The sequence below is a fragment of the Klebsiella planticola genome, from assembly GCF_000783935.2.
Lineage (GTDB): Bacteria > Pseudomonadota > Gammaproteobacteria > Enterobacterales > Enterobacteriaceae > Klebsiella > Klebsiella planticola.
Map to the genome: position 1 here is coordinate 3,220,329 of NZ_CP026047.1, position 230,686 is coordinate 3,451,014.

At 56.8% G+C, this 230,686-nt stretch carries 213 protein-coding genes, 12 tRNA genes, 1 other RNA gene, 2 pseudogenes and 1 riboswitch (2 of these 229 only partly in view); of the genes and pseudogenes, 103 read left to right on the forward strand and 125 right to left on the reverse strand.

Features of this window, described 5'->3' with window-relative positions; translation table 11 throughout:
• Both MC50_RS15515 and MC50_RS15520 read right to left on the reverse strand, forming a co-directional pair.
• Positions 1-41, reverse strand: the start of a protein-coding gene (locus MC50_RS15515; RefSeq protein ID WP_032688938.1) for an SDR family NAD(P)-dependent oxidoreductase. The gene continues 703 nt to the left of window position 1, outside the view; the window shows 41 of its 744 coding nt (coding positions 1-41); its start codon is at positions 39-41; its stop codon lies off the left edge, out of view.
• 60 nt (positions 42-101) lie between these two features.
• A complete protein-coding gene (locus tag MC50_RS15520; RefSeq protein WP_004859384.1) occupies positions 102-1,199 on the reverse strand; it encodes an oxidoreductase in 1,098 nt (365 codons plus the stop codon).
• Between the two features lie 161 nt (positions 1,200-1,360).
• On the opposite strand from MC50_RS15520, the gene MC50_RS15525 reads away from it, so the two are divergent.
• The 4 genes from MC50_RS15525 to MC50_RS15540 all read left to right on the forward strand — a co-directional run bounded on the left by MC50_RS15525 (position 1,361) and on the right by MC50_RS15540 (position 6,268).
• Positions 1,361-2,863 (forward strand): sugar ABC transporter ATP-binding protein, encoded by a 1,503-nt coding sequence (locus tag MC50_RS15525; RefSeq protein ID WP_032696426.1) that lies wholly within the window; start codon positions 1,361-1,363, stop codon positions 2,861-2,863.
• A complete protein-coding gene (locus MC50_RS15530; protein WP_032688935.1) occupies positions 2,860-3,858 on the forward strand; it encodes an ABC transporter permease in 999 nt (332 codons plus the stop codon). Before MC50_RS15525 ends, MC50_RS15530 begins: the two co-directional genes overlap by 4 nt.
• A 20-nt stretch (positions 3,859-3,878) precedes the next feature.
• Entirely contained in the window at positions 3,879-4,943 is a 1,065-nt protein-coding gene (locus MC50_RS15535) for a sugar ABC transporter substrate-binding protein (RefSeq protein ID WP_032688934.1), read from the forward strand.
• Positions 4,944-5,026: 83 nt separating this feature from the next.
• Positions 5,027-6,268, forward strand: coding sequence for an LVIVD repeat-containing protein (locus MC50_RS15540; RefSeq protein WP_047664355.1), 1,242 nt, complete (start codon positions 5,027-5,029; stop codon positions 6,266-6,268).
• 440 nt (positions 6,269-6,708) lie between these two features.
• On the opposite strand, the gene mtnK is transcribed toward MC50_RS15540, so the two are convergent.
• A complete protein-coding gene (gene mtnK, locus MC50_RS15545) occupies positions 6,709-7,908 on the reverse strand; it encodes an S-methyl-5-thioribose kinase (RefSeq protein WP_047664357.1) in 1,200 nt (399 codons plus the stop codon).
• A 103-nt stretch (positions 7,909-8,011) separates the two neighbouring features.
• Between mtnK and mtnA the strand changes: the two genes are divergently transcribed.
• Complete coding sequence (gene mtnA / locus MC50_RS15550) at positions 8,012-9,040, forward strand: S-methyl-5-thioribose-1-phosphate isomerase (protein ID WP_032688931.1); 1,029 nt, start codon at positions 8,012-8,014, stop codon at positions 9,038-9,040.
• A 167-nt stretch (positions 9,041-9,207) separates the two neighbouring features.
• Here mtnA and MC50_RS15555 read toward each other — a convergent pair whose 3' ends face one another.
• The 7 genes from MC50_RS15555 to codB all read right to left on the reverse strand — a co-directional run bounded on the left by MC50_RS15555 (position 9,208) and on the right by codB (position 17,965).
• Entirely contained in the window at positions 9,208-10,476 is a 1,269-nt protein-coding gene (locus MC50_RS15555) for a histidine-type phosphatase (RefSeq protein WP_047664360.1), read from the reverse strand.
• A gap of 25 nt (positions 10,477-10,501) precedes the next feature.
• Complete coding sequence (locus MC50_RS15560; protein WP_032688929.1) at positions 10,502-11,863, reverse strand: MFS transporter; 1,362 nt, start codon at positions 11,861-11,863, stop codon at positions 10,502-10,504.
• A gap of 300 nt (positions 11,864-12,163) precedes the next feature.
• A complete protein-coding gene (locus tag MC50_RS15570; RefSeq protein WP_046852957.1) occupies positions 12,164-12,973 on the reverse strand; it encodes an inositol monophosphatase family protein in 810 nt (269 codons plus the stop codon).
• A 121-nt stretch (positions 12,974-13,094) separates the two neighbouring features.
• Positions 13,095-14,084 (reverse strand): LacI family DNA-binding transcriptional regulator, encoded by a 990-nt coding sequence (locus MC50_RS15575; protein WP_032688925.1) that lies wholly within the window; start codon positions 14,082-14,084, stop codon positions 13,095-13,097.
• Between the two features lie 145 nt (positions 14,085-14,229).
• On the reverse strand, positions 14,230-15,468 hold the full coding sequence (gene codA, locus MC50_RS15580; protein WP_032688924.1) for a cytosine deaminase: 1,239 nt from the start codon (positions 15,466-15,468) through the stop codon (positions 14,230-14,232).
• A complete protein-coding gene (locus tag MC50_RS15585) occupies positions 15,465-16,700 on the reverse strand; it encodes a PucR family transcriptional regulator (RefSeq protein ID WP_032700588.1) in 1,236 nt (411 codons plus the stop codon). Before MC50_RS15585 ends, codA begins: the two co-directional genes overlap by 4 nt.
• 2 nt (positions 16,701-16,702) lie before the next feature.
• The gene (codB, locus tag MC50_RS15590; RefSeq protein WP_032688920.1) at positions 16,703-17,965 is read right to left on the reverse strand and encodes a cytosine permease; all 1,263 of its coding nucleotides are present in this window, start codon (positions 17,963-17,965) and stop codon (positions 16,703-16,705) included.
• Positions 17,966-19,394: 1,429 nt separating this feature from the next.
• Here codB and MC50_RS15600 point away from each other — a divergent pair.
• The 3 genes from MC50_RS15600 to MC50_RS15610 are packed head-to-tail and all read left to right on the forward strand — an operon-like array spanning position 19,395 to position 22,553.
• Positions 19,395-20,006: a methylthioribulose 1-phosphate dehydratase gene (locus MC50_RS15600; protein WP_032688919.1), complete on the forward strand. Its 612-nt coding sequence runs from the start codon at positions 19,395-19,397 to the stop codon at positions 20,004-20,006.
• A gap of 25 nt (positions 20,007-20,031) precedes the next feature.
• The gene (locus MC50_RS15605) at positions 20,032-21,528 is read left to right on the forward strand and encodes an FGGY-family carbohydrate kinase (RefSeq protein ID WP_032688917.1); all 1,497 of its coding nucleotides are present in this window, start codon (positions 20,032-20,034) and stop codon (positions 21,526-21,528) included.
• On the forward strand, positions 21,525-22,553 hold the full coding sequence (locus MC50_RS15610; protein WP_046852955.1) for a 2-hydroxyacid dehydrogenase: 1,029 nt from the start codon (positions 21,525-21,527) through the stop codon (positions 22,551-22,553). Before MC50_RS15605 ends, MC50_RS15610 begins: the two co-directional genes overlap by 4 nt.
• Positions 22,554-22,591: 38 nt before the next feature.
• On the opposite strand, the gene MC50_RS15615 is transcribed toward MC50_RS15610, so the two are convergent.
• The 5 genes from MC50_RS15615 to MC50_RS15635 are packed head-to-tail and all read right to left on the reverse strand — an operon-like array spanning position 22,592 to position 28,059.
• Complete coding sequence (locus MC50_RS15615) at positions 22,592-23,536, reverse strand: carbohydrate kinase family protein (protein WP_032696417.1); 945 nt, start codon at positions 23,534-23,536, stop codon at positions 22,592-22,594.
• Positions 23,537-23,547: 11 nt separating this feature from the next.
• Positions 23,548-24,546, reverse strand: coding sequence for an ABC transporter permease (locus MC50_RS15620; protein WP_047664363.1), 999 nt, complete (start codon positions 24,544-24,546; stop codon positions 23,548-23,550).
• Positions 24,546-25,532, reverse strand: coding sequence for an ABC transporter permease (locus tag MC50_RS15625; RefSeq protein ID WP_004859449.1), 987 nt, complete (start codon positions 25,530-25,532; stop codon positions 24,546-24,548). Before MC50_RS15625 ends, MC50_RS15620 begins: the two co-directional genes overlap by 1 nt.
• Positions 25,529-27,034 carry a sugar ABC transporter ATP-binding protein gene (locus MC50_RS15630; RefSeq protein ID WP_163923324.1) on the reverse strand — a complete coding sequence of 502 codons (1,506 nt, stop codon included), beginning with the start codon at positions 27,032-27,034 and terminating at the stop codon, positions 25,529-25,531. Before MC50_RS15630 ends, MC50_RS15625 begins: the two co-directional genes overlap by 4 nt.
• Positions 27,035-27,078: 44 nt before the next feature.
• Positions 27,079-28,059, reverse strand: a complete 981-nt coding sequence (locus tag MC50_RS15635) for a sugar ABC transporter substrate-binding protein (RefSeq protein ID WP_047664364.1) — start codon at positions 28,057-28,059, stop codon at positions 27,079-27,081.
• 416 nt (positions 28,060-28,475) lie between these two features.
• Here MC50_RS15635 and MC50_RS15640 point away from each other — a divergent pair, with 416 nt between their 5' ends.
• The 3 genes and pseudogenes from MC50_RS15640 to MC50_RS29250 form a co-directional block, all read left to right on the forward strand.
• Complete coding sequence (locus MC50_RS15640; RefSeq protein ID WP_047664366.1) at positions 28,476-30,785, forward strand: molybdopterin-dependent oxidoreductase; 2,310 nt, start codon at positions 28,476-28,478, stop codon at positions 30,783-30,785.
• Between the two features lie 81 nt (positions 30,786-30,866).
• Positions 30,867-30,980: pseudogene (locus MC50_RS29245) on the forward strand (hypothetical protein); the annotation flags it as partial.
• Positions 30,981-31,061: 81 nt separating this feature from the next.
• Positions 31,062-31,175 (forward strand): annotated as a pseudogene (locus tag MC50_RS29250) (hypothetical protein); the annotation flags it as partial.
• 535 nt (positions 31,176-31,710) lie between these two features.
• Here MC50_RS29250 and MC50_RS15645 read toward each other — a convergent pair.
• Both MC50_RS15645 and mtnC read right to left on the reverse strand, forming a co-directional pair.
• A complete protein-coding gene (locus MC50_RS15645; RefSeq protein WP_032688906.1) occupies positions 31,711-32,253 on the reverse strand; it encodes a 1,2-dihydroxy-3-keto-5-methylthiopentene dioxygenase in 543 nt (180 codons plus the stop codon).
• A complete protein-coding gene (gene mtnC, locus MC50_RS15650; protein WP_032688905.1) occupies positions 32,250-32,939 on the reverse strand; it encodes an acireductone synthase in 690 nt (229 codons plus the stop codon). Before mtnC ends, MC50_RS15645 begins: the two co-directional genes overlap by 4 nt.
• A 168-nt stretch (positions 32,940-33,107) precedes the next feature.
• Here mtnC and MC50_RS15655 point away from each other — a divergent pair, with 168 nt between their 5' ends.
• Positions 33,108-34,253: a pyridoxal phosphate-dependent aminotransferase gene (locus MC50_RS15655; RefSeq protein WP_164673318.1), complete on the forward strand. Its 1,146-nt coding sequence runs from the start codon at positions 33,108-33,110 to the stop codon at positions 34,251-34,253.
• Here the strand turns inward: MC50_RS15655 and MC50_RS15660 are convergent, their stop codons facing one another.
• The 4 genes from MC50_RS15660 to dsbG all read right to left on the reverse strand — a co-directional run bounded on the left by MC50_RS15660 (position 34,254) and on the right by dsbG (position 38,061).
• Positions 34,254-34,880 carry an IbrB-like domain-containing protein gene (locus tag MC50_RS15660; RefSeq protein WP_032696410.1) on the reverse strand — a complete coding sequence of 209 codons (627 nt, stop codon included), beginning with the start codon at positions 34,878-34,880 and terminating at the stop codon, positions 34,254-34,256.
• Positions 34,865-36,088, reverse strand: coding sequence for a phosphoadenosine phosphosulfate reductase (locus MC50_RS15665; protein WP_032696409.1), 1,224 nt, complete (start codon positions 36,086-36,088; stop codon positions 34,865-34,867). The genes MC50_RS15660 and MC50_RS15665 overlap by 16 nt, the downstream gene beginning before the upstream one ends.
• Positions 36,089-36,212: 124 nt before the next feature.
• Positions 36,213-37,127: a DNA-binding transcriptional repressor CitR gene (citR, locus tag MC50_RS15670; protein ID WP_032700580.1), complete on the reverse strand. Its 915-nt coding sequence runs from the start codon at positions 37,125-37,127 to the stop codon at positions 36,213-36,215.
• 187 nt (positions 37,128-37,314) lie between these two features.
• Complete coding sequence (gene dsbG, locus MC50_RS15675; RefSeq protein WP_032688896.1) at positions 37,315-38,061, reverse strand: thiol:disulfide interchange protein DsbG; 747 nt, start codon at positions 38,059-38,061, stop codon at positions 37,315-37,317.
• 407 nt (positions 38,062-38,468) lie between these two features.
• Here dsbG and ahpC point away from each other — a divergent pair, with 407 nt between their 5' ends.
• On the forward strand, positions 38,469-39,032 hold the full coding sequence (ahpC, locus tag MC50_RS15680) for an alkyl hydroperoxide reductase subunit C (protein ID WP_004859485.1): 564 nt from the start codon (positions 38,469-38,471) through the stop codon (positions 39,030-39,032).
• A gap of 241 nt (positions 39,033-39,273) precedes the next feature.
• Positions 39,274-40,839 carry an alkyl hydroperoxide reductase subunit F gene (gene ahpF / locus MC50_RS15685; RefSeq protein ID WP_032688894.1) on the forward strand — a complete coding sequence of 522 codons (1,566 nt, stop codon included), beginning with the start codon at positions 39,274-39,276 and terminating at the stop codon, positions 40,837-40,839.
• Between the two features lie 68 nt (positions 40,840-40,907).
• Here ahpF and uspG read toward each other — a convergent pair whose 3' ends face one another.
• The gene (gene uspG / locus MC50_RS15690; RefSeq protein ID WP_004859493.1) at positions 40,908-41,336 is read right to left on the reverse strand and encodes a universal stress protein UspG; all 429 of its coding nucleotides are present in this window, start codon (positions 41,334-41,336) and stop codon (positions 40,908-40,910) included.
• 197 nt (positions 41,337-41,533) lie between these two features.
• Entirely contained in the window at positions 41,534-41,944 is a 411-nt protein-coding gene (gene rnk, locus MC50_RS15695; RefSeq protein ID WP_064793129.1) for a nucleoside diphosphate kinase regulator, read from the reverse strand.
• 240 nt (positions 41,945-42,184) lie between these two features.
• On the opposite strand from rnk, the gene MC50_RS15700 reads away from it, so the two are divergent.
• Entirely contained in the window at positions 42,185-43,015 is an 831-nt protein-coding gene (locus tag MC50_RS15700; protein ID WP_032688892.1) for an alpha/beta fold hydrolase, read from the forward strand.
• A gap of 28 nt (positions 43,016-43,043) precedes the next feature.
• Here MC50_RS15700 and rna read toward each other — a convergent pair whose 3' ends face one another.
• The gene (gene rna, locus MC50_RS15705; protein WP_032688891.1) at positions 43,044-43,841 is read right to left on the reverse strand and encodes a ribonuclease I; all 798 of its coding nucleotides are present in this window, start codon (positions 43,839-43,841) and stop codon (positions 43,044-43,046) included.
• Between the two features lie 85 nt (positions 43,842-43,926).
• Complete coding sequence (gene dcuC, locus MC50_RS15710; RefSeq protein WP_032688890.1) at positions 43,927-45,297, reverse strand: anaerobic C4-dicarboxylate transporter DcuC; 1,371 nt, start codon at positions 45,295-45,297, stop codon at positions 43,927-43,929.
• A 291-nt stretch (positions 45,298-45,588) separates the two neighbouring features.
• Between dcuC and pagP the strand changes: the two genes are divergently transcribed.
• Positions 45,589-46,164, forward strand: a complete 576-nt coding sequence (gene pagP / locus MC50_RS15715) for a lipid IV(A) palmitoyltransferase PagP (RefSeq protein ID WP_032688888.1) — start codon at positions 45,589-45,591, stop codon at positions 46,162-46,164.
• Between the two features lie 195 nt (positions 46,165-46,359).
• Positions 46,360-46,569 carry a transcription antiterminator/RNA stability regulator CspE gene (cspE, locus tag MC50_RS15720; RefSeq protein ID WP_004859511.1) on the forward strand — a complete coding sequence of 70 codons (210 nt, stop codon included), beginning with the start codon at positions 46,360-46,362 and terminating at the stop codon, positions 46,567-46,569.
• Positions 46,570-46,626: 57 nt separating this feature from the next.
• Here the strand turns inward: cspE and crcB are convergent, their stop codons facing one another.
• The gene (crcB, locus tag MC50_RS15725; protein ID WP_004859513.1) at positions 46,627-47,010 is read right to left on the reverse strand and encodes a fluoride efflux transporter CrcB; all 384 of its coding nucleotides are present in this window, start codon (positions 47,008-47,010) and stop codon (positions 46,627-46,629) included.
• Between the two features lie 90 nt (positions 47,011-47,100).
• Here crcB and MC50_RS15730 point away from each other — a divergent pair, with 90 nt between their 5' ends.
• Positions 47,101-47,889, forward strand: coding sequence for a deaminated glutathione amidase (locus tag MC50_RS15730; protein ID WP_032688887.1), 789 nt, complete (start codon positions 47,101-47,103; stop codon positions 47,887-47,889).
• 127 nt (positions 47,890-48,016) lie between these two features.
• Complete coding sequence (gene tatE / locus MC50_RS15735) at positions 48,017-48,223, forward strand: twin-arginine translocase subunit TatE (protein ID WP_004859519.1); 207 nt, start codon at positions 48,017-48,019, stop codon at positions 48,221-48,223.
• A 227-nt stretch (positions 48,224-48,450) separates the two neighbouring features.
• Here tatE and lipA read toward each other — a convergent pair whose 3' ends face one another.
• The 15 genes from lipA to leuS form a co-directional block, all read right to left on the reverse strand.
• Positions 48,451-49,416: a lipoyl synthase gene (gene lipA / locus MC50_RS15740; RefSeq protein WP_004859521.1), complete on the reverse strand. Its 966-nt coding sequence runs from the start codon at positions 49,414-49,416 to the stop codon at positions 48,451-48,453.
• Positions 49,417-49,595: 179 nt separating this feature from the next.
• Positions 49,596-49,784 carry a hypothetical protein gene (locus MC50_RS15750; RefSeq protein ID WP_174977722.1) on the reverse strand — a complete coding sequence of 63 codons (189 nt, stop codon included), beginning with the start codon at positions 49,782-49,784 and terminating at the stop codon, positions 49,596-49,598.
• 99 nt (positions 49,785-49,883) lie between these two features.
• The gene (lipB, locus tag MC50_RS15755) at positions 49,884-50,528 is read right to left on the reverse strand and encodes a lipoyl(octanoyl) transferase LipB (protein WP_032688884.1); all 645 of its coding nucleotides are present in this window, start codon (positions 50,526-50,528) and stop codon (positions 49,884-49,886) included.
• 98 nt (positions 50,529-50,626) lie between these two features.
• The gene (ybeD, locus tag MC50_RS15760) at positions 50,627-50,890 is read right to left on the reverse strand and encodes a DUF493 family protein YbeD (protein WP_004859527.1); all 264 of its coding nucleotides are present in this window, start codon (positions 50,888-50,890) and stop codon (positions 50,627-50,629) included.
• Between the two features lie 114 nt (positions 50,891-51,004).
• Positions 51,005-52,204, reverse strand: a complete 1,200-nt coding sequence (gene dacA, locus MC50_RS15765; protein WP_015584896.1) for a D-alanyl-D-alanine carboxypeptidase DacA — start codon at positions 52,202-52,204, stop codon at positions 51,005-51,007.
• Positions 52,205-52,347: 143 nt separating this feature from the next.
• Positions 52,348-53,466 (reverse strand): endolytic peptidoglycan transglycosylase RlpA, encoded by a 1,119-nt coding sequence (gene rlpA / locus MC50_RS15770; protein WP_032688882.1) that lies wholly within the window; start codon positions 53,464-53,466, stop codon positions 52,348-52,350.
• Positions 53,467-53,476: 10 nt separating this feature from the next.
• Positions 53,477-54,589 (reverse strand): peptidoglycan glycosyltransferase MrdB, encoded by a 1,113-nt coding sequence (mrdB, locus tag MC50_RS15775; protein ID WP_004859537.1) that lies wholly within the window; start codon positions 54,587-54,589, stop codon positions 53,477-53,479.
• The gene (gene mrdA, locus MC50_RS15780) at positions 54,589-56,490 is read right to left on the reverse strand and encodes a peptidoglycan DD-transpeptidase MrdA (RefSeq protein WP_004859539.1); all 1,902 of its coding nucleotides are present in this window, start codon (positions 56,488-56,490) and stop codon (positions 54,589-54,591) included. The genes mrdB and mrdA overlap by 1 nt, the downstream gene beginning before the upstream one ends.
• A 27-nt stretch (positions 56,491-56,517) precedes the next feature.
• The gene (gene rlmH / locus MC50_RS15785; protein WP_015584895.1) at positions 56,518-56,985 is read right to left on the reverse strand and encodes a 23S rRNA (pseudouridine(1915)-N(3))-methyltransferase RlmH; all 468 of its coding nucleotides are present in this window, start codon (positions 56,983-56,985) and stop codon (positions 56,518-56,520) included.
• 3 nt (positions 56,986-56,988) lie between these two features.
• Positions 56,989-57,306, reverse strand: a complete 318-nt coding sequence (rsfS, locus tag MC50_RS15790; protein WP_004859547.1) for a ribosome silencing factor — start codon at positions 57,304-57,306, stop codon at positions 56,989-56,991.
• A 221-nt stretch (positions 57,307-57,527) separates the two neighbouring features.
• Positions 57,528-58,157 carry an adenosylcobalamin/alpha-ribazole phosphatase gene (locus tag MC50_RS15800; protein WP_032688880.1) on the reverse strand — a complete coding sequence of 210 codons (630 nt, stop codon included), beginning with the start codon at positions 58,155-58,157 and terminating at the stop codon, positions 57,528-57,530.
• Positions 58,158-58,258: 101 nt separating this feature from the next.
• The gene (gene nadD, locus MC50_RS15805; protein ID WP_032688877.1) at positions 58,259-58,909 is read right to left on the reverse strand and encodes a nicotinate-nucleotide adenylyltransferase; all 651 of its coding nucleotides are present in this window, start codon (positions 58,907-58,909) and stop codon (positions 58,259-58,261) included.
• Positions 58,902-59,933, reverse strand: a complete 1,032-nt coding sequence (gene holA / locus MC50_RS15810; protein ID WP_047664373.1) for a DNA polymerase III subunit delta — start codon at positions 59,931-59,933, stop codon at positions 58,902-58,904. The genes nadD and holA overlap by 8 nt, the downstream gene beginning before the upstream one ends.
• Positions 59,933-60,523 (reverse strand): LPS assembly lipoprotein LptE, encoded by a 591-nt coding sequence (lptE, locus tag MC50_RS15815; protein ID WP_032700574.1) that lies wholly within the window; start codon positions 60,521-60,523, stop codon positions 59,933-59,935. Before lptE ends, holA begins: the two co-directional genes overlap by 1 nt.
• Positions 60,524-60,537: 14 nt before the next feature.
• Positions 60,538-63,120 (reverse strand): leucine--tRNA ligase, encoded by a 2,583-nt coding sequence (leuS, locus tag MC50_RS15820; RefSeq protein ID WP_102047543.1) that lies wholly within the window; start codon positions 63,118-63,120, stop codon positions 60,538-60,540.
• A gap of 221 nt (positions 63,121-63,341) precedes the next feature.
• Between leuS and MC50_RS15825 the strand changes: the two genes are divergently transcribed.
• Complete coding sequence (locus MC50_RS15825; RefSeq protein ID WP_172958370.1) at positions 63,342-63,827, forward strand: zinc ribbon-containing protein; 486 nt, start codon at positions 63,342-63,344, stop codon at positions 63,825-63,827.
• Positions 63,828-63,895: 68 nt separating this feature from the next.
• Here MC50_RS15825 and MC50_RS15830 read toward each other — a convergent pair whose 3' ends face one another.
• The 9 genes from MC50_RS15830 to miaB form a co-directional block, all read right to left on the reverse strand.
• Positions 63,896-64,621 (reverse strand): amino acid ABC transporter ATP-binding protein, encoded by a 726-nt coding sequence (locus tag MC50_RS15830; RefSeq protein ID WP_032688870.1) that lies wholly within the window; start codon positions 64,619-64,621, stop codon positions 63,896-63,898.
• Complete coding sequence (gltK, locus tag MC50_RS15835; RefSeq protein WP_004859564.1) at positions 64,621-65,295, reverse strand: glutamate/aspartate ABC transporter permease GltK; 675 nt, start codon at positions 65,293-65,295, stop codon at positions 64,621-64,623. The genes MC50_RS15830 and gltK overlap by 1 nt, the downstream gene beginning before the upstream one ends.
• A gap of 2 nt (positions 65,296-65,297) precedes the next feature.
• Positions 65,298-66,038 carry an amino acid ABC transporter permease gene (locus tag MC50_RS15840; RefSeq protein WP_004859566.1) on the reverse strand — a complete coding sequence of 247 codons (741 nt, stop codon included), beginning with the start codon at positions 66,036-66,038 and terminating at the stop codon, positions 65,298-65,300.
• 163 nt (positions 66,039-66,201) lie between these two features.
• Entirely contained in the window at positions 66,202-67,110 is a 909-nt protein-coding gene (locus MC50_RS15845; protein ID WP_032688868.1) for an amino acid ABC transporter substrate-binding protein, read from the reverse strand.
• A 406-nt stretch (positions 67,111-67,516) separates the two neighbouring features.
• The gene (gene lnt / locus MC50_RS15850; RefSeq protein WP_032688865.1) at positions 67,517-69,055 is read right to left on the reverse strand and encodes an apolipoprotein N-acyltransferase; all 1,539 of its coding nucleotides are present in this window, start codon (positions 69,053-69,055) and stop codon (positions 67,517-67,519) included.
• Positions 69,056-69,077: 22 nt separating this feature from the next.
• Positions 69,078-69,956, reverse strand: a complete 879-nt coding sequence (gene corC / locus MC50_RS15855) for a CNNM family magnesium/cobalt transport protein CorC (RefSeq protein ID WP_004859572.1) — start codon at positions 69,954-69,956, stop codon at positions 69,078-69,080.
• Positions 69,957-70,057: 101 nt separating this feature from the next.
• Positions 70,058-70,525 (reverse strand): rRNA maturation RNase YbeY, encoded by a 468-nt coding sequence (gene ybeY, locus MC50_RS15860; protein ID WP_032688862.1) that lies wholly within the window; start codon positions 70,523-70,525, stop codon positions 70,058-70,060.
• Positions 70,522-71,568, reverse strand: coding sequence for a PhoH family protein (locus MC50_RS15865; RefSeq protein ID WP_004859576.1), 1,047 nt, complete (start codon positions 71,566-71,568; stop codon positions 70,522-70,524). The genes ybeY and MC50_RS15865 overlap by 4 nt, the downstream gene beginning before the upstream one ends.
• Before the next feature lie 153 nt (positions 71,569-71,721).
• Positions 71,722-73,146, reverse strand: a complete 1,425-nt coding sequence (gene miaB, locus MC50_RS15870) for a tRNA (N6-isopentenyl adenosine(37)-C2)-methylthiotransferase MiaB (protein ID WP_032696397.1) — start codon at positions 73,144-73,146, stop codon at positions 71,722-71,724.
• 208 nt (positions 73,147-73,354) lie between these two features.
• Between miaB and ubiF the strand changes: the two genes are divergently transcribed.
• Complete coding sequence (gene ubiF / locus MC50_RS15875) at positions 73,355-74,530, forward strand: 3-demethoxyubiquinol 3-hydroxylase (protein WP_032696396.1); 1,176 nt, start codon at positions 73,355-73,357, stop codon at positions 74,528-74,530.
• A gap of 148 nt (positions 74,531-74,678) precedes the next feature.
• Here the strand turns inward: ubiF and MC50_RS15880 are convergent.
• The 12 genes from MC50_RS15880 to nagB all read right to left on the reverse strand — a co-directional run bounded on the left by MC50_RS15880 (position 74,679) and on the right by nagB (position 81,747).
• Positions 74,679-74,753, reverse strand: a tRNA-Gln gene (locus MC50_RS15880).
• A 36-nt stretch (positions 74,754-74,789) separates the two neighbouring features.
• Positions 74,790-74,864: transfer RNA gene (locus MC50_RS15885), tRNA-Gln, on the reverse strand.
• 46 nt (positions 74,865-74,910) lie between these two features.
• Positions 74,911-74,987: transfer RNA gene (locus tag MC50_RS15890), tRNA-Met, on the reverse strand.
• A gap of 20 nt (positions 74,988-75,007) precedes the next feature.
• Positions 75,008-75,082: transfer RNA gene (locus tag MC50_RS15895), tRNA-Gln, on the reverse strand.
• 36 nt (positions 75,083-75,118) lie between these two features.
• A tRNA-Gln gene (locus tag MC50_RS15900) sits at positions 75,119-75,193 on the reverse strand.
• A 109-nt stretch (positions 75,194-75,302) separates the two neighbouring features.
• Positions 75,303-75,387, reverse strand: a tRNA-Leu gene (locus MC50_RS15905).
• 9 nt (positions 75,388-75,396) lie between these two features.
• Positions 75,397-75,473: transfer RNA gene (locus MC50_RS15910), tRNA-Met, on the reverse strand.
• A gap of 226 nt (positions 75,474-75,699) precedes the next feature.
• Positions 75,700-77,364: an asparagine synthase B gene (gene asnB, locus MC50_RS15915; RefSeq protein WP_004859583.1), complete on the reverse strand. Its 1,665-nt coding sequence runs from the start codon at positions 77,362-77,364 to the stop codon at positions 75,700-75,702.
• Positions 77,365-77,643: 279 nt separating this feature from the next.
• On the reverse strand, positions 77,644-78,396 hold the full coding sequence (locus MC50_RS15920; RefSeq protein WP_015584887.1) for an HAD-IIA family hydrolase: 753 nt from the start codon (positions 78,394-78,396) through the stop codon (positions 77,644-77,646).
• Between the two features lie 45 nt (positions 78,397-78,441).
• Positions 78,442-79,662 carry a DNA-binding transcriptional regulator NagC gene (gene nagC / locus MC50_RS15925; protein WP_004859587.1) on the reverse strand — a complete coding sequence of 407 codons (1,221 nt, stop codon included), beginning with the start codon at positions 79,660-79,662 and terminating at the stop codon, positions 78,442-78,444.
• Between the two features lie 7 nt (positions 79,663-79,669).
• Positions 79,670-80,818 carry an N-acetylglucosamine-6-phosphate deacetylase gene (gene nagA, locus MC50_RS15930; RefSeq protein ID WP_032688842.1) on the reverse strand — a complete coding sequence of 383 codons (1,149 nt, stop codon included), beginning with the start codon at positions 80,816-80,818 and terminating at the stop codon, positions 79,670-79,672.
• Positions 80,819-80,946: 128 nt separating this feature from the next.
• Positions 80,947-81,747, reverse strand: a complete 801-nt coding sequence (nagB, locus tag MC50_RS15935; protein ID WP_004859594.1) for a glucosamine-6-phosphate deaminase — start codon at positions 81,745-81,747, stop codon at positions 80,947-80,949.
• A gap of 313 nt (positions 81,748-82,060) precedes the next feature.
• Between nagB and nagE the strand changes: the two genes are divergently transcribed.
• The 4 genes from nagE (at position 82,061) to chiQ (ending at position 88,166) form a co-directional block, all read left to right on the forward strand.
• A complete protein-coding gene (gene nagE / locus MC50_RS15940; protein ID WP_032696394.1) occupies positions 82,061-84,082 on the forward strand; it encodes an N-acetylglucosamine-specific PTS transporter subunit IIBC in 2,022 nt (673 codons plus the stop codon).
• Positions 84,083-84,260: 178 nt separating this feature from the next.
• Positions 84,261-85,928, forward strand: a complete 1,668-nt coding sequence (glnS, locus tag MC50_RS15945) for a glutamine--tRNA ligase (protein ID WP_032688838.1) — start codon at positions 84,261-84,263, stop codon at positions 85,926-85,928.
• 454 nt (positions 85,929-86,382) lie between these two features.
• Positions 86,383-87,786: a chitoporin ChiP gene (gene chiP, locus MC50_RS15955; RefSeq protein ID WP_032688837.1), complete on the forward strand. Its 1,404-nt coding sequence runs from the start codon at positions 86,383-86,385 to the stop codon at positions 87,784-87,786.
• Positions 87,787-87,833: 47 nt separating this feature from the next.
• Positions 87,834-88,166, forward strand: a complete 333-nt coding sequence (gene chiQ, locus MC50_RS15960; RefSeq protein ID WP_032688836.1) for a ChiQ/YbfN family lipoprotein — start codon at positions 87,834-87,836, stop codon at positions 88,164-88,166.
• Positions 88,167-88,241: 75 nt separating this feature from the next.
• On the opposite strand, the gene MC50_RS15965 is transcribed toward chiQ, so the two are convergent.
• The 3 genes from MC50_RS15965 to MC50_RS15975 form a co-directional block, all read right to left on the reverse strand.
• The gene (locus MC50_RS15965; RefSeq protein WP_032688835.1) at positions 88,242-89,051 is read right to left on the reverse strand and encodes an SDR family oxidoreductase; all 810 of its coding nucleotides are present in this window, start codon (positions 89,049-89,051) and stop codon (positions 88,242-88,244) included.
• 34 nt (positions 89,052-89,085) lie between these two features.
• Entirely contained in the window at positions 89,086-90,930 is a 1,845-nt protein-coding gene (gene iolD / locus MC50_RS15970) for a 3D-(3,5/4)-trihydroxycyclohexane-1,2-dione acylhydrolase (decyclizing) (protein WP_046853067.1), read from the reverse strand.
• A 159-nt stretch (positions 90,931-91,089) separates the two neighbouring features.
• Positions 91,090-92,028, reverse strand: coding sequence for a MurR/RpiR family transcriptional regulator (locus MC50_RS15975; protein ID WP_046852940.1), 939 nt, complete (start codon positions 92,026-92,028; stop codon positions 91,090-91,092).
• 344 nt (positions 92,029-92,372) lie between these two features.
• Between MC50_RS15975 and MC50_RS15980 the strand changes: the two genes are divergently transcribed.
• The 7 genes from MC50_RS15980 (at position 92,373) to MC50_RS16010 (ending at position 100,046) form a co-directional block, all read left to right on the forward strand.
• Positions 92,373-93,806 carry an NAD-dependent succinate-semialdehyde dehydrogenase gene (locus tag MC50_RS15980; protein WP_047664376.1) on the forward strand — a complete coding sequence of 478 codons (1,434 nt, stop codon included), beginning with the start codon at positions 92,373-92,375 and terminating at the stop codon, positions 93,804-93,806.
• Positions 93,807-93,815: 9 nt separating this feature from the next.
• On the forward strand, positions 93,816-94,634 hold the full coding sequence (locus MC50_RS15985; protein WP_032688833.1) for an HpcH/HpaI aldolase family protein: 819 nt from the start codon (positions 93,816-93,818) through the stop codon (positions 94,632-94,634).
• Positions 94,634-95,626, forward strand: coding sequence for a hydroxyacid dehydrogenase (locus MC50_RS15990; protein ID WP_047664380.1), 993 nt, complete (start codon positions 94,634-94,636; stop codon positions 95,624-95,626). The genes MC50_RS15985 and MC50_RS15990 overlap by 1 nt, the downstream gene beginning before the upstream one ends.
• 26 nt (positions 95,627-95,652) lie before the next feature.
• Complete coding sequence (gene iolG / locus MC50_RS15995; RefSeq protein WP_032688831.1) at positions 95,653-96,648, forward strand: inositol 2-dehydrogenase; 996 nt, start codon at positions 95,653-95,655, stop codon at positions 96,646-96,648.
• A gap of 165 nt (positions 96,649-96,813) precedes the next feature.
• Entirely contained in the window at positions 96,814-97,740 is a 927-nt protein-coding gene (locus MC50_RS16000) for a substrate-binding domain-containing protein (RefSeq protein WP_032696389.1), read from the forward strand.
• 71 nt (positions 97,741-97,811) lie between these two features.
• Positions 97,812-98,864 carry a sugar phosphate isomerase/epimerase family protein gene (locus MC50_RS16005; protein WP_032688829.1) on the forward strand — a complete coding sequence of 351 codons (1,053 nt, stop codon included), beginning with the start codon at positions 97,812-97,814 and terminating at the stop codon, positions 98,862-98,864.
• Positions 98,865-98,873: 9 nt separating this feature from the next.
• A complete protein-coding gene (locus MC50_RS16010) occupies positions 98,874-100,046 on the forward strand; it encodes a Gfo/Idh/MocA family protein (protein WP_179275595.1) in 1,173 nt (390 codons plus the stop codon).
• Between the two features lie 43 nt (positions 100,047-100,089).
• Here the strand turns inward: MC50_RS16010 and MC50_RS16015 are convergent, their stop codons facing one another.
• Complete coding sequence (locus MC50_RS16015; protein ID WP_032688827.1) at positions 100,090-101,106, reverse strand: substrate-binding domain-containing protein; 1,017 nt, start codon at positions 101,104-101,106, stop codon at positions 100,090-100,092.
• A 144-nt stretch (positions 101,107-101,250) separates the two neighbouring features.
• On the opposite strand from MC50_RS16015, the gene MC50_RS16020 reads away from it, so the two are divergent.
• On the forward strand, positions 101,251-102,396 hold the full coding sequence (locus MC50_RS16020) for a phytanoyl-CoA dioxygenase family protein (RefSeq protein ID WP_032688825.1): 1,146 nt from the start codon (positions 101,251-101,253) through the stop codon (positions 102,394-102,396).
• Positions 102,397-102,458: 62 nt separating this feature from the next.
• On the opposite strand, the gene fur is transcribed toward MC50_RS16020, so the two are convergent.
• The 4 genes from fur to ybfF all read right to left on the reverse strand — a co-directional run bounded on the left by fur (position 102,459) and on the right by ybfF (position 105,084).
• The gene (gene fur / locus MC50_RS16025; RefSeq protein ID WP_015584881.1) at positions 102,459-102,911 is read right to left on the reverse strand and encodes a ferric iron uptake transcriptional regulator; all 453 of its coding nucleotides are present in this window, start codon (positions 102,909-102,911) and stop codon (positions 102,459-102,461) included.
• A gap of 292 nt (positions 102,912-103,203) precedes the next feature.
• Entirely contained in the window at positions 103,204-103,734 is a 531-nt protein-coding gene (gene fldA / locus MC50_RS16030; RefSeq protein ID WP_032696387.1) for a flavodoxin FldA, read from the reverse strand.
• Between the two features lie 149 nt (positions 103,735-103,883).
• Positions 103,884-104,177, reverse strand: coding sequence for a LexA regulated protein (ybfE, locus tag MC50_RS16035; protein ID WP_004859608.1), 294 nt, complete (start codon positions 104,175-104,177; stop codon positions 103,884-103,886).
• Positions 104,178-104,310: 133 nt separating this feature from the next.
• Entirely contained in the window at positions 104,311-105,084 is a 774-nt protein-coding gene (gene ybfF / locus MC50_RS16040; protein WP_032688823.1) for an esterase, read from the reverse strand.
• A gap of 183 nt (positions 105,085-105,267) precedes the next feature.
• Between ybfF and seqA the strand changes: the two genes are divergently transcribed.
• Entirely contained in the window at positions 105,268-105,816 is a 549-nt protein-coding gene (seqA, locus tag MC50_RS16045) for a replication initiation negative regulator SeqA (protein WP_032688822.1), read from the forward strand.
• Between the two features lie 32 nt (positions 105,817-105,848).
• A complete protein-coding gene (gene pgm, locus MC50_RS16050) occupies positions 105,849-107,489 on the forward strand; it encodes a phosphoglucomutase (alpha-D-glucose-1,6-bisphosphate-dependent) (protein ID WP_032688821.1) in 1,641 nt (546 codons plus the stop codon).
• A 183-nt stretch (positions 107,490-107,672) separates the two neighbouring features.
• Here pgm and kdpE read toward each other — a convergent pair whose 3' ends face one another.
• The 6 genes from kdpE to kdpF form a co-directional block, all read right to left on the reverse strand.
• Positions 107,673-108,350 (reverse strand): two-component system response regulator KdpE, encoded by a 678-nt coding sequence (gene kdpE, locus MC50_RS16055; RefSeq protein WP_032688820.1) that lies wholly within the window; start codon positions 108,348-108,350, stop codon positions 107,673-107,675.
• Positions 108,351-108,492: 142 nt separating this feature from the next.
• On the reverse strand, positions 108,493-111,180 hold the full coding sequence (gene kdpD / locus MC50_RS16060; RefSeq protein ID WP_046852917.1) for a two-component system sensor histidine kinase KdpD: 2,688 nt from the start codon (positions 111,178-111,180) through the stop codon (positions 108,493-108,495).
• Position 111,181: 1 nt separating this feature from the next.
• Positions 111,182-111,757 (reverse strand): potassium-transporting ATPase subunit KdpC, encoded by a 576-nt coding sequence (gene kdpC, locus MC50_RS16065; protein ID WP_032697735.1) that lies wholly within the window; start codon positions 111,755-111,757, stop codon positions 111,182-111,184.
• A 10-nt stretch (positions 111,758-111,767) separates the two neighbouring features.
• Positions 111,768-113,816, reverse strand: coding sequence for a potassium-transporting ATPase subunit KdpB (kdpB, locus tag MC50_RS16070; RefSeq protein ID WP_032688817.1), 2,049 nt, complete (start codon positions 113,814-113,816; stop codon positions 111,768-111,770).
• Between the two features lie 20 nt (positions 113,817-113,836).
• Complete coding sequence (kdpA, locus tag MC50_RS16075) at positions 113,837-115,516, reverse strand: potassium-transporting ATPase subunit KdpA (RefSeq protein WP_047664383.1); 1,680 nt, start codon at positions 115,514-115,516, stop codon at positions 113,837-113,839.
• Positions 115,516-115,605 carry a K(+)-transporting ATPase subunit F gene (gene kdpF, locus MC50_RS16080; protein ID WP_015584874.1) on the reverse strand — a complete coding sequence of 30 codons (90 nt, stop codon included), beginning with the start codon at positions 115,603-115,605 and terminating at the stop codon, positions 115,516-115,518. Before kdpF ends, kdpA begins: the two co-directional genes overlap by 1 nt.
• A gap of 308 nt (positions 115,606-115,913) precedes the next feature.
• Here kdpF and MC50_RS16085 point away from each other — a divergent pair, with 308 nt between their 5' ends.
• Both MC50_RS16085 and phrB read left to right on the forward strand, forming a co-directional pair.
• A complete protein-coding gene (locus MC50_RS16085) occupies positions 115,914-116,120 on the forward strand; it encodes a DUF2517 family protein (RefSeq protein ID WP_032688813.1) in 207 nt (68 codons plus the stop codon).
• A 195-nt stretch (positions 116,121-116,315) separates the two neighbouring features.
• Positions 116,316-117,758, forward strand: a complete 1,443-nt coding sequence (gene phrB, locus MC50_RS16090) for a deoxyribodipyrimidine photo-lyase (RefSeq protein WP_032688812.1) — start codon at positions 116,316-116,318, stop codon at positions 117,756-117,758.
• Here the strand turns inward: phrB and dtpD are convergent.
• Entirely contained in the window at positions 117,730-119,208 is a 1,479-nt protein-coding gene (gene dtpD / locus MC50_RS16095) for a dipeptide permease DtpD (RefSeq protein ID WP_032700563.1), read from the reverse strand. The two genes, phrB and dtpD, sit on opposite strands and share 29 nt — an antisense overlap.
• Before the next feature lie 270 nt (positions 119,209-119,478).
• Between dtpD and MC50_RS16100 the strand changes: the two genes are divergently transcribed.
• The 8 genes from MC50_RS16100 (at position 119,479) to nei (ending at position 125,799) form a co-directional block, all read left to right on the forward strand.
• Positions 119,479-120,222: a type 2 GTP cyclohydrolase I gene (locus tag MC50_RS16100; protein WP_032688809.1), complete on the forward strand. Its 744-nt coding sequence runs from the start codon at positions 119,479-119,481 to the stop codon at positions 120,220-120,222.
• Between the two features lie 14 nt (positions 120,223-120,236).
• On the forward strand, positions 120,237-120,893 hold the full coding sequence (gene pxpB, locus MC50_RS16105; protein ID WP_032688997.1) for a 5-oxoprolinase subunit PxpB: 657 nt from the start codon (positions 120,237-120,239) through the stop codon (positions 120,891-120,893).
• Positions 120,887-121,819, forward strand: a complete 933-nt coding sequence (gene pxpC / locus MC50_RS16110; RefSeq protein ID WP_047664384.1) for a 5-oxoprolinase subunit PxpC — start codon at positions 120,887-120,889, stop codon at positions 121,817-121,819. Before pxpB ends, pxpC begins: the two co-directional genes overlap by 7 nt.
• Positions 121,809-122,555, forward strand: a complete 747-nt coding sequence (pxpA, locus tag MC50_RS16115) for a 5-oxoprolinase subunit PxpA (RefSeq protein ID WP_032688806.1) — start codon at positions 121,809-121,811, stop codon at positions 122,553-122,555. Before pxpC ends, pxpA begins: the two co-directional genes overlap by 11 nt.
• 62 nt (positions 122,556-122,617) lie before the next feature.
• Positions 122,618-123,346: a DUF969 domain-containing protein gene (locus tag MC50_RS16120; protein ID WP_032688805.1), complete on the forward strand. Its 729-nt coding sequence runs from the start codon at positions 122,618-122,620 to the stop codon at positions 123,344-123,346.
• Positions 123,343-124,338: a DUF979 domain-containing protein gene (locus tag MC50_RS16125; RefSeq protein WP_032700559.1), complete on the forward strand. Its 996-nt coding sequence runs from the start codon at positions 123,343-123,345 to the stop codon at positions 124,336-124,338. The genes MC50_RS16120 and MC50_RS16125 overlap by 4 nt, the downstream gene beginning before the upstream one ends.
• Before the next feature lie 9 nt (positions 124,339-124,347).
• Positions 124,348-124,992, forward strand: a complete 645-nt coding sequence (pcp, locus tag MC50_RS16130; protein ID WP_047664385.1) for a pyroglutamyl-peptidase I — start codon at positions 124,348-124,350, stop codon at positions 124,990-124,992.
• Positions 124,993-125,007: 15 nt separating this feature from the next.
• Positions 125,008-125,799 (forward strand): endonuclease VIII, encoded by a 792-nt coding sequence (gene nei, locus MC50_RS16135; RefSeq protein ID WP_046852912.1) that lies wholly within the window; start codon positions 125,008-125,010, stop codon positions 125,797-125,799.
• A 250-nt stretch (positions 125,800-126,049) separates the two neighbouring features.
• Here the strand turns inward: nei and MC50_RS16140 are convergent, their stop codons facing one another.
• Positions 126,050-127,336, reverse strand: coding sequence for a citrate synthase (locus MC50_RS16140; RefSeq protein WP_032688800.1), 1,287 nt, complete (start codon positions 127,334-127,336; stop codon positions 126,050-126,052).
• Between the two features lie 181 nt (positions 127,337-127,517).
• A complete protein-coding gene (locus MC50_RS29375) occupies positions 127,518-127,649 on the reverse strand; it encodes a hypothetical protein (protein WP_418325369.1) in 132 nt (43 codons plus the stop codon).
• Positions 127,650-127,973: 324 nt separating this feature from the next.
• On the opposite strand from MC50_RS29375, the gene sdhC reads away from it, so the two are divergent.
• The 27 genes from sdhC to pnuC all read left to right on the forward strand — a co-directional run bounded on the left by sdhC (position 127,974) and on the right by pnuC (position 151,064).
• Entirely contained in the window at positions 127,974-128,378 is a 405-nt protein-coding gene (gene sdhC / locus MC50_RS16155) for a succinate dehydrogenase cytochrome b556 subunit (RefSeq protein ID WP_004859662.1), read from the forward strand.
• Positions 128,372-128,719, forward strand: a complete 348-nt coding sequence (gene sdhD, locus MC50_RS16160; RefSeq protein WP_004859665.1) for a succinate dehydrogenase membrane anchor subunit — start codon at positions 128,372-128,374, stop codon at positions 128,717-128,719. Before sdhC ends, sdhD begins: the two co-directional genes overlap by 7 nt.
• Entirely contained in the window at positions 128,719-130,485 is a 1,767-nt protein-coding gene (gene sdhA / locus MC50_RS16165; RefSeq protein WP_004859668.1) for a succinate dehydrogenase flavoprotein subunit, read from the forward strand. The genes sdhD and sdhA overlap by 1 nt, the downstream gene beginning before the upstream one ends.
• A 15-nt stretch (positions 130,486-130,500) precedes the next feature.
• A complete protein-coding gene (gene sdhB / locus MC50_RS16170) occupies positions 130,501-131,217 on the forward strand; it encodes a succinate dehydrogenase iron-sulfur subunit SdhB (RefSeq protein ID WP_004859670.1) in 717 nt (238 codons plus the stop codon).
• Between the two features lie 507 nt (positions 131,218-131,724).
• Positions 131,725-134,532: a 2-oxoglutarate dehydrogenase E1 component gene (gene sucA, locus MC50_RS16175; RefSeq protein WP_004859672.1), complete on the forward strand. Its 2,808-nt coding sequence runs from the start codon at positions 131,725-131,727 to the stop codon at positions 134,530-134,532.
• 14 nt (positions 134,533-134,546) lie between these two features.
• On the forward strand, positions 134,547-135,767 hold the full coding sequence (odhB, locus tag MC50_RS16180) for a 2-oxoglutarate dehydrogenase complex dihydrolipoyllysine-residue succinyltransferase (RefSeq protein WP_032688799.1): 1,221 nt from the start codon (positions 134,547-134,549) through the stop codon (positions 135,765-135,767).
• Positions 135,768-135,912: 145 nt separating this feature from the next.
• Positions 135,913-137,079 (forward strand): ADP-forming succinate--CoA ligase subunit beta, encoded by a 1,167-nt coding sequence (gene sucC, locus MC50_RS16190; protein WP_004859677.1) that lies wholly within the window; start codon positions 135,913-135,915, stop codon positions 137,077-137,079.
• Positions 137,079-137,948: a succinate--CoA ligase subunit alpha gene (sucD, locus tag MC50_RS16195; RefSeq protein WP_032688797.1), complete on the forward strand. Its 870-nt coding sequence runs from the start codon at positions 137,079-137,081 to the stop codon at positions 137,946-137,948. Before sucC ends, sucD begins: the two co-directional genes overlap by 1 nt.
• 840 nt (positions 137,949-138,788) lie before the next feature.
• Positions 138,789-140,357: a cytochrome ubiquinol oxidase subunit I gene (gene cydA, locus MC50_RS16200; RefSeq protein ID WP_032688796.1), complete on the forward strand. Its 1,569-nt coding sequence runs from the start codon at positions 138,789-138,791 to the stop codon at positions 140,355-140,357.
• A gap of 15 nt (positions 140,358-140,372) precedes the next feature.
• Complete coding sequence (cydB, locus tag MC50_RS16205) at positions 140,373-141,512, forward strand: cytochrome d ubiquinol oxidase subunit II (protein ID WP_032688794.1); 1,140 nt, start codon at positions 140,373-140,375, stop codon at positions 141,510-141,512.
• 15 nt (positions 141,513-141,527) lie between these two features.
• Positions 141,528-141,641 carry a cytochrome bd-I oxidase subunit CydX gene (cydX, locus tag MC50_RS16210; protein ID WP_004859685.1) on the forward strand — a complete coding sequence of 38 codons (114 nt, stop codon included), beginning with the start codon at positions 141,528-141,530 and terminating at the stop codon, positions 141,639-141,641.
• Positions 141,641-141,934, forward strand: coding sequence for a cyd operon protein YbgE (ybgE, locus tag MC50_RS16215; protein WP_032697724.1), 294 nt, complete (start codon positions 141,641-141,643; stop codon positions 141,932-141,934). The genes cydX and ybgE overlap by 1 nt, the downstream gene beginning before the upstream one ends.
• 160 nt (positions 141,935-142,094) lie before the next feature.
• Positions 142,095-142,499 carry a tol-pal system-associated acyl-CoA thioesterase gene (ybgC, locus tag MC50_RS16220; RefSeq protein WP_004859689.1) on the forward strand — a complete coding sequence of 135 codons (405 nt, stop codon included), beginning with the start codon at positions 142,095-142,097 and terminating at the stop codon, positions 142,497-142,499.
• Positions 142,496-143,188 (forward strand): Tol-Pal system protein TolQ, encoded by a 693-nt coding sequence (gene tolQ / locus MC50_RS16225; protein ID WP_004859692.1) that lies wholly within the window; start codon positions 142,496-142,498, stop codon positions 143,186-143,188. The genes ybgC and tolQ overlap by 4 nt, the downstream gene beginning before the upstream one ends.
• Positions 143,189-143,191: 3 nt before the next feature.
• The gene (gene tolR / locus MC50_RS16230) at positions 143,192-143,620 is read left to right on the forward strand and encodes a colicin uptake protein TolR (RefSeq protein ID WP_032688791.1); all 429 of its coding nucleotides are present in this window, start codon (positions 143,192-143,194) and stop codon (positions 143,618-143,620) included.
• A gap of 103 nt (positions 143,621-143,723) precedes the next feature.
• Positions 143,724-145,073 (forward strand): cell envelope integrity protein TolA, encoded by a 1,350-nt coding sequence (tolA, locus tag MC50_RS16235; RefSeq protein ID WP_047664387.1) that lies wholly within the window; start codon positions 143,724-143,726, stop codon positions 145,071-145,073.
• A gap of 130 nt (positions 145,074-145,203) precedes the next feature.
• Entirely contained in the window at positions 145,204-146,496 is a 1,293-nt protein-coding gene (gene tolB, locus MC50_RS16240) for a Tol-Pal system beta propeller repeat protein TolB (RefSeq protein ID WP_047664390.1), read from the forward strand.
• A 34-nt stretch (positions 146,497-146,530) separates the two neighbouring features.
• Positions 146,531-147,055 carry a peptidoglycan-associated lipoprotein Pal gene (gene pal / locus MC50_RS16245; RefSeq protein ID WP_004859700.1) on the forward strand — a complete coding sequence of 175 codons (525 nt, stop codon included), beginning with the start codon at positions 146,531-146,533 and terminating at the stop codon, positions 147,053-147,055.
• A gap of 9 nt (positions 147,056-147,064) precedes the next feature.
• Positions 147,065-147,853, forward strand: a complete 789-nt coding sequence (gene cpoB, locus MC50_RS16250) for a cell division protein CpoB (RefSeq protein ID WP_032688789.1) — start codon at positions 147,065-147,067, stop codon at positions 147,851-147,853.
• A gap of 162 nt (positions 147,854-148,015) precedes the next feature.
• Positions 148,016-148,091, forward strand: a tRNA-Lys gene (locus tag MC50_RS16255).
• Positions 148,092-148,228: 137 nt separating this feature from the next.
• Positions 148,229-148,304, forward strand: a tRNA-Val gene (locus MC50_RS16260).
• 3 nt (positions 148,305-148,307) lie between these two features.
• Positions 148,308-148,383, forward strand: a tRNA-Lys gene (locus MC50_RS16265).
• 142 nt (positions 148,384-148,525) lie between these two features.
• Positions 148,526-148,601 (forward strand) — tRNA-Lys (locus tag MC50_RS16270).
• A 128-nt stretch (positions 148,602-148,729) separates the two neighbouring features.
• A tRNA-Lys gene (locus tag MC50_RS16275) sits at positions 148,730-148,805 on the forward strand.
• A 22-nt stretch (positions 148,806-148,827) separates the two neighbouring features.
• Positions 148,828-148,961: non-coding RNA, RtT sRNA (locus MC50_RS16280), on the forward strand.
• 303 nt (positions 148,962-149,264) lie between these two features.
• Entirely contained in the window at positions 149,265-150,308 is a 1,044-nt protein-coding gene (gene nadA / locus MC50_RS16285; RefSeq protein ID WP_047664392.1) for a quinolinate synthase NadA, read from the forward strand.
• Positions 150,309-150,344: 36 nt separating this feature from the next.
• Positions 150,345-151,064, forward strand: coding sequence for a nicotinamide riboside transporter PnuC (gene pnuC / locus MC50_RS16290; protein WP_032688787.1), 720 nt, complete (start codon positions 150,345-150,347; stop codon positions 151,062-151,064).
• Here the strand turns inward: pnuC and zitB are convergent.
• Complete coding sequence (gene zitB / locus MC50_RS16295) at positions 151,061-151,999, reverse strand: CDF family zinc transporter ZitB (RefSeq protein ID WP_047664394.1); 939 nt, start codon at positions 151,997-151,999, stop codon at positions 151,061-151,063. The two genes, pnuC and zitB, sit on opposite strands and share 4 nt — an antisense overlap.
• A gap of 408 nt (positions 152,000-152,407) precedes the next feature.
• On the opposite strand from zitB, the gene aroG reads away from it, so the two are divergent.
• The gene (aroG, locus tag MC50_RS16300; RefSeq protein ID WP_004859708.1) at positions 152,408-153,460 is read left to right on the forward strand and encodes a 3-deoxy-7-phosphoheptulonate synthase AroG; all 1,053 of its coding nucleotides are present in this window, start codon (positions 152,408-152,410) and stop codon (positions 153,458-153,460) included.
• A gap of 95 nt (positions 153,461-153,555) precedes the next feature.
• Here aroG and gpmA read toward each other — a convergent pair whose 3' ends face one another.
• From gpmA to modE, 7 genes are all read right to left on the reverse strand, one after another.
• Positions 153,556-154,308, reverse strand: coding sequence for a 2,3-diphosphoglycerate-dependent phosphoglycerate mutase (gene gpmA, locus MC50_RS16305; protein ID WP_004859709.1), 753 nt, complete (start codon positions 154,306-154,308; stop codon positions 153,556-153,558).
• 207 nt (positions 154,309-154,515) lie between these two features.
• Positions 154,516-155,559 carry a galactose-1-epimerase gene (galM, locus tag MC50_RS16310; protein ID WP_047664397.1) on the reverse strand — a complete coding sequence of 348 codons (1,044 nt, stop codon included), beginning with the start codon at positions 155,557-155,559 and terminating at the stop codon, positions 154,516-154,518.
• Entirely contained in the window at positions 155,553-156,701 is a 1,149-nt protein-coding gene (galK, locus tag MC50_RS16315; RefSeq protein ID WP_004859713.1) for a galactokinase, read from the reverse strand. Before galK ends, galM begins: the two co-directional genes overlap by 7 nt.
• A gap of 2 nt (positions 156,702-156,703) precedes the next feature.
• Positions 156,704-157,750, reverse strand: coding sequence for a galactose-1-phosphate uridylyltransferase (galT, locus tag MC50_RS16320; RefSeq protein ID WP_032688782.1), 1,047 nt, complete (start codon positions 157,748-157,750; stop codon positions 156,704-156,706).
• Between the two features lie 9 nt (positions 157,751-157,759).
• Entirely contained in the window at positions 157,760-158,776 is a 1,017-nt protein-coding gene (gene galE / locus MC50_RS16325) for a UDP-glucose 4-epimerase GalE (protein ID WP_032688781.1), read from the reverse strand.
• A gap of 206 nt (positions 158,777-158,982) precedes the next feature.
• On the reverse strand, positions 158,983-160,458 hold the full coding sequence (gene modF, locus MC50_RS16330; RefSeq protein ID WP_047665478.1) for a molybdate ABC transporter ATP-binding protein ModF: 1,476 nt from the start codon (positions 160,456-160,458) through the stop codon (positions 158,983-158,985).
• A gap of 67 nt (positions 160,459-160,525) precedes the next feature.
• The gene (gene modE, locus MC50_RS16335; protein ID WP_032697716.1) at positions 160,526-161,314 is read right to left on the reverse strand and encodes a molybdenum-dependent transcriptional regulator; all 789 of its coding nucleotides are present in this window, start codon (positions 161,312-161,314) and stop codon (positions 160,526-160,528) included.
• A 153-nt stretch (positions 161,315-161,467) separates the two neighbouring features.
• Here modE and MC50_RS16340 point away from each other — a divergent pair, with 153 nt between their 5' ends.
• The 4 genes from MC50_RS16340 (at position 161,468) to modC (ending at position 164,324) form a co-directional block, all read left to right on the forward strand.
• Complete coding sequence (locus MC50_RS16340) at positions 161,468-161,617, forward strand: AcrZ family multidrug efflux pump-associated protein (RefSeq protein WP_032688779.1); 150 nt, start codon at positions 161,468-161,470, stop codon at positions 161,615-161,617.
• A gap of 183 nt (positions 161,618-161,800) precedes the next feature.
• Entirely contained in the window at positions 161,801-162,574 is a 774-nt protein-coding gene (modA, locus tag MC50_RS16345; RefSeq protein WP_032688777.1) for a molybdate ABC transporter substrate-binding protein, read from the forward strand.
• On the forward strand, positions 162,574-163,263 hold the full coding sequence (modB, locus tag MC50_RS16350) for a molybdate ABC transporter permease subunit (RefSeq protein ID WP_032688775.1): 690 nt from the start codon (positions 162,574-162,576) through the stop codon (positions 163,261-163,263). The genes modA and modB overlap by 1 nt, the downstream gene beginning before the upstream one ends.
• Positions 163,264-163,265: 2 nt before the next feature.
• Complete coding sequence (gene modC, locus MC50_RS16355) at positions 163,266-164,324, forward strand: molybdenum ABC transporter ATP-binding protein ModC (RefSeq protein WP_032688774.1); 1,059 nt, start codon at positions 163,266-163,268, stop codon at positions 164,322-164,324.
• On the opposite strand, the gene MC50_RS16360 is transcribed toward modC, so the two are convergent.
• Positions 164,325-165,143 (reverse strand): pyridoxal phosphatase, encoded by an 819-nt coding sequence (locus MC50_RS16360; RefSeq protein ID WP_047664401.1) that lies wholly within the window; start codon positions 165,141-165,143, stop codon positions 164,325-164,327. It lies immediately after the preceding gene.
• Between the two features lie 173 nt (positions 165,144-165,316).
• Here MC50_RS16360 and pgl point away from each other — a divergent pair, with 173 nt between their 5' ends.
• A complete protein-coding gene (pgl, locus tag MC50_RS16365) occupies positions 165,317-166,312 on the forward strand; it encodes a 6-phosphogluconolactonase (RefSeq protein WP_047664403.1) in 996 nt (331 codons plus the stop codon).
• A gap of 127 nt (positions 166,313-166,439) precedes the next feature.
• Here pgl and MC50_RS16370 read toward each other — a convergent pair whose 3' ends face one another.
• The 8 genes from MC50_RS16370 to MC50_RS16405 form a co-directional block, all read right to left on the reverse strand.
• The gene (locus MC50_RS16370; RefSeq protein ID WP_032688770.1) at positions 166,440-167,069 is read right to left on the reverse strand and encodes an NrsF family protein; all 630 of its coding nucleotides are present in this window, start codon (positions 167,067-167,069) and stop codon (positions 166,440-166,442) included.
• On the reverse strand, positions 167,056-167,613 hold the full coding sequence (locus tag MC50_RS16375; RefSeq protein WP_032688769.1) for a sigma-70 family RNA polymerase sigma factor: 558 nt from the start codon (positions 167,611-167,613) through the stop codon (positions 167,056-167,058). Before MC50_RS16375 ends, MC50_RS16370 begins: the two co-directional genes overlap by 14 nt.
• Positions 167,614-167,630: 17 nt before the next feature.
• Positions 167,631-168,869, reverse strand: coding sequence for a protein-disulfide reductase DsbD family protein (locus tag MC50_RS16380; protein WP_047664406.1), 1,239 nt, complete (start codon positions 168,867-168,869; stop codon positions 167,631-167,633).
• A 15-nt stretch (positions 168,870-168,884) separates the two neighbouring features.
• On the reverse strand, positions 168,885-169,457 hold the full coding sequence (locus tag MC50_RS16385; RefSeq protein ID WP_032688995.1) for a peroxiredoxin: 573 nt from the start codon (positions 169,455-169,457) through the stop codon (positions 168,885-168,887).
• Positions 169,458-169,637: 180 nt separating this feature from the next.
• Positions 169,638-170,441, reverse strand: a complete 804-nt coding sequence (locus tag MC50_RS16390) for an anti-sigma factor family protein (protein ID WP_047664409.1) — start codon at positions 170,439-170,441, stop codon at positions 169,638-169,640.
• A complete protein-coding gene (locus MC50_RS16395) occupies positions 170,438-170,989 on the reverse strand; it encodes a sigma-70 family RNA polymerase sigma factor (protein WP_072000017.1) in 552 nt (183 codons plus the stop codon). The genes MC50_RS16390 and MC50_RS16395 overlap by 4 nt, the downstream gene beginning before the upstream one ends.
• Positions 170,976-171,527 (reverse strand): tetratricopeptide repeat protein, encoded by a 552-nt coding sequence (locus MC50_RS16400; protein ID WP_032688765.1) that lies wholly within the window; start codon positions 171,525-171,527, stop codon positions 170,976-170,978. Before MC50_RS16400 ends, MC50_RS16395 begins: the two co-directional genes overlap by 14 nt.
• A 293-nt stretch (positions 171,528-171,820) precedes the next feature.
• On the reverse strand, positions 171,821-173,104 hold the full coding sequence (locus tag MC50_RS16405; RefSeq protein ID WP_032700545.1) for a putative acyl-CoA thioester hydrolase: 1,284 nt from the start codon (positions 173,102-173,104) through the stop codon (positions 171,821-171,823).
• Between the two features lie 250 nt (positions 173,105-173,354).
• Between MC50_RS16405 and hutI the strand changes: the two genes are divergently transcribed.
• From hutI to MC50_RS16435, 6 genes are all read left to right on the forward strand, one after another.
• A complete protein-coding gene (hutI, locus tag MC50_RS16410) occupies positions 173,355-174,689 on the forward strand; it encodes an imidazolonepropionase (protein WP_163923333.1) in 1,335 nt (444 codons plus the stop codon).
• Positions 174,686-175,642 (forward strand): formimidoylglutamase, encoded by a 957-nt coding sequence (hutG, locus tag MC50_RS16415; RefSeq protein WP_032688763.1) that lies wholly within the window; start codon positions 174,686-174,688, stop codon positions 175,640-175,642. Before hutI ends, hutG begins: the two co-directional genes overlap by 4 nt.
• A 56-nt stretch (positions 175,643-175,698) precedes the next feature.
• Entirely contained in the window at positions 175,699-176,424 is a 726-nt protein-coding gene (locus MC50_RS16420) for a histidine utilization repressor (RefSeq protein ID WP_047665481.1), read from the forward strand.
• Between the two features lie 143 nt (positions 176,425-176,567).
• On the forward strand, positions 176,568-178,253 hold the full coding sequence (hutU, locus tag MC50_RS16425; protein ID WP_032697708.1) for a urocanate hydratase: 1,686 nt from the start codon (positions 176,568-176,570) through the stop codon (positions 178,251-178,253).
• A 1-nt stretch (position 178,254) separates the two neighbouring features.
• Positions 178,255-179,787: a histidine ammonia-lyase gene (gene hutH / locus MC50_RS16430; protein WP_032688761.1), complete on the forward strand. Its 1,533-nt coding sequence runs from the start codon at positions 178,255-178,257 to the stop codon at positions 179,785-179,787.
• Positions 179,788-179,886: 99 nt separating this feature from the next.
• Positions 179,887-181,293, forward strand: a complete 1,407-nt coding sequence (locus tag MC50_RS16435) for an amino acid permease (protein ID WP_032688760.1) — start codon at positions 179,887-179,889, stop codon at positions 181,291-181,293.
• Positions 181,294-181,708: 415 nt separating this feature from the next.
• Here the strand turns inward: MC50_RS16435 and MC50_RS16440 are convergent, their stop codons facing one another.
• Positions 181,709-182,185, reverse strand: coding sequence for a kinase inhibitor (locus MC50_RS16440; protein WP_032688753.1), 477 nt, complete (start codon positions 182,183-182,185; stop codon positions 181,709-181,711).
• Between the two features lie 75 nt (positions 182,186-182,260).
• Positions 182,261-183,550 (reverse strand): adenosylmethionine--8-amino-7-oxononanoate transaminase, encoded by a 1,290-nt coding sequence (gene bioA, locus MC50_RS16445; RefSeq protein ID WP_032700542.1) that lies wholly within the window; start codon positions 183,548-183,550, stop codon positions 182,261-182,263.
• Positions 183,551-183,635: 85 nt separating this feature from the next.
• On the opposite strand from bioA, the gene bioB reads away from it, so the two are divergent.
• The 4 genes from bioB to bioD are packed head-to-tail and all read left to right on the forward strand — an operon-like array spanning position 183,636 to position 187,284.
• Positions 183,636-184,676 carry a biotin synthase BioB gene (bioB, locus tag MC50_RS16450; RefSeq protein ID WP_049267849.1) on the forward strand — a complete coding sequence of 347 codons (1,041 nt, stop codon included), beginning with the start codon at positions 183,636-183,638 and terminating at the stop codon, positions 184,674-184,676.
• Positions 184,673-185,830: an 8-amino-7-oxononanoate synthase gene (gene bioF / locus MC50_RS16455; RefSeq protein ID WP_047664412.1), complete on the forward strand. Its 1,158-nt coding sequence runs from the start codon at positions 184,673-184,675 to the stop codon at positions 185,828-185,830. The genes bioB and bioF overlap by 4 nt, the downstream gene beginning before the upstream one ends.
• Positions 185,814-186,569 carry a malonyl-ACP O-methyltransferase BioC gene (bioC, locus tag MC50_RS16460; protein WP_047664414.1) on the forward strand — a complete coding sequence of 252 codons (756 nt, stop codon included), beginning with the start codon at positions 185,814-185,816 and terminating at the stop codon, positions 186,567-186,569. Before bioF ends, bioC begins: the two co-directional genes overlap by 17 nt.
• Complete coding sequence (bioD, locus tag MC50_RS16465) at positions 186,562-187,284, forward strand: dethiobiotin synthase (RefSeq protein ID WP_047664417.1); 723 nt, start codon at positions 186,562-186,564, stop codon at positions 187,282-187,284. Before bioC ends, bioD begins: the two co-directional genes overlap by 8 nt.
• Here bioD and MC50_RS16470 read toward each other — a convergent pair.
• Positions 187,226-187,948 carry an ABC transporter ATP-binding protein gene (locus tag MC50_RS16470; RefSeq protein WP_032688746.1) on the reverse strand — a complete coding sequence of 241 codons (723 nt, stop codon included), beginning with the start codon at positions 187,946-187,948 and terminating at the stop codon, positions 187,226-187,228. The two genes, bioD and MC50_RS16470, sit on opposite strands and share 59 nt — an antisense overlap.
• 737 nt (positions 187,949-188,685) lie before the next feature.
• On the opposite strand from MC50_RS16470, the gene uvrB reads away from it, so the two are divergent.
• The gene (gene uvrB / locus MC50_RS16475; protein ID WP_032688745.1) at positions 188,686-190,707 is read left to right on the forward strand and encodes an excinuclease ABC subunit UvrB; all 2,022 of its coding nucleotides are present in this window, start codon (positions 188,686-188,688) and stop codon (positions 190,705-190,707) included.
• A 235-nt stretch (positions 190,708-190,942) separates the two neighbouring features.
• Here uvrB and pmrB read toward each other — a convergent pair whose 3' ends face one another.
• The 4 genes from pmrB to yvcK form a co-directional block, all read right to left on the reverse strand.
• On the reverse strand, positions 190,943-192,034 hold the full coding sequence (gene pmrB / locus MC50_RS16480; RefSeq protein WP_047664421.1) for a two-component system sensor histidine kinase PmrB: 1,092 nt from the start codon (positions 192,032-192,034) through the stop codon (positions 190,943-190,945).
• A gap of 4 nt (positions 192,035-192,038) precedes the next feature.
• Positions 192,039-192,710, reverse strand: coding sequence for a two-component system response regulator PmrA (gene pmrA, locus MC50_RS16485; RefSeq protein WP_047664423.1), 672 nt, complete (start codon positions 192,708-192,710; stop codon positions 192,039-192,041).
• The gene (eptA, locus tag MC50_RS16490; protein ID WP_047664425.1) at positions 192,707-194,353 is read right to left on the reverse strand and encodes a phosphoethanolamine transferase EptA; all 1,647 of its coding nucleotides are present in this window, start codon (positions 194,351-194,353) and stop codon (positions 192,707-192,709) included. Before eptA ends, pmrA begins: the two co-directional genes overlap by 4 nt.
• A 118-nt stretch (positions 194,354-194,471) precedes the next feature.
• Complete coding sequence (gene yvcK / locus MC50_RS16495; RefSeq protein ID WP_032688739.1) at positions 194,472-195,377, reverse strand: uridine diphosphate-N-acetylglucosamine-binding protein YvcK; 906 nt, start codon at positions 195,375-195,377, stop codon at positions 194,472-194,474.
• Positions 195,378-195,586: 209 nt separating this feature from the next.
• Positions 195,587-195,725, forward strand: a riboswitch (molybdenum cofactor riboswitch).
• Between yvcK and moaA the strand changes: the two genes are divergently transcribed.
• The 6 genes from moaA to MC50_RS16530 all read left to right on the forward strand — a co-directional run bounded on the left by moaA (position 195,713) and on the right by MC50_RS16530 (position 199,173).
• Positions 195,713-196,702, forward strand: a complete 990-nt coding sequence (gene moaA, locus MC50_RS16505; protein WP_049267844.1) for a GTP 3',8-cyclase MoaA — start codon at positions 195,713-195,715, stop codon at positions 196,700-196,702. It overlaps the preceding riboswitch by 13 nt.
• A gap of 22 nt (positions 196,703-196,724) precedes the next feature.
• On the forward strand, positions 196,725-197,237 hold the full coding sequence (moaB, locus tag MC50_RS16510) for a molybdenum cofactor biosynthesis protein B (RefSeq protein ID WP_004859772.1): 513 nt from the start codon (positions 196,725-196,727) through the stop codon (positions 197,235-197,237).
• A gap of 3 nt (positions 197,238-197,240) precedes the next feature.
• The gene (moaC, locus tag MC50_RS16515; RefSeq protein ID WP_032688736.1) at positions 197,241-197,729 is read left to right on the forward strand and encodes a cyclic pyranopterin monophosphate synthase MoaC; all 489 of its coding nucleotides are present in this window, start codon (positions 197,241-197,243) and stop codon (positions 197,727-197,729) included.
• Positions 197,722-197,970 (forward strand): molybdopterin synthase sulfur carrier subunit, encoded by a 249-nt coding sequence (moaD, locus tag MC50_RS16520; protein ID WP_032688734.1) that lies wholly within the window; start codon positions 197,722-197,724, stop codon positions 197,968-197,970. Before moaC ends, moaD begins: the two co-directional genes overlap by 8 nt.
• Positions 197,971-198,423: a molybdopterin synthase catalytic subunit MoaE gene (moaE, locus tag MC50_RS16525; protein ID WP_004859775.1), complete on the forward strand. Its 453-nt coding sequence runs from the start codon at positions 197,971-197,973 to the stop codon at positions 198,421-198,423.
• A 45-nt stretch (positions 198,424-198,468) separates the two neighbouring features.
• Positions 198,469-199,173, forward strand: a complete 705-nt coding sequence (locus tag MC50_RS16530) for a Bax inhibitor-1/YccA family protein (protein WP_004859776.1) — start codon at positions 198,469-198,471, stop codon at positions 199,171-199,173.
• A 61-nt stretch (positions 199,174-199,234) separates the two neighbouring features.
• Here MC50_RS16530 and MC50_RS16535 read toward each other — a convergent pair whose 3' ends face one another.
• The 3 genes from MC50_RS16535 to MC50_RS16545 are packed head-to-tail and all read right to left on the reverse strand — an operon-like array spanning position 199,235 to position 202,199.
• Positions 199,235-200,200 carry a lysylphosphatidylglycerol synthase domain-containing protein gene (locus MC50_RS16535; protein ID WP_047664427.1) on the reverse strand — a complete coding sequence of 322 codons (966 nt, stop codon included), beginning with the start codon at positions 200,198-200,200 and terminating at the stop codon, positions 199,235-199,237.
• The gene (gene clsB / locus MC50_RS16540) at positions 200,200-201,444 is read right to left on the reverse strand and encodes a cardiolipin synthase ClsB (protein ID WP_032688732.1); all 1,245 of its coding nucleotides are present in this window, start codon (positions 201,442-201,444) and stop codon (positions 200,200-200,202) included. The genes MC50_RS16535 and clsB overlap by 1 nt, the downstream gene beginning before the upstream one ends.
• Positions 201,441-202,199: an endonuclease/exonuclease/phosphatase family protein gene (locus MC50_RS16545; RefSeq protein WP_032688731.1), complete on the reverse strand. Its 759-nt coding sequence runs from the start codon at positions 202,197-202,199 to the stop codon at positions 201,441-201,443. The genes clsB and MC50_RS16545 overlap by 4 nt, the downstream gene beginning before the upstream one ends.
• Before the next feature lie 131 nt (positions 202,200-202,330).
• On the opposite strand from MC50_RS16545, the gene MC50_RS16550 reads away from it, so the two are divergent.
• Positions 202,331-202,759, forward strand: a complete 429-nt coding sequence (locus MC50_RS16550; RefSeq protein ID WP_032688730.1) for a YbhQ family protein — start codon at positions 202,331-202,333, stop codon at positions 202,757-202,759.
• A 56-nt stretch (positions 202,760-202,815) separates the two neighbouring features.
• Here the strand turns inward: MC50_RS16550 and MC50_RS16555 are convergent, their stop codons facing one another.
• The 5 genes from MC50_RS16555 to cecR form a co-directional block, all read right to left on the reverse strand.
• Complete coding sequence (locus MC50_RS16555) at positions 202,816-203,922, reverse strand: ABC transporter permease (protein ID WP_004859781.1); 1,107 nt, start codon at positions 203,920-203,922, stop codon at positions 202,816-202,818.
• 119 nt (positions 203,923-204,041) lie between these two features.
• Positions 204,042-205,175 (reverse strand): ABC transporter permease, encoded by a 1,134-nt coding sequence (locus MC50_RS16560; RefSeq protein ID WP_162180120.1) that lies wholly within the window; start codon positions 205,173-205,175, stop codon positions 204,042-204,044.
• Complete coding sequence (locus MC50_RS16565) at positions 205,165-206,904, reverse strand: ATP-binding cassette domain-containing protein (RefSeq protein WP_032697694.1); 1,740 nt, start codon at positions 206,902-206,904, stop codon at positions 205,165-205,167. Before MC50_RS16565 ends, MC50_RS16560 begins: the two co-directional genes overlap by 11 nt.
• Positions 206,897-207,892, reverse strand: coding sequence for a secretion protein HlyD (hlyD, locus tag MC50_RS16570; RefSeq protein WP_032688726.1), 996 nt, complete (start codon positions 207,890-207,892; stop codon positions 206,897-206,899). The genes MC50_RS16565 and hlyD overlap by 8 nt, the downstream gene beginning before the upstream one ends.
• Positions 207,889-208,566, reverse strand: a complete 678-nt coding sequence (cecR, locus tag MC50_RS16575) for a transcriptional regulator CecR (RefSeq protein WP_032688725.1) — start codon at positions 208,564-208,566, stop codon at positions 207,889-207,891. The genes hlyD and cecR overlap by 4 nt, the downstream gene beginning before the upstream one ends.
• Positions 208,567-208,847: 281 nt before the next feature.
• Here cecR and rhlE point away from each other — a divergent pair, with 281 nt between their 5' ends.
• The 3 genes from rhlE to ybiB all read left to right on the forward strand — a co-directional run bounded on the left by rhlE (position 208,848) and on the right by ybiB (position 213,637).
• The gene (gene rhlE, locus MC50_RS16580) at positions 208,848-210,248 is read left to right on the forward strand and encodes an ATP-dependent RNA helicase RhlE (protein ID WP_032688724.1); all 1,401 of its coding nucleotides are present in this window, start codon (positions 208,848-208,850) and stop codon (positions 210,246-210,248) included.
• Between the two features lie 233 nt (positions 210,249-210,481).
• Positions 210,482-212,626 carry an ATP-dependent DNA helicase DinG gene (gene dinG / locus MC50_RS16585; RefSeq protein ID WP_032700536.1) on the forward strand — a complete coding sequence of 715 codons (2,145 nt, stop codon included), beginning with the start codon at positions 210,482-210,484 and terminating at the stop codon, positions 212,624-212,626.
• Between the two features lie 42 nt (positions 212,627-212,668).
• On the forward strand, positions 212,669-213,637 hold the full coding sequence (gene ybiB, locus MC50_RS16590; RefSeq protein ID WP_047664429.1) for a DNA-binding protein YbiB: 969 nt from the start codon (positions 212,669-212,671) through the stop codon (positions 213,635-213,637).
• A gap of 129 nt (positions 213,638-213,766) precedes the next feature.
• On the opposite strand, the gene ybiJ is transcribed toward ybiB, so the two are convergent.
• The 6 genes from ybiJ to MC50_RS16620 all read right to left on the reverse strand — a co-directional run bounded on the left by ybiJ (position 213,767) and on the right by MC50_RS16620 (position 219,166).
• The gene (gene ybiJ / locus MC50_RS16595) at positions 213,767-214,027 is read right to left on the reverse strand and encodes a DUF1471 family protein YbiJ (RefSeq protein WP_032688720.1); all 261 of its coding nucleotides are present in this window, start codon (positions 214,025-214,027) and stop codon (positions 213,767-213,769) included.
• 285 nt (positions 214,028-214,312) lie between these two features.
• Complete coding sequence (locus MC50_RS16600; protein ID WP_004859799.1) at positions 214,313-214,579, reverse strand: DksA/TraR family C4-type zinc finger protein; 267 nt, start codon at positions 214,577-214,579, stop codon at positions 214,313-214,315.
• Between the two features lie 267 nt (positions 214,580-214,846).
• Positions 214,847-215,524, reverse strand: coding sequence for a PKHD-type hydroxylase YbiX (gene ybiX, locus MC50_RS16605; protein ID WP_046852877.1), 678 nt, complete (start codon positions 215,522-215,524; stop codon positions 214,847-214,849).
• Positions 215,525-215,569: 45 nt separating this feature from the next.
• The gene (locus MC50_RS16610) at positions 215,570-217,858 is read right to left on the reverse strand and encodes a catecholate siderophore receptor Fiu (RefSeq protein ID WP_047664432.1); all 2,289 of its coding nucleotides are present in this window, start codon (positions 217,856-217,858) and stop codon (positions 215,570-215,572) included.
• Positions 217,859-218,129: 271 nt separating this feature from the next.
• Positions 218,130-218,396 carry a YdgH/BhsA/McbA family protein gene (locus tag MC50_RS16615; RefSeq protein ID WP_032688715.1) on the reverse strand — a complete coding sequence of 89 codons (267 nt, stop codon included), beginning with the start codon at positions 218,394-218,396 and terminating at the stop codon, positions 218,130-218,132.
• 155 nt (positions 218,397-218,551) lie between these two features.
• On the reverse strand, positions 218,552-219,166 hold the full coding sequence (locus tag MC50_RS16620; protein ID WP_032688714.1) for a flavin reductase family protein: 615 nt from the start codon (positions 219,164-219,166) through the stop codon (positions 218,552-218,554).
• Positions 219,167-219,261: 95 nt separating this feature from the next.
• Here MC50_RS16620 and rlmF point away from each other — a divergent pair, with 95 nt between their 5' ends.
• Positions 219,262-220,182 (forward strand): 23S rRNA (adenine(1618)-N(6))-methyltransferase RlmF, encoded by a 921-nt coding sequence (gene rlmF, locus MC50_RS16625; protein ID WP_032688713.1) that lies wholly within the window; start codon positions 219,262-219,264, stop codon positions 220,180-220,182.
• Positions 220,183-220,232: 50 nt separating this feature from the next.
• Here rlmF and ybiO read toward each other — a convergent pair whose 3' ends face one another.
• The 6 genes from ybiO to rhtA form a co-directional block, all read right to left on the reverse strand.
• Positions 220,233-222,449 (reverse strand): mechanosensitive channel protein, encoded by a 2,217-nt coding sequence (gene ybiO, locus MC50_RS16630; RefSeq protein ID WP_047664433.1) that lies wholly within the window; start codon positions 222,447-222,449, stop codon positions 220,233-220,235.
• 118 nt (positions 222,450-222,567) lie between these two features.
• Positions 222,568-223,290: a glutamine ABC transporter ATP-binding protein GlnQ gene (glnQ, locus tag MC50_RS16635; protein ID WP_004859814.1), complete on the reverse strand. Its 723-nt coding sequence runs from the start codon at positions 223,288-223,290 to the stop codon at positions 222,568-222,570.
• Complete coding sequence (gene glnP / locus MC50_RS16640; RefSeq protein ID WP_004859816.1) at positions 223,287-223,946, reverse strand: glutamine ABC transporter permease GlnP; 660 nt, start codon at positions 223,944-223,946, stop codon at positions 223,287-223,289. Before glnP ends, glnQ begins: the two co-directional genes overlap by 4 nt.
• Positions 223,947-224,096: 150 nt before the next feature.
• Positions 224,097-224,843 carry a glutamine ABC transporter substrate-binding protein GlnH gene (glnH, locus tag MC50_RS16645; RefSeq protein ID WP_032688710.1) on the reverse strand — a complete coding sequence of 249 codons (747 nt, stop codon included), beginning with the start codon at positions 224,841-224,843 and terminating at the stop codon, positions 224,097-224,099.
• Between the two features lie 405 nt (positions 224,844-225,248).
• Complete coding sequence (gene dps / locus MC50_RS16650) at positions 225,249-225,752, reverse strand: DNA starvation/stationary phase protection protein Dps (RefSeq protein ID WP_032688708.1); 504 nt, start codon at positions 225,750-225,752, stop codon at positions 225,249-225,251.
• Between the two features lie 249 nt (positions 225,753-226,001).
• On the reverse strand, positions 226,002-226,889 hold the full coding sequence (gene rhtA, locus MC50_RS16655; RefSeq protein ID WP_032697685.1) for a threonine/homoserine exporter RhtA: 888 nt from the start codon (positions 226,887-226,889) through the stop codon (positions 226,002-226,004).
• A gap of 353 nt (positions 226,890-227,242) precedes the next feature.
• Between rhtA and ompX the strand changes: the two genes are divergently transcribed.
• Complete coding sequence (gene ompX, locus MC50_RS16660; protein WP_032688706.1) at positions 227,243-227,752, forward strand: outer membrane protein OmpX; 510 nt, start codon at positions 227,243-227,245, stop codon at positions 227,750-227,752.
• A gap of 109 nt (positions 227,753-227,861) precedes the next feature.
• Here ompX and MC50_RS16665 read toward each other — a convergent pair whose 3' ends face one another.
• Together MC50_RS16665 and mntS are read right to left on the reverse strand one after the other, a co-directional pair.
• Positions 227,862-229,439: a phosphoethanolamine transferase gene (locus MC50_RS16665; protein WP_032688705.1), complete on the reverse strand. Its 1,578-nt coding sequence runs from the start codon at positions 229,437-229,439 to the stop codon at positions 227,862-227,864.
• 269 nt (positions 229,440-229,708) lie between these two features.
• On the reverse strand, positions 229,709-229,834 hold the full coding sequence (mntS, locus tag MC50_RS16670) for a manganase accumulation protein MntS (protein ID WP_015584839.1): 126 nt from the start codon (positions 229,832-229,834) through the stop codon (positions 229,709-229,711).
• A gap of 181 nt (positions 229,835-230,015) precedes the next feature.
• Between mntS and mntR the strand changes: the two genes are divergently transcribed.
• Both mntR and MC50_RS16680 read left to right on the forward strand, forming a co-directional pair.
• A complete protein-coding gene (mntR, locus tag MC50_RS16675) occupies positions 230,016-230,489 on the forward strand; it encodes a manganese-binding transcriptional regulator MntR (RefSeq protein WP_004859834.1) in 474 nt (157 codons plus the stop codon).
• Positions 230,486-230,686: the start of an anion transporter gene (locus MC50_RS16680; protein ID WP_032688704.1), read on the forward strand. The gene runs 912 nt beyond the window's last position; the window shows 201 of its 1,113 coding nt (coding positions 1-201); its start codon is at positions 230,486-230,488; the stop codon falls past the right edge of the window. The genes mntR and MC50_RS16680 overlap by 4 nt, the downstream gene beginning before the upstream one ends.

Genomic DNA, 230,686 nt, shown 5'->3' on the forward strand with positions numbered 1-230,686 from the left:
CCGGTAACCAACGCTCTTTTACCCGTTAACTCGATCTGCATGATGACCTCGTACTGTGAGTGGGAGATGCATCATTAGGTATAGAGCGAGATTCCTGTCCGTCAATGCACTTGTCTGCGGAAGTTTTCCACTTTCTCAAACGCGGCGGCCAGGCTTTGCGGCGTCAGTTCCACCGGCAGGAAGTGGATCGACTCCACCGGACGCAGGGTATGGGCAATGACCCGCTCCAGTTCGTCGCGGTTGTGGATATCCACGTCAAGTTCCGCCAGGGTGGTGGGCAGGTTGAAACGCTGCCAGGCGTTGATCAACTGGGCCAGCACGTCGTCCTGACCCAGCAGGGCGCTTTGCACCAGAATGCCGTAGGCAACCTTGGTGCCATGAAGGAATTTATCAGTCTGCGGCAGGATCGTCAGGCCGTTATGCACCGCATGGGCGGCGGCGACGCGGGTATAGCGCTCACCTAAGCCGCCGACCATCCCGCCGCCGGCGATAATGGCATCCGTCACATCGCGGAACGCCTGCGACAGTTCGCCGCGCTGTTGATCCGCCAGCGCGGTTTCGCTGCTTTGCAGCAGAACGTCGCGAATGGCCAGCGCGCCGTTAATCCCCAGACGCACGGTCAGCGGCAGCGTTTCCGGCTGCGGTGCCAGCACCACTGCTTCATACCATTTCGCCAGCGTATCGCCGATTCCCGCCAGCAGATATTCCGCCGGCGCGTTAAGGATGATTTGCGGTTCCACCAGCACCAGGAAGTTGGCGTCATCAAAAATTTCAAAATGCAGCGCCTGCCCGGCGTCGTTGTACCACACCGACAGCGGGGTCCACGCGGCGCAGGTGGCGGCGATGGTCGGGATGGCCACCACCGGCAGACCCAGCCGCCGGGCCACCGCCTTGGCGGTATCCAGCAGCGCGCCGCCGCCGACGCCAATCACCACGGCGCGGTCATCTCCGGCTTCCGCGACCAGCTGCGCGACGTCGCTTTCGCTGCAGTGCCCGCTAAACAGCACTTTTTTGGCGCCGACGGCATGAAACGCCTCCGGCAGGAAGGGCTGCGCACCGGCGATGGCGCGCTCGCCGTAGATCCAGATGGCGCGGGCAAGCTGCTCGTCGCTGTAAAAATCGTGCAGGTGGGCAAGGCTGCCGTTATGGGAAAAATAGTTAGCCGGGCCGGGTACCACGCGGATATCGCTGTTGCTCATGAACGCTGTCCTTATTTCGTTTCGCTAACCTGATGTTATGTCTGGACATCCGGATGGCTAATATTATTTCGTTTTATCTTATGCCTTTTACGCAGTTGTCAGTCAAGGTCGGCTGTGAAAAATTCGTTAAATCAGAATATTAATCGTAAAGGTCCCGGCGGATGACAGCGAATCGTCTTGAGATGAACAACATTAATCTGGCCTTTTCCGGTTTCAGGGCGCTGAGCAATGTGGCGTTCACCCTGCGGGGAGGGTCGGTACACGCGCTGACCGGTGCTAACGGGGCGGGGAAATCGACGCTGATGGCGGTGCTGTGCGGAACGCACGCCCATTATGAGGGCGAGATTGTCATCAATAATCAGCCGGTGAGCGTTCGCTCGCCGCGGGATGCGAAACAGCTGGGCATTCATCTGGTGCAGCAGGAGGTCGATGTGGCGCTGGTGCCCGGCCTGTCCATTGCGGAAAACATTATGCTGGATCGTCTGGCGGAGCCGGGGCTGGGCTTTAGCTGGCGCGCAGTGCGCGAGCAGGCGCGCGAGGCCCTGGCCCAGCTGGATATTACGCTCGATGTGCGTCGCCCCATCGACAGCTGTACCCTGGCGGAGAAACAGCAGATTCTGCTGGCCCGCGCGCTGTCGCACCATTGCCGGTTTTTGATTCTGGATGAACCCACCGCGCCGTTGGATCAGCATGAAAGTGAGCGCCTGTTTACGGTGGTGCGCCGCCTGCAACAGCAGGGGATCGGCGTGGTGTTCATCTCCCACCGTATTCATGAGCTGAAGGCTATTTGCGACACCCTGACGGTATTGCGCGACGGCAAGCTGATTGAAAGCAGTCCGATGAACGATCTGAGCGGCGAGCAGATCGTCGAGAAGATGCTCGGCCATGAGCTGAGCGATATCTTCCCGCCGCAACGTCCGCCGCACGGCGAAGAGATTCTGTTACAGGTTGACGGTCTGCACGATGAGGGGCTGCTGCAGGATATTTCGCTGCGTCTGCGCAAAGGCGAAATTCTTGGTATCGCCGGCCTGGCCGGCGCGGGAAAAACTGAACTGTGCAAAGCGCTGTTTGGCGCCAGCAAAAGCCGCCTGACCCGCGGGGAGTTGAACAGCCAGCCGTGGCGGCCTCGCGACCCGGCAGATTCCGTGCTGCGCGGGCTGGCGCTGGTGCCGGAAGAGCGACGCAAAGAGGGCATTTTTATCGAAGAACCGATCGGCATGAACCTGGCGGTCAGCGCCGATAACAGCTTTTCGCGCTGGAGCCTGTTCGGCCATCGCCAGGCGTGGCGCTGGGCGGAAGAGGTGATCGCCAGGATCGGGATTCGTACTACCGGCCCGGCTCAGACCCTGCGCCGGCTTTCCGGCGGTAACCAGCAGAAAGTGGCGATCGGCAAATGGCTGCGCGGCAACGCCAACGTCTTGATATTCGACGAGCCGACCAAGGGCGTCGATGTGAAAGCCAAAACCGACCTGTTCACCCTGATCGACGGCCTGGCGCGAGACGGGAAGGGGATTATCTATGCCTCGGGCGAATTCTCTGAGCTGGTGGGATTGTGCGATCGCATTTGCGTGTTGTGGGACGGCCGTATCGTCGCAGAAATTCCGGGCGCTGAGGCCCGGGAAGAGACACTTCTTTATTACTCCACCGGAGGAGCAGCAGCGTGAGTAAGGCCCTGGCAGTTAACGCGACGGCATCGGGTCGTCAGCGATTTTTTGATTTTCTTTATAAATGGGGCATGTTGCTGACCGTGGTGGCGCTGATTGCCGTTTTTGGCCTCGCCTCGGACAACTTCCTCGACCCGTTCAACATCATCAACATTTTGCGCTCCATCGCCATCGTGACGGTGATTGCGATTGGCGTCTCTGTTTCGTTGACCATTGGCGGCTTTGACCTGTCGGTGGGGTCCACGGCTTCACTGGCAAACGCGCTGGTGATTTCGCTGTTTGTCTGGCACGGCTTCGGCACTACCGAGGCGATCCTTGTCACCCTGGCGCTCTGTACGCTGGTGGGGCTGTTCAACGCTTTTTTGATTGTCGTACTGCGCATTCCCGACATGCTGGCCACCCTCGCCAGCCTGTTTGTGATTCAGGGCGTGGCAATGACCTACAGCTACGGCGGATCGATTACCGAGAACATGGTATTGCCGAGCGGTGACATGGCGGAAGGCGTGATTCCGGCCGCCTTCGGCTCGCTGGGACAGGTGCCTACGATTGTGATCGTGATGCTGGTGGTGACCGTGGTGGCTCAGCTGGCGCTCTCGTTCACCACGCACGGGCGGAGAATGTACGCCATCGGCGGAAACCCAGAGGCCGCACGGCTCTCGGGGCTGCGCATCACCCGCTATAAAGTGGCGGCCTATGTTATCGCCTCGCTGCTGGCCGGGCTGGGCGGCATTTTACTGGCCTCGCGCATCGGTTCCTCGCAGGTTAATGCCGGCAGCGGCTACCTGATGGATGCGGTGGCGGCGGCGTGGATTGGCTTTTCTCTGGCGGGATCCGGCAAACCGAACGCGCTGGGGACGCTGGTGGGGGCGGTGATTCTTGGCGTGCTCTCCAACGGCCTGGTGATGCTGTCGGTGCCGTACTACGCCATGGACATTATTAAAGGGCTGGTGCTGGCTGGCGCGCTCGCACTGACCTACTTTCAGCGCCGCACATAACATTTTACAGGGTAAACACCATGAAAAAGATAACGCTTTCACTCATCGCATTGGGGTTGTTCAACTCTGCGGCGGCCTTTGCTGAAACCCCGACGCCGATCCCGGCGGCGATTGCCGAACATAGCGGCCCGATTCGTATCGCGGTGATCCGCAATCTTGGATCCGACGATAACACCACCCAGTTTGTCTCCGGGGCCATCCAGGAGGGTAAAAAGCTCGGTTTTAAAATCAGCACCTTCCTGAGCAACGGCGATGATGCCAAATTCCAGGACTTCGTTAACCAGGCGATTAGCCAGAAATACGACGGCATTATTCTCTCCCAGGGACGCGATCCGTACTCGACCGCGCTGGTGAAAAAAGCGGTGGATGCCGGGATTAAAGTCGCCGTATTCGATACGGCGGTCAACGGTGAGATCCCGGGCGTCACCGTCACCCAGCAGGACGATGCTTCGCTGACCGAGCTCTCCTTTGGCCAACTGGTGAAAGACTTCAACGGCAAAGCCAACATCATCAAACTGTGGGTCGCCGGCTTCCCGCCGATGGAGCGCCGCCAGGCCGCTTACCAGACGCTGCTTAAGCAAAACCCGGGGATTAAAGAGCTGGAGTCGATTGGCGCCGTCTCGTCCGACGTGCAGGGCGATACCGCCAATAAAGTGGGTGCGATTCTGGCTAAATACCCGAAAGGCAAGATCGATGCGATTTGGGGAACCTGGGATGCGTTCAGCCAGGGAGCCTATAAAGCGCTGAAGGAGAACGGTCGCAGCGAAATCAAACTCTACAGCATTGATATTTCTAACCAGGATCTGCAGCTGATGCGTGAATCCGGCAGCCCGTGGAAGGTGAGCGTGGCAGTGGATCCGAAGCTTATCGGCGCCACTAACGTGCGCCTGATCGCCAATAAGATTGCCGGTGAACCGACCCCTGCAACCTATGACTTCAAAGCGGCGGCTATTCCGCAGGCGCTGCTGGCGGCGCAGCCGGGGGCAGTTAACGTTGCCTCGCTGGGTAAAATCATTCCGGGCTGGGGCCAGACGGAAGACTTTATCGCCCCGTGGTTCGCCACGCTGGAAGCAAAAAACAAGTAACGCCCGCTGGCGCTGCGCTTACCGGGTCTGTGGTCTGGCAGGTCGGATAAGGCGCCGCCACCATCCGGCAAAAGGAGCTCAAGGTGATTGAATTACCGCGCCCCGACTACAGCCGCAATATGCGGCTGATTGGGCATAGCGATCAGGGAGGACGCCCGGACGGCGTCCAGCTCATGGTGCACCGTGGCTTTGCGTATATCGGCCATATGGTGTCGCAGGGTTTTTCGGTGGTGGATGTGCGCGATCCGGCGCGTCCGCAAGCGGTAAACTACATTGCCGCGCCGCCGGGGACCTGGAACGTGCATTTGCAGGCGCATGATGATCTGCTGCTGGTTATTAATGCCCGCGATCTGTTTGCCGACACCCGTTTTGCCGACGAGAAGGTTTACTACACGCGTTCGGTGGGTGAAACGGTGAGCGACGTGCAGGATAAGGGCTGGAGCGCCGGGCTGCGGATTTTTGATATTTCACGTCCGGAGCATCCGCGCGAGATTGGCTTTTTGTCACTCAGCGGTATCGGCATTCATCGGATCTGGTACGTTGGCGGGCGTTGGGCCTACGTTTCCGCGCTGATTGACGGTTTTAGCGATTATATCTTCCTGACTATCGATCTGGCGGATCCGCGCAAGCCGGAAGTGGCCGGACGCTGGTGGTTGCCGGGGATGAACCTGGCGGCAGGGGAGACGGCGGACTGGCCGCAGGGCAAGCGCTACGCGTTGCATCACGCCATTATCGCCGGGGACACCGCTTACGGCAGTTGGCGCGACGGTGGCCTGACGCTGCTCGACGTGAAGGACAGAACTCAGCCGAAGCTGATTAGCCATCGTAACTGGAGCCCGCCGTTTGGCGGCGGAACCCATACGGCGCTGCCGCTGCCGGACAGGGATCTGCTGGTCGTGCTGGATGAAGCGGTGCTTGATAATCAGCAGGATGGCGAGAAGCTGATCTGGCTTTTTGATATCCGCGAACCGACAAACCCGGTGAGTATCGCCACATTCCCGCAGCCGGATGAAGCCGACTACGTGGCGAAAGGGGCGCACTTTGGGCCGCATAATCTGCATGAGAATCGCCCCGGCAGCTTTATCAGCTCAACGCTGATTTTTGCCACTTACCAGAATGCGGGCGTTCGCGCCTACGATATTTCCAACCCTTATCGCCCGGTGGAGACCGGGGCGCTGGTCCCGGCCGCGCCGGCAAAAATGATGGATACCCGTCCGGGTCGCCCGCAGGTCATTCAGTCCTGCGATGTGTTTGTCGATGCGCAGGGGATTATCTACAGCACGGATTACAACGGCGGGTTGTCGGTGATTGAGTATCTCGGGTAGGTTTTTTGCCGGGTGGCGCTGCGCTTACCCGGCCTACAAAACCCCGGACGATATGCCGGATAAGGCGTCAGGAGCGTAGGCGGGGTAAGGCGTCAGGACGATATTCCGGATAAGGCATCAGGAGTGTAGGCCGGATAAGGCGTCATGACGATGTGTCGGATAAGGTATCAGGAGCGTAGGCCGGGTAAGGCGTAAGCCGCCACCCGGCATACAGGCCGCGCTTAGCTGTACTGGCGCACTCGCGCCACCAGCTCTTCGACGCTATCGATACGGTCGGCAATCACAATCAGGAGCGTAGGCGGGGTAAGGCGTCAGGACGATATGCCGGATAAGGCATCAGGAGTGTAGGCCGGATAAGGCGTCATGACGATGTGTCGGATAAGGTATCAGGAGCGTAGGCCGGGTAAGGCGTAAGCCGCCACCCGGCATACAGGCTGCGCTTAGCTGTACTGGCGCACTCGCGCCACCAGCTCTTCGACGCTATCGATACGGTCAGCAATCACAATCAGCGCTTTACCCAGGGCGATCGCGTGGCGCAGGCATTCGTGGCGCATGGCCTCATCCTGAATCGTCTCTATATCGGCGACGTGGGACAGGCCGATGCTACGGCGAATCAGCTCGGTGCCGCAGAAGCCAATCGTGTCGTTCCAGACTTTTTTCAGGAACGCGCAGGCATAGCCGGGGTAGGCCAGCGCCGCATCGCGCGTTTTCTCCGCTGCCAGAGACTGGAAGCGTTCGGCAAACGTATTCCACAGCGACTGAATATCGTGCAGACGCTGTTCGCGAGCCGCGGCCGCATCGCGAATGCCCAGATGCCCCGGCAGGCCGCAGTAGTTCAGCAGCAGGTTGCCGATGGCGGTACCGATATCAAAACCTATCGGGCCGAAATAGCCGAACTCCGCATCGATGGCTTTAAAACTGTCCTCGGCAACAAAAATGGAACCGCTGTGAATATCGCCGTGTAGCAATGCTTCGGCATGCGAGAAGAAGCGATGTTTCAGCGATGCGACTGCCAGCCTGAGCGACGCGTCGTCACGCAGGGCGGCCACTTCAGCTTCCAGTTCGGCCGGGTAGTTATTGCGTTCGTGAACCTGGTACGGGTCGTTGAAAAACAGGTCTTCGGTGATTTCGCACATCTCCGGATTGATAAACCGGGCGACCTGAGCCTTTTTCTCATGCGGATGGAGGTAGAAATCACTGGTATGAAACAGCGCCTGGGCCAGATATTCTCCCAGCTGGTTGGCGGCCTGCGGATAGTAAACGTTGTTAATCAGCTCGCCGCGCCAGATACGATGATCGGAAAGATCTTCCATCACCATCACCGCCAGCTCGGGGTCGAAGTGGTGGATTTTCACCGTGTGCTGCGGAGCGTGCTGGTAGTGCGCCACCAGGGTTTGCGCCTCGAGACGAGCGCGGTCGAGGGTCAGCGGCCAGGATTCCCCTACGCAGCGAACGTAGGGCAGGGCCTGCTTCACGACAACGCGGCTCACGCCGTGAGTATCATAAATCTTAAAGACCAGGTTGAGGTTACCGTCCCCCACTTCCTGCGCGGACACCAGCTCCGACGGGTCATCGATGCCGCCAAATTGTTGTGCGTATGCCACGGCATCGCCGGGGGTGAAGGTCTGGTATTGCGACATTGCCTCGATCCTCAAAAGTTCTGATTAAGCCGTTCAGACGTCTATACTTCTGGATTTCATCCTGACACAATGTGATACAACAACGCAACAGGGATTTAACGATATGCAGACACTACAGACCACCAGCCTGCGGGTAAGCGAAAATCAGCTTTTTATTCTTGATCAGCAGGCATTGCCGCAGGAAAAACGCTGGCTGGCGGCGGATAACGTTTCGTTGCTGGTGGACCATATTCACGCCCTGCGGGTACGCGGGGCGCCGTTAATCGGCCTGTCGGCCAGTCTGCTGCTGGCGCTGCTGGCCCGGCGCGGCCTCAGCCGGGATGAACTGGCTCAGGCGCTGGAAACGCTGCGCGCCGCGCGCCCGACGGCGGTAAATCTGATGAATAATCTCGATCGCATGAAGCTGGCGCTGGCGGAAGAGAACTATGCCCAGGCGCTGGAAGAGGAAGCGCTGCGCCTGATCGCAGAAGATAAACAGCTGTGCGCCAGCATCGCCGAAGCGGGAAGCGCGCTGGTGAAGCCGGGCAGCCGCCTGCTGACGCATTGTAATACCGGCGGTCTGGCCACGGCGGGCGTAGGGACGGCGCTGGGAGTGATTGCGCTGGCCCATCAGCGCGGGCTGGTGGAAAACGTCTGGGTCGACGAGACGCGCCCGCTGCTGCAGGGCGGTCGGTTGACCGCCTGGGAGCTGGGTGAACTGGGAGTGCCTTATCGGCTGATTACCGATTCGATGGCCGCCAGCCTGATGGCCAAAGGGCAGGTTGACGCCGTATGGGTCGGGGCTGACCGTATCGCAGCTAACGGCGATGTGGCGAATAAGATAGGCACCTATTCCCTGGCGGTACTGGCGAAGTATCACGCTATTCCGTTCTACGTGGCGGCACCGCAAACCACACTCGATAGCCACTGTCCGAACGGCGAGGCGATTCCGATTGAGCAGCGGGCGGCAGCGGAAGTGACCGGCGTCGCCGGCAGCTTTGGCGCGGTACAGTGGGCGCCGAAAGATGCCGCCGTTTACAATCCGGCATTTGACGTCACTCCCGCGGCGTTAATTAGCGGCTGGGTGCTGGATAGCGGCGTGGTCACCCCGGAGCAGGTGGCGGCCGGGGCGTTTGCGCCGAAAAAGGCCTGAGTCAAAGCGCAGTTATTCCCCTCTGGTTATGGGTAAAGCGCACCTTGTAAAATTGCCCGGTGGCGGCTGACACCTTACCGGGCCTTCGGGACGGGCTCAGATCGGGTTTTGTAGGTCAGGTAAGGCGCCAGCCGCCACCTGACAAGCGTGCGGGCACGATCGCCCAATCACGGCAGAACCATATCGACCTCCGGAGCAGAGTGCGGGTCGATATGCCGGCCGAGGGTTGTCAGCGCCGCCTGGTAAGGGCACAGGGTCCCGACGGCGGTCGTCTGGCAGCCTGGCTGACGCCACTCCTGGCGCAGTAGCGGATGCTGGCTGTCCGGTATTTGCAGACGACGTAAATCGTCCAGACTTTGCGCCTGGAAGTAGACGCGCAGGTAGCGTTTACCGCTATGGGTATCGCGCCAGCGTTCCAGTACCAGGCTGCTGCCCGGCGGGATATTGCCGCGGCTGTATCCCGGCAACTGCCAGCTAAAAGCCATTAACGTACGCACCATGGCGATATTGGTATCGTGCGCCACCAGCAGCAGCCAGCGCACGTCAGGCGTGGCGCCTTCTTTTACCCCCTCCAGCATGGCGTTGAGCAGAATCGAACCGCGTTTTTGCGCGGTATAAAACACGTCGTTGCTCAGATCGTAGTTCTCCGTCAGCAGCGGCAGCAGGGCGGTGATCTGGCTGGAGCGGGTGATGTTGCCCCACGCCAGCTGGCTGAGAGGCAGGTTTTCGCTCCAGCCCAGGCGCAGCGTCTCAACCATATTGGCCATCACGCTCAGTCCGCTAATCGACGTTTTGCCGCTTTTGCTCTGCTCGACCTGCCACGGCTGGTCGAACGCAGGACAGGGCTTGCCGGGCACGCAGACCGCATTTTTCAGCAGCTGAATCACCGGAGCCAGCGCCTGCCGACGCAGTGCCAGATCGCCGGCTTTTTCCTTCACTGCCGCCAGCTGGCGGGCGGGATCGGTTTGCGTGGCGGCAAATTTCTCGGTCTGAAACAGCGGATCGGCGTCGCCGCTGACGTGATGAATGGCTACGCCACAGCCGGGAAAGGCGCCGTCCACCAGCGCCTGGGCGGTGGCCCGCGTGCGCTGCAAGGGACTGGCGCGAACGTAAATCTCGCCGTTCGCCGGGCAGCCCGCCGTCAGCAGACCGAGCTGGCGAAAGCGCAGGCCCTCTTCACGCCCTTTATTGACCACCGCGGCATAACCATGGCCGGTCAGCTCGCCGTCGTGGGTGGTCCACTGGGGCCACGAACGCTGAGTCGCGGCGTCGATGGCTTCCCGGTTGCCCGGTGTCGGCGGGCGAATGCCGTGGCGGCTGAGTTCAACCACTTTTTCCAGCTCAAACTGCGCGGCGGCATGCCCCGGTGCGGCCAGCAGCGGCAGGGCGCAGGCAAACAGCAAGCGTAGCAAAACCTGATGTCGTACAGGCATCATAAAATCTTCCTTATCGGTTAAAGGGTTATGACGAGAATGAGGTCTGACGTTCTATCGCGTGTCGCCTGGCGACAATCGCAGCGGTGGTAAAACAGAATAGCGCGGACATCAGGCCGGCGCCTACCCAAAACAGCGACAGCGTACTGAAGTCGTACAGCGTTTTGCCATTTTCGATAATCGACGTTTTATCGATGATGATGCCGGTGAGAAACTCGCCGAGTCCCGCCCCCGCGTAGCTGGCGATACCGATGGTGCCGAGCGCTGCGCCCGCGGCTTTGCGCGACGAAATATCGACCGCAATCAGTCCGCCAAGGAAGCAGGTCAATGCGCCAATGGTGGCGCCGAAGATAATCATCGCCAGAATGTCGGTGTAGTAGCCGTGCGGCGACCAGAGCATCAGCGCAAAGCCGGCGGTGTTGAGCAGGCTGATAAACCCGGCCATCACGCTGCGGTTACGCGGGAAGAGGCGGTCGGAGAGCATGCCGGCGATAATGGTGCCGGCAATACCCGCGATGGCGTTAACCCCGATAATCCCGGAGGCTTCAAGGGTAGAGTAGGCTTTATCCTGCTCGAGAAAGAAGATCCCCCACGAGTTCACCGCGTAGCGGTCGATATACATAAACGCCGAGGCCATCGCCAGCGTCCACAGGGCCGGGTTGCGCAGCGCCAGCAGCTGATTTTTAAACACCGAGCCGCGGGCCTCCGCCTCTTCCTGTGGTTCGTCGCGAATCACGTTGATTGACGGGAAGCCGCAGCTTTGCGGTGAATCGCGCATAAACAGCAGCAACAGCGCCACCCCGACGGCGCCGAGCGCTGCCGTTGATAAATAGCCCATTTGCCAGCCAAAGGCCGCAATGACGGCGGCGATCACGATGTAGGTCAGCGCTTCGCCGATGTTGTGGGCGGTTGACCAGATACCATAAAAGGTGCCGCGCTCTTTATATCCGTACCAGCGTGCCAGCGATACCGCACAGGGACCGACCCCCATCGATTGCGCCCAGCCGTTGATTCCCCAGAAAACCGCCAGCAGCAGGGCATTGCTGGTCATCCCCATCATCAGATTCATCCCGGCGCTCAGCAGCAGGCCGAGACTCATATAGCGAACCACATTGGCATGATCGGCAACGAAGCCATTAACCAGTTTGCCGATGGCGTAGCTGAAAAACAGCGCCGAGCCGATCATTCCCAGCTCGGTAGGAGAAATACCCAGCTCGACGAGCGCGCTTTTGGCGACGGTAAATGACAGTCGGCAGACGTAAAAGGTCACGTAGGCGACGGTCATGGCTAAAAAAGTTTGCCAGCGCACGCGGCGAAAGCGTTGTTCATCGAACTGCACGCCTGCCTTGGGCGGAGAAGCGCGAAAAAATGCGATAATTCTTCCAGACATAATGGTATCTCCGAAGGTCGGAGGCCTGACTGATTAGTGTGGTTCGTCCGTGAGGTTTAACCCGTCATACTTCAAGTTGCAGATGCGTTGGCTGCGTTCGCTCATCCCAGTCACTTACCAGAGTAAGCTGCTGGGGATTAATGAGAGGCTCTTGCCTCTCACCGGAGGCCAGCCTTCGGCTGGTCAAATTCGTTCCCGACGAATTTGTCACGCACTTGCCGCCTTTCTGTAATTCGAATTATTTAGGGAATGTTGTCGTTGTGTAGAGTACATAATCAGATAAAGCCTGACCCGATACGGTTAAGGTAATGGGTGACAAAGCATGGTTTTTAATTGTGGATAGAGCCTCTTGCTGGCCAGCAGCAGCGGGTTGCCATGACGAATCCCATCCTCCGCCAGATAGTCATTGCTCAGGCCGCCGGCTTCGCGCATCAGCACCAGCCCCGGCAGCGCGTCCCATGGGTTCATATGCGGTTCGTAGTAACCGATGAGCCTGCCTGCCGCTGCCCAGGCACTCATCAGCGCCCCGGAGCCGTTGCGGATAAACATGCCGCCATCGCTCAGCAGCGCATCGAGAAAGGGCAGAAAGATCGCCGGCGTCACGCGGTGCGAGGTCCCGACGCCCATCACTCCCTCTTTGACCGTCGCCGCCGGATGCGGGGCGATGGGCGCATCGTTGAGCCATGCGCCCTGGCCTTTCAGGGCGTGGAACAGCTCGCGATGGTTGGGGTCGAACACCACGCCGATAACCGGTTCGCCGTCGGCGACGATGGCCATCGACAGGCACCAGGTGTGCAGGCCGTTAAGAAAACAGCTGGTGCCGTCGATAGGGTCGACAACCCACAGCACGCGGGCGTCAGGCATCTGTGTTCCGCTTTCCTCGCCGAGAAAACCATCCTGCGGAAAGGCGCTGATAATGCGCTGTTTAACAAACTCCTCGACCCGCTTATCGGCGACGCTAACCACGTCCTGCAGGTCGTCGCCTTTATGATCTACCGCCAGCCGGTCACGCTGCTGGTAGTATTCGAATGCCAGTTCAGCACCGGCTTGCGCCAGCTCGCAGGCCAGGCGATAGCGGGCCTGCAGCGCATCTGATTCCAGGGATTTCATGCTTATTCTCCTTTTTGCACACGTGTGCATTGTGCGTAAAAAAAACAGCCCCGAAGGGCGAAGTGAGTGTGGATGGATTAAAAAAATTATTCTGTGATCGTTCTGGCATAAAATGAATATTTCATTTTGTGCTCTGACGAACAATCAGTTTCACCGGCACTTCGCGATGACGTGACGGCAGGTTGAATTTAGCGATCCTCGTGACCAGCAAATCCACCGCATGGTGGGCGAGCAGGGCGGTATTCTGCTGCACGGTGGTCAGCTGGTAGGGCTGCCAGTCCGCCTGCGGGATATCATCAAAGCCGATAATGGCAGGTAGCGGAGCGGCAGGATTGTCGGCCCGCAGACCGTCCAGCGCGCCGAGTGCCAGCATATCGGTGGCGCAGAACAGCGCCTGCAGCTGCGGATGCGCGGCAAGCAGCTGCCTGGCGGCGCGAAAGCCCGCCTGATAGCCGCTGCTTTCGCAGAAGTGCGCGGCAACGTCTATGCCTTGCGTATGGGCAACGAACGCGTCGTAGCGCTGTCGGGTGCTGAAGTTATCCAGACTTTCACCGATAAACCCGGCCTGTCGCCACTGGCGCTGAACAAACAGGTCGGCCACCAGCTTCGCCCCCTGCGCGTTGTCGCTGCATACGCGATCGCAGCCGGCCAGATCGGCGTGGCGGTTGATCAGCGTCACCGGGATTTTTCGCTCCAGATACTCCTCCGCCAGCGACAGCGGCGGCGCTCCGGAGGTGATAATGACTCCTGCGACGTGATAGCTCAGCAGCTGCTTGAGCGACGGGGCGAGCTGCTGCGGATCGTCGGCGTTCATCAGCAGCGGCATAAACCCGTTGAGCGCCAGTTGGTGGACCAGCGGCGACAATAGCTTGCTGCGGAACGGGTTATCAAACCCGGCGGTGACGATGCCGATAAAGTTGCTGCTGCCGGTATTCATCGCGCGGGCGATGATATTGACCTGATAGCCCAGCGTTTCCGCCGCGGCGAGGACCTTCTGCCGGGTTTTTTCCGCCACCGATGCGCCGGGCGTAAAGGTGCGGGAAACCGCGGAACGGGAGACGCCGGCGAGTCGGGCAACATCCTCAGCCTTAATCCATTTTTTTTCGCTCATAGTGTCAGGGTACGGGTTGTTCTTAGTGAGCCCATGCCGACGCATGGAGCCCATGGCCGGCACAAAAAAGTAGTAAGAAGGTATCACATAAATCCCTGCGCGAGCAGCGGGTTGACGCGGGATGCGTACCGCGTCAACGTCACGCTTATACCGGGTAGTGAATCTGTTCCGCCTGGCGCTGCAAAATGATCTTGCCGTGACGAATGGAGGTCAGCACTTTGGCCTGGCGGCGCAGCGCATCATAGTCGTTTTGCGCATCAAGGATCAGCAGGTTTGCCGGGCGACCTTCGGCAATGCCGTAGTTGTCGCCGAGACACAGCGTGCGGGCGCTATTGTCGGTAATGAGATCGAGGCAGCGCTGCAAATCTTCATAGCCCAGCATATGGCAGATATGCAGGCCGGCGTCGAGAATGCGCATGATGTTGCCGTTGCCCAGCGGGTACCACGGATCCTGAATCGAGTCCTGAGCAAAACAGACGTTGATCCCGGCGCGGTCCAGCTCCGCCACCCGCGTCACGCCGCGGCGTTTCGGCCAACTGTCGAAGCGCCCCTGCAGGTGAATGCTTTCCGTCGGGCAGGAGATAAAGTTGATGCCGGAGGCCTTGAGCAGGCGGAACAGTTTCGAGCAGTAGGCGTTATCGTAGGAGCCCATCGCGCAGGTATGGCTGGCGGTGACCTGTGCGCCCATGCCGCGAACCCGGGCCTCTTCCGCCAGCACTTCAAGGAAGCGCGACTGCGGGTCGTCGGTTTCATCGCAGTGCACGTCCACCAGGCAGCCGTGGCGCTGGGCCAGGTCCATCAAAAAGCTCAGAGAGCTGACGCCCTTATCACGGGTGTTTTCGTAGTGCGGAATGCCGCCCACCACGTCGGCGCCCATTTCAATGGCGCGGGTCATCAGTTCGCGTCCGCCGGGGAAGGACTCAATGCCCTCCTGCGGAAAGGCGACGATCTGCAGGTCGATAAGATGGGCCGCCTCTTTTTTCACCCTCAGCATCGCTTCAAGCGCCGTCAGGGAGGGGTCGGTGACATCGATGTGGGTGCGCACATGCTGTACGCCGTTATCGCGCAGCATACCGATAGTTTTCAGCGCCCGCTGGCGCGTATCTTCAACGGTGACGCTCTCTTTACGCTGGCTCCAGCGGGCGATCCCCTCGAACAGCGTACCGCTCATATTCCACTCCGGCTCGCCCGCCGTCAGGGTGGCATCGAGGTGGATATGCGGCTCGACGAACGGCGGGATAACCAGCTTTTGCTGTGCGTCGATATCGCTGGCTGCAGCCGCCTGCGCGGCGGCCTGCGGGGTGATGCTGTTAATCAGACCGTCCTGTAACTCAAGGGTATAGAGCGCTTCTTGATGGCGCAGACGCGCGTTGATAATTTTCATGGTTGTTCCCGTAAATGGTTTTGCGACATACGCCAGATAGCCAGGGCGACCGAGGCGTTGAGATGAAATTGCGGATGGCTGACCGGATTGCGAGTCAGCTTTTCAATACGTTGAATACGCTGATGCAGCGTGTTGCGATGAATGCCCAGCCGCTCGGCGGCCCTGACCACGTTACCGCTCTCCTGCAGCAGCGTTTCCAGCGTCTCCAGCAACAGCCATGGGCTTTTGCGATCGGGTTCGATCAGGCAGCCGAGGGTGTCGTGCATAAAATCGCTCAGCAGGGTGGGATCGCTGACGGCGGAGAGCAGCTTGATAAAGCCCAGCTGCTGGTAGTCGCTGATGCGCTGGGCTGGACGCAGGCTATCGCTGAGGTCCAGCGCCTGACGCGCCTGCGACAGCGCGCGCGGATATCCCTGCAGCTGCTGCACCGGCGCCGAAAGACCGCACAGCAGCGATAGCCCGTCGTCGCCTTCCGCCAGCGCATGCAGCCACGCCTGGAGCCACTTTTTCTGCTGATAAAACTCGCCTTCTTCATCCGGGAGCAGGAAGAGAAACATATTGCTGCGTTCGACCAGCGGAAAGGGGTTGCCCTGCTGATTGAGCTGCTGCTGCAGGCGCTGGCGCACGGTGCGGCGGGCCTGCTGGAGCCAGGCTTCGGCCTGCTCCGGCGGAAGCTGGCGAAACAGGCGCTGGATTCCTTCAAGGCGCAGCGCCGCCACCCGCAGCGGGCGGGTAAAATCCAGCTGCTGGTGGAGCGCGCGTTGATGCAGGATTTGCAGGTCGGGATAGTCGCCGGTTAACAGCTGTAGCAGAATATCGCGCTGCGATTGCAGGGCATTCTCGCTGCGCACCAGCGCGGTACCGATGCGTTCGGTCACAATCACCATCTTCAGTAGATAGGGCTGTTCGATCAGCGGAATACCCAGCTCGTCGGCCAGCGCGATCAGGCGCGGCGGGATCGCCTGAATATATTGGTCACCGGTGAGGATCACCATCCCGGCGATCCCGCGCTGCTTACCTTCCATCAGCAAATGGATCAGGTTGTCTTCATCGCGGGGATGGTTGATCCCGGTGATAAACACCAGTTCCCCGCCCATGATCCATTCGGCGATGTTTTCATTTTCCGCTACGTAGTACCAGCGCACCGCCAGCTGTAGTCCCTGTTGACCCGCGCGCAGGCGCAGGGCGGAGAGTCCCTCGAGGGCGAGGATTTCGCTGACCGTCAGGCTCATGACTACTGCTCCGCGACCGAATCAGCGGTGGGCTGACGTTTGCTCAGACGTGTCAGCGCGATATAGACCAGCGCAGAAACGGTAATGCCAACCAGCGGGGCGATCCACGGCGACAGGTAAGCCACCACCGCACCCACGGCGTAGGCGCTAAGCCCCAGCCAGTTAAAGCGTGGTAAGCGGGCGGTGTGCAGCAGCGGATAGCGGCCGCCGCGATAAAACCAGTAGTCGGCGAGGATAACGCCGCCGATGGGCGGAATAATGCTGCCCAGCAGCACCAGGAAAGGGATCAGCATTTCATACATCCCGCCAATGGCCAGCAGAATACCGACGCCGGCGGCGACCACGGTCAGAGTGCGGCGGCGCTCGCTCCGCAGCAGATGGCAGGCGGCCGCCGAGACGTTATAAATCGTCGGCCCCTGAATGGTCAGCAGGTTGAGACACAGCATCACCACCGCGGCGACCGACAGCCCCTGCAAAATCAGCACTTCCACAATATCGGCCTGCTGGTAGACGATGGCGCACCAGGCGCCGGCCACAATCATCAGCCCGTTACCGATAAGGAAACTGCTCATGCTGGCGACGATAGCGGTGCGGCTGGAGTTGGCCAGCCGCGTCCAGTTGGTCGCCTGGGTCGCGCCGCTGGCGAAGGTGCCGAAGACCATAGTGATCGCCGCCGACCAGGTCATGGTCTCGCCCGGTTCGATTTTGGTCATTGCCTGCCAGCCGCCGGCGTGGTGGGCGGCAAGGTACATCGAGACCACCAGCAGAATGAACATCAGCGGCACCGATACGCGTGACAGCGCGTCCAGCCCTTTGTAGCCCACCAGCGCGGTGACGCAGAACAGGATACCGAACAGGATCATCAGCGGGATAGTCATGGCGGCGGGCAGAGCGAGGATTTTGACCAGCGAGATGGCGACCGTCGCAGTACCCCAGGCGTACCAGCCCAGTTCGGCGAAGCCGAGAATAAAATCGGCGAGCTTGCTGCCGATTTCACCGAAACAAAAACGTCCCATCAGAACGGTATTCAGCCCGCTGCGTGCGGCAATCCAGCCGAGGGAGGCGGCATACAGAGCCAGCAGAAAGTTACCGATCGCCGCAATCCACAGGAGATTGACGATGGAAAAAGAGACGCCTAGTTTGCCACCGGCGAACATCGTGCCGGTAAAAAAGGTAAAGCTGAACAAAACCATGGAGATCGAAAACAGGCCCTTACGCCCGGAGGCGGGCGCTTCGACGAGCGGAAAATCATTGCTGTTTGACATTGTGGAACCTCTGAGTGGCTATCCGAATGGCGATGGCAGAGAGGTAGCAAGAGATATGCCAACAAAATCAAGGCAGGGGTGACACAATGTAATGGGCAGTATGCACATAAAAAGCCGTTTATCAGCCGATGGTTGCCAGAAGAGTGTGCACGGTGCAAAGTTTTGCCCCGCGATGGGGCAGCGGCTGACAGATTACGCAGGCAGGCGCTGAGATTTAGCGATTGTGTCCGCATTTCTGTCGGGTGGCGGCTGGCGCCTTACCCGACCTACGGGGCGGATTGGGGGCCGGAATTGCTCTGACGGGGTCCGGGGTTGATGCTGTTCGCGATTTTGTCGGGTGGCGGCTGGCGCCTTACCCGACCTACGGGGCGGATTGGGGGCCGGAATTGCTCTGACGGGGTCCGGGGTTGAGGCTGTTCGCGATTTTGTCGGGTGGCGGCTGGCGCCTTACCCGACCTACGGGGGAGGATTGGGAGCCGGAATTGCTCTGACGGGTTGCGGGGTTGATGCTGTTCGCGATTTCTGTCGGGTGGCGGCTGGCGCCTTACCCGACCTACGGGGCGGATTGGGGGCCGGAATTGCTCTGACGGGGTCCGGGGTTGATGCCATGGGTGATTTCTGTCGGGTGGCGGCTGGCGCCTTACCCGACCTACGGGGCGGATTGGGGGCTGGAATTGCTCTGACGGGTTGCGGGGTTGAGGCTATTCGCGATTTTGTCGGGTGGCGGCTGGCGCCTTACCCGACCTACGGGGCGGATTGGGGCCGGAATTGCTCTGACGGGTTGCGGGCTTGATATGAAGGGCGGATCTCGTAGGCCCGGTAAGGCGTCAGCCGCCACCGGGCAATGCCCGAGACGTGCACTTTATCAACAATCAGACAGGGACTGGCGGCGCGGGGTTGCCATGCCTGCAATCCCGCAAATCACGATCTTGTCGGGCATAATCGTCTCTACGCATTTTGCGCCCGGTTTCTGCAGGCGCATCGCACTTCTTTCCTACAGAACGATCCCCCGTCTTTTTGAACCCGGATAGTCGGTAATAGGGGCTTCATGAAAACCTCCGGTTATATCATTGTTAAAAACAGTAATTTCATATGCATTTCTGATATAACCATTATCAATGTAAGCCTTTCCTGAAATATTGTTCACTTAAGCTAGCGGTGTTAGTATCGGGTAAATAGCCATTTAGACGGCTAAAGAACCTTTGACCAGGCTATTTTATGGGCCATTTTGGACCCGGGTAGTGCTCACACAAACGCGTAGAGTTTTGAACGCCTTTGATGGCGGCCCGAAGGGTGAGCGTAGCGAATACTCCTCACGTACTTCCTGTACAGTCCGGGTGTTCCGCGCTGTCCGTGTCCAGACTGCCTGCAACAATAGCGCCTGCCCGTAAAGGTTCTCAAATTAACATCGCTAAACTAAGGAACTGCTATGTGGCAAGAAAGACTCGCGCAACTGGTCACCACCTGTCATTGGATCGGCGCGAAAGGCTGGGCGCCGGCAACCGGCGGCAATATGTCGGTGCGTCAGGATGAGACCTGGTGCTGGCTTAGCGAGTCGGGACGCGATAAAGGCAGCCTGACGACGGAAGATTTCCTGCAGGTCGAGATCGCCAGCAATAAAGCGCCTTCCGGGCGTAAACCTTCTGCTGAAACCGGTCTGCATACCCTGGTGTATCGTCTGTTCCCGGAAGCGAACGTCGTGCTGCACGTCCATACCGTCAACGCCACCGTACTGTCGCGGATTGAAAAAAGCGCCACCCTGGCGCTGCAGGGCTATGAGATGCAGAAAACCCTGACCGGCCAGCACAGCCATCTCGATACCGTACCGGTGGCGATTTTCGATAACGACCAGGATATCGACGCCCTGGCGGCGCGCATTGAAGATTATGCGCAGACCAACCCGCTGCGCTACGGCTTCCTGCTGCGCGGCCACGGCCTGACCTGCTGGGGCAAAGATATTAACGAGGCCCGCCGTCAGCTGGAAGGTCTGGAGTTTCTGTTCGAGTGCGAGCTGATGCGCCGCCGCTACGAGCGCGACTAAATTTCACTCCACTAACGGGTCAGGCATGGATTTTTATCTCGGAATCGATATCGGCACCTCGCGCGTTAAGGCGGTGCTGTTTGATGAGCACTTTCAGGCTCGAGCCAGCGCGGCGGAGAGTACCGGCCCGCGCCTGTCGGCGAACGGTCATGCCGAGCAGGATATGGCGCAGCTGTGGCAGTCGGTGATGGCCATTTTGCAACAAATTGCCCGACAGCCGGAGCTGAAGACCGGACGTCTGCGGGCGATCGGCCTTGCCGGGCAGGGCGAAGGCGTCTGGCTGAGCGATGCCGAGGGCGAACCGGTTGGCCCGGGGATCCTGTGGAGCGATACCCGCAGCCGCGAGCTGATGAGCGAGCTATTACGCCGTCCGGGCTTCGACCGGCGCTTTTTCTCTGACACCGGCACTCACCTGCAACCGTGCAATACCAGCATGCAGCTGAGCTGGCTCCGGCACTATCAACCGGAGCGGCTGGCGCAGGCTCATTATCTGTTTTTCGCCAAAGACTGGGTGCGTTTTCGCTTAACCGGGGTGGCGGCGCTGGATTTTACCGACGCCAGTACCTCGCTGCTCAATCAGCACAGCGGCGAGCTGTCGGAGGTGGTGCTTAACGAAATGGGGCTGGCCGATCTTCAGCACCTGTTCCCGCCGCGGCTGGCCCCCGATGCGCCGGCCGGCACGCTGCGCGATGAGGTCGCCGCCCTCACCGGACTCCCCGCCGCCACGCCGGTGGCCGCCGGGGCGCTCGACGTGTGCAGCGCCGCGCTGGGCTGCGGAGCGGTCAACGATGGCGATATCTACACCATTCTCGGTACCACCTGCTGTACCGGGATTGTCTGCCACGGTCGCCAGGCGGTGAATGAGGGGACACGCTATGTCACCCACACCGAGTCGGGGAGCTTTATCAATCTCTTCCCGATGCAGGCCGGCACGCCGAATATTGACTGGCTGCAACAGCATATTTCCCTGACGCCGGACCTCCAGTTGCTGGAGCAGTCTATCGCCGATGTCGAACCGGGCAGCGGCGGCGTCTTCTGGCAACCCTATCTCAACGGCGAACGCGCGCCGTTTTTCAGCCCCGATGCGCGGGCCGGGTATTTTGGCATCAGCCAGCACACGACCCGCGCGGAGCTGCAGCGGGCGGTGTTTGAAGGACTGGCTTACGCCATCGTCGACTCGCTTCAGGGCTACCCGCAGGGCGGCGAACTGTACCTGACCGGCGGCGGCGCGGCCTCGGCGACCTGGCTACAAATTATTGCCGACTGTAGCGGGCGCACGGTGGTTTCCAGCACCTTTAATGAACTCAGCGCTCGCGGGGCGGCGATTCTGGCGGCCCGTAGCGTCGGCGCGCTGGCGCACTATCCAACGCTGGAGCAGACCCGCTATCAGCCCGATCCGCAGGCCCACGCCCGCTACGCTGCCCTGTACCCGGTTTACCGGCTGCTACGCGAGCAGATGCTGCCCGTCTGGCAGGCCCGACAGGATGCCCTCCACCGTCTTTCTCAGGAACAACATTCATGAAAATCGTTTTTACCGCCGAACATTCCGGCGATCTCACAGCCTTTCAGCAACTCGGCGAGCTGCTGGTGGCAGGCTGGGCGCTGGGCAAACCGAAACTGAGCGCGGGCCAGCTGATTGAGCTGGCGCATGATGCCGATGTTCTGGTCACCAGCTATGACGATGTGACGCAAGAGGTGATCGCCGCCTGCCCGCGACTGCAGGTCATCGCCTGCACCCGCGCCAATCCGGTGAACATTGACACCAAAGCCGCTCAGGCCCGCGGTATCCGCGTGCTCTATACGCCGGGGCGCAATGCGGACGCTGCGGCGGAGCTGACCATCGGGCTGATGCTGAGCCTGGCGCGGCATATTCCGCAGTCCCATGCGGCGCTGAAACGCGGTGAATTTACCCGTGCTGAGAACGCCACTCAGGCTACTCAGAGCGGACTGCGCCGCGATGTGGTGTGGGACGTGAGCCCGGAGAGTCCCTATGAAGTGTTTAAAGGCAGCGAGCTGCGCAACAAAACCCTGGGGCTGATTGGCTATGGCAATATCGGTCGCCGCGTGGCGCGTATTGCGCGGGCGTTTGGCATGGCGGTGCTGGTGGTGGATCCGTTTGTCGCCGCCGAAGATATCAACGAACCGGGTCTACAGAAAACGACGCTTGAGGGACTGTTCCGCGAGGCGGATATCGTCAGCCTGCATTTGAGCAGCGGCCCGCACAGCGATGGTCTGGTGAGCGCGGCGTTGTTGAATAGCATGAAGCCCGGCGCGCTGTTGATTAACACCTCGCGGGCCGCGGTAGTGGATGAAGAGGCGTTGATTCACGCGCTGCGTCATGGCCCGCTCGGCGGCGCGGCGCTGGATGTCTATCACCGCGAACCGCTGTGGCGCGACCATCCGTTTATCACCGAGTTTGATAACGTGATCATCACGCCGCATATTGCCGGCGCGACGCGGGAGAGCATCGCTAAGCATACGGCGATGATTGCCGCCGACCTCCAGCGCTATGTCGCTGGCGAGCCGCTACTCTATCAGTGGCGCTAAGCCGCTCTTGCCGCCGCGCGATGCGGCGGCGAAGCTTTTTATCCGCGCCGGTTTGCCGCCATAAAGTCCTGCGTATGCTGCCAGTCCACCACGCCGGCATCCGATCCCATCCCGGTCGCCACCAGCGCGGCGACGGCGGAAGCCACCTCGCACGCCTCTTTGATGCTTAACCCGCGGGCCAGCGCGGCAATAAAGCCGCCGCAGTAGCTGTCGCCGCAACCGGTGGTATCCACGGCATTGACCCGATACGCCGCGATATGTTCGATGCCACCGTCGCCGGTCAGCAGCCACGAGCCGTTTTCGCCATCCTTCAGAATGCAGGTCCCGACGCCCAGTTCGAAGAAGAAGCGGGCGATGTCGGCGGGGTCGGTGCGCCCGCTGAGGTAGCTTGCCTCTTCCAGCGAAGGCATAAAGTAGTCAACCGACGGCAGCAACGGGCGCAGCAGTTCCAGCGTGTTCTCATTCGGGGCGATCAAATCAAAACTGGTGACAACACCCCGGGCCTTCGCCGCCCGCAGCAGAAGGGCGCTTTGACCGCGATCCATCGCCGCCAGCAGGCCGCTGCCGCCGTGGTGCAGGAAGCGGCAGTCGAGAATCGCGTCAAACTCTTCTTCGCTGACGAAAAGGGCATCGGAAGCGCCCCGGCAGTGCAGCGCCGGGCGCTCGCCGTTGGGACGGATCGGCAGGATCGTCGCCGACGTTTCCTGCTGCGCCGTGCGCTGGATCAGCGAGCAGTCGATCCCCAGCCGCGCATAGCTGGCAAGGATAAAATCGGCTTTTTCATCTTCGCCAAGGCAGGCGACCGCGGCGGTACGAATGCCCAGCTTTGCGGCGTTAATATTGGCTCCGGCGGCGGTACCGGCGGGGTTAAGGCGAATTTGTTCGATAAAGGCCACCCCGCCGCGCGGCGGGATGTCAATCACCGGGCGACCGGCGATATCAAGAATAGTCAGGCCGACAAAGACGGCGTCAAAGGCTGCCATAGGTGCTCCACTTAACGATGGGTTTGGCGCAGACGCGCCTGCCAGAAGGAGAGGGCCAGCGCTACCACCAGAATCACGCCAACCAGCGCATCTTTCACCAGGTAGTTGAGTCCCATCAGGTTCAGGCCGTTATCAATAATGGCGAGGAACAGCACGCCGCCGAGAGTGCCGGCGATGCTGACCCGACCCAGTCGGTTAAAGGCGGTGCCGATAAATACCGCGGCGATAGCGTCCATCAAATAGGCCTGACCGGCCAGCGGGGTAAACTGGCGCAGGTTGGCGGAAAGAATAACGCCGCCGACGGCGCACAGCGCGGAGGCCGCCACCAGAACCCACAGCAGAGTCCGGCGATCGCGGATCCCGGCGATTCGCGCCGCTTCACCGTTCTGGCCGATGGCGCGGATATATTTGCCAAACAGCGTGCGTTCGGTAATCAGCCAGGCCGCCAGCCACAGCGCGAGGACAATCACCACCGGCGTTGGAATGCCGGCGATATTGCCGACCGCCAGGTCATGATATTCAGGCGCCATTCTGCGGTAGGAGATAGAGCCGCCGCCGTCGGTATAGATGCGCTCGGCGCTGCTGGCGATAAACCAGGTGCCGAGGGTGGCGAGGAACGGACGAATCTGGCAGATAAGGATCAGGAAGGCATTCAGCAGGCCAATCATCACTCCGCCAAGCAGGGCGCAGCCCACCGCCGCCTGCCACGGCAGGTGCCAGGTTTTTAAGGCGACCAGCGCAAAGGCGGCGCCGAAATCGAGCGCTACGCCTACCGACAGGTCGATGGCGCCGGCGCTGACGATTAAGGTCATCGCCATCGCCACAATCAGCAGAATGGCGCTGCCCTGGAGTAGATTCGCCCAGTTATCGAGGGTCAGAAAGACCGGGTTGGCCCAGCCGAACAGGGCGACCGCCAGCAGGGTGATAATGCCGAATCCGGCCCGCGACAGCCATGCCAGCGGGCTGCTGCCCGACCGGTTGGCTGAGGATTTGAGCGTCAGCTGACTCATCAGCGGCCTCCTTGATGCCTGACCGCCGAGGCCGCCAGAACGATGAGGATCAGGCCGCCCTTGATGGCGCCCATCCAGAAGATATTCACCCCCAGCAGGCCAAGGCCGTTAGAGAGCGCGTTGACCAGCACCGCGCCGAGCAGCGCGCCCCAGATGGTGACCACGCGGCGCCGCGAGAACGCCGCGCCGATAAAGGTGGCGAGGACGGTTTCCAGCAGCAGCGGCGTCGCCGTGCCGCTGGAGCTACCGGAGCCCTGGCTGAGCAGCGGCAAAATCGCCAGCCCGGCGGCGATCCCGGCCAGTAGCCAGACCATAATCGTCAGACGACGGACGTTGAGACCGCTCATCTGCGCCATATCGCGGTTACCGCCTACCGCCTGTAAATGCTGGCCGAAGCGGGAGTGATGGAGCAAGAACTGAAACAGCACGAATACCGCCAGCAGGTAGATCAGCGGCCAGGGAACCCCGAGCACCGCATTGTCGCGAAAAGCGACCATTAGCGGGTCGTTGACCGCGATGCGCCGCTGGCCGGTCAGCAGATCCGTCAGGCCGGTAAAGGCGACGGAGGTAGACAGCGTCGCCAGCAGCGGCGGCAAGCCGGCGGCGAGCACCAGTATCGCGTTCACCGCTCCGCAGGCGAGAGATACCGCGATCAGCAGCAGTAACAGCAGCAGATACGGGGTGTTCCATTCGACCATACCGAGGCTCAGCAGGGCGACGCCGAGCACGGCGATAGCGGGAAGCGAGAGGTCGATACCGCCGGAGACCACGTCATCGCCGCCAACGGCAATCACGCACACCAGGCCGAAACAGAGAATCGCCAGCGGCACGCTCTGCACCAGCATCATGCTGATATTCTGCCAGCTTAAAAAGAAAGGCGACTGGAGGCTGAGCCAGACCAGCAGCGCAAAAAAGAGAATCAGCGGGAATTTTTCGATAAGCGTCGTTATGCCCGGAAGCGGGCGGCGCTGGATACCTGCACTCATACCTGTTGTTCCTGTCCACCGTTAATCGTCGCCAGCAGCGCGTCGAGCGTCAGCCCCCGGGTCGGGAGATTGGCCACCAGCTCGCCGCGCCACATCACCAGGATGCGGTCGCAAAGGCCCAGTAGCTCAGGCGCATCGCTGGAGGAGACCAGTACCGCGCGTCCGCGATCCGCCAGCTCGCGGGTGCGCTGATAAATATCGCTGCGGGCGCCGATATCGACCCCGAGAGTGGGTTCATCGAGAATAAAGAGCCGTGCGTCGGTACCCAGCCAGCGGGCCAGAATGGCTTTTTGCTGATTGCCGCCGCTCATAAAACGCACCGGCAGTTCCGGACGACCCGGGCGGATAGAGAGTTGGTCTATCCAGCTGCGCGCTTTTTCCAGCGCCCGACCGCGATGCTCCCAGCCGAGGGTGGCGGTCTCCGGCAGGGAGGCGAGATTAATATTGTCGGCGGTGGAGAAGGGAAGAATCAGCCCCTGATGGCGGCGGTCGCGCGGCACCAGCGCCATCCCGGCGCGGGTGGCCTGATACGGCGTACGCAGCCGCTTCGGCTGGCCGTCGATGCTAATCGTGCCGCTGCGGGCGCGGCGTAGCCCGTAAAGCAGATCGACCAGCACGTCGCGGCCGGCGCCCAGCAGACCGGCGACGCCGACGATCTCTCCCGGCTGAATATCAAAGGTCATCGCGTTTAATTGCGCGCCGTCGCTGAGCTGGCGCACCGACAGGACCGGTACGGCGGCATCGACCTGATGAGCGCTACTCTGGCGCGGAGTATAGAGCTGTTCGATATCGCGCCCGACCATCATTTTAATCAGCGCGTCGGTGTTTTGCAGGAGCTCCCGGTCGGGATAGCCGACGACTTCGCCGTTACGCAGTACCGTGCCGCGATCGCACAGGGCGGCGATTTCATTGAGATAGTGAGAAATATAGAGAATCGCGATCCCCTGCTGCCGCAGGCGCAGAATCGCTGAGGAGACCAGGCTGGCTTCCTGCGCTTCCAGCGGCGCGGTAGGCTCATCGAATACCACCAGCTTTGCCGCGCCGTCGATCAGCGCGCGGGCTATTTGCACCAGCTTGCGTTCAGCGAGGCTGAGGTCGCGGATCAGGCGGCGGGGATTGATGTCCAGCTGCCAGCTGTCGCGGAAAAACGCTTCGGTGGCGGCATTCATTCGCCGCCGGTCCAGCGCCCCCCAGCGGGTACGGTACTCCTGGCCGAGGAACACCGATTCCGCCACCGTAAAGTGGGGGATCAGGTTGAGCTCCTGGTGAATGACGCGAATGCCCAGCGCTTCAATCGCCGCCGGATGACCAAGCGGCAGCGGCGCGCCGTCCAGGGTGGCGTTGCCGCTATCGGCCTGGTAGACGCCGGCGAGGATTTTGATCAGCGTCGATTTTCCGGCGCCATTCTCGCCGATCAGACCGTGAATTTCGCCGGGATTCAGAAGCAGCGTGACCGCATTTAATGCAGTCACGTTGGCAAAGCTTTTGCTGATCTGGTTCATCGCCAGACCAGCGGCGGGGTTAGCCCCGCCGGAGGATTGAGTGATCACTGCAGTTCGCCATATCCCAGCTGTTTGTAGACTGCTTTCGCCTCCTGCGGCCCTTTAACCGGGACCACCGGAATAAAGGTCTGCAGCGGCAGTTTCTCTTTGGCGAAGTAGCGCGCGACGTTGTCGGCGGAGGTCTGGCCAATCAGATGCGGCTGCTGAGCCACGTTGGCGACGAACGGGCTATTCGGTTCGGCCATGATCTCCAGCGTTTCCGGACCGGCATCGATAGCGGTAACCTTCACGTCTTTATCGCGACCGGTCTCTTCCAGCGCCTGGACAATGCCGATAGCCGGCTGATCCCAGCAGGCGACATGGATGGCATCGAGTTTGCCTTTAGGATACTGGCTGAGTAATTCGAGGGTTTTCTTACGCGCGTCTTCCGGGGAATTGGCAAACTGTTCGGCCAGCTCCGGCTGGATAATATGAATATCCGGATAATCCTTAAGGACATATTTCCACTGATCGTAGCGAATGCCACAAATACGCAAGGAGCTGGAGAACGCATTGAATACGGCAACGTTGCCTTTACCGCCTAATTCATCCGCCATATAGCGGCCAATGGTCGAGCCCAGGGTGTAGTTGTCGGAAGTGGTGTTATTGACCGAATATTTTGACACATGGTCAACGGTAAATACCGGAATGCCGGCATCGTGCAGGGCTTTAAATTTAGGTTCGACAGCGCTGTCGCCGAGAATACTAATTACCGCATCGACTTTACGTGACAGTAAAATATCATGGTTGTTGGCATGGACCTGATTATCACGGCCGCCGTCGACGCCAATGACCTTGCCACCGAGTTTCTCCACCTCCTCCGTTGCGCCTTTGTAGGCTTCACGATCCCAGAAGTGCTGAGTGCCAACCACGGCGACGCCGATGGTTTTCCCTTGAAGCGACAGGGCTTCGGCGGCTGATGCGCTAATGGAGACGAGCGAGAGCAGACCCAGTGCGGCGGGTAATAATTTTTTTCTCTGCGACATTCTTATTATGATCCTGTGATGAAGGTGGCTGCGGAGTCGTAGCATGACAATAACGAGCACGCAACCTCAAATACGAAATATGTCTAAGTTATTCCAACAATGTTATATCGCAGGATTAGCCGAGGAAAACGTAATTTTATCATTAGTAAGCTGAAAATATTTCATGATGCATAATTTAATCCGCTTTTATATTGTGGATATTAAAACTGATGCGTTATTTTTAGTGCAAATAATCATTGCTGCTTAATTATTATGGTTTAGTTGACGGGAAATCTGGTAAATAACCCGGAGGACCGCGAAGTGTGAGGGGTTAATTGCTATATATGCAGCATATTATATGGCGGATGGCGTTTTATCTTGCTGAGGATCGCGCTCTATTATAGCGCTCTTTAGCGGGTGAGAAGAAAACAGGCACTATGAGAAAACAGCATAATCTGACCGTGATGCACTGGGGAACCTGGCAGGTTCAGGCCCGCGATGGCCATATCGCTGCGGTCACGCCGGTCCCCTGGGATAAGTCTCCTTCACGTATCGGTCAATCACTCCCCGATGCGGTCACCGGCAATGCGCGCATTCGCCGTCCGGCGGTGCGAGAAGGCTATCTGAAAAATGGCCCGGCTTCCCGCGAGGGGCGGGGCACAGAGCCTTTCGTGGAGGTGAGCTGGGAGGTCGCGCTTGACCTGCTGGCCCGCGAGCTGACTTCGCTGAAGACGCGCTGCGGCAACGAGGCGATTTTTGGTGGCTCTTACGGCTGGGCCAGCGCCGGACGTTTTCACCATGCCCAGAGCCAGCTGCATCGTTTCCTGAAAACCTTCGGCGGCTACACCGCCAGCACCAATACCTACAGCAGCGCCGCCGGGGAGCGCATTTTGCCGCATGTGCTCGGGCCGCTCAGTCCGCTGCATCGCCAGCATACTCACTTCTCTGAGCTGGCGCGCGAGTGCCAGCTGTTTGTCGCCATCGGCGGTTTACCGCTGCGTAATGCGCAGGTCAACGGCGGCGGCGCCAATGACCATATGCTGAAGCACTGGCTGGATAAAATGCAGGAAGGGGGAACGCGCTTTGTCAACATCAGCCCGGTGCGTAACGATCTCAGCGCCGTGGAGAGCGCGCAGTGGCTGGCGATTCGTCCGGGCACTGATACGGCCCTGCTGCTGGCGCTGTGCCACGTGCTGATAGTGGAATCTTTGTACGATGCGCAATTTGTCGCCAGCCATACGGTAGGCTTTGAACCGTATCGCGCTTATCTGCTCGGCGAGAGCGACGGGATAGCGAAAACGCCGCGCTGGGCGGCGGCGATTACCGGTATTGCTGAACAAGACATTGTCTCTCTGGCGCGGATGATGGCCAGCCAGCGTACGATGGTGAATATCTCGTGGTCCATTCAACGCGCGCGCCAAGGGGAACAGGCCTACTGGGCCACGGTAGCGCTGACCGCGCTGCTGGGGCAAATCGGTACGCCGGGCGGCGGGTTGGGCTTCGGTTACGCCTGCACCAACCTGGCGGGAGCCTCGCGTAAAGCGTTCTCCGGCCCGCGCTTACCGGCCGGAGAAAATGCGGTCAGCAGCGTGATCCCGGTGGCGCGACTGGCGGATATGCTGCTGCATCCCGGCGAGGAGTACGAGTTTGACGGCCAGCGTCTGCGCTATCCCGATATCCGCCTGGTGTACTGGGCGGGGGGGAACGCGTTCCATCACCATCAGGATCTCAACCAGCTGTGTGAAGCGTGGCGGCGGCCGGAAACGGTGGTGGTCCACGAGCAGTACTGGACCGCGCAGGCTAAATTCTCCGATATCGTGTTGCCGGTAACCACCTCGCTGGAGCGTGAAGATATCGGCAGCGGTGGTCACGACGGCTTTATGATAGCCATGAGCGCCCAGATCCCGCCGGTGGGTGAGGCGCGCGATGATTACGCGATTTTCTGCGATCTCGCGGCGCGGCTGGGCATTGGCGAGCAGTTTAGTGAAGGGCGGGACGCCGGCCAGTGGCTGCGGCAGATTTATGAAGCCTCCCGGCCGCGGGCGCAGGAAGAGGGGATTGAGCTGCCTTCGTTCGATGAGTTCTGGCAGCAGGGCGTGCTGGAATATCGTGCCCCGGAAAAACCGCAGGTCTTTCTGGCGGAGTTCCGCGCCGATCCGCAGCGCTATCCGCTATCCACTCCCTCCGGCAAAATTGAACTCTACTCGGCAACGATTGCCGCTTTTGGCTATCGCGAATGCCCAGGCCACCCGTGGTGGGATACGGAAGAGGCGGCCCGGCAGCAGGCGGAGGCCGGGCGCTGGCCGCTGCATCTGCTCTCCAGCCAGCCGCGCACCCGTCTGCACAGCCAGTACGATCACGGCAGCGTCAGCCGGGCGACGAAAATTCAGGGCCGCGAGCCGCTGTGGATGCATCCGCAGGATGCGCAGGCGCGGGGCATTGTCGAAGGCAGCGTGGTGAAGGTGTATAACGCCCGCGGGGCGATTCTCGCCGGGGTGCATCTTAGCGAGCAGATCCTCAAGGGGGTGGTGCAGATGTCAACGGGAGCCTGGTACGACCCGCTGGATCCGAAGGTCAAAGGTTCGCTGGACAAGCATGGCAATCCGAACGTATTGACCGAAGATCGCGGCAGTTCGCGCCTGGGTCAGGGCTGTAGCGCCCAGACCTGCCGGGTGGAGATCGAACCATGGCGTGAATCGTTACCGCCGATTACCGCCTTCGATCCGCCGAGGTTTATTAGGGGTTAGGGAGTGGGTGTTGCCCGGCGGCGCTTCGCTTGCACGGGCCTACGGGAAGCTGCGGACGTTGTCGGTCAGGTCAGGCGTAACCGTCAGCTGGGACAGGGCTGTAGCGCCCAGACCTGCCGGGTGGAGATCGAACCATGGCGCGAATCGTTACCGCCGATTACCGCCTTCGATCCGCCGGGGTTTATTAGGGGTTAGGGAGTGGGTGTTGCCCGGCGGCGCTTCGCTTGCACGGGCCTACGGGAAGCGGTGGACGTTGTCGGTCGGGTCAGGCGTAACCGTCAGCTGGGACAGGGTTGTAGCGCCCAGACCTGCCGGGTGGAGATCGAACCATGGCGCGAATCGTTACCGCCGATTACCGCCTTCGATCCGCCGGGGTTTATTAGGGGTTAGGGAGTGGGTGTTGCCCGGCGGCGCTTCGCTTGCACGGGCCTACGGGAAGCTGGGGACGTTGTCGGTCGGGTCAGGCGTAACCGTCAGCTGGGACAGGGCCGGTTTATCGCCCGCCCAGGCTGCGGAGCAAACCCGGCTGCGGGTCTACGGGAAGCGGTGGACGTTGTCGGTCGGGTCAGGCGTAGCCGTCAGCTGGGACAGGGCCGGTTTATCGCCCGCCCAGGCTGCGGAGCAAACCCAGCTGCGCGGGCCTATGGAAAGCTGGGGACGTTGTAGGCCGGGTCAGGCGTAACCGCCAGCTGGGACAGGGCCGGTTTATCGCCCGCCCAGGCTGCGGAGCAAACCCGGCTGCGCGGGCCTACGGGAAGCGGTGGACGTTGTCGGTCGGGTCAGGCGTAGCCGTCAGCTGGGACAGGGCCGGTTTATCGCCCGCCCAGGCTGCGGAGCAAACCCGGCTGCGCGGGCCTACGGAAAGCTGGGGACGTTGTAGGCCGGGTCAGGCGTAGCCGCCACCCGGCATTATTGCATTGCGGCGTTATGCCAGCCGCGGGTAGGCGTCGGCGATATCGTCGCCGGTAAATTTCGCTACCCAGCCTTCCGGGTTGTCGAAAATGCGGATAGCGGTGAAGTTGGGTTCCGAGCCCATATCAAACCAGTGCGGCGTGTCGGCCGGTACCGAAATCAAATCGTTCTTCTCGCACAGTACCTGAAACACCTCGTTGCCGATATGCAGGCAGAACAGCCCGGCGCCTTCAACAAAAAAGCGGACCTCGTCTTCACCGTGGGTGTGTTCGTTGAGAAACTTCGCGCGTAGCGCCTCTTTCTGCGGATTATCGGCGCGCAGGCTGATCACGTCCCAGCTCTGGTAGCCTTTTTCAGCGACCAGTTTGTCAATGGCGTGCTGATAGGCCTCAATCACCGTTTCCGGCGTCGGGGAAACACCCAGATCGCGGTCGGCCTGCCAGCGTTCGAAGCGCACGCCTTTGGCGTTGAGCTGCTGCTGGATTTCATCGCCGTCGGTGCTTTGCCAGAGAGGGGTACCGGCGTCTTTTTCTGAATAAATCGTTAATGCGCTCATGCTGGGATCTGCTCCGGATGAATGTCGTCAAAACGCTGAACTTGCGGGTGATGGCTGGCAGGATCGCGGTCGCCGCGCACCAGCTGGATCGTACGAAAACCGGCGGCTTCTGCCGCATCCAGCTCCTGATGAATATCGGAGAGGAACAGAATCGTTGCCGGATGATGCCCCAGCTGTTCGGCAATATTGCGATAGGACTGCGTTTCTCGCTTGGCTCCCGTCAAGGTATCGAAATAGCCACTGAACAGATGAGTAATATCACCTTCGTCGCTGTAGCCAAATAACAATTTCTGCGCCGCGATGGAGCCAGAGGAATATATATATAAATCAATTCCCTGGGACTTCCATTTTTCCAGCGCGGGCAGAACGTCCGGATAGAGATGGCCGGTAAAGTCGCCATTAACATAGCCTTCGCGCCAGATAATACCCTGCAGCGCCTTGAGCGCCGTTGACTTGCGGTCTTCGTCCATAAAGGCCAGCAGGGTATCAATCAGTTCGGCGGTGCTGGCGGCGGGGTTACCGATTTCCGCTCGCAGATTATCAAGGATAGTCTTCACCGGATCGGCGTACTGTTGCGCGGTGACAAAGGCCGCGAGCCGCTCGCGGGCGTACGGAAACAGAACGTTGTGGACAAAAGAAATGTCGCTGGTGGTGCCTTCAATATCGGTCACGATAGCGCGGATCATGGTTTCTCCAGAGTGGGCGGTGCGCCGTGATGGGCTGCTTCAGGCGAGAACCGGCATAACATTATCATTTAGACGTCTAAGCGTCTTGATTGCCAAATATTAACATCGTGTTATAGTGGCTTCAACAACAGCATTACAATCGGTAATTATAAAATGAGTAATAAGCCACTGATTCCTGAAAGTAAACTTCCTTCTCTTGGCACCACCATATTTACACAAATGAGCGCGCTGGCGCAGGAACACCGGGCGATCAATCTGTCGCAGGGGTTCCCGGATTTTGACGGGCCGCGCTACCTGCAGGAGCGCCTGGCGTATCATGTCGCTCAGGGGGCTAACCAGTACGCGCCGATGACCGGTGTCCCGGCATTACGTGAAGCGATCGCCGATAAAACCGCCGAACTGTACGGCCATCGCCCGGATGCAAACAGCGATATTACCGTCACGGCGGGGGCGACCGAAGCGCTCTACGCGGCGATCACCGCGCTGGTACGCGCCGGCGACGAGGTCATCTGTTTTGACCCCAGCTACGACAGCTACGCGCCGGCCGTAGAGTTATCCGGCGGCGTATTGAAACGTATCGCTCTGCAGCCGCCGCATTTTCGCGTTGACTGGCAAGAATTTGCCGCAGCGCTTAGCGAGCGCACCCGGCTGGTGATTCTCAATACGCCACATAACCCGTCGGCGACGGTCTGGCAGCGCGAGGATTTTGCCGCGCTGTGGCAGGCGATTGCCGATCGCGAAATTTATGTGATCAGCGATGAGGTCTATGAGCATATCTGCTTTGCGCCGCACGGGCATGCCAGCGTACTGGCACACCCTCAGCTGCGCGAGCGGGCGGTGGCGGTCTCTTCATTTGGCAAAACCTTCCACATGACCGGCTGGAAAGTGGGGTACTGCGTGGCGCCGGCGGCAATAAGCGCCGAGCTGCGCAAGGTTCATCAGTATCTGACCTTCGCGGTGAATACGCCCGCCCAGCTGGCTATCGCCGACATGCTGCGCCATGAGCCGGAGCACTATCGCCAGCTGCCGGAATTCTACCGCGAGCGGCGAGATCTGTTTGTCGATGCCCTGCGCAGTAGCCGTCTGGAGATTCTGCCCTGCGAGGGCACCTACTTCCTGCTGGCTGACTACAGCGCGATTTCCGATCTCGACGATGTGAGCTTCTGCCGTTGGCTGACAACCGAGGTGGGCGTCGCGGCGATCCCGCTGTCGGTGTTCTGCGCCGATCCGTTCCCGCACAAACTCATACGCCTGTGCTTTGCAAAACAGCCGGCAACTTTGCTGGCCGCAGCGGAACGTCTCTGCCAGCTATAGCTATTTTACGGTCCACGCCTGAGAAAATTGCCGGTCGCCAAACAGTTCGGCAAGACCATTAATTTGTTTCAGGCGTAACACTTCGTCAGCATCCATACCCAGCTCTTGACTGATTTTAGCGTCAGACCAGCCAAGATTCGCCAGTTCATGGACGATACTCGACATGGCCGGGATCTGATGGCGGCCCCGCGCGCGGTTATGGCGAATAGTGGCGGCCATCAGCGTATCGCGAGTGGCTGAATGGTTTTCCAGGCAGGTGACCGGGAGATAGCCGTTCAACTGCTGTTTTAACGGCGCTTTGTTGCTGGCCAGCTCGTGACGATGGAATCCGTCAACGATGGTGTAGCGTGCCTCATCTTGTCTGAGCACCACGATGGGTTGCGTAAAACCGTCCGTTTCCAGCGAAGTGAGCAGCAGACGTTTTTCCGGCGGGGCGAGGTTGTTGGGGTTGTAATCATTTGGCGCAACGCTTTCCTGTTTTACCCACAGCACACAGTCAACGGGATGCGATTTGAACGGACTGTAATCGTGCAAAAGCTGGCGAAAAGCATTCAGCGCCTCAATGCGTTCTGCCTGCGAAAGCGTGCTCAGATAGCGCTCAAGATCCTGCATTATTTGTTGTTGCATAGGATTCCCCACTGCTGGCGTTTTTGACTCATTCGTTCGCGGTAGCGCCGGTAATGGCTGGATTTGGTTGGACTGAAAGAGAGCATGCGGCACCAGTAATCGTTATTCAGTAGCACCTTGCAGATACGTCGCCAGGACGGAATATCCTTCGCGCCGGTATCGGCCTTCTGGAGGTCAGGTATATCCTCCATCCCCTGCTTTTGATACCAGCGCAGATAGACGGCAATTTTATTCCGGTAATGTTCGGCCGTTTTTTCCGGCATGCTGTCGAGTAAAAACAGGGCGTAGCTCTTCCAGCTATGATGTCCGGGCTTCTCCAGCTTGCGATGCCCGTAGAACTGGTTATCCTGGCCGGCGTAGATGCCGCCGCCGCACGCGCCGCTCACCCGCTGACACATGGCGGCCCAGCGCTCAGGTTCCAGTACGTGATAAAGCCAAAGCCCCTGGCGTTGTTCCGGACCGAAAGGTTCACAGATACGCATGTAGCGCAGCGGCACGCCGGCCTGATACATCAGATTATAGAGCGGGTTACAGGCGAGTCCGCTTTTGGCAAACCAGGTCCAGATATCAGCGGTTTTCCAGTCATAAATAGGGTAGGCGTACCACGCGTGGCCCCCCGGCGCTGCGGTGGTCCAGGGCTTGTCATCGGCAAAGCGCTGTTTGCGGCGCGACGAGATGGTGATGAATCGGTTAAGGGATTCATCCGCGCGGATGCCGACTAAGACCGCCGCGGGACGGTTAGCGGAAAACCAGTCGGCGAATTCGCGAACAAAGTTTTCGAAGCTCATCCCCGGGGTGTAAAAAGAAAAATAGCCGGGGTCGGTAATGGCATGTGGAGGAGGCTGGCGTACCCATGGGGTGCCTGGTTCCCAGCATTGCCATTCCGGAGCGAACTGGCTGAGTGAGTTCTGCGTGGTTAGCGGCAGAGCAACCCAAAAAAATCGTTCGATGACATCCTGATACGTTTCCCGCAGCGCTTCACAATGGGTAATGGTGCAGGAAAACTGCGCTTCCCAGTCGATAAACAGCACGCTAATTTTGCGGCCCGTACGTCGCGCGTGAAGCGCGGTCAGATGTAACATCAGGGTGGAATCCTTGCCCCCGGAAAAAGAGACACAGATACGTGGGAAATTATCCATCACCCATTCAATGCGTTTCTGCGCGGCCTGCAGAACGGACTCGGGTAACGGAAGTTTTATTAATGTCACGGTCTCTGTTCCTTAACTGCAGTTGACGATCTGATTGCATATCATGCTACGACAGAAAGCCATCATCGTCATTCTTTATGCTGTGCATTTGTGTGGTGTATTGGTTTTTATTAAACCATTCAAGTTATGAATTATTTATCTGAGGTTGCGGCTGGATTATCTTGTCGATCAGCGAGGAGAATATGGGCGTATTTATCTGCGTCTGGTGATAAATCATGTAGATCATAATAGATGGCGCCGGAACGGGCAGCGGTATTAATTTCAGATTGAAAAGCGGGTGGTTAAATAGAGCTTTAGGGACAAAGCCGATAAGGTCGGTCTGGTTAATCATATTGACAATCGCTATCAGAGAATCGCTGCGAAAGGCAATCATTCGCTCCGGCAAACTTTTTTTCATGTGCGCATGAAAGTTCTTTATGCCGACCTCACTGGAAAGATAAGCGGCGAAACTTTCCCGCATGATGGCCTGCCGATCGTTGAGTTCATCGGCCCGCGGATGGTGTTGGCCACAGACCAGTACCATCTCAGCCTCCCGGAAGGGCTGACAGAGTGTCTCCGCGCTTTTACAGGGGGACAAACTGAGTATCAGGTCCGCCTTGCGCTGTGAGAGTAGACTCTCCACCGACCCGCTGGTGAGCTGCAGGTCATGGTGTTCCACCTGCATATTGCCGCTCTGGTAGAGGGCGTGGATGAATTGTGACGCATCGGGGGTAATAAATAACTGTGGGCTATAAATGACAAAACGTTTTTTAAAGTTGGCCGGGTTGGCCATAGAAATTGTTTTCTCAAGCTGGCTTAAGTTTTTTTCGAGGAGATAATGCAAGTTGACGCTCGTTTTGGTGGGCGTAATTCCTTTCCCCGAACGAATAAACAGAGGATCGTTAAGCTGAGTGCGCAGGCGTTGCAGTGACTGGCTGACGGCGGAGGGGGTAATAAACAATGTTTCCGCCGCCCGACTGATGCTCAGATGTTGATAGATGCATTCAAAAATAACCAGCAAGTTAAGATCGAATTTTTTCAGGCCGTAAAGATTCGCCATGGCTAATGTCCGGATTAAGTCGTGGTGATAAAAATGATTAATATTTTGTATTTTATTTTTTGTAATTATTGATTTGGTGAATTCATGCTGGCGTTTATTCTTCGCCATTACTGAATGTATATGACTGGAGAGGCGTAAGCCAGGTTCTTTTTGCTCTGGAACCTGGCCAGAAAGCAGAGCTGAGGGGTTACTTTTCTCCCATCATGACCTGCAGCTTGTCGGCTTCAGGCAGCCCGACCACCTGCTGCAGCATATTATCTTTGTTCATGTAGTAAATGGCCGGCGTTGCGTTCGCGCCGAGTTCATCCATTAGCTGCTGATTCTCGCTGACGATCTTCATTTTTTCCGGGGAGAGATGAGCCGGGAGCTTAATAGGCATTTTACCGGCGGATTGTTCGTAATCACGCCAGGTTTTCGCCGGATCCTGGGTGGCGAGAATTGCGGCGGCCGTTGCCGGGCTTTCGGGTTTGATGACGCCAACCAACAGCGTGCGAATCTGTACTTTGCCTGACTCTACCCACGGACGCGCCTGTTGCCAGAATTGCAGGCAGTACGGGCAGAAGGGATCGGCAAAGACATACAGAATGATCGGCGCCTCCTTTTTCCCTTCCTGTAGCCAGCTGGCGGCCTCCATTTTCTTCCACATCGCCTGGCCTGCCGGCGTATAGAGCTCTTTCTGGAACAGCTGCTCGCTCAGGTTGTTGCCATTTTCATCGTACATATAGCCGGAAATGGCGTGCTTGCCGTCGGGGGTCAGATAGATAGCGACCCCCATATCCTGATACTTCCCCAGCCATCCCTTCACTCCACCCGGCGCTTCAAAGGGCTTAATAATGGTAATTCCCTGTTTTTCTATCGCTTTTACGGGAGCCGGGAGATCTTCAGCCTGGCAGAAAAAGGGTAAAAAACTCAGAAAAAACAGACGCTTTAACATGATTATTCCTTTTAAATCAATGTATAAGGTGGAAAGATGATGAAGCCTATCACAGCTATAGGTAAGACCTGCTCGCGGGCGGATTGCCCTTTAATACTGCGGATGGTGTAATCGGCCTTGCTGTTACATTAAGGTAATGTAGAGCGCAACACATAGCCAGCTTGTCTGGCACTGAACCTACCTGCGGGTATTTCAGGTAACGGGGCCGCCTGAACAGGGCGGCCTTTTTACTTTCAGCGCCACGGGATGCAAAAGTAACGAAACGCGGCGATTGTCGCGACGGGTTCACAAAGCTGTCTTGTTCCGGTTGTTAGATATCGCTTATTGATTTGATAATGCAAACGCATTGGTCGAATCAGGAAAAGTTCGTTAACTTAGACCTCAACGAAAACACGGAGGAAGTATAGATGTCCTTGATTAACACTAAAATCAAACCTTTTAAAAACCAGGCATTCAAAAACGGTGAATTCATCGAAGTTACCGAAAAAGACACCGAAGGCCGTTGGAGCGTATTCTTCTTCTATCCGGCAGACTTCACCTTCGTATGCCCGACTGAACTGGGCGACGTTGCAGACCATTACGAAGAACTGCAGAAACTGGGCGTAGACGTGTACTCCGTTTCTACCGATACCCACTTCACCCACAAAGCATGGCACAGCAGCTCTGACACTATCGCGAAAATCAAATATGCGATGATCGGCGACCCGACTGGCGCCCTGACCCGTAACTTCGACAACATGCGTGAAGACGAAGGTCTGGCAGACCGCGCAACCTTCGTTGTTGACCCGCAGGGTATCATCCAGGCTATCGAAGTTACCGCTGAAGGTATCGGCCGCGACGCATCTGACCTGCTGCGTAAAATCAAAGCTGCTCAGTACGTTGCTTCTCACCCAGGCGAAGTTTGCCCGGCGAAATGGAAAGAAGGTGAAGCGACTCTGGCTCCGTCTCTGGACCTGGTCGGTAAAATCTAAAAATTCCGGCGTCTTTCATGCCACAGGTGTGTTGGCAACGCTTAATTACCCCGGTCACTTACTTATGTAAGCTCCCGGGGCTTCATAAGCTTGCCGCCTTCCTGTAACACGAAATGCTTGCGAATTTATCCTCAAGCGGGTGCATCTGCGCCCGTTTTATTCCAACACCATGATGCAAGCCGCATTCAGGCCGTCCGCAAGGCAGCTTGCATGATGATGTTTTTTAAGCAGGAGATTAAAAATGCTCGACACCAACATGAAAACCCAGCTCAAGGCCTACCTTGAGAAACTGACTAAACCTGTTGAGCTGGTTGCCACGCTGGATGACAGCGCAAAATCGGCAGAAATCAAGGAACTGCTGGCTGAAATCGCCGAACTGTCGGAAAAAGTGACCTTCAGAGAAGATAACAGCTTGCCTGTCCGCAAGCCCTCGTTCCTGATTGCCAATCCTGGATCCCTCCAGGGGCCGCGCTTTGCCGGTTCTCCGCTGGGACATGAATTTACCTCTTTGGTGCTGGCGCTGCTGTGGACCGGCGGTCATCCCTCTAAAGAGACCCAGTCACTGCTCGAACAGATCCGCGATCTGGACGGTGATTTTGAGTTTGAAACCTATTACTCGCTCTCTTGTCATAACTGCCCGGATGTCGTGCAGGCGCTGAACCTGATGGCGGTACTGAATCCGCGTATCAAACATACGGCGATTGACGGCGGGACTTTCCAGAATGAGATTACCGACCGCAACGTGATGGGCGTTCCGGCTGTCTTTATGAATGGCCAGGAGTTCGGTCAGGGTCGTATGACGCTGGCGGAAATTGTCGCTAAAGTCGATACCGGCGCCGAAAAACGGGCGGCGGAAGAGCTGAATAAACGCGATGCTTACGATGTGCTGATCGTCGGTTCCGGCCCGTCAGGCGCCGCAGCGGCGGTCTATTCTGCGCGTAAAGGCATTCGTACCGGCCTGATGGGTGAACGTTTCGGTGGCCAGGTGCTGGATACCGTGGATATCGAAAACTACATCTCTGTACCGAAAACGGAAGGGCAGAAGCTGGCCGGGGCGTTAAAAGCGCACGTCAGCGACTATGCTGTGGATGTGATTGACTCTCAGAGCGCATCGAAACTGATTCCGGCTTCGGTAGAAGGCGGCCTGCACCAAATTGAAACGGCCTCCGGCGCGGTGCTGAAAGCACGCAGCGTGATCATCGCCACCGGGGCAAAATGGCGCAACATGAACGTGCCGGGTGAGGATCAGTACCGCACCAAAGGGGTGACCTATTGCCCACACTGCGACGGCCCGCTGTTTAAAGGTAAACGCGTGGCGGTTATCGGCGGCGGTAACTCCGGCGTTGAAGCGGCCATCGATCTGGCAGGTCTGGTAGAACATGTGACCCTGCTGGAGTTCGCGCCGGAAATGAAAGCCGACCAGGTCCTGCAGGATAAAGTCCGCAGCCTGAAAAATGTCGATATCATTCTCAATGCGCAGACCACTGAAGTGACGGGCGATGGTAGCAAAGTGACCGGCCTGCAGTATCGTGACCGGGTCAGCGGTGATGAACACCATATCGAGCTGGCGGGGATTTTCGTGCAGATTGGACTGCTGCCGAACACCAACTGGCTGGAAGGCACCATCGAGCGTAACCGGATGGGTGAAATTATCATCGACGCGAAATGTGAAACCAACGTCAAGGGCGTGTTTGCCGCCGGCGACTGCACAACCGTACCGTACAAACAGATCATTATCGCCGCGGGCGAGGGGGCGAAAGCTTCCCTGAGTTCGTTCGATTATCTGATTCGTACCAAAACCGCATAATAAAGTAAGACTACACCTGCATATAAAAGAGGCTACCCCAGGGTAGCCTCTTCTTTTATCGTTCGGTGTTAGCGAACGACCATCACCGGAATATGGGCGTGGCGGATGACGCTTGAGGCATTAGAGCCAAGTAAGTGCGTGCTGATAGACGGGTTGCGCGAACCAATCACCACCACATCGGCTTTAATTTCGTTCGCCAGTTCATTCACCATGTCCCGCACGTTACCAAAGCGGACGTGCATTTTAATCCGCGAAGGGTCGATGCTGAAATGACCGGCCATTGTTTTCAGACGCGTTTCCGCCTCGTGCTGTAGATGCTCTTCAAAACGGCGCAGATCGGCGGTAAAGCGGCTCATTGTGAAGCTGGACGATCCGGGTAATACGTGGAGCAGGTGAATAATCCCATCCTGCTGGGCCAAAAATTCCGCGTGGCGGACGGCCTTGTCGCTCAACTCCATCTCAAAAACATCAACGGGCATAATGATAGTTTTATACATATGCATTCCTCCTTGTTCGACTGTTTCTATATCAACACATTATAGGAAGATATAGTGTCATTCAGCTCGCAAAACTGTCAGCTCAGACGAAGAGAGGGGTAAAATTTTGTCAGCGCCAGGAGAGAGGGAGGGGGGCAGAAAGAGGATGCGAAGACATCCTCTGAATAAAGCGTGAAACGCCTCAGGCAGCGGGATAATTAACGATGAAACTCACCTGCGGCTTCCGGCTGGTAAATCAGCTCCAGTACTTCGAGATGGGCCGATGCCCCGCCCGGTAATTCCCAGTGGATCGCACTGCCGACTTTCAGGCCGAGCAGCGCGGCACCAACGGGGGCGAGCACGGAAAGTTGGGTTGCGCTGTCGGTCACCTGCGAGGGAAACACCAGTGTCCGCACGCGTTCTTCACCGCTGGTCAAATCGCGAAATCTGACTTTACTGTTCATGCTGACAACATCATGCGGCATCGCTTCGGGCGCCAGCATTTGTGCACGATCCAGTTCGTCGTTCAGCGCATCTGCCACCGGGGAATTCGCGAAAGCCGGCTGTTCGAGCAGCCTGTCGATGCGTTCTGCATCGAGCTCATTAATGATGATTGCGGGTCTGGTCATCGCATACTCCGTGTTATCCAGGAACCTGTCCGTAAAAGAAAACCCTCACCGAAAAGGCAAGGGTTAATGTCGTCCCATCATACTGAGACTTGTCGGCGGTTTGAAGTGATTAAACGCACATTAAGTGATGATCGCCGAAAGGGACATATGAAATTTATGATACTGCCGTCGCAAGTGAAAAATCTGTCTTATCCTTTTTAAGCGGTATCAGGTAGTACCCTTCCAGTACAGGAGACTGAAATGAGCGGTTTTGACAAACTTACTCTTAACGACGGTAGTTATCTGTATTTTAAAGACTGGGGCAGCGGGCAACCGGTGGTGTTCAGCCACGGCTGGCCGTTAACGGCTGATGCTTTTGAAGATCAAATGTTGTTTCTTGGATCGCATGGATTCCGTGTGATTGCTCACGATCGTCGGGGGCATGGTCGTTCGGCGCAGCCCTGGGATGGCCACAACATGGATCGCTATGCCGACGATCTGGCTCAGCTCACCGCCCATCTGAACTTACGTGATGCCATTCATGTCGGACACTCAACCGGCGGCGGTGAAGTCGCGCGTTATATCGGTCGGCACGGGACTGACCGAGTGGCGAAAGCGGTGCTGATTGGCGCCGTGACGCCGATTATGATTCAGACGGATTTTAACCCGAACGGCGTACCCAAAGCGGTCTTCGACAGTATCAGGGAGGGCGTTATCGAGGATCGCGGGGCGTTCTTCTATGAGCTGAGCGCGGCTTTCTACGGCTACAATCGGGACGGCGCCAAAGAGTCAAAAGCGGTACGCGAAGGGTTTGTCGAGCAGGGGTTGCAGGGGTCAATCAAAGCGCTTTATGACTGTATTAAAGCGTTTTCTGAAACCGATCTCCGTGAGGACCTGCGTAAGATGACAATCCCGACGCTGGTGATTCATGGTGATGATGACCAGATTGTCCCGTTTGAAACCTGCGGTAAAGTGGCGGCGCAGCTACTGCCTGACGGCGAATTAAAGGTCTATCAGGGTGGGTCTCACGGGATCTGTACAACCCATAAACACCAGATTAACCAGGATTTGCTCGATTTTATTCGCGCATAATCTACCGGCGGCTTACGCCGCCGAATCATCAGTTGCCGGCTTTATCAATGATAAATTGTTTGCCGCAATTCCCCGGATGAGGCTGGGGCAAGAGGCTATTGGCTGAAAGCGGCTGATTGATGGCCTCCGCTTTGATGGCGATTTGCATTTCGGTTAAATAAGCCGGATTGCCGTTACAGGTCAGCTTAAATGCTTTCACGCTCTGCTGACCATATGCCTGCGCGACCGCGGTATCGAACTCATCGCGGCTGACGCTCTGCCCGTAGTGTTTCGCCAGAAAGAGGCCCAGCGGGCTCTGCTTCACTTCACTATCAAGACGCACCATCGTGCCAAAGTAGCTATCGGGATCGAAGCCAAAGCAGACGCCGTGTTTCGCATACTCATAACGCTCGAGACACGAATTGCCGCCGGCTCCTGGCATTACGCTATTGAGTTTATTCGCCATCTCGAGCGACAGCCCGGTTTCAGCGGCCTGGCATTTACGCCCGGCTTTAACTTCAGGCATGTTGGGGACAGGGCGGGTGGCACAGCCAAAACGCATCCAGCGCCGATCGTCGACGCCCCGGGCAGCAATGGATTTTGGCAAGCCAGGCCAGAGGCCATGTACCGTCAGGAAATCCGCTTTATTCGGTAATTCCTGCTGCAAGCGACACTCTTCCGGCTCGCTACGGTTTCTGTCATGCATGCTCTGGCAGAATCCTGTTTGCCATGACAAAGCCAGTACATAACGGTCGAAATCGCCATACTGCGTTGCGGTGAGTGGTTCAGCGCCGGCCTGGGTTGCCGTCAGTAAAAGGGCAATGGCGACGAAATCCTTCCTGAACATTTTTAATCCTGATAGTGGGTGACAATGATTTACAGGAAATGATTAAAGCATAAAAAAGGCGCCTGCTGGCGCCTTTTCGCGTTTATTAAAGTGCGCTACCGGGCACCAGAACTTCGGTGGCGATAATCACCACCAGCAGACCGACGATAACCGGAACAGAGGTCCGTTTCACTACTTCAAAGGGGGAGATTTTGGCCATCCCGGCAACGGCTACCACCACGCCAGAGACCGGCGAAATAGTCCGACCCAGGTTTGAAGCCTGTAGCATAGGAATGGACAAATAGGCCGGGTTGATGCCTGAAGAGTGGGCTAATTTCGGGATCATCTCGACGAAGGCGTAAAACGGCGCATTACCGGAACCGGTGGTCATTGCCGCCAGCATGGTCAGAATCACCAACACCAGCATTAAAATGATGCTCGCCGAGCCAAATGATGTGGCGATTGAGATCAGGCTATTGATAAAGCCAATGGTGCTCAGGCCCTGAGCAAAGACGCCTGCGGCCACTAACAGCATGACGACGCCGGCGAAAGCATCGGCCATGCCGCGGTAGGCGACTTCCAGTCCGGCGAAAACATTTTTGGTATTAAAGCCGCGAACGAACTCCAGCACGGCCGCCAGCAGCATGCAGAGTACGAGGATGGCAATAATATGCAGCTCCGGGCCCCATTTCCCGTCGAAAATCAGTACGCCGATAATCGGCGTAAAGGGCAGAAGGGCGTAGAAGGAGGGGGCGGTAGTGGTGATCTCATTCACATCAAGCATTTCGTGAACGACATTCTCTTTTTTATCCAGATAGCGCTGCCAGAAGTAGTGGGCAATGGCCATGCTGATAATCGCGACGATGGAGATCGGCAGCGTGGTTTTAAACGCGAAGTCGATGAGCGGCATTTCTGCGGCTTTGGCGGCCAGCACCACGTCGCCGGAGGTCGGAGAGAGGATAATCGCGGCCGGCGAGGCACAAATTGCCGCCGCGGCGCCGCGGCTGATACCGACGTTCACCATCACCGGGAACAGCGTGGCCATCAGCAGAACGCCCAGACCGGTTGCCGAGGAGACGGCCAGCGACATCAGACAGGCCACGAAATAGGCGGCGATCATCAGCAGATAGGGGGAGTTAATATAGCGCAGCGGCTTTGAGGCCAGCTTTACCACCATATCGTTAGCGCCAATATGGGTCATATAGGTGGCGAAGCCGCAGAGCATCATAATCATCATGCCCAAATCGCCGCCGCGGCTCATCAGGAGGATTTTGACGTATTCGATGATATCGGTCGCGGAATACCCCGTGCTTTTCGTATCGCCGGGTAAAATTTTGTGCCCCATCAACGCGCTGACGATGAGTAACGCCAAACCGCCGACGAACAGCACGCCGGTGGCGGAATACCCTTTTATGATATAGCGGGCAACACCCACAATGACCACAACCCCGATCAGGATCTCAACTAGCGTAAGCATTTTTTACCCCTAAGCCTTTTACCCAAAGAATCTGCTAATAAATAAAGTGAAGAGAAAATTAAGTGAGCGAATGTGCCTAATTAATGGGCGAAACATGCTGACGCAAATCAATAAACCGATGAGAACCCTGCAATCATCAGCGGAGGGGCGGCCGCTATCACAAAACGACAAGGTGAAAAGGTTGCTGTTTTTCCGATCATAAATCAGAAACTTACCTAATTTCGTTAAGGTAATATTAAGATTATACTTGTTAACTTATTGCGCTTTAAAATCGATATTGGTAAGAGATAAGTGTTGAGACAACGTCATTTCGTATTGTTTTTTCTTGGTTTTTTGGGGTTAATGCTCTCTTGTGGCGCGGCTAACGCGTCGTTTACGTCGACGATTCGCGATGGGTATAACACCTTAAGTGATAACGTCGTGCAAACCTGGCAGGAACCTGAACACTACGATCTGTATGTTCCCGCGATTACCTGGCATGCCCGCTTTGCCTATGACAAAGAAAAGACCGATGGGTATAACGAGCGTCCGTGGGGGGCTGGATTCGGGGTTTCGCGCTGGGATGATAAAGGTAACTGGCATGGCCTGTACCTGATGGCTTTTAAGGACTCTTTTAACAAATGGGAGCCGATTGGCGGCTATGGCTGGGAGAAAACCTGGCGTCCGTTAGCAGACGACAATTTTCATCTTGGTCTGGGGTACACGCTGGGCGTGACGGCGCGAGATAACTGGAATTACATTCCCATTCCGGTCATTTTGCCACTGGCATCCATTGGTTATGGTCCTGCAACCTTCCAGATGACCTATATCCCCGGGACCTACAACAACGGTAACGTCTACTTTGCCTGGGCCCGTTTTCAGTTTTAGAACCGGCATAACTTAGCAACAAATGAGCTAAGTCGTTTGTCCCGTGAAAAAACAACAACTAAGGCGTGACCTCCTAAAAAAGATAGCGATATTTGTCACTTTTTAATAAAGTTGCACTGGACAAAAGGCATCACAATTGATGTACTGGTGTCCGACACAGTATCAGTGTCGTTTTTTCATATAAAGGTAATTTTGATGTCTAAGATTAAAGGTAACGTTAAGTGGTTTAATGAATCCAAAGGATTCGGTTTCATTACTCCGGAAGATGGCAGCAAAGATGTATTCGTACATTTCTCTGCAATCCAGTCCAACGGTTTCAAAACTCTGGCTGAAGGTCAGCGCGTAGAGTTCGAAATCACTAACGGTGCCAAAGGCCCTTCTGCTGCAAACGTAAACGCTATCTAAGCATTGCGTCAGTAGAATATAAAAACCCGCTAAACGCGGGTTTTTTTTTGCCTGCCGTTAGCGACTGGCTGCGTGGGAAAAGAGCCAGAATGCCGTTGCCGTCATGGCGAATGAGCCTAACAGATTGACCAGAATATTCAGCAGCGCCCAGCTGAAACGGCCCTGTTGCAGCAGGAAAACGACCTCCGATGAGAAGGTTGAAAACGTCGTCAGCCCGCCGCAAAATCCGGTCGTGATCAGCAGTTTCCACATTGGGTCAATGTTTGTCAGGCGGTTAAACCATGCCAGCCCGGCGCCAATGATGAATGCGCCCAGCAGGTTTGCCGCGAGTGTGCCGATGGGAATAGCGTGATGCATTGGATTGAACTTCATTCCAAGCCACCAGCGCAATACGCTGCCGGTACCGCCACCAACAAAAACGGCTAAAAGTAGTTGTGACACTCTCATTCCCTGCTATTTGGTTAATACAGGGGTTTGAGTGTAGCGCGTCAAATACGTCGCTGGCTACGAAATACCTGACGGGAGAAGAGAATGCGGGTTGCTGCGGGACAATTTGCCGTTACGGCGGACTGGCGAGTCAATGCGCGTACCTGCGTGGCGTTGATGAACCAGGCGGCCGGGCAGGGAGTATCATTGCTGGTATTACCGGAAGCGTTGCTGGCGCGCGACGACAGCGATCCGGATCTCTCGGTAAAGTCGGCGCAGGAGATTGATGGCGGTTTTCTGCAGCTGTTGCGTGATGAAAGCCGGAATTATAGTTTAACCACGGTGCTGACGCTGCATGTGCCTTCGGGTGAGGGGCGAGCGACGAATACGCTGGTGGCAATACGCCAGGGCGAGGTTATTGCCCAATATCAGAAGCTCCATTTGTATGACGCGTTTGCGATGCAGGAGTCGCGACTTGTTGATGCCGGGCAACAGATCCCGCCGCTGATTGATGTCGACGGGGTGCGCGTGGGCCTGATGACCTGTTACGATTTACGCTTTCCTGAACTGGCGTTAACGCTGGCACTTAACGGTGCTGAAGTGCTGGTTTTACCCACCGCGTGGGTAAAAGGGCCGATGAAGGAGTATCATTGGGCCACGCTATTGGCGGCCAGGGCTCTGGATACGACCTGCTATATTGTGGCGGCAGGTGAATGCGGAACCCGCAATATTGGTCAGAGCCGCATTATCGACCCGATGGGAACGATAATGGCGGGGGCAGGGGACGGGCCGCAGATGATTACTGCCGACATTTCGACAGCGTCGCTGCGCCAGGTTCGCGAGCGTTTGCCGGTGCTGAAAAACCGCCGCTTTGCGCCACCGCAATTATTGTGATGTTTTTTTAAACAAGGCTTGATTCACCTTGTTACAGATTGCTATTGTGTCCGCGCGTCAAATAGCCGTTAATTGTTCGCGTGTATGATGGCGTATTCGCAGCTTGTTTTAGAGAAGAAGGTTAGCTATGGGTGAGATTAGTATTACCAAACTGCTGGTTGTCGCAGCACTGATTATTTTAGTGTTTGGTACCAAAAAATTACGTACGCTGGGTGGAGACCTGGGTTCCGCTATCAAAGGCTTCAAGAAAGCCATGAACGACGATGACGATAGCGCAAAGAAAACCAGTGCGGAAGAAGACGCTCCGGCACAAAAGCTCTCTCATAAAGAGTAATTAAAGGCGCGTTCCCCGACAGCGGGAGGGCGTAACCGACAGGCGAAAGTCTGGACGTTGAAGAGGCTGCAGCGATAAGCGTTGCGGCCTCTTTTTATTGCTTGTTCGCGAAGATGCGGAAAAAATGCAACCAGTTGTTACCAGTGGTCAGGGAAACGTCAGACGGGCGGGGTAAAAACAGATCGCCGCGCGAAAGCGTCCACGCGGCGATTGCCGGGTAGTGAGTTTTACTTCACTTCCATCCCTTTGGCTTGCAGGTCGGCATGATAAGACGAACGAACGAACGGACCGCAGGCGGCGTGGGTGAAGCCCATCGCCATCGCTTCGGCTTTCATCTCTTCAAACTCGTCCGGGCTAACGTAGCGCTGAACCGGCAGGTGATGGCGGCTTGGCTGCAGATACTGGCCCAGGGTGAGCATGGTCACGCCATGGCGACGCAGGTCGCGCATAACTTCGATGATCTCTTCGTTGGTCTCGCCGAGACCGACCATCAAACCTGATTTAGTCGGGATCTCCGGATGCGCTTCTTTAAAGCGCTCCAGCAGCTTCAGCGACCAGTTATAGTCGGCGCCCGGGCGAACCTGACGATACAGACGCGGCACGTTTTCCAGGTTGTGGTTAAACACATCCGGCGGAGTCACCGTGAGGATATCCAGCGCGCGATCCATACGGCCACGGAAGTCAGGGACCAGGGTCTCAATCTTTATTGTCGGGTTTTTCTCACGAATAGCGCTGATGCAATCGGCAAAGTGCTGAGCGCCGCCGTCGCGAAGATCGTCGCGGTCAACGGAGGTCACGACGACGTAACGCAGGCCCATATCGGCGATAGTTTGCGCGAGTTTCTGCGGTTCGTTGGCATCCGGGGTCACCGGACGACCGTGCGCAACGTCACAGAACGGGCAGCGGCGGGTACAAATCGCGCCGAGGATCATAAAGGTGGCCGTTCCGTGGTTGAAGCATTCCGCAAGGTTTGGGCAAGAAGCTTCTTCGCACACGGAGTGCAAACCGTTCTTACGCATCGCTGCTTTGATTCCCTGGATACGGGACGAGTCAGCCGGAAGTTTGATTTTCATCCATTCCGGTTTTCTGAGCAGAGCTTCACGCTCAGTTGCCACGTTTTTCACCGGGATAAGGGCCATTTTATCGGCGTCGCGGTACTTAACACCGCGTTCCATCACAATGGGTTTACTCATAGCGTGCGTGTTCCAGTTGCGAGTCACGAAGGAAAGCGAATCAATTCAAGGAAATGTTGTAATTATCAACTATTTTTGAATTAAGGACAGGCAGTATACCATTGATATGGGACAGAAAGCAGCCTACCTGTTCGGCAAATTGTAAAATAGTTGTTGTTTTATGCTTATCCTCACGTGCTTTATTGTTTAAACGACTGGCAAACCACCGCGATGACCTGATTCAGCAACGGTTCCTGCGCATTAAGCCGGTAACATCTCAATGCGCTCTTCGGGTCATTCAGCGTCTCGAGCCTTGCCAGCGACCCCGTTCGCGCCAGTAAAGAAAACATCCGCTCCGGCATCAGCCCGAACATATCGCTTTGGCTCACCAGCGGCGCCGCGCATGACATTTAATTGCAGAGATAAGGGCTTAACTCGCGATAATGCGGATGTCGCGCCCCTGTGACAGGGGCGCGAGCCGGCGGGAGTTAAGCGGCGGCAATCATCTCGTGAGGCGGGTTACCGAGTAGGGCCAGCAGGTTGGCTACCAGATGAGGCGCCACCATCTGCGGTTGAATATCCGGCTGCCACTGGCGCATTTGGGCCATCTCCATTCCGGCATAGCCGCAGGGGTTGATCCGCAGGAACGGCGACAGGTCCATCGCAATATTCAGCGCCAGCCCGTGAAACGAACAACCTTTCCGGATACGCAAACCCAGAGAGCAGATTTTTTGCTCGCCGACATAGACACCGGGCGCATCGGCGCGTGGATGTGATTCAATCGCGTATTCCGCCAGCGTATTAACCACGGTCTGTTCCAGCAGTGTCACCAGTTCGCGCACGCCCAGTTTCCGGCGCTTGAGGTTCAGCAGAACATACATCACCTGTTGCCCTGGCCCGTGGTAGGTCACCTGGCCGCCGCGATCGCTTTGAATGACCGGAATATCTCCCGGAACCAGCACGTGTTCGGCTTTTCCCGCCTGGCCTTGAGTAAAGACCGGAGGGTGTTCTACCAGCCAGATTTCGTCCAGCGTGCTGTCGTCGCGGGTATCGGTAAATTCATGCATCGCCTGCGAGACCGGTTCGTAAGGTTGCAGGCCAAGTTGACGGATAAGGATTTTGTTATGCTGCAAAACAACGTCTCCGCAGAGAGAGAAGTGACTTGAGGGGGGAGTATATCACAGCACAGCGGGGAGAGATGACCCGGCGCAGGACCGGGTCTGGGAATGGGTTACAGCACCATCCGGACGATATCGATATTGCCCAGCTCTTCGTACAGGGTTTCGACCTGCTCGATATGGGTTGCGTTGATGGTGATAGAAACTGAGTGGTAGTTCCCTTTGCTGCTCGGTTTTACCTGTGGAGAGTAATCACCCGGCGCATGGCGCTGTACCACTTCCACCACCTGATCAACCAGCTCAGGCAACGCCTGCCCCATTACTTTGTAAGTAAATGGAGTAGGGAATTCAAGCAGTTCGTTAAGTTTGGTTTTCATGTCAGCTCCGGTGTTACGACAAAAAATAATAACTCCCACGAAGCGTGGGAGTTATCAGGTTACTTTGATGATTAGTATATGGGGATGTAAATCACACTTTCAAGCGTTCGATTTTTAACCAAACCAGTGGTGGAACATTAACTTGATGTAATCAATCATTTTTCCGAAGAAATTGCCTTCAGGAATTTCTTGCAGGACCACCAGAGGGCGCTGATCGATGGTTTTACCATCCAGCTGGAAGTTAATGGTGCCGACAACCTGGTTTTTCTGCAGCGGGGCGTGCAGTTCGGTATTGTTCAGCACATAGCTGGCTTTCAGATCTTTCATGCGGCCACGAGGGATAGTCAGATAAACGTCTTTATCGACACCCAGCGAAGCGCGATCGCTGTCGCCAAACCAGGCCGGTTCAGAAGAGAACTCTTTCCCGGCTTTTAGCGGATTGACGGTTTCGAAGAAGCGGAAGCCCCAGGTCAGCAGCTTTTTGCTTTCGGATTCGCGACCTTTATAGGTGCGGCCGCCCATGACGGCGGAGATCAGACGCATCTGGCCTTCGGTCGCCGAGGCCACGAGGTTATAGCCCGCTTTGTCGGTATGCCCGGTTTTAATCCCGTCGACGTTCAGGCTGTTATCCCACAGCAAACCATTACGGTTCAGCTGACGAATGCCGTTAAAGGTGAACTCTTTTTCTTTATAGATGGTGTATTCGTTCGGTACATCGCGGATCAGCGCCTGGCCAATCAGGGCCATATCGCGCGCAGAGCTGTACTGGCCGTCGGCATCGAGGCCGTGAACGGTCTGGAAGTGGCTGTTTTTCAGGCCCAGCGCATTGACGTAGCTGTTCATCAGGCTGACGAAGGCATCCTGGCTGCCAGCAACATAGTCGGCCATGGCGACGCAGGCATCGTTACCTGACTGCAGGTTGATGCCGCGGATCAGCTGAGAAACCGGAACCTGCATACCCGGCTTGAGGAACATCAGTGAAGAGCCTTTAAACACCGGGTTACCGGTTGCCCACGCATCGTTACCCACCGTCACCAGGTCGGTTTCTTTAAATTTTCCCGCTTTCATGGCCTGACCGATGACGTAGCTGGTCATCATTTTGGTCAGACTCGCCGGGTCACGGCGGGAATCAGCGTTATTCTCCGCCAGCACTTTGCCCGAATTGTAATCAATAAGAATCCAGGATTCGGCATCAATCTGCGGCGCGCCTGGGATCATGGTTTTGAGATTCAGGTCATCGGCGTGGGCAGCGGAGGAGAGCGCTGCAACGGAGAGGGCCGTAACGAGTAAACGTGCGGTGAAAGAGGTCTTCATGGTCAGAACAACGGCATCCGTGATGGAGTTAAAAAAAGTGCCTTACTATAACAAATGCTCTGTGGACCGGCATCCGACATTGCGCATGACTTTGTTAATGACTTTTTCATGCGCATCACAGTACGGACCACGACCCTGGCTGTTTAGTTGGCGTGAGTAATAAATGATTGCAGCTGAGCTTCGCTTTGCAGGCGCTGTTGTACCGTGCTGGCCTGCGATTTACTGGCGAACGGCCCGAGCTGAATGCGCCACACTGCGCCGTTCTGCACGACGCGGCCAGGCACGGAAAACTGCTGGCTCAGACGCTGCTGATATTGCTGCGCGCGGGCCCGATCGCTGACGGCACCGACCTGGACGACAAAATCGCCGCTGGCGCTTGCCGAAGAGGCGGCGACAGCCGCGGTCGCAGCAGCCGCCGGCGCTGCCGGCGTGACGCTGCCTTGTACAGAACCAGGCGCGGTAACCGGCGCGCTTTGGGTAGCAGTCTGCACCGCAGGCTCGCTGCTTTCCAGCACGCCGCTATTCAGGGGCGTCGGCGCGCCAAGGAAGCCGCTGCTGTTCACCGGGGCGCCAACGTTGTCTTCCGGTTTCAGCGTGGCATTGCTGATCGGGCGAACGTCGGTTTGCGCCGTCGGTTCGCTGGAAACACCCGCGCCGCCGTCAAGATCCGGACGGGCAGGTAGCGCATAGGTTTGTTTGGCGACGGTAGTACAGGCCATACCCGGGCCGGAAAGCGACCCGTCCGCTGCGACGATGATCGGATCGATACGCACTTTGGTGTTATTGGAGGTGTTCAGGCGATCGGCAGAGGCGCGAGAAAGCGAAATCACGCGATCGGTGCCGTACGGGCCGCGATCGTTAATGCGCACGACGATCATGCGGCCATTCGCCACGTTCGTCACGCGCACGTAGCTTGGAATCGGCAGCGTCGGGTGCGCTGCGGTAAGCTGCGTCGGGTCGAAGGCTTCGCCGGATGCCGTCAGGTTGCTGTTGGGTTCCGCATCATAAATGGCGGCCAGACCGGTCTGAGTAAAGTTAGACGGATCCTGGACGATTTTATAACTTTTACCATCGCGCTCGTAATCCTGATTCGCCGTGGCATTTGGCGTCTCATAATGCGGATCGGCGCCGCTGATTTCCACGCTTGGGCCATTACAGACGGCCGGCTGTGGAGTGCTGACCGTCTTCTGTTGCACGTCTTCACCCGAACATGCCGCCAGCAGCCCCGCTGCTATGCAGATCCCCAGCCATTGCTTACGCATCGCGAACCCCTTAAACGCTTTTCGACAACATTTTTCTGTGGGTGTGGATCGACATCACGATACCAAACCCGGCCATCAATACGATCAGGGCTGAGCCCCCGTAGCTGACCAGCGGCAACGGTACCCCCACCACTGGTAAAATACCACTCACCATACCAATATTTACGAAGACATAAACGAATAAAATCAACATTAAACCACCGGCCATCACGCGACCGAAGGTGGTCTGCGCCTGGGCGGCGATCCACAGCCCGCGCATGATGAGCAAAATATAGAGCGCCAGCAGAATCAGCACGCCAATCAGGCCGAGCTCTTCTGCCAGGACCGCAAAGATAAAGTCGGTATGGCGTTCCGGCAGGAATTCCAGCTGCGACTGGGTGCCGTGCAGCCAGCCTTTACCGCGTAATCCGCCGGAGCCAATGGCGATTTTCGACTGGATAATATGATAGCCGGCGCCCAGCGGATCGGTCTCCGGATCGAGCAACATCATGACGCGCTGACGCTGATAATCATGCATCAGGAAGAACCATAAAATCGGAATAAACGCCGCAACCAGCACCACCGCCACGCCGATAAGACGCCAGCTCAGCCCGGAAAGGAACAGCACGAACAGGCCAGATAACGCAATCAGAATCGATGTCCCGAGGTCGGGCTGGGCGGCAACCAGCAGGGTTGGCAGGAAAATCAGCACCAGCGCAATGGCGGTATTCTTCAGCGAGGGTGGGCAAACGTCGCGGTTGATAAAGCGCGCGACCATCAGCGGGACGGCGATTTTGGCAATTTCCGACGGCTGAAAGCGCACGACGCCAAGATCCAGCCAGCGCTGGGCGCCTTTGGAAATCGCGCCGAAAGCGTCAACCGCCACCAGCAAAATGATACAGAAGATATAGAGATAGGGCGCCCAGCCTTCATACACCCGCGGCGGGATTTGCGCCATCACGATCATGATCACCACGCCCATGGCGATCTGGCCTATTTTGCGCTCCATCATCCCGATGTCCTGGCCGCTGGCGCTCCAGATAACCAGCGCGCTGTAGGTCAGCAGCGCCAGCAGAATCAGCACCATGGTCGGATCGAGATGGATTTTATCCCATAGTGATTTTTTATTCGGATTATCGGTCATTATTGATCCTCACCCGCCGTGACCGCCGGGTTCTCACTCGGCAGGTTTGTGTTGTTATCACCCAGCATAATGTGGTCGAGAATCTGGCGCATAATCGTGCCGACCGCCGGGCCAGCGCCGCCGTTCTCAAGAATGATGGCAACAGCAACCTGGGGATTGTTATAAGGGGCAAACGCCGTCATGAGTTTATGGTCACGCAGACGTTCTGCGATTCGGTGCGCGTTATAGGTTTCATTGGCTTTCAGACCAAACACCTGGGCCGTACCGGATTTCGCCGCAATTTTATACGGCGCGCTGGCGAAGTATTTATGCGCGGTCCCGTTGCCACGGTTGGCGACGCCGAACATCCCGTCCTTGGCGATTTCCCAGAAGCCGGAGTGAATATCGCCGACCGGCGGCTCGTGCGGTTGAACCCAGGGAACCTGCTTACCATCTTCGACGGTGCTTTGCAGCAGATGCGGCACTTTCACCAGACCGTCGTTTATCAGGATCATCAGCGCTTTGTTCATCTGAATCGGCGTTGCGGTCCAGTAGCCCTGGCCGATGCCGACCGGGATGGTGTCACCCTGATACCAGGGCTTCTTAAAGCGTTTCAGCTTCCATTCGCGGGTCGGCATATTCCCGGAACGCTCTTCCGACAGATCGATACCGGTATAGTGGCCGTAACCGAATTTGCTCATCCATTCAGAGAGGCGGTCGATCCCCATATCATAGGCGACCTGATAGAAGTAGGTATCCGCAGACTCTTCGAGCGCTTTGGTCACATTCAGGTGCCCGTGGCCCCATTTTTTCCAGTCGCGGTAGCGTTTGTCAGAGCCCGGCAGCTGCCACCAACCCGGGTCGAACAGGCTGGTATTGCGGGTGATGACGTTCGCGCTGAGGGCCGATACGGCGACATAAGGCTTGACCGTCGACGCCGGCGGGTAGACCCCCTGGGTCGCGCGATTGACCAGCGGAGTATTCGGGTCGTTCAGCAGGGCGGAGTAGTCTTTACTGGATATGCCGTCCACAAACAGGTTCGGGTCGTAGCTCGGCGTGGAGACCAGCGCGAGTATGCTGCCGGTACGTGGGTCGGTGACGACCACGGCAGCGCGGCTGCCGGCGAGCAGGGTCTCAATGTACTGCTGAAGTTTGAGATCGAGGGTCAAATAGATATCGCGCCCGGCCTGCGGCGGCACCTCTTTGAGCTGGCGAATGACGCGGCCGCGGTTATTGACCTCAACCTCTTCATAGCCGGTCTGACCGTGCAGTACGTCTTCGTAATAGCGCTCGATTCCCAGCTTGCCAATGTCATGCGTGGAGGCATAGTTGGCCAGCTTGCCCTCTTTATCGAGGCGATCGACGTCTTTATCGTTAATTTTCGAGACGTAGCCGATAACGTGGGTCAGCGCGGAATTATAGGGGTAGTAGCGGCGTTTATAGCCTTTCACTTCGACACCGGGGAAGCGGTACTGGTTAACCGCAAACCGAGCCACCTGGACTTCGCTCAGGTTGACCTTGACGGGAATCGAGGTGAAGCGATGGGAACGCGAGCGTTCTTTCTTGAAGTTTGCAATGTCATCATCGGTCAGATCGATGACGTCGCGTAACGCATCCAGCGTTTGCTGCACGTTATCGACTTTCTCCGGCATCATCTCCAACTGGTAGATGGTGCGGTTCAGCGCCAGCGGCGTACCGTTGCGGTCATAGATAATGCCGCGACTGGGCGGAATGGGAACCAGCTTGATACGGTTTTCGTTGGAACGCGTTTGATAGTCGGTGTAGCGAACAATCTGCACGTTATAAAGATTGGCAACCAGTATGCCGGTAAGCAGCAAAATCCCCAAAAAAGCGACCAGCGCCCGGCGCACGAACAGCGAGGATTCAGCCGTATAGTCGCGGAAAGAATTCTGTAATTTCATTCGCTGCTTAGTCTACCCTGGTCATCATTATTCACGGTGGTAAGGGTGGTTGGTGGTAATACTCCACGCACGATACAGGCTCTCAGCGACCAGTACGCGTACCAGCGGGTGAGGCAACGTGAGGGTGGAGAGCGACCAACTCTGTTCCGCTGCTGCTTTACAAGCCGGAGAGAGCCCCTCGGGACCGCCGATGAGCAGGCTGACGTCGCGGCCATCCTGTTTCCAGCGCTCCAGCTCTCGTGCCAGCTGCGGCGTATCCCACGGTTTTCCCGGAATATCCAGGGTCACGATGCGATTTTTACCTGCCGCTGCCAGCATCATTTCCCCTTCTTTGTCGAGGATTCGTTTGATGTCGGCATTTTTACCGCGTTTACCGGCAGGGATTTCCAGCAGCTCGAACGGCATATCTTTTGGAAAACGGCGCAAATATTCACTAAAGCCGGTCTGAACCCAGTCCGGCATTTTGGTGCCAACGGCCACCAGCTGCAGCTTCACGCATTAACTCCAGAGTTTTTCCAGCTCGTACAGACGACGGCTCTCTTCCTGCATCACGTGAACCATGACGTCGCCAAGATCGACAACAATCCAGTCGGCGGCGCTTTCACCTTCAACGCCAAGCGGCAGCATGCCTGCGGCGCGAGACTCTTGTACTACGTGGTCGGCGATGGACATTACATGGCGCGTAGAGGTGCCGGTGCAAATAATCATGCAATCTGTAATGCTGGATTTGCCATGAACGTCAATGGCAACGATGTCCTGACCTTTCAGGTCATCAATTTTGTCGATAACAAAATCCTGGAGTGCTTTACCCTGCAAGAGTTCCCCCTGGGTGAGTGAAGATTGATAATAATAAACAGCCTGACAGTATACCTGAACTCGTCGAAAAGTCGGGATAAATGTCGGTCAGCAAGCGATGGCGGCGGCTATCATCCCATCCATCGCCCGTGATTGCATCGCCATTTTTGTAAAACAATTTCTGGAAACATCGTTTAGCCGATACGTCCAGGCTGCGGAGAATAACAGCCTGCTCTGACCTGTCAATGGTCTGCACGGAATTCTTGTTCCTTCTGCCAGCGCGCCTGGCTATTTAATACCCGCAGCGTGGCAAAATCAGCGTGCAGTTCGAGTTCACTCCATGTGCCATGGGCGACGGGAAAATGCCACATGGCTTCCGCCGGCAGCTTCAGCAACAGCGCGATGAGCAGACTCAGTCCACCTTTATGGCCCACGATCAGCAGATGGTCTGGCTGCGGATGGTGCGTCAGCTTCTCCGCAAACGTACGGACGCGATGGGTGAAGTGCTGAAAACTTTCGCCGTTGGTGGGCGCCGCATGCTGCCAGTCCGCGCACCAGGCGGCATAGTTTTCGGCGTCTTCGAGCCGTAAGTCCCGATGATGGCGCATTTCCCAGTCGCCAAAAAACATCTCGTTGAGTTCGGGGACAATCTGCCGGGGGATATTCCGTGTGCCGAGCAGCAGGTCGGCGGTGATGTGGGTGCGTTCCAGCTCACTGCAAAGCACGCGATCGAACGCCACCGCCTGCAGCAGCTGGCCGAGTGTTTGCGCCTGCATCATGCCGCGCTCGGTTAGCGGGGTCGGAGCGTGTCCGCTGTAAAGGCCGGCAACATTGGCCTCAGTTTCACCATGTCGAACTAACCATAATTTCACTGAATATACGCCTTCTGACATCGTCAAGGGATGGGGAGAGTATAAGCGAATCGGCGCTCTGCTATCGCATCCGGCGTCACGAACGTTGGGGCAACGGCCGGTTAACAGTAGAGTTTTTGCTGATGGATATACGTCAGTACCGCGGCCGGCAGCATGTCAGCGCAGGATTCCCCGCGTTCAAGGCGCTGGCGGATAAGCGTTGCCGAAATATCAAACCACGGAGTTTCCGCCAGATAGATGACCCCGGCGGGACGGCTGTGCAGCTGTTCGGCGTCGTGCGTTAAATGTTTGTCCAGCCACCGCTGATCCTCTTCCCGTTTCATCACCAGCGGATACCCCGGGCGTCGGCAGACGATCAGATGCGCATTATCGAGAATCGTGGCGTAATTGTGCCAGGTCGGGAAGGTGAGCAGCGAGTCCTGACCAATAATGAACGCCAGCGGCTGGTCAGGCCCTTGTTCCTGTCGCCACTCTTCAAGGGTTTGCGCGGTCCAGGAGGGCGTCTGCCGCTGCAGCTCGCGCTCATCAAGCACGAACAGGGGTTTATCGGCGATGGCCAGTTCCAGCATCTGTTTGCGCTGGGCGCTGGTCGCCTCAGGCTGCGGGCGGTGTGGCGGAACATTGTTTGGGACGATAATGACTTTGCCAAGGCCTATCTGATTCGCCAGAACCTCAACCGGTTTGAGGTGACCATAGTGCACCGGATCGAAGGTGCCGCCGTACATTGCCTGCAACTGAGTCATATCAACCATCAATAAACACGTCTGCCAGCGCTTTATGGCAGAGCAACAAAGAAAGGCTCTCTAATTCCGGCCAGATGGCGCTGCCGTAATCCTGCTTAAAGGTGAGCTCCGCTCGGGTCAGCAGAGTAACGGCCTGGCGTAACTGATCCGTGCTGAGGCGCGCGAGCGCATCGCTTAACAGCTGTCGACGGTTCTGCCATACCCGATGCTTATCGAAGAGCGTACGCAGCGGCGTATGGGCCGACTGGCGTTTCAGGTTAACCAGCAGCAGCAGCTCCCGCTGGAGCGTACGCAGCAGAATCGCCGGTTCGCTTCCTTCCAGACGTAACTGCTGCAGGATATGCAGCACCCGCTTGCTTTTACCAGCCAGCAGCGCATCCACCCAGTGATAGGGAGTGAAGTGGGCGGCATCGTTTACCGCCTGCTCGACGCGTGGCAGCGTGAGCTTGCCGTCCGGCCACAGCAGAGAGAGACGCTCCAGTGCCTGCGCCAGCGCCAGCAGGTTGCCTTCGTAGCAGTAGCACAGCAGCTGACTGGCGGCGTCATCAAGCTGCAAATGGTGCTGTTTTGCTCGCGCCGCCAGCCAGCGCGGCAGCTGCGCATATTCCGGCGTCTGACAGCTCACCTGAACCGCGCGGCTGGCCAGGGCGGTTACCCAGGCGGCATTTTCCTGCGCTTTGGTGAGCTTATTACCGCGAACGATTAACAGCAGGTCGTCATGGAGCATGCTGACCAGGGTGGCAAGCTGTTCGTTAATCGCCGCGTTAGGGCCGTTTTCCGGCAGGACCAGAAGCAGCGTCTGACGGCTGGCGAACAGGCTCATGGCCTGGCTGAGTGAGAAGAGGGCGGGCCAGTCGGTGCTGGCGTCGAGGGTCGCGGTATGGTGTTCGGTAAAGCCCTGGGTAGCAGCGGCTTCGCGAATCGCGTCCTGACTTTCCTGCAACAGCAACGGATCGCTGCCGAGTAATAAATAGGCCGCGCGCAGCCCTTCGGTGAGCTGCGCGCGGAGTTGTTCTGGGTACAGCCGAATCATCAGTTACCCAGCGTGGTGGAGACGCGATTGCCAGAGGTTGCGGAAGCGGGGGTCGGCGTGACCGTCTGCTCTTCCCCTTTCGTGGCTTCGACATCAGCAACGTGGACGCTTGGCAGCTTACGAATCAGCTGTTCAGCGGCTTTGTCATACATCTCCTGGACGATCATATCCTGCTCGGCGTCTTTCGCTAACGCTGCCTGCGGGTTATCGAAGAACGAGCGGTAGACTTTCGTCGAGATCGGATAGATATCATGACCCGGGATTAGCACGCTTGCCTGCACCGTCAGCACCATCTGATATTCAGCCGTACGACCATCCTGGAAAATAGAGGCCGTATCTTTCTGAATGGATGACGCATCCAGACGCAGGGACGGAATATCCTTGCGCAGCGTGCTGCCGTCGACGATCTCGACGCCATTCAGACGCAGCTGATTACGCACCGAACGACTTAACGGACCATTCGGATCGCTCGACTGAAAGATCATGGTTTTCATCGCGGTGGGAACCTGAGTGGTACTCCGCAGATGCCAACCGCATCCGGCGGTGATGAGCACCGCCAGAGATAACAACAATGTTGCCAGATATCGCACGCTTCCTCCTGCGCTTAGCCAACGACCAGGTTGAGCAGTTTACCCGGGACGTAAATCACTTTACGTACGGTGACACCGTCGAGATACTTCGCGACCAGATGTTCCTGACCCGCACGTGCACGAACCTGTTCTTCGGTTGCATCGACCGGAACGGTAATTTTACCACGGACTTTACCATTAACCTGAACAACAACCAGGGTGGTATTTTCAACCATGGCGCTTTCATCGGCGACCGGCCACGGCGCGTTGTCGATATCGCCTTCGCCGCCCAGCTCCTGCCACAGCGTGAAGCAGGCGTGCGGGGTGAACGGATTGAGCATACGCACAACCGCCAGCAGAGCCTCACGCATCAGCGCGCGATCCTGTTCGTTGTCCTGCGGCGCTTTCGCCAGTTTGTTCATCAGCTCCATGATCGCGGCGATCGCGGTGTTGAAGGTCTGACGACGACCGATATCATCGGTCACTTTGGCGATCGTTTTGTGCACATCGCGACGCAGCGCCTGCTGATCTTCGCTCAGGCTGGCAACGTCCAGTGCGGCAACCGGGCCCTGAGTCGTGTGCTCATAAACCAGTTTCCAGACACGTTTCAGGAAGCGGTTTGCCCCTTCAACGCCGGACTCCTGCCATTCCAGAGTCATATCTGCCGGAGAGGCGAACATCATGAACAGACGAACGGTATCCGCGCCGTAGCGTTCAACCATCACCTGCGGGTCGATGCCATTGTTCTTCGACTTGGACATTTTGCTCATGCCGGTATACACCAGCTCGCGACCCTGCGGATCGTAGGCTTTGACGATACGGCCTTTTTCATCGCGCTCCACGGTGGCATCAACCGGAGAAACCCAGTTGCGCTCGCCGTTTTCACCAACGTAATAGAAGGCGTCAGCCAGTACCATCCCCTGGCACAGCAGCTGTTTCGCCGGCTCGTCGGAGTTAACCATACCCGCGTCGCGCATCAGCTTATGGAAGAAGCGGAAGTACAGCAGGTGCATAATCGCATGTTCGATCCCGCCGATGTAAATATCGACCGGCAGCCAGTAGTTGGCGGCGTCTGGATCCAGCATTCCGTCATTGTACTGCGGGCAGGTATAGCGCGCGTAGTACCAGGAGGATTCCATAAAGGTATCGAAAGTGTCGGTTTCGCGCAGCGCAGGCTGACCGTTAACGGTGGTTTTTGCCCACTCCGGATCGGCCTTGATTGGGCTGGTGATGCCGTCCATGACCACATCTTCCGGCAGAATGACCGGCAGCTGATCTTCCGGGGTCGGCATGACGGTACCGTCTTCGAGGGTGACCATTGGAATCGGTGCGCCCCAGTAACGCTGACGGGAAACGCCCCAGTCGCGAAGGCGATAGTTAATTTTGCGTTCGCCAACGCCCATGGCCGCCAGTTTGTCGGCGATAGCGTTGAAGCCCGCTTCGTGGCTCAGGCCGTCGAACTCGCCGGAGTTGAACAGGGTACCTTTTTCAGTCAGCGCCTGCTCGGACAGATCCGGTGCTGAGCCGTCTGCCGCCAGAATAACCGGCTTAATGTTCAGACCATATTTGCTGGCAAATTCGTAGTCGCGCTGATCGTGACCCGGAACGGCCATGACGGCGCCGGTGCCGTATTCCATCAGCACGAAGTTTGCCGCCCAGACCGGAATCTCTTCGCCGGTCAGCGGGTGAATCGCTTTGTAGCCGGTATCGACGCCTTTTTTCTCCATCGTCGCCATTTCTGCTTCGGCGACTTTGGTGTTACGGCATTCGTCGATAAACGCAGCCAGCTCCGGGTTGTTCGCTGCCGCCTGCTGCGCCAGCGGATGACCCGCGGCTACGGCCAGGTAAGTACAGCCCATGAAGGTGTCCGGACGGGTGGTGTAGACGGTCAGCTTGTCGGCATACTCGTTAACGTTGAAGGAGATTTCTACCCCTTCAGAACGGCCGATCCAGTTGCGCTGCATGGTCTTAACGGTATCAGGCCAGTGATCCAGCTTATCCAGATCGTTGAGCAGCTCGTCGGCGTAGGCGGTGATTTTGATAAACCACTGCGGGATCTCTTTACGCTCAACTTTGGTATCGCAGCGCCAGCAGCAACCGTCAATAACCTGTTCGTTGGCGAGAACGGTCTGGTCGTTAGGGCACCAGTTCACCGCAGACGTTTTTTTGTACACCAGGCCTTTTTTATACAGCTCGGTGAAGAACTTTTGCTCCCAGCGGTAGTATTCCGGGGTGCAGGTCGCCACTTCACGGCTCCAGTCATAGCCAAAGCCCAGCTTTTTCAGCTGGTTTTTCATGTAGGCAATATTGTCGTAGGTCCACGGGGCCGGCGCGGTGTTATTTTTTACCGCGGCGCCTTCCGCCGGCAGACCAAACGCATCCCAGCCGATCGGCTGCAGAACGTTTTTGCCGAGCATACGCTGGTAGCGGGCAATGACGTCGCCGATGGTGTAGTTACGCACGTGACCCATGTGTAGTCGACCAGAAGGATAAGGAAGCATCGACAGGCAGTAATACTTCTCTTTGCTCTCGTCTTCAGTTACTTCAAATGTACGATGATCGTCCCAGTGAAGCTGGACTTTCGATTCTATCTCTTCCGGGCGGTATTGCTCTTGCATGGCAGCCAGTGGTCCTGTTTTCAATACAGCTACAAAATGTAGCCAATGGATGTGTTATCAGATCGGCATAGCATAGCCCAAACGCCCACGTCAAAACAGCCTTTCGCACATTAACATCGGCAAAAGCGGCGGAGACTATTTCGCGACTCTGTGGGCTAACTGGCAAAGCAGATGGCAAATAAGGTCTATTATTAGAAGAAGTTAACCACACCGGAGGCGAAATGATGAACAAGGTTGCTCAATTCTACCGTGAACTGGTGTCGACGCTCAGTGAACGGCTGCGCAATGGAGAACGCGATATTGACGCGCTGGTGGAACAGGCGCGGGTGAAAATTAGCCAGTCTGGTGAGTTAACGCAGCGCGAAGTGGAGTCGCTGACCACTGCGGTCAGACGCGATCTCGAAGAGTTCGCGCGCAGTTATGAAGAGAGTCAGGACGAACTGACGGACAGCGTGTTTATGCGGGTGATAAAAGAGAGCCTGTGGCAGGAGCTGGCGGATATTACCGATAAAACCCAGCTGGAATGGCGCGAAGTGTTCCAGGATCTCAACCACCACGGGGTTTACCATAGTGGCGAAGTGGTGGGGCTGGGAAACCTGGTGTGCGAACACTGCCATTATCACCTGGCGGTCTATACCCCGGATATTCTGCCGCGTTGCCCGAAATGCGGCCACGACCAGTTCCAGCGTCGTCCCTTTGAGCCTTGATACGCCGCGCTGAGGTGGCTGAATGAAACCCGACGCGCACCTGCTGATGCGCGTCGGCAAGGCGACCGTTAATGCAGAATTTTGGCGAGGAAGTCTTTTGCGCGATCGGATTGCGGATTGGCGAAAAAGGCTTCTTTGTCAGAGTCTTCGACAATTTTCCCTTCATCCATAAAGATCACCCGGTTGGCGACCTTCCGGGCAAAGCCCATTTCGTGCGTCACCACCATCATCGTCATGCCTTCGTTGGCCAGTTCGACCATGACATCCAGCACTTCGTTGATCATTTCCGGATCCAGCGCGGAAGTCGGTTCGTCAAACAGCATCGCAATCGGATCCATACAGAGCGCACGGGCGATAGCCACGCGTTGCTGTTGACCGCCGGAGAGCTGGGCCGGGTATTTATCGGCATGGGCGGAGAGCCCCACGCGTTCCAGCAGCTTCAGGCCTTTTGCCCGGGAAGCGGCTTTGTCGCGGTTAAGCACTTTGACCTGCGCCAGCGTCAGGTTATCGATAATCGACAGATGCGGAAACAGTTCAAAGTGCTGGAACACCATCCCGACGCGGGAGCGCAGTTTGGCAAGGTTGGTTTTTTTATCGTTGACCCGGGTACCATCTACGGTGATCTCACCCTGTTGAATAGGCTCCAGGCCGTTGACGGTTTTAATCAACGTTGATTTGCCTGAGCCGGAAGGCCCGCACACCACCACCACTTCACCTTTTTTCACTTCCGTGGAGCAATCGGTCAGCACCTGAAAGTGACCATACCATTTTGAAACGTTTTTCAGGGTAATCATTACACAGTCCTTTTCTTCAACCAGCTGACCAACAGCGATGCGCTGAGACTAATGACAAAATAAACGGCGCCTGCGAACAGGATCATCTCGACCTGAGTTCCGTCGCGCTCGCCGATGGTGGAGGCGGTACGGAAGAAGTCGGCCAGGCTCAGAACGTAAACCAGAGAGGTGTCCTGGAACAGAACGATCCCCTGGGTGAGCAGCAGCGGCACCATGGCGCGAAACGCCTGCGGTAGAATAATCAGCTTCATGGATTGCCACTGGGTCATCCCCAGCGCCAGCGCGGCGCTCGACTGGCCGCGAGAGATACTCTGGATACCCGCGCGGATAATTTCCGAATAGTACGCCGCTTCAAACATCGAAAAGGCCACCATCGCGGAGATCAAGCGGATATCGCTCTTCGGCGACAGGCCAAGAACGTTCTGCAGGAAGCCGGGAACAATCAGATAAAACCACAGCAGGACCATCACCAGCGGGATCGAGCGGAACACGTTGACGTAGGTCTTCGCAAACCACGCCAGCGGCAGGAAGCTGGACAGACGCATAACCGCCAGCAGGGTGCCCCAGACGATACCAAAAATGATGGCGGTCACGGTGATTTTCAGGGTGATAACCAGCCCGGCCAGCAGGTAGGGCATCGATGGAACGATAGAACTCCAGTCAAAATCGTACATGATTATTTGCCTCCCATATTGCCCGGCAGGCGGACCTTGCGTTCAACCACATACATCACCAGCATAATCACCGCATTAATAAACACATAGGCGAGGGTAATCGCGGTAAAGGATTCCCAGGCGTGGGCCGAGTAATCCAGCAGCTTGCCTGCCTGTGCCGCCATATCCGCCAGCCCGATGGTTGAGGCGATGGCTGAGTTTTTCACCAGGTTCATCATCTCAGAGGTCATCGGCGGCACAATCACCCGATAGGCGTTGGGCAGCAGGACGTAACGATAGGTCTGCGGCAGCGTCAGGCCCATCGCCAGCCCGGCGTTTTTCTGCCCGCGCGGCAGTGACTGAATGGCGGCGCGCACCTGTTCGCATACGCGAGCGGCGGTAAACAGCCCCAGACACATCATCGAAGAGAGGAAGAACTGAATATTCGGATCGAGCTCGGATTTAAACCACATGCCGATGTTTTCCGGCAGCAGCTCCGGCACCACCAGGTACCAGGTGAAGAACTGAACGATCAGCGGGACATTACGGAACAGTTCGACGTAGCAGGTCCCGATGCTGGATAACCAGCGGTTGGGGGCGGTGCGTAAGATGCCGAACAGCGAGCCGACGAAAAAAGCGATAATCCAGGCGCTAATCGACAGGGCGATGGTGACCTGAAAGCCGCTCCAGAGCCAACCCAGATAGGTGGTATTGCCGAACGGGGCCTGTTGCAGGAAGATTCCCCAGTTCCAGTCTATTGACATAAATGACTCCTGGAAAAAAAAGGGTAGCATCGCTACCCTCGAAGATCATTGTGCAGCCTGTTTCGGTATTCGCGGCGGCTGGGGAACGACCAGCCACCGTATAGTCTGTCCGTGCTGTCACAACAATCGGGAGGGCAGGGTGTCCTGCCCCTTGTTTTTTTAATTAGTTCAGAGCTTTGTCGTTAGGGGTCTTGAACAGCGTCTTCATGTCGTCGGAGAGTTCGAAGTTCATATTCAGATTTTTTGGCGGAATTGGGTTTTTGAACCATTTATCAAACCATTTTTCCGCTTCGCCGGAGGTCTGGGCCGTGGCGACGGTGTCATCAATCAGCTTTTTAAACTGCGGATCATCTTTACGCAGCATACAGCCGTAGGCTTCTTTCGACTGTGCCGTACCGACGATCTCCCAGTTATCCGGTTTCTTCGCTTTCGCGCGTTCGCCGGCCAGCAGCGCATCGTCCATCATAAAGGCCACCGCGCGACCGCTTTCCAGAGTACGGAAGGAGTCGCCGTGGTCTTTGGCGCTGATAATGCGCATGTTCATTTTCTTCTCGTCATTCAACTTATGCAGCAGAACTTCGGAAGTGGTACCGGAAGTGACGACAACCGCTTTGTCTTTCAGATCCGGGAAATCTTTAATCGCCCCGCCTTTTTTCACCAGCAGGCGGGTACCCACGACGAAAATGGTATCGGAGAAGGCGGCTTGCTTCTGACGTTCAAGGTTATTGGTCGTGGAACCGCACTCGAAGTCATAAGTCCCGTTCTGCAGCAGCGGAATACGGTTTTGCGAGGTCACCGGAACCAGTTTTACCTGCAGGTCAGGCTTATTCAGCTGTTTCTTGATGGCGTCAACGATAGCGTTGGAGTAGTCCTGAGAGTAACCGACCACTTTTTGTTGATTGTCGTAGTAAGAGAACGGTACGGAGGATTCACGGTGGCCGACGACGATAACGCCGTTTTTAGCGATTTTGTCCAGTGTGCTGCCTGCTGCCGGGGCGGCATCTTCCGCATGCGCCAGACCGGCGGTCATGCCCATGACCAGCATCGCTGTGGCCAGTTTACGTAATTGCATATCCAACTCCTTATCCTCAGCGTCACTGACGCTTTTGATACCCATTGTGAATGTGTGTGTGCGTTATTATGGCTGCGACGCTGACGCGCAGCATTTGTATGTGTTTGTTAGCATTTAGTTTGGCTTAATGTAAAGATTTTGCTGCTTTATTGTTTATTTTTGCGAAGTGCTCCGCACCATTTAAAGGCAAAAATCGTCCATTGCACCAGGTTAGTGCTTGAGGCGAGCGATGCTGGTGCAACCGGGTTATACCAGCAATAAATGTCGCCGCGACCTGAGAATATTAAGCAATGGGCGTGCCAGGTTGGCGAGTGGCGAGAAGGAAGCATGGAGAGAAAGGCGGCCCCGGCGACGGCTGCCGGCCGGGGCTATGCGGATCGACACTCAGATCCGCAGGCTGTAACGATTAGCGACGACGCTGGCGCAGACTCATGATCAGCGCGCCAAAACCCAACAGTGCGGTCAGCGCCCACAGCGGCCAGTTACCGGTACGGGCGTACGGGGTCAGGCCGGACGTCGGAGTGACTTTGGTGGTCAGCACTGCACGGGTAAACTGCGGGATCATATCCTGAATTTCCCCACGCGGACCGATGACGGCGGTAATACCGTTATTGGTGCTGCGCAGCAGCGGACGCGCCAGCTCCAGGGCACGCATCCGCGCCATCTGGAAGTGCTGCCACGGACCGATGGACTTGCCAAACCAGGCATCGTTGGAGATGGTCAGCAGGTAGTCGGTATCCGGGCGGAAGTTATCCCGCACCTGCTCGCCGAGAATAATCTCGTAGCAGATAGCCGCCGTCAGCTTCATGTTATGTGCCACCAGCTGCGGCTGGACGTACGGACCGCGGCTGAATGAGGACATCGGTAAATCGAAGAACGGAGCCAGCGGGCGCAGAATGGACTCCAGCGGCACGAATTCACCAAACGGCACCAGATGATTCTTGTTGTAGCGATCTTTCGAATCGTAGCTGTAGGGGTTATCTTTGCCCAGCGTAATGATGGTGTTGTAGGTATTGTAACGGTTCTGCTTGTTAAGCCGGGCGTCGACAATACCGGTAATCAACGAGCTGTCTTTCGCGCGCAGCAGGTCGTCCATCATACTCAGGAAATTCTGCTGGTTGATTTCCAGATCCGGGATCGCCGATTCTGGCCAGACGATCAGCTGGGAGGAACCCATATGCGGCTGCGTCAAATCCAGATAGGTTTTCAGCGTATTCACCAGCTGGTTTTCATCCCATTTCAGCGCCTGGGGAATATCGCCCTGCACCAAAGATACCTGGGTTGCCCGCTCCGGCAGCAGCTGATACCACTGGATGTAGCGCAGCGGGAAGGGCAGCGCAAACAGCACGATGGCGGCAACCAACGGTTTCCAGCTGCGTTGAATGAGCGCAAGAACCAGCAGGCCGCTAACCACCATCAACAGGAAGTTAATGGCTTCAACGCCCATCACGGGCGCCAGCCCTTTCAACGGGCCGTCAATCTGGCTGTAGCCAAACTGCAGCCACGGGAAGCCGGTCAGCACCCAGCCGCGCAGGAATTCGCTGATTTGCCAGACGACCGGGGCGGCGACGGCGACACGTATCCAGTTTGTTCTGGGCCACAGGCGCGACAGCAGACCGGCGAACAGTCCGGTATACAGCGACATATATGCCGCCAGCAGTACCACAAGGAATACGTTGACCGGGCCGGGCATGCCGCCGAACTGGGCAATGCTGACATAGACCCAGTTGATGCCGGAACCGAACAGCCCCATCCCCCAGAAAAAGCCGATCCAGGCGCTTTGCAGCGGACGTCGGTTAAGGGTCAACCCCTGCAGGCCGATTAACGAAACAATCGCCGCCGGCCAGATATCATAAGGAGAAAAAGCCAGCGTTCCGCTGGCTCCGAATAATAGCGCCAGCAGCAGACGTACGCGCTGGCGTTCGATTAGAGAGGCAAATACCATTTAGGTTAATCGTCCCGTGTAATTAATCTTCCAGCTTCGGCTGCGGTGCGTCATCAGGAAGTTTGACATGTACCTGGATGATACGTCGGCTATCGGCCATGGCGACTTTGAATTGGTAACCATCGATGTCAATAGACTCACCGCGCGCCGGCAGATGGCCAAAGGCCTGCATCACCAGCCCGCCAATGGTATCCACCTCCTCATCGCTGAAGTGAGTGCCATAGGCTTCGTTGAAGTCTTCAATGGAGGCCAGGGCGCGCACCGTCCAGGTGTGGCGGCTCAGTTGACGAAAATCGATATCTTCTTCTTCATCGTATTCGTCTTCTATCTCGCCGACGATAAGCTCGAGAATGTCTTCAATGGTCACCAGACCGGAGACGCCGCCGAACTCATCGATCACGATAGCCATATGGTAACGCTGGGAGCGGAACTCTTTCAGCATGCGGTCAACCCGCTTACTTTCAGGCACGACAACCGCCGGGCGTAACACTTTTTCCATGCTGAATGCTTCGGAATCGCTGCGCATAAACGGCAGCAGGTCCTTGGCCATCAGAATCCCTTCAATGTGATCTTTATCTTCGCTGATGACCGGGAAACGCGAGTGGGCGGACTCGATGATCACATCGAGGCATTCGTCCAGGGTCTGATTGCGTTTCAGGGTAATCATCTGCGAGCGGGGGATCATGATATCGCGGACGCGCTGGTCGGCGATGTCCATTACCCCTTCGAGCATATCGCGCGTATCTTCGTCGATAAGGTCGTTTTGCCCGGAATCACGGATCAGCTCCAGCAGTTCATCACGGTTTTTCGGTTCTCCGTGAAAAAGCTGGCTGAGTAACAGGGAGAAGAATCCCTTTTTGCTGTTTACTGTGTCACTACTGTGTGAATTGTCGTCGCTCATGGCGTCGTGTGGGTTCTCATGTCAGTTAATTTGTCGCTCGTCGCGCGTGTGTTCAGCGCCGGACGGCATGGGGGCCGCTCGTCGGTTAAACCGGCGGCAGGCTATTCCTTCTCGGCAATGTACGGATCCTCATAGCCCAGAGCAAGCATTATCTCTGTTTCGAGGCCTTCCATCTCTTCCGCTTCTTCATCAATGATATGGTCATAGCCCAGCAGGTGCAGACTGCCGTGAATCACCATATGCGCCCAGTGCGCTTCCAGCGGTTTGTCTTGCTCTTTGGCTTCCTGTTCAACGACCTGACGGCAGATGATCAGGTCGCCAAGCAGCGGCAGTTCGATACCCGGCGGCGCTTCAAACGGGAACGACAGCACGTTTGTCGGCTTATCCTTGCCGCGATAGGTCAGATTCAGCTCATGGCTTTCGGCTTCGTCTACCAGGCGTACGGTCACTTCTGACTCCTCCTGGAACTGAGGAATGACGGCATCGACCCAGCGTTGAAACTGGGCTTCATCCGGCAACCCCGCGTTATCTTCGCAAGCCAGCTGTAAATCGAGAATAACCTGACTCATTTCTGCTCCTGTTCCTGGGCTTCGCGTTTGCGCTCGGCGGCCAGTTCTGCTTTACGTTTTTGGTCAGCTTCTTCCCACGCTTCATACGCATTCACGATGCGAGCTACCACCGGGTGGCGTACCACATCTTCGCTATGGAAGAAATTGAAGCTGATTTCATCAACTTCCGCCAGCACCTCAATGGCGTGGCGCAGGCCGGATTTGGTGCTGCGCGGCAGGTCTATCTGAGTGACGTCGCCGGTGATCACCGCTTTTGAGTTAAAACCGATACGGGTCAGGAACATCTTCATCTGTTCGATGGTGGTGTTCTGGCTTTCATCGAGAATAATAAACGCATCGTTCAGCGTACGGCCGCGCATATAGGCCAGCGGTGCGACTTCGATAACGTTGCGCTCAATCAGCTTCTCGACCTTCTCAAAGCCGAGCATTTCGAACAGCGCATCGTACAGCGGGCGCAGGTACGGATCGACTTTCTGACTCAGGTCGCCGGGCAGGAAACCGAGCTTTTCCCCGGCTTCGACGGCAGGGCGGGTCAGCAGAATACGGCGTACGTCCTGGCGTTCGAGCGCGTCGACCGCCGCGGCAACCGCCAGATAGGTTTTCCCGGTCCCGGCAGGGCCGACGCCGAAGGTAATATCATGATCGAGAATGTTGGCGATGTACTGCGCCTGGTTTGGCGTACGCGGCTTAATCACGCCACGCCTGGTCTTAATATTGACGGCCTTACCGTACTCCGGCACGCTCTCGGCGCTTTGTTCCAGCACCCGCGCCTCTTTAATGGCCAGATGAATCTGTTCCGGTTCAATATCCTGAATCTGTCCGCGCATCGGCGCAGTATCGACGTACAGGCTGCGCAGGATATCGGCTGCCGCGTTCACGCATATCATGCGCCCGGTCAGTTTAAAGTGATTGTCACGGCGATTAATTTCGATGCCTAATCGGCGTTCCAGCTGTTTGATGTTGTCGTCAAACGGGCCACACAGCCCCAGCAGGCGTGCGTTATCCGCTGGCTCCAGGGTAATTTCACGGGTTTCTATGTTCAAGCTGTTCCTCTTTACACGTTTTGCCGGACAGCGAACGTCTCCGGCCAGTAAGGAAATTATTCACGTCATGGGAATATGGCGCAAGCATTGCGATGAATATTGGGCCGGGGAGAGGAAATACAAGGCCTGCCGGGGGCGGCAGGCCTGAACGGATCACGGCTGATAGGTTCCGACGCCGAGGTCGTTTTCTTTGCGGGTGCGGGCGATAACGGATTCCGGAGATTCCGCGATACGCAGCCCCATTTCCTCTTCGGTACGCACAATTTTACCGCGCAGCGAGTTGGTGTAGACGTCAACGATTTCGACATCGACAAACTTACCGACCATATCCGGGGTGCCTTCGAAGTTGACTACCCGATTGTTCTCGGTACGCCCTGAGAGCTCCATGATGCTTTTGCGGGAGGTGCCTTCAACCAGAATGCGTTGGGTAGTGCCAAGCATGCGGCGGCTCCAGGCCATAGCCTGCTGGTTGATGCGCTCCTGCAGAATATACAGGCGCTGCTTCTTGTCCTTTTCCGGGACGTCGTCGACCATATCCGCCGCCGGCGTTCCCGGACGGGCAGAGAAGATAAAGCTGTAGCTCATATCGAGATTCACATCGGCAATCAGCTTCATGGTCTTCTCGAAATCTTCGTTGGTTTCGCCAGGGAAGCCGACGATAAAGTCGGAGCTAATCTGGATATTCGGGCGCGCTTCGTACAGCTTGCGGATAATCGCTTTGTATTCCAGCGCCGTGTGGGTACGTCCCATCAGGTTCAGCACCCGGTCGGAACCGCTCTGCACCGGTAAATGCAGGAAGCTCACCAGCTCCGGCGTATCGCGATAGACATCAATGATGTCATCGGTAAACTCGATCGGGTGGCTGGTGGTAAAGCGAATGCGGTCGATACCGTCGATCGCCGCGACCAGACGCAGCAGATCGGCAAAACTGCCGGTCGTTCCGTCGTAGTTCTCGCCGCGCCAGGCATTGACGTTTTGACCCAGCAGGTTGACTTCACGGACCCCCTGAGCGGCCAGCTGAGCGATTTCAAACAGAATATCGTCGCAGGGGCGGCTGACTTCTTCACCGCGGGTGTAAGGCACCACGCAGTAAGTACAGTATTTATTGCAGCCTTCCATAATCGAGACGAATGCCGTTGGGCCTTCGGCGCGCGGTTCCGGCAGACGATCGAATTTTTCGATTTCGGGGAAACTGACGTCCACCACCGGACTGCGGTTGCCGCGAACGGAGTTGATCATCTCCGGCAGACGATGCAGCGTCTGCGGCCCGAAAATAATATCGACGTAGTGGGCGCGTTGGCGAATATGGTGGCCTTCCTGAGAGGCGACACAACCGCCGACGCCAATAATCAGGTCGGGGTTCTTCTCTTTCAGTAGCTTCCAGCGGCCTAACTGATGGAAGACTTTTTCCTGAGCCTTCTCACGGATTGAGCAGGTATTGAGCAGCAGCACATCCGCTTCTTCCGCCACTTCGGTCAGTTGATACCCGTGCGTGGCATCCAGCAGATCGGCCATCTTTGATGAATCATATTCGTTCATCTGACAGCCCCAGGTTTTAATATGGAGTTTTTTTGTCATCGACTTGCTCATGCTTAAGTATATATACCCAAAGCTATTTTCTTCACCGGGAATGACTCTGCAATGTGAAGGATAGCGGGTATAAAGCCAGGATTGCAGGGCGCGTATTGTAATGCTTTGGTCGCGCCCTGACCAGTGCGAGCGTTATCACCCCGAGGTGGGGAAAAATCCGGTAAACTTAACGGATTCAGGTTTAAGGATAATTGCCATGACAATTCATGCAACAGATGTCGCCATTGTGGGTGGCGGAATGGTTGGCGGAGCCCTGGCGCTGGGGCTGGCGCAGCACGGTTTTACGGTAACGGTCATCGAGCCATCGGCACCGCCGGCATTTGCGCCTTCAGCGCCGCCGGATGTCCGTATTTCGGCGATTAGCGCCGCTTCCGTCGGGTTACTGAAAAGCCTTGGCGTCTGGGATGCGGTGCGCGCCATGCGTGCGCATCCCTATCGCCGGCTGGAGACCTGGGAATGGGAGGACGCGCATGTGACCTTTGATGCCGTCGAGCTGAAGCTGCCTGAGCTGGGTTATATGGTGGAGAACAACGTTCTGCAGCTCGCCCTATGGCAGGCGCTGACGGCGCATGAGGCCGTCACGCTGCAGGTTGGCGCCTCGTTACAGGAGATGCAGCGGGGGGAGACCCGCACGACGTTGCGTCTGACCAATGGCGGCGAGTGTGCGGCCAGCCTGGTTATCGGCGCGGATGGCGCCAACTCGCAGGTGCGCCAGTTGGCAGGCATTGGCGTTCACGCGTGGCAGTATCAGCAATCCTGCATGTTGATTAGCGTGCAGTGCGTGCAGGAGCCTGGCAACAGCACCTGGCAGCAGTTTACGCCATCGGGCCCGCGCGCGTTTCTGCCGCTGTTCGACAAGTGGGCATCGCTGGTGTGGTATGACACGCCCGCGCGTATTCGCCAGCTGCAGGGCATGAGTATGCCGCAGCTACAGCAGGAGATTGCGCGCCACTTCCCGTCCCGACTGGGTCAGGTCACGCCGCTGAGTGCCGGGGCGTTTCCACTGACCCGTCGCCATGCGCTGCAGTATGTACAGCCGGGACTGGCGCTGGTGGGGGATGCCGCGCATACCATTCATCCGCTGGCGGGGCAGGGGGTGAATCTGGGTTATCGCGATGTTGACGCGCTGCTGGATATTTTGAGCGAGGCGAAAAGCCAGGGGGAAGCATGGGCAAGCCTGCCGGTGCTAAAACGCTACCAGGCGCGACGCAGAGCGGATAATTTTATTATGCAGTCGGGTATGGATCTGTTTTATGCCGGTTTCAGCAACGATCTGGCGCCGGTGCGCGTGCTGCGCAATATCGGCTTAATGGCTGCGGCACATGCGGGCGTTTTAAAGCGCCAGGCGCTGAAATACGCCTTGGGATTGTAAACCCGGTTCCCGGCTGGCGCGCCGCTTAGCCGGGATATCACCGCGGCGCCTTGTACATCGCCTGAATATGACGTTAACACCGTGATGCGAATTGAAGCGAATGCAGAAAACAAAAAAGCTCGCCGAAGCGAGCTTTTTTGTTATTAAGTGGCTGGGGTACGAGGATTCGAACCTCGGAATGCTGGTATCAGAAACCAGAGCCTTACCGCTTGGCGATACCCCAACGGGTGCGTCCATAGTGTGAACGACTTTTTAAAATTGGCTGGGGTACGAGGATTCGAACCTCGGAATGCCGGAATCAGAATCCGGTGCCTTACCGCTTGGCGATACCCCAACAATTCTTTCTGGATTTATCGAAATGAATCAATAAGTCCTTTATATGGTGGCTACGACGGGATTCGAACCTGTGACCCCATCATTATGAGTGATGTGCTCTAACCAGCTGAGCTACGTAGCCAAGTTTATCATGTTCTTCGATGGCTGGGGTACCTGGATTCGAACCAGGGAATGCCGGTATCAAAAACCGGTGCCTTACCGCTTGGCGATACCCCAATAACCGTCGCGGTGAACCGCAAACATCGAAGAAAATGGCTGGGGTACCTGGATTCGAACCAGGGAATGCCGGTATCAAAAACCGGTGCCTTACCGCTTGGCGATACCCCAACAAAAAATCTTTTACTTCCAGATGAGGTTATCTACAAACTTATTACGGCAGCCTTAATGGCTATCTTACAGCCTGGATATACCCCATCCGTGCAACGCTTTGGGTGAATGGTGCGGGAGGCGAGACTTGAACTCGCACACCTTGCGGCGCCAGAACCTAAATCTGGTGCGTCTACCAATTTCGCCACTCCCGCAAAAAAAGATGGTGGCTACGACGGGATTCGAACCTGTGACCCCATCATTATGAGTGATGTGCTCTAACCAGCTGAGCTACGTAGCCATCTTTTTTTCGCGTTACCTTATCGGCGTTGCGGGGCGCATTATGCGTATTGGGCCTGCGAGCGTCAACCCCTTTTTCAATGAAAATCGCCGGAATGTGACTGTTTGGTTAGGTTGCGAACAGCGTGATGGAATAATCGGCAATTATTGGTTATTTATCGCTTTTCTGCAGTAAAAAAAGCAATAAAAAAACGGACCCCGAGGGGTCCGCCGATCGTACAAAGTGATTATTTATAAGCTGACTGGTGAACGCCAACGGCGCGTCCTGACGGATCGTTCATGGTTTTGAACGCTTCGTCCCACTCAATCGCCTTAGCCGATGAACAGGCGACTGACGGGCCGCCAGGTACGCATTCGGCAGCGCTAGGAACCGGGAACAGCTCCTCGAAGATTTCACGATACAGATACGCTTCTTTGGAAGACGGCGTGTTGTACGGGAAACGGAAGCTGGCGGTTTCCAGCTGCTGGTCGGAGACCTGTTTTGCCGCCACCTCTTTTAACGTATCGATCCAGCTGTAGCCTACGCCGTCAGAGAACTGCTCTTTCTGGCGCCATGCGACGCTGGCCGGCAGATAGGATTCAAAACATTCACGCAGGATATGTTTTTCCATTTTGCCGTTACCACACATTTTGTCCTGCGGGTTAATACGCATCGCAACGTCAAGGAACTGCTTGTCGAGGAACGGGACGCGCGCTTCCACACCCCAGGCTGACATGGCTTTGTTTGCCCGGGCGCAGTCAAACATATGCAGCGCCTGCAGCTTACGAACGGTCTCTTCATGCAGCTCTTTAGCGTTTGGCGCTTTATGGAAATAGAGATAGCCGCCGAACACCTCATCAGAACCTTCGCCTGACAACACCATTTTGATACCCATCGCTTTGATTTTACGCGACATTAAATACATCGGCGTCGAGGCGCGGATGGTGGTCACATCGTAGGTTTCGATGTGATAGATAACGTCGCGGATGGCATCAAGGCCTTCCTGCACGGTGAAGTGGATCTCGTGGTGGACGGTACCCAGATGGTTCGCCACTTCCTGCGCGGCTTTCAGATCCGGCGAGCCCTGCAGGCCGACGGCAAAAGAGTGCAGCTGCGGCCACCAGGCTTCGCTGCGTTCCTGATCTTCAACCCGGCGAGCGGCGAATTTTTTGGTGATGGCTGAGATAACCGACGAATCGAGACCACCGGACAGCAGCACGCCATAAGGCACATCAGACATCAGATGGCTTTTGACGGACTCTTCCAGCGCCTGACGCAGTTCGTTTTTATCCGTGACGTTGTCTTTAACCGCATCATAGTCGAACCAGTCACGCTGATAGTACTGACGGATCTCGCCGTCTTTGCTCCACAGGTAGCTACCTGCCGGGAATTCTTTGATTGTGCGGCAGACCGGTACCAGCGCTTTCATTTCTGAGGCGACGTAGAAGTTGCCGTGCTCGTCGTGACCCATATACAGCGGAATGATGCCGATATGGTCGCGACCAATCAGATACGCGTCCTGCTCGCTATCGTACAGGGCGAAGGCGAACATCCCCTGCAGATCGTCGAGGAATGCCGGGCCTTTTTCCTGGTACAGGGCGAGGATAACTTCGCAGTCGGAGCCGGTCTGGAAGGTATAGCGGTCGCCATATTCCGCACGCAGCGCCTGATGGTTGTAAATTTCGCCGTTTACCGCCAGCGCGTGGGTTTTTTGCGCGTTGTACAACGGCTGGGCCCCGGCGTTCACGTCGACGATAGACAGACGCTCATGGACCAAAATGGCTTTATCGCTGGCGTAGACGCCGGACCAGTCCGGACCGCGGTGGCGCATCAGGCGGGAAAGTTCCAGTGCCTTTTTACGCAGCTCGACCGCGTCAGTTTTAATATCCAGTACGCCGAAAATTGAACACATAACCTTCTCCATTACCCTGTCGTGTTGTGATGTTGTGCAGACGTCGTCTTATCGCGAGGTCTCAGTGCATGTCTAAGAAAATGCCGCAAAGGAGAGGGAGGCGCAAGAGATTTACGGTCAGTAAAAGAAAAAACGCAATGGCGATTGCTGAATATTAAAAAAAGAACATGTTTTGAGCATCTTTATTGATGAATATGCAGTGACATGGCGTTTTTATTAGATGCGTCTCTTTTTTGAAGTGCGATAAATGAAAAACCACGTCCTGGGACGTGGTTTTGTTCAGAAAATATCAATTTCGGCAACGGACGGATAGATCCACGAAGGGCGGAACGGCAGGCTGTCGATATCGTCGAGCGTCGACACGCCGGAGAGAACCAAAATGGTTTCCAGACCGGCCTGGAAACCGGCCAGGATATCGGTACGCAGGTTGTCGCCGACGATAACCGTCTGCTCGGAGTGCGCCTGCATCTTATTCAGCGCAGAACGGATAATCCACGGGCTGGGTTTTCCCACGTAGAACGGCTTGCGGCCGGAGATCTTCTCAATTCCGGCACAGAGAGCGCCGCAGGCCGGATAGAAGCCGCGGCCGTGAGTATCCGGATTGGTGGCAATGAAGCGCGCGCCGTTGGCGACAAAGAAGGCCGCTTTATGCATCATCTCCCAGTTAAAGGAGCGGGTTTCACCGACGATAACAAAATCCGGGTTGACGTCGGTAATGGTAAAGCCGGCTTTATAAAGCTCGTGAATCAGCGCGCCTTCCCCGACCACGTAGGCTTTCTTGCCTTCCTGGCGGCGCAGGAAATCAGCGGTGGCCATCGCGGAGGTATAAAAGGCGCTATCCGGCACGTCGATCCCGGCGGTCGCAAAGCGGTTTGCCAGGTCCTGCCCGGTCTGGGAAGGGTAGTTGGTCAACATCACCAACGGCATATCTTTCTCAAGAATGCGTTTGATAAATTCAGCAGCGCCCGGCACGGCCACATTGTCGTGCATCAGCACGCCGTCAATATCACAGATTACGTTTTGAATGGTCATGGACAGTCCGACATCGTTGAAGAAAGGCGAAACTATATAGCCGCGTTAGCTTTCCAGCAAACGCTGGAGCAGTATACCGTTGAGCATGGCGCGTTTCACCAGCGCAAAAGCGCCGATTGCGGAGCGGTGATCTAACGTGGAGCGAACGACCGGCAGATTCTTGCGAAACGCCTTCAGTGCCTGAGCGTTAATGCAGCCTTCAATCGCCGGTAACAGCACCTTCTCTGCTTCGACAATTTCGCCGGCGATCACCACTTTTTGTGGATTAAACAGGTTAATGGCGATAGCAATGGTTTTACCCAGGTGACGTCCCACATATTCGATGACCTCGCAGGCCAGGGCATCGCCTTTGTTAGCGGCTTTGCAGATAGCTTTGATCGTGCATTCATCCGCAGTCAGTTTACTCTGGTAGCCCTGTTCAAGAAGGTGGCGCACGCGTTGTTCGATGGCGGCGTTCGCCGCGACGGTCTCCAGGCAGCCAAAATTCCCGCAGTGACAGCGTTCGCCCAGCGGATCGACCTGAATATGACCTATCTCGCCGACGTTGCCGTTACGACCGATAAAAATGCGTCCGTTGGAGATGATTCCCGCGCCGGTACCGCGATGGACGCGCACCAGAATAGAGTCTTCGCAATCCTGACTTGCACCAAAATAGTGCTCTGCCAGCGCAAGGCTGCGAATATCGTGGCCAACAAAGCAGGTGACTTTAAAGCGTTTTTCCAACGCTTCAACCAGCCCCCAGTTCTCGACCTGAATATGCGGCATATAGCGAATCACACCGCTTTCCGGGTCAACGAGTCCGGGTAAGATCACGGAGATAGCGATAAGTTCGCGGATCTTGCGCTGGCAGCGTTCAGTAAAGGCCGCAATGATATTCAGCAGCGCATGTTCCAGCGTCTCCTGGGTACGTTCCGGCAGCGGAAAATGTTCTTCTTCCAGCGTCTTGCTGCTTAAATCATACAGGGTCAGGGTCGCGTCATAGCGACCAAGGCGCACGCCGATAGCATGGAAGTTGCGGGTTTCCGCAATAATAGAGATGGCGCGGCGGCCCCCGGTGGAGGCCTGCTGATCGACTTCTTTGATCAGCCCGCGTTCAATCAGTTGACGCGTGATTTTAGTCACGCTGGCAGGGGCAAGCTGGCTTTGTTCCGCGATCTGAATGCGCGAAATGGGGCCGTGCTGGTCAATGAGCCGATACACGGCCGCGCTGTTCAGCTGTTTTACGAGATCAACGTTACCAATTTGAGCATGTCCGCCTGCTGTCATTCTTTACTTACTCAGTGACGACCTCGTTACCATTAACGATGGTCTTGATGATTTTATAATCGCGGGTAAAGGCGGTCAGGTTAGCGACCATTCCCGGTGCGATGCTGCCGAGCTGTTTCTCTACGCCAATGGCGCGCGCGGGGTAGAGGGTTGCCATACGCAGCACTTCGTCCAGTGCGATACCGCAATGCTCGACGAGATTGCGAACGCCTTCAATCATGGTCAGCGAAGAACCGCTGAGGGTACCATTTTCATCCACGCACAGCCCGTTACGGTAGTATATTGTTTTACCAGCAAAAATGAACTGGTCAATATGCGCGCCAGCCGGGGCGGTTGCGTCAGTGACGAGGCACAGCTTGTCGCCTTTCAGGCGTTTTGCATTCCGCACGTTAGCATAATCGACATGCATGCCGTCGACGATAATACCGCAGTAAACGTCCGGTTCGTCGAAAATCGCGCCAGCCAGGCCCGGTTCACGCCCGGTGATGTACGGCATGGCGTTGTACAGATGGGTGGCGAAGGTAATGCCCGCGCGAAAACCGATTTTCGCTTCTTTCAGCGTGGCATTGGAGTGGCCTGCGGAAACCACGATCCCGGCAGCCACCAGTTTACGAATCACTTCGGTACTGACGCGCTCAGGGGCGAGAGTCACTTTGGTTATTACATCCGCGTTTTCACACAGGAAATCGACCAGCGCAGCGTCCGGCTTACGCACGTAGTCCGGGTTGTGCGTGCCTTTTTTCACGATGTTCAGCCACGGGCCTTCAAGGTGCAGACCCAGCGCCTGGTTCGGATGTTTTTGCAGGTACTCGCGCATGACGCGCACGCCCTGTTTCATCAAATCATCGCTGGAGGTAATCAGCGTCGGCAGATAGCTGGTGCAGCCGGAACGTTCGTTGGCCTTCTGCATAATTTCCAGCGTTTCGACGGTAACTGCGTCAGGGCTGTCGTTAAACTGCACGCCGCCACAACCGTTCAGCTGGACGTCGATAAAACCGGGGGCCAGAATGGCGCCATTGACCGAGCGTTGCTCAATCTCAGACGGTAAATCAGCCAGTGAACAGATACGTTCGATAAGGCCATCAGCGATGATAATCGCATGGTCATCCAGAATTTCATGACCGGTATAAATCCGGCCTTGGGTTAATGCATACATTACGACCCCCGGTTCACACGCGCTCTGCTGCAGGCTGGCTTCTGTATGGTTGCTCTGATGCCGCCTGGCGGAGCTGGTGTAGCAAAAAAATGAAATGTCCTGCGGACAGGCCGCAGGACGAGACTACCTTACAGCCCTTTGACGTTTTCGGCTTCTAATTCATTGAAGTATTTCAACGTCTTCACTTTCAGCTCCATGGTGGACGGCTCGTCGCAGACGATCACCGCTTTCGGGTGCAGCTGCAGACAGGTAATGGTCCACATATGGTTGACGTTGCCTTCAACCGCTGCCTGCAGCGCCAGCGCTTTCTGGTGACCCAGTACCAGAATCATCACTTCTTCCGCATCCAGCAGGGTGCCCACGCCCACGGTCAGCGCATATTTCGGCACCAGATCCACGTCGCCGTCGAAGAAACGGGAGTTTGCCACACGGGTTTCATGGGTCAGGGTTTTAATACGGGTACGGGAGGCCAGTGAAGAGGCCGGTTCGTTGAAGGCGATATGCCCGTCGTTGCCAACGCCGCCCATAAACAGGTTGATTTTGCCGTAGGAGCGGATTTTTTCTTCATAACGGCGGCATTCTGCATCGATATCTGGCGCATTGCCGTTCAGCAGGTTAATGTTTTCCGCCGGAATATCAACGTGATCAAAGAAATTACGATGCATGAAGCTATGATAGCTTTCCGGATGCTCTTTCGGCAGACCGACATATTCGTCCATGTTGAAGGTCACAACATGTTTAAAGCTAACCTGGCCTGATTTGTGCATTTCAACCAGCGCTTTGTAAGCGGTCAGAGGCGTACCACCGGTAGGCAGACCCAGGACAAACGGACGGTCCGCCGTCGGTTTGAACGCGTTAATGCGGTTAACGATGTGGCGAGCGGCCCATTTGCCGACTTGTTCAGCGGTTACCAGGGGGATCAGTCTCATTCTTCACCTCTATAGTTAAATTAGAACCTGGCGGATTGGCGCCGGCATACTATTAAGAGTATTACAGTCACTACGACGAGCGGGGTCAATCCGTGTTGATTTTTTGAATGATAAAATAAGTTTTCGATGTTAGCCAGTCGCAGGGAGGGGTTAATACGATATTTGGTGATTATAGTCACAAAAAATACGCATTTAATTTGCGATACGAATTAATTTTCCACAAACTTTGCAAGTAAGTTAAAAAACCAACCTGGTTACACAATAAAAAAGTGGCTTTGAATGAGCCTTATCGGGGTCTCATAGGGGGAATAAAGTGAGTATTCTAGGTTATCTACAAAAGGTTGGCCGCGCGCTTATGGTGCCGGTCGCCACGCTGCCGGCGGCAGCGATATTAATGGGTGTCGGTTACTGGATTGACCCGGTAGGCTGGGGTGGAGACAACGCGCTGGCGGCGTTCTTCATTAAATCCGGTTCCGCGATCATCGACAACATGTCCGTACTATTTGCCATTGGTGTGGCTTATGGTATGTCCAAAGATAAAGACGGCGCTGCGGCGCTTACCGGTTTTGTGGGCTTCCTCGTGTTGACCACGCTCTGCTCTCCGGCTGCGGTTTCCATGATCCAGAAGATTCCGGCGGATCAGGTTCCGGCTGCATTCGGGAAAATCAGCAACCAGTTCGTGGGGATCCTCGTAGGGATCATTTCCGCGGAGCTGTATAACCGCTTTAGCAGCGTTGAACTGCCGAAAGCGCTCTCCTTCTTCAGCGGCCGCCGACTGGTGCCGATCCTCACCTCTTTTGTGATGATTGTTGTCGCGTTCATCATGATGTACATCTGGCCGGTTATCTTCGACGGTCTGGTGAACTTCGGTGAGCATATCCAGAAACTGGGTTCCGTCGGTGCGGGCGTGTATGCGTTCTTCAACCGTCTGCTCATTCCGGTCGGTCTGCACCACGCGCTGAACTCCGTGTTCTGGTTTGACGTTGCCGGTATTAACGATATCCCTAACTTCCTCGGCGGCGCTCAGTCCATCGAAGCAGGTAAAGCGGTTGTGGGAATCACCGGTCGTTACCAGGCGGGCTTCTTCCCGATCATGATGTTTGGTTTACCGGGTGCGGCGCTGGCTATCTACCACTGCGCGCGTCCTGAGAACAAGGCAAAAGTGCTGGGTATTATGATGGCGGGCGCCTTTGCCGCCTTCTTTACCGGGATCACTGAACCGCTGGAGTTCTCCTTCATGTTCGTGGCGCCGGTGCTGTATGTCATTCACGCCGTGCTGACCGGTATCTCCGTGTTCATCGCTGCCAGCATGCACTGGATTGCCGGTTTCGGCTTCAGCGCCGGTCTGGTGGATATGGTGCTGTCGTCCCGTAACCCGCTGGCGGTCCACTGGTGGATGCTGATCCCGCAGGGTCTGGTCTTCTTTGTTATTTACTACGTGGTCTTCCGCTTCACCATCACCAAATTCAACCTGATGACCCCGGGTCGCGAACTGGCCGTTGCCGGTAGCGAAGCGGATGGCCAGGATGTGAATGTCAGCAGCGGCAGCGAGCAGGATGTTGCAGGGCTGGCACGTCAGTACATCGCTGCAGTCGGCGGTTCTGACAACCTGACCGGTATCGATGCGTGCATCACCCGTTTGCGTCTGAACGTTAAGGACTCTTCACTGGTGAACGAAGCGCTGGCGAAACGTCTGGGCGCGTCTGGCGTTATTCGCCTGAACAAAACCAGCGTACAGATCATTGTCGGCTTCGTGGCGGAAAAAATCGCTAACGCGATGAAAACGACGGGACCCGTGGCGGCGGCAGAAGCCAACGCGGCACCGGCCGCGGCCGCTCCGACTGCAAAACCGCAGGCCGTCGCTAACGCCAAAACCATCGCCGCGCTGGTATCGCCGATTACCGGTGATATCGTTGCGCTGGAGCAGGTGCCTGATGAAGCCTTCGCCAGCAAAGCGGTCGGCGATGGTGTGGCGGTGAAACCGACCGACAAAACCGTCGTGGCTCCGGCTGCCGGTACTGTCGTGAAGATCTTCAACACCAACCACGCGTTCTGTCTGGAAACGGAAAATGGCGCGGAAATCGTCGTCCATATGGGCATCGATACCGTGGCGCTGAACGGCCAGGGCTTCAAACGTCTGGTTGAAGAAGGCGCGGAAGTGCAGGCTGGCCAGCCGATTCTGGAAATGGATCTGGACTTCCTGAATGCCAATGCCCGTTCCATGATCAGCCCGGTCGTGTGCAGCAACAGCGACGATTACAGTGCGCTGGTGATTCTGGCAACCGGTAAGGTTGTGGCAGGTCAGACGCCGCTGTATGAGATTAAAGGCAAGTAAGGCTCCTGAGTAGCGTTTATGCCTGAGCGGCGGGGGGAAACCTCCGCCGCTTTTTTTTCGCCCATCTGACCCCATAATCTTCTTCAGATACGTATTTTCAGTAACTAATAGTTGTCTCTACGCCCCGCTTGTAAGATCATGTGCCGTTATACGTTGTTTACGCTTTGAGGAACCCACGATGAGTGAGGCAGAAGCCCGCCCGACTAACTTTATTCGTCAGATCATCGATGAAGATCTGGCTACTGGTAAGCACACCACCGTTCATACTCGTTTCCCGCCGGAACCGAACGGTTATCTGCACATTGGCCATGCGAAGTCTATTTGCCTGAACTTTGGTATTGCTCAGGATTATCAAGGCCAATGCAACCTGCGTTTCGATGACACCAACCCGGTGAAAGAAGATATCGAATACGTGGAGTCGATTAAAAACGACGTGCAGTGGTTAGGTTTCCACTGGTCCGGGGATGTTTGCTACTCGTCTGATTATTTTGACCAGCTGCACCAGTATGCCGTTGAGCTGATTAACAAAGGCCTGGCCTATGTTGACGAACTGTCGGCGGATGAAATTCGCGAATACCGCGGTTCGCTGAAAGCGCCGGGTAAAAACAGCCCGTATCGCGATCGCAGCGTGGAGGAGAACCTGGCGCTGTTTGAAAAAATGCGTGCCGGTGGTTTTGAAGAGGGGAAGGCCTGCCTGCGTGCGAAAATCGATATGGCCTCGCCGTTTATCGTCATGCGCGATCCGGTACTGTACCGCATTAAATTTGCCGATCATCATCAGACCGGCAGCAAGTGGTGCATCTATCCGATGTACGACTTCACGCACTGCATTAGCGATGCGCTGGAAGGCATTACGCACTCCCTGTGTACCCTGGAGTTCCAGGACAACCGTCGCCTGTATGACTGGGTACTGGACAACATCAGCATCCCGGTTCACCCGCGTCAGTACGAATTCTCGCGTCTGAATCTCGAATATACCGTGATGTCCAAGCGTAAGCTGAACCAGCTGGTTACCGAGAAGCACGTAGAAGGCTGGGATGACCCGCGTATGCCGACCATTTCCGGTCTGCGTCGTCGCGGCTATACCGCCAGTTCTATTCGTGAGTTCTGCAAGCGCATTGGCGTGACCAAGCAGGACAACACCATTGAGATGGCGTCACTGGAATCCTGCATCCGCGAAGATCTCAACGAAAACGCTCCGCGCGCCATGGCCGTTATCGACCCGGTTAAGCTGGTCATCGAAAACTACCCGCAGGATGCAAGCGAGATGGTGACGATGCCGAATCATCCGAATAAACCGGAGATGGGCAGCCGTGAAGTTCCGTTCAGCGCGGAGATCTGGATCGACCGTGCCGACTTCCGTGAAGAAGCGAATAAGCAGTACAAGCGTCTGGTGCTGGGTAAAGAAGTTCGCCTGCGTAATGCCTACGTGATCAAGGCCGAGCGCGTAGAGAAGGATGAAGAGGGCACGATCACCACCATCTTCTGTACCTATGACGCCGATACGCTGAGCAAAGATCCTGCCGATGGTCGCAAGGTGAAGGGCGTTATCCATTGGGTCAGCGCGGCGCACGCTCTGCCGGTGGAAATCCGTCTGTACGATCGCCTGTTCAGCGTGCCGAATCCAGGGGCGGAAGAAGACTTCCTGACGGTGATGAACCCTGAATCGTTGGTGATCAAGCAGGGCTTCGCTGAGCCGAGCCTGGCCGCAGCGGAGGCCAGCAAAGCCTATCAGTTTGAGCGTGAAGGCTATTTCTGTCTCGATAGCCGCTATGCAACCGCAACGCATCTGGTGTTTAACCGCACCGTTGGTCTGCGTGATACCTGGGCTAAAGTCGGCGAGTAAATTTTTCGTCGCGGCCTGGCCGTCGTCTCTGTGTAAAAACGCCGCATGTAGCGGCGTTTTTTTTTATTTTGGAATCAGTGAATTAAGTTCGTTATTTTCGCGATGCGAATTAATCTTGTTTGCTGTTTGTCATATCTGCCAGACCTGCCACTCCTCCCGCCGGTACCTAAAACGGCTGTAAGCGCTTTCATTCGTTATTTTCTTTCGATTTAGTAATTACTTACGCGTAAAAAGTATGAGACCTGATATTGTTACAAAAAGAAATAGAATATGTGCGCTTTGTCATAATCTTAAGCTTTGATCGGCGAAAGAGATTGATAATTCGCGTCACGAAAAATAGTCTATCAGCAGTGGTTACGCGGCTTTTACCGCTCCACCTTTTTAGCAGTCTTATTTATTTTTTCGCGGCTTGCCTTTGGCTCCGCGTTTTTAAAACGTCAAAGAGGATATGCACATGCGTACGTTTAGTGGCAAACGTAGTACGCTGGCGCTGGCTATTGCCGCCGTCACCGCGATGTCGGGCTGGATCGTTGTTCCGCAGGCCAGCGCAGCAGGTTTTATTGATGATTCCACCTTAACCGGCGGCATTTACTACTGGCAGCGTGAGCGCGACCGGAAAGATGTGACCGACGGCGATAAATACAAAACCAACCTTTCCCATTCGACCTGGAACGCCAATCTGGATTTCCAGTCCGGCTATGCCGCTGATATGTTTGGTATTGACGTGGCTGCCTTCACCGCAATTGAAATGGCGGAAAGCAGCGAAAGCGGTCACCCGAACGAAATTGCCTTCTCCTCAAAAAATAAAGCCTACGACGAAGATTACTCTGGCGATAAGAGCGGGATCAGCCTGTATAAAGCTGCGGCGAAATTTAAATATGGCCCGGTATGGGCTCGCGGCGGTTATATCCAGCCAACCGGGCAAACGCTGCTGGCTCCGCACTGGAGCTTTATGCCGGGTACTTACCAGGGTGCTGAAGCCGGCGCCAATTTTGATTACGGCGATGCCGGCGCGCTGAGTTTCTCCTATATGTGGACGAACGAATACAAAGCGCCATGGCACATTGAGATGGATAAGTTCTACCAGAACGACAAGAAAACCAAAGTCGATTATCTGCACTCACTGGGTGCCAAATACGATTTTAAAAATGACCTCGTGCTGGAAGCGGCGTTTGGTCAGGCTGAAGGCTATATCGACCAGTATTTTGCCAAAGCCAGCTATAAATTTGATATTGCCGGAACGCCGTTAAATACCAGCTACCAGTTCTACGGCACCCGCGACAAAGTCAGTAACGGCGGTACGAACGATATCTACGACGGTACCGCCTGGCTGCAGGCGCTGACCTTTGGCTACAAGGTTGCTGATGTCCTCGATCTGCGTCTGGAAGGCACCTGGGTGAAAGCTGAAGGCCAGCAGGGCTACTTCCTGCAGCGTATGACTCCGACCTATGCTTCCTCCAACGGTCGTCTTGATATCTGGTGGGATAACCGCTCTGACTTCAACGCCAACGGTGAAAAAGCGGTGTTCTTCGGTGCGATGTATGACATGAAGAACTGGAATATGCCGGGCTGGGCGTTCGGCGCGTCATACGTGTACGCGTGGGATGCTAAACCGGGCAAAATGTCCACGCCGGACGCTTACTACAACCCGGACAAACGTCTGGAAGAGTCCGCCTATAGCCTCGATGCCATGTACACCGTCCAGGACGGCCGCGCGAAAGGGACATTGTTCAAACTGCACTTTACCCAATACGACAACCACTCCGATATCCCGAGCTGGAGCGGTGGCTATGGCAACATCTTCCAGGACGAGCGTGACGTGAAGTTCATGGTTATTGCCCCGTTCACTATTTTCTGATGCCGCAGCGGCAGGCGTAAACCTGCCGCAAGCCTGAGAGGTCGAATATGAAGAAGCTATTACTCATCGCGGTTATGGCATCGGGCCTGGTAGCCTGCACGCAGTCCCCCGCACCGAAGGAAGATACGAAGTTAAAAGATGCTTATAGCGCCTGTATCAATACGGCGGAAGGGAACCCGGACAAAGTGGAGGCCTGCCAGAGCGTGCTGGACGTGCTGAAAGAAGAGAAACAGCATCAAGCGTTTGCCAACCAGGAAAGCGTGCGCGTTCTGGATTACCAACAATGTATTCAGGCGACCCGTACCGGCAATGACCAGGCGGTGAAAGCACGTTGCGATCGCATCTGGAAGGAGATTCGCAGCAACAACACGCAGCCCTGATCGCAGGCGCCAGACATCGTCAATAAAAACGCCTGATGGTTAACATCAGGCGTTTTTCATGGCGCGCGATCCTGTTTACAGCGGCGCGACCGGAGCAGGGGACTGATCGTAACCGCCCCAGACGGACTGATCGAACTCAATCACCGATCCGGTCATTAACCCGGACTCATCGCTGGCGAGGAAGGCGACCGCGCGCGCAACCTCTTCCGGCTGAATCAGACGGCCAAAGGGCTGTGAGGCGGCGGCTTTTTCCAGCCAGTCATCCTGCGCACCGTGATAGGTCTTCATGATGCGGTCTTCACCTTCCGAGGCCATCCAGCCGATATTCAGCCCGTTTACGCGGATCCGGTTGCGTAACAGCGCGTAGGCGGTGTTGCGGGTTAACGTCGCGAGGGCGCCTTTTGATGAGCAATAGGCGGCAATAAACGGCTGGCCGGCCAATGATGACATGGAGCAGATATTGACGATGCTACCGGTAATGTTTTCCCGACGCATAATTTTGATCGTCTCCTGCATCAGAAAGAACGGGCCGCGTACATTGGTGGCGAAAATGCTGTCAAAGCGCTCCGGCGTGGTATCAAGAATCGATCCCCGGTCGGTCATTCCGCCTGCGTTGACCAACACATCCACCCGCTTGAATAACTCATCTGCTTTGGCGATCACCGCGCGACAATCGTCTACCGAAGAGAGATCGGCACGCACGAACGTCACCTGGGCTGCCGTACGGCTCATAATCTCGTCGGCGACGAGGCGTCCTTTTTCCTGGTTTCGACCACAGATGATGATGCCGCTGGCACCATTTTCGGCCAGCTGACGAGCGATAGCAGCACCCACACCCTGGGTGCCACCGGTGATAACGGCGACTTTGCCGGCGAAATTATTCATGGTTATGCCTCTTTATCTACGTGTTGTGTTGTGGTCAGAAGCCGACACGTTGCTGCTGGCGTCCGGTAAGATGTTCGGTGTAAGCCTGGTTCACGGATTCACGGGCGCTGACTTCCGGCACCCCGACATCCCACCAGGCATCCCCTGGTGTCCAGCTACAGGGATGAGTGGCGATAGAGATGACGGTCGTACGGTCATTTCCTTTCGCCCACTGAATGGCCGCTTCCAGCTCTGTCAGCGTATTAACCTTGCGGGCGCAGGCACCCATCGATTGCGCGTGAGCGACAAAATCAACATGAAAAGGCTCCTGCACCCGGCAATCTTTCAGCAGGTTATTAAACGATGCGCCGCCCTTGGCGTTTTGCAGGCGGTTGATCACCGCATATCCCCCGTTATCGCAGACGATCAGGATGAATTTATGCCCGGAGAGGACGCTGGAGTAGATATCCGAGTTCATCATCATGTAGGTGCCGTCGCCGATCATCACGATGACATCGCGATCGAGCCCCGCCATTGCGACCCCCCAGCCCGCGGAAAGCTCGTAACCCATGCAGGAGAAGCCGAACTCACAGTCGAAGGTACCCGGATTTTTCACCCGCCAGCCTTTGACCAGCTCGCCCGGCAGCCCGCCGGCGGCGCTGATGATGTAGTCTTCCGGCGCCGCCTGCGCATTGACGATACCCACGACCTGGGCGTAGGTCGGGTCACCTTCCGCCGGAGTCGGCTCCTGTTTTTCGGCGATCAGCGCATTCCACTTCACGAAAGCCTGACGTCCTCTCTCCAGCCACGCGGCGTCTGCCCGCCAGTTGCCCAGCGCCGCGTGTAAATCATTGAGCCCTTCGCGAGCGTCGCACACCAGCGGCAGCGACAGGTGCTTATGCGCGTCGAAACGCGCGGCGTTGAGGGTAATAAACTGCGCGTCATGGCTGAATACGGTCCATGAGCCGGTGACAAAATCCATCAGCCGGGTGCCGATAGCGAGGATCACATCGGCATTGGCCGCCAGCTCATTGGCGGAAGTGGAGCCGAGAATACCGATCGGGCCCATATGCAGCGGATGGTGATGAGTGAAAGTGCCTTTGCCGGCAATGGTTTCCACCACCGGGATCCCATGTTCTGTGGCGAAATTTTCCAGCGCGCTTTCTGCCTGCGAATAACGCACTCCGCCACCGGCGATAATCAACGGACGTTGCGCCCGCTGCAGCCGTTCAGCGGCGAGGGCCAGCTGTACCCGATCGGCCCGTGGGCGCGCCGTCAGATGCACCCGCGGCTGAAAGAAGGCGTCCGGATAGTCATACGCCATCTCCTGCACATCCTGGCAGATACCGATAAACGCCGGACCACAGTCGCCGGGATCGAGCATGGTGGCGACCGCCTGCGGCAGAGAGGAGAGGAGCTGCTCCGGGTAGGTAATGCGATCCCAGTAGCGGCTGACGGCTTTGAACGCATCGTTAACCGTTTGGGTTGGGTCGTTAAAGTGTTCCACCTGCTGCATCACCGGATCCGGACGACGGCGTGCGAAGCTATCGCCACAGATCATCAGCAGGGGTAAGCGGCTGGTATGGGCGACACCTGCCGCCGTCAACAGGTTAGTCGTCCCCGGTCCGATGGACGCGGTGACTACCATAATCTGCCGCCGAACCATCGCTTTAGCAAAACCGACGGCGGCAAAAGCCATGGACTGTTCATTCTGTCCACGCCAGGTCGGGAGGGTTTCCTGTGCGGCTTCCAGGGCTTCACCTAAGCAGGTGACGTTACCATGACCAAAAATGCCATAGACCCCCGGAAAGAGAGGAACCTGTTTCCCGTCCACCTCTGTAAACTGATTGCTCAGATAACGGACGATTGCCTGAGCCGCCGTACAACGAACAGTAGCCATGCTTTTACTCACTCTAAAAGGGGATGCCGTCTAAGGACATCCTGGTTACGGGTGACATCTTTTATTGCTTTATGTGCTTGGCTAGCAATAAAAGTTGCAAAAAAAGGCTGTGGTTACCCCTTCCCGGCAGACCGGGAGAGGGGGATATCTCATTCTCCATCAGTCGCGCTGGCGTTTACGTCCCATGCTCGCGTGCTGGGCTTGCTCAGTCAGCGTTTCTAGCCGTGGTTCTGCTTCCTCAGGCGAGAGCGCCGACGCTAATGCCATCGCAATGCTTTGCGCCAGGCACACCGGGGCCGCCAGCGACCGCGAGAAGCTGTACTCTTCTTCGGGGATGGTAAACAGAACCCGGGCATTTTTGGCCAACGGCGAAAGCGGGCTATCGGTCATGGCGATGACAGGGATCTGCCGGATAGCCGCTTCATCGGCGATGGCAATCACCTCTTTGGCGTAATGGCGAAAAGAGATGGCAAGCAGTACGTCGCCTTCACGCATATTGCTGGCTATCTGTTGGGCCAGCCCCCCGGAGGAGTCCAGCAGGCAAACCCGGCGATTCAGCATGGTCAGCAGATAGCGCATGAGCTGCGCTACCGGTTCCGAACGTAACTGACCGGCGATAAAAATCGTATCTGCCTCTTTTAACAACCGGGCGGTAACATCCAGGTCCCGCTCGCTGACATTGCTTAATAGCTCCTGCAGGGTGGCGATATCACGGATCACCAGGCTTTGCAGAAAACCCAGATTGCCCTGGTGCTGATTTTTTTTCAGGTCGTTTTCCAGCGCGGTAATCCGCTCATTATATCCCGGTGCCGCCGTCGCCAGCCGGGTCTGGAAGACGCTCTGCATCTGTTTAAATCCGCTGTAGCCGAACGCCTGGGCAAAACGGACCAGCACCGAAGGATGCATACCGCATTTCGCGGCTATGGCGTTAATCGACTCCAGCGCCACGGTATTGGGGTTTTGCGTAATGTAACGCGCGGCCTGTTGAAAGCGCTCCGACAGCTGGGGATAGCGGCGGGTGATTTCATTCACGATCTGCTCATAGTTGCGATGAGGGATCGTGTTATCCGGCAGCTGGTTGTGTTTTTTCTGACTCATTTGATGGTCTTCCTGGACAGTACACCGTTATGCCTGCACGTTACTGCAATAAAAATTGTGAGTAAAAGCTCATCTGCAATTATTTCTATCCGATCGTTCGGCTGCTGGGAAAAAACTTGGATGAAATTTGTGATTGCTATCGTAAAAATAAATTTTCATTTTTATTTATTTTGAAATAAACGTTGCGATTTCGTTTTTTATCTCACTGATTTTTATTGATTAAATACACATCCCCCTCGTTTGTTTTGTCATAAATCCCCTTATTGCAATTTTTGTTGCTTATAACCTATGTTTGCAATTAATGGTGATTTTAAGGCAGGAAAGCAGCCGGAGGCATGACGACAATGTACGACGATTATGGGCAGTTTATTGCGGGAGAGTGGCGTCGGGGGAGCGGTCCGCAATCGATCGCGGTATGCGATCCGGGCAATGGGCAGATTATCGGCCAGATTACGGCGGCGGCAGAAAGCGATACTCAGGATGCGCTGCTTAGTGCCGGGCAGGGACTGGCGCTTTGGCGAGAAACCCTTGCCTGGCAACGTGCCGATATCCTGCAGGCCGTGGCGCGAGAAATGGTGGCGATGGCGCCGGAGGCCGCGCTGACGATCTCCCGGGAAAGCGGTAAACCGTTGGCACAAGCGAAACGTGAGTGGGAGCTGTCGGTCGATCAGTTTGTCTGGTATGCCGAAGAGGCGCGGCGTATCTACGGTCGCATTATTGAAAGCCGCGTACCGGGCGGGCGTCTGGAGGTACACCATGAGCCGGTGGGGATCGTTGCCGCGTTCACCGCCTGGAATTTTCCGGTAGTGCTGGTGGCGCGTAAGCTGGCTCCTGCCCTGGCGGCCGGTTGTGCGGTGGTGCTGCGTCCCTCCAGCGAAGTTCCTGGTTCGGCGATGATGATTTTTGAGTGCTTACGCCGGGCGGGTCTGCCCGCCGGCGTGGCGAATCTGGTGATCGGGCCGACCTCTGCTACCTACGAGCCGCTGGTCAGTTCGCCGCTGGTGAAGAAGATCTCGCTCACCGGGTCGACCCGGCTGGGGCAGCAGATGATCCGCGACTCCGCCGCCACAATCAAACGCCTGAGTATGGAGTTGGGGGGGAACGCACCGGTGATCGTCTGGCCGGATGCCGACATCGATAAGGCGCTGGATCTCTCGGTAGCCACCAAATTTGCCAACAGCGGCCAGGTGTGTGTGACCTGCGATCGTTTCTATGTCCATGAGAGCTGCTATGCCGCGTTTGTCGACGGCTTTGCCGCGCGCGCCAGCAGACTGAAGGTCGGCTATGGTCTGGAGCCGGATACGCAAATGGGGCCGTTGATTCATCCCCGCCGTCTGGAGGAGATGGCAAGCATCGTTGAGGATGCCAGGCGTAAAGGCGGCCGGGTGGTGACCGGTGGACGGCGTATCGAGTGCAATGGCGGCTATTTCTTCGAACCGACGGTGATTGCCGACCTGCCGGATGAGGCGCGGGCGCTGGCCGAAGAAAACTTTGGCCCGATTGCCGCCATCACCTCTTTTGGCGATGACGATGATCTGTGGGCGCGGGTCAACAATAGCGGCTTTGCGCTTTCCGCCTATGCCTTCACTCGTGACCCAGCCAGGATGCGTGAAACCGTCGCCCGTTTCGAATCCGGTATGGTGGGGATCAACAGCTATGCGCTGGCGGCGGCTGAAGCGCCGTTTGGCGGGATTAAAGCCAGTGGCATGGGGCGGGAAGGGGGAAGCGAAGGTCTCCTCGACTATATGAATGTCAAGCTGGCACAAATTGTGGTGTAAGGAGCAGTGATGAAAACGAATAACATCAAAGCCTGCTGGGCGGCGGGGATACCGGTGCTGAACGGGTGGCTGAGTATCGCCAGCGCTTTCAGTGCCGAAATCATGGCGGAGCAGGGTTACGACGCGCTGACGATCGATCTGCAGCACGGTTTTGTCGGGTATGACGATGCCAGGCCGATGCTGCAGGCAATGCGCGCCAGCGGCGTGGCGCCGATGGTACGCGTGCCGTGGCTGGATCCAGGGATGATTATGAAGGCGCTGGACGCCGGCGCCTGGGGGATCATCTGCCCGATGATTAACACCGCGGAGCAGGCGCGCGAGCTGGTCTCCTGCGTACGCTACCCGCCTGCCGGCAGCCGCAGCTTTGGCCCAACGCGCGTGACGTTTTCCGCCGGCCAGGATTACGGCCAGCATGCCGATGAGCAGGTCGTCTGCTTCGCCATGATTGAGACCGCAGAAGCCGTACGCAATCTTGACGCGATTCTCGATACCCCCGGTCTGGATGGCGTTTACATCGGCCCGGCCGATTTAACCCTCGGTCTGACCGGACGTCGATACCGCACCGGCTTCGATCGTGAAGAACCGGAGATCGTCGCGGCAATCCAGCAAATTCTCGCGGCGGCCCACCGCGCCGGGAAGCGCGCCGGTTTGCATAACGGCACGCCAGAGTACGCGGCGAAGGCCGTCAGCTGGGGATTCGATCTGGTCACCGTCTCTAATGATGTCCAGCTGCTGCGTTCCGCGGCCGCCGCCAGCGTTCAACGCTTTCACCAGCTGCAGGGGAACACCTCGCCGGCCGGGAGCGTTTCGCCGAAGGGAGGTTACTGATGCCGCATGTTCTGGTGGCCGGGAAAATTCATCCCGCAGGAATTGAGCTGTTGCGTAGTGCGCCGGGATTTACCGTCGAACTGATTTCGCCGGTGAGCGTCGACAGCTATGCGCCGTTTTTGCCGCAGGCCGATGCCTTATTGATCCGTACCCAGCCGCTGACCGCCGTAGAGATTGCGAGCGCCCGGCAGTTGAAGATCGTCTCACGTCACGGCGTAGGTTATGACTCGGTCGATATCGCAGCGCTGAGCGCCCGGCACATTCCGCTGGCGGTGGTGGGCGATGTGAATTCGCGTTCGGTGGCGGAGCATACCCTCGCGCTGCTGCTCGCGTTGGCGAAGCGGGTCTGTTACTTCGACCAGGCGATTCGTGCAGGAGACTGGAACAGTCGGAACACCTTTTCTGCCGTCGAACTGGCGGAGAGAACGCTGTTTATCCTCGGATTCGGCCGTATTGGCAGGGAGGTTGCCCGACTGGCGCAGGCTTTTCGCATGAAGGTGGTGGCCTGGGATCCTTATGTGGCCGACAGCGCGTTTGCCGATCTCGGCGTTGCCCGGGTTCGGGATATCGACGCCGGACTGCAGCAGGCGGATGCCGTCACTATTCATCTGCCGCGGGTGGGCGATCGGCCGCTGATCGGCCGGGCGGAACTGGCGCTGCTCAAACCCGGGGCATTGATTATTAATACCGCCCGGGGGGGAATTATTGATGAGGACGCGCTGGCCGGCGCGCTGGCCGCTAATCATCTCGGCGGGGCGGCGCTGGATGTTCTGGAATGCGAACCGGCGGATCTGGCCTCCGCGCTGCTGGAACAAAAAGAACGCCTGATCCTGACGCCGCACAGCGCCGGGTTGACCGGCGAAGCGGCGATGCGCATGTCGGTGTCGGCGGCGCAGAATATTATCGATTATTTCAACGAATGCCTGGAACCGTCGCTGGTCGTCAACCCTGAAGTGCTGGCGATCAATGCGGTGATGAACCCATTACCTTGAAGCCTGAAGATCCTGTGGAGAATACCATGATAAACGTTGCAGTCCTTGGCGCCGGGCGTATCGGCCATGTCCATGCGGCTAATGTAGCCGGTCATTGCGATGCCGTGCTGGCGGTGGTTGCCGATCCCTTTATTGAGAATGCGCAGAAACTGACGGCGGCATATGGCGGAAGAGCGATAAGCGATCCGCTGGAGGCTATCGCCGACCCGACCATCGACGCGGTGGTGATCGGGACGCCGACGGATACCCACGTGAGCCTGATGCTGGCGGCAGCCCAGGCTGGGAAGGCGGTGTTATGTGAAAAGCCGGTCGATCTGGATATTCAAAAAGCGCGTGAAGCCCAGCGGGTGCTTGGAGAACGCGCCTCCCGGGTGATGTTGGGGTTTAACCGCCGTTTTGACCCGGGTTTTAGCGAAATTCACCAGCGTCTGCGGGCGGGAGAGATTGGCGAGCTACATCAGCTGCTGATTACCAGCCGCGATCCTGGCCTGGCCCCGATGAACTACCTCAAACATTCCGGGGGCATATTTCGCGATATGGCGATCCATGATTTCGATCTTGCGCGCTGGATCCTTGGCGAGGAGCCGGTGGAAGTCTTTGCCAGCGGTAGCCGGCTGTTTGCGCCCGAACTGGAGGCGTTGGGCGACTACGATACCGTGATGGTGCAGCTGCGTACCGCTTCCGGCAAGCAGTGTCAGATTAACTGCAGCCGACAGGCGGTATATGGCTACGACCAGAGGATTGAAGCCTTTGGCGCCGGCGGCATGTTGCTTAACGACAATCAGCGTGAGACCAGCGTACGCCGCTACGGCGCACAAGAGACGGAAGTTCGTGGCCCGCTGCTTAATTTCTTTATGCAACGCTATACCGACGCCTATCGTCTGGAGATGGCGGCATTTATCCGTGCGGTAAAACAAGGGGGAGATGTACCGGTGAATATTCACGATGGCTGTGCGGCATTAGCACTGGCAGACGCTGCACAATTATCGGCGGATACCCGGCAGGTCGTACAATTGAATTAACAGTTTTCTACAAAATATATCTGGATGAGTTGATGCCGCTGGCTATTTCCCCATGGTGGGACGGTGAACGCTTTGCTGAATATAGCCATTCAACGTAACCTGCCGGAAATTTTATTTATATTTTCGGCACACATTTAAAGCTAATCATTTATCTGGAAGATGAACATGAAAAAAATAACCTTACTGTGCCTTGCCTCGTTATTAGCCAGTCCTGCCGCCATGGCTCTTCAGGTTGGCGTAACGATGGCGCAAATGGATGATGTTTTCCTTTCACGGCTGCGCGGTTATATTGCCGAACGGGCAAAAACCTATCCCGATATGAAGGTGCAATTTGAAGATGCTCAGGGGGCGGTCGATAAATCGCTTGGCCAGGTGCAAAGTTTTATTAATGCGAAAGTCGACGTCATTATCGTTAATCCGGTCGATACTCAGGGGACAAAGAATATTACCGATGCGGCTCGCGCCGCGAAAATCCCGCTCATCTATCTCAACCGTATGCCCTCTGATTCGAAAATGGGCGATGGCGTAAGCTATATCGGCAGCGACGAGATCGAAGCCGGACGCATGCAGATGCAGTATCTCGCTGACATGGTGAAGGATCGCAAAAGCGTCAACGTCGCGATTATGAAAGGGCTGTTAAACAATGATGCTACCCGTTTCAGAACCCAGGGGGCGAAAGAGGTGATTGCTAAACACCCGAATATGCATGTGGTGCTCGAGGATACCGCGAAATGGATGCGCGAAGATGGTATGAATCTGATGAATAACTGGATACTTACCGGCGAGAAAATCGATATTCTTTCTGCTAACGCTGATGAAATGGCCATCGGCGCGGCGATGGCCATTAAAAGTAATGGCATGAAGGTGGGTAAAGATATTCTGGTGGGTGGGACCGATGGCGGAAATAATGGCCTGCAGGCCATGAAAACCGGCATGATGACCGTTACCGTATTTCAGGATGCCAAAGCCCAGGCTTTCGGGGCCGTCGATATGGCTGAGAAAATATCGAAAGGGGAAAAGGTAAAAGATATTGAATTTATCCCCTTCCAGTTAATTACCCCAGAAAATTATCAAAAATTCATGAACCATTAATAATGGATTTTCCGACGGTCAATGAGTGCACTGGTGATATTCACAAGTGCACATTTTATGACGGAGTTTTTATGCTTACGATGAAAGGTCCAGGCGTTTTTCTTGCGCAGTTTGCCCGCGATGAAGCGCCTTTTCATTCTCTGAACGCGATCGCCGGTTGGGCGGCGGAAAAAGGGTTTAAAGGGGTGGAGATTCCCAGCTGGGATGCGCGCCTGATTAACCTTGAGCGCGCGGCGGAGAGCCAGACCTATGCCGATGAAGTGTTGGGCATCCTCGATGAACACGGGCTGGCGTTGACCGACCTCGCCAGCCACCTGCAGGGACAGCTGGTGGCGCTGCATCCGGCCTTCGATCTGCCTGCCGATAGCTTTGCCCCGGCGGCGCTGCGCAATAATCCCCGGGAGCGCCAGCAGTGGGCAAGCGAGCAGCTGCTGCTGGCGGCAAAAGCTTCACGGCGGCTGGGCCTGACGAAGCATGTCACCTTTTCCGGTACCCTGCTGTGGCCCTATCTCTACCCCTATCCGCAGTGGCCGGAAGGGTTGATTGAAGAGGGGTTTACCGAGCTGGCCCGCCGCTGGACGCCGATCCTCAATGCCTTTGACCAACAAGGCATCGATCTGTGCTACGAAATTCATCCCACCGAAGACCTTCATGATGGGCTGACCTTTGAGCGCTTTCTGGAAAAAACCGGCAACCACCCGCGCTGCAACATCATGTACGACCCGAGCCATCTGATCTTGCAGGGAATGGATTACCTGACCTACATCGACCATTACCACGAGCGCATTAAAGCATTTCACGTTAAGGATGCCGAGTTTCGCCCGGACGGCAAAACCGGCGCCTACGGCGGTTATCAGCCGTGGAGTCGCCGGGCGGGACGCTTTCGTTCACCGGGAGACGGGCAGATCGACTTCGGGGCGATCTTTTCAAAACTGACCGGTTATGACTTTGACGGCTGGGCGGTTCTGGAATGGGAGTGCTGTTTTAAGAATCCGGAAGATGGCGCCCGGGAAGGGGCGCAGTTTATCGCGGAACACATCATCAAGGTGACCGATCAATCCTTTGATGATTTCTGTAAATCCTATGCCGATCGTTCGGTAAACCGAAGCATTCTCGGACTATAAGAGGGCAAAATGAGCAGACAAACTTTGCAGGGACGGCGTATTCGCTTAGGAATGGTGGGCGGCGGAGAGGGGGCTTATATCGGCGGAATTCATCGCTTTGCCGCCCGGCTTGACGATCGCTACGAGCTGGTGGCCGGCGCATTTGACGTCGATGCGGAAAGGGGACGGGCGTTTGCTCTCGACAATTTGATCGCCGAGGATCGTGCCTATACCGACTATCAGAGCATGGTTGCCGCCGAAGCGGCCCGCGAGGATGGTGTCGATATCATCGCTATCTGTACGCCGAATTTTACCCATTTCCCGATAGCCCGCGCCTGCCTTGAAGCGGGGATAGATGTCATTTGCGAAAAGCCGCTCACCACCACCCTGGCGGAAGCGGAGGCGCTGCAGGAGATCGTGGCGCGAACCGGGCGCTTCCTCGGCGTGACCTATACCTATTCGGGTTACCCGATGGTTGTGGAGGCGCGTGCGCGGATCGCGGCAGGGCTGCTCGGCAAGGTACGTACTGTACAGGTGGAATATCCGCTGGAGTGGATGGCCACCGGCGTGGAACTGAAGAATAATCAGCAGGCGGCCTGGCGGGTCGATCCGCTGAAAAACGGCCGCGGCGGATCGATTGGCGATATCGGTACCCACGCCTATCATCTGGCGGGCTATGTCACAGGGTTGAAGGCGCAGAGCGTGCTGGCTGACTTAGCCACTTTCGTTGAAGGCCGTGCTCTGGATGATAATGCCCATGTGCTGATCCGCTATGAAGGCGGCGCGCGTGGAATGCTGTGGTCTTCGCAGGTGGCGATCGGCTGCGCCAACGCGCTGCGTCTGCGGGTATTTGGCGAAAAAGGCAGTTTGATCTGGTCCCAGGAGCAGCCCAACGAACTGGTTTTCACTCCGTTAGAAGGGGTGACGCAAATCATTAAGCGCGGGCGCGCGGATCTGGATGCGCTCACGCAAGCGCGTACCCGCACGCCGCCGGGCCATCCTGAAGGCTATATCGAGGCGTTCAGCAACCTCTACAGCGGCTTCGCCGCAGCCTTGCATAGTCGTGAGGCGCAGCAGGCGCTCAGCCTGACGGGGGCCGCGGTACCGCAGGTGTATGATGGTCTTAAAGGCGTGGCGTTTGTCGAGGCGGTTGTCGACAGCCATGAGCAGGGGTCGCTGTGGGTCACGCCAGCATACCGCTGAGGCGATGTGGATGCGCACTCTTCACCGACTGCGCATCTTCCTTTCAGGTATACATATTGAACCGGGTGATGATGTTGATCCGTGAATAGGGTTTGAGCGAGTCGCCCTCAGGGATAAAACCGTGGAAGGCCAGCAAAGAGCGGAATGCGGTCTGCGCATCCAGCTGCAGATTGTGTTCTATCAGCGCATCGATTTTCCCCGCCTGCATCAGTGCCCGGTTTTCCCGGTCAAAATCATGGCCGATAAAGGTCTTTATGCGTCGGTTTCTCTCGGCGAAGGCGCGGATAATCCCCGCGTTACCGCCGCCGACGGTATAGACCGCTTCGGTATGCGGATGAGCATCAAGGTACTGGCACAGACAGGCGTACATCTGATGGTCAATGCCCAGTCCGCCGGCGACGACATTGATGCTGTTGCGCGGGGCAAACTGTTCAATTCCCGAGATAAATCCGGCAATACGCTCCCGCTCTCCGATGAAATCATTGCTGCCGGTGACGGCGGCGATTTGAGTGCTGTCGGCGCCCAGCCACTTTGACATCAAAAATGCCGCGGCTTTGCCCGCATCAACATTATCCATGCCGATGTAGCGCAGACGGGCGCTGGACGGAATGTCGGTGACGATGGTGACAACCGGCACGCGGCGTTTGAGCAAAGCGTCGATGGTGGAAACCAGCGAGGGGGAGTTCATGGCCTTTAAAATCACGCCGTGGCTGCTGAGCGCGCATTTTTTCAGCAGCGCGTTCATCTCTCGCTCGCTGATGTCCTCGTAACAGTGGAAGCGGAGCTGAATGCGAAAGGGGTTAAAGCTGGCTAACTGGCTGCTGAGCGCCTCCCTGACCAGCTCGCTAAAGCGTTCAGGGGTATGCATGATGACATCGAAATAGATCGTTCTTCCCTGGGCGAGCCCGGACTTTTGCAGCAGTTCCAGATCGGCCAGAGCCTGCTGAATGCGATGCAGCGTTTGCGGGTGTACCTGCCCCCGATGATGTAGCGCCCGGTCGATCGTGGCGAGACTCAGTCCTGACTGAGCGGCTATCTGCTTTTGGGTAAATTTTGCCATCGATCACATGAGGTTTTTATGAGGTGTTTTTGAGGTTCTTGATGTGGAGTCTAGCTGCTAAGTTATTTCTTAACAACGTTCGTTTTCGAGACGTTGAACAAAAAAATAACCGCCGTCTGGCACCCTTACCCCGTGGAGCTACTCATGACATCGCAATATTTTGTCCGACCCGATCGGGCCTCAGTTGAGGATTTCAACATCTTCTGTCAGCAGCAGGTGAACAAACAAGACTATCCGCTGGTCAGCGAAGTCGCTGAGGAAGTTCTGATTTACGACCATGACGTGTTAGCGCAGGCCGCGGCGACCAATAAACATGCGGTATTAAGCGAGCTACATCAGGGGCTCTCTTACGGTCCCGGCGTGCTGGTGGTACGCGGGCTTTATCAGGATATGGATGTCATCGACCGCGCTTCGGCGGTGTTTGAAACCATCATGGCCGATGAGTCTCGCACCCGGGTTCAGGCTGACCACTTTTCTCGCGCGGGGAACAATGGCCGGATCTGGAATGCGTTACAAAAGCTGGCGGAGCGTAGCCCGCAGACCTTCTGCGACTACTATGCTAATGAAATGCTTGGGTTAATTTGTCAGGCGTGGTTGGGACCTGCGTGGCGAATGACCGCTCAGGTTAACCAGGTACGCCCTGGCGGCGAAGCGCAGCAGCCCCATCGCGATTATCATCTCGGCTTTCAGCAGGGCGAGTTTGTTGCCGAGTTTCCCATCCCTGCGCAGATTCTGTCGCAGTATTTGACGTTACAAGGGGCGGTTGCGCACAGCGATATGCCGCTGGCGTCAGGGCCTACGCGCCTGCTGCCGTTTTCGCATCAGTATGAGCTCGGCTATATGGCCTACCGCCAGCCGGAGTTCGTCGACTACTTTAACCAGCACTATGTTCAGTTGCCGTTGCAAAAAGGCGACGGGCTGTTTTTTAACCCGGCGTTGTTTCATGCCGCCGGGAACAACACGACGACTGATCATGTTCGCACCGCTAATCTTTTGCAGATCTCCTCGGCGTTCGGCGTCCCGATGGAAGATGTGAACCATGAGCTGGTGTTGAAAAAAATCTATCCCCAGCTTCAGGACGGACAATATCGCGCGGGCGATTTTCAGGCGCTAATTGCCGTGGCTGCCCGGGGCTACTCATTCCCCACCAATCTTGATACCGACCCGCCATTAGGTGGAATGGTCCCGAAAACCCAACAGACTCTGGTGCGGGAAGCGCTGGCAAACCGGTGGGATGAGGAACAGTTTACTCGTGCTCTCGACGAGCATACCGCGCGCAGAAAAGGGTAGGCGTTTGCACATAAAAAAAGCCAACCGTCAGGTTGGCTTTTTGCGGTCCGCGCGGTGGGAAATTACTTTTCCAGCGCGTCGTGTGCATGTTCATCTTCGCGGCAGTCGCCTTCCGCACAGTGGCCGTAAAGATACAGGCTGTGGTTGGTCAGACGGATGCCATGGCGGTGGGCGATTTCACGCTGACGCGCTTCGATAGACTCATCGCTGAATTCGATCACTTTGCCACAATCGAGGCAAATAAGGTGATCGTGATGGTGCTGCTGGGTCAGTTCGAAAACAGATTTACCGCCTTCGAAGTTGTGACGAGTCACAATGCCAGCATCATCAAACTGGTTCAGCACGCGATAAACAGTAGCGAGACCAATTTCTTCACCCATGTCGATCAGGCGCTTGTATAAATCTTCCGCACTGACGTGATGGTTATCCGGTTCCTGCAGGACTTCCAGGATCTTTAATCGTGGAAGTGTGACTTTCAGGCCAGCCTTCTTTAATGCGGTATTGTTGTCAGTCATGCGGAATCTGTCCTGTTGCTAAACGATCTACTTCCATCAGCGGAAGTAATACAGAGAATCACCCGATGCAATGCGTCTCATTATAGAACTGCCATCGTTAAATGAAAACTGCAAGTATCGGGCCTTGTATGCTGTCAAAAACGAGGTCCCAGCTACAAACTGCGTCACCTGACCTCGTTAAATCAGAGGACATTGTACAGATATGTGATTAAAAGTTAAAAACTTGTAGCTATTAGTTTGATTGCTTCTATCTATTAATGCGGCGAAATTTAACGGTAACGCCGCACAATCATCAGGCGTTTTTGATTTCTTCGAGATGCAGCTCTTCAGAGACCTGCTTAACCCACTTAGTCACGCGTTCGTTGGTCAGCTCCGGCTGGCGGTCTTCATCGATAGCCAGACCGACGAAGTGATCGTCATCCGCCAGGCCTTTAGAAGCTTCAAAATGATAGCCCGCAGTCGGCCAGTGGCCAACGATGGTGGCGCCGCGCGGTTCAATGATGTCGCGGATGGTGCCCAGCGCGTCACAGAAGTATTCCGCGTAGTCTTCCTGATCGCCGCAGCCAAACAGCGCAACCAGTTTACCGTTAAAGTCGACCTCTTCCAGCGTCGGGAAAAAGTCATCCCAGTCGCACTGAGCTTCACCGTAGTACCAGGTCGGAATGCCGAGCAGCAGGATGTCGTAGGCTTCCAGATCTTCTTTGCTGCTCTTGGCAATGTCGTGAACATCAGCAACATCTTTACCAAGCTGCTTCTGAATCATTTTTGCAATATTCTCGGTGTTGCCCGTGTCGCTGCCAAAAAAGATGCCGATGATTGCCATGAGTAAAATAACCTCTTGAAACTTAATGATGTGGTAGTGGCGTAATGCCCGCAGATAACGGCAATCATAGCAGAACAGGAGAGGGCGCGGAAACAGCAATCACGCCCGACTGCACACTCTGCTACATGAAAGTGTTTTTTTGAGGATTTTCAGGCTTTATCCCGGCTGTGCAGGGTTGCCAGCTGGTTCATCAGCATCTCTTCGATCAAATCGCTGCGGTTCATATTGCGAGCTTCCGCCAGTTCGTTGAGCGCATCAACCGCTTCAGCGTTGAGTTTTAACTCCACACGCTTCAGGCCGCGAACTTTATCGCGTTTGAGCTGATTGCGTTTATTTATGCGCAGTTGTTCATCGCGCGAAAGCGGATTGGTCTTTGGTCTACCCGGGCGACGCTCGGTTGCGAACAAATCTAATGTCGTACGGTCCGTTTGTTCTTTTGCCATGATTCAGAGTGACTTCGGGGAAACAAGTTGCCGGGCTATAGCCGACACAGATAGCGCGCCATAATACATCAGGCGAACCGCTGCGCCAACGACCGCGGGCATTCTGCAGCGCGGTCGGGCAGTTTTTAGCCAGTTAAGCCTGCAAAGCGGTCAGATAGCGACGAATGGCGCGCAGGACGGCTTCCGGTTTCTCCGCATGTACCCAGTGGCCGGCGCCGGCGATGACGTGCGCCCGCGCCTGTGGGAACTGGGCGAGCAGGGTATCGCGATAGTCATCGGTGACGTAGGGGGAGTTGCCTCCCGGGATGAACAGGGTTGGATGAGGCCAGGCAGGAACCGTTTGCCAGCCCACGATGTGCGGATATTGATCCCATAACACCGGCACGTTGAAGCGCCACTGGCCATCAACGAAGGATTTCAGCAGAAACTGAATCACGCCTTCTTCCTGTAGATGTTCGCGCATCACCGTGGCCGCCTGCTGACGGGACGCGGCGCCGGCGTCGGTGACGGCATTGATGGCGTTGAAAATTTCATCATGACGGCGCACGTGATAGTCCACCGGAGCAATATCAATGGCGACCAGGCCTGCGATGCGCTCCGGCGCCAGCGCGGTGAGCGCCATGACCGCTTTTCCGCCCATCGAATGACCAATAAAGGTGGCTTTCTCTATCTGCCGATCGTCAAGAGTATCGAGCAGATCCTGCGCCATCGCCGCGTAGGTCATCTCCGGCGAACGGGGAGAAAGACCGTGGTTACGCATATCAACCTGCAAAATATCGTAGTCGTTCACCAGGTCGCGGGCGAGGATGCCCAGGTTGTCGAGACTGCCAAACAGACCGTGGACCAGGACAACCGGGGAATTATTGTGCGGATTTTGTGCAGATTGCGTGCGGCTATTTAATTTCATGGCAAAGTTCTTTTTTTCGCTTCGTCGGGTTAGGGTATTATGTTGGACATTCTGCCATCCGGCTGCAAGACCCAGAGCTATCTGAGTTTTACCGCCATCCTGGTTTGACGCTATCCGCGGTCAGGATTTGTCCTTATAATCCTGACAACTTGTATTCAGAATAAGATATCGCACTGGATTAAGATGAAAACAATTGAAGTTGATGATGATCTCTATCGCTATATTGCCAGCCACACCCAGCATATTGGCGAGAGTGCATCCGACATTTTACGGCGCATGCTGAAATTTTCCGCCGTTTCCCAGACTGCCGCACCGGCTGTAAAAACCGCGCCGGCGCCGGCAGCGACGCCTGCCGTCGAAGCGAAGCCCGTGAATCCGGCGAAAGATAAAGTCCGCGCGATGCGCGAGCTGCTGTTATCTGATGAATACGCCGAACAAAAACGCGCGGTGAACCGCTTCATGCTGGTCCTGACCACGCTGTACTCCTTAGATAACAAAGCGTTTGCTGAGGCCACCGAGTCTCTGCACGGGCGCACCCGCGTTTACTTTGCCGAAGATTCGCGGATCCTGCTAAAAAGTGGTAACCAGACCAAACCCAAACAGGTTCCTGGTACACCGTGGTGGGTTATCACCAATACGAATACCGGTCGTAAGTGCAGCATGATCGAACACATCATGCAGTCGATGCAGTTCCCAGCGGAATTAATTGAGAAGGTCTGCGGCACGATCTAGTTTTATTCACCTTGCATCAGAAGGATCAGGCAATGGCAATCGATAAGCGTGCGGGTCAGCCTGCACAACAGAGTGATTTGATTAACGTCGCTCAGCTGACCGCGCAGTACTACGTACTGAAGCCGGAAGCGGGCAACGCGGAGCATGCGGTGAAGTTTGGCACCTCTGGCCATCGTGGCAGCGCAGGGCGCCATAACTTCAATGAGCAGCATATTCTGGCGATCGCTCAGGCGATTGCGGAAGACCGCGCGAAGAACGGGATTACCGGTCCCTGCTACGTGGGTAAAGATACCCACGCGCTCTCCGAACCGGCCTTTATTTCGGTTCTGGAAGTGCTGGCAGCCAACGGCGTTGATGTTATCGTGCAGGAAAACAACGGTTTCACCCCGACGCCGGCCATTTCCAATGCCATCCTGGTGCACAACAAAAAAGGCGGTCCGCTGGCGGACGGCATCGTGATTACGCCGTCGCATAACCCGCCGGAAGATGGCGGTATCAAGTACAATCCGCCGAACGGCGGCCCGGCGGATACCAACGTCACCAAAGTGGTCGAGAATCGCGCTAACGAACTGCTGGCCTCGGGTCTGCAGGGCGTCAGGCGCCTCTCCCTCGACGCGGCACTGGCATCCGGTCATGTCAAAGAGCAGGATCTGGTGCAGCCGTTTATCGAAGGACTGGCGGATATCGTCGACATGGCGGCGATTCAGAAAGCCGGCCTGAAGCTCGGTGTCGATCCGTTAGGGGGTTCCGGTATCGAATACTGGAAACGCATCGCCGAGTACTACAAACTCGATCTGACTATCGTCAACGATCACGTCGATCAAACCTTCCGCTTTATGCACCTTGATAAAGACGGCGCCATTCGCATGGACTGCTCTTCGGAGTGCGCGATGGCAGGGCTGCTGGCGCTGCGCGATAAGTTCGATCTGGCGTTCGCTAACGATCCGGATTATGACCGTCACGGCATCGTCACGCCGGCAGGTCTGATGAACCCGAACCACTATCTGGCGGTGGCGATTAACTACCTGTTCCGGCATCGTCCGCAGTGGGGCCAGGATGTCGCCGTCGGTAAGACGCTGGTCTCCTCGGCGATGATCGATCGCGTGGTGAACGACCTCGGCCGTAAGCTGGTGGAAGTGCCGGTGGGCTTTAAATGGTTTGTTGACGGTCTGTTCGACGGCAGCTTCGGCTTCGGCGGCGAAGAGAGCGCGGGCGCCTCGTTCCTGCGTTTTGACGGTACCCCGTGGTCGACCGACAAAGACGGGATCATCATGTGCCTGCTGGCGGCAGAAATCACCGCCGTCACCGGTAAAAACCCGCAGGAGCACTACGACGAGCTGGCCGCCCGCTTCGGCGCGCCGAGCTATAACCGTCTGCAGGCTTCGGCCACTTCCGCACAGAAAGCGGCGCTGTCGAAGCTGTCGCCGGAAATGGTCAGCGCCAGTCAGCTGGCCGGCGACCCGATCACCGCACGTCTGACCGCCGCGCCGGGCAACGGCGCATCGATTGGCGGTCTGAAAGTGATGACCGACAACGGCTGGTTCGCCGCACGTCCGTCAGGTACGGAAGACGCTTACAAGATCTACTGCGAGAGTTTCCTCGGTGAAGCACATCGTAAGCAGATCGAGAAAGAAGCGGTGGAAATCGTCAGCGAAGTGCTGAAAAACGCCTGAGTCAGGTGAAACGAACAGGCATTCTCAGGGGATTGTCGCCCTTTTAAAGGGCGGTTGATCCGCGGAGTGACGTAGAAGGGTTCCATGGTCATCATGGGACCCTTTTTTATGGCGCCATTCCGCCGTTCGCAGAGGTTTTCCTGCTTTATCGGTGGAGCCCGCAGGATGGCGACAGGAATCGCGCTACGGCATAAACCGATAGCCGATCCCCGTTTCGGTCAGTAAATGCTGCGGGCGCGCCGGATCGACCTCCAGCTTTTGCCGCAGATGCCCCATGTAAATGCGTAAATAATGGCTGTGTTCCACCGCATTTGGCCCCCACACCTGATTGAGCAACTGGCGCTGGGTGAGGACCTTGCCGGGATTATTTAACAGCACCACCAGCAGACGAAATTCAATCGGCGTCAGGTGGAGCTCTTCGTCACCGCGTACGATGCGGCGGGCGGGAATATCGACTTCAATATCGGCGAAGCGCACCAGCGGCTCGTCGGCTTGCGCGCCGGCATGTCGGCGCATCGCAACTCTCAAGCGCGCCTGCAGCTCGCCAATGCCAAAGGGCTTACTGAGATAGTCATCGGCGCCGGCGTCCAGCGCGGCAATTTTATCGTGCTCCTCGGTACGGGCCGACAGCACGATAATTGGCATCTGACTCCACTGCCGCACGTCGCGAATAAACTCATTGCCGTCGCCATCGGGTAGTCCGAGATCGAGGATGACTACATCAGGTTTGCGGGTTGCAGCCTCAATAAGGCCCCGTTGCAGGGTATCGGCTTCAAATACGCGCATACCGTCGGCTTCCAGCGCGGTGCGCAGAAAGCGACGGATAGCATGTTCATCTTCAATAATCAGTACGTTTATCACCCGTTATTCCCGTTCAGACAGATAGAACCCTCTCCTTCAGAAGCGCCCGGAACGCGGCTAACGCCTTGCTCAGGATACTCTCGCTGGCGGTAGTCCGGGCAGGCGCGCAGCAGCGCCTCGCGGGCATTCGGCCGGGGCAGCGTTATGCCGCTCCGGTCCATTCATCCAGTTCCGGGGCCGTTTCCCTGGGGAGTGTAACACGGAAGCAGGCACCGCCCTCTGGTCGCGTATGAGCGCTAATCGTACCGCCGTGCACTTCAACAATCGCACGACAGATGGCCAGACCCAACCCGACGCCAGGGATCGCCGACTCTTTATGTCCGCGGGAGAACTTATCAAAGATAGCCTGTTCCTGACCCGTTGGGATCCCGGGACCATTATCCCACACCTCTAAGCGCAGCTGCTGCTCATCATCCTGCGCCGTAATGCCGATCTGCGCCTTCGAGCCGGCATATTTCAACGCATTCTCCAGCAGGTTAATCAGCACCCGTTCAAACAGCGGGCCGTCGACATGAACCAGCAGCAGCGGATCGGGCAGCGCCAGCTGAATATGCTGCCCGCCGAGCCCCGGTTCCAGCATCCGCAGGGCGCTGCCGATCACCTCTTCGAGTGTCAGCCACTCTTTATGTAAGTTAAATCCGCCGGACTGAATGCGTGCCATATCCAGCAGATTATTGACCAGCCGGGTCGTATTCAGCACGTGTTGACGAATTTCATTGGCCTGCGGAGCATGTTTCGAGCCTTCGCTGGCGAGGTCGAGCGTCAGAATTTCCGCCTGCCCGAAGAGAACGGTCAACGGCGTGCGCAAATCATGGGAGAGTGCCGCCAGCAGCGAGTTGCGCAGGCTCTCCCGCTCACTGTTGAGTCGGGCCTGCTCTTCGCTGGCGGTGAGCGTCAGCCGCTCCAGCGCGCTGGCGACCAGTAGCGTAAAGGTTTCCAGCAGGCGCTGCTGCTCAGGAATCATCAGCTGACGCAGGTTTTCGGGTTCCACTACCAGCAGTCCCCAGGTCCGGGCGGCGCTTTTCAGCGGTAAGATTTGATAGGGGACGCCGGGCAGCGTATCGGTACCGGCACCGGCGGGCTGGCCCTTATCGAAGCTCCAGCGGGCGATGGCATCGTCCCACGAGGTCAGCCCCGGCTGGTGGGTGAGCGGGTGCAGTTTGCCGCTACTGTCCGGGAGCAGCAGCTGCCCGCGGGCCTGGAACGTGGAGGCGATAAAGCGCTCGCTGGTCGAGGCAATGTCATCCTCGCTGCGCCCGACCGCCAGCGCTTTTGACATCTCATACAGATGGCGGGTGCGCTGCTCACGATAACGCGCCACGCGGGCCTGATAGCGGACGCCGGCAGTGAGATTCCCAATCAGCAGGCCGACGGTCAGCATGACGCCAAAGGTCAGCAGGTATTGTACGTCGGAAACCGCCAGCGTGCCGCGCGGCGAAACAAAGAACAGGTCGAAGCTGACCACGTTGATAACCGTCGCCAGCACCGACGGCCAGCGGCCGTATAGCAGCGCGATAATCACCACGCCAAGCAGGTAGAGCATGACCAGGTTGGCCGCTTCAAAGGCCACCAGCCACTGCATCGCCACCAGCGTAATGACCGCGCAGAGCGCCAGCGCCACCAGGCAGCCCTGGATTTGCAAGCGCCACTTCTCCATGGTGGTACGACTGTCGCTGGCCCGCGAGGGCAGCGGGGCGCTTTTCTCATCAAGGGCGATGACCACCAGATCGAGGTCGGGCGCGTCACGCGCCAGGCGATCGGCGAATCCGCTGCGGTTCCACCAGCGGCGTTTTCCCTGACGGCCAATCACGATTTTGCCCAGATTGTGCTCGCGGGCGTAGTGCAGTACGGCTTTCTCTTCGGACGGGTCGGAGAGCGTGGCTGTTTCCGCCCCTAACTCCTGCGCGAGGCGCAGGGCGGCCAGAATGGCCCGCCGTTTCGCTTCCGGCAGACGGTGCAGGGAAGGCGTTTCGACGTAAACCGCATGCCAGATGCTGCCAAATCGTGCGGCCAGTCGCGCGGCGGCGCGCACCAGTTTTTCACTGCCGGTATTATGGCCGATGCACAGCAGAAGGGTGTCGCGGGTATGCCAGACCTTTTCCTGCCCCTGGCGGTCGCGCCAGGCGCGCATCTGTTCATCGACCCGATCGGCGGTCCGGCGCAAAGCCAGCTCACGCAGGGCAATCAGGTTTCCTTTGCGGAAAAAGTTTTCAATAGCCCGCTCCGCCTGGCCGCCGATATAGACCTTGCCTTCATTCAGGCGCTGACGAAGATCGTCAGGAGGCAGGTCGACCAGCACAACATCGTCGGCGGCGTCAAAAAAGGGATCGGGGACGGTTTCGCGCACCTGAACGCCGGTAATGCCGCTGACGACATCGTTCAGGCTTTCGAGGTGCTGGACGTTCACGGTGGTAAAAACATCGATACCGGCATCGAGAAGCTCGTCGACATCCTGCCAGCGTTTGGGGTGGCGCGAGCCTGGCGCATTGCTGTGCGCCAGTTCATCAACCAGGATCAGCGCCGGCCGGCGCGCCAGCGCGGCGTCGAGATCGAATTCGTGGACGTAACGCCCACGATGAGAGAAGCGGCGCTGGGGGAGGGTGCTGAGCCCTTCCAGCATCGCCGCGGTCTCTTTCCGCCCGTGGGTTTCCGCCACGCCGATCAGAATATCCAGCCCCTGGGCGCGCAGCCGCTGCGCTTCCGCCAACATAGCCCAGGTTTTACCGACGCCTGCGCAGGCGCCAAAGAACACTTTTAGCTTGCCGCGATGCGGCTCGCTGGTATGTTGCAGCAGGCGGTCCGGGTCCGGGCGCAGCGGCTCGTCACTCATTTTACTTATCCTTCAGGGCATCCAGCGCCATATTCAGTTGCACTATATTTACCACAGGCTGGCCGAGAAAACTGGCCAGCGGCGTTTGCGTCGCCTCATTCACCAGGCGAGTGACTTGCTCAATACGCAGATTACGGGCCTTCGCGACGCGCGGTACCTGCCAGAGCGCTGCCGTCGGCGTGAGGTTATTATCCAGCCCGCTTGCCGACGTTGTCACCAGTTCTACCGGCACGCGCGGGTCAGCTTCCGGGTTGGCGAGACGTAGCGCCTGCACGCGTTCGCTGACGGCCTTATCCAGCGCCGGGTTGCTGGCGGCCAGATTACTGCCGCCGGAAGCGAGCGGATTGTACGGCGTTTCAGCGGTCGCCGAAGGGCGTCCCTGGAAATAACCCGCCGCGGTAAAATTCTGGCCAATCAGGCTGGAACCGCGGACTTCGCCGCCGATCCGGATCAGTGAGCCGTTTGCCTGCTGCGGGAACCACCACTGCCCAAGAGCCGTCGTCAGCAGCGGATAGACGCCACCGGTGAGGAGCGTTAACAGAATAAATAGCACAAGTGCCGGTCGAATGAATGACATGGTATTTTCCTCACAGCAGCCCGGTCAGGGTCAGTAACAGATCGATAGCTTTAATACCGATAAATGGCACCAGCAGCCCACCCAGGCCATAGACCCACAGATTACGGCGCAGCATCGCCGAAGCCGACAGCGGGCGATAGCTCACGCCCTTCAGCGCCAGCGGGATCAGGAAGACGATAATCAGCGCGTTAAAGATAACCGCGCTCAGAATCGCCGAGGCAGGCGAATGCAGGTGCATGACGTTGAGCATGGCCAGCTGCGGATAAACGGCGGCAAAGGCGGCCGGAATAATGGCAAAGTACTTCGCCACGTCGTTGGCAATACTGAAGGTAGTCAACGACCCACGGGTCATCAGCATCTGCTTACCGATATGCACCACTTCGATCAGTTTGGTCGGGTTGGAGTCGAGGTCCACCATGTTGCCCGCCTCTTTTGCCGCCTGGGTACCGGAGTTCATCGCCACCGCGACATCGGCCTGAGCCAGCGCCGGGGCATCATTGGTACCGTCGCCGGTCATCGCCACCAGACGGCCTTCGGACTGGTACTGACGGATCAGCGCCAGTTTGGCTTCCGGCGTCGCTTCGGCAAGGAAATCATCGACGCCCGCTTCAGCGGCAATTGCCGCTGCGGTGAGGCGGTTATCGCCGGTAATCATTACCGTTTTAATGCCCATCTTCCGCAGTTGAGCGAAGCGCTCCTTAATCCCGCCTTTAACGATATCTTTCAGCGAAATAACCCCCAGCACGCGTTCGCCTTCCGCGACCACCAGCGGTGTCGCCCCCTGACGGGCAACATCTTCCACCTGTTGGTCGACGTCCGCCGGGAAGTGGCCGCCGTTGGCCTCGACATGGCGACGAATGGCGTCGACGGAGCCTTTGCGGATCATCCGCCGATCGATATTAATCCCGCTCATACGCGTCTGGGCGGTGAAGGGGACGAAGGTCGCGTGCAGCGACTGCAGATCGCGCTCGCGCAGGTTGAAGCGCTGTTTTGCCAGTACCACGATGCTGCGGCCTTCCGGCGTTTCATCGGCCAGAGATGAGAGCTGGGCGGCATCGGCAAGGGTTTTTTCTTCTACGCCTTCAGCGGGTAAAAACGCGGAGGCCTGGCGGTTACCGAGGGTAATCGTACCGGTTTTATCCAGCAGTAAGACATCAACGTCGCCCGCGGCTTCTACCGCGCGTCCGCTGGTGGCGATGACGTTGGCGCCCAGCATGCGGCTCATCCCGGCCACGCCGATGGCCGACAGCAGGCCGCCGATGGTGGTCGGAATCAGGCACACCAGCAGTGCGACCAGCACCGTCACGCTGACCGCATTGCCGCTCCAGGCGGAGAACGGCCAGATGGTGGCGGTAGCCAGCAGGAACACCAGCGTGAGGGCGATCAGCAGGATCGTCAGCGCAATTTCATTCGGCGTTTTGCGGCGCTGGGCGCCTTCGACCATAGCGATCATTCGATCAAGGAAGGTTTCGCCGGGGTTGACACTGCAGCGGATCACCAGCCAGTCAGAAAGAATGCGCGTCCCGCCGGTGACTGATGCAAAGTCGCCGCCGGATTCACGGATCACCGGAGCGGATTCACCGGTGATGGCGCTTTCGTCCACCGAGGCGCCGCCTTCAATGACTTCCCCGTCGCAGGGAATAATATCGCCTGCTTCCACCAGCACCACATCGCCTTTGCGTAAATCCTCGGCCGGAATATGGTCGACAGGCGCATCATGCTGCGGCGCGCGCAGCTTGCGAGCAAAAGCGGTTTTTTTCACCCCTTTCAGACTGTTGGCCTGCGCTTTGCTGCGGCCTTCTGCCATCGCTTCGGCGAAGTTGGCGAACAGCACGGTAAACCACAGCCAGATACTCACGGCGGCGGTAAAAGCGGCGCTGCCGGCGAGATGCCCGCTGGCCATCGCCACGGCCAGCAGCGTGGTTATCAGGCTACCGATCCAGACGATGAACATCACCGGGTTGCGCCACTGTACCGTCGGGCTCAGTTTTTTCACTGCATCCAGCAGCGCCTGGCGCACCAGCGTCGGCTCGAGCAGGGCTAATTGTTTGCGACTCATAACAGGGTGCTCCGCATCACTTAAAGTAAGGAGAAGTGTTCCGCCAACGGGCCGAGCGCCAGGGCAGGAATAAAGGTCAGGGCGCCAACCAGCAGCACGGTACCGATCAGCAGACCGATAAACAGCACATCGTGGGTGGCCAGGGTGCCGGAACTGGTCGGCTGGATCTTTTTACTCACCAGAGAACCGGCGATAGCCATCACCGGCACGATGACCGCGAAACGGCCGAGCAGCATGCAAAACGCCAGCAGCAGGTTCCAGAATGGCGTAGCTGCACCGAGGCCGGCGAAGGCGCTGCCGTTGTTATTGGCGGCGGAAGTGACGGCATACAGTACTTCGCTAAAGCCGTGCGGTCCCGGGTTAAACATCCCCGCGCGTCCGGCATCGGTCATCATCGCCAGCGCGGTACCCAGCAGGACCAGAGTGGGCGTCACGAGGATAGCCAGGGCGATCATTTTCATTTCGCGCACATCGATCTTCTTACCGAGATATTCCGGCGTCCGGCCGATCATCAGCCCGGCGATAAATACCGCCAGCATGACGAACAGCAGCATGCCGTAGAGGCCCGATCCCACGCCGCCGAAGACCACTTCGCCGATCTGCATCAGCCACATGGGAACCATGCCGCCCAGCGCAGTAAAGGAGTCGTGCATGGCGTTGACCGCGCCGCAGGAGGCGGCGGTGGTGACCACCGCGAACAGGCTGCTGGCCAGAATGCCAAAGCGACTCTCTTTGCCTTCCATATTCAGGCTGCTGTCCGCCCCCAGCTGCAGCAGGTGCGGGTTACCGTGGGTTTCTGCCCACATCACCACCGCGACGCAGACGATAAAGATCAGCGTCATTGCCCACAAAATCGCGTGTCCCTGGCGGCGATCGCCGACGACGTCGCCAAAGGCAAAGCACAGCGCCGCCGGGATCAAAAAGATCGCCAGCATTTGCACCATGTTGCTCAGTGACGTAGGGTTTTCAAACGGGTGCGATGAGTTGGCGTTAAAGAATCCACCGCCGTTGGTACCGAGCATTTTGATCGCTTCCTGCGAAGCGACCGGCCCCATTGGCAGCGACTGACGCACGCCTTCCAGCGAGGTGAAGGCCTGATACGGCAGGAAGTTTTGCGGCACGCCTTGCTGAATAAAGAACACGGCGATCAGCAGTGAAATCGGCAGCAGCAGCCATAGGGTAATGCGGGTGAGATCGACCCAGGCGTTACCAAGGGTGCTGACCTGCTGACGCGACCAGGCGCGGGTGAAGGCAAAAATCACCGCGATGCCGGTTGCCGCCGACAGGAAGTTTTGCACCGTCAGACCGGCCATCTGGCTGAGGTAGCTCAGGGTACTTTCTCCGGCATAGGCCTGCCAGTTAGTATTGCTGACAAAACTCACCGCCGTATTCAGCGCCAGATCCCATGAGAGACCGGGAAGATGCTGAGGGTTGAGCGGCAGCGCGCCCTGAGACATCAGCAGCGCCAACAGCACCACCAGCCCAACGCCATTGAACAGCAGAATGGCAAGCAGATACTGGCACCAGTTCATCTCCTGGGTACGAATCCCCGAGAGCCGCCAGATGCCGCGCTCGATGCCGGCAAGTACCGGCAGCGGGGTATCGTTGATCATTCTCGCCAGCAACGTCCCCGTCAGGCGAGCCAGTACCATTAGCAGCAGAAGAAAACTGGCGATAAGTAAAAATCCTTGTGCGGCCATCAGAATGCCTCCGCATTTATCAGGGCATAGACCAAATAGGCCAGCAACAGGAATACCAGCGCCACGCCAGCAATTACGCCTGCACTCACAATCCACCTCCGGGTGTTTTTACGATTTACCCGGAGGATAGAAATTCTGGTGCAAAGATTTTGCAAAAATCAGAACGGGCGGTGTAAAAAAAATATAAAAATCACCAAAACCACAAATTAACCAATGATTAGTATTAATTTAACTTTTATGTAACTCAATTACCGGATGAATGTAAATAAAGGCGAAATGAGCCGTTTTTAGTGGTCGGATGAGTAGTAAAATTACATACAAAGCGGTATTATTTTAGCCAGAGAGACATTGATACTTTACCGGCGTCGCTTGCCGGCCTGACTAAGGGAGAGAAATTATGGCGTTGTATAAAACTTATCCTGCTCACGTTATCTTTTTACGTCGTGCTTTCGCCGTCGTGGCTGGCGTAGCAGCACTTCCGGTGATGCTGTTCTGGAAAGACCGGGCCCGCTATTACAGCTGGCTACATCGCGTATGGGCAAAAACCAGCGAACAGCCGGTATGGATGGCGCAGGCTGAAAAGGCCGCCGCTGACTTTTACTGACAGCCATCGCCAGAGTGCATAACCGCCGGTTCTCCGGCGGTTTTTTTTTGCCCGGGTCGACGACCTCTGCTTGCGCCTGCGCGCCTCCTGCAACACTCTATATCTGAATTTCCTGATACGTACCCCGCGGAGTACGGGTTTCTTACGCGGCCTGGTGGTATCGAATCCATGAATGTTACTGATTGCAGGAGTTTTATGGCCACTCATCTGGTTTGGTTTCGCGCTGACTTACGTATCCATGACAACCAGGCGCTTGCCGCCGCCTGTCGCGATCCGCATGCCCGCGTGCTGGCGCTGTTTATCGCCACGCCGGGCCAGTGGCATCAGCACGGTATGGCGCCGCGGCAGGCGGCTTTTATCGTCCGCCATCTGCGTAGCCTGCAGTCAGCCCTTGCCGAGCGAGGAATTGCGTTGCAGGTGGCGGAGGCGGAGGATTTTTCGGCCAGCGTCCAGCTGCTGGCTGACTATTGCGCGCAGCAGCAGGTCAGCCACCTGTTTTATAACTATCAGTACGAAATTAACGAGCGGCAGCGCGATGCCGCGGTGGAAAAGCGGCTGAGCGGCGTGGTGTGTCACGGGTTTGACGATGCGCTTTTACTGTCTCCTGGCAGCGTGCTGACCGGGAATCACGAAATGTATAAGGTGTTTACTCCCTTTAAAAACGCTTTTCTCCGTCGACTGCGTGAGGCGCTGCCGGAGTGCGTGGCCGCACCAACGGTGCGCGGCCACGGCCCGCTGACGCCAGCGCCGCTGCCGGAGATTGGCTATCCGCAGGAGGCTTTTGATCCCCACCTTTTTGCCGAGGATGAGAAAACGGCTATCGCCCGACTGCGCCGTTTCTGCCAGCAGCAAGCCGCCGATTATGACCTGCAGCGTGATTTTCCCGCCACGGAAGGCACCAGTCGGCTGTCGCCATGTCTGGCCGTGGGGGTACTTTCCCCGCGCCAGTGCCTGCATCGACTGCTGGCTGAGCAGCCCGCAGCGCTCGACGGTGAAGCAGGCTCCGTCTGGCTGAACGAACTGATCTGGCGGGAGTTTTACCGGCATTTGATGGTGTTCTACCCGGACTTATGCAAAGGGCGCCCGTTTATTGCCTGGACCGATAACGTGACATGGCGGGACGATGTGCAAGGATTAGAGGCGTGGCAAGCCGGGAAAACGGGTTTTCCGATCGTCGATGCCGCCATGCGCCAGCTCAATGCCACGGGGTGGATGCATAATCGGCTGCGGATGATTGCCGCCAGTTTTCTGGTCAAGGACCTGCGCATCGACTGGCGCGCGGGCGAGCGCTATTTTATCAACCGGCTGATTGACGGCGACCTGGCGGCGAATAACGGCGGCTGGCAGTGGGCAGCTTCGACAGGCACCGACGCCGCCCCTTATTTTCGTATATTTAATCCGACCACCCAGGGAGAGAAGTTTGATAAGGGCGGGGCGTTTATTCGGCAATGGCTGCCTGAGCTGGCAGATGTCCCTGATAAGGCGCTGCATCAGCCGTGGATTTGGGCCGATAAACAGAGGGTGAGCCTGAACTATCCGCGTCCGCTGGTCGATCACAAGCAGGCGCGGCTGGAGACGCTGGCGGCCTGGGAGGCCGCCAGTAAAAGCCTTACTCCACGGCCAGGGCGCGGGTCCTGACCCGCAGGGCGTGATACAGCCAGATGACCAGCACCAGGCCGACGCAGGCTAAAGCCCCCCAGGTGATTTGGCTGAACAGGTTAATATAGGCATCAATGGCGTAGCTGGTCGCACCGGCTTCATCGAACGCGCCCTGCGCCGTCTGGTCGGCAATCACGCCGGCCAGATAGTTGGCGATGGCGCCGGAGAGCAGCATATAGATGCCGGTCAGCACGCCGGTCACGCCGGGGATTTCGATGCGGGTGATTTGCGACATCGCTACCGGGTCGATAAACAGTTCGGCAAAGCCCATCACCGCCAGACCCAGTACCATCAGCGGCATCGACGAGTGCCCGTAGGCGGCCGACCAGCGCGCGCTCAGGGTCAGAATGCAGAAGCCGGCGCTCATCAGCCCCAGACCCAGCGCAAATTTACCCCAGATCCGCACGGTACGATTGCCGTTAATATTCTCTTTCACCACCCAGGCCAGCACCATTCCGCAGAGCATGACCGCAAAGGCGTTCACCGACTGGAACATCGCGGTCGGGACCTCATAACTCATGATATGCCGGTTCACGAAGCGGTCGATATACAGGCTGATGGAGCTGCCGCCCTGTTGAGCGAAAGCCCAGAACAGCAGGCTGAATCCGGTCAGGACAATAATGAGTCGCAGGTCTCTACGTTGTTTGGCCGTCTCTGCCCGCAGATAAATTCTGGCCAGGACCACCAGGCCGACAATGGTCGCCACGATCAGCGCATAGACCGACCACTCTTTCCAGAACAGCACGGTGATCAGCAGCGGGGCCACGATCAGCAGAACCAGCAGCCAGCCCCAGTTAGGCAGCATAAAGCGGCGCGCGCAGAGCGCCTGGCGATTGACGCCCGAGGTGTGACGAAAATGGCGGCTGCCGCAGAGGAAAATCACCAGCCCGGCAATCATCCCGACGGCGGCGAGGGCGAAGCCCATTGCCCAGCTGTACTCTTCCTGCACATATCCGCAGGCGATGGGGGCGACGATTGAACCGATATTCCCCGCCGCATACATCAGCGAGAAGCCGCCATCGCGGCGTGGATCGGTGGGTTCGTACAGCTCTCCCAACAGGCAGCTGACGTTGGATTTAAACAATCCGTAACCGCAGACGATGATGGCGAGCGACAGATAGAGGAAGGTCGGCGCAATTTCGCTGGCGCCCAACACCAGATGGCCAATGGCCATCAGCAACGCGCCGAGCATCACCGCCATTCGGTTGCCGAGGAGCTTATCGGCCAGGAAACCGCCGAGAATCGGCGTGACGTACACCAGAGAGCAGTATGCGCTGAAGAGGGCGTAGGCGTGACTATCGTCGTACTTAAGCTGATTGGTGAGATACAAAATCAGCAGCGCCCGCATGCCGTAAAAACTGAAATATTCCCAAATTTGCAGCGCGACGACGTAATAGATGGCGCGCGGTTGCGATGATTGTCTGTTCATGTAACGCCTGGTTCCTGCCGTAAAACGAAAGTCGATATTTCTGCATGAATAGCGGTTTGGTAGTGTTATTCATGGTCTTAAAGGCTTTCTGGTTATTTAATATGCTTTAATAGTGCATAAATATACACGAATGCATCACGGGGTGGGTAGACAAATTGCGGGATTAAGCTAAAAGTCAAACTAGCCCCTCTTGCGCAGAGGCTATCGACGATCTACGCGGATACCGCTATGTTATGCCTGTGCACAAAATGATGACCTGATGGAGCGGCAATGAAAAATAGCGAACTGGAACAACTGATTAACGAAAAGCTCAATAGCGCGACATTCAGCGACTACGCGCCAAATGGCCTTCAGGTGGAAGGGCGTGAGACGGTGCAAAAAATTGTCACCGGCGTCACCGCCAGCCAGGCGCTGTTGGATGAGGCCGTGCGCCTGCAGGCGGATGCGGTGATAGTTCATCATGGTTATTTCTGGAAAGGCGAATCGCCGGTGATTCGCGGCATTAAACGCCAGCGCCTGAAGACGCTGCTGGCAAATGATATCAATCTCTATGGCTGGCATCTGCCGCTGGATGCCCACCCGGAACTGGGGAATAACGTCCAGCTGGCGCAGCTGCTGGGGATCACCGTCATGGGTGAAATTGAGCCGCTGGTCCCGTGGGGAGAGCTGTCGATGCCGGTTTCCGGGCTGGAGCTGGCTTCGTGGATTGAGGCGCGCCTGGGACGCAAGCCGCTGTGGTGCGGCGATACCGGGGCAGAAAAAGTGGCCCGTGTCGCCTGGTGTACCGGCGGTGGCCAGAGCTTTATTGACAGCGCCGCTCGCTTTGGCGTCGATGCGTTTATTACCGGTGAAGTCTCGGAGCAAACTATCCACTCCGCGCGCGAGCAGTCCCTGCATTTTTATGCTGCCGGGCATCATGCCACCGAACGCGGCGGTATTCGCGCGTTGAGCGAATGGCTGACCGAAAATACCGATCTGGATGTGACCTTCATTGATATCCCTAACCCGGCCTGATGAGAGAGAGAAAAGTGCAGCGAGCGCGTTGTTACATGTTAGGCGAAACCGCCGTGGTTCTGGAGCTCGAACCCCCGGTCACGCTGGAAAGTCAAAAGCGTATCTGGCGCCTGGCTCAGAGACTGGCGGATCACGAAGAGGCCCTGGATGCGATACCGGGGATGAACAATATTACCGTGGTGCTGCGCCATCCGCAGGAGATGGCATGGGATGCGATTGAGCAGTTGCAGCGCTGGTGGGAGGAGAGCGAGGCGCTGGAGCCACCGTCACGGCTGATGACTATTCCGGTTATCTACGGCGGCGAAGACGGCCCCGATCTGGCGAACGTGGCGCGGCACAGCGGGTTGACTGAAAAGCAGGTTGTCGAACTGCACGCCTCCGTCGAGTACGTGGTGTGGTTTCTTGGTTTCCAGCCGGGATTTCCTTATCTCGGCGGACTGCCGGCGCGTTTAGCGATGCCGCGACATGCGGAACCGCGTCTGCGGGTCCCCGCCGGTTCTGTCGGCATCGGCGGCGCCCAGACCGGCGTATATCCGCTGGCGACACCGGGCGGATGGCAGCTGCTGGGCCGTACGCCGCTGGCGCTCTTTGATCCCCTGCGTCAGGAGCCCGTGCTGCTGCGTTCCGGAGATCGAGTCCGCTTTGTGCCGCAAAAGGAGGGGGTATGTTGAAGATGATCCGCGCCGGAATGTACACCTCGGTACAGGATGGCGGACGTGAAGGACAGCGGCAGTCGGGGATCAGTCTCTGCGGTGCGCTGGATAAACCCTCGCTGGTGATTGCCAACCTGCTGGTCGGCAACGCGGCGAATGCCGCCGCGCTGGAGATTACGCTCGGCCAGGTGGATATTCAGTTTGAACGTGACTGCTGGTTTGCGCTGACCGGTGCTGCCTGTGAAGCTATGCTGGACGACAAGCCGGTATGGGTTGGCTGGCGAATAGCGGCGAAGGCCGGGCAGCATCTGGTGCTTAAAACCCCGCAGTACGGGATCCGCAGCTATCTGGCGGTGGCCGGGGGCATTGATGTCCCGGTGGTGCTCGGTTCGCGCTGTACCGATCTGAAAGTCGGCATTGGCGGCCTTGAAGGGCGGCGCCTGCAGGATGGCGATCGGCTGAAGCTGGGGAAAGCGTCGCGACGATTCAGTACGTCGCGCGGCGTTAAGTCACTGCCGATCGGCAACCGCATCCGCGCGTTGCCAGGACCGGAGTACCATGAATTTGATCGGGCCTCGCAGGGGGCGTTCTGGCGTTCCCCCTGGCAGCTTAGCGCCCAGAGCAACCGGATGGGATATCGCCTGCAGGGCCAACCGCTTACGCGCACCACCGATCGCGAAATGTTTTCGCACGGCCTGCTGCCGGGGGTAGTACAGGTTCCGCATAACGGTCAGCCGATTGTCTTGATGAACGATGCGCAGACCACCGGCGGCTATCCGCGTATTGCCTGCATTATCGACGCTGATATGTACCAGCTGGCGCAAATTCCGCTGGGCCAACCGATTCATTTTGTTCCGTGCACGCTGGAAGAGGCGTTGAAGGCGCGTGCGGATCAGCAGCGTTATCTGCAACAACTGGCATGGAGACTGAGCGATGATCATTGATTTAAATGCCGATCTGGGGGAAGGCTGCGCGAGCGATAGCGCGTTGTTACAGCTGGTCTCCTCCGCCAATATCGCCTGCGGTTTTCATGCCGGCGATGCGTTATTGATGCATAAATGCGTGCGCGAGGCGTTGAAAAACGGCGTGGCCGTCGGGGCGCACCCCAGCTTTCCCGATCGGGAAAATTTTGGCCGCACCGCGATGCAGCTACCGCCGGAGACGGTTTATGCCCAGATGCTGTATCAGATTGGCGCGCTGGCGGCGATCGTGCGCGCGGAAGGCGGCGAACTGAAGCACGTGAAGCCGCACGGTATGCTCTACAATCAGGCGGCAAAAGAGGCGCCGCTGGCCGATGCGATTGCCCGGGCGGTGCGAGATTTCGATCCTGCGCTGATCCTGGTCGGACTGGCCGGGAGCGAATTAATTCGCGCCGGGCAGCATTACAAGTTGATTACGCGGCAGGAGGTATTTGCCGATCGCGGGTATCTGGCTGACGGTAGCCTGGTGCCGCGTTCACAGCCCGGGGCGCTTATCGACAGCGAAGAGCAGGCGTTGGCGCAGACGCTGGAAATGGTGCAGCATCATCGGGTACGCAGTATCACCGGTGAATGGGCGCACGTTATTGCCGACACCGTGTGTCTTCACGGTGACGGTGAACATGCGCTGGATTTTGCACGCCGTTTGCGCGCGGCTTTTGCCGGACGCAATATTCAGGTTAGTGCGCAGACAGAAGAATAAAAAAATAATTATTAAGGCATTACAACACTCACAACAACACTCACAACTAACAGGACGTTATCATGGGAGAAGCGATATCTCTCTGGCCGCTGATCGGCATTGCCGTGATTGTGGTCGGATTTATTTTGCGTTTTAATCCGGTTTTAGTGGTCATTATCTCTGGAATTGTTACCGGCGTGGCGGCACAAATGCCCATCGCCACCATTCTGGAAAAGCTGGGGGAGGGGTTTCTTAACACCCGCAACCTGCCATTTATTCTCTTGCTGCCGCTGGCGGTCATTGGGCTGCTCGAACGGCACGGCCTGAAAGAGCGCGCCCAGGCGTGGATCGCGAAGATCCACAGCGCCACCGCCGGACGTCTGCTGATCGTCTACCTGTTCGTACGCGAAGCGACGGCTGCGCTGGGGTTAACCAGCCTGGGGGGCCATCCGCAAATGGTGCGTCCGCTGCTGGCGCCGATGGCGGAAGGGGCGGCGGAAAAAACGTTAGGTCCGCTGCCCGGGAGCATTCGCTATCGCTTACGCGCGATGTCGGCGGCGACGGACAACGTCGGCCTGTTCTTTGGCGAAGACATTTTCGTCGCCTTCGGCGCCATCATCTTTATGCACAACTTTATGCTGGAGTCCGGTGGGATCCAGACTGAACCGCTGCATATTGCCCTGTGGGGGATCCCGACGGCGATTTGCGCCTTCGCGATCCATTCAGCGCGTCTGTGGCGACTCGATCGTCATCTGCAGCGCGAGCTGGATAAAGTGAACGCCGCCGCGCAGGCGAAAGGCGGTGTGGCATGAATTTTCAACAAACCTGGCTCTACTGGCTGGCGGGCGTCGTTCTGCTGGTGGTCGCGGTCATGTCATGGCGCGACAAAAGCAACCCTCGTCGCCTGACCACCGGCCTGTTCTGGGGGCTCTATGGTCTGCTGTTCCTGCTTGGCGACTGGACTTATCAGTGGGTGGACGACAAGCGCTCGGTCAATATTGCCGTCGGCGTTGCCGTCGTCGCGCTGGCGCTGATTGCCGGTTTTGGCGGCGTCAGGCTGGGTAGCTATCACCAGCGCACCCAGCAAGAGCGAACCGCCAGCGCGACCCGCCTGGGTAACCGGCTGTTTTATCCGGCGCTGGCCATTCCGGTTGTCACGGTGATCGGGGTGCTGCTGTTTAATAATCTGCCATCGTGGCAAGTCCGGGTGTTTGGCCCGGGTAATCATGCCACGCTGATTACGCTGTTCTCGATGACCGCCGGGACGCTGATTGGCCTGATGATGGCGATTCGCATGACCCGGGAAAATGTCGCACAGCCGCTACAGGAGGCGCGTCGTCTGCTGGATTCGGTGGGCTGGGCGTTTATTTTGCCGCAGATCCTGGCGGTACTGGGGCTGCTGTTTACCAGCGCCGGAGTAGGTAGCAGTATTGCCTGGCTCACCGAGCATTATCTGGCGGTAGACAGCCGTTTTGTCGCGGTGGCGGTCTATACCATTGGCATGGCGCTGCTGACGATGATCATGGGCAATGCGTTTGCCGCCTTCCCGATTGTCACGGCGGGGATTGGTATTCCGATTCTGGTGCTTCAGCACGGCGGGAATCCGGCGGTGATGGCGGCGATCGGTATGTTCTCCGGCTACTGCGGGACCCTGATGACGCCGATGGCGGCAAACTTCAACATCGTGCCGGCGGCGCTGCTGGAATTGCCGGATAAAAACGCGGTGATTAAGGCGCAGATTCCGACCGGCGTACTGCTGCTGATCGTCAACGTATTTCTACTCTATTTCCTGATGTTCCTGTAAGGAGGAAAGATGGCGGGCGTATTAATCACCGGATTTGAACCCTTTGGCGGTGAGGCGGTGAACCCTTCGTGGGAAGTGGTGAAGCAGCTCGATGGCACGATAATTGGCGGTGAGCGCGTGGTCGCACGACAGCTGCCCTGTGTATTCGGTGAGGCCCTGACGGCGCTGTATGCGGCGCTGGATGAGTATCAACCGCTGTTAACGATAGCGGTCGGGCAGGCGGGTGGTCGTGTCGATATTACCGTCGAACGTGTAGCGATAAATGTCGATGATGCGCGTATTGCCGATAATAAAGGCCAACAGCCGGTTGACGTGCCGGTGGTGGCCGGCGGTCCGGCGGCCTGGTTCAGCAGTCTGCCGGTGAAAGCGATCGTCGCGGCGCTGCGCGAGCAGGGCATACCGGCATCGGTGTCGCAAACGGCGGGGACATTCGTCTGCAACCACGTGATGTATGGTCTGCTGCATGCATTAAACGGGAGAACCGGGGCGAAAGGCGGCTTTATCCATATTCCGTACCTCCCGGAGCAGGCGGCCGCCCATCCGGGTGAGGCGAGTATGGCGCTCCAAACCGTCCGTGCGGCGCTGGAGACGGCGATTGCCATCTCCCTGCGCCAGGAGGGGGATGTGAAAATTGTCGGCGGTGCAACGCACTAACAGAAGGACGCTACTATGCCGGAAGGTCCGGAGATCCGCCGCGCGGCGGATAGCCTGGAGGCGGCGGTCAAAGGCGAACCCCTTACCGATGTCTGGTTCGCTTTTCCGCAGCTACATGTGTATCAGGCTCCGCTGGTGGGCCAGCGGGTAACCCAGATAGAAACCCGCGGTAAAGCGCTGCTGACGCATTTCTCCGGCGGGTTGACGCTCTACAGTCATAATCAGCTGTACGGCGTCTGGCGCGTGGTGGAGGCTGGCGCACAGCCGGTCAGCAACCGCGTGCTGCGGGTCAGACTGCAGACGGCGGAGAAGGCGATTTTGCTCTATAGCGCGTCGGATATCGACATTCTGACGCCGGAGCAGCTGGCTACGCATCCGTTTTTATTGCGGGTAGGACCCGATGTGCTGGATATGACGCTGACCGCGGAATCGGTCAAAGCCCGCCTGCTGTCGGCCAGATTCCGCCGACGGCAGTTATCCGCTTTGCTGCTGGATCAGGCGTTTCTGGCCGGGCTGGGAAACTATTTACGCGTGGAGATTCTCTGGCAGGTCGGGTTGAGCGGGCGGCATCACGCATCGGCGCTCGATGATAAGCAGCTCGACGCCCTGGCCCATGCGCTGCTGGATATTCCACGCCTGTCGTATCGCACCCGCGGTACGGTGGATGAGAATAAACATCATGGCGCGCTGTTCCGCTTTAAAGTTTTCCATCGCGATGGCGAAATCTGCGAGCGCTGCGGCGGGATTATCGAGAAAACAATGCTCGCGTCGCGGCCATTTTACTGGTGTCCGGGATGTCAGCATTAGCGATACGTTGAGTCACCCCATCGCTCTTTTGTAGACATTGTGCCCGTATTTCGTGCCGGGTGGCGGCTGACGCCCGACCCGGCCTACGGTATCCACCGGCCTGGTATCTGACTCGTGTAAGCGGCTGCGCTATCGACCCGCTTTTGTCGGCCTGCACAAGCGAAGCGCCGCCGGTTAATTCCGGCAGAATGCACGTTGTTAACAATAAAAAACGCGCCCGCAGGCGCGTTTTTTGTCTTCAGGATCGAACTTAGCTTTTGGCCACGTCGGATTTGAAGTCGCGTTTTTCGTAGCCGGTATACAGCTGACGCGGACGCGCGATTTTCATGCCGTCGCTGTGCATTTCGTTCCAGTGAGCAATCCAGCCTACGGTACGCGCCATCGCGAAGATAACGGTAAACATGGAGGACGGAATGCCCATCGCTTTCAGAATGATACCGGAGTAGAAATCGACGTTCGGGTAGAGTTTCTTCTCGATGAAGTACGGGTCGTTGAGCGCGATGTGCTCAAGTTCCATGGCCACTTCCAGCAGATCGTCTTTGGTGCCCAGTTCTTTCAGCACTTCATGGCAGGTTTCACGCATCACGGTGGCGCGCGGGTCGTAGTTTTTGTACACGCGGTGGCCGAAGCCCATCAGACGGAAAGAGTCGTTTTTGTCTTTCGCGCGACGGACAAATTCCGGAATGTGCTCAACGGAACTGATCTCTTCCAGCATCTTCAGCGCAGCTTCGTTCGCGCCACCGTGCGCCGGTCCCCACAGGGAGGCGATGCCCGCAGCGATACAGGCGAACGGATTCGCGCCAGAAGAACCTGCGGTACGGACGGTGGAGGTGGATGCGTTCTGTTCGTGGTCAGCGTGCAGGATCAGAATACGGTCCATGGCGCGTTCCAGTACCGGGTTAACCTCGTAGGTTTCACACGGCGTGGAGAACATCATATTCAGGAAGTTGCCCGCGTAGGAGAGGTCATTGCGCGGATAAACGAAAGGCTGGCCGATTGAATATTTGTAACACATTGCTGCCATTGTCGGCATTTTGGACAGCAGGCGATAGGCGGCGATTTCACGGTGGCGTGGATTGTTGACATCCAGGGAGTCGTGATAGAACGCGGCCAGCGCGCCGGTGATACCGCACATGACCGCCATCGGGTGGGAGTCACGGCGAAACGCGTGGAACAGACGGGTAATCTGCTCGTGGATCATGGTATGGCGGGTAACGATGGTCTTGAATTCGTTGTACTGTTCCTGGTTCGGCTTTTCACCGTTCAGCAGGATGTAGCACACTTCGAGGTAGTTGGACTCGGTCGCTAACTGATCGATCGGGAAACCACGGTGGAGCAGGATACCTTCATCACCATCGATAAACGTGATTTTAGATTCACAGGATGCGGTGGAAGTGAAACCAGGGTCAAAGGTGAATACGCCTTTTGATCCAAGACTACGAATATCAATAACATCCTGACCGAGCGTGCCCTTTAGCACATCCAGTTCAATAGCAGTATCACCGCCTAGGGTGATTTTTGCTTTAGCATCAGACATTTATGGTCTCCTTAGCGCCTTTATTGCGTAAGACTGCCGGGTGTGGATTTGCCTTCGGCCCGTGCCTGACTACGTTACCAGTTTGTTATGTTGCACACAGCTCTGCGTCAGCGGAAATTGCAGGGTACAGAGCAAAGGCGCTTGATGGTACGTCTTCAGCCTACGACGAAACAGCAGCAAATCAGCGTTTTAGCAGTCCGAATTTAAAAATCTGTATACCACTAATAACTGTCCTGATTACATCGGTCAATACCATCACACTGTTGCATAACTTATTCTCAGGTGAAAGAGTGACCCCATAACTTTTGAGCATTATTGCATTTATCTGGTAATGGTTGTAACAAGAATGTTTAATATTTGTCAAATCAGGTGATTAAAATTTAAAATAATGTTGTTATCGTGACATCGATCACTGTTCCGGACAAAACCCGACAAACTATATGTAGGTTAATTGTAATGATTTTGTGAACGGCCTATACTGCCGCCAGGTCTCCGGAACACCCTGCAATCCCGAGCCACCCAGCGTTGTCTGGTCACGTTTTAGCTCTTGAAAAGGGGTTTTATCATGACCACAGGTTATAGAAAGGACGCTGTCTGACCCGCAAGCAGACCGGAGGAAGGAAACAATAAGAACAGCATGTGGGCGTTATTCATGGTAAGAAATGTGAAAAAACAAAGACCTGTCAATCTGGATCTGCAAACGATCCGGTTCCCAATCACAGCGATAGCGTCCATTCTCCATCGCGTTTCCGGTGTGATCACCTTCGTGGCGGTCGGGATTCTGCTTTGGTTGCTGGGCACCAGCCTTTCCTCTCCAGAAGGTTTCCTCGTTGCGTCTTCCATCATGGATAGCTTCTTTGTGAAGTTCATCATGTGGGGCATCCTGACCGCGCTGGCATACCACGCCGTTGTCGGTATCCGCCACCTGCTGATGGATTTTGGCTACCTGGAAGAAACCCTCGAAGTAGGGACACGCTCCGCTAAGATCTCTTTTGTTATTACTGTCGTGCTTTCACTTCTCGCAGGAGTCCTCGTATGGTAAGCAACGCCTCAGCACTGGGACGCAACGGCGTACATGACTTCATTCTGGTTCGTGCTACCGCCATCGTTCTGACCCTTTACATCATCTACATGGTCGGCTTTTTTGCCACCACCGGTGAAATTTCCTGGGAAGTCTGGACGGGCTTTTTCTCCTCCGCATTCACTAAAGTCTTCACCCTGTTAGCCCTCGTTTCCATTCTGATTCACGCCTGGATCGGGATGTGGCAGGTGTTGACGGACTACGTTAAACCGCTGGCTGTACGCTTAATTCTGCAACTGGTTATCGTTGTTGCGCTGGTGGCTTACGTTCTTTATGGATTTGTTGTGGTGTGGGGTGTGTGATGAAATTGCCTGTCAGAGAATTTGATGCAGTTGTGATTGGTGCCGGTGGCGCAGGTATGCGCGCGGCGCTGCAAATTTCCCAGAGCGGCCAGACCTGTGCGCTGCTCTCTAAAGTGTTCCCTACCCGTTCCCATACCGTTTCCGCGCAGGGTGGCATCACCGTGGCGCTCGGTAATACCCATGAAGATAACTGGGAATGGCATATGTATGACACGGTGAAAGGCTCCGATTATATCGGTGACCAGGACGCCATCGAATATATGTGTAAGACCGGCCCGGAAGCGATTCTGGAGCTTGACCATATGGGTCTGCCGTTCTCCCGTCTGGAGAATGGCACCATTTATCAGCGTCCGTTTGGCGGCCAGTCGAAAAACTTCGGCGGCGAACAGGCGGCACGTACCGCTGCGGCGGCTGACCGTACCGGTCACGCGCTGCTGCATACCCTTTATCAGCAGAACCTGAAAAACCACACCACCATTTTCTCCGAGTGGTATGCGCTGGATCTGGTGAAAAACGCCGATGGCGCGGTGGTCGGTTGTACCGCATTGTGCATCGAGACCGGTGAAGTGGTTTACTTCAAAGCGCGTGCGACCGTGCTGGCAACCGGCGGCGCAGGCCGTATCTACCAGTCTACAACTAACGCCCACATCAACACCGGTGACGGCGTCGGTATGGCGATTCGCGCCGGCGTGCCGGTGCAGGATATGGAAATGTGGCAGTTCCACCCGACCGGTATCGCCGGTGCGGGCGTTCTGGTGACTGAAGGCTGCCGCGGTGAAGGCGGTTATCTGCTGAATAAACACGGCGAGCGCTTTATGGAGCGTTATGCCCCGAATGCGAAAGACCTGGCGGGTCGTGACGTGGTGGCGCGTTCCATCATGATCGAAATCCGTGAAGGTCGCGGCTGTGACGGCCCGTGGGGCCCGCATGCGAAGCTGAAACTGGACCACCTGGGTAAAGAGGTTCTGGAATCCCGTCTGCCGGGTATCCTGGAGCTTTCGCGTACCTTCGCCCACGTCGACCCGGTGAAAGAGCCGATTCCGGTTATCCCAACCTGCCACTACATGATGGGCGGTATTCCGACCAAAGTGACCGGTCAGGCGCTGACCGTGAACGAGCAGGGTGAAGACGTGGTGATTCCTGGCCTGTTCGCCGTCGGCGAAATTGCCTGCGTATCGGTCCACGGTGCCAACCGTCTGGGCGGCAACTCCCTGCTTGACCTGGTGGTGTTCGGTCGTGCGGTCGGTCTGCATCTGCAGGAGTCGATTGCCGAGCAGGGCGATCTGCTTGACGCTACCGAAGCCGAAATCGACGCGTCCCTTGAGCGCCTGAACCGCTGGAACGGTAACCGTAACGGTGAAGATCCGGTGGAAATCCGCAAAGCGCTGCAAGAGTGTATGCAGCATAACTTCTCGGTATTCCGCGAAGGCGATGCGATGGCCAAAGGGCTTGAGCAGCTGAAAGCAATCCGCGAGCGCCTGAAAAATGCGCGCCTGGATGACACCTCCAGCGAGTTCAACACCCAGCGCGTTGAGTGCCTGGAGCTGGATAACCTGATGGAAACTGCCTATGCCACCGCGGTTTCTGCAAACTTCCGTACCGAAAGCCGCGGCGCGCATAGCCGCTTCGACTTCCCGGATCGTGATGACGAAAACTGGCTGTGCCATTCCCTGTATCTGCCAGAGTCGGAATCCATGACGCGTCGTAGCGTCAACATGGAACCGAAACTGCGTCCGGCATTCCCGCCGAAGATTCGTACTTATTAATGCGGAGACAGGAAAATGAAACTAGAGTTTTCAATTTATCGTTATAACCCGGACGTTGACGATGCTCCGCGCATGCAGGATTACACCCTCGAAGCGGAAGAAGGTCGTGACATGATGCTGCTGGATGCCCTGATGCAGCTGAAAGAAAAAGACCCGTCGCTCTCATTTCGTCGTTCCTGCCGTGAAGGGGTCTGTGGCTCCGATGGTCTGAACATGAACGGTAAAAACGGTCTGGCGTGTATCACGCCGATCTCCGCGCTGAATCAGCCGGGTAAGAAAATTGTCATCCGTCCGCTGCCCGGTTTGCCGGTTATCCGCGATTTGGTTGTAGACATGGGGCAATTCTATGCACAATATGAGAAGATTAAGCCTTACTTGTTGAATAATGGGCAAAATCCTCCGGCTCGCGAGCATCTGCAGAAGCCAGAGCAGCGCGAAAAACTCGACGGTCTGTACGAGTGTATTCTTTGCGCATGTTGTTCAACCTCTTGCCCGTCGTTCTGGTGGAACCCGGACAAGTTTATCGGCCCGGCAGGTCTGCTGGCGGCGTATCGTTTCCTGATTGACAGTCGCGATACTGAAACCGACAGCCGTCTCGAAGGGTTAAGCGATGCTTTCAGCGTATTCCGCTGTCACAGCATCATGAACTGCGTCAGTGTATGTCCGAAGGGGCTTAACCCGACGCGCGCCATCGGCCATATTAAGTCGATGCTGCTGCAACGTAGTGCGTAAGTAACCCGGTCTGTCCCGGATGGCGCTATCGCTTATCCGGGCTACCCGAAGCAGTAGCCCCGGCAGCGTTTGTGCCGCCGGGAAATGAATACCCTAAATAATTCGAGTTACAGGAAGGCGGCGACGCCGCGAATCCCCAGGAGCTTACTCAAGTAAGTGACTGGGGTGAGTGAGGAAAGCCAACGCACATGTAACTTGAAGTATGAAGGGGATGGCAGGAAATCTTTAAAAACCGCCAAATATGTACCAGTAATCAAGGCGTTCAGCGCAAGGTAAGGCGGCAACTGAACGCATCCCCGGGAGCAGAGTGAACTATGTGGCCGGGGTAAGTGAAGGCAGCTAACGCAACCGCAGCCTGAACGCCGAAGATTAATGGCAGTTTTTAAAGGTTCCTTCGCGGACGCAGAAGCCACAACTCGTCCGCAACAAGTGAACCCCGGCACGTACACTTGCTGTGCGTGGTAGTTTCTACGGCGAAATAAGCATATAAATGCTTAAGGGATCACGATGCAGAACGGCGCAATGAAAGCCTGGCTGGACTCTTCTTACCTCTCTGGTTCGAACCAGAGCTGGATAGAACAGCTCTATGAAGACTTCTTAACCGATCCTGACTCTGTTGACGCCAACTGGCGTTCTATGTTCCAGCAGTTACCTGGCACCGGAGTCAAACCGGATCAATTTCATTCGAAAACGCGTGATTATTTCCGTCGACTGGCGAAGGATGCCTCACGTTACACTTCTTCGATTTCCGACCCTGATACCAATGTGAAGCAGGTTAAAGTCCTGCAGCTCATCAACGCATATCGCTTCCGTGGTCACCAGCATGCGAATCTCGATCCGCTGGGACTGTGGAAGCAAGAGAGAGTGGCGGATCTCGATCCTGCATACCACGATCTGACCGAGGCCGATTTCCAGGAAAGCTATAACGTAGGTTCATTTGCTATCGGCAAAGATACGATGAAACTGGGCGAGCTGATTGCCGCGCTCAAACAAACCTACTGCGGCGCTATCGGCGCGGAATACATGCACATCACCTCTACCGAAGAAAAACGCTGGATTCAGCAGCGTATTGAGTCGGTAGCAGGGAAAGCCAGCTTTACCGCTGACGAGAAGAAACGTTTCCTGACCGAGCTGACAGCAGCCGAAGGCCTGGAACGTTACCTCGGCGCGAAATTCCCGGGCGCCAAACGCTTCTCGCTGGAAGGCGGCGATGCGCTGATCCCGATGCTCAAAGAGATGATCCGTCACGCAGGCAAAAGCGGCACCCGTGAAGTGGTGCTCGGCATGGCGCACCGCGGTCGTCTGAACGTGCTGGTTAACGTTCTGGGTAAAAAACCGCAGGATCTGTTCGACGAATTCGCCGGCAAGCATAAAGAACACCTCGGCACCGGTGACGTGAAGTACCACATGGGCTTCTCTTCTGACATGGAAACCGAAGGCGGCCTGGTGCACCTGGCGCTGGCGTTTAACCCGTCGCACCTCGAAATCGTCAGCCCGGTGGTTATCGGGTCGGTTCGCGCGCGTCTCGATCGCCTCGACGAGCCGAGCAGCAATAAAGTGCTGCCGATTACTATCCACGGCGACGCCGCGGTGACGGGTCAGGGCGTGGTTCAGGAAACCCTGAACATGTCCAAGGCGCGTGGCTACGAAGTGGGCGGTACCGTACGTATCGTTATCAACAACCAGGTGGGCTTCACCACCTCGAACCCGCTGGATGCGCGCTCCACGCCATACTGCACCGATATCGGTAAAATGGTTCAGGCGCCGATCTTCCACGTGAACGCGGACGATCCGGAAGCCGTTGCTTTCGTTACCCGCCTGGCGCTGGATTTCCGTAATACTTTCAAACGCGATGTCTTCATCGACCTGGTGTGCTACCGCCGTCACGGCCATAACGAAGCCGACGAGCCGAGCGCAACGCAGCCGCTGATGTATCAGAAAATCAAAAAACATCCGACTCCGCGCAAAATCTACGCCGACAAACTTGAGCAGGACAAAGTGTCGACCCTGGAAGATGCGACCGAACTGGTTAACCTCTATCGTGATGCGCTGGATGCCGGCGAATGCGTGGTTGAGGAATGGCGTCCGATGAATCTGCACTCCTTTACCTGGTCGCCGTACCTCAACCACGAGTGGGATGAGAGCTACCCGAGTAAAGTCGAGATGAAACGTCTGCAGGAGCTGGCTAAACGCATCAGCACCGTGCCGGACAGCATTGAAATGCAGTCTCGTGTGGCGAAGATTTATGGCGATCGCCAGGCGATGGCTGCCGGCGAGAAGCTGTTCGACTGGGGCGCGGCGGAAAACCTGGCCTACGCCACGCTGGTTGATGAAGGTATTCCGATTCGTCTCTCCGGTGAAGACTCCGGCCGCGGTACCTTCTTCCACCGCCATTCCGTGATTCATAACCAGGTGAACGGCTCGACCTACACCCCGCTGCAGCATGTGCATAACGGCCAGGAGCATTTCAAAGTCTGGGACTCCGTGCTGTCTGAAGAAGCGGTGCTGGCGTTCGAATACGGCTACGCCACTGCGGAACCGCGCACCCTGACTATCTGGGAAGCGCAGTTTGGTGACTTTGCTAACGGCGCTCAGGTGGTGATCGATCAGTTCATCAGCTCCGGCGAGCAGAAGTGGGGCCGGATGTGTGGTCTGGTCATGCTGCTGCCGCACGGCTACGAAGGCCAGGGCCCGGAGCACTCCTCCGCGCGTCTGGAACGCTATCTGCAGCTGTGCGCTGAACAGAATATGCAGGTTTGTGTGCCATCAACTCCGGCTCAGGTTTACCACATGCTGCGTCGTCAGGCGCTGCGCGGTATGCGTCGTCCGCTGGTGGTGATGTCGCCGAAATCTCTGCTGCGTCATCCGCTGGCGGTCTCCAGCCTGGACGAACTGGCGAACGGCACCTTCCTGCCGGCCATCGGTGAAATCGATGATCTCGACCCGAAAGCGGTGAAGCGTGTTGTCCTGTGCTCTGGTAAGGTTTATTACGATCTGCTGGAACAACGCCGTAAAAACGACCAAAAAGATGTCGCTATCGTGCGTATAGAGCAGCTCTATCCGTTCCCGCATCAGGCGGTACAGGAAGCGCTGAAGCCTTACGCTCACGTGCATGATTTTGTCTGGTGCCAGGAAGAACCGCTCAACCAGGGCGCGTGGTACTGCAGCCAGCATCACTTCCGCGAAGTGATTCCGTTTGGGGCCTCTCTGCGTTACGCAGGCCGCCCGGCCTCCGCCTCTCCGGCGGTAGGGTATATGTCCGTTCACCAGAAACAGCAACAAGATCTGGTCAATGACGCGCTGAACGTCGATTAATTAAAGGATACATAATGAGTAGCGTAGATATTCTGGTTCCCGATCTGCCTGAGTCCGTAGCTGACGCGACGGTTGCGACCTGGCATAAAAAACCGGGCGATAGCGTCCAGCGTGATGAAGTGCTGGTGGAAATCGAAACTGACAAAGTGGTACTGGAAGTACCGGCTTCAGCGGACGGCATTCTGGATGCAGTGCTGGAAGACGAAGGTGCCACCGTACTTTCTCGCCAGATCCTCGGTCGCCTGCGTGAAGGCAACAGCGCGGGTAAAGAGTCCGCGGCGAAAGCCGATGCGAAAGAGTCTACCCCGGCTCAGCGTCAGCAGGCGTCTCTGGAAGAGCAGAGCAATGATGCCCTCAGCCCGGCGATTCGCCGTCTGCTGGCTGAACACAACCTCGATGCGGCTGCCATCAAAGGCACCGGCGTCGGCGGCCGCCTGACCCGTGAAGATGTGGAGAAACATCTGGCGGCGGCACCGGCTAAAGCCGAAGCCAAAGCACCTGCCGCAGCGGCAGCACCGGTTGCACAACTGGGCCACCGTTCTGAAAAACGCGTTCCGATGACCCGCCTGCGCAAACGCGTTGCCGAGCGTCTGCTGGAAGCGAAGAACTCCACCGCCATGCTGACGACCTTCAACGAAGTCAACATGAAGCCGATTATGGATCTGCGTAAGCAGTACGGCGATGCCTTCGAAAAACGTCACGGTATCCGTCTGGGCTTTATGTCCTTCTACGTGAAAGCCGTGGTTGAAGCGCTGAAACGCTATCCGGAAGTGAACGCCTCTATCGATGGCGATGATGTGGTGTATCACAACTACTTCGACGTCAGCATGGCGGTCTCTACGCCGCGCGGTCTGGTGACTCCGGTTCTGCGTGATGTTGATCTGCTGGGCATGGCGGATATCGAAAAGAATATTAAAGAGCTGGCAGTGAAAGGCCGTGACGGCAAGCTGACCGTAGATGACCTGACCGGCGGTAACTTCACCATTACCAACGGCGGCGTATTCGGTTCTCTGATGTCCACGCCAATCATCAACCCACCGCAGAGCGCGATTCTGGGTATGCATGCCATTAAAGATCGCCCGATGGCGGTCAATGGCAAGGTAGAAATTCTGCCAATGATGTACCTGGCGCTCTCTTACGACCACCGTCTGATCGATGGACGTGAATCGGTAGGCTTCCTGGTTGCTATCAAAGAGCTGCTGGAAGACCCGACTCGTCTGCTGCTGGACGTGTAGTCAGCAAGAGTATTACCTACCGTAGGCCGGATAAGGCGTTTACGCCGCCATCCGGCGTTGATGAGATGCCTGATGGCGACGCAGCCGCGTCTTATCAGGCCTACAGGTTTAAAGATAATTATTCCCTGAAGGATGGACTGAACACATGAACTTACATGAATATCAGGCAAAACAACTGTTTGCCCGCTATGGCTTACCGGCGCCGGTGGGTTATGCCTGTACTACTCCGCGCGAAGCAGAAGAAGCCGCATCAAAAATCGGCGCGGGTCCGTGGGTAGTGAAATGTCAGGTTCACGCTGGTGGCCGCGGTAAAGCGGGCGGTGTGAAAGTAGTTAACAGTAAAGAAGACATTCGCGCATTTGCTGAGCACTGGCTGGGCAAACGCCTGGTGACCTACCAGACAGACGCCAACGGCCAGCCGGTTAACCAGATTCTGGTTGAAGCAGCGACAGATATCGCCAAAGAGCTGTATCTGGGTGCGGTTGTTGACCGTAGCTCCCGTCGCGTCGTGTTCATGGCCTCCACCGAAGGCGGCGTGGAAATCGAAAAAGTGGCGGAAGAAACCCCGCACCTGATCCACAAAATTGCGATCGATCCGCTGGCAGGCCCGATGCCTTACCAGGGTCGTGAGCTGGCGTTCAAACTGGGTCTGGAAGGTAAGCAGGTTCAGCAGTTCACCAAAATCTTTATGGGTCTGGCGACCATCTTCCTGGAGCGCGACCTGGCGCTGATCGAAATTAACCCGCTGGTTATCACTAAGCAGGGCGATCTGATCTGCCTCGATGGCAAACTGGGCGCCGATGGCAATGCGTTGTTCCGCCAGCCGGATCTGCGTGAAATGCGCGACCAGTCTCAGGAAGACCCGCGTGAAGCGCAGGCTGCGCAGTGGGAGCTGAACTACGTTGCGCTGGACGGCAACATCGGTTGTATGGTTAACGGCGCGGGCCTGGCAATGGGCACCATGGACATCGTTAAGCTGCACGGCGGCGAACCGGCTAACTTCCTTGACGTGGGCGGCGGCGCAACCAAAGAGCGCGTGACCGAAGCGTTCAAAATCATTCTTTCCGACAGCAATGTTAAAGCCGTACTGGTTAACATCTTCGGCGGTATCGTTCGTTGCGACCTGATCGCTGACGGCATCATCGGCGCGGTAGCAGAAGTTGGCGTAAACGTACCGGTTGTCGTACGTCTGGAAGGGAACAACGCCGAACTGGGCGCGAAGAAACTGGCTGACAGCGGCCTGAATATTATTGCAGCGAAAAGTCTGACGGACGCAGCACAGCAGGTTGTTGCCGCAGTGGAGGGGAAATAATGTCCATTTTAATTGATAAAAACACCAAGGTTATCTGCCAGGGCTTCACCGGTAGCCAGGGGACTTTCCACTCTGAACAAGCAATTGCTTACGGTACCCAAATGGTCGGCGGCGTTACGCCAGGCAAAGGCGGCACCACTCACCTGGGTCTGCCGGTGTTCAACACCGTACGCGAAGCCGTTGAAGCGACCGGCGCGACCGCGACCGTTATCTACGTTCCGGCGCCGTTCTGCAAAGACTCCATTCTGGAAGCTATCGATGCGGGCATTAAGCTTATCATTACCATCACCGAAGGTATTCCGACGCTGGATATGCTGACGGTGAAAGTGAAGCTGGATGAAGCCGGCGTGCGGATGATCGGCCCGAACTGCCCGGGCGTTATCACCCCAGGCGCTTGCAAAATCGGCATCATGCCGGGCCACATTCATCAGCCGGGTAAAGTGGGTATCGTTTCCCGCTCCGGTACGCTGACCTATGAAGCGGTTAAGCAGACCACCGATTACGGTTTCGGCCAGTCTACCTGTGTCGGTATCGGCGGCGACCCGATCCCGGGCTCTAACTTCATCGACATCCTGAAACTGTTCGAGGAAGATCCGCAGACCGAAGCGATCGTAATGATCGGTGAGATCGGCGGTAGCGCGGAAGAAGAAGCGGCTGCCTACATCAAAGATCACGTCACCAAGCCGGTTGTCGGTTACATCGCCGGTGTGACCGCGCCGAAAGGCAAGCGTATGGGCCACGCGGGCGCCATTATCGCAGGCGGTAAAGGCACGGCTGATGAGAAATTTGCTGCGCTGGAAGCGGCGGGCGTGAAAACCGTTCGTAGTCTCGCGGATATCGGCGAAGCGCTGAAATCAATCATTAAGTAAACCCTCTCTGCTCAAGCTGAGCAGTTAAATGTCCGATTTCGACATGGTTGGCCACCGTCAGGTGGCCTTTTTTATGCCTGTTTTTGCCACCGTTTCAAGAGGGGCCGCGACCTGGTTTTGCCGTGGCAGACCGCAGTCATTGAGAAAAACCATTTCTATTGTATTGATTTAACACCTTTTTTTCATAAATAATAACAAGCTATTTTCGGCAGGGGAGGGAATGATTCTCACTGCTATTTTTTGCCAGAAAATGAAAAGATAAAAATGATGATTTAATTGATGCTGTCTATCAGGAAAAAATACTGTGAAGCGTCTAACATTAATCAGATCGCTATTTTTTTTCACACGATACGCCTTAAAGTTAAATCATATTACCTATACTTCTCATATCTCTCTTTTTAGTAACCATTATCGGCATGCTTTAAACATATATTTAACATTACTTTCACCATTATTCTTTGTTGGGATACATAATTAACATGGGTGAGAAAAATTGATTTATATCAATACGTAAAGCTTGGAAAAAACCACAAAAAAACGTTAAATTGTCGCCAATCAAATTGGCCTAATTCAGGCATTTTCGCTATATATTGATCACCGTCGTAAATGTAAAACGGATTCAATAAAATCCTGTTTATTGTAAGGTTATTGCGGCGTAATATATTGGGGAATCAATTGGGTTTTTCGTTAACGTATTTGTAACCTTTGCGAGGAGCTGTTTCATCAGGCGACGAAACGGTAACGAAGCGGGAAGCAAGTTATTTTGTATTGGGGCATGCGTATGAACCCGGTGTGCAGGGTTCATTCTCGGAGTCTTCATGCGATGAGCAAGGAGTCATGATGTTAGATATAGTCGAACTGTCGCGCTTACAGTTTGCCTTGACCGCGATGTACCACTTCCTTTTTGTGCCACTGACGCTCGGTATGGCGTTCCTGCTGGCCATCATGGAAACGGTTTACGTCCTTTCCGGCAAACAGATTTATAAAGATATGACCAAATTCTGGGGCAAGTTGTTTGGTATCAACTTTGCGCTGGGTGTAGCAACCGGGTTGACCATGGAGTTCCAGTTCGGGACAAACTGGTCTTATTACTCTCACTACGTGGGCGATATCTTCGGTGCGCCTCTGGCCATTGAAGGTCTGATGGCCTTCTTCCTCGAATCTACCTTTGTAGGTCTGTTCTTCTTCGGTTGGGATCGTCTGGGCAAAGTTCAGCACATGGCGGTGACCTGGCTGGTGGCACTGGGTTCCAACTTGTCTGCATTGTGGATCCTCGTGGCCAACGGCTGGATGCAAAACCCGATCGCCTCGGATTTCAACTTTGAAACCATGCGTATGGAGATGGTCAGTTTCTCCGAACTGGTTCTGAACCCGGTTGCTCAGGTGAAATTTGTCCATACCGTCGCATCCGGCTACGTCTGCGGCGCGATGTTCGTCCTGGGTATCAGCTCCTACTATATGCTGCGCGGTCGCGACTTCGCTTTCGCTAAACGCTCCTTTGCCATTGCTGCCAGCTTCGGTATGGCGGCGATTCTCTCCGTTATCGTACTCGGTGATGAATCCGGTTACGAAATGGGTGACGTGCAGAAAACTAAACTTGCGGCTATCGAAGCCGAATGGGAAACCCAGCCAGCTCCGGCTGCCTTTACCCTGTTTGGTATTCCGGACCAGGATGCGCAAACCAACCACTTCGCCATCCAGATTCCTTATGCGTTGGGTATTATTGCCACTCGTTCCGTGGACACGCCGGTTATTGGTCTGAAAGACCTGCTGGCACAGCACGAAGCGCGTATTCGTAACGGGATGAAAGCTTACACCCTGCTGGAAGAGCTGCGCGCAGGCTCAACCGATCAGGCTGTACGTGATGAATTCAACAACGTGAAGAAAGATCTGGGCTACGGTCTGCTGCTGAAACGCTATACCCCGAACGTCTCTGACGCGACGGAAGCGCAGATTGCTATGGCGACGAAAGACTCTATTCCTCGCGTTGCGCCGCTGTACTTCGCGTTCCGTATCATGGTGGCCTGCGGCATCCTGATGCTCGGTATCATCGCGGCATCGTTCTGGACCGTTATTCGTAACCAGATTGGCGAGAAGAAATGGCTGCTGCGCATTGCGCTGTACGCAATTCCTCTGCCGTGGATCGCTATCGAGTCCGGTTGGTTCGTAGCGGAATATGGTCGTCAGCCGTGGGCGATAGGTGAGGTACTGCCTACTGCGGTAGCCAACTCGTCCCTGACCGCGGGCGACCTGATCTTCTCGATGCTGCTGATTTGCGGTCTGTACACCCTGTTCCTGGTCGCGGAGCTGTATCTGATGTTCAAATTCGCACGCCGTGGACCAAGCAGCCTGAAAACCGGTCGCTACCACTACGAGCAGTCTTCCACGACTACTCAGCCGGCACGCTAAGACAGGAGTCGTCAAATGATCGATTATGAAGTATTGCGTTTTATCTGGTGGCTACTGATCGGTGTTCTGCTGATTGGTTTCGCCGTCACCGATGGCTTCGACATGGGGGTGGGCATGCTCACCCGTTTCCTCGGTCGTAATGACACCGAGCGTCGAATCATGATTAACTCCATCGCTCCGCACTGGGACGGAAACCAGGTGTGGCTGATCACCGCCGGCGGCGCGCTGTTTGCTGCCTGGCCGACGGTCTATGCCGCCGCGTTCTCCGGCTTCTATGTGGCGATGATTCTGGTGCTGGCCTCTTTGTTCTTCCGTCCGGTTGGTTTTGACTACCGCTCGAAGATTGAAGACACCCGCTGGCGCAACATGTGGGACTGGGGCATCTTCATCGGTAGCTTCGTACCGCCGCTGGTGATTGGCGTCGCGTTCGGTAACCTGCTGCAGGGCGTACCGTTCCATATGGATGAATATATGCGCCTGTACTACACCGGCAATTTCTTCCAGCTGCTGAACCCGTTTGGTCTGCTGGCCGGTATTGTTAGCGTGGCGATGATTCTGACGCAGGGGGCTACCTACCTGCAGATGCGTACCGTGGGTGAGCTGCACCTGCGTGCTCGCGCGACCTCTCAGGTTGCGGCACTGGTGACGCTGGTTTGCTTCCTGCTGGCCGGTGTCTGGGTGGTATACGGGATCGACGGTTATGTGGTCACCTCGGCTATCGACCACTCTGCGCCATCTAACCCGCTGACTAAAGAAGTGACACGTCAGGCTGGTGCATGGTTGGTGAACTTCAATAATATGCCTTCGCTGTGGGCTATCCCGGCACTGGGCGTAGTATTGCCGCTGCTGACTATCCTGACTTCGCGGATGGAGAAGGGCGCTCTGGCGTTTATCTTCTCTTCTCTGACGCTGGCCTGCATCATTCTGACCGCCGGGATTGCGATGTTCCCGTTCATCATGCCGTCCAGCACGATGATGAACGTTAGCCTGACCATGTGGGATTCAACCTCCAGCCAAAGAACGCTGAACCTGATGACCTACGTGGCGATTGTCTTCGTGCCGATTATTCTGGGCTACACCACCTGGTGTTACTGGAAGATGTTCGGTCGCATTACCCGCGAAGACATCGAAAAGAACACCCACTCGTTGTATTAAGGTAAGGAGCTAGATATGTGGTATTTCGCATGGATTTTGGGAACGCTTCTTGCCTGTGCCTTTGGGGTTATCACTGCGTTAGCGCTTGAGCACGTGGAAAGCACCAAAGCAGGTAAAGAAGAACACTGATGAGTAAAATTATCGCAACGCTGTATGCGATAATGGATAAGCGCCCGTTAAGGGCGCTTTCCTTATTGATGGCACTGCTGTTGGCCGGCTGCATTTTCTGGGATCCGTCGCGCTTTGCGGCAAAGACCAGCGAGCTGGAGATCTGGCACGGCTTCCTGCTGATGTGGGCCGTGTGCGCCGGGGTTATCCACGGCGTGGGCTTTCGCCCGCAGGCCATTCACTGGCAAGGGATTTTTTGTCCACTTATCGCTGATATTGTACTCATCACGGGGCTGTTTTTTTTCTTCTTTTGAAAGAGAAGAGAATAAGAGAACTCTGTTAACCTCATGGGCTTGCATAAGCCCATAAAAATTTACTCGCTGTTTACTTTCCCCCATTCCAAACCACGTTCCCCGCGCGTATAGTAGCGAAGTTTGAAAGCACTAATCTTTTTTTGCATTACCGGGATGTAAAGTGAATACAACGCTGTTTCGATGGCCGGTTCGTGTCTACTATGAAGATACCGATGCCGGTGGTGTGGTTTACCACGCCAGTTACGTCGCTTTTTATGAAAGAGCACGCACAGAGATGCTGCGCCACCACCACTTCAGTCAGCAGGTTTTGCTGGCTGAGCGAGTTGCCTTCGTGGTTCGCAAAATGACGCTGGAATATTTTGCGCCCGCCAGACTCGACGACATGCTCGAAATCCAGACGGAAATCACCTCGATGAGAGGTACCTCTTTGGTTTTCACGCAGCGAATCGTCAACGCAGAGAATACAGTTTTGAACGAAGCTGAGGTTCTCATTGTGTGCGTTGATCCACTCTTAATGAAGCCTCGTGCGCTTCCCAAGTCTATTGTCGCGGAGTTTAAGCAGTGACTGACATGAATATCCTTGATTTGTTCCTGAAGGCGAGCCTTCTGGTTAAACTTATCATGTTGATTTTGATTGGTTTTTCTATCGCTTCCTGGGCCATTATTATTCAGAGAACGCGCATCCTCAACACGGCAAGCCGCGAGGCGGAAGCCTTTGAAGACAAGTTCTGGTCGGGCATTGAGCTTTCTCGCCTGTATCAGGAGAGCCAGGGGCGTCGCGATAACCTGGTGGGGTCGGAACAAATTTTCTACAGCGGTTTCAAAGAGTTTGCTCGTCTGCATCGCGCAAACAGCCATGCGCCAGAAGCGGTGGTTGAAGGGGCGTCGCGCGCCATGCGCATCTCGATGAACCGTGAGATCGAGACGCTGGAAACGCACATTCCGTTCCTTGGAACCGTAGGTTCCATCAGCCCGTATATCGGTCTGTTCGGTACCGTCTGGGGGATCATGCACGCTTTTATCGCACTCGGTGCGGTGAAACAGGCTACTCTGCAGATGGTTGCTCCGGGTATCGCAGAAGCGCTGATCGCCACGGCAATCGGTCTGTTTGCGGCAATACCGGCGGTTATGGCCTACAACCGTTTGAACCAGCGTGTGAACAAACTTGAACTGAACTATGACAACTTTATGGAAGAGTTCACCGCGATTCTGCACCGTCAGGCGTTTACCAGCAGCGAAAGCAATAAGGGGTAAGCCATGGCCAGAGCACGTGGACGCGGACGTCGCGAACTGAAGTCCGAGATCAACATCGTTCCGCTGCTGGATGTCTTGTTGGTGCTGTTGCTGATCTTTATGGCGACCGCGCCGATCATTACGCAGAGCGTAGAGGTCGACCTGCCGGATGCGACGGAATCACAAGCGGTCAAAAGTAATGATGAGCCGCCGGTGATTGTTGAAGTTTCCGGAGTCGGGCAGTACAGCGTAAAAGTGGGTCCGGAGACGCTGTCGCAGCTGCCGCCAGAGCAGGTTGTTGCCGAAGCGAAACGCCGCCTCGAAGCGAACGAGAAAACGGTGTTCCTGATCGGCGGTGCGAAAGACGTACCTTACGATGAAATTATTAAAGCGCTTAACCTGTTGCATAGCGCAGGGGTTAAATCGGTTGGCTTAATGACCAAGCCTATTTAATCGCTTCGGATATGTGCGCCCGCCGGACCGCTGGCTGCGAGAATAACAGACTCGTGGCCGGCGAGAGTAGCGGGGACAGGCGAACAGTTTTTGGGAACCGATAGTGTCAAAGGCAACCGAACAAAACGACAAGCTTAAACGAGCGATCATAGTTTCAGTCGCGCTGCACATCATTCTGATCGCGCTGCTGATCTGGAGTTCGTTCGATGAGCATCTGGATGCCTCAGCCGGTGGCGGCGGAGGTTCTTCCATTGATGCGGTGATGGTTGATCCTGGGGCGGTGGTGAATAATTACAACCGCCAACAGCAGCAGCAGGCCAGCTCGCGCCGCGCCGCCGAGCAGCGCGAAAAGCAGGCTCAGCAGCAGGCTGAAGAACTGCGTGAAAAGCAGGCCGCCGAGCAGGAGCGTCTGAAGCAGCTTGAGCAGGATCGTCTGCAGGCGCAGGAAGCAGCTAAGCAAGCGAAGGAAGAGCAGAAGCAGGCTGAAGAAGCGGCGGCGAAAGCGGCGGCGAAAGCGGCGGCAGCGGCGAAAGCCAAAGCGGATTCTCAGGCGAAAGAAGCACAGGAAGCGGCAGCAAAAGCCGCTGCTGACGCGAAAGCGAAGGCAGATGCGCAGGCTAAAGCGGCGGAAGCTGCGGCAGCGAAAGCCGCAGCCGATGCGAAGAAACAGGCGGAAGCCGAAGCGGCGAAAGCAGCGGCGGATGCCCAGAAGAAAGCCGAAGCCGAGGCAGCGAAGAAAGCGCAGCAGCAGGCTGAGAAGAAAGCCCAGCAGGAAGCCGCGAAGCAGGCAGCGGCTGAGAAAGCTGCTGCGGAAAAAGCCGCTGAGAAAGCAGCAGAAAAAGCAGCGGCGCAAAAAGCAGCCTCTGAAAAAGCGGCAGCAGAAAAGGCCGCCGCAGCAGAGAAAGCCGCCGCGGAGAAAGCGGAAAAAGCTGCCGCAGCGAAAGCCGCTGCAGCGGAAAAAGCCGCAGCCGATAAAGCCGCCAAGGCTGCTGCCGCTAAGGCCGCCGCAGCCAAAGCCGCCGCCGCGAAAAAAGCCGCGGCAGCGAAAGATGCGGATGGCGTTGACGACCTGCTCGGCGATCTGAGTTCAGGTAAGAATGCGCCTAAAGGTAGCACCAGCGGTAGCAATGGAGGCTCATCTCCTGCTAAAGGAAGTAAACCGGGGCAGGGGGGCGCGTCTCAGGCTGAGATTGCCAGTTATATTTCGCAGGTTCAGGCGGCGATTAAAGGGCATCTCTATGACTGGGACACGTACAAAGGTAAAACATGTACGTTACGCGTGAACCTGGCTCAGGACGGGACGTTATTGAGCGTGAAGTCGGAGGGGGGCGATCCTGCTTTCTGTCAGCAGATGCTGGCGGCAACCAGCCGGATGAGCAAGTTCCCGAAACCGCCTTCTCAGGCTGTGTATGAGACGTTCAAAAATGCGCCACTGGACTTCAAACCGCAGTGATGTGTTTCCCCGCGCGAGCGGGGGAAACACAATCCAGGGCTGAGGCCGGGTTTTGGTAGTTTTGTGTATTTGAGTTTGTTAACATTCTGCTAAATTATCGTGGGCTTTCCGTCCGGATAAGGGAGATATGATGAAGCAGGCATTACGAGTAGCGTTTGGTTTTTTAATGCTGTGGGCGGCGGTGCTGCACGCAGAAGTACGTATCGAGATCACCCAGGGGGTGGACTCGGCGCGCCCGATCGGTGTTGTACCGTTCCAGTGGGCAGGGCCGGGTGCTGCGCCTGAAGATATTGGCGGTGTCGTAGCGGCTGACTTGCGTAACAGCGGTAAGTTCAACCCACTGGATCGCTCGCGTCTGCCTCAGCAACCGGGGACGGCACAAGAGGTTCAACCTGCGGCGTGGTCTGCGCTGGGTATTGATGCGGTGGTTGTCGGTCAGGTGACCGGGAACCCTGACGGATCGTACAACGTGGCTTACCAGCTGGTTGATACCGGCGGTGCTCCGGGGACGATTCTGGCGCAGAACTCTTATAAGGTGACTAAACAGTACCTGCGCTATGCGGCTCACACCGCCAGCGATGCGGTATTCGAGAAGCTGACCTCTATTAAGGGCGCCTTCCGTACCCGTATTGCCTACGTTGTGCAGACTAACGGCGGCCAGTTCCCGTATGAACTGCGCGTCTCCGACTACGATGGTTATAACCAGTTTGTGGTCCACCGTTCACCACAGCCGCTGATGTCTCCGGCATGGTCTCCGGATGGTTCTAAACTGGCTTACGTGACCTTCGAAAGCGGCCGTTCTGCGCTGGTGGTTCAGACTCTGGCAAATGGCGCGGTGCGTCAGATTGCTTCCTTCCCGCAGCATAACGGGGCTCCGGCCTTCTCGCCGGATGGCAGTAAACTGGCGTTCGCATTGTCGAAAACCGGTAGCCTGAACCTGTATGTGATGGATCTGGGCTCGGGTCAGATTCGTCAGGTGACCAATGGTCGCAGCAACAACACCGAACCAAGCTGGTTCCCGGATAGTCAGAATCTGGCCTTTACTTCTGACCAGGCCGGTCGTCCGCAGGTGTATAAATTCAGCGTCGGCGGCGGTACTCCGCAGCGTATCTCCTGGGAAGGTTCTCAGAACCAGGATGCGGATGTCAGCAGTGACGGTAAATTTATGGTAATGGTCAGCTCGGCCAACGGTCAGCAGCACATTGCCAAACAAGATCTGGTAGCGGGTGGCGTACAAGTTCTGTCGTCAACGTTCCTGGATGAAACGCCAAGTCTGGCACCTAACGGCACTATGGTAATCTACAGCTCTTCTCAGGGGATGGGATCCGTGCTGAATCTGGTTTCTACAGATGGGCGTTTCAAAGCGCGTCTTCCGGCGACTGATGGACAGGTAAAATTCCCTGCCTGGTCTCCGTATCTGTGATAATAAATAATTGATTATTAAAGGAATCAAAGAAATGCAACTGAACAAAGTGCTGAAAGGGCTGATGATCGCTCTGCCGGTTATGGCAATCGCGGCGTGTTCTTCTAACAAGAACGCCAGCAACGACCAGAGCGGTGAAGGCATGCTGGGTGCCGGCACTGGTATGGATGCTAACGCTAACGGCGGCAACATGTCTTCCGAAGAGCAAGCTCGTCTGCAAATGCAGCAGCTGCAGCAGAACAACATCGTGTACTTCGATCTCGACAAGTACGATATCCGTTCTGACTTCGCTGCAATGCTGGATGCGCACGCTAACTTCCTGCGTAGCAACCCATCCTATAAAGTGACTGTTGAAGGTCACGCGGATGAGCGCGGTACTCCGGAATACAACATCGCTCTGGGTGAGCGTCGTGCTAACGCCGTTAAGATGTATCTGCAGGGCAAAGGTGTTTCTGCTGACCAGATCTCCATCGTTTCTTACGGTAAAGAAAAACCTGCAGTACTGGGTCACGACGAAGCGGCTTACGCTAAAAACCGTCGCGCCGTACTGGTTTACTAAGAGAATTGCATGAGCAGTAACTTCAGACATCATCTGTTGAGTCTGTCGTTACTGGTTGGCATAGCGGCCCCCTGGGCCGCTTTTGCTCAGGCGCCAATCAGTAGTGTCGGCTCAGGCTCGGTCGAAGACCGCGTCACTCAACTCGAGCGTATTTCTAACGCTCACAGTCAGCTTTTAACCCAACTTCAGCAACAGCTCTCCGATAACCAGAATGATATTGATTCCCTGCGCGGCCAGATTCAGGAAAGCCAGTATCAGCTCAATCAGGTTGTTGAACGCCAGAAGCAAATTCTGTTACAGATCGACGGTCTGAGCAGCGGTGGGGCGGCGGCAGGTGCACAGCCATCGTCTTCGGCAGGCGATCAGGGTGCGGCGGCTACCGCGGCGCCAGCGGCCACTTCTGGCGCTCCTGCCTCGACCGGAGATGCCAATACTGACTACAATGCGGCTATTGCGCTGGTGAAGGATCCCTCCCGCCAGGATGACGCGCTGGCAGCATTTCAGAATTTCGTCAAAAAGTACCCGGATTCAACCTATCAGCCGAACGCGAACTACTGGCTCGGTCAGTTGAATTACAATAAGGGGAAAAAAGATGATGCCGCTTACTATTTTGCTTCCGTGGTGAAGAATTACCCTAAATCCCCGAAAGCGCCTGATGCCATGTTTAAGGTCGGCGTGATTATGCAGGATAAAGGTGATACCGCGAAGGCGAAGGCTGTTTACCAACAGGTCGTCAGTAAATTTCCTGGCACCGATGGCGCGAAACAGGCTCAGAAACGTCTTAATGCCCTTGGGTGATTATGGCATGACCAGAAATCGCATTATTTCTGGTCTTGTCGCGTGAATCCTAAGCAGTCAGATGTTTTTTATCGAAATACTTGTTGCGCTGAATTCTTAAATCAGTAATATATGCCGCCGTTGCCACGGGATATCGAACAAGCCTGAAGCGACGAAAAAAGTGGGTCGTTAGCTCAGTTGGTAGAGCAGTTGACTTTTAATCAATTGGTCGCAGGTTCGAATCCTGCACGACCCACCACTAACTACCAGGGTGGAACGGTAGTAAAACGTGAAGGATAGCGTTGCGTCAGCAACGGCCCATAGGGCAAGCGAAAGCGAGTCATCCTCCACTACCCACCGCTGACTTTAGTCAGATGTAGTATCCAGCGTAGTATCGGGTGATTAGCTCAGCTGGGAGAGCACCTCCCTTACAAGGAGGGGGTCGGCGGTTCGATCCCGTCATCACCCACCACTCGGGTCGTTAGCTCAGTTGGTAGAGCAGTTGACTTTTAATCAATTGGTCGCAGGTTCGAATCCTGCACGACCCACCAATTTAACATCGAACTCAGATGTTGAACGTGAAGGATAACGTTGCGTAGCAACGGCCCACAGGGCGAGCGAAAGCGAGTCATCCTGCACGACCCACCGGGTTAACGTTGGTGAAGAGTGAAAAAATTCAGGTAGTACCCGAGCGGGTCGTTAGCTCAGTTGGTAGAGCAGTTGACTTTTAATCAATTGGTCGCAGGTTCGAATCCTGCACGACCCACCACTTTAACATTAAAGTTAATGTTAAACGTGAAGGATAACGTTGCGTAGCAACGGCCCACAGGGCAAGCGAAAGCGAGTGATCCTGCACAATCCGGTATTCTGAATATTGAAAGTATGAAGTCCCGCAAGGGGTCGTTAGCTCAGTTGGTAGAGCAGTTGACTTTTAATCAATTGGTCGCAGGTTCGAATCCTGCACGACCCACCAATGTAAAAAGGCGCCCTAAAGGCGCCTTTTTGCTATGCGCAGAATGTAACGATTCGAACCTGCGGCAGGTTCGAGTCGAGCAAAGCGAGACAACGGAGCCGCTCGCGGCGACGGCCCGAAGAGCGAGCAAAGCGAGTTATCCTGCACGGCCCACCACTTTACCATTGAAGTTAATGTTAAACGTGAGGATAACGTTGCGTAGCAATGCCCCACAGGGCGAGCGAAGGCGAGTCATCCTGCACGACCCACCAATGTAAAAGGGCGCCTTTTTGCTATCTGTTGTTTTTCCTCCATAAATATTAATCCCCTTTTTTTGCCTTCAGACGACAATAAATTCCACACGACATTTTCTGTACAATCCGCTATCTTGTTTAGCATATAAAACATCATGACCGCCGCTATGCCGTCTGAAGGCATATTAACGGTATTTGAGTTAAGCCAGTAAAACGAGATTGCAAGATGAGCGTAATGTTTGACCCTGAAACGGCGATTTATCCTTTCCCGCCGAAACCATTGCCATTAAGTCGCGATGAAAAGCACTTTTACCGTGAAAAGATTAAACGTCTGCTGCGCGAGCGCGATGCGGTGATGGTGGCTCATTACTATACCGACCCTGAAATTCAGCAACTGGCCGAAGAGACCGGCGGCTGTATCGCTGATTCTCTGGAAATGGCCCGTTTCGGCGCCCGCCATTCCGCTTCGACGTTACTGGTGGCCGGAGTACGCTTCATGGGGGAAACGGCAAAAATTCTCAGTCCGGAAAAGACCATCCTGATGCCAACGCTGAATGCCGAGTGCTCTCTGGATCTGGGCTGCCCGATTGAGGAGTTTAATGCGTTTTGCGATGCCCACCCGGATCGTACCGTCGTCGTTTATGCCAACACCTCAGCGGCGGTCAAAGCGCGCGCCGATTGGGTTGTGACCTCCAGTATTGCCGTTGAGCTTATTGAGCATCTCGACAGCCTCGGGGAAAAAATTCTCTGGGCACCCGACCGTCACTTAGGCCGGTACGTACAGCGGCAAACCGGCGCAGATGTTTTGTGCTGGCAGGGCGCCTGTATTGTCCACGATGAGTTTAAAACCCAGGCGTTAACGCGGATGAAAGCCCTCTATCCCGGTGCCGCCATTCTGGTGCATCCTGAATCACCGCAGTCCATTGTAGATATGGCGGATGCGGTAGGGTCTACCAGCCAGCTGATTGCTGCGGCTAAAACGCTCCCGGCGCGCCAGCTCATTGTCGCCACCGATCGCGGGATCTTCTACAAAATGCAGCAGGCGGTACCGGAAAAAGAGCTGCTGGAAGCACCGACGGCGGGAGAGGGGGCAACCTGTCGTAGCTGTGCCCACTGCCCGTGGATGGCGATGAACGGCCTGCAAGCGATTGCAGAGGGACTGGAAAACGGTGGACCCGAACACGAAATTAAGGTCGATGCGCAGCTGCGTACCGGCGCATTAGTCCCGCTGAACAGAATGCTGGATTTTGCGGCTACACTTCGGGGATAGTGGTTAATTACGCAATCAATACAGTGCGGGGAAAATATGGATTTTTTTAGTACGCAGAATATCCTGGTGCATATACCCATCGGTGCCGGCGGATACGACTTATCATGGATCGAGGCGGTCGGCACGCTTGCCGGGCTGCTGTGTATCTGGCTGGCGAGTCTGGAAAAGATCAGCAACTATGCGTTTGGGCTGGTCAACGTCACCTTGTTTGCCATTATTTTCTTTCAGATTCAGCTCTATGCCAGCCTGCTGCTGCAGGTCTTTTTCTTTGCCGCCAACGTTTATGGCTGGTACGCCTGGTCCCGGCAAACCAGCAGCCATGAAGCCGAACTGCGTATTCGGTGGTTGCCATTGCCGAAGGCGCTGGGCTGGCTGACGGCTTGTATTGTGGCAATTGCGCTGATGACGGTCTTCATTAATCCGGTCTTCGCCTTCCTGACGCGGATCGCGGTCACGCTGATGCAGAGCCTGGGACTGCGGGTGACGATGCCGGAACTGCAGCCGGATGCCTTCCCGTTCTGGGACTCCTGCATGATGGTGCTGTCGATCGCCGCCATGATTCTGATGACCCGCAAATATGTCGAAAACTGGCTGCTTTGGGTGATCATCAACGTCATCAGCGTGGTGATTTTTGCCCTTCAGGGAGTCTATGCGATGTCGCTGGAATATCTGCTTTTGACCTTTATTGCTCTTAACGGCAGTCGGATGTGGATCAACAGCGCGCGTGAGCGAGGTTCTCACGCGTTTTCTCGCTAATGGTGGTGATGATGGTCGTGCCCGGCGTGCGTCATGTTGAGACGGCATTCCGGGCCGTTACAGGGCTGGTACTCCATCTGCACGGTCACATGCCCGATATTATATTTATGCTGTAAAAAGGCCTGGATGCGATTCAGCAAGGCATCGTGATCGTGCGGCGGGACAACCTGAACATGCAGCGTCATGACCGTTTTTTCGCCAACCAGCCAGACGTGGACGTGATGCACGTCGCGGACTTCCGCCACCGAACGGCGTAAATCGCGCTTTAACCCCTCGACATCTAACGACCGCGGCGCTCCTTCCAACAGTTCGTTCAAACTTTCCTGCAACAGCCGCCAGGCGCTACGCAGTACCAGACATGAAACCAGCACCGACAAAATCGGGTCAATTGGCGTCCAGCCGGTGGTGAGAATCACGATAGCGGCAATGATCGCCCCGACCGAACCCAGCAGGTCGCCCAGAACGTGTAAGGCGGCCGCGCGGACGTTAAGATTGCTTGCTTCACTGCCGCGGTGCAGGATCCAGAATGCCAGTATGTTCGCCAGTAGCCCGGCAACGGCAATCACCATCATTGTGGTACCGGCAACGGGCTGAGGATGGTTAAAGCGTTGAATCACTTCCCAGACAATCAGAATCGTGATGACAACCAGCGCAATGGCGTTGACGAAGGCCGCCAGGGTGGTCAGGCGCAGCCAGCCGAACGTGTGGCGGGTGTTGGGGGGACGGCTGGCGAAGCGGACCGCGAGTAGAGCGAATAACAGAGCGGCTGAATCGGTGAGCATGTGACCGGCATCAGCCAGCAGGGCCAGCGAGCCTGAAACGACGCCGCCGATGGCTTCAACAAGCATAAAGCCGGCGGTGACGATAAAAGCCTGCAACAGGCGCTTTTCGTTACCGCGATCGGTGGTTTCTGACGGAGTGTGAGCATGGGCCATTACAGAATCCTGTCATTATTTTATCAATTAGTCTCTGACCTTATTACAGATTAACCACAATCGGGCGTCTGTTCCATTAGCCAATGTCGATAGGGCAAGGTGCCGCGGCATTTATCTTCAACAAGCCGCAAATGAGGCAACAATAGGGTGAAAACGCGGGGAGGTGGAGTAATGTCGAGCTATTTCCCTTTTATGGCGATACATAATATTTATATATGATTGATTTGTGGGTTTTATGACTATTATTGGGGCTTTATTTTTTACTGTTCTTATGGTTTGTATTGTTTTTATCTATTTAATCAGTGAATTACCCTTGCGACTGTAAAAGTCTGTTTACACTTTTCTGGCGGCGAGTTAGATTGAAAGCATTGCACACAATTGATTAAGTATGGCAACGCTGGAAAGAAAATGAATTATCAGAACGACGATTTACGTATTAAAGAGATCAACGAATTATTACCTCCCGTTGCACTCCTGGAAAAGTTCCCCGCGACCGAAAATGCTGCTAACACCGTGGCGCACGCTCGTAAAGCGATCCATCAGATCCTTAAAGGCAACGACGATCGTCTGCTGGTGGTGATTGGCCCGTGTTCTATCCACGATCCTGCCGCAGCGAAAGAGTATGCTGAGCGCCTGCTGACGCTTCGTGAAGAGCTGAAGGGCGAGCTGGAAGTGGTGATGCGCGTTTACTTTGAAAAACCGCGTACCACCGTTGGCTGGAAGGGGTTAATCAACGACCCGCATATGGATAACAGCTTCCGCATCAACGACGGCCTGCGCATTGCGCGTAAGCTGCTGCTGGAGATTAACGACAGCGGGCTGCCTGCGGCGGGTGAATTCCTTGATATGATCACCCCGCAGTACGTTGCTGACCTGATGAGCTGGGGCGCCATCGGCGCGCGCACCACCGAATCCCAGGTGCATCGCGAGCTTTCATCTGGCCTTTCTTGTCCGGTAGGTTTTAAAAACGGGACCGACGGGACAATAAAAGTGGCTATTGACGCGATCAACGCCGCTGGCGCACCGCACTGCTTCCTGTCAGTGACCAAATGGGGCCATTCGGCGATTGTGAATACCAGTGGCAACAGCGACTGTCATATCATTCTGCGCGGTGGCAAAGAGCCGAACTACAGTGCGAAGCACGTTGCTGAAGTGAAGGTTGGGCTGGCGAAAGCGGGCCTGCCGGCGCAGATCATGATTGATTTCAGCCACGCAAACTCCAGCAAGCAGTTTAAAAAACAGATGGAAGTGGGTGCCGATGTTTGCCGGCAGATTGCCAGCGGCGAGCAGGCGATTATGGGCGTGATGATTGAAAGCCATCTGGTGGAAGGTAGCCAGAGTCTGGAGAGCGGCGTGCCGCTGGCCTATGGCAAAAGCATCACCGATGCCTGTATCGGCTGGGAAGATACCGATACCATCCTGCGCCAGCTGGCGGATGCGGTAAAAGCCCGTCGCGGTTAATCCGCAGCCTGGCCCGGCAGAGCGTCGCGACGCCGGGATTCAGAGCCAATAAAAAAGCGTGGACGAATCCACGCTTTTTTTATGGCTGGCGAAAATTATTTCGCTTTACCCTGGTTTGCTACCGCGGCGGCTTTTGCGGCGATTTCATCCGCATTGCCCAGATAGTAGTGTTTGATCGGTTTGAAGTTTTCGTCGAACTCATAAACCAGCGGTACGCCGGTCGGGATGTTCAGTTCAAGGATTTCGTCTTCGCCCATATTGTCCAGGTACTTCACCAGTGCACGCAGGGAGTTACCGTGAGCGGCAATAATCACGCGCTCACCGCTTTTCAGACGCGGCAGAATGGTTTCGTTCCAGTAAGGCACAACGCGCTCGATGGTCAGCGCCAGGCTTTCGGTGACCGGCAGCTCTTTATCGGTCAGTTTTGCATAACGCGGATCGTGGCCCGGGTAGCGCTCGTCGTCTTTGGTCAGCTCCGGCGGAGTAATGGCAAAGCCACGGCGCCACTGTTTAACCTGCTCATCACCGTACTTCTCAGCGGTTTCAGCTTTGTTCAGACCCTGCAATGCCCCGTAGTGACGCTCGTTCAGTTTCCAGGATTTCTCAACCGGCAGCCAGGCCTGATCCAGTTCATCCAGGACGTTCCACAGAGTATGGATGGCACGTTTCAGCACAGAGGTATAAGCAAAATCGAAGCTGAAGCCTTCGTCTTTCAGCAGTTTGCCTGCCGCTTTTGCTTCACCTACGCCTTTCTCGGACAGATCGACGTCGTACCAACCGGTGAAACGGTTTTCATTGTTCCATTGGCTTTCGCCATGACGGACCAGTACCAGCTTAGTTACAGCCATACACTTACTCCTCAAGCTTTGTTTGAATAATAACAATTCTCATTATATTGCCGCAATTTGAGTCACGGCAACGCTTATCCCTAACCATAGCGAAAATAGTGGCTCAGTGTAAGATGCTTGTAAATCGGCGGTTATATTTTTGTCTGTAAGTGGCGTAATTTGCAGCAAAATGACGAAAAAAAGCCCTCCGTCAGGAGGGCCGGGGGCTTATCGGGCAATAAACTGATATTCCGTCAGACTGACGTACTCCTCGCCCGGGCGCAATATGCAGTCGGGCTGGGGCCATTCCGGGTGATTTGGTGAGTCCGGCAGAAATTCACTCTCCAGCGCCAGACCCTGCCAGTCGGCGTACGGCTGTTCCGTACGCGACGGTGTACCGCCCAGGTAGTTACCAGAATAAAACTGCAGGGCAGGGGCGGAGGTATACACCGCCATCTGCAGTTGACCATCCTGAGACCAGACATGGGCCGCCGCCTTGCGGGCATCGCCTTTTGCCTGTAGCAGGAAAGCATGATCATACCCTTTTACTTTCTGCTGATCGGCATCGCGAAGAAAATCGACCGCTACGGTTTTCGGCGTGCGGAAATCGAAGCTGGTCCGGGTGACGTCCTGTAAATCGCCGCCCGGAATACCGTCGCTCTCCACCGGCAGGTAGCTGTCGGCGAAAATTTGCAGCTGGTGGTTGCGGACGTCCGTCTGCCCACCGTCAAGGTTGAAGTAGACGTGGTTGGTCAGGTTGACCGGACAGGGCCTGTCAACCGTCGCACGATACTCGATAGCGATGCGGTTATCTTCAGTAAGACGGTAGTGCGCCGTGGCTTTCAGGTTGCCGGGAAACCCCTGGTCGCCGTCATCGGAAGCGAGGGCAAACAGCGCCTGATGTTCGTCGGCGCTAACTATCTGCCAGCGACGTTTGTCGAAACCGTCTGGCCCGCCGTGCAGCTGATGACCGGCTTCGTTAGAAGGGGTCAGTTGGACCGTCTGGCCATCCAGAGTAAACCGGCTGTTGGCGATACGGTTGGCATAGCGGCCTACGGAGGCGCCGAGATAGGCCGCCTGACGGGTATAGTTTTCCGGCGCCGCGCAACCGAGCAGCGCTTCGCGTACTTCGCCGTTGGCCAGCGGGACCTGAGCAGATAATAACGTCGCGCCCCAGTCCATCAGCGTAACCACCATCCCGGCATTATTCCGCAGGGTGATCAGGTTCCACGGCTGGCCGTCCGGCGCCAGGTCTGTCGTTTGGTTTAGCACTGGCCGGCCCCCTGTGACGGTTTGCAAACGTAGAAGGTCTCTTTAATGCCGGTTTTCGCTTCATACTGCTGCGCGACGGCTTGCTTAACGGTATCTACGCACTCTTCCGGCACCAGCGCCACGACGCAGCCGCCAAATCCGCCGCCGGTCATGCGTACGCCGCCTTTATCGCCGATGGTGGCTTTGACGATCTCCACCAGCGTGTCAATTTGCGGAACGGTAATTTCAAAATCATCGCGCATAGAGGCATGGGATTCCGCCATCAGTTCACCCATACGCTTCAGGTCGCCTTTTTCCAGCGCGGTGGCGGCTTCGAGGGTACGCGCATTTTCGGTCAGGACATGGCGGACGCGTTTCGCAACCACCGGATCCAGCTCATGGGCAACGGCATTGAACTCGGCGATTTTGACATCGCGCAGCGCAGGCTGCTGGAAGAAACGTGCGCCGGTCTCGCACTGTTCGCGACGGGTGTTGTATTCGCTGCCGACCAGAGTACGTTTAAAATTACTGTTGATGATCACCACCGCGACGCCTTTTGGCATGGAGACGGCCTTGGTTCCTAATGTGCGGCAGTCAAGCAGCAGCGCGTGATCTTTCTTACCCAGCGCTGAGATAAGCTGGTCCATGATGCCGCAGTTACAGCCGACGAACTGGTTCTCCGCTTCCTGGCCATTAAGGGCAATTTGCGCCCCGTCCAGCGGCAGATGGTACAGCTGCTGGAACACGGTTCCGACGGCCACTTCCAGCGAAGCGGAAGAGCTTAAACCCGCCCCCTGCGGTACGTTACCGCTGATCACCAGATCGGCGCCGCCAAAATGGTTATTGCGCTTCTGCAGGTGTTTCACCACGCCGCGAACGTAGTTTGACCACTGCTGGGTCTCGTGGCTGACAATCGGCTTATCAAGGGAGAACTCGTCGCTCTGATTGTCATAATCGGCGGCAATCACCCGGACAATACGGTCCGTGCGCGGCGCGCAGCTGATCACCGTCTGATAATCAATTGCGCAGGGCAGCACGAAGCCGTCGTTATAGTCGGTGTGTTCGCCGATCAGATTGACGCGGCCCGGTGCCTGAATAACGTGGGTGGCAGGGTAGCCGAACTTTTCAGCAAACAGGGTTTGGGTTTTCTCTTTCAGACTCATTGTTATTCTCCGGATTCGCGAAAATGGACGTCGCTCACTGCCCGCAGGCGTTCGGCGGCTTGTTCGGCCGTCAAATCGCGCTGAGTTTCAGCCAGCATTTCGTAGCCGACCATAAATTTACGCACCGTCGCCGAGCGCAGCAGCGGCGGATAAAAGTGAGCGTGTAGCTGCCAGTGATTATTCTCGTGGTTATTAAACGGTGCCCCGTGCCAGCCCATGGAATAAGGGAATGAGCACTGGAACAGGTTGTCGTAACGGCTGGTCAGCTTTTTCAGCGCCAGCGCAAGGTCGCTACGCTGGGCTGCGGTTAAATCGGTAAGGCGCTGAATGTGTGCTTTCGGCAGCAGCAGCGTCTCAAAAGGCCAGGCCGCCCAGTAAGGTACGACGGCCAGCCAATGTTCAGTCTCGACGACCGTCCGGCTACCGTCGGCTAATTCGCGCTGAACGTAATCCACCAGCATCGGCGAACCCTCAGCGGCGAAATACTCTTTTTGCAAACGATCTTCGCGTTCCGCCTCATTCGGCAGGAAGCTGTTGGCCCAGACCTGGCCGTGCGGGTGCGGGTTGGAGCAGCCCATCGCCGCGCCTTTATTCTCAAACACCTGCACCCACGGATACGTTTGGCCCAGCTCCGCCGTCTGTTCCTGCCACGTATTAACCACGCCTTCCAGCGCTTCAACGCTCAGCTCAGGCAGCGTTTTGCTGTGATCCGGCGAGAAGCAGATGACCCGGCTGGTGCCGCGCGCGCTTTGACAGCGCATCAGCGGATCGTCGCTATTCGGGGCATCGGGGGTGTCGGTCATCAATGCCGCAAAGTCATTGGTAAACACGTAGGTACCGGTGTAGTTCGGGTTCGTGTCGCCGGTGACGCGGGTGTTACCCGGACACAGAAAACAATCCGCATCGTGCGCCGGCAAGGTTGATTTTGCCGGCGTTTCCTGTGCCCCTTGCCAGGGGCGCTTGGCGCGATGCGGTGATACCAGAATCCATTGCCCGGTTAACGGGTTATAACGACGATGCGGATGGTCGACGGGGTTAAATACGGTCATGACGGTTCCTTAGTCTGGGTAACCCTGCGGATGACGGGACTGCCAGTGCCAGGTGTCCTGCGCCATCTCGTCAAGGTCGCGCGTAACGCGCCAGTTCAGCTCGCGGTCGGCCTTTTCGGCATCCGCCCAGTAGGCCGGGAGGTCGCCATCGCGGCGCGGCGCGAAGTGGTAATTAACAGGTTTGCCGCAGGCTTTACTGAAGGCATTGATCACGTCGAGGACGCTGCTGCCGACGCCTGCGCCGAGGTTATAAATGTGTACGCCTTCGCGGCCCGCCAGTTTTTCCATCGCCGCAACGTGGCCATCGGCGAGGTCCATGACGTGGATATAGTCGCGTACGCCGGTACCGTCAGGGGTCGGATAATCATTGCCGAAAACGGCCAGCGATTCGCGACGACCCACGGCCACCTGCGCGATATAAGGCATCAGGTTGTTCGGGATACCCTGCGGATCTTCGCCCATGTCGCCTGATGGATGCGCGCCGACCGGGTTGAAGTAACGCAGCAGCGCAATGCTCCAGTCCGGCTGGGCTTTTTGCAGGTCGGTCAGGATTTGCTCGACCATCAGCTTGCTTTTGCCATACGGGCTCTGCGGCGTGCCGGTCGGGAAGCTTTCGACATAAGGGATCTTCGGCTGATCGCCGTAGACGGTCGCGGAGGAGCTAAAAATAAAGTTCTTCACGCCAGCGGCGCGCATGGCGGAAACTAATTTAAGTGTACCGGTGACGTTATTGTCGTAGTATTCCAGCGGCCTGGCGACGGATTCGCCGACGGCTTTCAGGCCGGCAAAGTGGATCACCGCCTCAATAGCGTGATCGTGCAGAATTTCCGTCATCAGCGCTTCATTACGAATATCGCCTTCAACAAAGGTGGCCGTTTTCCCGCCGAGACGTTCAATGACCGGCAATACGCTGCGCTTACTGTTGCAGAGATTGTCGAGAATAATCACTTCATGTCCCTGCAGCAGCAGTTGAACGCAGGTATGACTTCCAATGTAACCGCTACCACCTGTAACCAGTACTTTCATGATTCGCTCCAATAGGCTTATCGTGTGTGATGAAGATAGCATATCAAAGAAGTGTAAAGTGTGACACAGGCCAAATTGGTGGAATCGCTTACACTAAAAGACATAATGCGATATTTTTCCATTTTTATGTTTAAAAACAGATTGTTGATGGTCTTTCTGGTTATTTCTCTGAAAAAAAACAGGGGGGCGTGGCCCCCTGTTTTGGCTCAGTCCGTGAGTGGACCGACCTGATAAGTGTAACCGTCTCCACTGCGCACAAACTCCAGACGATGGGTAATGCAGTCCGGCGCATCTTCGGCGTGATGGGAGACAAACAGCAGCTGAGTGGCGCCTTCGCTAATCAAAACATCCACGAAGCGCCGCACCAGCTGACGGTTAAGCGGATCCAGTCCCTGCAGGGGCTCGTCAAGAATCAGCAGCGTCGGATGCTTCACCAGCGCCCGGACGATCAGCGCCAGCCGTTGTTGTCCCCAGGAGAGACTGTGGAACGGCGCATCGGCGGTACGCTTGTCGATTCCCAGAATATCCAGCCAGTTCTGCACCAGATGGCGTTGCTTATCAGAAACGGCCTGATAAATGCCGATAGAGTCGAAATAGCCCGACAGAATCACGTTGCGTACCGTGGTGCTGACGCGGTATTCAAGGTGCAGGCTACTGCTGACGTAGCCAATATGCTTTTTGATATCCCAGATGGTTTCACCGCTGCCGCGACGGCGGCCAAACAGGGTAAGATCGTTACTATAACCCTGCGGATGATCGCCGGTGACCAGGCTAAGCAGGGTCGATTTTCCGGCGCCGTTGGGACCGACTATCTGCCAGTGTTCACCGGGGTTAACGGTCCAGCTCAGGTGCTCGATGATCGGCCGGTCGTTGTATGACACCACGCCCTCACGCAGGATGATGCGCGGGGCCCCGGCTTCGAGAGCATGGCGGGCGGCGGGGGCATCCGGTTCCGGTAAGCTCATGCCAGCCAGTTTTTCGCTGTGCGCCAGTTGAGCAATCAGCGCCTGTTGCAGCAGCGCCTGCTTTTCTCCGGTTTCGCTCAGGGTACAGTCGGCCAGCACGCCGGCAAACTGGACAAACGACGGGATTTCGTCGAAGCGGTTGAGTACCAGTACCAGCGTGAGCCCTTCGAGGTGCAGTCTCTCCAGCAGCCCGGCAAGCTGCTGACGGGAAGCGACGTCCAGGCCATCAAAAGGCTCGTCAAGAATCAACAGCTCCGGCTGCGTCATCAGCGCCTGACAGAGCAGCGTTTTACGCGTTTCTCCGGTGGATAGATATTTAAAGCGGCGCTGGAGCAGAGACGTAATACCGAACAATTCTGCCAGGCGCGCACAGCGAGCGGCATCTTTGGACTCTTCCTGGATAATCTCTTCCGTCGTGCGGCCGGTGTCCTCTTCGCCTGGGCTAAGTAGGTCCGTATTGTTTCGTTGCCATTCATCGCTGACCAGCTTCTGCAACTGTTCGAAGGAGAGGCGGGTTACCCGGGAAAAGCGGTTTTCATACTGGCCGGACAGCAGGGTAAGCTCGCCGGACAGCGCGCGAGCCAGCGCCGACTTCCCGCTGCCGTTGCTGCCGACGAAGGCCCAGCTTTCGCCAGCGCCAACGGTGAGGTCCTCGATTTTTAACGTTTTTGTGTCGCTCAGGCGAAACGTGCCTTGCGAAATTTGCAATGATGACATTGTGTATCCCACTTTTTGCAGCGATTTGCCACAGGGATACGACGTCACGCGCGCAATGTCAATGCCGTCAGCATAACGTGGCGAGAATGATTCGATCAGCATTAAAATATGCTATCGCCTCAGCACCTTCTGCCAGTTTTCGGGTCTGTTCCAGCGGGAGGGTCGCGCACAAACTCTGGCCGTCAGGCAGCGCCATCAGCACTTCACACTGCTCCGGGCCGTATTCGATATGGCTGATTCGCCCGGCGAGTTGGTTATCGGCCTCTTTGGCAACCGCCGGATCCTGAGTCATCCCCACCCAGGGGGCCTTCAGTAGTACCAGCACTTCCTGGCCCTCATCCAGGCCAAGGCGCTCTGCGCTCTGCGCGGTGATAGCGACTTTTAAGCGGGTCTGGCGATCGGCAAGCAACACCTCGACATGCTGCTGTACCTGCTGGTGGTCGCGACCGGTGATGGTGCCAAACCACTGGTTACGTGCGCTGGTCTGCAGCGAGAAACGCGAAATAGCGGCCAGCAGGCTGTCGAGAGGCAGGGCATCGTCGTCGCTCAGCACATCGAAGGCTTTTTGCTGAATTTGCGCCAGCAGATCGTACAGCTGGATCAGCCGCTGACCGTAGCGGGTCAGTACGGCGCCGCCGCCGCCTTTACCGCCGGTAGCCCTGTCCACCAGCGTCTGTTCGCTGAGCTGGTTCATCTCATTGATGGCGTCCCATGCGCTTTTATAGCTAATACCCGCGTTTTTTGCCCCCTGGCTAATCGAACCGGTGGAATCGATCTGTTTTAACAGGGCAATACGACGAGGATCGGCGAACAGGCGCTGCTGTAGCTTGAGGGTCAGAAGAATTTCAGCCTGCATAATGATATCCTGGCAAAAAAGAGTATTGTGACCGATAGCGGTCATCTTGCAAGATGCATCTGTCGCCGTTATCGGCCAGCCACCGCACAAATGGGGCGTGTTTTTCCAGCTGAAGCGGTTACAATAAAGCATTCGTACTTTCTGGAGCCAACCATGTTAGAGCTATTGAAAAGTCTGGTTTTTGCCGTTGTCATGGTCCCGGTGGTGATGGCCATCATCCTCGGTCTGATTTACGGTCTGGGCGAAGTGTTTAACATCTTCTCCGGCGTAGGTCACAAAGATCGCGGCCAGCAGAACAACTGATTTCTCAACGCCCGGCTTTCCGGGCGTTTTCATTTCCTCTTTCATTTCCTCTTTCTTTTTCACTTTTCCACCCTCTTTTCCTCTCTCTTTTGATCCTCCTCTACCTACCACCAATTCGCGCTGGGAAAACCCTGACCTTATCGTTATATTGTCATATACATAACGCAACTACAGGAGTTTCAGATGGCACGTCAATGGTTACGCTTGTTTGCCGGAGCGACGCTAACACTTTCCGTCGCGGGTCACGCGCTGGCAGAAGAAGGGAAGATTACGGTGTTTGCCGCGGCGTCGTTAACGAATGCGATGCAGGATATTGCGAAGGCCTATAAGAAAGAGAAAAACGTCGATGTGGTCTCCTCGTTTGCCTCTTCATCAACGCTGGCACGGCAAATCGAAGCGGGCGCGCCTGCGGACCTGTTTATCTCTGCCGACCAGAAATGGATGGATTACGCGGTCGAGAAAAAAGCGATTGATACCGCCTCGCGCGCAACGCTGCTTGGCAACAGCCTGGTCGTTGTCGCGCCTAAAGCCAGCGCGCAGGGCGACATTGCGATTAACAACAAAACCGACTGGACCAGCCTGCTGAAAGGCGGCCGCCTGGCCGTTGGCGACCCGGAGCATGTACCGGCAGGGATCTACGCGAAAGAAGCGCTGCAAAAACTGGGGGCCTGGGAGACGCTGGCGCCGAAACTGGCACCGGCTGAAGACGTGCGCGGAGCGCTGGCGCTGGTTGAACGTAACGAAGCCCCGCTGGGTATCGTCTACGGTTCCGATGCGGTGGCGAGCAAAGGTGTGAAGGTGGTCGGGACGTTCCCGGAAGATTCGCACAAGAAAGTTGAATACCCGCTGGCTATCGTCGACGGGCATAAAAATGCCACCGTCACCGGATTTTATGACTACCTGAAAGGACCGCAGGCGGCCGCCATCTTCAAACAATACGGATTTACCACCCGCTAATGATTTTAAGCGATCCCGAATGGCAGGCGGTACTGCTGAGCCTGAAAGTCTCATCCCTGGCGGTGGTGTTAAGCTTACCTTTTGGGATTTTTATCTCATGGCTGCTGGTGCGGCGCAATTTCCCCGGAAAGGCGCTGCTCGACAGTATTATTCACCTGCCGCTGGTACTGCCGCCGGTGGTGGTGGGGTACCTGCTGTTGATTGCCATGGGGCGGCGTGGTTTTATCGGCAGCTGGCTATATGACTGGTTCGGTTTGACCTTTGCCTTCAGCTGGCGCGGGGCGGTGCTGGCGGCGGCGGTCATGTCCTTTCCGCTGATGGTGCGGGCCATTCGTCTGGCGCTGGAAGGGGTGGACGTGAAGCTGGAACAGGCGGCGCGAACCCTGGGGGCTGGCCGTTGGCGGGTGTTTTTTACGATAACGCTGCCGCTGACGCTGCCGGGCATTATCGTCGGTACCGTTCTGGCCTTCGCCCGTTCACTAGGGGAGTTTGGCGCCACCATTACCTTTGTCTCCAATATCCCGGGGGAGACGCGCACTATTCCTTCGGCGATGTATACCCTGATTCAAACCCCTGGCGGCGAAGGGGCTGCCGCGCGCTTATGTTTGATTTCCATCGTGCTGGCGCTGGTTTCGCTGCTGATTTCTGAATGGCTGGCGCGCCTTAGCCGCGTGCGGACAGGGAAATAACAATGCTTGAACTCCATTTTACCCAGACGCTGGGCAACCACTGCCTGAGTATCAATGAAACGCTGCCTGCCAGCGGCATCACCGCCGTTTTTGGCGTCTCCGGCGCGGGAAAAACCTCCCTGATTAATGCGATCAGCGGCCTGACCCGGCCGCAGAAAGGGCGCATTGTGCTCAACGGCAGGGTCTTAAATGACACGGAAAAACGCATCTGCCTGGCCCCGGAAAAGCGGCGGGTGGGCTATGTATTTCAGGACGCGCGCCTGTTTCCGCACTATAAGGTACGCGGCAATCTGAAGTACGGCATGGCGAAAAGTATGGCGGGGCAGTTTGATAAGCTGGTGGCGTTGCTCGGTATTGAACCGCTGCTGGATCGCCTGCCGGGCGGCCTGTCCGGTGGAGAAAAGCAGCGTGTGGCGATTGGCAGAGCGCTGCTCACCGCGCCTGAACTTTTGCTGCTTGATGAACCGCTGGCCTCGCTGGATATTCCTCGTAAACGTGAGCTTCTGCCGTATCTGCAGCGGCTGGCGCGCGAAATACATATTCCGATGCTCTACGTCAGCCACTCACTTGATGAGATTCAACATCTGGCGGATAAGGTGCTGGTGCTGGAGGAGGGGAGCGTCAAAGCCTTTGGCTGCCTGGAGGAGGTATGGAGCAGCAGCGTGATGCATCCGTGGCTGCCGCCGGATCAGCAGAGCACAATACTCAACGTGTCGGTCGCCGCACAGCATCCCCGTTATGCCATGACCGCGCTGGCGCTGGGCGAGCAGCAGATCTGGGTGAACTATCTCGACCGGCCAGTCGGCGAGGCGACGCGAATTCGCATCCAGGCCTCTGACGTATCGCTGGTGCTTGAGCCGCCGCAGCAGACCAGTATTCGCAATGTTTTGCCGGCCCAGGTGGTGCAGTGTCTTGAAACACACGGACAGATTGAAGTGCAGCTGAACGTCAGCGGCCGCACGCTGTGGGCGCGCATCAGCCCGTGGGCCAGAGATGACCTGGGGATCACGCCAGGTCAATGGCTGTATGCGCAGATTAAAAGCGTATCGATTGCCGCCTGATTACAGCAGGTTGCGGTTGATGAAGTCGGCAATACTGTTGCTTTCGTTTTCGCCAATGACCACGTTGGCGCGCGCTTTGACTTCCTCAACCGCATTGCCCATCGCCACGCCGGTTCCGGCGGCTTCCAGCATGCTGAGGTCATTATAGTTATCGCCAAAGGCCACCACGTCCTGCATGGACAGGCCCTGTGCTTCCACCCATTGCGTCAGGCGCTTGCCTTTGCTGTTGCCCGCGCGGGCGATATCGACCTGATCGTGCCACGACCATTCGCACTCCAGTCCCAGCGTCTGGCCCACATCAAGGGCAAACTGCTGCAGCTTAGGAATATCTTCATCGGTGAGGGCAAACTTCCACACCGACTGGACGTCGCGGGCGGCCTGCGCCAGCGAATCGACCTGGGTGAACACCGGACGCTGCTCGACGGGCAGCGACTGTGCCCAGCGGCTAGTACGGATAACGTGCCCGGTCGGGCGTTCATAGAGCATGGCGTCGTCAACATACATCAGACCGTGAATATCGTGCGCGGCGAGCATATCGGTCAGGCTCAACGCTTTATCAACCGGCATCGGATCGGACTGCAGAACCTTTTTTGCCTGATAATCATACAAATAAGTGCCATTACAACAAATTGCAGGTGTATCCAGAGCCAGTGCCTGATAAAAAGGATGGATAGCGACGTGATGTCGGCCAGTGACGACGATCACCTGGACCCCAGCCGCTCTGGCGCGGGCCAGGGCTTCCAGCGAGGCGGGCAGGATAGTTTTGTTGGAGGTGAGCAGGGTGCCGTCTAAATCCAGTGCAATCACGCGTGATGTCATGTGTTGTTTCCGGTTAATGATGAAAAAATTGCCTGACATGATGGTACACCGCTATGCCAGCGGGGCAAATTTTTCAGCATCTACCGTTAAAAGAGTCTATACATTGCATCAGCTCAGCAGCTTGATGAATGAAATGTATACGTTTTCCCTGTGCAGTGAGGAAAGGAGCAGTCATGAAACAAACCGTTTATACCGCCAGCCCGGAAAGCCAGCAGATTCATGTCTGGAGTCTCGATCTTGAGGGTAACCTGAAGCTTGTTCAGGTTGTGGATGCCCCGGGTCAGGTTCAGCCGATGGTGGTGAGCCCGAATAAAGAGTATCTCTACGTTGGCGTACGTCCGGAGTTTCGCGTCCTGGCTTACCGCATTGCGCCCGATAACGGCGCGCTGACTTTCGCCGGCGAAGCGGCGCTGCCGGGCAGCCCGACGCATATTTCGACCGACCATCAGGGCCGTTTTGTCTTCAGCGCGTCCTATAACGCCGGCTGTGTGAGCGTGACTCCGCTGATCGATGGCCTGCCGGGTGAAACGGTGGCCGTTGTGGAAGGACTGGAAGGGTGCCACTCGGCCAATATTTCTCCCGACAACCGCACCCTGTGGGTCCCGGCGCTGAAACAGGATCGTATTTGCCTGTTTACCCTCAGCGATGATGGATTCCTCGCCGCGCAAGAACCGGCGGAAGTGACCACCGTTGAAGGGGCCGGTCCGCGTCACATGGTGTTCCATCCGAATCAACAATACGGCTACTGCGTGAATGAACTGAACAGCTCCGTTGACGTCTGGGCGCTGAAAGATCCGCATGGCAAAATTGAGTGCGTCCAGACGCTGGATATGATGCCTGCCGATTTTACCGGCGTACGTTGGGGGGCGGATATTCATCTGACGCCGGATGGCCGTCATCTGTACGCCTGTGACCGCACCGCCAGCCTTATCACCATTTTCAGCGTATCCGAAGATGGCAGCGTGCTGTCGATTGAAGGGTATCAGCCGACGGAGGCGCAGCCGCGCGGTTTCAATCTCGATCACAGCGGTAAATATCTGATCGCTGCGGGGCAGAAATCACACCATATTGCGGTCTATGAGATCGCCGGTGAGCAGGGGCTGCTGACCGAGAAAGGGCGCTACGCCGTCGGTCAGGGGCCAATGTGGGTGGTGGTTAACGCTTACTAAGTTGCTGAGAAAAAAACCTCGCTGCGGCGAGGTTTTTTTTATCGGTTAGCGCAGCCTGAGGCGCTGGCAAACAAAGAGCCATCAACCTGACGGATGCCCCGTCCCGATCGGTAGCGGAGAACGCCCGTTAATCCAGCGCCACCCAGCGTCTGCCAACCAACACCGTCAGCGCCACGATCGTGACTATCGCCGCCAGATGCATGACAAAATCTATCGCGTGCAGATGTACCGGATGGCAAAACGCCAGCAGACTGACCGCCATGCTGGCAATGCCCAGTCCTGCCATCCCCAGGCTGCGCACCGGATGCAGCGTTCGGGTGCGGCGCAGGCTGGCAATCATCAGTACCATCATTGGCGTGCTGACCACCAGCAAAAAGGTAAAGCAGGGCGTGCTGTCGCTCTCCGGCACCCGCAGCGCCGGATAGGGAATGCTGCTGATACTCAGCCCCAGCCACATCAGCCCAATCGGCAGCAGGGCTTTCCAGCTGAGAGAACGCCGACCGGCAATACTCATCGTGAAGGCGCTACGAATCGCCAGCGCGCCGAGCACAAAAGCCAGCAGCAGCTGCACCACCGCCAGAGAGGCGCCAGGCTGTGACCAGTCGGTCGGGCTGCGTTGCACAAGGAAACTGGCGGCCGCCGCGCACGGCAGAGCCGCTGCCAGCCAGCTCAGAACCCGCCTGCCGGTCGATGGCAGGCGTTTCACCGGCCGCATGTCGCGCCCCAGCTTGTCTATTAACAGGTCATGATTCGTCATGATGAGCTCCAAAACGGCGCAGGTTTTTCAGCGCCCGATGCAGCAGCGATTTCACTGCGGCGACACTCAGATTATTATGTGCAGCGGCTTCCGTCAGGCTCATTTCGCGTAGATGGACATGCTCCACAATGGCTCGTTGGCGGGAGGGGAGCTGGCGCAAATAGCCTGCCAGCTCCTCCCGGCTATCCCGTTTTTGCGGATCCGCTAACGTTGCCGCTTCCGGCAACGTCTCTTCGGGGATCTCCCACTGCTGATAGCGGCCGCGACGGCGCAACGCATCAACGGCCCGCGCCGAGATAATCGCCATCAGCCAGGGCAAAAAAGGGTAGGTCGGATCGTAGGTATGGCGTACCCGATGCACCGTCAGCAGCACATCCTGAATGACATCTTCGACTAACGCGTCGTCGGCGATTCGCTTACGTATCTGCGAACGAATGACCGGGACCAGCGCTTTTAACAGCCGGGTGTAGGCGAGCCGATCGCCCGCCTGCGCCTGCGCCATTAGCGCGGGCCAGCTTTCGCGCGCGCTATCGTTTATTTCCATAATCCGCCTTGTTGCGTTTATGCTTTTTTGCCGGTGGCCTGGTTCAGCGCGTTCACGACGATGCCCGGCGTCAGGAGCTGCGGCAGTACTTTTGGCGGCCCGCCATCGGCAGGATAGACCACGTACAGCGGCAGACCGCCCTGGCCAAACTGATTCAGCGCATCATCGACATCCGGATTAAATTTAGTCGAGTCTGCCACCATATACAGCGTCCCGGTTTTTGCCAGCGCGTCTTTTACGGCCTGGGTTGAAAGCGATGTCTTTTCGTTAACCTGGCAAGTGATACACCAGGAGGCGGTGAAGTTAACAAAGATCGCTTTGCCGTGGCCGCGCTGCGCCTCGACGGCCTGCGGTGTCCATTTTTCCGCAGCGCTCCCGGCGGTCGCGACAGTCTGTGCGCCGGGCGGCACGGAATCGGCCTGAATCAGACCGGCCAGCGGAGCAATAACCGCGACGGCGAGCACCCCGGTGACGGCGAACAGGCTCCTGTACCCTTTGCCCTGAAAGCGGCGCTGCTGGGCTATACCATAGAGCCAGGCAGCAAAGCCCAGCACCACCGAGACCGCCAGTAGCGTCGCCAGCGCGCTGCTACCGGCCTGCTGCGCCAGTACCCATACCAGCCAGGAGTAAGCGCCGAACATCGGAAAGGCCAGCGCACGTTTAAGCATATCCATCCACCTGCCAGGCCGGGGGAGGAGAGAAGCCAGCGCCGGAAACAGCGAAACGAGGGTGAATGGCGCGGAAAAACCGAGCGCGAGGGCAAAAAACACGGCCAGCGCGGTGGCCGGCGGCTGCACCAGCGCATAGCCAATCGCACTGGCCATAAACGGCGCCGCGCACGGGGTTGCAACGACGATCGCCAGCGCCCCGGTCATCGCCGAGCGTACAAAGGCGCCGCGGCCAATATCCAGAGCGCCGACGCGCTGCGCCGATAGCCCGACCTCAAACACCCCCAGCAGGTTCAGCGCGGCGGCGAGCATCACCAGCGAAAGCAGGGCAATCACCAGCGGCGATTGCAGCTGGAACCCCCAGCCGACGGCGACGCCGCCGGCGCGGGCGGCCAGCAGAACGGCGGCCAGCAGCATCATGGTGACCATCACACCAAGTAAAAAAGCCAGCCCTTCGCGACGAGCGCCCACGGCGTTATCCGCATGGCGCAGAAGCCCGAGCGCTTTCAGGGAGATAACCGGAAAAACGCAGGGCATAAAGTTGAGTATGATGCCGCCAATAAAGGCGGCCAGCATGGCGGTGAGCATCGCTGGCCTCTTTGTTTAGTGGGTTTGCGGGTGGGCGGCGTCGTACTGCTTGACGGCGGCCAGGGTTTTCTCAATATGAGCATCCGGATTTCGATCGGTGTAGCTGAGCAGAATCGTGTTGTCCGGCGCAATGACAAATGAAGTCCGGTCGGAAACGGTCTTGCCCTTCATCTCCATCAGCGTTTGATACTGCGCGGCCACTTTGGCCCCCGGATCCGCGGCGACGGCGAACTTATCGCGGCACTCCAGTTTAGAGAAATCGCTAACCTGATCGGTGTTACCGGCGGTGACGCCGATGACGGTGGCACCCATTTTGTTAAATTCATCGCTGGCTTCGGCGAAGTCGTGGGCCTCAATGGTGCAGCCAGCGGTAAATGCCGCCGGGAAGAAATAGAGCACCACCGGCCCCTTTTGCAAAGCCTGCTGCAGGGAGAAGGCGATCGGTTTACCGGCTAAGGCGCCCTGCAGTTCGAAAGCAGGGGCTTTCGCGCCGACGGGCAGCGCCGCGCCGGCGTTAAACGCGGTGGCGGACAGGCCAAGCGCGACGGTCAGGGTCAAAGAACGAGCAAGGTTTTTCATCAGTTTCATTATTAGCTCCAGCGATGTCAGGGCGTTCTGGTCAGGTGACTCTGCTATACAGTTCGCCGGAGTGAGAAAGAAAGTTTCGCCGGGTGAAAAATATTTAGCGGCCGGATGCGATGGCCGGCGGCAATTCTCAGCGAAACATCGCCGGCGATCGCTGGTCATCGCCCCGAACGGCGACGTTGGCTATGACAGTAAGTCCTGCAACTGGCGGGCGTTATCGTGCAATTGCGCGCCAGGATTGCGACCAATCAGCACAAACTGATACCCGTTAGCGCGCCACCAGGCGAGATTCATGCCGTGTCGCCGTTCCGCGGCTATCCTGGTATCGTTTTGCGGGCTGTCCGGAGAGATGCACAGCGCCATCGGCCCATACGCCGCGTGAATCCAGGCGATCTGCGCAATGGTGGTGCGCTCATAGCGCAGAATACGCACCATTTTTAGCTCGGCGCCCGGTAGCGCGAGCTGCTGCGGCTTGAGCGCTAAACCGATATCCTCGGCGGTACGCGCCAGGCCGCGCTGTAATATCGCCGGTGAACTGTCCATATCGAGCAGGGTTTCCGCGCTGTAGAGCGACATGTAACGGGCTTCAAGATCGCGAATGTTTTCGCTCTCATCAGGTTCACCGGCATCGGGACGGGCCAGATAGCCTAAGCCGCTGCCGATGAGTAAAAAAGTGAGCGAGGCGGCAATCATGGCGCGGCGACTAAAGGCCGGGAGAGGTGCAGAGCTCATCGGCGCGGGCATTGCTGCCAGATGGGCATCAAGCCGGCTCCGCATGCGCGCGACGGGAGCCTGCTCCAGCAGCGGGGCAAACGCCTGCTGATAATTCTGCGCGATGCTCTTCAGTTCGGCGGTGCGTGCGGCCAGCTGCCGATCCTCTTTGAAGGCGGCTTCAAAGCGGAGGGCGTCGGGAGCGCTCATTTCGCCATCCAGCCAGGCAATAATGGCCTCATCGCCATAGGGGGGAGTAAAAAAGGATGATTTCACAAGCGTTTCTCCCTGGCTGCAGCGGCGGTAGCGGGGGCTTTTGCCAGCGTCGATCGCGCCGCCGCCAGCCGGCTCATCACCGTACCGATGGGGACCGATAGCGTGTCTGCCGCCTCTTGATAGGTAAAACCTTCAACATACACTAAAAACACCGCGTTGCGCTGGGCTTCCGGCAGGGCGCTGACCTGACGCATAAGTTGCTGATACTGGCGATGATCCTCATTCATTTCGCGATCGTCTGTGGCGAGCTGCGGGTCGTTTTCGACGAAGCCTTGCCCCCTTCGGACGTGACGCGCCCGCAGCTCGGAAATCCAGATGGAGTGGAGAATAGTGAACAGCCACCGGTCGATACGGGTGCCCGGCGTAAACTGCGCGCTCCGTTCGAGCGCGCGAACACAGGTTGACTGAACCAGCTCTTCGGCAATATCGCGATTGTGCGACAGAATTAGCCCGTAGCGCCAAAGACGGGCCAGATGTGCGGCAAGCTGTGAGCGAACGTCGCTGGTAGTAATTTTTTTACCCTCGCGATGAGCTTCAGGATTCCGGATGTCCGTTAATGGCGGCCTGCAAATCGCGATACTCCTCGCAGCTTTGACCGCAAATCCCGGAAATCACTTTGAGCTGTTCCTGCGCCAAATCCCGGCGGCCTTTTACCATCCACGCTTCGCCAAGATACTCACGCGCTTTGGCGTAGTTGGGCTCAAGCGCCAGCGCGCGCTGATAATAGCCAATCCCTTCATCCGTACGTCCGAGCTTACGGGTGGCATAGCCGCGATAGTTCCAGGCTTCGGCGGTATTACCGTTTTTCAGCGAATCCAGCAGGTTCAGCGCCGCCTGATATTCCCCTTTTTTCGCCAGATGATAGGCGTAGTTGGTTTTATCCTGGTCGCTAAGACTGCTGGTTTTATCCGGGACGCACCGTTTGCTGACGCTGTCATACACCTGTCCGCTGGGGCAGTCCGGCGTTTTGCTCTGGGTGCTGTTATCGCCCATGGCGAATGACGGCGATGCATATAACAAACATAGCAGTGCCGGGACCATTAAGCGGCGTGAAGCCGGCACAATCGATGAGATAAGAGTGTTCATTTTTCGTCTCCAGGGGCAACGATGCGGGTAACCCGGCGGTATCCCTTTCGCGGGGAAGCGTGCCGGAAGGCCGTTGTGTTGTTACAGAGAGTAAACGCATCAGCGCAGATATTTATTCGCCAGAAAACGCTATTTTTTGCACGCGCAAGAGAAGCGGCTGCGGTAGCGATCAATTGAGGGGGCGCAGCGGAGGAAAAAAGCAGAAGAGAAAGTCGCGAAAGAACACGGCGCTAAGAAAAAGAGGGGGAAAAGAGAGGAAAAAGGGGGGGAGACGCGCTCCCCCTCGCGAAGATTTACTGCTTCGGCTCTGCGACAACCACGCTGCCCACGCCGCGGTTATTGTATTCCCACATGCGGTTGAAGCTGCTGTCGTTGAGATTACGCTGCGGCACGCCTTTCGCATCCGCGGCGCCGGTGTTGCCGCTGAACGCGCGGTTGGAAATTGCCGCGTCGGCCCACGGTTTCGCCACGTTGAAGCCTTCATTGATGGCGCTGTCGCGGATCACCACCTGGCCACTGGTGGCGCTGTCGACATCAAGAGAGCGTCCCAGTTGCGCCACGCCGTCGCCGGAGGCGGTAAAGCGGCTGTTCACGGCCAGGAAGCCGTAGGTGACGCTTTTCAGCGTTGCCGGTGCAAAGACGTAGGCTTCTTTCTGGGTGCGTGAATTTACGACGCGGAAATCGGTGTTATCAAACACCACGGCACCGCGGCCGGAAACGATATCAACATCGCCTTCAATGTAGCTGTTGCTCACCAGAGTACGGGTCTGGCGATCGTTTTGCAGACGGTTCTGCACGCCGCTGTTGGTGACGAAGAAGGTGTTCTGGCGACCCAGAATGTTGACGTTGTTAATCTGGACCTGGTCGCCATCGCTGCGCAGCGCAACGGCCTGGTGAGTCCCGGCATCCACGCTGTCGCCGAGGTTGTTGGCGATGGTCAGGTTTTGCAGCTGCAGGCCATTGTTCTGCGACCAGAATACCGCTGAACACATCACCCCGACGGTGGCGGCGCGTTTGCTCTGGCAGCTGTCAAACATATACCACGCCGGTTTACCTGGCATATATTTGCCGGCCGGGTTGACCAGGTGGCGCCAGGTGTTCACGTCCATCTCCGAGTCAATGGCCTGGCTGATTTTCACATCCAGCGGCTTCTCGCCGGTACCGTACAGCGTCAGCGCACCGGGTGCCGCAGGGACATAAACGGTACCCGTATATTCACCCGGCATAATCGCAATAAACTGACGACGATCGGAGTGGCGGGCGATAGCCGCATCAACCGCAGCCTGAATGGTGGTATGGGTTACGCCCTGAGCGCCCGCCGGGCCGACGACGAAGTCAGGCTGAGACGGTATGCTGATGGCCGCCGGGGTCCACGCCGCGGCGTTTGGATCCAGGGACTGGAAATAGCTTGCCGGAGTGAAGTTTTTCGCTTCATCAGCGGTTAACACAGGGCGAGAGGCGGTGCCCGGCGCAGTCTGCGTCGAGGGCTGTTGATCGGCAGGGGTTGAGCTACAGGCGGATAACGTCACGCCAAAAGCCAGTGCCAGCGTCAGGCGGGAAACTGAGAATGTGTTCATGTTGCTCCGGGCAAGAATCAATTAACAAGACCTGTCATTCTTCAGGCTGCCTCTCTGTTGGCGTATTTGTTGATTTCCGCCGCAAAGCAACCCGAATGATTTGGGCAGGGCATTATACAAAAAACATGCAAGCGGCGTCAGGCCGGCAAGGTATGAATTACGCGTATAACGTCCTTTAAAACCTGCTTTTTATACTAAGTTGAGCGAAACGGGAAGACGCTGCGTGAAAAAGTTCGCCTGAACAGGTCAGATGGCCGCAGCGTCGCTCGCGTCCGGTCACAAAAAAATAACAATTACCTCTGCTTTTATTGACATTCCGCGTGGAATGAAAATAAATGTCTATACAACCCATGACAAGTTGACTGGTATGACTGAAGCCACCTCCGATCGCGTTATCTGGCGAAATGCCCGCCTCGCCACTCTGAACCCTGATGATTCGCAACCTTATGGCCTGCGGGAGGGTCATGCGCTGCTGGTGCGCAATGGCCGGATTGAAGCCATTGTGCCTGAAAACGATGCCCCTGCCGGGCGGAGCATTGACCTTGGCGGCAGGCTGCTGACGCCGGGACTGATTGATTGCCACACCCATCTGGTCTTCGGCGGCAGCCGGGCGCAGGAGTGGGAGCAGCGTCTGAACGGCGTCTCCTACCAGACGATCAGCGCCAACGGCGGCGGCATTAACTCCACGGTGCGCGCCACCCGTGAAAGCAGCGAAGCGCAGTTGTTAGCGCTGGCCCAGCAGCGACTGGACCGTCTGCTTCGCGAGGGAGTGACTACGCTGGAAATTAAATCCGGCTACGGGCTGGATCTGGAAAACGAACGCAAAATGCTGCGCGTGGCGCGCCAGCTTGCGCAGAACAATGCGGTCGAGCTGTCGCCGACGCTGCTCTCCGCTCACGCCACGCCGCCGGAATATAAAGACCGCCCGGATGCCTATATTACGCTGGTGTGTGAAACCCTGCTGCCGACGCTGTGGGAAGAGGGGCTGTTTGAAAGCGTCGATGTTTTCTGCGAAAACGTCGGCTTCAGTCCGCAGCAGACTGAGCGCGTATTCCAGGCCGCGCAGGCCCGCGGTATTCCGGTCAGAGGACACGTTGAACAGCTCTCTTCGCTGGGAGGCGCGCAGCTGGTGAGCCGTTATCAGGGGCTCTCGGCCGATCATATCGAATATTTAACGGAAGAGGGGGTTGCGGCGATGAGCCGCAGCGCGACGGTGGCGGTGCTGCTGCCCGGCGCGTTCTATTTCCTCAATGAAACCCGCAAACCGCCGGTCGGGCTGCTGCGTCAGTATCAGGTGCCGATGGCGGTGGCGACGGATTACAATCCGGGCACCAGCCCCTTTGCCAGCCTGCATCTGGCGATGAACATGGCCTGCGTCAAGTTTGGCTTGACCCCGGAGGAGGCGTGGGCGGGCGTGACGCGTCATGCCGCGCAGGCGCTGGGACGCCAGAATAGCCACGGCCAGCTGGCGGCGGGGTTTGTTGCCGATTTTGCTATCTGGGATGCGGAACATCCGGTTGAAATGGTCTATGAACCGGGGCGTAGTCCGCTCTGGCATCGCGTGGTGCGAGGAGAAATGCAATGACATTGTGGCAACCGACCCCCGCCGACATCTGGCAAGGGCGTGACGACAGCGCGGAAGCCGCCAATGCGCTGCGCCTGTTTCAGACTATCGTGCGGGCCGAACGCTTTGCGCCACAGGCGCTGCCGGGGGATATTGCGCTGCTGGGGTTCGCCTGCGATGAAGGCGTTCGCCGCAACCGCGGACGCACCGGGGCCGAAAAGGGGCCGGAAACCCTACGTCGGGCGCTGGCGAACATGGCCAGCCACAGCGGTCACGAGCGCTGTGTCGATATGGGCACCATCAGCGTCGCCGGTGAAGGGCTGGAGGCAGCCCAGCAGGCGCTGCGCGAAGCGGTGGCAGCCTGCCAGCGCGCAGGCAAACGCACGCTGGTTCTCGGCGGCGGGCATGAGACGGCATTCGGTCATGGCGCGGGTGTGCTCGATGCTTTCCCCGGTGAAAAGGTCGGGATCATTAACCTCGATGCGCACCTGGATTTGCGGATAGCTGACCAGGCCAGCTCCGGTACGCCGTTCCGCCAGCTGGCGTTGGAGTGCGACGCGCAGCAGCGCGGCTTTCACTATACCTGTATCGGCGCCAGCCGTGCGGCGAACACCCTGGCGCTGTGGGATGAGGCCGCGCGTCGTCAGGTGCGGGTTATCGAAGATCTGGAGGTGCTGGACGCCTTTGAATTACGCGTTGCGCCGGAAATCGCGCGTCATATTGCCCTCTATGACAGGCTCTATTTGACCATCGACCTGGATGTGCTGCCGGCGCGCGAAATGCCGGCGGTCTCGGCGCCTGCCGCGCTGGGCATTACGCTGGCGACCCTGTTGCGCATCGTTGAACCATTATGCCGCAGCGGAAAACTGCAGGCGGTGGATCTGGTGGAGTTTAATCCACGGTTTGACATTGACAGTCAGGGGGCCCGTGCGGCGGCCCGACTGGCATGGCAAATCGCCCATTGGTGGCGCTGACGATTCAGTATATTCTGACCGTTTCGCCGCCCATTGCGTATAAGGAAAGACAGGCTATGTTTTCACAGCAACCTCGAACCGCGCCTGCCCCGTTTTATGAAAAGGTGAAGCAGGCGATCAGCGAAAAGATTCAGCGCGGCGTCTGGCGTCCCCACGACCGCATTCCTTCCGAGGCGGAACTGGTAGCCCAGTTTGGTTTCAGTCGCATGACCATCAATCGGGCGCTGCGTGAACTCACGGATGAAGGTTTACTGGTACGTTTGCAGGGCGTCGGTACCTTTGTGGCGGAGCCGAAAGGGCAGTCGGCGCTGTTCGAAGTGCGTAGCATCGCCGACGAGATTATCTCCCGTCGCCATCAGCACCGCTGCGAGGTGCTGCTGCTGGAAGAGACCGAAGCCGATCTTATTCAGTCGGCAGCGCTGAATGTCGCTGAAGGGACGCGGATTTTTCACTCTCTGATGGTGCATTTCGAAAACGACATTCCGGTACAGATCGAAGACCGCTGCGTCAATGCGGCGGTGGTGCCGGCGTATTTACATCAGGACTATACCGTCACCACGCCGCATGATTATCTGTCGCTGATTGCGCCGTTAACCGAAGGCGAGCATATCGTCGAAGCGGTACAGGCCAGCGCCAAAGAGTGCGAACTGCTGCATATCCATGCCCAGGATCCTTGCCTGCTAATCCGGCGCCGTACCTGGTCTACCACGCATATTGTTTCCCACGCCCGTCTTCTGTTCCCGGGTAGCCGCTACCGGCTGCAGGGCCACTTCACGTCCTGACGATCGCTTGCGTCGGCAAAAGCGTGATTGCTGACGCAATATAACAAAATTGTATCATTTCTGTTAAATCCTGGCTTGCGTAGAGTTGTATAGACAAGTATATGTATCTACGTAAACAACGTTAATTGTCAGGAGAAACCCCGATGTCGCAAAGCAAATATCGCCAGCAAGACGTACGTGCACCGCGAGGCACGACGTTGAATGCCAAGAGCTGGTTGACCGAAGCCCCGCTGCGTATGTTAATGAACAACCTCGATCCCGATGTTGCCGAGAACCCACATGAGCTGGTGGTCTACGGCGGGATTGGACGCGCGGCGCGTAACTGGGAATGCTATGACGCTATCGTGAAGGCGCTGAAAAACCTGGAAAGCGACGAGACGCTGCTGGTGCAGTCCGGTAAACCGGTCGGCGTATTTAAAACCCACGAAAATTCACCGCGCGTACTGATTGCCAACTCCAACCTGGTCCCGCACTGGGCGACCTGGGAACATTTCAACGAGCTGGACGCAAAAGGTCTGGCGATGTACGGCCAGATGACCGCGGGCAGCTGGATCTATATCGGTAGCCAGGGCATCGTGCAGGGTACCTACGAAACGTTCGTCGAAGCCGGACGTCAGCACTATCAGGGCAGCCTGAAGGGGCGCTGGGTGTTAACCGCCGGTCTGGGCGGTATGGGCGGGGCACAGCCGCTGGCGGCGACGCTGGCAGGCGCCTGCTCGCTGAACATCGAATGTCAGCAGAGCCGGATCGATTTTCGTCTGCGTACCCGCTACGTTGACGAGCAGGCCACCTCGCTGGACGACGCGCTGGCGCGGATCAAGAAATACACTGCGGAAGGCCGGGCTATCTCTATCGCTCTGTGCGGCAATGCCGCCGATATCGTGCCGGAGATGGTGAAACGCGGCGTGCGCCCGGATATGGTCACCGACCAGACCAGCGCCCACGATCCGCTGCATGGCTATCTACCGAAAGGCTGGAGCTGGGAAGAGTACCAGGCGAAAGCCGAATCTGACCCGCAGGGGACGATTCTGGCGGCCAAGCGTTCGATGGCCGACCATGTTCAGGCGATGCTGGCCTTCAACGAAATGGGCGTACCGACCTTCGACTACGGCAACAATATCCGCCAGATGGCGCAGGAGATGGGCGTCGACAACGCATTCGACTTCCCGGGTTTTGTCCCGGCCTATATTCGTCCGCTGTTCTGCCGAGGCATCGGTCCGTTCCGCTGGGTGGCCCTCTCCGGCGATCCGCAGGATATCTACAAAACCGACGCCAAAGTGAAAGAGATCATCAAAGATGATAAGCACCTGCACCACTGGCTGGATATGGCGCGTGAGCGCATTAGCTTCCAGGGGCTGCCGGCGCGTATTTGCTGGGTAGGGCTGGAGTGGCGCCAGAAGCTGGGGCTGGCCTTTAACGAAATGGTCCGCAGCGGTGAAGTGTCTGCGCCGATCGTCATTGGTCGTGACCACCTTGATTCTGGCTCGGTCGCCAGCCCGAATCGCGAAACGGAATCCATGCGTGACGGCTCCGATGCGGTGTCCGACTGGCCGCTGCTGAACGCCTTGCTGAATACCGCCAGCGGCGCGACCTGGGTGTCGCTGCATCACGGCGGCGGCGTCGGGATGGGCTTCTCGCAGCACTCCGGGATGGTTATCGTCTGTGACGGTACCGACGAAGCGGCCGCGCGTATAGCCCGCGTGCTGCATAACGATCCGGCGACCGGGGTGATGCGTCACGCCGATGCGGGTTACGACATCGCGATTGAGTGCGCGGCGGAACAAGGACTGAATCTTCCTATGGTGGCAGCAACGCAGGGGCAACGCTGAGATGAAAAACTTAACTCTGATTCCAGGTCAGCTGAGTCTGGCGCAGCTACGCGAGGTGTTCCAACAGCCGCTGACCATCACTCTCGACGAGCAGGCTTTTGCCGCCATTAACGAGAGCGTCGCCTGCGTTAACGCCATTCTGGCCGAAGGACGCACCGCCTACGGCATTAACACCGGTTTTGGCCTGCTGGCGTCAACGCGCATCTCTACGGACGATCTGGAAAACCTGCAGCGTTCTCTGGTGCTGTCTCATGCGGCGGGTATTGGTGAGCCGCTGGATGATGCCATGGCGCGTCTGATCATGGTGCTGAAGATTAACAGCCTTTCCCGCGGCTTCTCCGGGATTCGTCTGAGCGTCATTCAGGCGCTGATTCAACTGGTGAATAAAGGCGTCACGCCGTGGATCCCGGCCAAAGGTTCCGTCGGCGCATCCGGTGATCTGGCGCCGCTGGCGCACATGTCCCTGACGTTGCTGGGTGAGGGCAAAGCCCGCGTTGACGGCGAATGGATGCCGGCGCTGCAGGCGTTGAAAAAAGTCGGCCTCGAGCCGATTACCCTGGCGGCGAAAGAGGGGCTGGCGCTGCTGAACGGCACGCAGGCATCGACGGCGTTTGCGCTGCGCGGCCTGTTTGACGCGGAAGATCTGTTTGCTTCCGCGGTGGTATGCGGCGCGCTTACCACTGAAGCCGCGCTGGGATCGCGTCGTCCGTTTGATTCGCGTATTCACGAAGCGCGCGGCCAGCGCGGGCAGATTGACGCTGCGGCGCTGTACCGTCATGTGCTGACCGACAGCAGCGAGATTTCGCAGTCGCATCACAACTGTAGCAAAGTGCAGGACCCGTACTCTCTGCGCTGTCAGCCGCAGGTGATGGGCGCCTGTCTGACCCAGATTCGCCAGGCCGCTGAGGTCCTGCTGATTGAGGCCAATGCGGTGTCGGATAACCCGCTGGTCTTCGCCGCCGAGAACGAGGTGATTTCCGGCGGTAACTTCCACGCCGAACCGGTGGCGATGGCGGCGGATAATATTGCGCTGGCGATTGCCGAAATCGGTTCGCTGTCCGAGCGTCGTATTGCGCTGATGATGGACAGTCATATGTCGCAGCTGCCGCCTTTCCTCGTGAAAAACGGCGGCGTCAACTCCGGCTTCATGATTGCGCAGGTGACCGCGGCGGCGTTAGCCAGCGAGAACAAAGCGCTGGCGCACCCGCACAGCGTTGACAGCCTGCCGACGTCGGCAAACCAGGAGGATCACGTCTCAATGGCGCCGGCTGCCGGTCGTCGTCTGTGGGCGATGGCGGAAAACACCCGCGGCGTACTGGCCGTGGAGTGGCTGGCCGCCGTCCAGGGGCTGGATATGCGCGAAGGGCTGGCCAGCAGTCCGCTGCTGGAAGAGGCGCGTCATCTGCTGCGCGAGCGGGTTTCGCATTACACCCAGGATCGCTTCTTTGCCCCGGATATCGATAACGCTATTGAGCTTCTGGCAGCGCGCCATCTGACGCGACTGCTCCCTGCCGTCTTGCCTGGTCAGATCTGACCCTCGTTGTTTTCTGTACCCGTGTCGGGGGGATAACCTCCCCCCGGCCGTCCTACACGCATATTTGTCGTCATACAAAAATTATCAGGACACTTGCATATGCAACAACAACCACAATCGCCACAAAAGCCCCACCTGCTGCGCGGGCTGAATGCCCGACATATTCGCTTCATCGCGCTCGGTTCCGCCATCGGTACCGGGCTGTTTTATGGTTCTGCCGCCGCCATTAAGGCCGCGGGACCGGCGGTTCTGCTGGCCTATCTGATCGGCGGCGCGGCGGTATTTATCGTCATGCGCGCGCTGGGCGAAATGGCGGTACGCAACCCGGTTTCCGGCTCCTTCGGCAGCTATGCCCGCCAGTATCTCGGGCCGCTGGCCGGGTTTATCACCGGCTGGACCTACACCTTTGAGATGGTGATTGTCGCCCTGGCGGATGTCACCGCGTTTGGTATCTATATGGGGCTCTGGTACCCCGATGTACCGCGCTGGATTTGGGTACTGAGTATTATCTTCTTCATCGGCGCGATGAACCTGTGCCACGTGCGCATTTTCGGCGAAATGGAGTTCTGGCTGTCGCTGATTAAAGTGGTGGCGATTATTGCGATGATCGTCGCCGGCGGCAGCATTATTTTCTTCGGCTTTGGTCATGCCTTCCCGGCGACGGGGCTGGAAAACCTGTGGAGCCACGGCGGATTCGCGCCGAACGGCTGGCAGGGAATTATTGCGTCGCTGGGTATTGTGATGTTTGCCTTTGGCGGGGTCGAAATTATCGGCGTTACCGCAGCGGAAGCGCAGAATCCGAAGAAAGTGATTCCGCAGGCGATTAATACCATCCCGCTGCGCATCGTGCTGTTCTATGTCTGCACGCTGGCGATCCTGATGGCCATTTTCCCGTGGAACAGTTTTGGCGAGCAGGGCAGTCCGTTCGTCCTTATTTTTAGCGGTCTGGGGATTCCGGCGGCGGCGACAATCCTCAATATTATCGTGATCAGCGCCAGTATTTCGGCCATCAATAGCGATATTTTTGGCGCCGGTCGCATGATGTACGGCATGGCAAAAGAGGGGATGGCGCCTAAAAGCTTCCAGCGCATTGCCAGCAACGGCGTGCCGTGGATGACGGTCGTGGTGATGGGCGTGGCGCTGCTGGTGGCGGTGGTGCTGAACTATCTGATGCCGGAACAGGTCTTTGTGCTGATTGCCTCCCTGGCGGCATTTGCCACGGTGTGGGTGTGGCTGATGATCCTGCTGGCCCATTTCGCCATGCGTCGCGGTTTGTCGGCGGAAGAGCGTCGCCAGATTGCGTTCCCGGTGCCGTTCTGGCCGGTTGCGCCGCTGTTGACCCTGCTGTTTATGGGACTGGTGATTGCGGTGCTCGGGATGGTCGAAGAGACGCGAATTGCGCTGATTGCCGGTCTGGTCTGGCTCGGGCTGCTGACGATTATCTGGTATGCGAAAGTCAAAAAAACCGTGCGGATGCCGGTGGCTGAGCAGTCATCTTCGAGCTGAATGAATCCCCGGTGGCGCTGCGTTTACCGGGGCTACAAAGGTGCTGTCGGGTCGCCTGGGTAAGACGTAAGCCGCGACCCGGGATGTTCCCCGCGGGGCTACAAAGGAGCTGTCGGGTCGCCTGGGTAAGGCGTAAGCCGCAACCCGGGATGCTCCCCGGTGGCGCTGCGCTTACCGGGGCTACAGAGGTGTTGTCAGGTCGCCCGGGTAAGGCGTAAGTCGCCACCCGGGATGCTCCCCGGTGGCGCTGCGCTTACCGGGGCTACAAAGGAGCTGTCGGGTCGCCTGGGTAAGATGTAAGCCGCGACCCGGGATGTTCCCCGGTGGCGCTGCGCTTACCGGGGCTACAAAGGTGTTGTCAGGTCGCTTGGGTAAGACGTAAGCCGCGACCCGGAGAGGGACTGACGAGAGAAAGTCAGATAAACAGGGCGGTGATGGATGCGCTGCCCAACGAATGAAAATGGACGTTAAAGCCTACCATCGCACCGCTTGCCCCTTCATCGACCTCGATCTTCTCGACATCCAGCGCATGCACCGTAAAGATGTAGCGATGGCTTTCCCCTTTTGGCGGCGCCGCGCCGCCGTAGCCGGGCAGGCCGAAATCGGTGCGGGTCTGGACTGCGCTGGCCGGCAGCGGGGCCAGACCGGACCCGGCTCCCTGCGGCAGTTCGCGCGTTTCCGCCGGCAGATTGGCGACCAGCCAGTGCCACCAGCCGGAGCCGGTGGGCGCGTCGGGATCGTAACAGGTCACCACAAAGCTTTTAGTCCCCTCGGGCACCTCGTCCCACGCCAGATGCGGCGAGATATTGTCGCCATCGTAGCCCATGCCGTTAAATACATGGCGGTGGGGCAATTTCCCGCCATCCTGCAGATCGTGACTGATTACGTTCATGCCGTCTCGTCTCCTCTGGGATAATCGACTGATTAACAAAGAAGTATAGTCCTGTTGACGATCGGTTTCCGCTGCTTATTGGCGAAAAAATGTTTCGTTCAGCACCGCCGCGTTAACCGCCTGGGTCAGGCGCGTCAGCTGCTGCGGGGTAATCACATACGGTGGCATCAGGTAAATCAGGCGGCCGAACGGGCGAATCCATACGCCTTGTTCGACGAAGAAGCGCTGCAGCGCGGCCATATTGACCGGGCGGCAAGTTTCCACCACGCCGATGGCGCCCAGCACGCGGACATCGGCGACCAGCGGGGATTCCCGTGCCGGAGCCAGCTCCACATTAAGCTGCGCTTCAATCGCGGCGACCTGGCCTTGCCATTCGCCGCTTTCCAGCAGCCGCAGACTTTCTGTCGCCACCGCGCAGGCCAGCGGGTTGCCCATAAAGGTCGGACCGTGCATAAAGCAGCCGGCTTCGCCGTTGCTGATGGTCTCTGCCACCGGCCGGGTGGTGAGGGTGGCCGACAGCGTCATCGTTCCGCCGGTCAGCGCTTTACCGAGACACAAAATATCCGGGGCGATATCCGCGTGTTCGCAGGCAAACAGCTTGCCGGTCCGGCCAAATCCGGTGGCAATCTCATCGGCAATCAGCAGAATGCCTTCCCGGTCGCACATCTTGCGGATGCGCTTCAGCCATTCAGGATGATACATCCTCATGCCGCCGGCGCCCTGCACGACGGGCTCGAGAATGACCGCCGCGATCTCATCGCGATGGGCCGCCATCAGGCGGGCAAACGGCACCATATCCCGTTCATCCCACTCGCCGCCAAAGCGGCTTTGCGGCGCCGGGGCGAACAGATTATCCGGCAAATAGCCTTGCCACAGGCTGTGCATGGAGTTATCCGGATCGCAGACCGACATCGCGCCAAAGGTATCGCCGTGGTAGCCATTGCGGAAGGTGAGAAAACGCCGCCGCGGTTCGCCTTTTGCCTGCCAGTACTGCAGGGCCATCTTCATGGCCACTTCCACCGCGACCGAACCGGAGTCGGCGAGGAATACGCACTCCAGCGACGCCGGGGTCATCGCCACCAGCTGGCGGCACAACGCCACCGCCGAAGGGTGGGTGATACCGCCAAACATCACGTGCGACATCTGGTCAATCTGCGCTTTCATCGCGGCGTTCAGGCGAGGGTGATTGTAACCGTGGATTGCCGCCCACCATGAAGACATCCCGTCAATCAACTGCTCGCCGCTGGCGAGGGACAGCTCGCAGCCGTGGGCGGCAACCACCGGATAGACCGGCAGAGGGGAGGTCATGGAGGTGTAGGGGTGCCAAATGTGGCGCCGATCGAAGGCGAGATCGTCCGTTGTCATAAGTGACTTGTAAACCATTTTGAAAACATTTAGGTTTACGAGTATAAACCGAACCGACAATTAACAAAACCCTTTGGAGAGGCCAATGGCTCACCACGCACGCTGGACAATGTCGCAAGTTACTGAGTTGTTTAATAAACCATTGTTAGATCTGCTGTTTGAAGCGCAGCAGACCCACCGCCAGCACTTTGATCCGCGCCAGGTCCAGGTCAGCACGCTGCTGTCGATTAAAACCGGCGCCTGCCCGGAAGACTGTAAATACTGCCCGCAAAGCGCGCGCTATAAAACCGGTCTGGAATCGGAGCGCCTGATGGAAGTGGAACAGGTGCTGGAGTCGGCGCGGCAGGCAAAAAATGCCGGATCAACGCGCTTCTGCATGGGGGCCGCCTGGAAGAACCCCAACGATCGCGATATGCCGTATCTGGAGCAAATGGTCAAAGGCGTCAAGGCGTTGGGGCTCGAATCCTGCATGACGCTCGGCACCTTGACCGACAGCCAGGCGCAGCGTCTCGCGGGAGCCGGGCTGGACTACTACAACCATAACCTGGACACCTCGCCGGAATTCTACGGCAATATCATCACCACCCGCACCTACCAGGAGCGGCTGGATACCCTCGACAAAGTGCGTGACGCCGGGATTAAGGTCTGTTCCGGCGGGATAGTCGGCTTAGGCGAAACCGAGAAAGATCGCGCCGGCCTGCTGCTACAGCTGGCTAACCTGCCGACGCCGCCGGAGAGCGTGCCTATCAACATGCTGGTCAAAGTGAAAGGCACGCCGCTGGCCGATAACGACGATGTCGATGCTTTCGATTTTATCCGCACCATTGCCGTGGCGCGCATCATGATGCCGACCTCGTACGTGCGTCTTTCCGCCGGCCGCGAGCAGATGAACGAACAGACCCAGGCGATGTGCTTTATGGCCGGGGCGAACTCGATTTTCTACGGCTGCAAGCTGCTGACCACGCCGAACCCGGAAGAGGACAAAGACCTGCAGCTGTTCCGCAAGCTGGGCCTTAACCCGCAGCAGACGGCGGTGCTGGAAGGGGATAACGAACAGCAGCAGCGTCTGGAACAGGCGCTGCTCAACCCGGATACCGAGGAATATTACAACGCGGCGGCGCTATGAGCTGGTCGCAACGCATCGACCAGGCGCTGAACGAGCGGCGGGAGGCGGATGCATTCCGCCGCCGTCAGCCGGTGGCGCAGGGGGCCGGGCGTTGGCTTATCCGTGAAGATCGGCGCTGGCTGAATTTCTCCAGCAATGATTATCTCGGGCTGAGCCAGCATCCGCGGATTATCGCCGCCTGGCAGCAGGGGGCGGCGCGTTATGGCGTGGGCTCCGGCGGCTCCGGTCACGTCAGCGGTTACAGCGAGGCGCATCGTGAACTGGAAGAGAGCCTGGCGGACTGGTTGGGATATCCGCGCGCGCTGCTGTTTATTTCCGGGTTCGCTGCCAACCAGGCGCTGATTGCCGCGCTGCTCGCCGGGGACGATCGCATCGTCGCGGATCGCCTGAGCCACGCTTCGCTGCTCGAGGCGGCCAGCCTGAGTCCGGCGCAGCTCAGACGCTTTGCGCACAATGATGTGCAGCAGTTGGACGCCCTGCTGGGCAAACCGCTGGTGGGTCAGCAACTGGTGGTGACGGAAGGGGTCTTCAGCATGGATGGCGACAGCGCCCCGCTCGGCGCCATCTCCCGAACCACCCGGGCTGCCGGCGGCTGGCTGCTGGTGGATGATGCGCACGGCATTGGCGTGGTGGGCGAAGAGGGGCGCGGCAGCTGCTACGCGCAGCATGTCCGTCCTGAGCTGCTGGTGGTGACCTTTGGTAAAGCCTTTGGCGTCAGCGGCGCGGCAGTCCTGTGCGACGAGGCGCTGGCGGACTATCTGCTGCAGTTTGCCCGCCATCTGATTTACAGCACCGCCATGCCGCCGGCCCAGGCGGTAGCGCTGAGCGCCGCACTGGCGGTGATCCGCAGCGACGACGGCCAGCAGCGGCGGGAAAAACTGGCCATCCGCGTGGCGCAATTTCGCGCCGGCATGGCCGGTTTCCCGGGGGAACTGAGCGCCTCGACCAGCGCGATTCAGCCGCTGATCGTTGGCGACAATACGCGGGCGTTGCAGCTGGCGGCGCGCCTGCGTGAGCAGGGCTGCTGGGCAACGGCCATTCGTCCGCCGACGGTGCCGGCAGGCAGCGCGCGGCTGCGCCTGACGCTGACCGCAGCCCATGAGTCGACTGATATTACCCGTCTGCTGGAGGTGCTGCATGGCGGCGGTGAATAAACGGGCGGTGGCTGCGGCCTTTGGCCGGGCGGCCAGCCACTATTCGCAACACGATGCGCTGCAGCGTTACAGCGCCGAACTGCTGCTGCGTCAGCTCCATGGCCGCGCCTTTTCAGCGGTGCTCGACGCCGGCTGCGGACCCGGCAGCATGAGTCGCTACTGGCGTGAGGCCGGCAGTCATGTGACGGCGCTCGATCTCTCGGTTGAGATGCTGGCGCAGGCCCAGCGCGACGAGTGCGCGCATCGTTATCTTGCTGGGGATATTGAGTCGCTGCCGCTGGCCGATGCCTGCGTCGATCTGGCGTGGAGCAATCTGGCGGTGCAGTGGTGCGAGAGTCTGGCCGGCGCGCTCGACGAGCTGTGCCGGGTGGTGCGCCCCGGCGGTCGGGTGGCGTTCAGCACCTTGCTGGCCGATTCGCTTCCCGAGCTGAATCAGGCCTGGTGCACCATCGACAGACATCCCCATGCCAACCGTTTTCTCAGCGAACAGGCGGTGCGCGAGGCGCTGGCCGGGCGGCGAGCCGTTGGCGAGGTTCACGCCGTCAGCCTGCCCTTTGCCGATGCCCTGAGCGCGATGCGTTCGCTCAAAGGGATTGGGGCAACACACTTGCATCAGGGGCGCAGCGCGGCGCCGTTGAGCCGGGGAAAACTGCGTCAGCTGCAGCTGGCCTGGCCAAAACAGCAGGGCCAGTGCCCGCTGACGTATCATCTTTTTACAGGAGTCATTGCACGTGACTAAACGTTTTTTCGTCACCGGAACCGACACTGAAGTCGGTAAGACGGTCGCCAGCTGCGCCCTGTTGCAGGCGGCAAGGCTGTCAGGCCTGAAGTGCGCGGGCTATAAACCGGTCGCTTCCGGAAGTGAGTTGACGGCGCTCGGGCTGCGTAACGATGATGCGCTGGCACTCCAGCGTAATAGCGGGGTGGCGCTGAGCTATGCGCAGGTTAACCCCTTTACCTTCGCCGAACCGACCTCACCGCATATCGTGAGCGCGGAGGAGGGGCGGCCGATTACGGGCGATGCGCTTTCTGCCGGGCTTCGTGAACTGGAGACGCTGGCGGAATGGGTGCTGGTGGAGGGGGCGGGGGGCTGGTTTACGCCGCTCTCCGCGACGCTGAGTTTTGCCGACTGGGTTCGCGACGAACAGCTGCCGGTCATTCTGGTGGTCGGCATTAAACTCGGCTGCATCAACCACGCGCTGCTGACGGCCCAGGCGGTACGTCAGGCCGGGCTGCCGCTGGTGGGCTGGATTGCAAACGACATCCAGCCGCCGGGTAAACGCCATGCAGAATATCTGGCGACCCTCAACGATCGACTTGCGGCTCCGTTGCTGGGTGAGATCCCATGGCTGGCGGACGCGTCGCGGCGTGAGGATCTCGGCCAGTACCTGGATCTCAGCGCGCTGGATCGGGCGTCATCCACTGTGCCAGCAGCGGTTCATCCAGCTGGATAACGCGGCCTTGCGCCACGTTACGCCCGCGATGCAGCAGGCAAAAACGGTCCGCTACCCGGCGAATAAACGGCAGGTGCTGTTCGGCAAGCAGCACCGTTAAGCCGATGTCGCGGTTCAGGCGCACCAGCAGGTCACCCAGCTTATGCACGAAGTGCTGTCCGCTGCCGCGCGAAGGCTCATCAAGAATCAGCAGACGCGGCCGGACAACCAGCGCTCTCGCCAGCGCCAGCTGGTACTGGTCATCTTCTGACAACATGGCGGCTTTATGCTGACGTCGTCCGTAGAGATCCGGAAAAAAATCGTAAATCTCCCCCTTGACGGCGACGCCCGGGTTTCCTCCGGCGGCCAGCGCAATATGCAGATTCTCCTCGACGCTCAGTTGAGAAAAGATCCGCCTGTCCTGCGGGACATAGCCGATGCCAATAATCGAACGGGAATGGGCGGAGAGCGGCGTGATATCGCAGGGCGGCGAACCGACGTCATGCCAGGTCATACTGCCGCTGGCGACCGGAAGATGCCCGGTAATGCAGTTCACCAGCGTGGTTTTGCCCATCCCCTGGAGTCCCATCACACAGGTGCACTCCCCCGGCTGAAGTTCAAGGTCGACATTCCATAGCGTGTGCTGATTTCCGTAGTACTGATTGACTGCGCGTAGACTCAACATAGACGTTTTCTCCTGTTTGGGGATAGCGGGCGACATGAAGATTCTGCAAATCTCTTGCCAGGAAAAAGAAGTTTCGGTTTTTTCCCGTATGGGCAGCTGCGGCGGGGCGGGGTGAAGGCGGGCCAGCGAGGCGGTTGCACTCTCCCGGTGCTAACGGGTATGAAAAATGGTGCAGAAAGCAACAAAAAGGCAGGCACCCTTAGCTGATAAATATCAAAAATAATTCGATAATTTTTTTTAGGCGGTCGATTTTCACCGCCGGTCGATTTCTGCGGGGTGGCAGAAGCCATGGCCTGCAGACACTTATCCACTATTCCTGTGGATAACCTTGTGTATTAGAGTTAGAGAACTTGCGGTAAGCTAGAGATTACGCGGCCTGCGGCTGAATTGGCGCGAAACCCATCTTTTGTTTAATATCATTAAATATCAATTAGTTGAATAAAAGCAATGGCTGTAAGGAAAGTGTCACCTGATGCCATAAAAGATTCACCACCTTGCTTGACAAATGTTAAATGATAAATTTTTTTGGGGATAACCCTACTGTCTGGCGGATTATTCTGCAGGATGGTCTTTTTTTACCCCAAAACGACGCGCATGCCGACCATTTCAGGAACAAACGATAATCTAACACTGTTTTTATATCCAGTATTATTTATTGGCAAAAATGAGCGTGAAGGGTAGAATTAAACACCTGCCGCATATCACCAGGCGCTTCATCCTTCTTCAGGGCCAGACATATGAGTAAAACGTTCACGCTGCATTCCGCATTCCGTCCTTCTGGCGACCAGCCGGAAGCTATCCGACGCCTGGAAGAGGGGCTGGAAGATGGTCTGGCGCACCAAACGCTGCTGGGGGTGACCGGGTCGGGTAAGACGTTCACCATTGCTAACGTTATCGCCGATCTCCAGCGTCCGACGATGGTGCTGGCGCCGAATAAGACCCTGGCGGCGCAGCTGTACGGCGAAATGAAAGAGTTCTTCCCGGACAATGCGGTGGAATATTTCGTCTCCTACTACGATTACTATCAGCCTGAAGCCTACGTGCCGAGCTCAGACACCTTCATCGAGAAGGATGCGTCGGTGAACGAGCATATCGAGCAGATGCGTCTGTCGGCGACCAAAGCGCTGCTTGAGCGGCGCGATGTGGTGGTGGTGGCTTCAGTATCGGCTATCTACGGTCTGGGCGACCCGGATCTCTACCTGAAGATGATGCTGCATCTGACCACCGGCATGCTGATCGACCAGCGGGCGATTTTGCGCCGCCTGGCGGAGCTGCAGTATACCCGTAACGATCAGGCCTTCCAGCGCGGCACCTTCCGCGTGCGCGGTGAAGTGATCGACGTCTTCCCGGCGGAATCCGACGATATTGCGCTGCGTATCGAGCTGTTCGATGAAGAGGTTGAGCGGCTGTCGCTGTTCGATCCGCTTACCGGTCAGGTTGAATCGACGATTCCGCGCTATACCATCTACCCGAAAACGCACTACGTGACGCCACGCGAGCGCATCGTGCAGGCGATGGAAGAGATTAAAGTCGAGCTCGCCGACAGGCGGAAGGTGCTGCTGGAGAACAACAAGCTGCTGGAAGAGCAGCGTCTGAGCCAGCGTACTCAGTTCGACCTCGAAATGATGAACGAGCTCGGCTACTGCTCCGGTATCGAAAACTACTCGCGCTATCTTTCCGGGCGCGGGCCGGGCGAACCGCCACCGACGCTGTTTGACTACCTGCCGGCGGATGGACTGCTGGTGATCGACGAATCCCACGTCACCATTCCGCAAATCGGCGGCATGTACCGCGGCGACCGGGCGCGTAAAGAGACGCTGGTGGAGTACGGCTTCCGTCTGCCGTCGGCGCTGGATAACCGCCCGCTGAAGTTCGAAGAGTTTGAGGCGCTGGCGCCGCAGACCATTTACGTCTCAGCGACGCCGGGTCCTTATGAGCTGGATAAATCCGGCGATGAGGTGGTCGATCAGGTGGTACGTCCGACCGGGCTGCTTGACCCGCTGATCGAAGTGCGTCCGGTGGCGACTCAGGTCGATGACCTGCTGTCGGAAATTCGCATCCGCGTCGCCATCAACGAGCGGGTGCTGGTCACCACCCTGACCAAACGCATGGCGGAAGATTTAACCGAGTATCTGGAAGAGCACGGCGAACGCGTGCGCTACCTGCACTCCGATATCGATACCGTAGAGCGTATGGAGATCATCCGCGACCTGCGGCTGGGCGAGTTCGATGTTCTGGTCGGTATCAACCTGCTGCGTGAAGGGCTGGATATGCCGGAAGTGTCGCTGGTGGCAATTCTGGATGCCGATAAAGAGGGCTTCCTGCGTTCCGAACGCTCGCTGATTCAGACCATCGGCCGCGCCGCGCGTAATATCAACGGTAAAGCGATTCTGTATGGCGATAAAATTACGGCTTCGATGGCGAAAGCCATCAGCGAGACCGAGCGTCGCCGTGAGAAGCAGCAGCGCTATAACGAAGAGCACGGCATCACCCCGCAGGGGCTGAATAAAAAAGTGGTCGACATTCTGCAGCTGGGCAGCAATCTGGCGAAGACGAAAACCAAGGGCCGCGGAAAATCACGTTCGCCGGTTGAGGCGGATACGCCTGAGGTAGTGCTGACGCCAAAAGCGCTGCAGCAGAGAATTCACGAGCTGGAAGGGCAGATGATGCAGCATGCGCAGAATCTGGAGTTTGAAGAAGCCGCGCAAATTCGTGACCAGCTGCATCAGCTGCGCGAGCTGTTTATTGCGGCGTCCTGATCCCGCAGGAGGCGATGCGCCGCGCGTGGAGCCAGGCAGTGTGACGGGACGCCGATTTTTTGTTATTCCGCGGCGTTTTCCGCTTGGCTTAATGTCTGCTTAATCTTGCCAGGCGACACTATCTTCATTCTGATGAGGATAGTGTCATGCAAAAATTAACCTTCCGTGAGTCTCTGGCCGTTACCTGCGCTGTTGTTGTGGTTGTCGCTTTTGTCCATCAGTGGGTGCTGACTTTCTAACGCGAAGGCTTAGGAAACAGAATCCAGCCGCGAACGCCGGGGCCAGGCTGGCGGTTATGTAAGAAGAACTGGGCATCGTGCAGCTGAACGATGCGCGTCACAATACTTAATCCCAGACCGATTCCTCCGTAGCGGCTGTCCATACGGACAAACGCTTTGCTCAGTTCTCCGCTTTTCGCTTCATCAATCCCCGGACCTTCATCTTCCACGGCCATAACCGGCGTTGTACCGGCCTGTATGGCGATTTTTATCTTCGACCCTGCCGGGCTATAGCGATGCGCATTCTCCACCAGATTACGCAGCACAACGCGCAGCAGCGTGGCATCGCCGGAGACGACAACATCTTTGGCATCATCTCCGTCGGGGAGGGCGAGCTCCAGCGTCTGCTGGCGCTGTTCCAGCATGCTCTCCAGCTCACCGCGAATCGGTTCGACCACATCCTCTTGCAGCAGCACGCGCTGGTAGCTCCCGGCGGAAAATGACTGCCCGACGCGCGCCAGCTGCAGCAGCTGTGAGATGCTGTTGGTCATCTGATCCAGACGCTGGATCAGCTGACTCACCTCCACATGGTGCACTTTCGCCATCAGCTCCAGATGCAGGCGCAGTCCCGCCAGCGGGGTACGCAGCTCGTGCGCGACGTCAGCGGTGAACAGACGTTCGCGATCGAGGGTTAAGTTAAGGCGAGAAACCAGCTGATTAATCGCTGTCGTCACCGCCGTCACTTCCGGAACGGACTCCGTCAGCGTAATCGGCTGCAGGTTATCCGGCGTGCGGCTCTCCAGCTCAGTTTGCAGATTCGACAGCGGTCGGGTGATTTTTCTCACCGCCACCAGACTGATATACAGCGCCAGGCCGACGATCAGCAGGCTGGGTATTAACAGACTGGCGACCGCCTCGCGCACTTCGTGTTCAACGTGCTTTTGGTTGTTATGTCCTTCGATGGCGCTCGCCACCAGCAGCTGAATCTGCTCTTTGCTTTCATGCCATAACCAGAAAACGCTGATCAGCTGACAGACCACCAGAATGGAGCCGATCGTCAGCAGCAGGCGGTGACGCATGGTCCAGGTTTCACTTGCGAACAGTGCCATGGCGTTATTCCATTCCTGAATTATTCACCAGCATATAGCCAAACCCCCTGACGGTACGAATGCGGGCTTTGCCCACTTTTTCGCGCAGGTTATGGATATGAACCTCCAGCGTATTGGTGGCGGGTTCATTGTCCCAGCTGTAGATATCGTTGTAGAGAATTTCACGGTGTACCGGGCTGCCTGCTTTCATCATCAGGCGAGAGAGCAAGGCGTACTCTTTCGGCGTCAGGTCCAGCGCATCGCCGCCCAGCCACACCAGGCGACGGGTAATGTTCAGCCGCAGGTTGCCCACGGCCATTTCGTTGTCGCCCTGGTTATTATGGCGGCGGAGCAGCGCGCGGATGCGGGCGTTCAGCTCTTCCAGCGCGAAAGGTTTCACCAGATAATCATCCGCGCCGGTGTCGAGACCGCTGATGCGATCTTCAACGGTATCGCGGGCGGTCAGGATCAGAACCGGCTGGCTGAATTTTTCCCGGCGCATGCGCGTCAGGAAGTGCAGACCATCTTCATCCGGCAGGCCGAGGTCGAGTACGATCAGGCTGTAATGGTTGCTGGCGAGGGACAGGGCGGCCTCGTGAGCAGTGGCGACGCCATCACAGACATATCCCTCGCTTTGCATTGCCAGGATCAGGCCTTGTAACAGGAGTGCGTCGTCTTCAATGACTAAGATTTTCATCTGGCGGTCTCGCTTCTGCACGGCGTTAAAATATCATCGGTTGCCTGGTATTCGTGGGTATCAACCCCAAGAAGCCCGAGCAAGGTAGAAAACAGATTATCCTGAGAATAAGGGTCTGTTTTAGCTCTTTGTTGCAGACACTGGCTGGAAACGCCATAGCGCTGCTGGTAATCCTGGGACAACCACAGCAGCATCGGTACGTGCTTTTGCGTTTCCGGGGCGATTGACCACGGCAGCCCGTGTAAATAGACGCCATCTTCGCCCAGCGACTCGCCGTGATCGGAGAGGTAAACCAGGCTGGTGGTGAATTTATCCTGCTTTGACTGCAGTAATTTTATCGTCTTATCAACTACATAGTCGATATACAGAATTGTATTATCGTAGGTGTTGGTCAACTGCTGCTGGCTGCAGCTCTGGATTTCGTTGGTATCGCAGGTTGGGGTGAATTTTCTGAATTCAGCAGGGTAGCGATTGTAATACGTCGGACCGTGGCTGCCGATGGTGTGCAGCACGATAATTCCGTCCTGTTGCAGATTGTCGATGTAGCTCTCCAGATTATGGAACAGCACTTCATCGTAACATTCCCCCTCGATGCACTGACCGGTCAGGTTCAGGTCGGTCACGTTCTGATGCGGGACGCGATCGCAGGCGCCCTTACAGCCCCCGTCGTTGTCGTTCCACAACACCCGAATGCCGGCGCGTTGCAGGATATCGAGAACGCCTTCCTGATGGTGGGCCAGTTCTTCATCGTAATGCGCACGCGGCATGTTGGAGAACATGCAGGGTACCGACACCGCGGTGGCCGTGCCGCACGAGGTGGTGTTCGCAAAGTAGATGACATCATCTTGTTTGAGTCGCGGATTGGTCTCGCGTTGGTAGCCGCCCAGCGAGAAATTCTGCGCGCGCGATGTCTCTCCCAGCACCAGAATGGTCAGGTTTTTGCGCGGACCGCTGTGCATTTCGGGTTTTTGCACGGCATCTTCGCCAATTTTTACCAGCGGCAGGTTGTCCATCTTGTTGTGCGCATACCATGAGTTGATGGCGACGATGCTGTTGGAGGGGCTCAGGGATTTCACCAGCTCTTTATTGTTGCGAAAGACCGAGGCGTAATCTTTATAAAACAGCGCAGCGACCAGAACGATCAGCAGGGCCGATACGAGGATATTCAGCAGACGTACCGCGATGCTGCGCCACACCGTTTTGGCTTTACTGATTTTTATCCACCAGGCGAAGGCGACCATCAGAACACCGGACAGTCCCAGCGTCAGCACCATCTTACCGGACATCAGGGCGAAGCTTTCCGCCGGCGTGGTATCCAGAATGTTGGTAATCATGGCGCGGTCGATGACGACGCCGAAGGTCCAGATAAAATACTGGGCCGAGGCGCTCAGCAGAATAAACAGGCTAATAACGAGGCGGTCGAGCTTGAGGAACGAGGCGAGCGTGGTGAGAATATTCATCACGCTGAAGGCAACCACCGGCATGCTGAGGAATACCAGCCAGTTGTGCAGGCTGTTTACCGGCAGCAGGGTGAACACCTGACGATAGAACGCGAGATTGAGCAGCAGCCCGACATAGAGGGCAAAAATTATCAGATAAACCGTACGGCTCATGACCGGCCGACGTAAAGTGAATAACGACATAGCAACAATCCTGGGACTAAGATAGTTGCCATGGTGCCACCTTTATTTTAAGACAACCTTAATATTTTAATATAAAGGTCTGGCGCGTCGTTACCCGCGCCTTCTCGTCTCTCGCGAGCTAACCTAAAGCCTGGATCGCTTTTTCCAGCGCGTTACGTAACAGCACCCGGTCGTGGCGATAGGGAACATCTGCGGCATCCAGCGGCGTTTGCACAATCGCCCGGTTTTCCAGACCGGTAGTATCGGTTTTCGGCCCAACAACGATGGCATCGATCACTCGCTTGCCAACATAGTGCTCCATAATCCCGACCCTGTCCGCCAGCGTCAGATTCGCGGCCGGGCTGTGTTCTTTGCCGAGATTGTCGATAAAGACCATGGTCGCCGGCGTTCGGCGCAGCGCCTGCGCCATCTCATCGAGCAGCAGAATCGGCAGCAGGCTGGTATAGAAACTTCCGGGGCCAATCAGGATTAAATCGGCTTCTGCGATAGCCTCTACCGCTTCGCGGGTCGCCGGCACCGGTGGGGAGAGCATCAGCTCCTTCGGGACGCAGGGCAACTGGTCGATATTGACTTCGCCGTAGACTTCATGGCCTTCGTGGTCAATGGCCATCAGATCCACCGGTTGTTCCGACATCGGAATCAGGAATGCGTCCACTTTTAGCAGATTTCTGATTAAATTGATCGCCTCTAAAGGCCGTACGCTCAGGTGATCCAGAGCCTTTAACATCAGATTTCCGAGGTTATGCCCGGAAAGTTCGCCATTACCGGAGAAACGGTACTCAAACATCGCCGAAGCAATGCTGGGTTCGGCGATCAGCTGGTTAAGGCAGTTGCGCATATCGCCCCAGGCGATGCCGCCTTCGGAACGGCGAATTCGCCCCGTCGAGCCGCCGTTATCGGTAGTCGTGACGATCCCGGTAAGACGTGAGCCGAGCGATGAGAGTGACGACATCACCCGGCCCAGACCGTGTCCTCCGCCAAGTGCCACTACGCGATCCAGATCGGCGAACGTACGAGTGCGCATACACATTCCTTATCTCAATTAAACGGGCTCACAGTAACCGATCTACCCCTAAAAGACGATGCCCGGATCCTGACAAAATGACCGATATCAATGCAAAAGCCTGGTTTTTGGCTATTCTGTACCGAAAATGCACGATTGTGTCGATATATACATAATTATATAACGAAAGTGAGAATGGCGAAACTGTCGTTTCCGCGCTACTATCGGCATAAACCAGTTAACACTCTAGCCTCTGTGCCTGTGTCGCAAGATATGGTGCTTTGGCCGTGACAGCCTCGCTTGTCACCAGGGCGTGGGAAGAAATGACCGCGTCTCCCGTACTTGGAAAGGTGTATATGGCTTCACAGCTTACCGATGCATTTGCGCGTAAGTTTTATTACTTGCGCCTGTCAATTACCGATGTGTGTAACTTTCGTTGCACCTACTGCCTGCCGGATGGTTACAAACCCGGCGCGGTCACCAACAAAGGCTTTCTCAGCGTTGATGAAGTACGCCGCGTCACGCGCGCTTTCTCTGCCCTCGGCACCGAGAAGGTGCGGCTGACTGGCGGCGAACCCTCTTTACGCCGCGACTTTGCCGATATCATCGCCGCCGTACGTGAAAACAGCGCGATTCGCCAGATAGCGGTCACCACCAATGGCTATCGTCTGGCCCGCGACGTCAGCCAGTGGCGTGATGCCGGACTGACGGCGATTAACGTCAGCGTTGACAGCCTCGACGCGCGCCAGTTTCACGCCATTACCGGGCAGGATAAGTTTCACCAGGTCATGGACGGCATTGATGCCGCCTTTGCCGCCGGTTTTGAGAAGGTGAAGGTCAATACCGTGCTGATGCGCGATGTGAACCATCATCAGCTCGACACCTTCCTCGCGTGGATCCAACCCCGACGCATTCAGCTGCGTTTCATCGAGCTAATGGAAACCGGCGAGGGCAGCGACCTGTTCCGGCGTCACCATATTTCCGGCATGGTGCTGCGCGACGAGCTACTGCGTCGCGGCTGGATCCACCAGATCAGCCAGCGCAGCGACGGCCCGGCCCAGGTCTTTTGTCACCCGGATTACGCCGGGGAAATTGGCTTAATCATGCCGTACGAGAAAGATTTCTGCGCCAGCTGCAACCGTCTCCGCGTCTCCTCCGTGGGCAAACTGCATCTGTGTCTGTTCGGCGACGGCGGCGTGGATCTGCGCGATCTGCTTGTCGAGGACCAGCAGCAGGCGGCGCTGGAAGCGCGCATCTCCGAAGCATTAACCCATAAAAAACAAACCCATTTCCTGCATCAGGGCAACACCGGTATTACGCAAAACCTGTCGTATATTGGCGGATAATTGATTCTAAAGGAGCGAACAGATGAGTCAGGCCAGCGCTGAGTTTAACCCGACCCGTATTGCTATTCTCACCGTCTCCAGCCGGCGTGGCGAAGAGGATGATACCTCAGGCCACTGGCTGCGTGATGCGGCGCAGGAAGCGGGCCACCGTATTGTTGATAAGGCGATTGTTAAAGAGAACCGCTATGACATCCGCGCCCGAGTCTCGGCGTGGATAGCCAGCGATGATGTGCAGGTGGTGCTGATCACCGGTGGAACCGGGTTTACCGACGGGGATCAGGCGCCGGAGGCGCTGCGGCCGCTGTTTGACCGTGAAGTCGAAGGGTTTGGCGAAGTTTTCCGCATGCTTTCCTTTGAAGAAATCGGCACCTCGACGCTGCAGTCCCGGGCCATTGCCGGCATGGCGAATCGCACGCTGATTTTTGCCATGCCGGGCTCAACCAAAGCCTGCCGCACCGCGTGGGAAAATATCATTGCTCCGCAGCTGGATGCCCGTACGCGCCCATGTAACTTTATCTCTCATCTTAAGAAATAAGCGATGTCACAACTCACCCATATTAACGCCGCCGGCGAGGCGCACATGGTCGATGTTTCTGCCAAGGCCGAGACGGTACGCGAAGCCCGGGCTGAAGCCTATGTTGAAATGCGGCCGGAGACGCTGGCGATGATCATCGACGGCAGCCACCATAAAGGCGATGTCTTCGCCACCGCCCGCATTGCCGGTATCCAGGCGGCAAAACGCACCTGGGAGCTGATCCCGCTGTGTCACCCGCTGATGCTGAGTAAAGTCGAGGTCAATTTGCAGGCCCAGCCGGAACACAACCGGGTACGCATCGAATCGCTGTGCCGTCTGACCGGCAAAACCGGCGTGGAGATGGAAGCGCTGACCGCTGCTTCCGTGGCGGCGCTGACGATTTACGATATGTGCAAAGCGGTGCAAAAAGATATGGTGATTGGCCCGGTGCGTCTGCTGGCGAAAAGCGGCGGCAAATCCGGGGATTTCAAGGCGGACGAGACTCATGATTAAGGTTCTGTTTTTTGCCCAGGTGCGTGAACTGGTTGGCACTGAATCCCTGACCCTTGAGGTCGATGCGCTGTCGACGGTCGAAACCGTACGGCGTCAGCTTGCCGGCCGCAGCGAACGTTGGGCGCTGGCGCTGGAAGAGGGCAAACTGCTGGCGGCGGTAAACCAGACGCTGGCCCCCTTTGACCATCCGCTGGTGGCCGGCGACGAAGTGGCGTTCTTTCCGCCGGTTACGGGAGGTTAAATGACGCAGACTCGCATTATCGTCAGCCACGATCGTTTTTGCGTCGGCGACGAATATCCGTGGCTGGCCGAACGCGATGAAGACGGCGCGGTGGTCACTTTTACCGGAAAAGTACGTAATCACAATCTCGGGGACAGCGTTAAGGCGCTGACCCTCGAACACTACCCGGGAATGACGGAAAAATCGCTGGCGGAAATCGTTGAGCTGGCGCGCGAACGTTGGCCGCTCGGCCGGGTGACGGTGATTCACCGCATCGGCGAAATGTGGCCAGGCGAAGAGATTGTGTTCGTTGGCGTGACCAGCGCGCACCGCAGCAGCGCTTTTGCCGCCGGAGAGTTCATTATGGATTACCTGAAAACCCGCGCGCCGTTCTGGAAGCGGGAAGCGACACCGGAAGGCGAACGCTGGGTGGATGCACGCGATAGCGATCGCCAGGCGGCAGAGCGCTGGTAGTGTGGTACGCTTACTAAGAGAAAACGTGTTAATCAGGAGACAGTCATGGACAGATTCCCTCGTTCAGATTCCATTATTCAGGCGCGCAGCGGCCTGCAAACCTATATGGCCCAGGTTTACGGCTGGATGACGGTCGGGCTGCTGTTGACGGCATTCATTGCGTGGTTTGCCGCCAATACGCCGGCGGTCATGATGTTTGTCTTTTCCAGCAAAATAACCTTTTTTGGTTTGATTATCGCCCAGCTGGCGCTGGTATTCGTGCTTTCCGGGATGGTGCAGCGCCTGAGCGCAGGGATGGCGACCACGCTGTTTATGCTCTATTCGGCGCTGACCGGACTGACGCTATCCAGTATCTTCCTTGTCTATACCTATTCGTCGATTGCCAGCACCTTTGTGGTCAGCGGCGGGATGTTTGGGATAATGAGCCTCTATGGCTATACCACGAAGCGCGATCTCAGCGGTTTCGGCAACATGCTGTTTATGGCCTTAATTGGTATTGTCCTGGCTTCGCTGGTCAACTTCTGGCTGAAGAGTGAAGCGCTGATGTGGGCGATTACCTATATCGGGGTGATCGTGTTTGTCGGCCTGACCGCTTATGACACGCAGAAACTGAAAAACATCGGCGAGCAGATCGATACGCGAGACACCTCCACGCTGCGTAAGTACTCCATTCTCGGCGCGCTGACGCTGTATCTGGACTTTATCAACCTGTTCCTGATGCTGCTGCGTATTTTCGGCAACCGCCGTTAACGCCTTTGCTCCCCGGGCCGCGCCTGGCCCGGGGAGCGCGGATTATCCCCGGCCCTCTCTCTTATCCGTCCGCCAGCTTACGCTGATTCTTTTCGCGTAATGTTTTCGCCCGACTCTCCAGCAGCAGATAGCCGACGGTAGCGATAAGCAGCGGCAAAAAGTAATACAGCGCGCGCCAGGCCAGCAGGGCGGCAATAATCGCCCCGCGGCTAATCGACTCGGCGGAAAGCATGGCGATAAAAACGGCTTCCAGCACGCCGATCCCGGCAGGAATATGCACAATGACGCCGGCAATACTGCTGACCAGCAGCACGCCCAGTACGAGGAAATAATCGACCTGCTGCGCCATCAGCAGCCAGATAATCGCGCCCATCACCATCCAGTTTGCCACCGAAAGCGCCATCTGCAGCAGAGCGAACCGCCATGACGGCAGCACCAGCCGTTGGCCTTTAATCGTCAGATGGCGCCGACGGGCGAAGGCGCAGGCCCACAGATAAACTGCGGACATCGCCAGCAGTCCGCCCCCGATGAGCCGCAGCGTGTCCTGGCTGATATACCAGTGCGCCGGTAACGCCACCAGATTGGCACTGAAAATCACGCCGCCCAGCAGAATAAAGCCCAGCCAGTTGGTGGTGATGCTCAAGGAGAAAATGCGCGTAATGGTCCCGCCGCTCAAACCGAGACGCGAATAGAGGCGGTAGCGCATACCGATACCGCCGACCCAGGTACTGAGGGTCAGATTAAAGGCGTAGCAGATAAACGACACCAGCATCACCTGCCGTTTAGCCAGTTTATGTCCGCACCAGGCGCGCCCCAGCAGATCGTAGCAGCCATAAATCAGGTAGCTCGCTATCGTCAGCCCCACCGCGCCGAGCAGGGTGGTGCGATCGTAGTGACGAATCACCTTCCAGACCGCCGGCCAGTCTACTTTTTGCGCATAAACCACCAGCAGGGCCATCACGGCGAGGAAGAAAATGACGGTAAAGATCTTTTTCGCCATCCGCCTGCGAGGGTGTGATTTTGCCATCAGGGTTTTACCTCCTGATTGGTCGCATCCAGCCGATCCTGGGTTTCAATTTCTGGCTGCACCGGCGGTCGGACCCGCGCCAGATGCGGCGTGTGGGCAGGCAACCAGCCTATCCACGCCGGGAAGTGGCGCAGAAAGTGGAAGGCCAGTACGCTGGTACCCACATTCCACCAGCTGCGCTTTGGCAACATCGACTTGTCCACTTGCATGCAGTCCTCGGCGATCAGTCCGTTGAGGTTATCGCGCAAGGTCTGGTTAAACTGACGATCGTGGATAATCAGGTTAGCTTCCAGATTTAATGAGAGGCTCAGCGGGTCGAGATTGCTCGAGCCGACGGTGGCCCAATGGTCGTCGGCGAGGGCAACTTTGCCGTGCAGCGGCCGGCGGCGATACTCAAATATCTGTACGCCCCCGTTGACCAGATAGCGATACAGCAGGCGGGCGCCGACTTTAACGATTGGGATATCCGGCTCGCCCTGCACGATCAGCTTAACCCGCACGCCGCGGCGGGCGGCGTTACGCATCGCATGCAGCAGCCGGTAGCCGGGGAAAAAGTAGGCGTTGGCAATGATCACTTCCCGGCGGGCGTTAGCCAGCATCTTGAGATAATGGCGTTCAATATCATCGCGATGTTCTTGATTATCCCGCCAGACAAACAGCGCCTGCGCTTCTCCGGGGCTGCGGTTGATCGCCGGCTGGTGTCGACGCCGGAGCCACCAGCGGCGCGTCTCTTCGCTGGCCGGGAGATTTTCCAGCTCAAATTGCAGGATATCCTGCACCACCGGTCCCTCCACCTGAACGGCATAATCCTGCTTTGCCTCCGGGCCGTAGTCGGTCATGTGCTCGGCGGAGTAATTGATGCCCCCGACGAAGGCCGTCGTCTCATCGATCACCACGATTTTGCGGTGCATGCGGCGGAACAGATTGGTGCGCATGCCGAACAGGCGCGGGCGCGGATCGTAGTAGCGAAAAATCACGCCGGCGGCACTCAGCTCATTGACGAAGCGCTCACTCAGGTCGGGAGAACCGTAGCCGTCGAGCAGTACTTCGACCCGTATCCCGCGGCGTGCGGCTTTTAACAGCACGGCGTGCAGCTGCCAGCCCACGTCATCTTCAAACCAGATAAACGTTTCGAGGATCACTTTTCGCTGCGCGCGGGCGATGGCGGCAAACAGTGCCGGATAGTAGTTATCGCCGTTCTCCAGGAGCTGGATGCGGTTTCCTTCCTGCCAGCTGCATTTCATAGATGAATCTCCACGCTCAGCGGGGCATGATCAGAGAGGTGACGCCAGGGCCGAAGTGGCAACGCCGTCGGGTGGCTGGCATGGGCATTTTTCACGTAGATCCGGTCAAGGCGCAGGAGCGGAAGACGCGCCGGGAAGGTTCTCGCCGGGCGGCCATGGGCGCGGGTAAAAATCTCCTCCAGCCCGGCCTGCGACTTTAGCACCCGGTTAGCCTGCTGGCGCCAGTCGTTAAAATCGCCGGCCACCACCACCGGCTGCCGGGCGGGCAGGTCGTTGACCCGCCTGGCGAGCATTGCCAGCTGGGCCGATCGTTGCCGCGCACTCAGGCCGAGGTGCACACAAATCAGGTGTAGCGCCGCGCTTTGCGGCGGAACGATTCGGCAGTAGAGCAGACCGCGCTTTTCGCTGTTGCCAACGGAGATATCGATATTTTCATTATATTCAATAGGAAAGCGGGATAGCACGGCATTACCGTGATGGCCTTCGGGGTAGACCGCGTTGCGTCCGTAGGCGTATTCGCTCCATAGGGTATCGGCAAGAAACTCATAATGGCTGCGGTCCGGCCAGTTTTCGATCTGCAGCGAATGAATCTCATGCGCCCCGGTAACCTCCTGCAGACAGACGATGTCGGCGCTGACGCTGCGGATGGCGTCGCGCAGTGCCGGCAACATGAAGCGTCGATTAAACGTCGTAAAGCCTTTATGGATGTTAATTGTCAGCACGTTTAACGAAAATCTGCACGTTTGCTCAGCCATATTTCCCCGGTCAATGTCACTTTCCTGAATGAAATAGTGTAGTAGGTGTCACAAAAAGATGCGGTGTTCCGGAATTTTCCGTAAAGTGCGGTACTCTGAGTTACAGATAAAGATCCTTCAGGAGAGAAGCCATGAAGTGGCAACAACGTGTACGCGTCGCAACTGGCCTCAGTTGCTGGCAGATTATGTTGCATCTACTGGTCGTGGCAGTACTGGTGATGGGTTGGATGAGTGGCGCGCTGGTTCGCGTCGGATTAGGGCTGTGCGTACTGTACGGCGTCACGTTACTGTCGATGCTGTTTTTACAGCGTCACCACGAAGCACGCTGGCGCGATGTCGGTGACTTCCTTGAGGAACTCACCACCACCTGGTACTTTGGCGTAGCGGTTATCGTGCTGTGGCTGCTGTCGCGTGTGCTGCACAATAATCTGCTGCTGGCTGTCGCCGGGGTGGCGATTCTGGCAGGCCCGGCCGTGGTCTCCTTGCTGGCGAAAGATAAGCACCGAGCGTTCGGGCTGCAGCAAGGCGGTAACGCTGCCAATCCCCAGAAGCACAGATAGCTGTGCGAACGGGGCCGTTCAAATCCGCCGGCAGCAGATTTGAACGATAGCGGCGATTAGGCGATCTTTCTGCGGAACATCGCATACGCCGCTGAACCCGTCGTGGCCGCTATGACCAGTAGCGGCCACAAACTTCCCCAAACAATCTCCAGACTCGCATCCTTCAAATAAATCTGCTTGGTGATGTCAGTAAAGTGACGAATCGGGTTTATCCATGTCACGTCCTGCAGCCACTGCGGCATATTCTCAACCGGCGAGACGTAGCCGGAGAGCAGGATCGCCGGCATCATAAAGACGAAAACGCCGATGAAGGCCTGCTGCTGGGTTGAGCACAAAGACGAAATCAGCAGACCGAATCCCACCAGCGACAAACCGTAAATGACCATCGTAAAGTAAAACAGCAGCAGCGAACCGGCGAAGGGGATTTGATACGCCCAGATGCCGATAGCCAGCACGATGCTCGCCTGCAGCGTGGCGACAATCAGCGCCGGGACCGCTTTGCCGACGAAAATTTGCCAGGTGGCCAGCGGCGAAACCAGTAGCTGATCGAGCGTGCCTTGCTCCCGCTCGCGGGCCACCGAGAGAGACGTGACGATCATCACCCCGATGGTGGTGATCATCGCGATCAGCGACGGGACCACAAACCATTTGTAATCGAGATTCGGGTTATACCAGTTGCGCACGATCAGCTCGCTGTTGTTCGGCTTCGCTTTCCCTTCCAGCAGCTCCTGCTGATAGTTTTTGACGATCTGCTGGAGATAGTTGGCGGCGATTTGCGCGCTGTTCGAGTTGCGTCCGTCCAGTAAGAGCTGGAGCGGTGCGGGCTGGTTGGTGTCGAGATTGCGCGAGAAGTCCGCCGGGAAGCGGATGAGCAACAGCGCTTTTTGCTCATCAATCGTCGGGCGGATCTCCTGCGGGCTCTTGAGGAGCATCACATGGGTGAAGGCCTTAGCCCGGGCGAAACGCTGGGTCAGTTCGACCGCGTGACGGCCGTTGTCTTCGTTGTAGATGGCGATGGTGGCGTTGGTCACTTCCAGCGTTGCGGCGAAGGGAAACAGCAGCACCTGAATCAGAACCGGCATAATCAAAATGGCGCGCGTTTGCGGTTCGCGCAGCAGCGATTGCAGCTCTTTACGAATCAAGGTCCATAAGCGATGAAACATAGTACTTTCCTCATGTCGGGTGGCGCTGCGCTTACCCGACCAACATCATTACCGAAACTGCGCCCTGGTAGCCCGGGCAAGGCGTTCACGCCGCAACCCGGGGAAAGCGCGCAGGGGAATTAATCCAGACGCCGTTTGGTTTTCAGCCAGGTCAGGCCGATAAACATCACCGCCGAGGCGATTAAAAACAGCGTGTTCACCAGCAGCACCAGCGGAATATTACCGGCGAGAAACAGGCTTTGCAGCGTGCTGACGAAATAGCGCGCCGGGATGATGTAGGTCACCGCACGGATCACCGCCGGCATACTGTCAATCTGGAAAATAAACCCGGAGAGCATAATTGAGGGCAGAAAGGCGGCGTTCAGAGCGACCTGCGCGGCGTTAAACTGATTGCGGGTGATGGTCGAAATGAGCAGCCCCATCCCGAGGGTGCTGAGCAAAAACAGGCTGGTTATCAAGAACAGAATCACCAGCGAACCGCGAAACGGCACGCCGAGGATGAACACCGCCACCAGCATGCACAGCAGCATCGCCAGCATGCCGAGGAAATAGTAGGGAATCAGCTTACACAGCAGCAGCTCCGCGCGGGTGATTTCCGTCGACAGCAGCGCCTCCATGGTCCCGCGCTCCCATTCGCGGGCCACCACCAGCGAGGTCAGAATCGCGCCGACCACCGTCATAATGATGGTAATGGCGCCGGGAATAATAAAGTGCTGGCTGATGGCCGCGGGGTTAAACCAGTAGCGCATCTGTACATCAATCAGCGGTTCGAAGGTTTCCCCGCGATCTTCCGCGCGCTGCTGCTGCCAGATTTGCCAGATGCCCTCCACGTAGCCCTGGGCAAAGTTGGCGGTATTGGGTTCGCTGCCGTCGGTAATCAGCTGGATGGGAGCATTATCGCCGGGGCGCGCCATCTTCTGATCGAAGTCTACCGGGATGACCACCAGCCCACGAATGCGCCCGGCCTGCATCATCTCAATCAGCTGCTGGCGATTGTCGCTGACCGTGGCGTCAATATAGGGTGAGCCGGTCATGGCGTGGACGAAATCCAGCGCCTCTTCGCTTTGTTGCTCCAGCAGTACGCCGACTTTGAGCTTGCTGGAGTCGAGATTGATCCCGTAGCCGAAGATAAACAGCAGCAGCAGCGGAATGACCACCGCAATCAGCCAGCTGCTGGGGTCACGGACGATCTGCCGCGTCTCTTTGACGCACAGGGCGCGCACGCGTCGCCATGAGAGGATTTTAGCGCTCACCGGCATTCTCCTTATCCCAGTCGTGGATCAGGGTGATAAAGGCCTGCTCCATCGTGGGATCGGGCTGTTGATCATTTGCCGCCAGCGCTTTTAGCGCATCCGGCGTGCCGCTGGCGATCAGCTTGCCGTGATACACCAGACCAATACGATCGCAATATTCGGCTTCATCCATAAAGTGGGTCGTCACCATCACCGTCACCCCTTTATCCACCATGCTATTAATATGCAGCCAGAACTCGCGGCGGGTAATGGGGTCGACGCCTGACGTCGGCTCATCGAGAAACAGAATATCGGGTTCATGCATCAGCGAGCAGGCCAGCGCCAGACGCTGCTTATACCCTAGCGGTAGCTCATCGGCCGCATGGCTGGCGATGCTTTTCAGACCAAAAGCGTCGCTCATCCGGGCGATTTTCTCGTTCTGGACCCGACCACGCAGGCCATAAACGCCCGAGAAGAAGCGCAGGTTTTGCTCAACGGTCAGGTTACCGTACAGCGAAAACTTCTGCGCCATGTAGCCGAGATGCTGGCGCGCTTTCCCGGAACTGACTTTCAGGTCCATTCCCAGAACCAGCGCCTTACCGGAGGTCGGCACCAGCAGGCCGCACATCATTTTAAAGGTCGTGGATTTGCCGGCGCCGTTGGGGCCAAGCAGGCCGAAAATCTCCCCACGTTTGACGCGAAAATCTACGTGGTCGGTAGCGGCGAAGTCGCCGAATTTTTTGGTCAGGCTCTGCGCTTCAATCACCGTCTCATCGGCCGTGCCCTCTACGCGATGGATAATTTCGCCCAGCGGCGATTCCGCGGTCGCGGCGCCGCCCAGCAGATCGATGAATGCATCTTCAAAGCGCGGTGCGGTTTCGGCAATCTCCAGCGTCGGCATGCTAGCGTTGCGCTGCACCTCTTCAACGGTGGCCTCTTTTTTCAGGATCAGGCGTACCGATTTCCCCTGAATGACGCCATCGCTGATCTGCGGCAGCTTCAGCGCTCGTTGCAGGAGGCGACGGTTATTTTCCTCGCGGCTGGAGACGAGGAAACTGCGACCGGCCATGGTTTGGGTCAACGCTTTCGGCTCGCCCTGATAAAGCAGCTGGCCTTCATTCATCAGCAGGACGTCGCGGCACTGTTCTGCTTCATCAAGGTAGGAGGTGCTCCAGAGGATCAGCATCCCGTCACCGGCCAGTTCGTGCACCATTTGCCACAGTTCACGGCGGGAGATAGGGTCAACCCCGACCCCTGGCTCATCAAGCAGCAGGACTTTTGGCTCACCCACCAGGGTGCAGGCGAGCCCCAGTTTCTGCTTCATCCCGCCGGAAAGTTTCCCCGCCAGGCGATCGGTAAAGGGGCCGAGGGAGGTAAATTCCAGCAGGCGAGCGAAGGTGTTCCTGCGCGTTTCGCCGGTAACGCTGCGCAGGTCGGCATACAGCGAGAGGTTTTCCATGACCGTCAGGTCTTCGTACAGGCCGAATTTTTGCGGCATATAGCCGAGCACCGCGTGCAGCGCGCTATCGTCGGCAATCGGGTCGAAACCGATCACCCTGGCGGTGCCGTCATCGGCCTTCAGTAGCCCGGCGAGCATGCGCATCAAGGTGGTTTTCCCGGCGCCGTCAGGGCCGACCAGACCAGTAACATAGCCGGCGCGGATAGTGCAGTTGAGCGGCGCAACGGCGGGCCGATCCATGCCGGCGAAGCGGCGGGTTAGCCCGCTGAGCGTGATAACGTCCTCACTCATGTCCGTTCCCGCTGCTGAAGGTGACGGTCACCGGCATTCCCTGGCGCAGCGAATCATCCGCATCGGTGACGACAATACGCAGGCGATAGACGAGGTCAGTACGTAAATCTGGCGTCTCAACGGTCTTCGGCGTAAATTCGGCGACTGGCGACACAAAGCCAATCTTGCCGTGCCAGGGCTGATTCGGGCGACTATCGGTATAGAGCAGCACTTCTCGTCCGGGCACCGCCTGGCCGAGATTTTTTTCATCAATGTAGGCCCGGACCCATACCGGGTGAGTCAGCGACAGCGTCATGACCGTGCCGCCGGCGCTGAGCATGCTACCCGGTTCGACGGCGCGGGTCATCAGCGTGCCGTCGGAAGGGGCGATAAGCGTGGTATCGTGCAGGTCGAGTTTAGCCTGCGCCAGGGCCGCCTGCGCCTGTTCAAGGCTGGCTTTGGCCTGGGCGATTTCCTGCGGCCGGTTGCCGGCGCGATACTGGCGCAGCTTGTCCTGCGCGGACTTTAGCGTCGCCTGAGCCTGGTCGCGGGAGGAGCGCGCGTTTTCCAAATCGTTCACCGAGATGGCGCTGTTCTGACGCAGCCCCAGCTGGCGCTGGTAAAAGTTCTGCGCGTAATCGTACGCGGCCTGCGCCTGTTTGACGGCGGCGGCGGCCTGGGCTATCTCTTCTGCCCGGTAGCCAGCCATCATCAGATCATACTGCGCCTGAGCGGTGGAGACATTCGCCTGAGCCTGCTGTAAGGCGTTCTCATACGGGGCGCGATCCAGCTGGCCGAGTATTTGCCCGGCCTGAATCTTATCGCCCTCATCAACGTTCAGCGATGCCAGTCGTCCGCCGACGCGGAAGCTCATGTTCACGGTACGAATATCGACGTTGCCATACAGAGTCAACTCCCTTTGCTGGCTGCTTTGATACCACCACCAGCCGCCGCCGAATGCGGCAATCAGCAGCAGTATGAACAAAACGATGATGACGGGTTTTTTCATGATCCCTGGCTCCTTTGCAATAACCCTTGCAGAACGAAATCAATATGGCAGGCGATAACCTGGTAAATTTGCTCAGTTTTTTCTTCGTCGAACTGCGTCCATCCGGTGCGCAGCAAAATGGTTTCCCGCCCAAGGCGGAAGGCCAGAATCTCTCCCAGCAGCGCGTGGGTGTGCAGAATCATTGCCGTGTCATCGGCATCGAGGCCGGTAAAGGCGCCGATTAAGCGGGTCAGGTAGCGATGGAGCGGCGCAATCACCTGCCCGTGGATGAGTTGGTAGGCCGGGGTAGGAGAAAGCTGCTCGCGGGAGATGAATTTGCTCAAATTGACCGTGTCATCCTGGGTCAGCAGCAAAATCATATTCTGACAGGCGCGCAGAATCAGAACCCGAATCGCCGCCTTATCCGGCGAAGCTGTCGCCAGCAGCGTTTCCGCCGCTTCGGCATGCGGACGAAAATTATGGCTGATAAAATCGGCAATCCACTGGGCGCAAGCGAGATAGAGATCGTCCTTGGAACCAAAATAGTAGGGGATCGCCGCGATATTTTGCCCGGCCTGCGCGGCAATATCGCGGGTGGTGGCGTGCAGGCCGTATTCGCCGAACTGGGCGATGGCTGCGGCAATGAGCTGGCTTTTGGCTTGTTCGCCTTTGGTTGTCACAGGAGTCGTCGTCATCGCACGATAAAAATTAATCAATCGATTGATTAAGAGTATGACCAATTCGCGTCACTGTCCAGAATAGTGGATACTCTCTTTTGCGTATTTCGCATCACTCTTTGCAAGCGGCGCGTGACGAGGATTAGCCGGCGCAGCGGCCCTGAGGGGATATTTATGCGCTGCGTCACAAAATCTGCTAGACTGCGCCACTTCATGGCATTGTGGTTTTTGCCATCTCTATTCGCAATAATCTCCCCGAAAACTACGCCTGTCACGGGCCGGGGTGGTTTGGAGTTGTTATGTCTTTTGATTCCCTTGGCCTGAACCCTGATATCCTGCGCGCTGTCGCCGAGCAGGGTTACCTTGAGCCAACCCCAATTCAGCAGCAGGCTATCCCTGCGGTGTTGCAGGGACGCGATCTGATGGCCAGCGCCCAGACCGGCACCGGCAAAACGGCAGGCTTTACCCTGCCGCTCCTGCAGCATCTGATTCAGAAAGAGCCGCATGCTAAAGGCCGTCGTCCGGTGCGCGCGCTGATACTCACGCCAACGCGTGAACTGGCGGCACAAATCGGCGAAAACGTTCGCGATTACAGCAAATACCTGAATATTCGCTCGCTGGTGGTCTTCGGCGGGGTGAGCATTAACCCGCAGATGATGAAGCTGCGCAGCGGCGTCGATGTTCTGGTGGCCACCCCTGGGCGCCTGCTGGATCTTGAACATCAGAATGCCGTCAGCCTGGACAAGGTTGAAATCCTGGTGCTTGATGAAGCCGACCGCATGCTGGATATGGGCTTTATTCATGATATTCGCCGCGTGCTGGCGAAGCTTCCGGCGAAGCGCCAGAACCTGCTGTTCTCCGCGACCTTCTCCGACGACATTAAAGCGCTGGCGGAAAAGCTGCTGCATAACCCGCTGGAAATCGAAGTGGCTCGCCGCAATACCGCTTCCGAGCAGGTGACGCAACACGTCCATTTCGTTGATAAGAAACGTAAGCGGGAACTGCTGTCGCAGATGATCGGTGAAGGTAACTGGCAGCAGGTGCTGGTCTTTACCCGCACCAAACATGGCGCCAACCACCTGGCCGAGCAGCTGAATAAAGACGGCATCCGCAGCGCGGCTATCCATGGCAACAAGAGCCAGGGGGCGCGTACCCGGGCATTAGCCGACTTTAAATCCGGCGGTATTCGCGTGCTGGTGGCGACGGATATCGCCGCGCGTGGTCTGGATATCGAAGAACTGCCGCACGTCGTCAACTACGAGCTGCCTAACGTACCGGAAGATTACGTTCACCGGATCGGCCGTACCGGTCGCGCAGCCGCCACCGGTGAAGCGCTGTCGCTGGTCTGCGTGGACGAGCATAAACTGCTGCATGATATCGAACGTCTGCTGAAAAAAGAGATTCCACGCATCGCCGTCGATGGCTATGCGCCGGATCCGTCTATCAGAGCGGAGCCGATTCAAAACGGTCGTCAGCAGCGTAGCGGTGGCGGCGGTCGCGGCCAGAGCCAGGGCCGCAGCGGTCAGGGACAAGGACGTAACGCCCAGGGGCAGGGGCGCAGCCAGCAGTCGGCGCCGCGGCGTAACGACGGCGAAGCGCCGAAAGCCGGGGCAAAGCCTTCACGCCGTATCGGCGAGGCGAAACCGGCCGGCGAGCAACAGCGCCGCCGTCGTCCGCGTAAACCTGCGGCCGCTGAGTAACCGCGTCCCGCCATATATGCGTCATCCGGGCAAGACGTTTTGCCCGGATGACGCAACGATACCCGGAAGCAGCAAGCGTGCTGTCTCCGGGTTCCTCCCTCGCGTGCCCTGTGATTCCCGGCCGGTACATTGATAAATCCCGAGCATCATTCCACATTGCTCAGAAAGTAATTCCTCCTGCCAGGCAAAAAGTGTCACAATAGTGGCTGTTTATACAGTATTCAGGTTTTCTCATGGCTTTGACCGCTGCGCTAAAAGCGCAAATCGCCGCCTGGTATAAGGCGCTTCAGGAACAGATTCCGGATTTCATTCCCCGTCCGCCACAGCGGCAGATGATTGCCGATGTGGCAAAAACGCTTGCCGGGGAAGAAGGCCGACACCTGGCCATTGAGGCGCCCACCGGCGTCGGGAAGACGCTGTCATACCTGATTCCCGGAATCGCTATCGCCCGTGAGCAGCAGAAAACCCTGGTGGTGAGCACCGCCAACGTTGCGCTACAGGATCAGATCTACAGCAAGGATCTGCCGTTGCTGCGCAAAATTATTCCCGATCTGCGTTTTACCGCCGCGTTTGGCCGCGGGCGCTACGTTTGCCCACGCAACCTTACGGCGCTGGCCAGCACCGAACCGACGCAGCAGGATCTGCTGGCGTTTCTCGATGACGATCTCACGCCGAATAATCAGGCTGAACAGAAGCTGTGCGCGACGCTGAAAACCGACCTCGACAGCTACCGCTGGGACGGTCTGCGCGATCACACCGATAAACCTGTCGATGATGCGCTCTGGAGTCGCCTGAGCACCGACAAAGCCAGCTGCCTCAACCGCAACTGCCACTACTATCGCGAATGTCCGTTCTTCGTTGCCCGGCGAGAAATTCAGGAGGCGGAAGTGGTGGTGGCGAACCATGCGCTGGTGATGGCGGCGATGGAGAGCGAAGCCGTGTTGCCCGAGCCGAAAAACCTGCTGCTGGTGCTCGATGAAGGCCATCATCTGCCGGACGTGGCGCGCGATGCGCTGGAAATGAGCGCGGAAATGACCGCCCCATGGTACCGGCTACAGCTGGATCTGTTCAGTAAGCTGGTGGCGACCTGTATGGAGCAGTTTCGGCCGAAAACCACGCCGCCGCTGGCCAATCCCGAGCGCCTGAGTGGCCACTGTGAGGAGCTGTATGAGCTGATCGCCTCGCTGAACGCTATCCTTAATCTCTATATGCCGGCCGGCCAGGAAGCCGAGCATCGTTTCCCGATGGGCGAGTTGCCGCAGGAGGTGATGGATATCTGCCAGCGTCTGGCGAAACTGACCGAGATGCTGCGCGGGCTGGCGGAGCTCTTTCTTAACGACCTCGGGGAAAAAACCGGTAGCCACGACGTGGTACGTCTGCATCGGGTTCTGCTGCAAATGAACCGTGCGCTGGGGATGTTTGAAAGCCAGAGCAAGCTGTGGCGGCTGGCGTCGCTGGCGCAGTCATCCGGCGCGCCGGTCACCAAATGGGTGACGCGCGATATGCGCGACGGTCAAACGCACATCTGGTTTCACTGCGTCGGCATTCGCGTCAGCGACCAGCTGGAAAGGCTGCTGTGGCGCAGCGTGCCGCATATTGTCGTCACCTCCGCCACCCTGCGATCATTGAACAGCTTTTCACGCCTGCAGGAGATGAGCGGGTTGAAAGAAAAGGCCGGCGATCGTTTCGTGGCGCTGGATTCCCCCTTTAACCATGTTGAGCAGGGCAAAATCGTTATTCCGCAGATGCACTATGAACCGCTAATCGATAACGAAGAGCAGCATATTGCTGAAATGGCGGCTTATTTCCGCGAGCAGGTTGAAAGTAAAAAGCACCTCGGGATGCTGGTGCTGTTCGCCAGCGGGCGGGCGATGCAGCGTTTCCTGGAACATGTTCCCGATCTGCGACTGCTATTGCTGGTACAGGGCGATAAGCCGCGTTACCGGCTGGTGGAACTGCACCGCAAGCGCGTCGAAGGAGGGGAGCGTAGCGTACTGGTGGGGCTACAATCCTTTGCCGAAGGGCTGGATCTCAAAGGTGAGCTGCTCAGCCAGGTACATATTCATAAAATCGCCTTCCCGCCAATCGACAGTCCGGTGGTGATTACCGAAGGCGAATGGCTCAAGAGCCTGAATCGCTATCCGTTTGAAGTGCAGAGCCTGCCAAGCGCCTCCTTTAACCTGATTCAGCAGGTCGGACGCCTGATTCGCAGCCACAGCTGCTGGGGCGAAGTGGTGATTTATGATAAGCGTTTGTTGACCAAAAATTATGGTAAGCGTCTACTGAATGCATTGCCCGTTTTTCCAATAGAACAGCCTGCCGTTCCTGAGGTTATCGTCAAAACGAAAGTAAAACAGGCGCGTCGTAAACGGCGTTAACGGTGTAATGTCGACGATGTGAGCAGCTAACAGGAGTCTTCGATGGACTACAGCAAGATCATTAAAGAAGTCGGGCGCGGGAAAAATCACGCGCGTGACCTGGATGTGGATACTGCCCGCGCGCTTTACTCGCGGATGCTTGACGGCGAGGTGGCTGAGCTGGAGCTGGGCGGGATTTTAATTGCCCTGCGTATTAAGGGCGAAGGCGAAGCGGAAATGAAAGGTTTCTATGAAGCCATGCAGCAGAAGACTCTGCGTCTGACGCCGCCTGTCGCCAGACCAATGCCGATTGTGATCCCCAGCTATAACGGCGCGCGTAAGCAGGCTAATTTGACCCCTCTGCTGGCCGTTTTGCTGCATAAGCTCGGTTTTCCGGTGGTGGTGCATGGTGTCAGTCACGATCCGACCCGGGTGCTGACGGAAACGATTTTTGAGCTGATGGGGATCCCCGCCACCCGACATGCGGGCCAGGCTCAGGCGCGGCTCGACGGCCACGAGCCGGTGTATATTCCGGTTGGCGTACTCTGTCCGCCGCTGGAAAAACAGCTTGCCCTGCGCTGGCGTATGGGCGTACGCAACAGCGCACATACACTGGCAAAGCTGGCGACGCCATTTGCTGAAGATGCGGCGCTACGTTTATCGAGCGTTTCTCACCCGGAATATGTGGGCAAGGTTGCAAAATTCTTTGTCGAGATCGGCGGACGTGCGCTGTTAATGCACGGGACGGAAGGTGAAGTGTATGCCAATCCGCAGCGATGCCCGCAAATTAGCCTGATTGACGCTTCAGGGACGCGGGTAGTGCATGAACGCCAGAGCGAGTTGCCGGAGGAGGGGGTTGTACTGCCGGAGTCAAAAGATCCTCAGGTCACCGCCCGCTGGATTGAGCGCTGCGTAGCGGGGAGTGAACCGCTGCCGACCTCGCTGAGAATTCAGCTGGCCTGCTGCCTGGTGGCGACCGGTGAGGTTGCGACCCTGGAGCAGGGGCTAAGCCGGGTTGCTGAACACTGGTAGCCACCCGTTTCCCCTGAAAAAAGCTCACGTCAGACAGTGACGTATAAAAAAAAAGCCCGTCCGGTGGCACGGACGGGCAAAACAAGGGTATTAAAGGGTCGTTCAGGGTTAATACAGGTCGTGCAGCGGTTATTTATAGATAACCGCGGTACCGCTAATTTTGTTGTTGGTGTTGGCGGAGGTGATGCTGTAACCAGTCGCACCAGCGGCTTGCGCTTTTTCAGCCAGTTTGGCTTCCAGACCATCCAGAGTCGTTGCGCCTTCAGCAGAGACCACGCCAATTTTGTTCATGCTTTCAGCCTGAGACGGGCTAACCGGCTGAGCGGCGAAAGCGCCAAAGGACAGAGTAGTAAGGGCAATAGCAGCGGCAGCATATTTAATGGTTTTCATAGTTAATCTCTCGCAGGTTATTTTGTTAAGAGGACGATGTTCCGTCGATGTGATAAGTATCACGCTTTTTTGCGAGAGATAAAATCGAAGGAAATTAACAGTCTTCATCGATTTTTTTGAATGATTATTAATTTATTGAATATTAATAAATTATTTCGTGGTGGGATGGCCGGAGAGACTCCAGCGGGGTACAGAACGTATTCAGGGCACATTTTGCCACTTTTTTGGCCGAAAAACGTGCGCGAAAAGATAATGCTTTCTGTGGTAATGAACGGTAAAGGAAGGTCAGCGTAGCTGGCTGTCCTTGGAGCCACGGCGATTATATCCTGAAAATGTATTGTTATGTAAATCTTTCTCCTGTTGGCACTTCACGCAGTATCTGACCCCCGGGATCGCCTTTCTTCGGGCCTCGGGAATCGGCTCTCCGCATTCATCACAAAATTTGTGGCTCTCTCCGCTGGGGAGGGCGTTTCTCGCCCGTGCGACCGCATCGTCAACGGTGCTGTCGATCTGATCCTGAACTGCGCCATCATTTGCCCAACCTGATGCCATGATGCACCTCCTCACTGTTGTTACTGTCATTATATACCCTGACTTATGCGAGTTGCAGAAAGGCGACGCCGCCGAGCCCTCCGGGCGCTTACTTTGCTAAATGGCTGGGGTGAGCGGCCAATCTGTCCGGAACAGATTTGAACGCTGCTCTGCGGCGGCTCGTATGGGTGAGGCTTATTGGGGAGTCGAGTCACGAAGCCAACGTGCAGGCAACTTGAGTATGCCGGGTAGAGTGAAGATGGGGGCAAAAATGAGTCTGGCAAGGGCTCAGATTTCCGACCAGTCCCGCAGCAGGTTATGGTACAGATTAAGTAGCGATAGCACCTCGTCACTCTCGCCGTGGCGGCTCTTCAGAGTCTGAATATTCCGATCCAGCTCGAACAGCATGCTGCGGCGTTTGTCATCGCGGATCATCGACTGGACCCACAGGAAAGAAGCCACGCGTACGCCCTGGGTCACCGGCGTCACGCAGTGCAGGCTGCTTGACGGGTAGAGTACCAGGTCGCCCGCCGGCAGCTTGACCGTATGCTGACCATAGGTGTCGTTTACCACCAGCTCACCGCCTTCATAACTCTCAGGCGCGCTGAGGAACAGGGTGGCAGAAAGGTCGGTACGCATCCAGCCGCCCTGGGCCTGACTGCGCACCGCGCCGTCAACGTGAAAACCGTAGGTCTCACTCTGCTGATAGCGGTTAAACAGCGGGCTGGAGAGGGTTTTAGGCAGTGCGGCGGCGAAGAACAGTGAACTGCGGTTGAGCGCCGCGAGGACTCTGTTCTGCAGTTCGCCGTACAGTGGACTGCGGGTATCGACCTGCTGATTTTTTTTCACCAGCGCGCCCTGATCGCCGGTGGTGGCTCGCCCGTCAACCCAGTCGGCCTGCTGCAGCTGCGCGCGAAAATCGTCAACTTCCTGCGGGCTGAGAACGGCGGGGATATGGTACATCATCGTTGTTTCTCCTCAAAAAACGGGGCGTTGCCGCCCCGCCGTGGATTAGAAATGCACGTTGGCAGTCAGCAGGAAAGTACGCGGTTCGCCTGGATGATAACGGTAGCCGCTCTTGTTGATTGAGGCGACATAATGGGTATCGAACAGGTTATAGACGTTCAGCTGCAGATCGACGTTACGGTTGATACGATAGCCCACTTTCGCATCAGCCACCCAGTAGCCTTCGGTGGAGGACGGCGTACCGACGGCGCCATCGCTGCCGCGATGCATGCTGCCGATATAGCGAGCGCCTGCGCCAAGGGCGATAGCATCGGTTGCCTGGTACTGGCTCCAGAGGGTAAAGGCGTGTTCCGGCGTGTACGGCAGCGCGCTGGTGCCGTCCTGGGCGATGTTGCTGCCTTCACGGACGCTGGCGTGCTGCTGGGTATATCCGCCGATGACCTGCCAGTCCGGGGTGATATTACCGGCCAGAGACAGCTCATAACCTTCAACGCGTTTTTTACCGTACTGCGAATAGGTGCCGTCGTCGTTTTGCTCGACTTCGTTCTCAATATCGGTACGGAAAAGCGCAGCCGTCAGCAGCAGACGTTTATCCATCAGCTCCCACTTGGTACCGACTTCGCTGGTCTTCGCTTTCTGCGGTTTAAAATCGGTACGGTTGGCGCTATTCCCGGTACCGCTTTGGGCCAGGGCAAAGTTATTGCCGCCCGGAGGCTGCTGGGAGATCGCATAGTTGACGTAAACGTTGCCGCTTTCGGTCAGGTGGTACAGTGCACCGGCTTTCCAGTTCACCAGATTGCCGCTGGTGGAGGTATCAACCGTGGTGACCGGACTGTTTTTCACCACGCCGTCCGGGCAGGCAACCGCACCGCGGCCGGTGCCGCCGCACAGGCTGGCGCTGTCATATTTTGTCTGGTAGTTATCCAGACGGATGCCGCCGTTCAGCTCGAAATCATGGGTAATCTGCAGAGTATCGAAGGCATAAACGCCGAAGGTATCCGTCTGCCCGTTGGCGTTGGCGCCGCTGCGGTCCAGACCGCCAATAGAGATGTTGCTATTGGGATGGTAAATATTGACCGCCGGAGGCGTAATGGGATAAACGCCGTAGTTGGTCTGCGTTTCCCGGGTCAGCTCGAAACCGGTGCTGATGTCATGCCCGATCGAACCGGTATAGAATTTTGAGGTCAGGTTGGTCTGGTTGGTCAGAATTTTATTACTGACGTCTTTGGTGTTCGCCAGACGCGACCAGGTCCAGGTGCCGACATCGTTCGGGTCCGGCTGGGTGATGTTGGTTGCGCCGCCCATCACTGCGGTTAGCAGATAATCCTGTTTCACGCGCGACCAGCGGGTGGTGTTGCGAAGGGTGGTGTTATCGCTCAGGTCGTGCTCGAAGCGCATGGTCACCGTATCGGTGGTGGAGTCGTCGTAGTCGGAATCCGTCCCGTAGAAGTTGCTGGTGGCGACCTTACCCGAGTGATTGAGCGCCGCGGTGCCAGGAGTTGGCGCGGAGTACCCCGGCAGACCAATGGTCGGGATACCTCCGTCCGGCGTGTTGTGCTGGGTCACATGCAGATAGTTCAGGTACAGACGGTTCTCAGTACCGAGACCAAACGCGGCCGATGGCGCGATACCGTAACGCTCATTTTTGACGTTATCGCGGCCGGCATCATGGGTTTTTTCGCCCATCAGGTTCAGACGCACGGCGCTGGTTTCGCCGATGGCTTCATTGATATCGAGCGTACCGCGACGGAACCAGGCGCTGCCAGCGCTGACGGAGGCATCGATACCGGAGTCCAGACGCGGCTGTTTGCTGATCATATTGATTGAGCCGGTTGGAGCGCTACGGCCGTAGTCAGAACCCGACGGGCCTTTAATCACTTCCACTTGTTCGGTGTTAAAGGTATCGCGGGTCACGCTGCCGATATCGCGGACACCATCGACATAGATGCTGTTAGAGGTATCGGCTCCACGCATATAAATGGTGTCGCCGGTCGACGAGCTGCCGTTTTCCCCGGCATAGAAGGCTCCGACGCCGGGAACGTTTTTCAACGCATCGGTCAAATTAGTCACGCCCTGATCTTTCATCACCTGCTCGGAGACCACGGTGACCGTACGGGTGGTATCGGCAATCGGGCGGGAAAATTTGGGGTCGGCAGATTGCGTAGGGGCATACAGAGAGGGAGCCTGCGCTTCCACCACCAGCGTTTCACCGCCATTTTGTTCAGTGCCGTCTGCGGCCAGAGCCAGGCCTGTCGGCGACAGACTCAGACACATGCCGGTAAAGATCGTCAGCGAGCTAAAACTGCTGAACGGTAAATTTTGTTTTTTGTCCATTTCAATAAGCAACTTATAGTTTTAATTAAAGCCATCACAACCGCAGGCACAGCGATGCCGGGCCCCGACCGCTGCAGGTGATTTGTTAAAATAGCAATGCGTTTGATAATGATTTTGATAACTATTATCAAATGACGGCAAATTTTTATCACTCGTTGATAAAAAAATAAATACATTTCTTTACGTGAACTGCATTTTTTCTACATAAACGGCAGCCGTCGGGCCATCGGGGCGGGACCCTGATGGGTTCCGACCCGTGCAGAGCGGTGGATTATTTATAGATAATGGCGGTACCGGACATTTTATTCGCGCTGCTGGCGGAGTTGATTCGCCAGGCTATCGCCCCTTTTTGGTGGGCTTTTTCCGCCAGTTTCGCCTGCAGATCATCCAGATTGCTGGCGCCGGAGGCGGAGACGGTGCCTGCCGGGCGTAGCGGACCGCTCTCGGCGATAGACGGCGGAGGTGAGATCCCGGCCTGGGCAATAAAAGAGGTGGCGGCAATCGTGATTGCGGTGAGTAACAGCAGCGTTCTTTTCATGAGCATATCCTCATTAACCGCATGGGACATACTTTAAGTTTAGGCCTTTACGGCAGGATAGACAGGGTAAAAAACTGAAGACAAACAACATCTTTTTTGAATAAACGGCGGCCCGACCAGGCGCGCGCCGTGGGCCGGGCAGAAGAACAAACGGCTTAGCGAGCGTCCGGGCGGATCAGGTCGAAACGCAGATTTTCATCGATAGTGTAATAGGCGCTCGGCCCACCGGCGCGGAGAATCGGCCTGGCCTTAGCGGTCTGATAGACGCCATTTTCCAGTAACGACTCATCGATATGGACTGCGACCACTTCACCCAGCACCAGCCAGCTATCGACAGGCTCGCCATCGGCACGGGTCAGGCGAATACACTGGGAGAGCCGACATTCGAAGTTCACCGGGCTTTCCGCGACCCGCGGGGCGGCGACCATCCGGCTGGCGGCGGGAGTCAGCCCGGCACGGGCAAATTCATCTTCGTCGCGAGGGATGCTGGCGGAGGTTTCGTTCATCGCTTCAGCCAAAGGGCGGGTGGCCAGATTCCAGACAAACTCTTTGGTTTCGATAATATTCTGTACACTGTCTTTCCAGCCGCTGCTGGCAAAACCGATAATCGGCGGCCGATAGTTAAAACAGTTAAAGAAGCTATAGGGGGCAAGATTGCGATGACCTGCGGCGTCCAGAGAGGCGATCCAGCCGATCGGGCGTGGGCCGATAATCGCGTTAAGCGGGTCGTGCGGCAGGCCATGTCCCTGTGAAGGTTGATAGAAATACATAGAGCACCCGTAACCGAATGAGAGATATCCAGACTCCCTTATTTACCGCGCCGCCGTCAACGGGTATCTTACGCGGCTGTTCAAAGGAGATTGCCATGAAAGCCCAGAAACCGGGGTTACACCCGCGTAACCGTCATCATCAACGTTATGATTTGCCCGCGCTATGCCAGGCTCACCCTGAGCTGCAAGGCTTTATCACCCTTAATCCGGTGGGCGAGCAGACCATCGATTTTGCTAACCCGCTGGCGGTGAAGGCGCTGAATAAGGCGCTGCTGGCGCATTTTTACGCGGTGAAACACTGGGATATTCCGGACGGCTTCTTATGCCCGCCGGTACCGGGAAGAGCGGATTATATTCACCACCTGGCCGACCTGCTGGCGCTGGATACCGGCACCATTCCTGAAAATGCCAGCATTCTGGATGTCGGCACCGGCGCAAACTTAATCTATCCGCTGATTGGTGCGCATGAGTACGGCTGGCGTTTTACCGGCAGCGAAATTAGCCCGGAAGCGATCGCCAGCGCCCAGGCGATCATCAACGCTAACCCGGGACTCAGCCGCCAGATTCGCCTGCGTCGACAGAAAGAGAGTGGGGCTATCTTTAGCGGCATTATTCATAAAAATGAGTGTTTTGATGCGACGTTATGCAACCCGCCATTCCACGATTCTGCTGCCAGCGCGCAGGCCGGCGGCGAGCGTAAGCGTCGGAACCTGGGGCTGGGGGCGGACAGCGTGATGAACTTCGGCGGCCAACAGCAGGAGCTGTGGTGCGAAGGCGGTGAAGTGGCGTTCATTACGCAGATGATCCGCGAAAGCCAGCAGTTTGGTCGCCAGGTGAAATGGTTCACCTCACTGGTGTCGCGCGGCGATAATCTGCCGCCGCTTTATCGTGCGCTGACCGAAGCCGGCGCGGTGAAGGTGGTGAAAAAAGAGATGGCCCAGGGACAGAAGCAGAGTCGCTTTATCGCCTGGACCTTCATGGATGAGGCTAAACGCCGCCGTCCGCTGGCACGCTAAGAATGATGCGTCCGGGCGGTCTGGCGCCCGGAATGTGCTCTGCGCCGTGGCTATAGCGTCGGTTCTGCGGGCGCCGCTGGTGGTGCGGCGATGGGCGCAGGAGCCGGCAGAACCTGGTAGGTTTGCACGGGCGCCCGTACTCCGGCGAGATCGAAATGTTTCTTCACCTGCGTATCGAGCGCAAAGCGTACCGTCCACTGCTTCAGCGGCAGAGTGGTGAAGGTGACCCGCAGGGTAAATGCCGTATTGCTCAGGCCGACCAGCCCGGCAAATGACGGCTCGCCAATCACCAGCCCGCGAATCTCCTCCTGATCCATCACGTCGGCAACCGCGTTTTTCAGCGCCTGACCGGCTTTATCCAGATCCTCCTGTCTGTCGACATCGTAGTTGGCAACCACTGAGCCGATGCCGCGCACGAAGTTGGCGAAGGTGGTAATCGAGGACCACGGGATAATATGGTAAGCGCCGGTGTCCTGGCGCACCCCCACGGAACGGATCGACATCCGTTCCACCGTGCCGGTTAACGGGCCGATGGTCACCAGGTCACCAGTATTCATCCCGTTCTCAAACTGGATAAAAATACCGGTGATAATATCTTTTACCAGCGTCTGGGCGCCGAACGAAATGGCCAGCCCCAGCGCACCGGCGCCGGCCAGCAGCGGCGCAATGTTCACCCCCACTTCGGAGAGCAGGATCATCGCCGTGATGGTGCTGATAATGACCGCCAGCGCGTTACGGAATAACGTCAGCAGCGTACGGGCACGAGCGCCCGGTAGCGGGCGGCCGTGAATGTCTGAGGCCAGGCGGTTTTCTATCAGGCTGGCGAGCAGCGTCCAGCCGATGGCGGAGAAGAACAGAATCAGCGCGATGCGAATCAGCACATCCACCGCTTTTTGCCCGGCGCCGTGTTGCATCCAGTTCCAGAAATCAAACAGTCCCCAGGCGCTTAGCAGCAGCATAATCGCCACGCAGACCACTAAAATTCGCGCCACTTTGAGCGCGACGGAGATCCAGCCGTTTAGCCGCTTCTGCAGCTCGGGATAATTACGCTGGGTCTGCGGCGACAGGGTAATGGTTTTCGCTATCCAGCGTGACAAGATGCCGGAGAGCAGCGCGGCGGCGCCGATAATCGCCAGACTGCGTACCGTGGCCCCCATCATAAACTTCAGGCTGTTGCCGGGGTCGAAAAGGGAAAAGAAAAACAGCACGATAAAGTAGAGGCAGGCCAGCCAGTGCCAGATAAGCGCAAAGGCGCGGATAAACAGACTGAAGAAGGCCAGCGAACGGTCTGCCAGGTGCAGCAGTCCCTGAGTAATCCGCGTTTTATTACGGAAGATCAGATACAGCGCCCAGAGGGTGATACACAGCATAATGACCACATTCGCCAGTGCGCCGACCTGAACGTTGACCTGATTGGAGATAATCGGCACCGCGACGATCAGGCCGTAGCCAATCAGGCTGCTCAGCGCGCTCAGGCGCAGGTTCCAGTACTTCGCGCTCTCATCGCTGAGGTTAAACGGCCTCAGCTCCGTTACCCGCGGACAGAAAATCAGCCGCAGAATCGCTTTAAAAAACTCAATCAAGGCGAAGGCATTCAGAAACAGGCTTTGCTGAAAGGCGATAGTCCGGCTCCCGCCATTAAACCGATCGCTGAGCATCTGGCCAATAAACAGCGTCAACGCCAGCAGGAGAAGATCGAAGATAAACGCGCCGGCGATGGTGGCCGGGAGCTGCAGCCAGTTACCGCGATCGTGATTTTTGCGCCGTCCCCACTGACCCATTTTGCGATACAGCGGCAGCGCGGCGAGGCGGACCAGCCACCAGAAGGCGAATACCAGCACGGCCAGCAGCAGGAAATGGCCGGCGGCGTTGCGAAAGGTTTCGGCATGAAACGGCTTATGCGCAGAGGCGGTAATATTGCGCCACAGCTGAGAAAAACGCGCAGCAAAGCGTTCACCGTACTCGCGGCTCACCTGGGTGACGTTTTCCAGTACCGTCCGTTCATCTTTCTCTTCCGGCGGCGTCAGCTTTGGCGCGCTGGCCGGCGGCGGCGTGGCGGCGGCAGAACGCAGCTGGTCGATTAATTCCTTACGGGCGGCCTCGTTATCCAGCACGTCAGCCAGCGCCGCATAGGCGGCCTTTTTTTTCTCGAGGTCTGGTTCACTGCTGGCGGGTTGTTCAGCGGTCGCGGCCGGGACACCGGGCAGTGTGGCGGCCGAAAGCGGGGCGGTAAACAGCGTAGCAAGCAGTAACAGGATCCACGGCACGGGCGCCTCCATCTCATTCCAAAACCATTAAGTATAGAGGCTGATAGCGAGAGAAGCGGCGTGGGATGTGTCTGGAAAGCGAAAGCGGCTCCCCGTATACGGGGAGCCTGGAGGGATATCAGGCGACGTGCTGCAGGAATTCGCGTAGACGCGGGCTCGGTGGGTTTTTCACCAGTACCTGCGGATCGCCATCTTCGGCGATACGCCCTTTGTCGATAAAGATCAGCCGTGATGCCACTTTCTCAGCAAAGCCGATCTCATGGGTAACGATGACCATCGTCATCCCTTCTTCCGCCAGATCCTGCATCACTTTCAGCACTTCGTGGCGCAGTTCCGGATCCAGCGCTGAAGTCGGTTCGTCAAACAGCATCATTTTGGGTTTTACCGCCAGGGCGCGAGCGATTGCCACGCGCTGCTGCTGGCCGCCGGAGAGCTCGGAAGGGTAGTGGTGCGCGCGTTCGGCGAGCCCCACTTTTTCCAGCAGATCTTTCGCCAGTTTTTCGGCGGCCTCTTTTTTAGCACCGCGCACGCGTAACGGCCCGAACATGACGTTCTCCAGCGCCGTCAGATGCGGGAACAGATAGAACTGTTGGAACACCATCCCGGCTTCCTGACGGATCAGGCGCTCGTCGACTTTCGGGTCATTAACCTTCAGACCATCGACGATAAGCTCGCCGCTGGTTATCTCTTCCAGTTTGTTAATACAGCGCAGCAGCGTCGATTTCCCGGAGCCGGACGGCCCGATAATCACCACAACTTCGCCTTTATTGATCTTCAGATCGATATCGTGCAGCACCTTGGTCGGGCCAAAGTGCTTGGAAACATTTTTAAATTCAATCACAGGATTTTCATCCTTCTTTCAAGACGACGCAGAACAAAGCTCAACACCAGGGTGATGATCAGGTAAATCACGGCCACGGCGCTCCAGATTTCCAGCGCGCGGAAGTTACCGGCAATAATCTCCTGACCCTGACGGGTCAGCTCGGCGACGCCGATGACGATAAAGAGTGAGGTATCTTTGATGCTAATGATCCACTGATTACCCAGCGGCGGCAGCATGCGACGCAGCGCCAGCGGCAGAATCACGTGGCGGATGGTTTCACGACGGGACAGGCCAAGCGCCAGGCCAGCTTCACGGAAGCCCTTGTGAATTGAGAGTACCGCCCCGCGGGTAATTTCTGCGATATAGGCGCCGGAGTTGATCATGATGGTCACGACCGCCGCCGAGAAGGGATCAATGCGAAGATCATTGAACGCCATCGGCAGGGCGAAGTAGATAAACATGACCTGAACCACAATCGGGGTTCCGCGAATGATCTCGATAAAGACTAACGCAATGTGGTTAGCAATCCAGCCGCCAAAGCAGCGGGCGAAACCGGCGACGAGGCCGATTATCAGGCCGCCAGCCAGGCCGAGGACGGAAATCCACAGCGTCATTTTGGCGCCTTCCAGCAAAATTGGAATGGCAGGCCAGATGGCACTCCAGTCAAACTGCATAGTTCGTTCCTGTTACCGTGTCGAAAAACAGAGGCGTGCCTCTGAGAAAAAATGACTCAGGTCTGCGGCAAAGTGATACCCGGATAGTGGCCAGGGGCCCTGTCCGGGCGATCGGCATTCAGCAGACCTGTAAGCGATCAAGGCTGATTATTATTTTGGCTCAGTACCGAACCATTTTTTATAAATTTCGTTGTAGGTGCCGTTTTCACGCAGCGTTTTCAGCGCGCCGTTCACTTTCTCGCGCAGCTCGTCGCTGCCTTTCGGGAAGGCGATACCGTAGTTTTGCGCTTCCAGCGATTCCCCTACCGCCTTGAACTGACCGTGGCCGGCCGTTTTGATGAAGTACAGGATGTTTGGCGTGTCGTGCAGAACGGCATCGGCGCGGCCGGTACCCAGCTCCATATAGGCGTTATCGATATTCGGGAACTGACGCAGGTCTTTGGTTTTGATATTGGCTTTCGCGTAGTCAACGGAGCCGGTACCGCCTTTCACTGCCACGACTTTACCGTTCAGGTCCTTCACATCTTTGATGTCGTTGTTATTGGCTTTCACCATCACCAGCAGGCCGCTCTTATAGTAGCCATCGGAGAACTCGATCGCTTTCTTGCGTTCTTCAGTAATGGTAATCCCCGCCAGCGCGAGGTCGATGTTTTTGGTTTGCAGCGCAGGAATGATGCCGCTGAAATCCATCGGCTTCAGGGTATAGTTCAGTTTCAGCTCTTTCGCGATGGCGTCCCACAGGTCGACATCAAAACCGACATACTTATCACCTTGCTTAAATTCAAACGGAACAAACGCCGTATCGGTCGCAACAATCAGTTGTTTTTCAGCGGCCTGAGAAGAAACCGCAAAAGCCAGGGTCAGTGCAGCCAGTGAAACTTTAAATACAGACTTCATAGCATTTCCTTTTTTATCCACGGGACGATCCCCTGCGAGAACGTGTAACCATATGAAAAAATCGTGCCAGTTTTACAACTTGTTGTTTTATAACAAACGAAGTCTATCCTGTTGCACGGTTTCGGTTATAGGTCACGGCAAATGCACCGCAATGGGGCGTCATTTTGGTGCGTCATAAACACGCCGAATAACAAGTGCATTTTTAACGCAAACACTGATGGTAAAACAATCTTGCTGTAACGATTGTGTGAGGTGATTATTACAATTGTTTTACTTTTGTACGTATTTTGCCCATTGTCGCGCACTGAAATGGTGCGGATGAATATCAGGGAAAAAATCAGGCGGCAGAGGTCAGGATAATCTGAAAAAAAAACCGCCAGCCAGGCTGACGGTGATTGTGCAGGATTATGCGATGTTGGCTTCGATGAACCACAGGAATTTATCGAGGTCGCGGGAGGCGGCGGTAAAGATATCGGCCGTGTCTTCATCTTTTGCTTCGCCGATCGCTTTACGCACATCGTTGGCCACAATCGCGTAGCGGTCAGCCAGCTCTTTCAGGTGATCCTGAACGCTATGAATATCCAGCGGGTAGCTTTTCAGCGGGGTTTTGCTGTTGATCACCTGAGTGGTGCCCAGCGCGACGCCGCCCAGCTGTACGGCGCGTTCAGCCATCGTGTCGAGATGGTCGGTCAGGGCGGTGCGGAAGCCATCCAGCATTTCATGAACGGCAATAAAATTGGCACCGCGCATATTCCAGTGAGCCTGCTTGGTAATCAGCGACAGGTCAATGAACTGGATCACCTGACGATTCAGCAGCTCGACGGTTGCCTTCTTCTCATTGTCTGCAACATCGTTGCGGGTATAGAGCAGATCGGATGCTTTCGTTTTAACCAGTTTTGCGGTACTCATAGTTTCATATCCTCTTGATATTTATACTCGTCATACATCAAATTTGAATCAAATGGAGCGCTTGTCCCCGGTAACTAATGGGACTAAGTATAGCAACGGATCGCAGTATGGGCAGGGCGGTTGTCCCTATTGGTTCGATAGTGCGGGGGGGTTGGCTATTTTGAAAAGGGCATGAAATTGCGTAAAAAGTCAGCGTGAGAGCGCGGTTCTGCACGAGGCGATTGCCTCGTGCAGAACGGGTTACGTTGGCTAGCTGATATCCACTTTTTCGATTTTACTTTCCCGGCGCATTGTCAGCGTAGAGCCCATTGAGGCGAGGATAATCGCCCCGAGCGCCAGGGTTTGCGTAAAGGTCAGCGTCTCGCCCAGAAATATCATGCCCGATAGCGCGGCGAGCGCCGGCTCCATGCTCATCAGCGTGCCGAATGTGCGGGTGGGCATACGGGTGAGGGCAATCATTTCCAGCGAGTAAGGCAGCGCCGTAGAGAGGACGGCGATGGCCAGTCCCAGCGGCAGCAGCGACCACTGGAACAGCGTGTCGGTTGCCTGCAGCATGCCCAGCGGAACAAAGACCACGGCGGCAATAAGCGACCCCATCGCCACCGTTGCCGGCCCGTGTTCTTCTCCGGCACGCTGGCCGGTCAGAATATAGACGGCCCAGCAGGCCCCGGCGCCCAGCGCCAGCAGCGCACCGGTCAGATCGACCTGCGCGACGTCTTGCCCTAGCGGCAGCAGGAACCACAGCCCGAGTACGGCGAGGATCACCCAGACGAAATCGAGTGGACGCCGCGAGCCAAACAGCGCCACCGCCAGCGGCCCGGTGAACTCCAGCGCCACCGCAATCCCCAGCGGAATGCGCTGAATCGATAAGTAAAAGAGATAGTTCATTGCCCCCAACGCCAGACCATACAAGAGGAGCGGCAGGCGCTGCTCAGCGGTAAAGCGCAGGCGCCAGGGCTTGAAGATGATCACCAGAATCAAGGTGCCTAACGCCAGGCGCAGCGCGGTCACCCCGGGGGCGCCGACCAACGGGAACAGCGATTTCGCCAGCGAAGCGCCGCTCTGGATAGAGACCATGGCGATTAAAATGACCAGTATCGGCAGCCATGCCGGTATTTTGCGGGACGAGCCGGGCATCCTTTCTCCTGTCAGGGTTTGTCAAATGCGGTAAAGGTTCCAGTGTAAATGAATTACCTGGCTACGGTTTATCTATTGTTGAAAAAAACGCGTTCGGGAGGCGTACAATGGGGCGAGACGCGAAGAGAAATTAACCTGTTGATTAGGATTAATCTGGATGCACGTGCGGGGCCTTATCGGCCTTAATAGTAGGGTATTCACCAAAAACGGTTGTTTTCCAGTTTGTTATAGAATTATGGAAACTTTTGGTTACATGAAAAGCTATGTTAGACAGTGTAAAGTCAAAAGAGTTTCCTGAAAGTTTTTGATATATTTAAGACTTAGGACTTATTAGAAACACATTTGAGGTGGTTATGAATAAAATTGCACGTTTTTCAGCACTGGCCGTTGTTCTGGCTGCATCCGTAGGTACCGCTTTCGCTGCAACTTCTACCGTTACCGGTGGTTATGCTCAGAGCGACATGCAGGGTGAAGCTAACAAAGCTGGCGGTTTCAACCTGAAGTACCGTTACGAGCAAGACAATAGCCCGCTGGGTGTTATCGGTTCTTTCACCTACACCGAAAAAGACCGTACTGAATCTGGCGTATACCAGAAAGGCCAGTACTACGGCATCACCGCAGGTCCGGCTTACCGTCTGAACGACTGGGCTAGCATCTACGGCGTAGTGGGTGTCGGTCACGGCAAATTCCAGGACAACAGCTACCCGAACAAGCACGACATGAGCGACTACGGTTTCTCTTACGGTGCAGGTATGCAGTTCAACCCGATCGAAAACGTTGCTCTGGACTTCTCCTACGAGCAGTCTCGTATTCGTAACGTTGACGTTGGCACCTGGATCGCTGGCGTTGGTTACAGCTTCTAATCGCTTCGGTGATATAAAAAATCCGCCTCACTGGGGCGGATTTTTTTTTGCCTGTAACGCGCGGCGTTCGCCCGGGTTAGCCGCCGCGGTTTCCCGGCGGCGGGCCCTGTTAGTGGGTGGTGAACAGATCGGTACCCAGATGGGTATAGTCCACTTTCTGTAGCTGGAAGTTGGTGATATAGGCCGGCCCGGCGGCTTGTTCAGAGATGAAACGGTAGCGAGGCGTAATCTCGGCGGCGCGGATCCCGGTCCACTGGGAGAAGAACCCGAGGAAATCGTTGGCAGAACGCCGTGCTTTAATCACTTTATGCGCTTTATCATCACTGGACAGCACCATAAACGGCACCTGGAAATTCTGCTGGTACTTATCGTCGTGCGCCAGGTACTGCACCTCTTTACCGCGCTCTTTAAAGGCCAGACCGTGATCGGAAAAATAGGTCATCGAGAAGCTTTCGCCGGAATTCTGCAGCTGATGATAGAGCTTGCCGAGCAGCGTATCGGTTTGCGTCATGCTGTAGAGGTAGCAGGACGTCTCTTTCGATTGTACAAAGACAGTATATTTTCCCTTGGTACGATCGCAGGCCTGCGGGTGAGATCCCATCAGATGCAGGACGATCAGCTGCGGCTGGGTCCGCTGCACGGAGAGCACCTGCTCGGTTAGCTTCAACAGCTGCTCATCCTGAGTATTTTTGTTGGCCTCAAAGTCGCCATTTTTGAGAAACTGCACCTCATCCGCACGCTTTGCGATGCTGGCTATCGCCGTATCGTATTCGCCGATTTGCCCTTGATTGGAAAACCACCATGTCTGGAAGCCGGCACGGTTCGCCAGCGTGACGAAGTTATCCTGGTATTGCGGCTTGCCGTCCACCACCCGGTTGAGCGTTAAGCCGAGAGATTTTTGCGTTGAACCGCTGGCGGAAATGTAGTCATTAAACAGATAGCCGTTGACTGAGCTGGCGAACGGCGTGTTGTCCCAGTGGCCGCCAAAAGCTCCAAGCGCATCGCGGCGCGCGCTCTCTCCGATGACCACGACGTAAAGCTGATATTTGGGTTTGACCGCCAGCACATGCCAGCTGTCTTTCATATTGGCCAGCTGAGCCATCCGCGCCTGCTCGTCGAGCACTTCATTATTGTTGACCACCACGTCTTTCACGAAACGGAAGGCGGGATAGCCGGTATCAATCACTTTGAAGACGCCGCCCCAGGCCAGATTCTGCACCGGCTGCAGGAAGAAGATGCCGATGCTGAACAACAGCCCCAGCAGCTCCATTTTGCTCCACGGCTTACGCTCTTCCCTTTTACGACGTACGGCAATCACGCCCAGCGCAAAAATAAAGACCGCCAGCAGGTAGTTGTACCAGGGAAAGATGGTCAGAATTTCCGTGGACTCTTCGACGTTAGTGGCATGCAGCGCCAGCAGAGTGTTGAAGTTGGGGGCGCCATACGCCTGGCCAAACGGGTAATAGAAGGCGGCAAGCAGCGAGTAGCCTCCCGCCACGACTTTTTGCATCCGCGGGGCGTGACGCCACAGCAGATGTAACACGCATGTAAATGCGACGGTGTAGAGCAGGCTAAATTCATAGCCGAGTGCGAGGTTAATCAGCAGAGACTGGAGAAAATAAAATCCTGTCCACGGGTTAGGGACTAATCCGCGAGCGACCAGCGTTTCTTTCAGGGTGACATTCATAGTAATTAATCAAAAAGACGCCATGTGCATCCCCTGGCATCAAGGGGTAAAACCTGCTGGACAGTGCCTGAAGAGGGTCTCTGCGAGCCGCAGTAGTGGCAGGGCTGACAAAAGATAGGGCTTGCAAATGATAAGGTCAACCGGACATAACGGATTGTTTTGAGAGAAAGCTTACAAAACTTGAAAAAAGCGGCGAGAACGTGGCGAAACGGGTCAGTTTGACAGGGTATTGTGACGGAAAAATGAAGCGGCGTACCGCGACGCCGCATTTAGTGATGGGGTTTTTCCTGGCGATTCTTGCCGTTCATCATGTCGCACAGCATGTTAATCAGCATTAAGCGGACTTTAAAAGGAGAATGAGTAAACACGCGTAAGCACCTCTTGAATTCGTTCATGGGACCTCCTGTAATTTCGCCCTTCGCTCCTTGAAGGATGTCTGTATTACATACAGATATAGCACAGGCTATATTTTATAGCTATGGCTAAAACGTTAATTTTTTGTGCTACGGGCCCAATCATTTACAATGGGGATCTTTTGAGATGATGCTTGATGCGTCACACGTATGAGGAAGCACAATGAACCGTCGCGCCGGAAGACCTATAACAAAAAAAGTGACGCAGCTTGTTAATGTTGAAGAACACGTTGAGGGGTTTCGCCAGGTACGCGAAGCCCACCGCCGGGAGCTGATTGACGACTACGTCGAATTGATTTCAGATCTGATTCGCGAAGTGGGAGAGGCGCGTCAGGTTGATATGGCCGCGCGTCTGGGGGTCTCCCAGCCAACGGTGGCCAAAATGTTAAAACGCCTGGCCAGCGTCGGACTGATTGAGCAGATCCCATGGCGCGGGGTCTTTTTAACTCCGGAAGGCGAGAAGCTGGCGCATGAGAGCCGCGAACGCCACCAGATCGTCGAGAATTTCTTACTGGTTCTGGGCGTGAGTCCGGAGATAGCCCGTCGTGACGCGGAGGGGATGGAACATCACGTCAGTGAAGAGACGCTGGCGGCATTTAATCAGTTCACCCTTAAATACGGGCAGCAAGGAGAATGAATCTTCCCTTTGTTCACTCCCTGGCTCGCGATCGTTTTCTGCATTTACTGTTGATCATCGCCTGCGGGTTAAGTTTCTTTGTCCCGTTTGCGCCAAAAAGCTGGCCCCAGGCTATCGACTGGCACACGATCATCACCCTGAGCGGCTTGATGCTGCTGACGAAAGGGATTGAACTGAGCGGCTACTTTGATGTGCTT

Coding starts and splice junctions, on each gene's coding strand:
- uspG (WP_004859493.1), bottom strand. CDS start 41,336: ATGTATAAAACTATCATTATGCCCGTTGATGTTTTTGAGATGGAGTTG.
- MC50_RS16610 (WP_047664432.1), bottom strand. CDS start 217,858: ATGGACAAAAAACAAAATTTACCGTTCAGCAGTTTTAGCTCGCTGACG.
- MC50_RS16000 (WP_032696389.1), top strand. CDS start 96,814: ATGAAAAAAATAACCTTACTGTGCCTTGCCTCGTTATTAGCCAGTCCT.
- leuS (WP_102047543.1), bottom strand. CDS start 63,120: ATGCAAGAGCAATACCGCCCGGAAGAGATAGAATCGAAAGTCCAGCTT.
- ybfE (WP_004859608.1), bottom strand. CDS start 104,177: ATGGCAAAAGAACAAACGGACCGTACGACATTAGATTTGTTCGCAACC.
- MC50_RS16020 (WP_032688825.1), top strand. CDS start 101,251: ATGACATCGCAATATTTTGTCCGACCCGATCGGGCCTCAGTTGAGGAT.
- fur (WP_015584881.1), bottom strand. CDS start 102,911: ATGACTGACAACAATACCGCATTAAAGAAGGCTGGCCTGAAAGTCACA.
- mtnC (WP_032688905.1), bottom strand. CDS start 32,939: ATGATCCGCGCTATCGTGACCGATATTGAAGGCACCACCAGCGACATT.
- MC50_RS16100 (WP_032688809.1), top strand. CDS start 119,479: ATGAAAAATAGCGAACTGGAACAACTGATTAACGAAAAGCTCAATAGC.
- mntS (WP_015584839.1), bottom strand. CDS start 229,834: ATGAACGAATTCAAGAGGTGCTTACGCGTGTTTACTCATTCTCCTTTT.
- chiQ (WP_032688836.1), top strand. CDS start 87,834: ATGAAGAAGCTATTACTCATCGCGGTTATGGCATCGGGCCTGGTAGCC.
- MC50_RS16420 (WP_047665481.1), top strand. CDS start 175,699: ATGTTTTCACAGCAACCTCGAACCGCGCCTGCCCCGTTTTATGAAAAG.
- hutI (WP_163923333.1), top strand. CDS start 173,355: ATGGCCGCAGCGTCGCTCGCGTCCGGTCACAAAAAAATAACAATTACC.
- mntR (WP_004859834.1), top strand. CDS start 230,016: ATGAACCGTCGCGCCGGAAGACCTATAACAAAAAAAGTGACGCAGCTT.
- mtnK (WP_047664357.1), bottom strand. CDS start 7,908: ATGTCGCAATACCAGACCTTCACCCCCGGCGATGCCGTGGCATACGCA.
- ybgE (WP_032697724.1), top strand. CDS start 141,641: ATGAGTAAAATTATCGCAACGCTGTATGCGATAATGGATAAGCGCCCG.
- MC50_RS15620 (WP_047664363.1), bottom strand. CDS start 24,546: ATGAGTCAGCTGACGCTCAAATCCTCAGCCAACCGGTCGGGCAGCAGC.
- MC50_RS16005 (WP_032688829.1), top strand. CDS start 97,812: ATGCTTACGATGAAAGGTCCAGGCGTTTTTCTTGCGCAGTTTGCCCGC.
- ybeD (WP_004859527.1), bottom strand. CDS start 50,890: ATGAAAACCAAACTTAACGAACTGCTTGAATTCCCTACTCCATTTACT.
- sdhD (WP_004859665.1), top strand. CDS start 128,372: ATGGTAAGCAACGCCTCAGCACTGGGACGCAACGGCGTACATGACTTC.
- cecR (WP_032688725.1), bottom strand. CDS start 208,566: ATGACGACGACTCCTGTGACAACCAAAGGCGAACAAGCCAAAAGCCAG.
- MC50_RS16665 (WP_032688705.1), bottom strand. CDS start 229,439: ATGAATGTCACCCTGAAAGAAACGCTGGTCGCTCGCGGATTAGTCCCT.
- citR (WP_032700580.1), bottom strand. CDS start 37,127: ATGGCGAATCTTTACGGCCTGAAAAAATTCGATCTTAACTTGCTGGTT.
- mtnA (WP_032688931.1), top strand. CDS start 8,012: ATGCAGACACTACAGACCACCAGCCTGCGGGTAAGCGAAAATCAGCTT.
- pgl (WP_047664403.1), top strand. CDS start 165,317: ATGAAACAAACCGTTTATACCGCCAGCCCGGAAAGCCAGCAGATTCAT.
- MC50_RS16565 (WP_032697694.1), bottom strand. CDS start 206,904: ATGAGTGAGGACGTTATCACGCTCAGCGGGCTAACCCGCCGCTTCGCC.
- modB (WP_032688775.1), top strand. CDS start 162,574: ATGATTTTAAGCGATCCCGAATGGCAGGCGGTACTGCTGAGCCTGAAA.
- sucA (WP_004859672.1), top strand. CDS start 131,725: ATGCAGAACGGCGCAATGAAAGCCTGGCTGGACTCTTCTTACCTCTCT.
- ahpF (WP_032688894.1), top strand. CDS start 39,274: ATGCTCGACACCAACATGAAAACCCAGCTCAAGGCCTACCTTGAGAAA.
- MC50_RS15825 (WP_172958370.1), top strand. CDS start 63,342: ATGATGAACAAGGTTGCTCAATTCTACCGTGAACTGGTGTCGACGCTC.
- modE (WP_032697716.1), bottom strand. CDS start 161,314: ATGCAGGCTGAAATTCTTCTGACCCTCAAGCTACAGCAGCGCCTGTTC.
- MC50_RS15645 (WP_032688906.1), bottom strand. CDS start 32,253: ATGAGCGCATTAACGATTTATTCAGAAAAAGACGCCGGTACCCCTCTC.
- kdpC (WP_032697735.1), bottom strand. CDS start 111,757: ATGTCATTCATTCGACCGGCACTTGTGCTATTTATTCTGTTAACGCTC.
- moaE (WP_004859775.1), top strand. CDS start 197,971: ATGACGCAGACTCGCATTATCGTCAGCCACGATCGTTTTTGCGTCGGC.
- MC50_RS15575 (WP_032688925.1), bottom strand. CDS start 14,084: ATGAGCGAAAAAAAATGGATTAAGGCTGAGGATGTTGCCCGACTCGCC.
- gpmA (WP_004859709.1), bottom strand. CDS start 154,308: ATGGCTGTAACTAAGCTGGTACTGGTCCGTCATGGCGAAAGCCAATGG.
- MC50_RS16380 (WP_047664406.1), bottom strand. CDS start 168,869: ATGCTCACCGCCATGCTGGCCGCCTTTATTGGCGGCATCATACTCAAC.
- ubiF (WP_032696396.1), top strand. CDS start 73,355: ATGACAATTCATGCAACAGATGTCGCCATTGTGGGTGGCGGAATGGTT.
- nagA (WP_032688842.1), bottom strand. CDS start 80,818: ATGTATGCATTAACCCAAGGCCGGATTTATACCGGTCATGAAATTCTG.
- zitB (WP_047664394.1), bottom strand. CDS start 151,999: ATGGCCCATGCTCACACTCCGTCAGAAACCACCGATCGCGGTAACGAA.
- MC50_RS15535 (WP_032688934.1), top strand. CDS start 3,879: ATGAAAAAGATAACGCTTTCACTCATCGCATTGGGGTTGTTCAACTCT.
- phrB (WP_032688812.1), top strand. CDS start 116,316: ATGGCCACTCATCTGGTTTGGTTTCGCGCTGACTTACGTATCCATGAC.
- MC50_RS15625 (WP_004859449.1), bottom strand. CDS start 25,532: ATGAGTGCAGGTATCCAGCGCCGCCCGCTTCCGGGCATAACGACGCTT.
- dps (WP_032688708.1), bottom strand. CDS start 225,752: ATGAGTACCGCAAAACTGGTTAAAACGAAAGCATCCGATCTGCTCTAT.
- pmrA (WP_047664423.1), bottom strand. CDS start 192,710: ATGAAAATCTTAGTCATTGAAGACGACGCACTCCTGTTACAAGGCCTG.
- MC50_RS15700 (WP_032688892.1), top strand. CDS start 42,185: ATGAGCGGTTTTGACAAACTTACTCTTAACGACGGTAGTTATCTGTAT.
- seqA (WP_032688822.1), top strand. CDS start 105,268: ATGAAAACAATTGAAGTTGATGATGATCTCTATCGCTATATTGCCAGC.
- codB (WP_032688920.1), bottom strand. CDS start 17,965: ATGTCAAACAGCAATGATTTTCCGCTCGTCGAAGCGCCCGCCTCCGGG.
- fldA (WP_032696387.1), bottom strand. CDS start 103,734: ATGGCAATCATCGGCATCTTTTTTGGCAGCGACACGGGCAACACCGAG.
- tatE (WP_004859519.1), top strand. CDS start 48,017: ATGGGTGAGATTAGTATTACCAAACTGCTGGTTGTCGCAGCACTGATT.
- cydB (WP_032688794.1), top strand. CDS start 140,373: ATGATCGATTATGAAGTATTGCGTTTTATCTGGTGGCTACTGATCGGT.
- ybeY (WP_032688862.1), bottom strand. CDS start 70,525: ATGAGTCAGGTTATTCTCGATTTACAGCTGGCTTGCGAAGATAACGCG.
- pal (WP_004859700.1), top strand. CDS start 146,531: ATGCAACTGAACAAAGTGCTGAAAGGGCTGATGATCGCTCTGCCGGTT.
- pxpA (WP_032688806.1), top strand. CDS start 121,809: ATGATCATTGATTTAAATGCCGATCTGGGGGAAGGCTGCGCGAGCGAT.
- MC50_RS15570 (WP_046852957.1), bottom strand. CDS start 12,973: ATGAAATCCCTGGAATCAGATGCGCTGCAGGCCCGCTATCGCCTGGCC.
- nagC (WP_004859587.1), bottom strand. CDS start 79,662: ATGACAGCAGGCGGACATGCTCAAATTGGTAACGTTGATCTCGTAAAA.
- MC50_RS16550 (WP_032688730.1), top strand. CDS start 202,331: ATGAAGTGGCAACAACGTGTACGCGTCGCAACTGGCCTCAGTTGCTGG.
- moaA (WP_049267844.1), top strand. CDS start 195,713: ATGGCTTCACAGCTTACCGATGCATTTGCGCGTAAGTTTTATTACTTG.
- tolB (WP_047664390.1), top strand. CDS start 145,204: ATGAAGCAGGCATTACGAGTAGCGTTTGGTTTTTTAATGCTGTGGGCG.
- MC50_RS16620 (WP_032688714.1), bottom strand. CDS start 219,166: ATGTATTTCTATCAACCTTCACAGGGACATGGCCTGCCGCACGACCCG.
- ybfF (WP_032688823.1), bottom strand. CDS start 105,084: ATGAAATTAAATAGCCGCACGCAATCTGCACAAAATCCGCACAATAAT.
- MC50_RS15990 (WP_047664380.1), top strand. CDS start 94,634: ATGCCGCATGTTCTGGTGGCCGGGAAAATTCATCCCGCAGGAATTGAG.
- hutG (WP_032688763.1), top strand. CDS start 174,686: ATGACATTGTGGCAACCGACCCCCGCCGACATCTGGCAAGGGCGTGAC.
- MC50_RS15585 (WP_032700588.1), bottom strand. CDS start 16,700: ATGAGCCTGACGGTCAGCGAAATCCTCGCCCTCGAGGGACTCTCCGCC.
- mrdB (WP_004859537.1), bottom strand. CDS start 54,589: ATGACCGATAATCCGAATAAAAAATCACTATGGGATAAAATCCATCTC.
- MC50_RS15630 (WP_163923324.1), bottom strand. CDS start 27,034: ATGAACCAGATCAGCAAAAGCTTTGCCAACGTGACTGCATTAAATGCG.
- cspE (WP_004859511.1), top strand. CDS start 46,360: ATGTCTAAGATTAAAGGTAACGTTAAGTGGTTTAATGAATCCAAAGGA.
- MC50_RS15840 (WP_004859566.1), bottom strand. CDS start 66,038: ATGTCAATAGACTGGAACTGGGGAATCTTCCTGCAACAGGCCCCGTTC.
- dtpD (WP_032700563.1), bottom strand. CDS start 119,208: ATGAACAGACAATCATCGCAACCGCGCGCCATCTATTACGTCGTCGCG.
- MC50_RS16120 (WP_032688805.1), top strand. CDS start 122,618: ATGGGAGAAGCGATATCTCTCTGGCCGCTGATCGGCATTGCCGTGATT.
- clsB (WP_032688732.1), bottom strand. CDS start 201,444: ATGAAATGCAGCTGGCAGGAAGGAAACCGCATCCAGCTCCTGGAGAAC.
- MC50_RS15520 (WP_004859384.1), bottom strand. CDS start 1,199: ATGAGCAACAGCGATATCCGCGTGGTACCCGGCCCGGCTAACTATTTT.
- MC50_RS16385 (WP_032688995.1), bottom strand. CDS start 169,457: ATGAAACTGATGAAAAACCTTGCTCGTTCTTTGACCCTGACCGTCGCG.
- moaD (WP_032688734.1), top strand. CDS start 197,722: ATGATTAAGGTTCTGTTTTTTGCCCAGGTGCGTGAACTGGTTGGCACT.
- MC50_RS16400 (WP_032688765.1), bottom strand. CDS start 171,527: ATGAACACTCTTATCTCATCGATTGTGCCGGCTTCACGCCGCTTAATG.
- sdhA (WP_004859668.1), top strand. CDS start 128,719: ATGAAATTGCCTGTCAGAGAATTTGATGCAGTTGTGATTGGTGCCGGT.
- MC50_RS16435 (WP_032688760.1), top strand. CDS start 179,887: ATGCAACAACAACCACAATCGCCACAAAAGCCCCACCTGCTGCGCGGG.
- kdpD (WP_046852917.1), bottom strand. CDS start 111,180: ATGAGTGACGAGCCGCTGCGCCCGGACCCGGACCGCCTGCTGCAACAT.
- MC50_RS15965 (WP_032688835.1), bottom strand. CDS start 89,051: ATGAATAATTTCGCCGGCAAAGTCGCCGTTATCACCGGTGGCACCCAG.
- cpoB (WP_032688789.1), top strand. CDS start 147,065: ATGAGCAGTAACTTCAGACATCATCTGTTGAGTCTGTCGTTACTGGTT.
- MC50_RS16370 (WP_032688770.1), bottom strand. CDS start 167,069: ATGACGAATCATGACCTGTTAATAGACAAGCTGGGGCGCGACATGCGG.
- iolD (WP_046853067.1), bottom strand. CDS start 90,930: ATGGCTACTGTTCGTTGTACGGCGGCTCAGGCAATCGTCCGTTATCTG.
- lnt (WP_032688865.1), bottom strand. CDS start 69,055: ATGGTATTTGCCTCTCTAATCGAACGCCAGCGCGTACGTCTGCTGCTG.
- bioC (WP_047664414.1), top strand. CDS start 185,814: ATGGCGGCGGTGAATAAACGGGCGGTGGCTGCGGCCTTTGGCCGGGCG.
- sucC (WP_004859677.1), top strand. CDS start 135,913: ATGAACTTACATGAATATCAGGCAAAACAACTGTTTGCCCGCTATGGC.
- ybiX (WP_046852877.1), bottom strand. CDS start 215,524: ATGATGTACCATATCCCCGCCGTTCTCAGCCCGCAGGAAGTTGACGAT.
- kdpB (WP_032688817.1), bottom strand. CDS start 113,816: ATGAGTCGCAAACAATTAGCCCTGCTCGAGCCGACGCTGGTGCGCCAG.
- bioF (WP_047664412.1), top strand. CDS start 184,673: ATGAGCTGGTCGCAACGCATCGACCAGGCGCTGAACGAGCGGCGGGAG.
- hlyD (WP_032688726.1), bottom strand. CDS start 207,892: ATGAAAAAACCCGTCATCATCGTTTTGTTCATACTGCTGCTGATTGCC.
- MC50_RS15555 (WP_047664360.1), bottom strand. CDS start 10,476: ATGATGCCTGTACGACATCAGGTTTTGCTACGCTTGCTGTTTGCCTGC.
- rhtA (WP_032697685.1), bottom strand. CDS start 226,889: ATGCCCGGCTCGTCCCGCAAAATACCGGCATGGCTGCCGATACTGGTC.
- galT (WP_032688782.1), bottom strand. CDS start 157,750: ATGACCGTATTTAACCCCGTCGACCATCCGCATCGTCGTTATAACCCG.
- MC50_RS16375 (WP_032688769.1), bottom strand. CDS start 167,613: ATGGAAATAAACGATAGCGCGCGCGAAAGCTGGCCCGCGCTAATGGCG.
- MC50_RS16010 (WP_179275595.1), top strand. CDS start 98,874: ATGAGCAGACAAACTTTGCAGGGACGGCGTATTCGCTTAGGAATGGTG.
- chiP (WP_032688837.1), top strand. CDS start 86,383: ATGCGTACGTTTAGTGGCAAACGTAGTACGCTGGCGCTGGCTATTGCC.
- galK (WP_004859713.1), bottom strand. CDS start 156,701: ATGAGTCTGAAAGAGAAAACCCAAACCCTGTTTGCTGAAAAGTTCGGC.
- glnH (WP_032688710.1), bottom strand. CDS start 224,843: ATGAAGTCTGTATTTAAAGTTTCACTGGCTGCACTGACCCTGGCTTTT.
- asnB (WP_004859583.1), bottom strand. CDS start 77,364: ATGTGTTCAATTTTCGGCGTACTGGATATTAAAACTGACGCGGTCGAG.
- kdpA (WP_047664383.1), bottom strand. CDS start 115,516: ATGGCCGCACAAGGATTTTTACTTATCGCCAGTTTTCTTCTGCTGCTA.
- MC50_RS15560 (WP_032688929.1), bottom strand. CDS start 11,863: ATGTCTGGAAGAATTATCGCATTTTTTCGCGCTTCTCCGCCCAAGGCA.
- bioA (WP_032700542.1), bottom strand. CDS start 183,550: ATGACAACGGACGATCTCGCCTTCGATCGGCGCCACATTTGGCACCCC.
- MC50_RS16140 (WP_032688800.1), bottom strand. CDS start 127,336: ATGTCTGATGCTAAAGCAAAAATCACCCTAGGCGGTGATACTGCTATT.
- pgm (WP_032688821.1), top strand. CDS start 105,849: ATGGCAATCGATAAGCGTGCGGGTCAGCCTGCACAACAGAGTGATTTG.
- MC50_RS16085 (WP_032688813.1), top strand. CDS start 115,914: ATGGCGTTGTATAAAACTTATCCTGCTCACGTTATCTTTTTACGTCGT.
- hutH (WP_032688761.1), top strand. CDS start 178,255: ATGAAAAACTTAACTCTGATTCCAGGTCAGCTGAGTCTGGCGCAGCTA.
- nadA (WP_047664392.1), top strand. CDS start 149,265: ATGAGCGTAATGTTTGACCCTGAAACGGCGATTTATCCTTTCCCGCCG.
- MC50_RS15600 (WP_032688919.1), top strand. CDS start 19,395: ATGTGGCAAGAAAGACTCGCGCAACTGGTCACCACCTGTCATTGGATC.
- MC50_RS16340 (WP_032688779.1), top strand. CDS start 161,468: ATGTTAGAGCTATTGAAAAGTCTGGTTTTTGCCGTTGTCATGGTCCCG.
- MC50_RS16440 (WP_032688753.1), bottom strand. CDS start 182,185: ATGAACGTAATCAGTCACGATCTGCAGGATGGCGGGAAATTGCCCCAC.
- MC50_RS29375 (WP_418325369.1), bottom strand. CDS start 127,649: ATGCTCAAAAGTTATGGGGTCACTCTTTCACCTGAGAATAAGTTATGC.
- MC50_RS15975 (WP_046852940.1), bottom strand. CDS start 92,028: ATGAGTCAGAAAAAACACAACCAGCTGCCGGATAACACGATCCCTCAT.
- pmrB (WP_047664421.1), bottom strand. CDS start 192,034: ATGGCACTGTTCGCAAGTGAAACCTGGACCATGCGTCACCGCCTGCTG.
- MC50_RS15610 (WP_046852955.1), top strand. CDS start 21,525: ATGAAAATCGTTTTTACCGCCGAACATTCCGGCGATCTCACAGCCTTT.
- MC50_RS15920 (WP_015584887.1), bottom strand. CDS start 78,396: ATGACCATTCAAAACGTAATCTGTGATATTGACGGCGTGCTGATGCAC.
- pcp (WP_047664385.1), top strand. CDS start 124,348: ATGGCGGGCGTATTAATCACCGGATTTGAACCCTTTGGCGGTGAGGCG.
- MC50_RS16125 (WP_032700559.1), top strand. CDS start 123,343: ATGAATTTTCAACAAACCTGGCTCTACTGGCTGGCGGGCGTCGTTCTG.
- aroG (WP_004859708.1), top strand. CDS start 152,408: ATGAATTATCAGAACGACGATTTACGTATTAAAGAGATCAACGAATTA.
- pnuC (WP_032688787.1), top strand. CDS start 150,345: ATGGATTTTTTTAGTACGCAGAATATCCTGGTGCATATACCCATCGGT.
- codA (WP_032688924.1), bottom strand. CDS start 15,468: ATGAAAATTATCAACGCGCGTCTGCGCCATCAAGAAGCGCTCTATACC.
- MC50_RS15845 (WP_032688868.1), bottom strand. CDS start 67,110: ATGCAATTACGTAAACTGGCCACAGCGATGCTGGTCATGGGCATGACC.
- glnP (WP_004859816.1), bottom strand. CDS start 223,946: ATGCAGTTTGACTGGAGTGCCATCTGGCCTGCCATTCCAATTTTGCTG.
- odhB (WP_032688799.1), top strand. CDS start 134,547: ATGAGTAGCGTAGATATTCTGGTTCCCGATCTGCCTGAGTCCGTAGCT.
- eptA (WP_047664425.1), bottom strand. CDS start 194,353: ATGTCGTTATTCACTTTACGTCGGCCGGTCATGAGCCGTACGGTTTAT.
- ahpC (WP_004859485.1), top strand. CDS start 38,469: ATGTCCTTGATTAACACTAAAATCAAACCTTTTAAAAACCAGGCATTC.
- pxpC (WP_047664384.1), top strand. CDS start 120,887: ATGTTGAAGATGATCCGCGCCGGAATGTACACCTCGGTACAGGATGGC.
- rnk (WP_064793129.1), bottom strand. CDS start 41,944: ATGACCAGACCCGCAATCATCATTAATGAGCTCGATGCAGAACGCATC.
- dacA (WP_015584896.1), bottom strand. CDS start 52,204: ATGAAGACCTCTTTCACCGCACGTTTACTCGTTACGGCCCTCTCCGTT.
- nadD (WP_032688877.1), bottom strand. CDS start 58,909: ATGGTTGATATGACTCAGTTGCAGGCAATGTACGGCGGCACCTTCGAT.
- iolG (WP_032688831.1), top strand. CDS start 95,653: ATGATAAACGTTGCAGTCCTTGGCGCCGGGCGTATCGGCCATGTCCAT.
- MC50_RS15660 (WP_032696410.1), bottom strand. CDS start 34,880: ATGCAACAACAAATAATGCAGGATCTTGAGCGCTATCTGAGCACGCTT.
- hutU (WP_032697708.1), top strand. CDS start 176,568: ATGTCGCAAAGCAAATATCGCCAGCAAGACGTACGTGCACCGCGAGGC.
- MC50_RS15525 (WP_032696426.1), top strand. CDS start 1,361: ATGACAGCGAATCGTCTTGAGATGAACAACATTAATCTGGCCTTTTCC.
- MC50_RS15605 (WP_032688917.1), top strand. CDS start 20,032: ATGGATTTTTATCTCGGAATCGATATCGGCACCTCGCGCGTTAAGGCG.
- sdhC (WP_004859662.1), top strand. CDS start 127,974: ATGTGGGCGTTATTCATGGTAAGAAATGTGAAAAAACAAAGACCTGTC.
- MC50_RS15615 (WP_032696417.1), bottom strand. CDS start 23,536: ATGGCAGCCTTTGACGCCGTCTTTGTCGGCCTGACTATTCTTGATATC.
- mrdA (WP_004859539.1), bottom strand. CDS start 56,490: ATGAAATTACAGAATTCTTTCCGCGACTATACGGCTGAATCCTCGCTG.
- MC50_RS15980 (WP_047664376.1), top strand. CDS start 92,373: ATGTACGACGATTATGGGCAGTTTATTGCGGGAGAGTGGCGTCGGGGG.
- cydA (WP_032688796.1), top strand. CDS start 138,789: ATGTTAGATATAGTCGAACTGTCGCGCTTACAGTTTGCCTTGACCGCG.
- cydX (WP_004859685.1), top strand. CDS start 141,528: ATGTGGTATTTCGCATGGATTTTGGGAACGCTTCTTGCCTGTGCCTTT.
- ybiJ (WP_032688720.1), bottom strand. CDS start 214,027: ATGAAAACCATTAAATATGCTGCCGCTGCTATTGCCCTTACTACTCTG.
- MC50_RS16470 (WP_032688746.1), bottom strand. CDS start 187,948: ATGTTGAGTCTACGCGCAGTCAATCAGTACTACGGAAATCAGCACACG.
- sucD (WP_032688797.1), top strand. CDS start 137,079: ATGTCCATTTTAATTGATAAAAACACCAAGGTTATCTGCCAGGGCTTC.
- MC50_RS15730 (WP_032688887.1), top strand. CDS start 47,101: ATGCGGGTTGCTGCGGGACAATTTGCCGTTACGGCGGACTGGCGAGTC.
- dcuC (WP_032688890.1), bottom strand. CDS start 45,297: ATGCTTACGCTAGTTGAGATCCTGATCGGGGTTGTGGTCATTGTGGGT.
- tolR (WP_032688791.1), top strand. CDS start 143,192: ATGGCCAGAGCACGTGGACGCGGACGTCGCGAACTGAAGTCCGAGATC.
- glnS (WP_032688838.1), top strand. CDS start 84,261: ATGAGTGAGGCAGAAGCCCGCCCGACTAACTTTATTCGTCAGATCATC.
- dinG (WP_032700536.1), top strand. CDS start 210,482: ATGGCTTTGACCGCTGCGCTAAAAGCGCAAATCGCCGCCTGGTATAAG.
- ompX (WP_032688706.1), top strand. CDS start 227,243: ATGAATAAAATTGCACGTTTTTCAGCACTGGCCGTTGTTCTGGCTGCA.
- rhlE (WP_032688724.1), top strand. CDS start 208,848: ATGTCTTTTGATTCCCTTGGCCTGAACCCTGATATCCTGCGCGCTGTC.
- bioB (WP_049267849.1), top strand. CDS start 183,636: ATGGCTCACCACGCACGCTGGACAATGTCGCAAGTTACTGAGTTGTTT.
- MC50_RS15640 (WP_047664366.1), top strand. CDS start 28,476: ATGAGAAAACAGCATAATCTGACCGTGATGCACTGGGGAACCTGGCAG.
- galE (WP_032688781.1), bottom strand. CDS start 158,776: ATGAAAGTACTGGTTACAGGTGGTAGCGGTTACATTGGAAGTCATACC.
- yvcK (WP_032688739.1), bottom strand. CDS start 195,377: ATGCGCACTCGTACGTTCGCCGATCTGGATCGCGTAGTGGCACTTGGC.
- nei (WP_046852912.1), top strand. CDS start 125,008: ATGCCGGAAGGTCCGGAGATCCGCCGCGCGGCGGATAGCCTGGAGGCG.
- rna (WP_032688891.1), bottom strand. CDS start 43,841: ATGTTCAGGAAGGATTTCGTCGCCATTGCCCTTTTACTGACGGCAACC.
- MC50_RS15830 (WP_032688870.1), bottom strand. CDS start 64,621: ATGATTACCCTGAAAAACGTTTCAAAATGGTATGGTCACTTTCAGGTG.
- rlmF (WP_032688713.1), top strand. CDS start 219,262: ATGAAAGCCCAGAAACCGGGGTTACACCCGCGTAACCGTCATCATCAA.
- moaC (WP_032688736.1), top strand. CDS start 197,241: ATGTCACAACTCACCCATATTAACGCCGCCGGCGAGGCGCACATGGTC.
- modA (WP_032688777.1), top strand. CDS start 161,801: ATGGCACGTCAATGGTTACGCTTGTTTGCCGGAGCGACGCTAACACTT.
- MC50_RS15985 (WP_032688833.1), top strand. CDS start 93,816: ATGAAAACGAATAACATCAAAGCCTGCTGGGCGGCGGGGATACCGGTG.
- MC50_RS16600 (WP_004859799.1), bottom strand. CDS start 214,579: ATGGCATCAGGTTGGGCAAATGATGGCGCAGTTCAGGATCAGATCGAC.
- holA (WP_047664373.1), bottom strand. CDS start 59,933: ATGATTCGGCTGTACCCAGAACAACTCCGCGCGCAGCTCACCGAAGGG.
- moaB (WP_004859772.1), top strand. CDS start 196,725: ATGAGTCAGGCCAGCGCTGAGTTTAACCCGACCCGTATTGCTATTCTC.
- modF (WP_047665478.1), bottom strand. CDS start 160,458: ATGTCATCATTGCAAATTTCGCAAGGCACGTTTCGCCTGAGCGACACA.
- ybiB (WP_047664429.1), top strand. CDS start 212,669: ATGGACTACAGCAAGATCATTAAAGAAGTCGGGCGCGGGAAAAATCAC.
- rlpA (WP_032688882.1), bottom strand. CDS start 53,466: ATGCGTAAGCAATGGCTGGGGATCTGCATAGCAGCGGGGCTGCTGGCG.
- uvrB (WP_032688745.1), top strand. CDS start 188,686: ATGAGTAAAACGTTCACGCTGCATTCCGCATTCCGTCCTTCTGGCGAC.
- modC (WP_032688774.1), top strand. CDS start 163,266: ATGCTTGAACTCCATTTTACCCAGACGCTGGGCAACCACTGCCTGAGT.
- corC (WP_004859572.1), bottom strand. CDS start 69,956: ATGAGCGACGACAATTCACACAGTAGTGACACAGTAAACAGCAAAAAG.
- gltK (WP_004859564.1), bottom strand. CDS start 65,295: ATGTACGATTTTGACTGGAGTTCTATCGTTCCATCGATGCCCTACCTG.
- MC50_RS16555 (WP_004859781.1), bottom strand. CDS start 203,922: ATGTTTCATCGCTTATGGACCTTGATTCGTAAAGAGCTGCAATCGCTG.
- MC50_RS16545 (WP_032688731.1), bottom strand. CDS start 202,199: ATGGCTGAGCAAACGTGCAGATTTTCGTTAAACGTGCTGACAATTAAC.
- MC50_RS16530 (WP_004859776.1), top strand. CDS start 198,469: ATGGACAGATTCCCTCGTTCAGATTCCATTATTCAGGCGCGCAGCGGC.
- MC50_RS16615 (WP_032688715.1), bottom strand. CDS start 218,396: ATGAAAAGAACGCTGCTGTTACTCACCGCAATCACGATTGCCGCCACC.
- MC50_RS16360 (WP_047664401.1), bottom strand. CDS start 165,143: ATGACATCACGCGTGATTGCACTGGATTTAGACGGCACCCTGCTCACC.
- nagB (WP_004859594.1), bottom strand. CDS start 81,747: ATGAGACTGATCCCCCTGGTAACCGCTGAACAAGTCGGCAAATGGGCC.
- MC50_RS16535 (WP_047664427.1), bottom strand. CDS start 200,200: ATGGCAAAATCACACCCTCGCAGGCGGATGGCGAAAAAGATCTTTACC.
- miaB (WP_032696397.1), bottom strand. CDS start 73,146: ATGACAAAAAAACTCCATATTAAAACCTGGGGCTGTCAGATGAACGAA.
- sdhB (WP_004859670.1), top strand. CDS start 130,501: ATGAAACTAGAGTTTTCAATTTATCGTTATAACCCGGACGTTGACGAT.
- MC50_RS16405 (WP_032700545.1), bottom strand. CDS start 173,104: ATGAACACATTCTCAGTTTCCCGCCTGACGCTGGCACTGGCTTTTGGC.
- dsbG (WP_032688896.1), bottom strand. CDS start 38,061: ATGTTAAAGCGTCTGTTTTTTCTGAGTTTTTTACCCTTTTTCTGCCAG.
- lipA (WP_004859521.1), bottom strand. CDS start 49,416: ATGAGTAAACCCATTGTGATGGAACGCGGTGTTAAGTACCGCGACGCC.
- MC50_RS16015 (WP_032688827.1), bottom strand. CDS start 101,106: ATGGCAAAATTTACCCAAAAGCAGATAGCCGCTCAGTCAGGACTGAGT.
- MC50_RS15635 (WP_047664364.1), bottom strand. CDS start 28,059: ATGTCGCAGAGAAAAAAATTATTACCCGCCGCACTGGGTCTGCTCTCG.